The organism is Paenibacillus sp. FSL H7-0331 (assembly GCF_001956045.1).
Window position 1 is genome coordinate 1 of record NZ_MRTH01000016.1, and the last position, 192,601, is coordinate 192,601.

Consider the following 192,601-nt stretch of genomic DNA (forward strand, 5'->3'; position numbering starts at 1 on the left):
TTTGTACACGGTGCCTTCACTGGAAGCTGGATGTGGAGCAAATATATACCTCACTTTATCAGTGAAGGGTGGAACTGGCTAAAAGTTAAGATGACCTTAAATCTGACGGAGAACGATAGTTCTATTATTCCTGCTTGTTTCACTTATATAAGTTGATCCCAGTAACAGGACAGCGCCCAACATTTGAAATAAGGTCATCCATTCGCCTATAATAAACGTTGGTTCTTTTTTTGTTTACAACTATCATATAATAGTAAATTTTAATATTTTAATCTACAATTAATAGTGGTACACTATGAGTAGGTTATATTTGATCCAGAAAAGATGTGTGATAGGTCGCGACCATGCTCGTAGCGCCTACATTTTTTCTGCAAATCTAAGGGCATAAGGACGGTAAAAATGAGTAACAGACAAACTAAAACAGACGTTATCTTAATTGGTGCTGGAATCATGAGTGCTACTTTGGGGTCGCTGCTGAAAGAATTAGTACCGGACTGGGAAATTACAGTGTTAGAGAGGCGTGAAAACGCAGGAGAGGAAAGTTCTAACGAATGGAATAATGCGGGAACGGGGCATTCTTCACTGTGTGAGCTTAACTACACCGTCGAACAACCGGACGGATCTATAGATATTAGCAAAGCTATTAAAGTTAATGAAGAGTATCAGGTTTCAAAGCAGTTTTGGTCTTATCTTGTTAACAGCAATCTGATACGTAATCCGCGGGATTTTATCGTGCCAGTGCCTCATATGAGCTTTGTACAAGGGGAACAAGATGTAACGTTCTTAAAAAATCGTTTTGAAGCACTGTCTGACAATCCCCTGTTTCAAGGGATGGAATTTTCCGATGACCCAGCAAAGCTGATGGAATGGATTCCGTTAATGATGAAAGACCGGACATCCAATAAACCTATAGCGGCTACAAGAATTGAATCTGGCACGGATGTCAACTTTGGCGCTTTAACGCGTACATTGTTTGACCACTTGAAAAGTAAAAATGTCGATATAAAATTCAAACATAATGTTGATGATATTACACGTACTAGCGATGGCTCGTGGGAATTGAAAGTGCGTAATGTCGATAACGGTACCGTTGAAAGCCATGCTGCAAAATTCGTCTTTATCGGCGGCGGCGGCGGAAGCCTGCATTTGCTGCAAAAATCCGGTATTCCTGAAGGAAAAGGTATTGGTGGATTTCCGGTAAGCGGACTATTTATGGTCTGTCAGAAACCGGATGTTGTAGCCAAGCATCGTGCAAAAGTATACGGTAAAGCTGCGATTGGTGCTCCGCCAATGTCGGTTCCACATCTTGACACCAGATTTATCGACAATAAAGAATCGTTATTCTTCGGACCGTTTGCCGGCTTTTCACCAAAGTTTTTGAAATTTGGTTCCATGTTTGACTTGGTAACTTCCGTAAAACCACATAATCTCGTAACGATGATGGCGGCAGGTGTAAAAAACGTTCCATTGACCACCTACCTGATCAAGGAAGTTATGTTATCGAAAGAAAAGCGCATGGAAGCATTACGGGAATTTGTTCCGAATGCCAAGAGCGAAGATTGGGATTTACTGGTAGCAGGTCAGCGTGTGCAAATTATTAAAGATACGGCTGCCGGCAAAGGAACGCTTCAATTTGGTACAGAAGTTATTAATGCCGCTGATGGCTCGATAGCTGCATTGCTCGGCGCTTCTCCGGGTGCTTCTACCGCCGTTTCCGTTATGCTTGAGATCATCAATAAATGCTTCCCACAACATATCAAAGCGTGGGAGCCGAAAATAAAAGAAATGATTCCTTCTTATGGCGTGTCACTGTTGAAAAACCCAGAGCTTATCGACGAAATTCATACTTCAACCGCGCAGACACTTGACTTAGCTGGTAAAAAACAAGCAAATCCGAATAACCAAAAAAACCGTATGTTAAAGGAAGCATAAATTAAGCGTAAGTTGCCGTATCAGCAACTTATGCTTTTTCTTTATGTGTTTTCAGTTACCTTTGTTGGCATAATAGACAGAAGTTAATTGTGATGACTGTTGGCCAATTGTTACATCTACGACTCAGAAAGGCCATTAAATCAGGTATTAACCCACTCGCGACTGTGGGGACAAAGAAAGAGATATGGAGTTTGCCCGAACTGTAAGTTGTGTGGTATTTGCGAAGTTCGCAAATACCACGTTAGAAGAAATATCGGCAATATATAATATGTGAGTAGTTCATGAAGCCAATGTTAAAATACATAGTAATTTGGTGTATACTGGATGTATCAGTATTTGGGGGTGTAGCTATGAGTATCGAAGAAAAGTTGCTACAGGATTTTTTAGCGCTACCAGAGGATAAAAAATTAGAAGTTATTGATTTTGTGGAATTTCTCAAGTCTAGAAATCAGAATAAACTTGAAGCTTTAATGGACAATATTATAGTTGAGAATCGCGATGCTCTTGAGGAGTTAGCGAAGTAATGAATACAATTACTGTAGAACAGATCGTAATATTTCATCGGAAGATCGTAAATGTAACAGGTGGATCAGATGGAATAAGGGATCGAACATTAATCGATAGTGCTTTCATGGGTTTGTCGATGGGAATAAGCGAATTGGTGTTGCCACTATGTTGTTACTGCTCAAACTTAATGACATAACAATAAATTACAGTCAAAGTGAGCTCATTGATTTGGGATTAAGAGTTGCAGAAGGATTATTGAAAGAAGAGGACATAGAAAATTGGATTTTAAAACATCAGGTCTGACAGCTTGATGTTTTATTTTTTTATTAAGACTTTTTGAAAGTAGTACAAAGAAGGCCGATACAACTTCTAACACCGTATCTACGCTGCGGCCTTTAGAAGTTGATAGCATTAAATAACACTGTTTTCCCACTGTGAAACCATGAGTGATTGTATGCTTCGACTGGATGGCCACTTTCTTGAAAATAACCTGATTTCCTCGACAACCCGGACAAGTGTATATCGCACTTGTCTTTTTTTGTCGTCAAGATGTACAGTACGCGAATCACTCCTCCGACAAATCGAGAAGAAAGTCATAATTCTACAAAAGAAAATCAAAATAGAGCAAAGTTCTAAAAGCTCATTCCCCTATAATGAACAATATGAAAAAGGCAAGGGAGGTACAGGAAAGCATGAACCAATCAGGAGGAGTTAACAGACAGCCATGAGTGAATTAAGTGAACAGAAGGCAAAACCGACTATTTACCCTGTCATATTTGCAATAAGCTTGGCCCACTTGATCAACGACGCGCTGCAAGCGGTCATTCCGGCCTCTTACCCGATCTTGAGGGATTCGTTGCATTTGTCATTTACGCAAATAGGTATGATTACGTTCATCTTGTATTTTTCATCCTCGGTTATACAGCCTTTTGTCGGGATGTATGCGGACGCGCGGCCTACGCCGAATTTGCTGCCACTCGGCATGGTAATCGCGGTTCTCGGCATGCTGGGGCTGGCTTTTGCTCCGGGGTATGCGATGGTGCTCGCAGCTGTTGCTTGCGTAGGCTTGGCTTCAGCGATGTTTCATCCGGAGGGGTCGCGGATTTCTTATTTGGCTGCCGGGCCGCGCAGAGGCTTGGCGCAATCGATTTTCCAAGTCGGAGGCAATACGGGTAATGCGCTAGCGCCGCTCATGACGGCACTGATCTTTTTTCCATACGGACAATTCGGGGCGATTTGGTTCACGCTGTTAGCTGCTGCAGGCATAGCTATTCAGCTGTGGGTCGCGCGCTGGTATAGAGCGCATTTGTCGCTCATCCCGGTGAAGAAAAGCAGCTCAAACGTCAGACAATTGGATGAAAAGCACAAAAAAACGATTCGTTACGCAATCATTTTGATCATTTTCATTGCTTTCGCCAGGTCTTGGTTTGGATCAAGCATCTCAACCTATTTCGTGTTCTACATGATTGAGCATTTTCAAATATCCGTACCTACGGCGCAGCTTTATATTTTCATTTATTTGGGTGCAGGCATTCTCGGAACATTTGTAGGAGGTCCGCTATCAGACCGAATTGGCCGGAGAAATGTGATTTTGCTTTCTCTGCTCGGCTCAGCCCCGTTCGCCATGCTGCTTCCGCATGCCAATGAGCTGTGGACCTATCCGTTGCTATTTATACTGGGTGTTCTCAATCACAGCAGCTTTTCTGTAACGGTGGTTTATGTGCAGGAGCTGGTGCCTGGCAAGGTGGGAACCGTTTCGGGCCTGATTACAGGGTTATCTTTCGGTATGGGCGCGATCGGTGCCGTAGCATTGGGAGGATTGATTGATGCCACCAGCTTGACACTGGTCATTACAGCCTGCTCGTTTATGCCTTTATTGGGCGCTATGGGCTTCTTACTTCCATCCGACAAAAAGATTCGTGAGTGGTCGGCACAGCAATAATTAGATTTTATTAGAGAGGTGAATGTTATGAACCGAAATTCCTCTGTAGTTTCCATGGATAGACCAATTTCTAAGCAACGAACAGGATCGCTGCAGCGCAAAGAATCCCTGGCTGGTTTATTGTTCGTCAGTCCGATGATCATAGGCGTAACGTTTTTAACACTGATCCCTATTATAGCGACGTTCTTGATATCCTTTTCCGATTGGAACTTTATTATGGGGCTTCAAGGCTTCAAATGGGTTGGTCTGAGTAACTTCCAAACGCTTATTAGCGATACCGCGTTTTTGAAGTCGATGAAAAATAACGCTATGTTTTTACTGACGGTCCCTATTTATATGGGTATTTCTTTGGTGCTCGCGATTCTTATCGAAAAGCATATTTATTTTAAAAGTTTTTTTAAGGTCGCTTTTTTCATGCCCTATATTTCTAGCGTGGTAGCAGTTGCGACCGTGTGGATGGTGCTTTTTAATCCGTCTACAGGACCTGTGAATCAATTTCTGACCTCTATCGGTATTGACAATCCGCCTAAGTGGATAGCAGACCCGTCCTACGCGCTGCCTTCACTGATGATGGTATCCATATGGATTTCTATCGGCTTTAACATGATCATTTATATTGCCGGACTACAGAACATTCCCAAGGATCTATATGAAGCGGCCGACATTGATGGTGCCAACGGTTGGGTGAAATTTCAGAAAATTACACTGCCGCTCCTGTCGCCTACTACCTTCTTTTTACTTGTCTCCGGTATCATTGCAACCTTTAAGGTATTCGATTTGATTGCCATCCTGACAAGGGGTGGACCGATGAGATCCACTTCGATGATGGTTTGGGACATGTATGAAATGGCATTTGTTAATTTGAAGATTGGTTATGCCTCCTCGATGGCATCCGTTTTATTCTTCTGTGTATTGCTTATTACGATATTGCAATGGCTCGGTCAAAAGAAATGGGTCAATTACTAGAAAGGAGGAAGCAGCGTGCAGCTATCACTCAATATACGTAAATTATCGCTTACCATCATCATGTTTGTGTTCAGCCTACTTTTTCTGATGCCCTTTTTCTGGATGATTTCGGCATCCTTCAAGATTGAAGCCGATGTATTTAATTTCCCGATTCAATGGATTCCTGTCCACTGGAATGCTTGGCAAAATTACACGGAGGTATGGTTTGGCAAATATCCCTTCTATACGTACTATTGGAATTCCATTAAAATTAGTGTACTTACAACGCTGATCTCCTGCACGGTTTCAAGCTTGGCAGCCTATGGCTTCTCCAAAGTTCAATTTCCTGCAGGCAAGTGGCTGTTCCTGATCGTATTGGCTACCTATATGGTTCCTGGACAGGCGATTCTCATTCCGCAGTTTATTTTATACCGCTCCGTCGGTTTTTTTGATACCCATATGGGATTGATTGTTCTTAATAGCTTTAGTGTACTGGGCACGTTTATGCTGAGACAGTTTTTCATGGGCATCCACAATGAATACATTGAATCGGCTAAAATGGAAGGTGCGGGGCATTTCAGAATTTATTATAGCATTGCGCTTCCTCTGGTGCGTCCGGCTATAGCCACATATGCAATCCTGCGATTCATTTGGACATGGAATGATTATCAGAATCCGCTAATTTTCTTAAGGACAGATAAGTTGTATACGATCCAATTGGCTATGCAAAAATTTTCGAGCATTAATGGCGAATTTTATTCACTCATCATGGCAGCCGCTGTTTCAGCTATTTTCCCGCTGCTGATCGTTTTCCTGATTGGACAAAAAAGTGTAATTGAAGGCATCTCGATGGGAGGCGTTAAAGGATAATCAGGTTAACAATAGAGCGGATTGGCGTTATAAAGTCAAAATATTAGATAAAAAAGTCAATTCTCTTTTAGAGAAGGAGCCCAAGATATTGTTACAATGAGCGAGAAGTGGAAGCGTTATCACAAATGATGGAGGGGTTCACTTGAAAAACAATAAGTTCAAGGTTGTGCTCGCAGGAACTATGGTACTCAGCCTGCTGGCCGGTTGTTCAACCGAAAGTAAAACGCAATCCAATGAGGGGAACGGTACACCGTCTGGCGGGAAAGCGAAGGAACCGGTTACGATTCGATTTTTGACGCACGGTATGGACTCGAACTACAACTGGAAGGACACCATTCCCGCTTTTGAGAAAAAATTCCCCGATATTAAGATTGATTTGGTGCAGCTTAGCGATAAGGGAGATACGGCTGAGGCTAACAAAAAGCTCGATTTGGCCGCTTCATCCGGGGAAACGATGGATGTCTTGATGCTGACGGACCCGGCCAGCTTTGCTAAGCGAGTTGCATTGGGGATCGCCGCACCGATGGATGATTTTATTGCCAAAGAAGGCTTTAAGGTCAGTGAAGAATATAAGGTAGATACGCTGCTCAACGGCAAATATTACGCGCTGCCGACGAAGCTGACTCCTTGGTATGTGGTCCTGAATAAAGACCATTTGGATCAAGCTGGACTGAAGGTACCTACGGATTGGACCTGGGATGAGTTTAGGGACTATGCCAAGAAATTGACGAAGGGCGAGGGCCCAACCAAGCGTTACGGCGCATTCTTTCACGGACCGACCGACGGCGGATTCATGGAGTTTATGAAGCTTGAGCTGGGCAATCAGTCAGATAATATGGAGTTCCTCAAAGCGGACGGCACGTCAAATCTCGATAGCCCGTTATTTAAAAAGACACTTGAGCTGTATCTCAAAATGGAGAAGGAGGACAAATCCTTAACTCCGTACGACGAAAGAATTTCGCAAAAGCTGCATTATCGTCCTGCTTTCTTTAACCAAACGACAAGTATGGTTCTGATGGGCAGCTGGTTTACAAGTGAGCTTGGCGGCACAGACCAATTCCCGCTGAATTTTAACGTTGCAGTAGCGCCATATCCGAAAAATGCACCTGGCGATGAGAGCGGCTACGCGCCATATATAACCGATTACATGGCTATAGCTGCCAGCTCCAAGCATAAGGAAGAAGCGTATAAGTTCATTCGTTGGTATACGACAGAAGGTCAAATCGTTCAAGGCAAGCAAATTCCATCATGGAGCAAAGTAAAGCCGGAGGAAATGGGTAAAATTGTCGATGTCATTCTGAGCAAAACGAAAAATCCGGAAAAGGTGGACAAAGCTTCGATCACGAACGTTATGACCGGTTACAAGTCAGGCAAGTCGATTCCTCCGGTTACGTATCAAGCTGAAATTAATAAAGCGATCAATGAGGAATTTGAGCTGTTAATTTTCGGCAAGCAGGATATAGACACCATGATCAAAAAATCTAAAGACCGTGTTCAAAAATTGATTGATACGAATAAAAAATAAGAAGTTATAATAGAAGCAAGTAGGAGGGGGCCTGTTCTATACCCTTTCTAGGTCGATAAGGGAGGATAGCAGATGTGGAAAATGCTAGCTAGAATGGTGCCACCCCGAACGCTTCGATTTAAACTGATGATTGCATCCGTTGTCTGCATTTTGATTCCGGCTTGTATAACCATTTCGGTCTACAATTATTTAACGCGAGACGCGGTTAAGGAGCAGGCGGTCTCCAATGCTGCGGAATCTCTAAAGCTGGTAGACGGCTACGTCACGAATCTGCTGAAATACATGCTTAATATTGCGAATTATATTCAAATTGATTCCGAAATTAATACGATTTTGAATGAGGTTTCAAAAGGCGGGTATCAGGGAGCCGATATTGAATATCGGAGATTTGCCGATAGATACAAGATTACTAGCAAAATCACGAATATTACTTTCACCGGTGAAAAGAGCTATGTGACGATTTTATTGAAAAACGGAACGTATTATACGAACTACCCGCTGTATGAGTATGATCCGACGCAAATCTTTCAAGAGCCTTGGTTCGGTAAGCTAAAAGAATTGAACGGGCTTCAATCCTACTGGGTAGGCACGGCGCCAACGGTGTTTACGACCGAAAAATCATTAAAAAACACGCATCAACTCTCTGTAGCCCGCACACTGCGAGGTGATGGACTCGATATTTACGGCTATGTCATTGTAACGGTCATGGAAAATCAAGTGAACCAAATATTTAACCGAATAGCATCGGGTCAGGAAACCTTGCTGCTGGATGAGTCGGATACGATCCTTTCACAAAGAAACAGCGAACATGTCGGCACCCAATTCCCCTATGTGAAGCAAGCGGCAGAGCGTGCCTCGGATATCATTCGTATTGAGAATGAAGATTATTTGCTGACTACACTCCCGTTAAGCGTTACCGATTGGAAGCTGGTGTCGTTAATTCCTTATAAAAAAGCGATTTTCAAAATCGATTCGATCTTTAAGCGGGTACTTATTTATCAAGTCATCTCATTCCTTGTATTTTTATTGCTGCTGCTCTATCTCCTGCAAGCTTTTACAAAGCCGCTCGTGCATTTGGGAAGGGTGGCGGCAACGGTACGGCGAGGCAATTTGGAGGTGCGTTCCTACATCCGGGGCCAGGATGAAATTGGAAATCTCGGCATGTCCATAGATCAAATGCTGGATCATATCAAATATATGATTGCTGAAATTACAGAAACCCAGACGCGCAAGCGCAAGGCGGAGCTCGCTATGCTGCAGGTGCAGATCAATCCGCATTTCTTGTTTAATGTACTGAATTCGATTCGAATGAAGGTGCTGAGGAAAGGCGATGTGGAAAGCGCGCAAATGATGAGCTCACTCTCCAAGCTTCTCAGAATGACGATCTCTCAGGATCAAGATTTGATCTACCTTCACGAAGAGGTGGGGACCGTCAAGGAGTATGTTCAATTAATGGATATGAGGCAAAAGGAAAAGGTGAACCTTGAAATTGATGTGTCACCGGATGTGCTTTTTGAGAAGGTACCGAGATTCTTTTTACAGCCGATAATTGAAAATGCGCTTATTCACGGATTGAATCAATGCGCTGGAACCATTACGCTGAGGGCAACTGTAAATGAACGGCAATTCGTAGTGGTAGTTGAGGATAATGGGCAAGGAATGGAACCCCACGTATTAGCGTCACTTCGTCATAATGTGCTGACAGGCAAAGGCTTGGACACATCAGAGGGAGAGGATGAATATCGCTTTTCCAGCGTGGGTTTGCCTAATGTATGGGAACGGATGAAGCTAACCTTCGGGGATGCCTTTGAAATGAAGATCGACAGTGAACGCGGAAAAGGGAGCTGGGTAACGATGCTGTTTCCAAGGGAATTGGAGGGTCGCCGCGATGTATAAAGTGATGCTGGTAGATGATGACTATCCCGTTCTTGAGTTATTATCGGAAGCCATAGACTGGGTACGCCTCGACTTGCAGCTGATCAGTGTTCATGAGAATGGGATAAGTGCTTTGGAAGCGTGCGCTGAAACTATGCCGGATATTGTCATTACGGATATTGGCATGCCCAAGATGAACGGTTTGGAGCTCATTCGTGAGCTGCAGCAGCGCAAACCGGATATTCGAGTCGCTATTCTGTCCTGCCATAATGAATTTCGTTTGGCGCAGCAGGCGATGAAGCTGAATGTTCAGGATTACCTGCTGAAGGATACTTTGGATCCTGCAGATCTGGAGAAGCTGCTGCTGCAGTTTAAGGACAAACTGGACCAGGAACAGCAGCAGGATCAACTCCATACCCATCTGCTGGATCTGGTTGATCGCAGCAAAGAGCTGATGAGGGAAAAGTTTATTCGCAGTACCATCCAGGAACCTATTTTGGATGCAGCCAAATGGCAATTGGAGGCGAACGCCTTCGGCTTAAGCTTCCAAGGGCAAGTATGCCTCCCGGTCATGGGCTTTATCAGCAACTACCGAAGCGTCACTCAGCGATTCGGATCCCACGATATTTTGCGTTTTGCTGTCAATAATGTGATTCAGGAAGTATTGGACAAGGAGAGTTCCCGGACGATTCATGTCAGCTACGATGCCAAAGAATCGTTTATGCTGTATTTGTACCCGCCAGGTCTTAAGGTAAATCCTTATGAGCAAACGAAACGAACGATTGAGTTGATACAAGGAGCACTGCGCCGTTCCTTGAAAATAACCATGAACTATTTGATCGGAACGATAAGCACCAACCATGAGGAGCTGAAGCAGGGTCTAAAAGGGCTGCTGGGCAGCTCAGCACAACGCTTTTATTTAGGTGAGGGAGAGATCGCCAGACAACAGGATCGGGGGCTTGTCAAAGCACACGTATTCTCTTTTTACGATAAGGCCAATGAAGAGTTCAGAGACATTCTGATCGATAAACGAGAAGCGGCCTTGCTGCCAACGATCCAACGTTGGATGAACGTATTCAAGGAGCAGGCTTGCCCGCCGGAGATGGTTAAGGATTGGGTATTGAAGCTGCTGCTCGATTTGAAGCTAAAGCTGCAATCCTTGCAGCATTTCCGGTCCACGTATTCCGTCGATGTGATGCACAAGGATATCTTAGAGATCGATACCTTGACGGAGCTGGAAAGCTGGCTTATCGATTACTTCCATTCTGCCATATCGGTGACGGGAGAAATTATGGACCATAGCAAACGTCTGTCTGTACTGAATGCCTTGCAATATGTGTCCATGAATTTGGATAAACGCATCTCTCTGGAGGAAGTGGCCGAACATCTCTTTTTGAATTCCAGTTACTTCAGCCGTTTGTTTAAGAAGGAAACGGGAGAGACGTTTATTGAGTACGTGACCCGAATGAAGATGGAAAGAGCGAAAGAACTGCTGGATATGACCAATGAGCCGATGTGTAAAATTTGCGAGCTGCTTGGTTATGACAGCCAGAGCTATTTTATCAAAATATTCAAATCCTATAACGGGCTGACCCCTGTTGAATACAGAAAGCAGAAATCGTTTACTAGTGTCAAAGTGTGATTAGCGGTTAACGAATTCGAATAAGCATGTAGAGAATGATTGCGGGGTGGGCTATCCATGACAAAGTTTGCATTTGTAACCGGAGCGGACCGGGGGTTGGGGTACGAGTTGGTTCTGCAGCTGCTGAACAGGCAATATACCGTATTTGCTGGCAGATATTTGCGCGATTGGGATCAGCTGGACAAGGCGGTCCCTGAGTATGACGGTAGGTTAATCGTGATGGATTTGGACGTATCTGACGAAGCCAGTGTTCAGCAAGCTGCTAGTGTGATCGGCGGCCATACGAGCAAGCTGGATGTCGTTATTAATAATGCGGGCATCGGCGGCCGCAAGGACGATGAAATTTTTGGAGAGATCGATTTTAACAACATCATACAGTTATTCAATGTCAATGCATTGGGGCCGCTTAGGGTGACGCAGGCCATTCTACCGCTTCTTATGAATGGTGAAGACAAACTGCTTGTCAATATTTCTTCTGAAGCCGGACAAATTAATCAAACGTGGCGGGAGGGCTGGTATGGCTACTGCATGTCGAAGGCGGCATTAAACATTCAGTCTAACCTTGTCCATAATCAATTGAAGAACAAAGGTGGACGTGTTCTTGTCATCCACCCAGGCTGGATGAAGACGTATATGAGTGGGAAATTAAACGAATCCGCAGATGTCGCAGCAGAGGAAGCGGCTTCACAGATCGTAGAAACGCTGCTGCAGTATCAAGAAAACAAAGAGGTATTAACTCATCCGGCTTTCCTTAATTACAAGGCTGAGGAAATGAGCTGGTAAACAGATCGAAAGGGGCTTATATGCCATATGGAAACTAATAAAAAAGCTTTATTGCTGGGTGACATTATAAACGCCAAATATCATCCGCTTCAAGCGGTTGCAGATGACATCATCGGTGTGTTCGAGGATCATATTCGCGTGGAGGTTTCGGAAGACCGGGAGAAGCTAACGGTTGAACAGCTCAAAGAATTCGATTTATTCATTTCGTATACCGATAGCTGGCGCGTTCAGGTAACGCCAGAGCAAGTAGCGGGACTATTAACTTATGTAAGCAGCGGCGGCGGGCTGCTAGTTATTCATAATGGAGTGTCTCTGCAAGCCAGATATGAGCTGAGCCAATTGATAGGAGCCAAGTTTACGGGACATCCTCCTTATACAACATTGGATTTCCATCTTACTTCCGCAGAACACGAAATTACAGAAGGAATTGAACCCTTTACCATGGATGAGGAGCCTTACCGTTATGACATGGATCCATTGTCAGAGAAGACGGTACTGCTCGAATATACGCATGAAGGCGAGAAATGGCCTGCTGCCTGGGCACATGAGTACGGTCTGGGCAGAGTTGTCTATCTTATGCCGGGGCATCACGTTGAATCATTCAAGCACCCGACGTACCGGAAGCTGATCCTTCAGGCCGGGCAATGGGCCTTGAGAAAGCAGCTTTAAGCGTCAGGGAAGGCCAATGCTATGAGAAGAAGACCCTCCAGCCTGATACAACAGGCTGGAGGGTCTTCTTCTTCAACGATTTATAGTGTTGCTCCTTTTCCGCCGTCGACATTCACCGCCGTGCCAGTGACATAAGAAGCGGCATCGGATACGAGAAACGTAATTACATTTGCCGCCTCCTGTGTATAGCCTATGCGACCCAACGGAATTTGATGGTCGGGAAGCTGCGAGAATTGCTCCCAGGTAAGCTCAGGATGCTGGTTTTTCCAGCCCTTTTCGATCTGATCGCTTTGAATTAATCCCACGCACACGGCATTCACGCGAGTATGGCTGGAGGCCAAATCTTTACTCATGGCCTTGGTTAACGCCAAGCCTGCTGCACGGCTGACCGAAGTGGGCAGTGTAGATGCGCCAGGGGTTTTGGCGGAGGAGGTAGACATGTTCACAATCGCACCTTTACCTGATTCTTTTAAGTAAGGCAGTGCTGCTTTGGAACAATGAATAGCACCAAATAATTTCAAGTCTAGATCCTGCGTCCAATCCTCATGCGTAGCTTGCTCGAAAGGGCTGGCGGCGAAGGTGCCTGCATTATTGATCAATATATCCAATCGCCCAAAGTGCCCTACGGTTTCCGCAACAGCTCTCTGACAATCTTCCTCGGATGAAACGTTGGCTTGAATATAGTGAACGTTTGCGCCGGTTTTCTCAACAATCTTCGCTGCTGCGCTGCGCAGGTCATCCTCATTGCGAGCGCAAATGGCGATATGGGCGCCCTCAGAGGCCAGCGTTATCGCTGTTACTAATCCGATCCCCTTGCTTCCACCGGTAATCAGAGCTACTTTTCCTGCTAATCCCAAATCCATTTCGTATCCCCCTATCGTTCATAGGCATTATGAACCTTCCTGTAAAAGAACAATATACCTATCATCTATTTCATTATAGTTGTAATGCATTTCTTTCCTTATCTTTATTTTGATTTTTCGTAGTAATATTTTTACTTTATCTGCATTGAATTCAGGCTGGGAAGCAGCGGTACGGGCTATACGAATATCTGACTAGTTATCGACGGTCTGAAATGTCATTCACTCTATGTTCAAGCCTTGCGCTCTATGTTTTCGTATACTACTATATTAAAAGAAAGGGAAATATAGCAAAATTCTTTTTACGTCATACCTAAAAGGGCCTACCTCATGAATTCCACAGTAGAGCTTGTCTTTATGATTGCCTCAGTGATCATGACGTGCATCATTTTGTCTTTTGCATACAGGTTTAGAAAAGCACGCGGAGTCAGTTATTTTATCGGCGTGATCGTCTGCAGGTTTATTTACTCAAGTGGCGTCATTATGGAGAAAAGCAGCTATTTATTAATGGAGAAGCTAATTTTTCGCAACGTTCAGTATACGGCGCTTAATTTTATAATACCTTTTATGATTTTGTTCGTACATGAATTGACTGGTCATGAAAAGATACTAAGGGTACGATGGAAGATCATGTTGTTCGTAGGGTTCGCGCTCTGGTCGCTCCTTATGTGGTTCGACCCTGAACTTCATTTGACATATCGCACCATCCAGCTCTATGACGGTCATTTAGTCACGACAAGAACCGCCTATTCAATCGCGTTCATTATTATTTGTTATAGTACTCTGGCTGTATGTATTTATTTTATATTTCAGTACATTCGGAATATCCGTAACGATTTTCGTAAGCCGGGAATGTGGGTGCTGTTTCTGTCCTCATTTCCGCTTGTTCTTGAGGTTGTGAAATCGGTGAAGCCTGCATGGTCATCCTGGCTGCTTCCGTTGTCGGTTTACTGTGGATTTACAGGCATGTTAATGCTAGTCATTACACTGCGGCTTAAATTTTTCTCTACCGTTCCCATTGCCAGGAGTATTGTGCTCGATACACTTCAAGAAAGTATAGTGATCGCGAATGCTTCAGGAAAGATTATCGACAGTAATAAACAGGCCTCCGAATGGTTTTCAGAGATGGGATATGCCTCTATTTATGGTCGGAATATGACGGAATTATTGGCGTCTTGGCCGGAATGGCATAAGCTGTGCATGTCAATGGAACAGGGCCGTGTCGAGATTGACGCTTGGCTGGATGGAGAAAGAAAAATCTACAATGTGAACATATATCCGTTACATATACTGGGCAAGCAGGGACAGGGCAGCATTTCTCTCATCTTTGATATTACGGAGAAGCAAAGGCATCTGGAGCAGATTGCACAGCTCAGCCAGTTGAAGGATCAACTGTTTACGATCGTATCCCATGATATTCGCAGTCCACTGGCGCTGCAGTTTCAACTAGTGGAATTGCTAGAAGAAGATAGATACCGTTTCGATACGGAACATCGGGAAATCATCGAGATGCTGGGTGACCAGATTCGTAATACACTCGGAATGGCTAACAATTTGTTAGAGTGGTTTCGCAGCCAGAGGGAAGATTTATCTCTTCGTCCACAGTCATTGGATTTGTCTGAGGTTGTGGAGGAATGCTGCCATATGCTGCATATTAAAAGTGAGGCCAAACATATCAGTGTGAATCAAACGATTGATTCAGGCACTCGTGTGTACGCTGACCGGGAAGCACTTGGATTAATTATTCGTAATTTGTTATCGAACGCCATTAAATTTACCGGACTGGGGGGTTCAGTCCATGTATATGCCCAGTTATCGGGGGAAATGGTGACCATTTCCGTCCGCGATAACGGGGTAGGTATGGAAGAGGAACAGGTTCATCAGTTATTTGGCGAAAAGCAGCTTAACTCAGTGGCAGGCACCTTGGGCGAGAAGGGGGCGGGACTTGGACTGCTCGTAAGCCGACAGTTCGTACAACTAAGCGGAGGAAATCTATGGGTGGAAAGCCAAGTAGGGCAAGGAAGCGTATTTCACTTCACTATGAGAGGCGGAACAGATTGATGAAAGTTCTCCTTGTTGACGATGAGCCTGCGATGCTGTTGGCTATGAAGCGACTGCTGTCGAATATGGAAGGCGTGGAGCTGGTTGGAAGCTTCCAGAATGCGGCAGAGGCGCTAGACTTCATTCGGGACAGCGAGGTGGATCTCGCATTTCTGGACATCCAGATCGCTGTGGACAACGGATTAGAGCTGGCCCGCAGCTTGCGTTCGGTTCGTGCTGAACTTGAGATCGTGTTTACAACCTCCCATGCGGAATTTGCGATTCAGGCTTACGATGTTTATCCACTTGACTATATGGTTAAGCCTATTTCCAGAATGCGACTAGCCCAGACTATTACTAGAGCGTCTATCAGACGCAGTGCTTCTTCTTCTTCTTCTGATGGTGGCGACCTCTTACTTAATCGACTGACGGTTCGGGGACTGGGTTGCTTCGAGGCCAGCAGCAAGCAATTGGGAGCTGTGAAATGGATTTCCAAGAAGAGCATGGAATTATTCGCATATTTGCTCGTTCATCGAGGTCGGAGTGTAGCCAAAATCCGTGTTTTGGAGGATGTTTTCCCCGATATGCCTCTTAAAAATGCGGAAGTGTACCTCCATACGGCGGTTTATCAGCTTCGGAAAGCGTTGTCGCTGCATGGGTTCAAGGAGATGGTCACTTCAGCGCAAGAACAGTATCGTGTAGATTTGGATCAGGCAGATGTTGATTTCATTCGATTTGAGCAGGCCGTGGGGGCATTATCGGAAATTCATGCAGCAAATGAAGCAGAGGCAATCACTTTGGAGAAACAGTTTGCAGGCGAGTTGTTCGAGGATAAATCGTTTGTGTGGGCTGCTGTGGAGCGAGAACGATTGATGATATTGTACGATGCCTTTGCCAAGCGTCTCGCAAGCTGGCTGCTAGCTCAGCGGCGATATCGAGAAGCAGCGCACATTGCGAGAAAAATGGTATCTCACAATGAATTTGAAGAAGAGTCCAATCTCCTTCTGCTGAATATCGTAGGGGCTATGGGGGATCGTCAATCCCTTCAACACTATTATGAGCGCTATACACAATTGCTGCTTCAAGAACTCGGCCTGCAGCCTTCAGAGAAATTTCGCGAGCTTTATGAACAACATGTGTAATCGCCCCTCGTAAACCGATGGGTATTTTTAATGCTATTGGAGGCTATCAAACCAACTTCTAGATCGAAACAAATCATGAGGTGCCAAAATGAAATTATTCAAAAATATTTTATCGATTATCGGAAAGATATTGTTAGCTACAGTTATTAGTTTTCTTTTAGTAGGAGTGGCTTCGATAGCGTTTAATTGGTTGTTTCACGATAAGATATGGGTAACTAAGTCGCTTCTCTTTATACAAAATATCTGCTTTATCTTGTCTGTGGTGCTTATGTATGTCTGGTTTGAACGAAAACGTGGGTGGAATCTGGGTTGGACTCAAAATCATAAATGTAAATCATGGTTTGCAGGTGCCTTATGGGGAATTATTATGATAACGAGCGCTTTTATGGCCGTTTGGTTGTTTGGCGGATTAAAAATAATTGATGTCAGCTTTGATCTAAAAATTATGCAAAGCTTGGTGTATTGGATATTCTTTTTCCTATTGGTCGCAATAAGTGAGGAGCTACTATCCAGAGGATATTTGCAAGGTCTCATTCGACATTACTTTGGAGTAGCCGCTGGTATTGTAGTAACTTCTCTTTTGTTTGCCGCTATGCACTTGATGAATGCGAATGTGTTAGAAGGCTTTGTTCCACTGATTAACTTATTTTTGGCGGGTGTGATGTTTGGGGTTGCCAGGGAAGTAACGGGTGGATTGTGGTTGCCGATCGGCATTCATTTCACCTGGAATCTACTTCAAGGAAACTTATTTGGTTTTTTCGTCTCTGGAATCAATATTAGGGAGTCCATAATTCACATTGAGATTTCAGGTAATAGTTTGATTTCAGGAGGTCAATTTGGTGCAGAAGGGAGTTTGATAACCAGTGCATTATTGATAATGTATACGATAATAATTTGGCTCTGGTATCGGAAGCAGCAACGTTTTTCCCACTATTGAATGGCAAGAAGCCCTTCTTACCTAAGAGGCAGAAGGGTTAAGTGCCAAAACCTTTTAGAAATCGTATTCTGCTTCTTTCAACTGCCTAACGTTGGCGAAGGCATCGACCAGCATAACGGTATCCTCTACTAATCGCCCAATGCGGAACAGAACATCGTCATTGACGATTTCTTTTCGATTGAAATCCTTTTTCTCAATGAATACATAGGCAGGTACAATATGTGCCTTCATATAAACTAAAATCGGCTTCAGCTGCAGCTCTGCCATTAAATAATGCTTCGCTGTCCCGGCCATAACCAGAATGCTCACGACCTTATCTCGCAAAGCGTTAATCGGCAGCAAATCGAAAATATTTTTGAGTGTAGCAGGAATCGATGCTTGAAACGTCGGCGTTCCGATAATGATGGCATCAGCATTCATAATTGTTTCTGTTACAAACTTGGTGTCACCCTCATACTCCTGGTAATTACGTCCATCACTGAAGACCAAATCGTATTCCGCAAGATCAAGCAAGACAATGTCTGCATCTGCATATTTCTCACGTGCAGCACTAAGTGTATAATCCATGGCTGTTCTTGTTTTAGAGCCGACGATAGAACCCGATATTCCTACAATTTTCATAGTAACACGCCTCCCTTTTGAGCTGTGTGTTTCTTTATTGCAGGCATAATTTCTGTCGCGATCAGCTCGATGTTTTTCATGATTTTATCGAAGGGCACGCCGCTGAAATCAATCTGCGCCATAATACGTTGATGTCCGAATAATTCATATTGGTACAGCAGCTTCTCGATAATTTGCTGCGGGCTGCCCAGTAATAGAACATCCCTGTGATCCGTAGACCGCGCGAATTGCTGCTTGGGATAGCCGACACCTTGCAAAGCCTGCATACCGGCATTCATATGCGGATAATACTCGCGAACTGCATCCTGTGAATTTTCCGCCGCGTAGAATAATGTCGTGACGGCAATGGGTAAAGCAGCTGGATCAAAACCGCTGTAAGTGATATACCCCTACGCGTGAACCACGACCGGCGACAATTTCGGCACGGCCTTTGGAGATCAGATCCAGAGTAGCAAAATCTTCATACACGCGAACAGGATCGGATGTGCTTAACACGGTTACCGAACTCGATATTTTTATATTCTTGGTTGCTTGCGCAATGGCTCCCAGAATAACCGAATGCGCTTGAGTTGTAAAATGCGTTTGATGACTTTCGCCTAAGGCAAATACGTCAATTCCGGCCTCATCGGCCAGCTCGCTTGCTTCGATTAATTCTCGAATGCGCTGTTCAGCACTAATGATTGAGCCTGTATGTGGGCTCGGCAAATGATCTCCAATCGAATATAATCAAAATTCAATTCCCTTCGTTGGATCGATGCGATATTGTTCCATGAGAATCACTCCTTATTTGTATGTTATATCTTTAAATATAACTTGACTAGTCAATTGATAAACAAAAAAATTATTCGGGTGGTATTTCTTTTTTTAAGCTGTGCTTATGGACACGCGTCATCAGGTTGTGCAGCATCGTCTGTTCTTCATCATTTAACACTTCGTCAAAAAATGACGATTGAAAGGCGGCCTGTTCAGGGAATGCAATTTCTAGAATGGATTCAGCGTTTGCTGTGAGGCTAATCGTTTTCGTTTTCCAATCCTGCTGTCGTGTAATAAAGCCTTCCTTTTCTAGACGTGCAAGCATACGCGAAATACCGCCCTGCGTTACTGTAACTTTATCTGCTAACTCCATTTGGCTAATCGGCTGATATATTCGGATCTGCATGAGCACATCAAATTGGGCAATTGTTAAACCAAACCGTTTGAGAAAATCGTTCGACATTTGGTTGCTTTGATTCACAAAACGCGATAATCGCAGCCAGATTAAAGAACCGATTGTATTGTTGCGTATTTTGATTACCCCCTCATTGTTGGCTTGGTTATCACTTTACTACTCAATTGATAAAATGGCAAGAGGATATTTATGGTGTTGTACCGATGCGTTTAATCAGGCTTTGAAAGCACCTGTTCCACGGGGAACAGCAGATTGCAATAGAATAGCTCAGGTTGCACTAGCTTAATGGAAAAGGCATACATTTCCGATATAAACTGTAACACGAAGTGAAGTCTATATAACAGTACAGGGGGAATGTATGATGTTCTTAAATTCTTTTAGAAAGAGGACCCTCATCCTGATACTTTTGCTTGTCATGCAAATAGGTTCCGTAAACAACGCAAAGGCGGAGGGGGTGGCAGTAGATCGAATTATCAAAGATCCCCAACTTGAACAAATTATTAGAGATATAATAAATAAACCTCATGGGGATCTTACGCCTTTAGACCTTATGCAAATCAAGCAGTTAAAAGGCGATCACAAAAAAATAGAAAGTCTCGAGGGACTTCAATTCGCGACGCAACTTACAGAGATTTCGTTGCCTAATAATCAAATCACCAATCTAATTCCAATTAAAAACTTGATAAATTTACAAGAGGTTTATTTCGCGTCAAACAGGATCACAGATATTACACCAATTTCAGAATTAACCAATTTATTGAGAGTTTCGTTTACAGCTAATAGGGAGATATCCGACCTGACCCCTATAAAAAACTTGCAGCATCTTGAATACGCGGATTTTAGTATTACCAATGTATTAGACTTGAATGCACTCTCCAATCTGCCCAACCTTAAAAGATTGGAACTAATGAGTAATAATTTCTCAGACCTTAGTCCTTTAGCCAATCTTCAATCATTGGAACGTCTCGGCATCGGCAGCAATAAAAGCATCTCCGATCTATCCCCTTTGAACGGGCTCATTCATCTTCAAGAGTTATGGATTACGCAAGATAAGCTTACAGATATATCTAGCTTAGCAGGGTTAGAGAGCCTTAAAGAATTACATGCTTACGCGAATAACATCCAAGATATCTCCGCGCTTCAAAATTTAAAAAACTTAGAGATCGTTAACCTATCTAATAACAAAATTCAAGATATATCTCCATTATTGAAATTGAAAAATTTAAAGAATGCCGACCTTTATGATAATCCTGTTCCTGACGAAGCGTTGAAAGAACTAGCCAGACACACTAGCCTTAATATGATGAATCTCAACACCAATCAGCCCCAATTGGAAAAATCGAATTCTCCTCAGCTCTCAGCTAAACCCATACTGTTTAGAGATGTCAATCCAAGTGATTGGTTTTACGAAGACATTCAATGGGCTGCAGGGAAAGGGATGATCGCCGGATATGATGACGGAACATTTGTTCCAGATGCGAAGATTACAGAAGCTGAATTTTTAAAAATGCTAATATCGTTGTATATCGGGGATTTGTGGAAGAAAAATGATTTGCATTGGTATGATGGGTACTACAGATTTGCGGAGGAACATAAATGGGATGTATCGGGGTTGTCCTATTTAAAGGCCAAATCGGTTGATTATACCGGTCCTATTCCATCCGAAAAGCCGTTTATTCGTTTGGAGGCTGCCATGCTATTATTGAACGCTGTCGGTAAAGAAGCAGACGCTCCAGATGAACTGATTTGGGAAATGTACAACCGGAAATTTTCCGAGGGCAAAACGGACAAAAGCGTCTATGGGTTTCAAATAAACGATTTGCTAACCCGTGCGGAAGCAGTATCCCTGCTACGGAAATTTAAAGAAAACAACCTCAATAATGAGCTGCTAACTGTCAGTCAATCCGTTGAGGCTAATAGGGTTTTGTCGATATCAAGAATCTCTTCCGCAATTCAACAACTGGCTTCAACTAAAGGATATCAAGTAAAGCAACCAGCGGCTTTAAACAGGTGGGTGAGAGAAGAGGGGAACATCAACCAAATGATTAGAGTAAATTCAGAAAACAACCCCAAATTCTTATTCAGCGTAATGGTCTACGCGGAACAAAATCAGTATTCGCATATCAACATGTCCATATCGGATGATGCGCGGTCGTTCGCAAGGGAGCTGCTGGATTCGATCCTTGATCATCAACCATACAAAAGCTCTATTATAACTGCATTTGATTTGATGCCGCAGGCAACATCGCGATCAATGGATGTGGATCTTCCATATAATCATTCAGTTGTTTATTTTGACACAAATAGCTTCAATATCAGGTTATATGAGTACGACAAAAAGCCTTTTGGATATTCTGAGCGGTTTTAATTTCTCGTCTTACTATGGTTATTCGGAATGGCAAAGGAAACGGTAGTACCTTCATAGGGCTTACTGCTAATAGACAAGCCCTTACCGTATAATTGTGTCAATCGTCGATTCGTATTGGAAAGGCCAATTCCGCTCTTTCCCTTCATTGTTGGACTCAACAGTTGATTAGCCAGTTCTTGTTCCATACCCTTGCCATCATCTTGTACTTCAATCAGCGTGAAGCTGTCTTGGCGGGTAATCCGAATATGAACTGTGCCGCCTTTGTTTTGACTCAGGAGGCCGTGCTTGACCGCATTTTCAATCAGCGGCTGTATGGAAAGCGGGGGAAGAAGCAAGTTGATGAAGGGCTCCACCTCCCATACGACAGACAGCCTGTCCTCAAATCGTACTTTTTCAATATACAAATAGGCTTCGGCAAGCTCCAGCTCACGGGAAAGCTCGACCTGTTCCCCCGTACTTAGAAAATCAAAGCTGATCCGTAAAAAGGAGGCAAAAGCATCACTTAGATCTCGCATCTTTTCCGTGTCTATCTCACTAAGCGCCATAATGGAATTCAGTGTATTGAATAAAAAATGAGGATGAATTTGTGCCTGTAGGTAGGCGGCTTCCATGCGTGAACGTTCATGGATGGATTGCTTCAGCGTGATCAATGCCCGGATTCGGTATTGGAGTTCCAGCGCATCCACAGGCTTGGTCACATAATCGTTGGCTCCCGACAAAAATCCGGTGTAGATGTCAGCAGGCTGACTGCGTGCGGTCAACAGCAATACAGGAAGCTCCGATACGGAGTAATGCTCCCGGACTCTCTGCGTCAACTCGTAGCCGGACATATGGGGCATCATGACGTCGGCAATCAGAAGATCCCATTGTGCAGTACCGAGTAATTCCAACACCTCGCGAGCTGATGTAGCTGTCGTAATGGTATAGGGCTCTGCGGAAAGAATACCTGTAAGTACACTCAGGTTAACGGGATCATCATCAACAGCAAGTATATTCATCTTTCCTTCATTCAATAGCGGAGGGATAAGCACGGAAGCTGCCAATTCACTAATTGCGGTGTCTGGAAAAACAAATCCTGCGGGCCCGGCTTCAATTCGATCTGCTGTTTGGCGTAGAGGTAGAGGTTGCTGCGACAAAGGGAGATTCGACATGTTCACTAACGGCAGATCAAAGCTAAATACGGAGCCCTTTCCCAGCTCCGAGCGAACAGTCAAAGCACAGCCGTGCAATTCCACCAGCTGCTTGCATATGCTTAAACCGAGTCCGATACCCCTCCCATCGCTTATTCCATAGGAACCTTGTTCATAAGGAAGAAACGCTCGCACCTGTGTATCCTCATCCATGCCGACGCCGGTGTCGGAGATATGGATGAAGGCATGCTCGTCCCGCAGCTCGGCATAGACGGAGATGTGTCCTTCCTCCGTATATTTGAGGGCGTTGTGCAATAAATTATACAAAATTTGCACGAGTCTCTTCTCATCGGCCATAACCGGAGGCATCGTTTCTGCAATATCTATATGCAGTTGGACAGGCTTCCCATCTATCATAAATCTGAGCATACCGACGATACCGGGAATGATCGCTTGAATCTGCAGGGGCTCCTGCTGCAGGACGATGCGGTGTTCCTGGAGCCGAGCGACATCAAGAAGATCACCGAGCATATGCGACATGCGGCGGCTTATGGTGATGAGCAGTTCCATGTCTTTAAGGCTTCGCTCATTCATGGTAGCTTTCTCTTTAGTTACAACGGTTTGAGCGATATTCATAATGCCGTGCAGCGGCGTTCTCAGTTCATGCGACGTATTGGCGAGGAACTGATCTTTCAGCTTATCGGCCTTTTGCAACTGCTCGTTAAGCTTGGTATTTTCCTTGGATTGACGGAAGTATTTTTTAAACCAGTAAGTAGAAAAACCAATAATGGCGGCTATTATATCAATCGGATAATAAACGATCGTAAACTCTCGGATAGAATCCCATAAGCTCCACAGAAAATTAGACACAATGCCAGATGCTGATAACAGCAAGTAGACGGTGTCGTTGTCGGATTGCTTCCTGAAGATCATGGTTCCTGTTATATAGACAAACCAGACAAAGGGCAATAGATAGAAAAAAGCAAATATCTTGAGCTCAACCATTCCATTCACCAGCGGAGCCGATGCGGCCAATAAGAATCCTGAATAAGAAATGAGCACTACCGTGTATACTCGCAACCATCTGTTGTGTGGAGGTGCCGAAGAGAATCTTCTGAACACAAGAAGAATAAAATAGGTTTGCCACATGAGGGAGAGCAGCTTGATTTTCAGTGCCCACGTATAATTAATCGGCAGCCATAATAAGAGCAGGTTATCATGCCCTACCACAACCGAAACACCAACCGCCAGCGTTAACAGACCGACAAACAACAAAGCCCGCTCTTGAGGATTAAATACATAGAGAAGACTCGCGTACAAACCGTGAAGCAGCAAAACAATAAACGAAACCAGCTGAAAACCGATGGAATACCAACGTACGTAGTCAATCGCTGCTTGAGAGCCAAAGCGAATGGTCCGCAGGATACCACCGTTGTAAGGATCGTCGAAGTTAGCTACTCGAATGAGCAGTTCAATCTCTTGAGTGTCTTCCACAAAGTAGGAGGCTGTGTAAGAGACTTTTCTCGGTTTGTAGTCCCGAGCGTTGTCCGCAGGCTTTCCAAAATTGGCCGCAACCAGCCCATTGATCTCGACAGTTGATGCAGCTTGGATTCCTTGAAGCCAAAAAGCGACAGGCTGGTCCAGTGGGTCGATTAAAATACGCAGCCGATACGTTCCGTACCCATACGATGAACCGGAGCCATTCGTCAGCGCGCCGCTCCAATCTCCCGGAACCTGAATATAACGAGATTCGTTGTCGGCCAACCGCACATCCTGATGAGAAACCAGTTTAGCAGGGTAAAACGCCCATTCACCATTTAACGGGATTGTAGGGGAATTCGTTAAGTCCATGCCGCGCATGTCGAGTACACCTTGGATAATAGGAGGGGGCTCCGATGTAGAGAAGGTTTCGGACCAAGTCCATCGCAAGGCAAAGAGTACACTAAGAAATATGACAATCGCGGCTATATATTTTAGGGTGGATTTATTTTGTATTTGCATCATCATACAAAGAAATTCGACATAATTAGTGTGCGTTCCTCTATTTCCATTATTAAGATACACGGATTGAACGACACAAAACCCCAGAGCCTTAGGATCTGGGGCGTGTGTTTCATCCTTATTAAAGTGCCTCTTTAATGACCTTTTTGTAATAAAAGACGGATAGTATCCCAAAAATCGAGTACAGCGCTGCATAGAGGATCATGACTATAATCATCGGTGTCCAGAGCTCAGATCCAAAAAAGAACCAGCCGGATTGGACGGCAAAATAACTGTGGAGCAGCCCTACGACCAAGGGGATTCCAAAATTAAAGACTTGCTTCGCCCGAATGCCCTGTAATAAATCGCCCTGCGTGAAGCCAAGCTTTCTTAGAATCGTATAACTGGACCTTTCATCTTCACTTTCATCCATTTGTTTAAAATAGAGAATACAGCCGGATGTAATCAAAAAGGTCAGTCCCAGGAAGGCAACAATAAACATGATGAGTCCCATATTTTGTTTCTGGCGGTTGCTCATTCCGAGTTGCGAATCGAAGGCATTGTTATCGTCAAAGCTCATCTCGTTAAACAGTTTGTTGGCTGCTTTAACCATGGCCTTATCTTGGATCTCAATACCGATATATAGGGAAGAGGCTATTTGAATGGCTGGATTGAGATCTTTTTTCAAGCGCTCAAATATGGCTTCGTCTACAATGGCAACGGGCAAGCCGCCGCTCGTGAAATAACCCGATATAGGAGCATCGATATGGAGCCGTTTATATTGCTGCGGAATGACCTCATGCTGACCCTTCAATTCAATAGCTCCAGCGTCTTTCATGGGCATGAATTTCTGCAGCATGCCACTGGAGTCTGTGAACAGCGTCTCATCAGCGGACAACTGGATATTGTCGACGGCCCGCTCACTAATAACAGGCAGGGTCATGACCTTCGGATCAAACTTTGCATTCATTTCTTTTAGATTGGTGTCCATGATTTTCTCTGTATTAACGGCTACCTGTAGGACATCAACGGTTTTGTCTGTGTACCCAATATGATTGGCAGTTAATGCTTTTTTAAATTTCTCTGCATCCTGGATATTGGTGATTGAGAAATCTGCAGGAACATACAATTCGGCTGACCTTTCGGCGGAGTAGTACGAGATGTAGCTTAACGACAATAAACCGATGGCAAGCCCGGATACAGTTGTAATGATAGTTAGTAAAACTGCATTCGATTTCATTCTGAACATAATAGAGGAAAGCGACAATACCTCATTAATGTTTAAGTAACCTTGTTTCTTTTTTCGAATGATATTAAATATAAAGCTGACAGAGCCTTTATAAAAAAGATAAGTCCCGAATATAACGGACCCGAGAATAACAATCATCGCTGAGAAGAGCTGATTCATCGTGGTGAAGTCTCCACCAAATAATTTGGAAGAAAGATAATAGCCAACAAGGATCAGAATGATCCCAAGCATTCCGATAATCATTTCAAGGAGGGATACTTTTTTTAATTTACCTTCTGTAAGGGAAGTCACTCTAAATAAGGATAAAATACTTTGTCTTTGGATGAACGTATAATTCATTAGCATGATGAAGAGATAAATGATAAAAAACACAATCAGTGTCTGAACAAGTGCCTGGTAAGAAAAATGTAGGGCTGCAATAGCATCGACACCTATCGTTTTAAAGAGAATCATAATAATTAATTTGGATACGGAGAATCCTACAAAGATCCCCAGTAGTAAGGAGCCAAAATAAAGGATAAAGTTCTCGGCCGTCAGGATGCGGAATATCCTGTTTTTGGTCATCCCTATAAGTTGAAACAAGCCAATTTCTTTACTGCGTCGTTTGATAAAGATGTTGTTGGCATATAAAAGAAAGATAAAAACAATGGCGACAAGTAAGATAGATGCTGCTTTAATGGCCGCGGCCCCTTTAATAGACCCTTCTAATTGCTCCATCGAGGGGTCATATTGTAAGGTGACAAAGGCGAAGTAAAGCGCGGCACTGAAGATTAAGGCAAATACATACAAGTAATAATTTTTCAAATTCTTTTTCAGATTGCGAAGCATGAGCTGATTAATACTCATTCTGCACCCCGCCTAATACACCTTGGGTTTTCATGATATCTTTAAAGAACGTTTGTCTCGTTTCTTCCCCTTTATTGAGCTGCGTATAAATTTGCCCATCCTTGATAAAGATGACTCGACTGCAATAACTGGCTGCTACCGGATCGTGAGTTACCATAATAATGGTAGCCTTTCTTTTCTGATTTAATTCGCTCAGCTTATTTAATAAATCCGAAGCGGATTTGGAATCCAGTGCACCTGTCGGTTCGTCAGCAAAAATAAGGCTGGGCTCATGAATAAAAGCCCGTGCAGCCGAGGTGCGCTGTTTTTGCCCACCGGAAATTTCGTTCGGATACTTATTGTGCAGATCCACTATCCCCAGTTCTGTCGCAAGGGCTTGGAATCGCTGCTCGGCTGCTTGTTTGGATGTTTTGGTGATGGATAACGGCAGAAGGATATTTTCCTTGACGGTCAGCGTATCTAATAAGTTGTATTCCTGAAAAATAAAGCCCAAATGATTTTTGCGAAATTCGGCTAACTGCTTTTCCTTCATGCCCGAAATTTCAATGCCTTCAATTTTAATGGTGCCGCTGCTGATCTTATCGATCGACGAGAGAACGTTAAGCAATGTCGTTTTACCTGAGCCGGATGCACCCATGATACTGACGAATTCACCTTTCTCAATACGTAAATCCAGACCGCTTAATACGGATTGCTGATTCGATTTATTGCCATAGCTTTTGTGAATTTTATTAGCTTCCAAAATAATCATATCGATACACTCCCTTGTCTCATTGGTCTTATTATAAGAGAGTCTGCCTTTCTTATCCTCCGATTGACCGAACAAAACAACAAAGCATGTGACATTGTTGTCACACGCCTGTGATCCGAACAAATTCATTTTTTTGTGGAAACGTTAAGGTGAACGTTGTTCCTTCTCCCACCACAGATTGTACCTGGATATGGATGAGCAGCGACTGTGCTGCCTTGTGGGCCAAATATAACCCCATGCCTGTTGCGGCATGGTCTTGATGCATGGCTGTGGAGGTAAACCCTTTATCGAATATGCGCGGCAGATCCTTGGGATCAATGCCACGTCCACTATCTTGCACCTCGACGAGGGTTTGATCCGCACGCTGATAGCTTCTGACGATGATGTCGGATGCTGGGCTGTATTTCACGGCATTGGTTAAGAGCTGTCTGAGGATAAAGGCCAGCCATTTGGCATCACTAAGCACCTCTGCTGCTTCTAACTGAATGTCAAAGCCGATCCCTTTTTGAATACACCAGGACTGCAGCGTTCTGATTTCGTTGAAAATAATCGTTTCCAGATCGGTGTGCTCGATATACAAATCATTTTCTATAAACGGAATGCGCCTTTGGTGGAGCTGCTGGTCGAGCAGTAGATGAATGCGCAGCCACTCATAAGTTAAATGTGTTTTCATCATGTCGTCGTCCAAGCGATCAATCATTAGGTGCATCGCTGTCAGCGGCGTTTTAACCTCATGAATCCAGGATAACAAGTCATCCTTCTCTTCTTCCAGAGCGATCTGGTTTCGCGAAGCGGTCTTTTTCAGGAGCTCGATTTGATTCGTCATACTGGTATCAATAATTTTCTCGAATGGACTTTCCGGACTGGCGATACTCGTTAAATCCAGATTGTTGTCCCGTTCTTCCAGGCTTTTATAGAAACGGGTCTCAGTATGGTAACGAATCATCAAAAAGACTGTAAACACGATCATCGATAAAAACACCATATAGAGGATGGATTGGAGCGGGATGGTCGGATCCATATAAGCGACGAAGAGGATCAGCAGCTGCTGGCATATAAAAAGCAGAATCCAGCTGCGTCTTTCGATGAGATAGGTTTTAATCAAACGAATTCGCCTCTTCAGCAGCCATATAACCTTGCCCGACCTTCGTCTCAATAAAGCGTCCCAGTTCAAGCTCATCCAGCCTTTTACGCAGACGATTTACATTGACAGTAAGGGTGTTATCGCTTATAAAACGCTTATCCTCCCACAAGCTGTTGATGAGCTCATCCCGGCTTACAATCTTATTCTTCTTCTCGATAAGCAGCTTTAATATGAAAATTTCGTTTTTGGTTAGCTCAATCGAGCCTGCCTCATTGGTTACTACATTTTTCTCATAATCCACAGCTGCGCCGCACCATGATTTGAGCTCAACGGGGTCCGTATTGTAGTTGTATACACGCCGAAGTATCGCTTGTATTTTGGCAATAAGCACATCAAAATGAAAGGGCTTTTGCATATAATCGTCTGCGCCCAACTGCATGGACATGACAATATCCGTTGGGTGATCGCGAGAGGACAGGAAGATAATCGGAATATTCGAATGGGATCGAATCATTCTACACCAATGAAAGCCGTCGAATTTTGGCAATTGAATATCAATAATGACCAGATCGGGTTTGATCTCTGTGAATTCCTGAATGACCTTACTGAAATCAGTAATCCCATATACATCATAGGACCACTGCGACAATCGATCCTTGATCTCAGTAAATAAAGTTGTGTCATCTTCGATTAATAAGAGTTTGAACAAATCGTTTCACCACACAGTTAGATTGATTTATGGTAATTGTATAGTAAAATCTTTGGGTATGCCACATAGGGCATGTCCCCCAATCGCATGGTCATCCATGTAACCATAAAAGTATGCTATCATTAACAGACATCAATTCATCATGGAGGAATCAACTTGAGCAGGATGCCCAACATACTCGTGTATAATTGGGAACGGGGATATTAAATCTATCAAAATATGAATGGAGCAAACGAAATCATGTCTAGTTTACCAAATTGTCCAGCATGTCAGTCGGAATATACGTACGAGGATGGAAGTTTGTTGATTTGCCCGGAATGTGCGCATGAATGGAATTTAGAATCGGAGTCCGAACATAGTGAAGATAAAAGGATTGTTAAAGATGCAAATGGTAATGTCTTGAACGATGGTGATTCGGTAACGGTAATCAAGGACCTTAAAGTAAAAGGAAGCTCATCCGTCATCAAAATAGGAACACGAGTAAAAAACATACGTCTAGTTGATGGGGATCACGATATAGATTGCAAAATTGATAGCTTTGGAGCTATGAAATTAAAATCCGAATTTGTCAAAAAGATATAAAATCAGCTGAACCCAACAGAACAGGTAAGTATTGGAGGCCCTTTAATTTGAAGGGCTTTTTCGTATTTGAAAAGCTGCATAGGGATGGAATTAATGATCCATAATAAGGGATAATCAGGCGAAATAATGCCTCTCCCGGGAATCCATTACCGAGAATTTACATCAGGAGGTTTTAATTAGGAGGAAATAATTTTCAAAATATATTTATTGGTGAAATTAATTTACAGACCCAAAAAATTGTGATATGTTATTTATGCTCACATTATAAAAACAACAGGAGGGGAATTCATTGAAATTAGAAAAGTTCCATGGAATCATACCAGCCTTTTATGCATGCTATGACGATCAAGGAGATATCTCAGAAGCCAGAACCCAAGCTCTGTGTGATTATTTGTACGAAAAAAAGGTCCAGGGGGTCTATGTCGGAGGAAGCTCCGGCGAGTGTATTTACCAAAGCCTGGACGAACGTAAGGCGGTACTTAGCTATGTAGCGAATCATTTGAAAGGGAAAATGACGCTCATCGCCCATGTAGGAGCACCCTCTACGAGAGACAGTATTGAATTGGCCAAGCATGCGGCAGCATTGGGATACGATGCTTTATCAGCCATTCCTCCTATTTATTTCAAGCTTCCCGATCGTTCTGTATTCAAATATTGGACGGATATTATCGAAGCAACGCCTCTGGACTTCATTATTTATAACATTCCGCAAACTACGGGCTACACGTTAACGACATCCTTGTTCGAGAAGCTGCTCGCTAACAAAAAGGTGATCGGCGTCAAAAATTCCTCGATGCCGACGATGGATATTGAACGATTCAAAAAAACAGGCGGAGACGAAGTTATCGTATTCAACGGCCCGGATGAACAGTATGTGGCTGGAAGAATCATGGGCGCCGATGGTGGGATTGGCGGCACCTATGCTGCTATGCCGGAGCTATTCCTACAGGCTAATCAATTCATCCTGCAAGGTAAGTTTGAGGAAGCCAAGCACATCCAGAGCGATATCAACGACATCATTATTGCACTGTGCTCACAGAGTGGGTCGATGTACGCCGTGATCAAAGAAATACTCAATAGAAGAGGTGTCAATGTAGGTAGTGTAAGAGCGCCGCTCGAAGGCATTTCCAGTGAGGATTCAGGTCCAATCGATGAGATTATTGTGATGATCGATCAGGCTATTCAACGCTATTGCCAATGAGGCCATTAACGAACAAAACGATTGTATGCTTTGGGGACTCGAACACTTGGGGCTACAACGCCGAAACGGACGCTAGGTTCGATGAAGCGACGAGATGGACGGGGCTTCTGGCTGCTGAGCTTGACAGCTCGTACCGTATTATCGAAGAGGGTCTCAGCGGTAGAACGAGTGTAAGTGAAGATCCCTTGTTCGAAGGCTTGTCAGGACTATCCTATCTGTATCCATGTCTGATGTCGCATTCACCATTGGATTTGATTGTCATCATGCTCGGAACCAACGACACGAAAGCTCGCTTTCATTTAACTTCTTATAATATTGCTCAAGGTATTGTTCGACTGGCGAAGAAAGCCAGAGGAACTACGTCAGGTATAGACGGTAAATCTCCAGAGGTGCTGGTAATTGCCCCGCCTCCGATAGGTGAGAAGTATGTGGACACCTCAGTAGGCAAATCGATGGGAACTCAGTGCAGCCAGAAATCGTTGGAGCTCGGGGAACATCTGAACGATCTGCTGAAGGGAACGGACATTCATTTTGCCGATTCCAAAGCAGAGGTTGTCATGAATGAAATTGATTATATGCATTTGGATAAGGATGGGCATCGTCAAATGGCGAAATTTGTGCGGGGTCAAATCACAAGTATTTTAAATGAAAGGTAGATGTATACATGAAAAGAAAACGCCTACTTGCTGCTACTGGCGCTTTGATGATGTTGACTTCGGTTATTGCTGGCTGTTCAGGCGGAAATAACGAAGCTAATAGTGGGGCCAGTGCAGGGCAAGCTTCTGCCGGTAAAAAGGTTGAGATCAAGGTATGGCTGACGCCTCAGTGGAAAGGTGTTTTGGATGCATCGGAAAAAGGTGCCGACTATGACAGCTTCCTTAAATATGCAGCCGAGAAATTCACAGCCCAATACAAGAAATATGATGCAAAAGTAAATGTGGAGGTTATTGCCGGCGATCAACGTGATCAGCTTCTTAACGTAAACTTAAGCAGCGGAACGGCTCCAGATGTATTTTTTGAGAGCGTTTTTGCAATGGGAGATTATGTGCACCGCGGTACCATGGTACCGTTGAACGATATCGTCGATGACAAAGCCAAAAGCGATATTTCCCAGAGCTATTGGGATGCGGTGACCTTCGGCAAAGATATTTATTTTTATCCGTTCCAGCACAATCCCGGCACGTTGGTGTATAACGCAGATATGCTTAAAGCCGCAGGCTTGGAAAAGTTCATCGGCGGAGAAAACGAAATTAAAACGTGGACTCTGGATGAATACGAGCAAATCCTGAAAGGGCTTAAAGACAATCTGCCCAAAGACAAATATTCCAATGCGTATCCGATGTCCTTATTTGCTGTCAATAACCAAGGAGATACATGGAATCTTGCCTATCTGAGAATGTTTGGTAACAAATTTTTTGATGATAAGGGTAATGTGGCTCTGGATGATGAAAAGGGCGTCAAGGCGGCTGCTTGGCTGAAAAAAATCAAAGATGCGGGTTATACGAATCCGGGACCAGAATCGGTATCGTCCAATGATGCTAACGGAATGTTCCAGAATCAGCAGCTCGCGATCAGCTTCACGAATCCGATCTTGTTCAACAACATGAAAGTTGGCATGGATACAGGCAAATCTACCAAGTTCGATATTAGACTGGCCAACATTCCGTCCGCAACTGGAGAGCCGCTGTCCTTTACGTATGTGGTTGGAGCCAGCGTATTCCAGAATAAAGATGAGAAAAGAGTCGAAGTGGCGAAAGATTTCGTAAAATTCTTCTCTACGGACCCAGAACTGGTGAAGTCGTCCAAAAACGGTATTCCTGTAAGAAGCTCTGTTTCGGATGAGTTCAAGAACGAAAAGCCGTTATTTGCCGCTTACAATGCCAATTCCAAATATTTGTTTAATTTCACCGGCAACGTCCCTGGCTACAGCCAGCTGAGAGAAGTTCTTTATCCGGGACTCCAAGCTCTGTATACAGGAGCCAAGACACCGGAGCAGTTCGTTAAGGAGTATCAGACTGGCGGTAACAAGGTGATTCAAACCAACAAAGAGAATTCGATCATTTACCAAAAAAAGTAATCCCGTAAATAAACAATTCACGATTAGCAGTCTTGGGAGCGACGAGCTCCTGAGGCCGGCTAATTAGAAAGGTATACGACATGAGACTACGTAATCAATCCACCAAAGAAAGTATGACCGGTTATTTGTTTATTTTGCCGCAGATGCTGATTTTCTTGATTTTTCTGGTATATCCGATCATAGAAGGCATTAGGCTTAGTTTGTATCAGATCAATTATCAAACCGAGAAGTTTGTTGGACTGAGCAATTACGTGTCGCTGTTTAGTGATGATGTATTTTTTAAGGCGCTTTTCAATACGATTGTGTTCGTTGTTTGTATCGTCATTTTAACGGTTGGATTTGCACTGTTCGTAGCTTCCGCTGTATTCGATAAGAATGCGAAGTATGTCTCATTCATTAGAGGCAGCTACTATATACCCGTAATGGTATCTATGGTCGTGATGAGCATGGTGTGGAGCTTTTTGCTGAATCCTGCTAATGGACTGATTTCTTATTTTTCTAAGGAAATGGGTCTGGGCACGGTTAATCTCCTTGGGAAAACACAGACGGTTATGCCGGTTATTATATTCGTAACGTTCGTAACAAATGTGGGTCAAGCGATCATCCTGTATATTGCCGCGATGCTCGGCGTTTCCAAAGATTTGTTCGAGGCTGCGGAAGTGGATGGCGCCAGCAGATGGCAGGTTATTTTTAAAATACTGATTCCTTCCGTCCAATCGACCACGGTTTATATTGTTATTATCAACATCATTGCTGTTTTGAAAATATTTGTCGTGATTCAGCTCTTAACAGGCGGGGGGCCGAATAATTCCTCTGTGACGCTCATGTACTATCTCTATAATAATGCCTTCAAATATAATCAGCTCGGTACGGCTTCGGCAGTAGGGGTTATTATGTTCGTGATTACGTTGTTGTTGTCGATGCCACAGCTAAGAAGCTTGATTAAGGATAAGTAAGGGGGTATTCCGTATGTCGCAGAAAAATAACAAGAAGAAGATGGAACGATCTGATATTATATCCAATATCATTATCTTTCTCCTCGCGCTGTTTAACTTGTTTCCTTTATATTGGTTGTTTACAAGCTCGCTGAAAAACAGCTCGGATGTTGTGAAGATGCCGCCCGACTGGTGGCCGAGCACGATCACCTTCTCGAACTATGCAGATGTGTTTCAAAGCCAACCGGCTTTAAGATGGGCATTCAACAGCATATTTGTATCGGGTGCCTCCACCGTCCTTGTCATCATCGTAGGGGCGATGGCCGCGTATGCCTTCTCGAAGCTTAAATTCAAAGGCAAGGATATCATATTTATCATTTTTATTTCCAGCCTGATGATTCCCAAGGAAATCATGATTGTTCCTTTATTTCGGATTACGCAGCAATTCGGAATGGTCAACAGCTTCAACGGGATGATATGGCCGAACGTTGCTACCGCATTTGGGGTATTTTTGTTAAAAGGTTTTTTTGATGCGACTCCGAATGCTTTAAGAGAAGCGGCCAGAATTGATGGGGCTGGCGAATGGAAAACTTTTATGCAAATCATGCTGCCTATTGTCAAACCGGGCATTGGTGCGTTATTTATCCTAAACTTCGTTCAGGTCTGGAACGACTACCTATGGCAATCGGTCGTAGGGCAAGAGAAGAACATGAAAACATTAATGGTAGGTACCGCTACCTTGATGCAGGATCTGAATCCGAACTTCGCTTATAAAATGGCGGGGGCCACGGTGGCTGCAATACCGATGTTATTGATCTTTATTTTATTCCAACGGTACTTTACCCAAGGTATGACAGCTGGAGCTGTCAAAGAGTAAATATTATAGGTGTGGAGTTGGAAGCAGATGTATACAAACAGAAATATACTCGATATGATACAAAGAAAGCTGGTCGTTTCTTGCCAAGCCTTGCCTGAAGAACCGCTGCACAGCCCATTTATTATGGGAAGAATGGCATATGCGGCTTACTTGGGGGGCGCTTCGGGAATTCGAGCTAACAGCGTGGACGATATTAAGGAAATCAAAAAGCATGTGGATTTACCGATCATCGGGATTATCAAAAGTGTTTATGAAGGATCGGAAGTATTTATCACCCCTACGATGAAGGAAGTCGATGAGCTTTACCGCGAAGGTGTAGATATGATCGCGATGGATGCAACCGACCGCAGAAGACCGGATGGCTCAACCATAACGGAGCTGTTTCCTCGCATAAGAGAAAAGTACAAGGATCAGCTCTTTATGGCGGATTGCTCGACCTATGAGGAGGCCCTCACAGCTGTTGAGCTTGGTTTCGATAGTATCGGAACTACGTTAAGCGGTTATACAGAAGCGACCAAAGACAAATCCTTGCCTGATTTTGATTTGATCGAGAGACTCGTGAATACGGTATCTGTTCCCGTCATTGCAGAGGGCGGTATTTCGACACCCGAGGAATTAAAAAAATTATTCGATCTGGGTATTTACTCGGCTGTAGTGGGGTCTGCCATTACGAGACCGATGGAAATCACCAAAAAATTTATGAAGGCTGTCGAATAACGTATGGTCATGAAAATTTTAGCGGTGGATATCGGTGGAACCAACACGAAGATGGGCATTTGCGATGAACGAGGACATATCGTCGAATTTAAGGAGTACCCGACGGAAAGCGATAGGGGAGGCCCTCATGTCGTGGAAAGATTGCTTGACCAGATGGCCGACTATGAGGAATACGATGCCATTGCCATCAGTACAGCCGGTCAAGTCAATGTCGAAGAAGGATATATTGTTTATGCAAATCCCAATATTCCGGATTACACGGGCATGAAGATTAGGGAGCTTGTAGAAAATCGATTTCACAAGCCGGTTAAGGTAGAAAATGATGTCAATGCGGCTGCGCTCGGAGAAGCTTACTTTGGTGCAGCCCAATCGTTTCAAGATTTCTTATGTCTTACTTTTGGTACAGGGATCGGCGGAGCTATTGTTATTCATCATCAGATATACCGTGGAGCGAACGGTGTGGCCGCGGAGTTTGGGCATATGTTTACGCGTCCATTGTCGGAAATGAGCAGCAGTGCAGGCAAGCCGTACTATGAAACCTATGCTTCAACGACAGCCTTGGTCCGAATGGCCAAGCAAGCAGATCCGGAATGTGTGGACGGGAAAGTTTTATTTGATAAAATAAGAGCAGGCAACGATAAGCTGCAGCAAATTGTACACGCCTGGACGGCCGAGGTAGCCGTTGGTTTAGCGTCACTCATTCATATTTTTAATCCATCGGCTATTATTGTTGGTGGCGGAGTGATGGAGCAGGATGAGCTGGTTCGTCTAGTCGAGGTACAAACCAAGGATTTGATTATGGAGAGTTTCTCGGACGTGAAGATAGTTAAGGCATCACTTGGGAACAAGGCTGGTTTATTAGGTGCGGCATCACTATTTTTATGATGAATGTCGCGCAGCTGTAATCCCTGAAGCCCCGAGCGTCTGAATTTTGAGGATTAAAAGAGGTGATAGGTTGCGCGCAGTCAATATTTTTACAACGATACATTCCAAGTACAATAACCTGACGAATACGGAAAAAAAAGTAGCGGATCATGTCCTGGAAAATGCGAAAAGTGTGGTATACATGTCCATTACCGATCTGGCGGATGTTTGCGGAGTGGGTGAATCCAGTATATTCAGGTTTTGCAGGTCCTTGAGCTATAAAGGGTATCAGGATTTCAAGATTGCACTGGCACATAGCATCACGGTGGAAAATGAAATTCCGCAGCTCACGGACAAGGTTCTGATGAATGATACGATCGATCAGGTGGCTTCCAAGGTGCTGGCAACCAATATCAGCGCATTGAACGAAACGTTTAATTTAATCGATATCGCCAAAATGGATCAAGCCATAGACCATCTGCTTAAAGCGGAACGGGTCATCTTTTTTGGCGTCGGTTCTTCGTTAATGACGGCCATGGAAGCGAAAATCAAGTTTATGCGCATCACCAACAAAACGGAATGTACGATCGATTCGCATCTTCAGATGATGTCAGCGGCATTGATGACCAAACGGGATGTTGCCGTGATCATTTCATATTCCGGCTCTACCAAGGATACCATCGAGGTGGCCAAGAAGGTAAAAGAACGTGGCGCGACGATCATTTCCATTACCAGATTCGAGAAGTCCCCGCTTACTTCCTATTCGGATCTTACGCTGCTGTGCGGTGCGAACGAGGGCCCTTTGCAGGGCGGTTCCTTATCTGCGAAAATATCACAGCTCTATTTGCTGGATCTCCTATATGTTGAATATTTCAAAAGGGATTATGAGGAGTCCATTAGAAATAAGGAAAGCACAGCTGCGTCCGTGACTGTTAAATTACTTTGATATTGTGCAAATGTTGAATGACTTCTGAAATACGCAATTGGGGGAATCGGTTATGATTATAGGTTCGATGTCATTATGGGAAAGTCAATCTACATTCGAGCATAAGATTATCGTATCGGCCATAAAGGAACTGAATACAATCCTCAAACAAAATCCTGCTGCAGGGCGAATTGAAATCAATGGCGACCAGATATATGCTACGATTATGGAATTCGAAACCAAACCCATTCAAGATCAGCTTGCCGAGAAACATGAATTGTATATCGATGTCCATTACCTGATTGAAGGCGAAGAGACTATCGGCTGGTTTGCACTTCGGGACGATGCTGCAACCGCGAAGCCATATGACAGTGAGCAGGATTACGCGCTGTATGAGCCATCGGCGGACGAGCTATTGCTCCAGCTCAAACCTGGGATGTATGCGGTCTTTTTCCCGAACGATATTCATAGACCCGGCATGGGGCAGCAAACGAAAACTAAGAAGGCCGTAGTGAAAATTCATGTGGATTTGTTTAAATCATAAATTCGATTCGATTGGTTATGCGCGAAGGCAAGCTGACCGAAAGTCGAGGCAAAAGCCCGGTATCTATTAAGGTACTGGGCTTTTGCTATTTTAAGCTGGAGGAAGCCTACTGCGGAGTCACGTCGATGGAAGTAGCAAATGGTAAGCTTCTGTCGTTTTCTTTAATAAATCGATGAATTCACGAGCAGCGTACCCCATATATTTTTCCTTGTGATGGACCACTCCGATTTGTCTGTGGAAAGAGGGGTTTTCGATTTTGATAATGTTAATGTGTTCATTATTCCATATATTCAACAGCGTTCTGGAGAGAATGGATACGCCTGCCTGATTTTCTATCAAGCTAATAATAGCTTCCGGTGAATCTGTTTCAATTAACGGCGCGATGCTTATTCCTTGTAATGAACAAGCAGCATCAATTTGCTGGCGGCACTTGTAGTACTTGGGGAACAAAATGAAGGGCAAATGGGCTATTTCATCTAAATGGACGGTAGCATTGTGAGCCAAAGGATGATGTTTGGAAATAGCCAAATACAGCTCCTCCTCGTATAAGGGCACTGTGGTCATTCGTTCATCATGCACCGGAACAATCGTTAAAGCAAAGTCAATTTCATTCTGCAGGGCCCGTTCTACAATATCATCGGAACTAATAATCGTAATCTTGATGTTGGGATAATTGTCGTGAAATTCCAAAAGCAATTGGGAAACCAATTGATTAAGCTCACCCGTTAGAGCTCCTACTGTCAAGCTGCCTTGTTTCATAGTTTGCAGTTCCTGAATCTCTTCCCGAGCACTTACCATGCTGTTAAATATCGTGTGGCAATGCTTTAATAAGATGAATCCAGCTTCGGTTATCGCTGTTTTTTTTCCTATTCGGTCAAATAGCAAGGTGCCCATTTCATCTTCTAATGCTTTGATTTGATGGCTTAAAGTAGGCTGAGTTACTCCTAGTTCCTCCGAAGCACGTGTGAAATGAAGCGTCTTGCATACTGCCATAAAATATTCTAACTGCCTGATTTCCATATTGACCTCCGCAAGACATTATAAAGACTGATTACAATGTCCCTATTATACCACTACTCCCTCCACGGCGATTGCAGCACACAGTCACAAAAATTGGTATGCTTAAAACCCGGAAGTAAAAGCCCGCATACATCGGCTTTGATATTCCCAAACGTAGTTTCCGGCTTATGTTTAAAGCCTTCAAGGAAAGCTGGCAAGATCTTCGTTTTGAAATTATCACGTGGGAACGCAACGACAACCTTCTCACGTATGTCCTCCGAGATGCTGTCAAAGTTTTCACCCATAACATCATAGCCTACTCCTGAATAGATTAACGCCACTTCAGGCTCTTTATACTGGGCAACCCCGATGGTCGTGTGCAGGGCGATAGCATCCCATACAAGTCGAATAGATTCATCAGGAACTCCGTGCTGCTGAAGATAGTTTCTGGCTGCATTGGCCCCATCGACTTCAAAGCGTTTGTCGGGGCTGCTATATTTCGGGGTAAGCCCCAAGTCATGAAACAGTGCGCTAATATAAAGAAGCTCGGGATCGAATTTGACTCCTGCATGCTGGCCTTGAAGAGCTCCGAAAAGATAGACGCGGTGGGAATGGTTCCATAATAGGGTATCACCATGCTCGCGAAGTAATTCAGCCGCTCCAACCGCTAGCTTACTATCAGGAATACGAATATCAGCAATGGATTTCAACATAAAAAGGGCCTCCTCAGTGGTAGTTGAATACCCACCCATTATAATGCCCTTAATAATGATCGATCAATGCTATTGTTTCTATGATAACAATAGATATTACGCATGATGTTGTCCTATATTTTACAATGGGTAAGGGTGGCATTATGATGAAGAAGAGGGTGTTAGTTAACAGGTAGTTAACCAATCCAAGCGTGCGCTGTGACGCTGCTTGGGGGTTACTGAACCTACTATAAGGAATGAGGTGTTGTAATGGACAGCAAGACGTTTTCCGGGCCGCATAAGGCTATTGGTCAAACGGCTACAGTAGGTTTCCAAGTTGGAGTTCGAAGAACGCTTCCTATCTCCCAGGAGCAGGCCTGGTCAATTCTGATCTCTCCTGAGGGCTTGAAATTATGGCTCGGCGACCTGCCATCCCTTAATCTAAACGTGGGGGAATCTTTTCGATCCAAAGAAGGCAATACAGGTCAGCTGCGAGTGGTCAAGCCGTTTCAACAACTCCGTATGACATGGGGGACCAAGGACTGGGAACAGCCATCCACTCTGCAAATTCGTTTGCTATCCGATAAGCCTGACAAAACAACGATTAGCTTTCACCAGGAAAAGCTGGATAGTTCCAACACAAGAGAACAGATGAAGCTTCATTGGGAACAGGTACTAGCCGCGATCACAAACCAAATCACATAAAGTGGTTGTTCCTTGCCTAAGGCTCAATGATATGGATACGAGGGACGTCGACCACATGAAAAGCGTAACACTATTGGACTTTCAATGGAAAATTATGTTGATTAAAAGAAAAGAGAGATCAACATAAAAAAGAAATGACTCCCGATAAATCCAGAAGTCATCTCATGGCTGCTGAGCTGTGCTTTCCCTGATGTGTTAGAAATTTGCGTTACCCATTTTGCCTGATTGAAAGTCTTGATAAGCCTCAGTAATCTCTTCGCGGCTGTTCATGACAAAGGGACCTTGTTGAAAGATGGGCTCATTAATGGGTTCCCCGCTTAGGATAATGACCAGTGTATCATCGCTTTGTCCTTCAATGACGATTTCACCGGAAGTATTGCCAAATAGAACAAAGGTTCCTTCGCTCGCGATGGTGGTTTCGTTGATTTTGGCTTCCCCTCTAAGCACCAAAGCGGCAGTGTTGAACGAGGAGGGGAGCTCGAATTGCGCTCTCCCATTAGCTTTGAAATCAATATCAAACAAATGGATCGGCGTGAAGGTGCTGGCAGGCCCACGAACGCCGTTGTACTCACCAGCGATGATACGGACTTCTCCGCCATCATCAGGCAGCGCTACTCTACCCATATTTGATTTCAGCAATTCCTGATATTGGGGCGGGTGCATCTTATTCGCACGAGGGAGATTAACCCACAGTTGAATAAAATGAAAGCTACCGCCGCGTTGCGAAAATTCCTTCTCATGATATTCCTTATGCAGCAGTCCTGAGCCTGCTGTCATCCACTGAACGTCCCCAGGTCCAATGATTCCGTGGTTGCCATGGTTATCATGATGCTCGACATAACCGTCATAAGCAATAGATACCGTTTCGAAGCCTCTGTGAGGATGAGCGCCGACTCCTTTGGTTTTACTGCTGGGTGGAAAAACAAACGGTGCGTTATAGTCCATGAGAATAAACGGGCTGAATCGTTGTCCGAAGTTATTACCCGACGGAAAGTAGTTGGATACACGAAATCCATCCCCTACCATATGGAATGGTGCACCCTGATAGGTTCCCTCAATAGTTCTGAATGATGTTGTCATATTCATGCACTCCTTTACCTAATAGTTTGAGCAGCTCAATGGTTTCTTGCTTTTGCGCTTGCGAAAGGCCATTCATAATTTGCTGTATACTTTCTGCATGCTGTGGGAAAATACGATCAATCATTTCTTTACCTGCAACCGTCAAGTCTGCATAAACAACTCTTCGGTCTTCAAGGCAAGGGATCCGTTCAACGAGCCCCTTTTTCTCCAGCTTATCCAGGTTATAAGTCATCGTGCCGCTTGTGATTAGAATTTTCTCGCCAATTTGTTGAATGGGTATTTTGCCTTTGGTCGATAATACCTCCAGAATTCCGAACTCGGAAGGAGTTAACTCATAGTTTTTAATATCCTTGGCAGCCTTATCCATAAGGCTCTTGTAGGTTTTGGATAACACGACCAAGAGCTTGAGTGAAAGAGCTTGATCATCATCCGCAGGCTGCTTCGTCATTGTGCATCACCTCATCGATAATATCTTTATATAAATAATCTTAAATTAAAGATATCATGTTAAGAATGTTTAGTCAACCCATGCTTCCATCGAAATGATGTGGAGATAATGGGTTCCATCGTCGGACAGCCAGCCTAAAAATTCGTCGATTTTATGCGTAATTGCGTAATATGGTATACTATTCTCGCGTATAGGACGTTCGCACAATGATCGTGTATATATAAAAGGTGGCATTGTCATGAAACAAAAAGGCATAGATATGATTTTTCTTATTGCAGGTTCGTTGATGTTCGCACTGGCTGTTAATCTTTTTATTATTCCCAATACCTTTGGTGAGGGCGGGGTTACGGGCTTAACGATTATTTTATATTACTTGTTCCAATGGTCTCCGGGACTGGTCAACTTGATATTGAATGCTTTTTTACTGATGATCGGCTATAAATTTTTGGATAAGACGACGATTATTTATACGATCATTGCTGTGGTCTTCAATTCTTTTTTTCTGTACGTTACAGAGGGCTGGCGCATTTCCTCTAATGAGCTGTTGGTAAATGCCATATTTGGCGGGGTATTTGCTGGTATCGGGCTTGGCTTGATTATTCGGGTAGGTGGCACTACGGCGGGTTCGACGATATTGGCCAGGATTGCTAATAAGTATTTGGATTGGAATATCAGCTACTCCTTGCTGTTGTTGGATTTAATCGTCGCAGCTTCTTCCTATTTTATTATTGGGGCCCAGAGCTTGATGCTTACGATTATTATGCTTTATGTAGGCACCAAGGTGATGGATTTTATTATTGAAGGCGTTAATCCCAAAAAGGCGGTCACGATTATATCGGAAGAACAGAATAAGATCGCTGAGCAAGTGAATGTACGGTTGGACAGAGGCGTTACCGTTATGTACGGTCATGGTTACTATTCCAAAAAGCCCAGAGAGATCCTCTATATTGTAGTGAGCAAGCAGGAAGTCAGTTTGCTCAAAAAAATTGTGAAGTCGATTGATAAAAATGCGTTTATTACCGTTCATGATGTGCGTGATGTATTCGGAAACGGGTTTGTTGATATTTCAAAGTAATACACAAGGGATGGATCCTATGAAACGAATCACCATTTTAATAGCTGACGATGAGATAGAGATTGCGGAGCTGGTTGCGTTGCATCTGCACAAAGAGGGTTATCACGTTATTAAAGCTTCGGATGGGCTGGAGGCTGTTCAGGCTGTTCAGACACATGCCATTGATTTGGCGATTCTAGATATTATGATGCCCAAGCTGGACGGTTATGAAGTCACCCGACAAATTCGGGAACAGCATGCTATGCCAATCATTTTTTTGAGTGCCAAAACCTCTGACCTGGATAAGATCGCAGGACTGGTAAGGGGAGCGGACGATTATATGACCAAACCGTTCAACCCGATGGAATTGGTTGCTCGTGTGAATGCTCAGCTGCGGCGTTCGATGCAGTTGAATCAACCGGCAGCAGCGAATAAACCTGTGTTGGAGGCAGGGGGATTGGCTATTTATCCGGATCAACGTACCGTTACCCTGTATGGCCAGACTGTCGAGCTGACGCCAAAGGAATTTGATATCTTGTACTTGCTGGCCCGTTCTCCCAAGAAAGTCTATAGTGCGGAACATATTTTTCAGCAGGTGTGGGGCGAAGCCTACTATGAGGGTGGTAACACGGTCATGGTGCATATCCGTACCTTACGGAAAAAGCTTGGAGAAGATATGCATAAAAACAAGCTGATCAAAACCATTTGGGGAGTTGGGTACACATTTAATGGATAAAAAGCTGCGCAGCTTCCGGTCCAAAATGATCCTGCTACTCGGTTTAAGTATGATTCTATCCGGCATCATTACCTATGTTGTCTATAAAGCTCTCCAGCTGTATTATCATTCTCAAGTCCGATATGGAGATTCACTGGCTTATATTCGCTTGTTTGTGAATAGGATCGGAGACGTTAACTTTTTCCTGCTTATTTTTGTCCCGCTCGCGATAATGTTTTTCTTTTTCTTAACGAAGCCTTATGCTGCTTATTTTCATAAGATTTCCAACGGGATACATCATCTCGCCAATGGCGATTTTAAAAACCGGGTCCATATCTCAGCGGGCGATGAATTTGGCGATATTGCGAAGGATATTAATCTGGCTAGTGAAAAATTGCAAGCGGCTGTAGAGAGAGGCGATTTTGCAGAAAGCAGTAAGGATCAACTGGTCTTGAATTTGGCTCATGATTTGCGTACGCCTCTGACCTCAGTTTTGGGTTATTTGGATTTCATTCTTAAGGACGATCAATTAACAGAGGAACAAATCAAACATTATACGAGCATCGCTTTTACCAAGTCTCAACGATTAGAAAAGCTGATTGATGAGCTATTTGAAATAACCAGAATGAACTACGGCATGCTTCCCATTGAAAAGGAAGAAATTGATCTTAGTGAGCTGCTTATACAAGTAAATGAAGAGCTATATCCGGTTTTGGAGAAAAATCAACTTATAGCCCGATTGAATGTAGCTCCGCATCTGAATATGTGGGGTGACGGCGAGCTCTTGGCACGTGTATTTCAAAATCTTTTGACCAATGCCATCCGTTATGGAAGTGACGGCCAGTTTGTAGATATTAATGGCTATCTGGATGCCGGAGAAGTAGTCGTTCAAGTAGTTAATTATGGTGATTGTATTGATCCTGAGGAACTGCCCCATATTTTTGAAATGTTTTATACCGGCGACCAAGCACGATCTCATCAAGGGGGTAGTACAGGTCTCGGCTTGTTCATTACGAAAAATATTGTGTCGCAGCATCATGGCACCGTTACTGTTCAAAGCAGCTTGATACGTACGGTCTTTGAAGTGCGTTTACCCCGAGAGCACACCACGATATAACCAGATCATACAATCCCATCCCAAGTTTCCGTGCTCCCATAATTTAAGAAAAACTTTATATTTACCCCACTTCTTTTTAAAGATTTTCCCCTATCCTGAAGGTGTGTAGGACAGGAGGAAATTGAGGATGAAGAAGTGGTTTTTTTTGTTTGTTGTTCTTTTGCTGCTCGGTTATGGAGTCTTTCAACAAAAGGCGGAGGTCTTACAGCTGTATCCAAGTAACAAACCCAATCAAACACAAGAGGTGTCTTCTCAGGTGAAGAACCAAACGATAAAGGTGGCAAAGGATCAGGTCTACCAAGGGAGTCTGATATTGGTCAATAAGGTATATCCGCTTCATCAACAAGGTGTGAAATCCGATGTCATCAAGCTGTCTCAGCATAAGGAATTGGTTAAGGGCTATGGCTTGTACGATAACAATATCCAACTATCCAAAAGTGTAGTTCAAGCATTCCAGAAGCTGGTTGGTGCTGCTGATAAAGATAAAGTACGCAATTTTTCCATAACAAGCGGCTATCGGGGCCTGAAGGAGCAAGAGAAGCTGTATGAAGAAATGGGCTCGGACTATGCATTGCCCGCGGGGTATAGCGAACACAATCTAGGTTTATCTCTGGATATTGGATCCACTTTGATGGAGATGAATCAAGCGCCTGAAGGAAAGTGGCTTAATCAAAATGCGTGGAAATACGGTTTTATTTTACGCTATCCGAAGGACCAGACAGCGATCACAGGCATTCAATATGAGCCTTGGCATTATCGTTATGTTGGTTTGCCTCACAGCGCCATTATGCAAAAACAGCATTTGGTTTTGGAGCAATATTTGGATTGCGTTAAAAAAGAAAAGAGCGTTACGTTTCAGGTTGATGGTGAGAAGTATGAGATTTCTTATTACCCGGTTTCCAATAACACGACGATTAAAGTACCCGCCAACCGCCGCTATGAAATATCAGGCAACAACATGGATGGAGTCATTGTGACGGTGTATCCCTGACTTCAACGAATTCATTAAAAAATAATCCCTAACCATGGGTAGATAAGCTATAATAAAATCCGGATAGCTATTTAGATGCAGCAGCTTGGATAGGTGAAGGAACAGCTGAATTTTACAAAAAACTGTAAATTTATCAATCTGAATGGATCCGCAGAAGCGAGATCCTTTCTTTCATACAATTTTTACGATAGGTTTGGATCAAATTCTACCTGGAGGATAGCAGCCGATTATGAGCTACGTACTGTACTTTTCTGCACTGCTGATGGCCGCTACTTGCTGCTCCTTGTTCATGACCTACCTTTGCTGGAAAAGGAGGGAGCTGCCGATCGCGGTCAGCTTGGGCTTGGGCTTGCTGGCGGGTTCCTTTTATTCCTTCGGATATGCCTTTGAAATTGTCAGCTCCAACCTTGAGCAAATCCGCTTCTGGTTGAGGTTTGAATATATCGGAATTCCTTTTGGCACGGTACTCTGGTTTATGATGGTGCTGCAGTTTACGGGTCACCAAGCTTTTCTGAACAGATGGAGAGTCGCTTTGCTGATGGTCGTTCCTGTTGTTACGTTCATAGCACATTATACGAACGACTGGCACCATTTGTTTTACAAAAGTATAACGATTGACGATTCTGAGGGATTTCCACTAGCTTCCATGGTCACGGGCCCTTTATACAAGGTTCATGTGGGGTATGCCTATTTCTTTTGCATTATCGGCATGGGTTTACTGTTTCATATGTATCGGGATGCGGCCTCTACGGTGAGGAAGCAAATTATTTTTGTGGTGATTGGGTCCTGCGGGCCTTACGGCGTGACGGCTGTATATTTGAGCGGTATTATCCCTACATCCGTTGATTTTTCCCCTTTCGGATTTGTTTTTTCGGGAATTTTCTATATGTGGGGAATCTATCAATTTAACCTGCTGAAGTTGGCTCCTCTGGCTTTACAAAAAGTGTTTGAATCGATGCGGGACGCAGTTATTGTATTAGATCTGGACTATAGGGTCACCAGCTTCAATCAGTCAGCCAGACGGGTGATGGCAGGCTTGAATCATAAAAAAGCGAATGGTATGCTGGCTGCCGATGTCTTCTCTGTGTATCCGGAGCTAATAGACAGGATCAGACAGGAGCCCTTCAAGGATAGCAGGCTGATGATTACAGAGGCAGAAACCTCCAAATTTTATAATGTCCATATCTCACAGGTCAGTGACAACAAACAGGTTGCGCTGGGTATTATGCTGCTGTTAAGCGATGTTACAGAGGATGTACATAATCAGGAAAAGTTGTTAACGAGTACCAGGCAGCTTGGCGAGCTCAATTCGTTCAAGGACAAGCTGTTCAATGTTATCGCTCACGATATTCGCGATCCGCTTGCGGTGCTTGTCAGTTTGATGGAGCTCATGGAGGAGGAAATGCAGTCTTGTGATGGGGAGCATGATGAGGTAGTCAACGAAATGGGACAGCAAATCCAGAATACCTTTATGTTGGTGGAAAGCTTGCTGGAATGGTTTCGCAGCCAAAAAGGTGGAATGGTGTTTAACCCGGTTATCGCTGATCTGTCCCACACTGTTCAGGCTAATATCCGGCCGCTGCAGGTGCGAAGTAAAGGCAAGCGCATTCAAATAACGTCTCTGATACCAAAAGGGACCCGGATATATGCTGACAAAGAAATGTTGGATCTGGTCATTCGCAACCTCCTGTCTAATGCGATTAAATTTACAGATAACGAAGGAAGCATTCAAATTGAAGCCCATCAGGTAGATAATGAAATTATTGTATCGATCAAAGATACCGGGTCTGGTATAACGCCGGATCAGGCCAGTACCTTATTTCAGGACGATAATCCGGTTTCTTCAGTGGGAACGGCTGGCGAGCGGGGTGTAGGGCTGGGGCTCACTTTATGCAGAGAGTTTGTTCGAATGAACGGTGGAGATATCTGGTTCGATAGTAAGCCTGATCAAGGGAGCATCTTTTACTTTTCCATTCCTACGCTTCACGAGGAAGCTTGAGCAATTACCGGACTAAATGGAAGGTGGGGTGTGGGATGAAGATCGTCATTGTTGATGACGAAAGGGCTATGCATTTGATCATGAGACGAATGCTTGGCAAGATCGAGGAAGTCGAAGTTGTAGGCAGTTTTCTGGAGACGATGTCGGCGTATTCGTTTGTGGAGAACCATGAAGTCGATCTGGTGCTGGTCGATATTAGTATGCCAAGAGAAAGCGGGATTGAATTTGCGCAAAGATTAAGAGAGCGTGGCGAACATATGAAAATTGTGTTTGTGACTTCACATAAGGAATATGCACTATCGGCATTCGACGTCTATGCGTACGATTATATCGTCAAGCCGCTTACACAGGACCGACTGCTTCGAACGATTCAGAGAGCACTTGCAAAACGCTCGAATGAGGATGTTCGGGAAGGCCGCAGGTCGAATACCTTTGCCGCGGGGCCTGTAGAAACGAAGCATGAATCTGAGGGAACTAACTTGGCCGAGCAGGAGCCCCGAACCAACTTAATGGAAAATTGGCCAGATCGGATAGAGGGGGGGAAGTTGACGAATAAGCTTGGATACCAGAAATTGAATGATGCAGATCAGCTGACGAACAGCCCTGAACATATGGAGCCTCATCTTGCGAAGGATACCGGGGATGCCTTACAGGTCCTTGTGGATCCCTTGACGAACCGCGAAACGGAAATATTACTGGCTCTGGCAGAAGGCTTATCCAATAAGGAAATAGCCGATCGATTTTTATTAACAGAAGGTACCGTCAAAAACCATTTGTACAATCTGTACAGCAAGCTTAGTGTGAAAAGGCGGGCGCAGGCTATTAAACGGGCGAGGGAGCTGCGGATATTAAGATAAGCTGTAAAGCATTCCATCTATTTCATCATATTGGGGGTCAGGTCAGACCGGTATGCTTACGGATTAAAGAAAGCGTGTTATGCGTTGCAGCGCAGAATTCGCTTTTTTGTGTATTCATGGCAATCTAGGCAGACGGTGAGACCGGAGAAATTTACGACATATGGGTAATAGTCACGGTTGACTACTACAGATTAACGATATATAATCATAATTATATTAGTCACGAATGACTAATTGAATGTCAGTCTTGGACTGTGTACTTTCTTATAGGATTGAACAATGATTTTTCTGAGATTATGATGGGAAGCCTAATATAGGAGGGATACAGTTATGGTCCAATTCGGTGCAGTTCATATGCAAGTTGTTTCGAGCATTGGAATGGTGGCGATGGCACTGCTAGCCATCTTCGTCCGTATGAGAGGGACCAACAAACCGATCTCAACAGTAAAAATCATCATGCCACCGATCGGTATGAGCACTGGTTTTTTGATGTTTGTCGCGCCTGCCTTCCGGGTGCCAGGGATGTGGGGTTTGCTTGCTTTTTTGGTGGGACTGCTGTTATTTTCTTATCCATTAATCCGAAGCTCGCAATTGGAGCTGCATGATGGTCAAGTGTTCGTCAAGCGATCCAAGTCGCTGGCATTCGTCATGCTCGGTCTGTTGGCATTAAGGGTAGCGCTTCATAGCTACATCGAACAATATATATCGATCCCGCAAACAGGAGCGCTTTTCTTTCTACTCGCTTTTGGCATGCTCGTACCTTGGCGGGCTGCCATGCTGCTGAGATATCGTAGGCTGCAGCGCACAGTTTCGTAAACATCACACCTGAAAATGTGAATATAAATAGCAATCTCGCTCGTGTTCGAGTGGGATCAAGGACTGTGTGTTCTGCCGTTGCAGAGCCATGGTCCTTTTCTTTGGTAAAGTCATCAACCTCTTGCTTTCATAAAAGAGTTCTGGGACAATGAAAAGCAGATTCTTCATACGAAAGAGCAGACTGGAAAGGGCGTAATAGGATGAACTACAAAATGATCGTACTTGATTTAGATGACACGTTACTTCGTGATGACCATACCATCTCTCCGCGTACCCTGAAAGCATTAATCAACGCACAGGAAGCAGGGGTTAAGGTAGTACTTGCTTCCGGCCGTCCTACGTTTGCGATGACCCATATTGCCAAGGAGCTGGAGCTCGAAAAATACGGAAGTTATATATTATCCTTCAACGGTGCGACAATTATTAACTGCGCAACCAACGAACCGATATTCAGCAGTACCTTAACGCCAGAAACGGTACATGAGCTATACCACATAAGTAAACAAGAGAAAGCATGGATTCACACCTATACAGGTGATGAGATCGTAACGGAAGCCCATAATGAGTATACCGATATCGAATCCGTTATTACGGGGATGAAAATCGTCAAGGTAGATAGCTTTGTCGATGCGATCCAACAACCCGTTGTAAAGGTATTAATGATGGAAGACCCTGAAAAGCTGGTAATGGTCGAAAAGAAACTTCAAGAGCAGCTCAAAGGCAAGATGAGTGTAATGCGCTCGAAGCCGTTTTTCCTGGAGTTCACGGAAGCTGGCGTAGATAAAGGGACAAGCTTGCATCATCTTATTCAGCAGCTTGGCATTCAACAAGAAGAGGTCATCGCCATCGGAGACAGTTACAACGATCTTGCCATGATTACATTTGCAGGACTGGGCGTGGCGATGGGCAACGCCCATGATGATATTAAACAAATTGCCAATTTTGTTACGGATACCAATATGAACGATGGCGTTGCCAAGGTCGTTGAAGCCTTTATTTTAGATAAGCTTGCAGCTATTTGACAGCCAAGTCTTCAATAGAGGTAACGCTCATATAGGCAGGAACGACCAGTCCGAGCTTGGTTCCAACCAGGTTGGGTCCGAGATCTTCAAATTTACCTTGAAATTTCTCATAATAGTCTTGATGTGTTGTGGGCAGCCAGCCTGCCACCATGGCGTCAGCATCTCCGCTAGCGATCCCTGCCCACATCGGTCCGGCTTCCACCTGCAGCATATCCACTTGGTAGCCTAATTTGTTTTCCAGCACGTATTTAACAACGTTCGTACTGGAGATTTCAGAATCCCAAGCTACATAGGCAAGCTTTAACTTCTTTCCTCCCACTTTGGGAATCCCGCTAATCCAGGCATTCACTTTATCTGGGTTAGCCTCCACCCACTGTGAAGCCGCTTCTTCCGGTTTGTGCCCCTCCTGAATGTTGGCCATCACCTGCTCCATATCGGCAGGCTTCCACTGAAAACGATCAAGGAATTGGTAAGCGGCAGGCTGATCTGCTTGCAAATGCAGACGTACAATCGTGTGAATCTCCTCATCACCACCGAATACGTTTTTCGGATCGGCCAAATATTTGAGCTCGTACTTGGCAAACATCCAGTGTGGTGTCCAGCCAGTCACGATAATGGGCTTGCTTTCCTTGTAGGCTCTGTCCAGGGCTATGGTCATAGCCGTACTGGACCCTTCGATGAGCTTCCAAGAGGTAAGGTCATAGGCTTTAAGTGCTTTGTCCGCAGCATTCATGAGGCCTGAACCGGGATCAATGCCAATTATGCTGTAGCCCACCTGATCTCCCACAGAAGAACCTGTCGCAACAGGAGCCTTGTTCCTTATTCCGATAAATATAGCAGCGATGCAGAAAGCGACTACAGCCGCGATGATCAAAGGCTTTTTTAAGGCGAAAGACGGTTTCGCTGTTCTTTTCTTACCGATTACGCTCTGTGTCAATCGGTCCAGCAAGATGGCCAATACGACAACGGCAAGTCCTGCCTCAAACCCCTGTCCTGTTTTCAATTGGGTGACCGCCCGGTATACATCGGCTCCGACACCTTGTGCTCCGATCATGGAAGCAATAACTACCATCGACAAAGACAGCATAATGGTCTGATTGACCCCGGCTAATATAGTCGGCAGCGCGAGTGGAAACTGAACTTTAAAAAGCTTCTGAGCCGGAGTCGACCCGAAGGAATCCGCAGCCTCCACCAAATCATCTGGTACCTGTAAAATGCCGAGATTCGTTAAACGAATAGTTGGCGGGATTGAGAAAATAACCGAGGCGATAACACCTGGAACGACGCCAAGACCAAAAAAGGTAACCGCAGGGATCAGGTACACAAACGCTGGCATCGTCTGCATAAAGTCCAGTATCGGGGTCAGAGTACTCCTCACCGAGCGGTTTCTGGCGCACCAGATCCCGAGAGGCAGACCAAGAATAATGGAAATAAGAGCGGAGGTTAATACCAGCGCCAAGGTGTCCATGGTGGGTTCCCAATAACCGAGATTAAGAATAAGCAGCAATCCGAGTACTGCAAACAACGCCAGCCGCCATTTACCGAAGTAGTAGGCAAGAAGCGTCAGGATTACGATAACGACAAGAGCGGGGAAAGCATGGAAAAGGAACGTAAATCCACCTACAATCCCGCCAATAATCGAAGAGAAAAAATGAAACAGAAATGCCAGATTCGTATTCAGCCAGCTGATGACGGATTCTACCCAGCGGTCCAAAGGAATTTTTGGGAGCATCAGGGGTTCACCTTCTTGTCAGTAGGTTCAGGGGCGCCTGCAATGGCAGCCAGAACTGCGCCGCGGACGATAATACCTAATAGACGTCCTTTTTCATCGACCACTGTAACCGGAATTTTGGCACTGCTAATCAGCTCAAAGCACTCATTCAGATGGATGTCAGGCGGAACCGTAGGCACATCCCGAATGACGATATCCTCAATGGTTTGACGAGCTTGTACAGCCATAGCTGCATCTTCTGCCGTAATGGCACCTATCAGCCTCTTGGCTCTGTCCACGACATACAGGTTCGAAATCCCGCTTTCCTGCATCAGCTGCAGGGCGACTCGGGGTCCGCGCTCCATAGTAATGGTTTCCGGTCTACGCATCACGTAGGCAGCTGTTAATACTTTGGACAGATCGACATCCTCCACGAAACGTTCCACATATTTGTTCGCCGGATTCATTAATATTTCCTCAGGTGTCCCAATCTGGACAATGGAGCCGTCCCGCATAAGAGCGATCTTATCGCCGATTCGCAGTGCTTCATCCAAGTCATGCGTGATGAAAATAATCGTTTTTTTCATTTTATCCTGAAGCTCCAGCAGCTCGTCCTGCATATCCTTACGAATTAAAGGGTCCAATGCGCTGAATGCCTCATCCATAAGGAGAACGTCCGGATCATTCGCTAAAGCGCGAGCCAGTCCAACCCGCTGCTGCATGCCACCACTCAGCTGGTCGGGATTACTGTCCCCGAGTCCATGCAAACCGACAAGCTCCAAGGACTCCAGCGCTTTCTGCCGATTGGCCTGCTTGGAGCCGCCTTGAATCTCTAGTCCAAACTCGACATTCTCAATGACTGTTTTATGCGGAAACAAGGCGAACTTTTGAAAAACCATACTGATCTTGCTGCGCCTGACTTGACGAAGCTGTTCCTGGTTCATCGTTACGATGTTCTGTCCATTAATGAGAATTGTTCCTGAGGTCGGTTCAATAAGACGGTTCAATAGACGGATCAGAGTCGACTTTCCGCTTCCCGACAATCCCATAATGACAAAGATTTCACCAGCCTGTATGGTCAAATTGACTTTGTTGACGCCAATGGTATGCTTGGTTTCTTCGTATATTTTCTTTTTGGACCATCCCTTATCCAGAAGCAAGAGGGCCTTTTTGGGGTCTTGTCCGAATACCTTCGTCAAATTGATAACTTCAACAATATGCATAGTGACCTCCATCGACAAATTCCACTCGAACCCAAGTTTCAATGTTAATGGTATATACATAAAATTGAGAATTCATTCACCAGCTTTCGAAACTCGTATCGCTTGCACGACAAATGGGGAAAAAGAATTTTTGATACTAAAGTGCTGCTGCCGACTATTATGACGAATTGTTACAACAATAAAAAAAGCTATCCTTCCGCTTGAGCGGTCCTGGATAGCTTTTTTGCTGTGAACATGTTATTCGTCTTCTTCCCATTTACGTGAGTAGGCTTTCTTGGTAATCCAAAAAGTCAAACCTAATACGATAATCAAAGAAATAACAGACCCAAAGATGATAGCAACCATCATGTTTAACACGATCCTTTTGGATATATTGAATTCCTAATGTCCAAGCCCCATACCCTGAATGAGCTGACGATAGTTTGCCCATATCTGTTAAATTCATGGCTACATTGTTTATGGAGTATGGACTGTATATGCTCATATTATATCATGCTGTTTGATATATCTGACTATTCGAATGTGGCAAAATTGAAGCAGCGCCCCGTTAGTCACAGAAGTGTAACCGAATTGACCCATTGAAGAAAACGTGGCTCAGTGCTTCGAGCAAACTCAGAGGTCTTTCTCAGGAATAAGGTTAATTTTTCTGAGTATCGATTTTTATGGTAAGCTCTACAAATGAGGAAGCAGGTTGAACTATGTCGGAGGGGATACACCAGATATGAACAAGACGGATCGTTTGTTAGCTATATTACTTGAGCTGCAGCGTAGGGGAGTTATACGAGCAGAGGATCTGGCGGCCAAGTTTGAAACTAGTACAAGGACCATATATCGAGATGTTCAAGCTCTAAGTGAGGCTGGTGTTCCGATAATCGGTGCTCCGGGATTAGGATATTCCTTGATGGAAGGATATTTTTTACCTCCGGTGAGCTTTACCGCGGGAGAAGCCGTGGCGCTAATGATTGGCTCGGACTTTGTCGAGCATAAATTTGATTCAGATTACGGTGCAAAAGCACAAAGCGCTCGAGAAAAAATCGAAGCGATCTTACCGGAAAGTGTAAGCCAGGAGACAAACCGGGTGCGAACGACGATCAGATTGCTTACTACGCGTGAAACACATAATAGTGGACGAGAAAAAGAATGCTTGGAAGCTTTGCGCCGAGCCATACTGGACAAGCGCAAGGTTAGATTTCATTACTCGAAGAATACTCCTGGAGCCGATGGGAATCGTCATAGTGTTCGTGATGTTGCCCCATATGGACTTGTGTTTGCACAGGGTTCATGGATATTAGTAGCGTATTGTGATTTACGTCAGGAGCTTCGCCATTTTCGCTTATCTCGAATGAGTGATTTGACCCTATTGGAAGACTCGTTCACGTTTCCAACTGACTTTAATTTGCAGGACCACAAGCCTGCAGATGACCGGCATGTTCTTGTACGTGTTCAAGTAAACTCGGATATTGCGGATAAAGTTAAGGGGGCAGGCGGCTTTTTTATGACACAAATGGAGGATCATGAGGAAGGCTTATTGGTGACCTTTCACGTTCGTCAGCCTGAGGATCTGCTGCATTGGGTGCTGGGCTGGGGGGCAGATGTCGTGGTGCTTGAGCCAGAATCGCTGCGAGATCGGGTCCGTGAAGAAGCTGAGAAAATGCTGAAACGCTACTGACATTATGGTGTCAGTAGCCTTGTTGTATAGTAAGAGCAGATCAAGAAGAAGGAGCTGTTCAAGCTATGCATACAACCGAAACCTTACAGCATTTTGAAGAAATCACCGATCATTATATTCAGGAATTAAATGAATTTACTATGGAGCAGCTAAGAAGACAACCGAGTGAGAGCGAATGGTCGCTGGGACAAATGTATGTGCATCTTATTAATTCTGCTCTGTATATGCAGCTTCGCAATGCGGATGATTGCATGACGGGAAACGAAGCTGCGGTTATTTCTACAGAAGGAAAAACAGAAACAGGAGAATCGATATTTAACCAAGGAAGCTTGCCGCCAATCCGTATTCAGGTTCCTGCTTCACCGCAATACACACCCGGACAGCCCGATAGTAAGGAGCAGCTTGTCCAAGGGCTGCAAGCGGTCTTGCGTCGAATGAACGAAATTGGACCGATGCTTGATCAAGAATCCTTGCAGCACACCGTCGCTCATCCACGTTTTGGTATGTTAAATGCCAAGGAATGGTTTAGGCTCGTCGAGATGCACTACCGTCACCATTTACGACAGAAGGACCGATTGAAATACGAGTTAGCAAGCAACGTATAAGGATATTAGGAAAGCCTAGAGCTCATAGCTCTAGGCTTTTTGTGGCTTAAGGTAACGCCATTCGGACTGTAATACAATCACAAATAATTAAACACTAATTAGCGTGATAGCCCAATTTGGAGGAAATCTCCCGCGTTACACCTACGATCTGTTCGATTAATTTGTCCTTAAGCGGCAGCATTCGATCACTTGGACCGATAATGCTAATCGAGGCAGTCACTTCCCCATTGGCATTGAATAGGGGGGCAGCAATGCCAGTTACCCCGACGTTTCGCATATTCGAGCTCATTTCATAGCCTTGCTGCTTAATTTCCCGCAGACGTGTCTTTATGGCTTCCGGATCTATAAACGAATAGGGTGTAAATGTATGGATCTCTTCATCCAGTAATTCATCGATTAATGCCGAGTCACAATGGGCAAATATAACTCTGGCTGCTGAAGTGGCATAAAGAGGAAAGCGGCGGTACATATCCACGTTAAATCGTATGGGATACTGGGAGTCAATTTTTTCTACATAAATGGCATCCCTGTCATCTTTCACGCAGAGGGTAATTAATTCGTGGGACATTGCCGCCAAATTTTGTAGATAAGGTTTAACAAACTCCGATAAGTTATGATCCTTGAGAACCTGATTACCCAACTCCAGCAGCGTATATCCCAGACAATACTGCTTGGTGGCAGGATTTTGTCTAATAAAGCCTTCACTTTCAAGTGTAGCGAGCATCTTGTGGACTGCACCTTTGGACAAGGAAAGCTTACGGCTCAAATCACTGACCCCTAGCTCTTTGGAGGGAGACTGAAGGAAAAACTTCAACAATCTGCAGCTATTTTTGACAGACGACAAATGCTCCATAGGAAACTCCTTCGTTATGAATCTAGCATGAATAATCAAAGATAGTGTAGCACAGATTAACAAAATTGTCCTTCGCGTTAGGTTATGTGACATTGGTGCCCTCAAATTGTTAATTTATTGTTGCAGAAGCGAGTATCGACATGTTAAAATCATAACATATTCATGAATAGAAAACGATGTTCTCTATAAGAGAACGATTACAAGGAGGATATGATATTATGTATAAAAAGGCAGGGTCTATTTTATCTGTACTAACGCTTTGCGGTGTTATTTTGTCTGCATGTGGTACGTCGGCAACCCCAGCGAACCCTGAGGCTTCCAAAGCACCTGTGACTGAAGCGCCGAAGACAATGGAGAAGCAGTTGGTAGTAGCCGGTAACGGAGCTACAGTCGAAACCTTGATGAAGGATGAAATTTTCAAAAAATTTAATGAAAAATATCCAGACGTTAAATTGAGCTATGTATCAGGCGTTTCCACTGAAATTGTAGCTAAGGTAAAGGCCCAAAAGGGATCTCCACAGATTGATGTAGCTATCGTTGAAGGCGGAGAGCAAGAAGCCGGACGTAAAGAAGGGCTATGGGCGTCCCTAACTGACAAGGATATTCCAAGCATGAAGAAAGTGCTTCCCGATTTGAAGGTTGCCGAAGACAGTGGAATCGCTGTCAACTTTACGCCAATGGGTATTTCCTATAATGCCGAGCTGGTGAAGTCCAAAGGGCTGCCTGTTCCAGAATCATGGAATGATCTAGCCAAGCCTGAAATGAAAGGCAATTTGACCCTTGCAGAGATTTCAAGTAATTTTGGACGCTCCGCTTTAATTATGCTTGCATACGCTAACGGCGGTTCCGAGAAAAACATGGACCCTGGCTTCAAAAAATTAGAGACGATTGCAGGCTATATGCCGACATTTGCCAAAACCTCCGCACAGCTTCAACAAAATGTACAAAACAAGACAGCCGCTTACACGTCCTGGACAATGGCAAGAAGCTTGGTGCAAAAAGATGCTGGCGTGAACCTGGAATTCGTCATTCCTAAGGAAGGCGCGAACCTGGTGCCGAATGTAGCTACGATGATTAAAGGAGCCAAAAACGAAAACGCGGGTAAAGCATTCATCGAGTTCCTGCTATCTGATGAAGTGCAGCAAATGTACGGCGCCAAACTTTACTATAATCCTGCCGTGGACGTGAAGCTGCCAGCGGATATTGCGAAAAAACTTGCTTTTGACCGCAGTAAGATCGTGAAGTTTGACCTGGAAACCGTAGGAAACGGTACATCGGCCTGGATTGACCGGTTTAACAAAGAAATCGCGCCAAAAGTCGGAAAATAGGTGGATCTCATGAGTAAAAACATTGATGTTGAACTGAAAAACATTCGAAAATCCTTCGGCTCCAACGTGGTGGTAGAAAACTTTAATTTGCAAATCGAGCAGGGAGAGTGCGTCTCCTTTCTCGGCCCATCGGGCTGCGGGAAAACGACTACCTTGAATATGATTGCCGGTTTTCTTGAGCCTGATCAAGGTGATTTATTCATTAAAGGCAAGCGTATGAATGGACTGCCGTCCAATCGACGTGAGCTCGGAATGGTCTTCCAAACGTACTCACTGTTTCCGCATATGACGATTTTTGAAAACGTAGCCTATGGGCTGAAGCTGCGGAAAACGCCCAAAAGCGAAATGCAGGAACGGGTAAAAAAGATTCTTGAGGTCGTTAAGCTTCCGAATGTGGCGGATCGTTATCCGAAGCAGCTTTCAGGCGGCCAGCGGCAGCGGATCGCCATTGCCAGGGCATTGGTCACGGAGCCGTCTTTGTTATTACTGGATGAACCCTTAAGCAATCTGGATGCGAAGCTGAGGGAAGAGCTGCGTGATGAGCTCAAACGGCTGCAGCACGAGATTGGCGTGACGACGATTTTTGTTACCCATGACCAGGAAGAAGCTTTATATCTATCGAACCGGATTGTCGTATTGTCAAACGGGAGCATGGAGCAGGTAGGTAACCCTTGGGAAATCTATAATCGTCCAGCATCCGAGTTTGTGCATACGTTTATCGGTAAGTCGAACCGCATGTCTGGCATCCTGGAGGAAATGCTTCCATCACAATTAGAAATACGGACAGAGGATGGTATCGCTTTGAGGGCTACGCCGAAGGGGATCGATCTGCGGACTGGGGAACAAGTATCCATGTATGTCCGTCCAGAAAGAATACAGCTTGTCCACGAACAGTCTGCTTCTGCGCATATGAACAGCGTGAAAGGCCAAGTCAGGCTGACTTCCTTTCTGGGTGCTTATACGGAGTGCGAAGTCGCTATCGGTAAACAGACGGTAACGGTTCGACTGCAGACAGAACAAGAGGGCGGCGTCATTAAGCAGGGAGAAACGGTTTATCTGGAATGGAAGCCGGAGGACATGTTCGTGTTCCCCAGAAAGGTGGAGTAAGCCATGTCAAAGAAGTCCTTTCTGAGCCCTGCGCTTGTGCTGTTGGTACCAAGTCTGGTGATCATACTGGGTGTGTTTCTGATCCCGATGCTGTATATATTGATGCAGAGCTTTCAGGATCAGCACGAGCAGTTTTCATTTGAAAATTACCTTGTCTTTGTGAAGGATCCTTATTACCTGCAAATTTTGTGGCGAACCATCAAGATCAGTTTAATGACAGTCATCGTTTGTCTGGTCCTGGGCTATCCAGTCGCTTTGTTCATGGCTCAGGCGAGTCCAAAATGGCGTGGTATCGTCACTTTTGCGATCATTTCCCCGCATTTGATCAGCGTCGTGATTCGAAACTTCGGATGGGTGATCATTCTGGGCGAGAAGGGATGGATCAACACCATTCTGATCAAGATCGGGATGGTCCACGAACCGCTGAAATTAATGTATAACGAGCTTGGCGTTGTGATCGGGCTTACCGATGCCAATATTGTCTATATGGTGTTGGCGATTGCCACAAGCTTATATCAAATCGACGCCTCTCTCTATAAAGCGGCTGGTATTTTAGGTGCGAAACGGGCCGATAGCTTTTTCACCATCACACTGCCGCTCAGCTTGCCGGGTATTATTGCCGGAGCGACACTCGTATTCAGCTTGTCCATGAGCGCCTTTGTCACGCCAGCCCTGATGGGAGGAACGTCAGTGAAAGTGCTGCCGGTTATCGCATATGAAAAAATAATGGCTCAATTAAATTGGCCGATGGGAGCAGCCATATCCTTCCTACTGCTGACTTCCACATTTGCTTTGGTCGCGATATTCACCAAAATCGTGGAGACGAAACGATATAAAGAGGTGTTTGCCTCATGATGAAGAAAAATCCTGTGCTTACTATTTTCACTTTTGTTGTTGTACTCTTTGTCGTTTCACCTTTACTCGTGATCATTCCGACATCATGGACCTCTGTTAAATATTTATCGTTTCCGCCAGTAGGTTTTTCGTTCATGTGGTACTCGAAAATTTTGGATCGTCCTGAGTTTATTGATGCTTTTCTTTTCAGTTTGCAGCTGGCAGCATTGTCTGCCATATTGTCCACCTTGATCGGAACGCTTGCGGCCTTGGCGCTGCATAAGTACAAATTCCCGGGTAAAGGGTGGATTAACGGTTTGCTGCTATCTCCGTTAACGGTGCCGGCATTGATTATCGGGATTGCGGCGCTCGTATTTTTTACACGAATTGGATTAGCGGGAACCTTTGTCGGCCTGCTATTGGCGCATATATTGATTTCTATTCCTTATGTGGTCAGGCTCGTGCTGACAGGATTAAGCTCGTTTGATTATACGCTGGAGCGGGCTGCGTACATCCTGGGTGCGAAGCCTCGCAATGTGTTCTGGGATATTACGCTTCCCATTCTGAAGCCTGCCATCATGAGCGGAATGATCTTTGCCTTTTTGACTTCCTTTGATAATGTTACGGTTTCGCTGTTCCTGATTTCCCCTTCGACGACAACGCTGCCGATGGCTATTTTCAGTTACATGCAGGAGACGCTTGATCCGCTCGTAGCTTCTATTTCGTCCGTCGTGATTTTGCTTAGTCTTGTGTTTATTTTAATTTTGGAGCGAGTGTATGGATTGGATCGTATGTTCGGTTCCAATACACATTCGCATTAATGGAGCTGCTTCCTTGTTATGCTACTCATCAATAGAATAGAAACATATATGACTGAATTTATGAGACTGCTCGAAGAATGCGTGAATATCGATTCACCCTCATCGAGCAAGGCTCAGAACGATAAAATGGCTGACTGGTTTACTCATCAAGTGATAAGTTTGCTTGGAGGAAATGTTGTACGTGTACCTAATCCGGAATATGGCGACCGTTTGCTGTGTGAGGTGGGTACGGGTGATAGACAAATTCTGCTTGTGGGACATTATGATACCGTTTGGCCCTTGGGCGAAGCGGATCGCCGTCCTTTCCGTGTGGAGAGTGGACGCGCATACGGTCCTGGCGTTTATGATATGAAGGCGGGGCTGCTGCAAGCTATTTTTGCGATCAAAGCGCTTCAGGATACAGGACGATTTCCTGTGGATAAAAAAATTGTGTTGCTTATGAACAGTGATGAAGAATTGGGAAGTCCATCCTCACGGGAATGGATCGAGGAACAGGCCCGAGAGGCGGAATACGCTTTTGTTCTGGAGCCCCCCATGGAGCCAAGCGGCGCGCTGAAGACAGCCAGAAAGGGCAGTGGCCGATACCAGTTAGTGGTCCGCGGCATTTCTGCTCATGCAGGCGTGGACCCGCAAAGCGGGGTATCCGCGATTGAAGAAATGGCGATTCAGATTCAACGGCTGCATGCGCTGACTGATTTTAGTCGAGGAACCACGGTTAACGTCGGTGTTGTTCATGGAGGCATCGGTCGTAACGTTGTGGCTGATTATGCAGAGGCGGAAATCGATGTTCGGGTCTCATCAACTGAGGAAGCTGTAAGGCTGGAGAAGAGCCTGGAAGGGTTCACCGCTGCTCTGCCCGGAGCGCAGGTTGAACTGACCGGAGGCATGAAACGTCCGCCTATGGAGTCTACAGAGCAGAGCCATTCTTTGTTTAGGCTGGCGAGGGACATAGCGGGGTCAATCTATTCCTATCCATTGGAGGAGACGCATACGGGTGGGGTCAGTGACGGGAATTTCACGGCTTCGATCGGAACGCCTACACTGGATGGGTTAGGATCCAGAGGAGATCATGCACACTCGCCGAATGAATATGTACGCATCGATGAAATTCCGTTTCGTACGGCACTGCTCGCTGAGCTTATTGCCCGTTCTTAATAGCTCATTGTATCAGAAGAGGTTGTCTCAACAGTAGTTCTTGCTACTGGCGAGGCAGCCTCTTTTAAGTATGTGCAGAGCGGATTTTCAGAAAATAGGGGGCTGATTCGTATTTATAACGATGATTTGTATTATTTCGTGTTAAAGCGGGTATTTTACGGCAAATAAAGCCAATCTATAACGGATAAGGTTTCTTCTCAATCATTTCCTTTCATGATAAGATGTCACTTAAGTGTTGAGATCCTTAGCACGTTATTTCATTCCAACAGTACAGGTGGTCCATACATGCGTTCCATATGGCAAATATACAAAACAGATTGGTTAAATATTTTCAAGGTGCCTACCGGGATTTTTCTGATCATAGCCATTATTTTACTTCCATGCTTATATGATTGGGTAAATATTAAATCGGTTTGGGATCCGTACGCCAATACGGAAGGGGTCAAAGTAGCGGTCACGAGCGAGGACCTGGGAACAACTGTTGCGGGGAAGAGCATTAATATCGGTAAGGAGCTACTGGACAGCTTACACAATAACAAGAAGCTTGGCTGGACCTTCGTCACCAAGGAAGAGGCGGAGAAAGGTCTGGATCGTGGCACCTATTATGCCAGCATCTTGATACCATCCGACTTTTCCTCCAAAATCACAGGGATTGTCAACGGCAATCTGGAGCGGCCTGAAGTGATCTATAGCGTTAACGAAAAAGTGAATGCAGTCGCACCCAAGATCACTTCATCAGGTGTCTCAGCGATTACCAAGCAGATTAACGAGAATTTTACGGAAGCCGTCAGTGAAGCTTTACTTACGAAGCTTACAGAAATCGGCATTCAGATCGAGGAGCAACTGCCCACAATTCGTAAGATCGAGACCGGCATCTTTGAACTGGAAGGCAAGCTGCCCGAGATTCAGGCTGCAGGACAAAAGGTGCTGGAGCTGGAACAGAAGCTGCCCGAGATCCATGACAAGGCGCAAATCATTCTTGAAGTGGAGCAAAAAATTCCCGAGATCAATCAAGCCGCTCAATATGTTCTGAAAATCCAGCAAAATTGGCCGAAAATCAATGAGGCGCTCTCGGAAATTGTAGTTATTCAGAATAAACTACCTGAGATCAAACAGGCCGTCGCCCGAATTCAGGAGCTGGATGATAATTTTGACAAGGTAGCCAATACGATTGCTCTTGCCTCAGATAAAGCGGGTAAGGCTATCGAGATCGTGACGGCTGCCCAGAATGCTTTGCCACGAATTGCTGAAATCGCTGATGAAGGCACCGCAATCGCCAATGAACTAAACAAGTTTCTTACAGCCAACGAGGAGACGTTCAAGCTGATTGCTCCGCTGGTTAAGCAAAATTTAACGTTGGCGCAGCAAGCGGCGGATGCCACCACGCTGCTAACAGACAGGCTGTTGAATATCGATCCGGCTTTGCTGCCAACCGCAGCAGAGGTAACAGCCTTGAAGGACAGGCTATCCACAGTTGTGCGATTGCTGGGACACACCTCATCGCTGCTTAGCCGAATCAACAGCTATATCCCGGGTCAGCCATTGAATGATCATATAGCGCGGCTGCAAACAATTGAGAAAAATATGAATCTGCAAATCGCAATTTTGGGCGCGATCGCAACCGATCTGGAGAATGGGAGAACGCCCCTTAGGGATGCGGTTAAACGCTTGAACGAGCTATCCCAAAATACGAGTGCTGCGTTAGGGATTATTCTCTCCAAGTACGATAGTGAGATTGTACCCAACCTGACCAAGGGGATCGAAATACTGAAAACCGTTAACGTTACGACCTCCGATATTCTTCAGACGGCCAAAGGCAAGCTCCCCGATATTAAGGCAATTCTTGAGGACGTGAAGAGTGGACTTGAATTCGGGCAAGCAGAATTGAATAAGATCCAGGAGCAGCTGCCTCAGATCCGCGCGAAGGTTCATGAAATGGCGCAAGCGCTGCAGAGCAAGACAGAAGCTTTTGAGAAGGCGATTAATATCGCCGCACCGTTTGTTCAGGATAAGCTCCCTGAAATCGGGGAGAAGCTGGACAAGGCAGCAGCTTTCATCAATAACGATCTGCCTCAGACGGAGGAGGAGCTCGTCAAGCTGGCCGATTTTGTGCGTAACAAGCTGCCCGAGGTGGAGTCCGGCATCCATAAAGTCGCGGGCTTGGTTCGTGATGATCTGCCTCAACTTGAGCGTGCAATCAGTCAAGCAGCGGACAAGCTTAGAGAGGTCGAAGCTAACAATCACTTCGCTGATCTGGCCAAGCTGCTGCGTGGGGACATCAAGAAGGAAAGTGAGTTCCTGGCCAGTCCCGTACAGATCAAAGAGAATCGGAAATACCCGATACCGAATTATGGATCGGCGATGTCACCCTTTTATTGTGTATTATCCTTATGGGTGGGCGCGACTTTGTTGATTTCGTTATTAAAGTCGGAAGCCGGCAATCCGGAAGGGCGCTATAAGCCCTATCAACTATATTTGGGCCGATTGGCAACCTTCTTGACGATTGGGCTGTTTCAGGCATTATGTATCACGCTCGGCGATTTCTTTATTCTACACGCCTATGTGGCAGATAAAATTTGGTTCGTTCTGTTCGCTATGCTGGTCAGCACTGTATTTGTTACGATAACCTTTACACTCTTGTCCGTCTTTGGCAATGTAGGGAAAGGCATCGCGATCATCTTCATGGTATTCCAATTCTCCAGCTCGGGAGGAACGTTTCCCATCAGTATGACGACGCCTTTTTTCCAAGCTCTGAATCCATTCATGCCATTCACTTATGCGATTAGTCTGCTGCGAGAAGGGGTTGGCGGGGTTCTATGGGCAACGGCGCTCAAGGATATTGTTTGCCTGATCGTTATCATTGGTATCAGCCTGTTCGTGGCTCTGGTTCTGAAGCGTCCGCTCAGTGGTATTATCAAGAAATCGATGGAGAATGCCAAGAAAACGAAAATCATTGATTGATGAAGGTTAACGTATGCGATAAACAAGTTGTCTACGACAAGAAAGAGGTACACTGCACAGGCAGTATACCTCTTTCTTGTGACCACAGGCATTGGATTATTTCAAAATAGTAAGCGTGAGCAGCACAACGGAAGTTATCAAAACGAGATAATCCCTAAGCTCGAATCGGTATAATCGAATCGGCGTTCGCCCCTGATCACCAAGGTAGCAACGGGATTCCATCGCTGTTGCCAGATCCTTGGCGCGAAGAATCGCGAGAACAAACAGAGGTACCAGCATCGGGAGCACTCCGCGAAATCGGGCTAACACGCCTTTACGGTGAAAACCGCCTCCGCGCGCTGTCTGCGCCTTTTGGATTTTATCAAATTCCTCCAGCAGCAGCGGAAGGAATCTCAAAGCGATGGAAAACATCATGACAGCTTCATGAACGGGTACCTTCCACCTTTTAAACACATTCAGCAGCAGTTCCATGCCTTCCGCCAAAATAATAGGCGATGTCGTTCTCACTACGAGAGACAATACGATGACGATTCCGAATATTTGCTCGCACATCATAATGCCTTTGATTGCCCCGTTGTAAGAAAACTCAATATAGCCCCATTGAATCAGCGTTTCGCCTGGTACTGTGAGCAGCATCGATTGATAAATCATCGTAGTAGCAAAAAATAACAGGAGTGATAGGATCGTGAAAGCCAACATCCGCCAAGACAGCTTGGCGACAGCCCACAAGACGATCAGCAGAACAATTTGAATGCTTTTCAGCTCCAAATTGCTGGATAATAAAAGGCCGACTCCAAACAACAATGCGGCTATTATTTTCATTCTCGGATCCCAGCGCTCCAACCAGGAATCCTTTTTTTGATAAATGAGAAAGCTGGCTACGGAAGACATAGACGTTCCTCCTCCAATGAGCGCTGCTGCTTCTTAAACAGACTAATCAGTAATGGAGTGACTTCACTGATGTTGTAAGGATGATTGATTTCAATACCGCAGGCTTCCAGTACTAATTCACGCAGCACCAAGGCAGGAGGTTTCTCCCAGCCCAGTGACGCAAGCAGCGTCGGGTCTGAAAGCAGCGATTGTGGCAAACCGTCCGCAACAATTGTACCGTCCTTGATAATCAACAGCCTTGAAGCGTGCCCAAGCATTTCTTCAAGCTGATGGCTGACCCATATAATTGTTGTGCCCAGCTCCTTATTGAGACGGTGCAGCATGTCAAACAAAGAGGTTCTGGAAGGATAATCCAAACCTGCTGTAGGCTCATCCAGAATGATCAACTCCGGCTCAAGAACCACGACACCGGCAATCGCGACTCTCCGTTTTTCTCCACCGCTTAGCTCAAAGGGGCTTCGCTCTGCAAAAGCATCATAATCCAGTCCGACCGCTTCCATCGCACGCTTTACTTTAGCTTTCTTCTCCTCAGGCGTAAGCCCGCTGTGACGCAGACCAAAGGCAATATCCTCCGCGACCGTTACCGAAAAGAGCTGATGCTCCGGATACTGGAAAATAAATCCAATTCGATCAAAGAGCTCGGGGCGCTTTGAGGTAAATGGGTTGGTTTGATCCAACAGCACATCTCCAAAGGACGGTTTTAAAAACCCTTTGATCAATTGCATGAAGGTCGATTTGCCTGATCCTGATTTGCCAGCGACCGCCAGCATTTCGCCGCTTTGAATGTCAATGTTCACCTGTTGTAATATGCAGGAAATGTCCGTTACTTTGGTTTTCCTGCTGCGCTTCTCGTAAGTAAATGAGACCTCCGACAGTTCAATATTCATAACCATTTCCTCAATTCCTCAATGCTTGAAGAAACCGATACAGGGACGCCCGCTTTGCGGAGCGATAGAGCAAGACTTCTTTCGAATGGAAGCTCTAAACCGCAAGAAGTCAAAAGATCTTCATCGGTCAAAATATCATCAGGCTTGCCAATTTGACGGACCCAACCTTGCTGAAACAAGACGAGGCGATCCGCATCCAGAACCTCCTCCAGGTGATGGGTGATATAAATGATGGCAAAAGGATGTGCCTTACGCGCTGTATGCAGCGTATCGACAAACTGTCTTCTTGCAATAGGATCGAGCATGGACGTAGACTCATCCAAAATCAGATACCGCGGGGACAGCGCAAGCACGGAAGCCAGCGCCAATTTTTGCTTTTCCCCACCCGATAATTGGCTGACCAATCGATCCTCCCCCGCGTTTAGTTGAACCAGCTCCAACGTCCATTGAATTCGGTTCTGAATATCGTGCTGCGGCCATCCTATGTTGGATAATCCGAAGGCGATATCCTCCCCAACGGTTATTCCCACCTGTTGGTTTTCAGGGTTTTGAAATACAATCTGTACCGCTCTACGAATCGCAGGAAGCTGCGAAGCGTCCATCGTAGATCGTCCATCCACGGTGATGGTACCTTCCGTTGGCCATTCGATGCCGTTAAGAAGCTTGGATAAAGACGATTTTCCTGAACCATTAGGACCCAAAAAAGCAACGAATTCATCGGGTGCGATGTCCAGATGGATATTCCGCAAAGCCCATCGATCGGTTTCACTCCCATAGTAGGAGAAGGAAACATCGCGAATAGAAATCATCGTTTCCACACCGCCTTTTCTAGTTGTTCAGATCATTTGCTTGCCGCGAAGTGGCAGATGTTTTCCGATCGGCTGTGATAGGACCGAAAATGCTTTTGTCATCTGTAGGATCAAAGTGTCCTTCTACCGTGTTAGGAATTTGCCAAAAGAAATCAATATGGACATCTGCTTCGTTAGCCATATCGAGCAGGTCCTGCATAAATACGCCTTTACCCGGATCGCAGGAAGGGCTCCCTGCAATGCCCAGCCCCCCTACGATTGTATAGCCGTGATTTTGATAAACCTGTAATTGTTCAATGACTGGAGCGAGTATTTTACGGTTATGCGCATGAAATTCAGGGGTGTCATACTGCTCGACTGTCATCGGTGGACGCTCAGGTCCGAGAAAAGTGAACTCGGGGCACGGAAGCTGAATAATTCCATAGCCTTGCTCATGGGACCATTCAATGACACTTGTCATGACCCCATTGCTCCGCGCCAACTCGGCAACTACAGCGTTTTGATTCAGCACGCAGTGAGAAGTTACGATAATTTTCTTATTTCGCTTCATGAGAAGCACCTTTGTTTCTTAGTTTGAAATCCGGGCGTTTCAACAATGATTGGGGAATGCTTTTGATAACGTAATAAATCAGAACAGCGGATAAAATCTTATCAATCAGGTTATCGAATAATCTCGGCAAAAAAGCAGAGGCGAACACGCTGGAACCTGCATTTTTAAGCCATAATACGGCAATATCCTGAATTCCGCCCGTCAATCCGCCAAATAGGCCTACCGCAATCACTGTTCCTACAACCGGGCAGACGATGCCAAGAATAATACCCGAGATAATGGAATTAAAGAAATTAAATCCGCGTTTGACGGCGATGAAGCCGACTATAAGCCCGACAAATGCATTAACGAGGGCAAAAGGAATCGATGTATAGGACTTGGTAACACCCAGCACCAAGTTAGTAAGAATACCTACAAGCGCTCCCCAGAAGGGGCCAAAGATAGCTGCAATAAAGATCGTACCGACGGTATCGAGAAAAAGGAACGGAATTTTCAGGCTGCCAATAACAGTGCCTGCGATCACATTGATAGCAACCGCCAACGCACCTAAAGTAATAATTAATGTTTTCTGATTCATGCAAGAACTACCTCCAAGGATTCAATTAATAAAAACAGAACTTTCTATTAAGTAGAACGTCACGCTTTAATAGTGAATCCAGATTCCCCCTTTGTACATAAACGAGACAACATTTTGGCGCCTTACGAATGTTACCTACCGACGAATAAAACCAAGTTAGTTTATAGTATTACTATAAGTATTCATTGTATGTTTTATTTTCGATAAGTCAATATGCTTTTCAAAAAATAATTAAATAAATTCAGATTTACAACGATTACGTACAACGCAAAAAAGGAACCTGCCCCGGCTTGAGTGGCAAAGCTCCTTTCATTTTTGTAGATTTAATTCTTCAAGGACCCTTTGTAGCAATTCTATAGTGAAGCACTACGATTCCGGAATCAAAATGCTTGGTTTCCAACAATACGAGCTTCATTTCTTTGACATCTTTAAATAGCGGTTTTCCCGTTCCTATAACAACCGGCGTTGCAACGATCAAGAGCTCATCAATCAATCCTTCATTGGCAAGCTGCTGCACAATCGTACCACTGCCAAATATAGTCATATCAGCGCCTTTTTCTTGCTTTAACTTCCTTACTTCCTCGGCCAAATTACCGTGGAACAGCTTCGAATTCTCCCAGGTAACCTCTTTCAAAGTTTTTGAAAAAACCACTTTGGTCATCTGATTTAATTCATTCGCCATGATCCGAGCTCCCTCAGATGCATGAGGGTCCCTCGCTACATGAGGCCAATAATTTTCGAACATTTGATAAGTAGCCTTGCCAAATAGGATCGTATCCGGGTTCATCATCTCATGAGCGGCTTTATCGACTGCTGGGTCATGGATAAACCAATCCACCTCTCCGTTTGGACCCGCAAAATAGCCATCGATAGAGACACTATTGAACACGATAACCTTTCTCATATTGCTTGCCTCCTTATGCTCACTGTCCTGTCAGTTAGGCTCAGTCCGATATCTGTCGAATCTGTCTATTCCTATTTTAGCATGCACAAGAAGAAGAGGGTTCTTATAGATTGCTACTTATTATGTTAAAATAAGGAAGATAATATTCTGCTAATTAGAGGTGATTGTATTGGCTGATGAAGTGAAAATCGAACAAGTACTTTCGATAGAAGAACATAAAAGTGAGCTTTCGGAGCTGCTGAACCGGGTAGTAGAAGAGGGGGCATCGATTGGTTTTTTGCCTCCATTGAAGCTTTCTGAGGCGACTCGTTATTGGGAAAACGTATTAAGTCCTGAGGTGATCTTATTTATCGCTACAACAAACAATCGGGTAGTGGGTAGTGTCCAGTTACATTTATGTACGAAGCAGAATGGCGACCATAGAGCGGAAATTGCCAAATTGATGACCCATCCCGAGTATCGACGTCATGGTATTGGCCGGTTGCTCATGAACAAGGCCGAAGGAAGAGCCAGGCAGGAAGGCAGGTCGCTATTGGTTCTCGATACAAGAGAAGGAGATCCGTCCAATCTCCTGTATGCTTCCATAGGTTATATTCAAGCTGGACGGATTCCAGAATATGCGAGGTCTGCCACTGGGGAATTACACGCAACGATCTATTATTATAAAAGCTTTAGTTAAGTCTGCGCGGCTGAAGAAAGTGCGATCTAACGGGAATAATAGTGTAATTGTATTAAGGAAAATCCAATGTATCGTGGATAATCATAAACATGGACTCTAATTGAGCTGGATATTGCTGCTGCATTTGCTGCCAGACTTCATTCGGAAGCACCAAGATTTCATGCGTATCCGACATATACGATTCCGTAATAAGACGTGGCTCATATTTGTCTTTAATAATGGCTGCGAAGCCTCTAATGGTTATATACCGGTCTTGGGGAGAGAAGCTCAGCTTAATGGGATAAACCTCCCCATCGTAGGTCACCTGCAATCCATCATCCGTATTTTCGACTTCAACCTCCTCCGGAATCGATTCCCCGAGCAAGCGAACAATTTCGTCATCATATTCCCGCCAATCAATCGTTTTCGCGAATACAAGTGCAAAAGCATGAATCACCTGCTGGTCTAACGGTTCGGCCATAAGCTCCTTGAAATCTGTCTCCGTCATCCCATAACGCTCGAAAACGTTCTTATGATTGTTCAGAAATGGTCGGAGTTGAGACTCGTCTCTTTCAAAAAGAAAAGCTAAATCCTTTTCAGTCGGCATCATGGTCATCGTCTCCCTCGAATTTGGAATAAGCTGCTATTAAATTTTAGCATACGAGATGATAGAGGTCGATTTCTGTGGTTCAAGAATCCAGTTCCCTGTAAACGGCGATCAGCACTAACGCAGGCTGGTCTCGGGTATTGGTTACTTTATGGGGGACACTCGCATTCCAGCTAAAGGAATCTCCCTGCTCCAGCACGGCGCTATCTTCCCCTTGTTCGGCTACGACGGTTCCGTTCAAAACAAAATGACATTCCTCTCCTTCATGAGCATGTGGATGATCCCCGGTCGTTGCGCCTGGAGGAAACTCGACGATCCGCATGCGCAGGTTGCCTTGTGTAGAGAGATGCTCGACTTTTAATTTTTCTTTGCCGGTCGTGGTTTGCTGTCTTTCTGCTTGCCGTACGACCTGCATCCGTTGTTCTTTTTGCAGCAGCAAATAAGGAAGGGGAACCTTTAGAAAGGAGGCTATGCTTTCCAAAGTAGCGATGGAAGGGGACGTTTTGTTATTTTCTACATTACTGATAAAGCCTTTGGAAAGTCCGGTTCCTTCGCACAGCTGTGGAATGGTTAGTTTCTTTCGCTTGCGTATCGCCCGAATCGTAGATCCGATATCCATAGTCGTATGCCCCTTTGGTTTTGTAATACATATATATTATTCATAATAGCAAATTATTATTGACAATCCAATGATGAAATGATAGATTTATTTTGTTGATACAGATATAAGTATCGTATAAGAATACTAATAAGGAGGATTTGAGATGGAATTCCAATCTTTTTAGATAATGGTTTTGTAATATGAATAAAATATATACAGTAAACTACAATAACAACATTCTCAAAATTATGAGATAGCTTTTTATATGGGATAACTTTAATGTACGAGAGCTTAATAAAACAAATCAGCTTATGAAGATAAAGGAGTGTTATTCACTTGAAGACAATAACAATGGTAACGATTATGAGAATTTTATTAGGTATTCTGTTTGTGGCACACGGTATCTCAAAATTCCAGATGGGGCTTGGCAATGCAGCAGGGTGGTTTGGCAGTATCGGTCTTCCTGAATTTGCAGCTTATGTGGTTGCCTACCTGGAGCTCATTGGTGGAATCGCCTTGATCATCGGATTCGCAACCCGTTACTTCGCAATCGGCTTTATGGTTATGCTTGTTGGGGCGATCGTAACGGTGAAGCTTCCTGTGGGGCTGCTGGGGAACGCTCAAATGGCTGGTTATGAGCTGGATCTGGCGCTGCTGGTTATGGCGGGTTATTTCGCTATTGCGGATGAGCGCGGGATGGGCCTGGATCGGCTTCTGTTCAAAACGAAAACCCAATAACGACATCGTCAATGACTTGAAAACAAACCAGGTAAAGGAATGGTCCTATGTCTATCGATTATGTCTACGATGTCAAATTGCCTGACGAGTACAATTCGGAAATGAAATACCCCGTTATTTTTGCTCTTCATGGACTCGGTTCTAACGAGCAGGATATGCTCGGTTTACTAAGTGAATTAAGCACCGATTTTATTGTGATTGGCATTCGGGGACATCTTCCTCAAGGCAGTGGTTTTGCGTATTTTCATATCAAAAGCATCGGTAACCCCATACGTGAACACTTTGACCAATCGATGCAGCAATTGGAACAGTTTATTGAAATGGCAACTACCCAATATGCGATTGATCCTGCCCGCCGCTATTTGCTTGGTTTCAGCCAAGGTGCTGTGCTTTCCATGTGTTTGGCATTGACCATGGGTGAACGTATAAAGGGGATCGTAGCTTTAAATGGATACATCCCAATCTTCGTTAAGGATGAATACTGGATTCAATCGGTAACCGATTTGTCCGTTTTCATATCGCATGGCGAGCATGACCCGATTTTTCCGAAGCAGTTGGGCGATAATAATCATGAGTTTTTCCGGCAGTTGTCCCATCATGTTACGTATACAACGTATCCTTCAGCACACGGTGTGTCTCTGGAGAACCAACAAGACTTTATACGCTGGATCAGGCAAGATGCAACAGCTCAAATACCCGGTAAAGGAGACTTACAATGATACCTTCTTTTTTTATGGCTCATGGCGCCCCATCGCTCGCACTCGAACATAACGACTACACAGCACTCCTCAAAAATTTTGCTGCAGGTTATCCTAGGCCCAGAGCGATCGTGCTTTTTTCCGCGCATTGGGAGAGTAGAGAACAGCAGGTGTCGGCTTCTTCAGCACCATACGAAACGATTTATGACTTTTCCGGTTTTCAACCTGAGCTGTATCAAGTCCAATATCCGGCTTCTGGCGAACCCGAGCTAGCGAAGGAGATTCAAGCTTTGTTTCAACAGGAACAAATCCCTGCGAGCCTCGACAGCGTGCGCGGGTTGGATCATGGAGCCTGGGTTCTTCTGCATCTGATGTATCCAGCGGCAGATATCCCGGTAATCGCATTATCCGTAAATCGGCATTTGTCGAACGCAGAGCAATATCGGATCGGCAAAGCACTAGCTTCACTTCGGGAAAAAGATATACTGATCATCGGCAGCGGTGGGACCGTTCATAATTTGCGGAGACTGGAGTGGGGAGCATCCCAAACTACGGATTGGGCAGCACAATTTGACGGGTGGCTGGAAGAGAAGCTGAATGCGTGGGATTTGGACTCGTTGTTTCAGTATGAGCAGTTGGCTCCTTACGCCAAGGAAGCGGTGCCTACTCCGGAGCATTTTATTCCATTGCTGCTGGCTATGGGCACCGGAGATGCTAATCGAACAGCTTCGCTGATGCACCGTAGCTACCAATATGGGAACCTGAGCTTAAGCTGCTGGAAGTTTGACTGACCAATGAATAGTGATGAAAATAACAAGCGAGGGAAACCTCACGTCCGGTTTGATGAAGTAGGAGCTGAAAAAGTAAAAGGAGGGCTTGTGCCCTCCAATGAAATTGCCTTAATTAAAATAGTTGAACAAGCCGCCTTCTAAAGGATGAGTCCAGTTATTATTGTGTTTTTTTGCTATTTTCATCGTGGAGAAGGCGGAATGCGTAATAACAAGCTCCGTTTTATTGTCCTTTTCGACAAAATCAATCGTAACAAGCGTTTCCTCTGAATCGTCTCCTTCATTCATCCACTTCCAGGTAAACGATAGCTTGTCATTGGATGCCGGTTACGCGGTATTGGTGCAGAATATCCTTCAGTCCCTGACTGGCTTTTAAGCAGGCCTACTACTAGCTCTGGCAGAGATGAGATCAGGGGTCCAATCTCCACAAGGTTCCATCATGCATAGCCGTCCATTAGTTGGGCGGCTTTTTGCATGATGGAGTCACTAAGGGATGAACCCAGGTGTTCAGACAGAGCGGAGGAGCGTTTGCGAGCGAGCACTCAACGGTATATATTCTTTAATTTGTTAAATAGTTATGTATGCTTCTTACGTTCTATAATTTACTTAGGGAGGAGGTAATCTACAAAGGGTAGTATGTAGGTACGTTATGACAAATAAAAATACTTGCCCACATCTCTTGTGGGTTTAATTCGTATATTTGGTTTTCCCTAAACATGAATTGGTGCATAATAAATTCCCTTCGAATCGTTGCAAAATCTTCATGGAAATTCTTAATAAAATCATTGATTTCTTTCTCATTATACTTCAGCCCCTTTCCAACTGGGACACTAGATGTTCCAATACTATAAGCTTCTTTTTAAGTTGAACTTGCAAACTTTTCAATTCCCCTTTGGTTGTGAAGAAGTTTTTAATGACGGATTCCTTCATTCTTTTATGTTCATCTTGCAAGATGTCCTCAGAAGACATATCGCATCTAGTCTGGCTTTGTCGAAACCGTTTTTTTAGAAAAACAAAAGCCCAAGCGATAACCCGCTTGAGCTCTTATAGGTTGGGCAATGGTACATGTGATGGACGTCGCTTTATTTGAACCGCTGCGCTTGCCTTGAAGGCATAATGGTCAGTTCCGGAATGTTGACATGCTCAGGCTGCTCTAGTGCATAGAGTGCTGCCTCGGCAACATCATCGGGATGTAACGGCAAGACGTTCGAAGCAAACGCGCGAATTTCATCCTCGGAATACCCGGCCACCTGAGAAAATTCCGTTGCCACCGCCCCCGGCTGAATCGTAGTAACGCGAATCCCCTGAGAAAGTGTCTCCAAACGCAATGCAGACGCTATGGCGTTAACGCCGTATTTAGTCGCGCTGTATGGGCCTCCTCCGGCAATCACTTCCTTGCCAGCAATCGAGGAGATGATAATGACATCTCCCTTGCCCTGACCCAGCATCGGGGGGAGCCCATACCGCAGTGTCAGCATAAGACCGTGCACATTGGTCCTGTACATCTCCTCCCACTTTTCCAGATCCACATCTACCAAAGTACTTCGATATCCGAATCCGGCATTGGCGACTACAATGTCAAGACGCCCCCAGCGATTAATAATTGCATTGACCACATGCTGTACTTCTTCAGCATTTTGAATATCAGCAGTTACCGCCATAACCTCGTACAATTCCTCTTTATGCAATTCCTGAACCAGCTCATCCAATCGTTCCCGCCGGCGTGCCACTACGGTCACTTGTGCGCCGCGCTTTGCCAGCTTCCTAGCAATCGATGCTCCAATGCCGCTGCTGGCGCCTGTCACCAAGGCTACTTTGCCGGCCAGACTCTCCTTCGCATTCCATGATAACGCTAAATCATCCAGTTTCATTTCGCACCCTCTCGGATTCCAACATTATTTTGTTAAAAGCACGCGATGAAGGCCCAGGCTACCTCCAGGTGCCGTTCCTATATATAAATATCCGTTATGTTTTACAGCCGTAGTTACGCCGTACAGTGTGCCTTCTGGATCGTGCCAGCTTCCGATAAGCTCTCCCTGCGGGCTGAGCTCTACAGCAAGCCCATGCTTCGCTGGTGCGCTTGCACCGCTTAGCAGCGACTGCGGTATTTTGGCCATGGTACGGGCCAACCAAGGGTTGCTATGCATCTGATCTACAAAGGAAAGGCGAGTCGTGAAGATACCGACCCAGAAATGACCTTGCTCATCACGCGTAATGTTGTCTGGAAAGCCTGCGAGATTGTCCGCAAAAATATCAGATGTCCCTTTCTTTGGACCCTTGAGCCAGTATCTGGTCAACTGATAATGATACGATTCCGCCACAAGCACAAAATCTTCATCCGCAGACAAGGCAACCCCGTTTGCAAAATAGAGCCCTTCTAACAGGACAGTTGTCTGCTTGGTCTTTGGATCATACTTCAGCAAACGTCCATGCGGCTTGTTCTCGGCAATTTCTTTGAAGGTCACACTGCCATAGTTCGAGGTATCGGAGAAATAAATTGCGCCGTCCTTGGCAATATCAAGCTCGTTAGCTAAATAGATCGGCTTGCCGTCCACTTGATCGGCCAATACCTCTATGTTCCCGGATGGGTTTATAGATAGCAGTCCCTTCTTGACATCAGTAACGATCAAATTGCCATTGGCATCGAATATAAGCCCATTAGGCGTTCCTTTGGTGTCTGCAAACACTTGGGCCTTTTGTGGATTGCCCTCTGCATCGAAAGCAACCTTGTAAATTTTCCCGTCAGAATCTCCTGTGTATAGCTGGCCTTCCTTATCGAAGGTAATGAATTCCGGGGATTTAGGGGCATCAGTAACAAGCTGAGCAGAGCTGAGTTTGTTGTTCTGTTTCCAAGGGCCCGCTTCCTCAAAAGAGGGGGCCGTCGGCGCGGACCATTTTGCCGGTTCGATCGGTGAAGGAATAAGCAAGAAAATAATGACTCCAATAAGGAGCACCGCAAGCAGCGATAGCCCCACTCTGCGCACTTTACGCGGTGAGCGTTTAGGGCGATTCACGTCTTCAGTAGATTTAACGGAGCGAACTTGTGTATTTGGCATTAGAGTGCCTCCTGTGTCTTATATGTGAGATTTAAATTTGAACTACGATTTTACCGAAATATTGCTTTCCTTCAGCCAAGAGCGCGAATGCTTCTCCAATTCGATCCAGAGGGAATACACGGTCGACGACGGGTTGTAAACGATGATGGGCAATCGCTCGATTCATCTTTTCAAAGTGATCCCGGTTGCCGACTTGACTGCCGCGAATCGTTGCGGCTTTCTGCAAGATGCTCGTGACATCGTATTCCGGAATGGTCAAGCCCGATAAGAATCCGACCATACTCAAGGTCCCTCCAATGCGAAGCGCATTTATGGATTTTACCATCGTAGACGCTCCTCCAACATCCAGAACGTGATCGACGCCTCCAGTCAGCTCTAGCGCTTCCTTATCCCAATCGGGAACTTCCGAATAGTTGATCGTTTTCCATGCGCCGAGAGCTTTTGCTCGTTCTAACTTGGTGTTGCTGCTCGATGTGATGATCGCTCGTGCTCCAGCCATAAGAGCGAATTGAAGCCCGAAGATAGAAACCCCGCCTGTTCCTTGCAGCAGCACGGTATCCCCCGCTTGCAGACCACCGTATTCGATTAGCATGCTCCATGCGGTTAATGCCGCGATCGGCAAGGTGGCAGCCTCCTCCCAAGTGAGGTGATCGGGAATATGGACGATTCCGTCTTCATGTAGAACGACATACTCAGCCGCTACTCCGTTCAACGGACCTCCCAGACTGTCTTCTAATACCCCAGGTCTTGGGTTGCCGGCAAAAAATCGCTGTTGCAAATTACCCGCTACTCGGTGTCCGACCTGGAACCTTGTTACTCCTTGGCCAACGGCTACAATTTCTCCCGCTCCGTCTGATAATGGAATGAAGGGGAATTTTATTTCAATCGGCATTAATCCGCTGAGGATCACTAGATCCCGGTAATTGAGAGAAGCTGCCTTCATGCGGATCAACACCTCATGGGGGCCAGGCGTTGGTTTGTCGAGTTCCGTTAAGTTTAATTCCTCAAAGCCGAAGCCTTTTGTCAGTTGTATAGCTTTCATTGAATTGTCCTCCCTGCAAGATCAGATTGATTACCTGTATTCTTATAATTATTATTATTGCCGGATCCTCCGCGTGGACGAAGCATGCCTCCAACAAGTCGAAGACCTTGCTTGCGTGTTATGAATCGCGATAACTGCGCCCCGATATAATTCTGCACACCCGGAACGACATATATTTTCCCTTCCTTCAACGCACGAAGTGCAACCTCTACGACTCTTTCCGGCGTATCTTTCTTTCCGACAGAGGCTTCTTCCGTTCCTACAACATTAAAGAAGCTGGTGTCCGTCGAACCAGGACAAAGTGCGAAGAATTTCACGCCGCGTTCGCGATTTTCCCACCATAACGCTTGAGTAAACGACAGGACGAAAGCTTTCGTCGCCCCATATACTGCCATATAGGGAAGCGGTTGAAATCCGGCGGTTGAAGCCACATTAATAACTGCACCTGAGCTTTTGCGCAACATGCCTGGCAAAAACAAGTGCGTCATATCTACAACAGCAGCGACATTGAGCATAACTTCTTCATGTTGACGCTCACCTGACACTTGCTCGAACAAACCATGTGTAGCAAAGCCTGCATTATTGATTAGCAGTTCGATATCCACTTTCAAAAGTTCACATTGCCGATATAACTCGCTGGGTGCGCCCTCTTTCGCAAGATCCATTGAGATAACCTCAGCTTTGATGCCATACTTCTTTCTAAGCTCATCTGCCAGGCTCTCAAGCTTGTTCGTTGATCGAGCCACGAGTATCAGGTGGCTGCCTTGTTTGGCTAGTTGTCTCGCGAATTGCTCTCCTATACCAGAAGAAGCTCCTGTGACGAGCGCCCATTTACCTTGAATTTTCATACTGCTACTCTCCTTTTAAATACTGTGTTATAATATAGAAACATTGTTACCAATAGAGTATAAGTAATCCCTAATGCCCAAAAAAGATAAGAATCATTGCACCGTTTGGTAACAGTGTTTCCGAATGGTTTGATTGTAACCCGCCTTTTCTAGAAAGTCAATATGCTCTTTGAATATCTAACGTCTCATTGACAACTGTTTAACAACTGTATAAAATTCCTTGCAAGAGAGTCAGGAAATTTGTTTCCTGATGCAAACACGATAACCGAAGGTGATGATTATGAGCAGTCAAGATATCTCCTCCAATGCGAACTCACGAGTGTTGAAAACCTACCAAGAAGCTCGCTTGCAAAATACCGAAAATCTCCGCAAGCTCGTTGTTGATGCTGCGGCAACGCTCTTGCAAGAAGAGGGGCCGGAAGCCGTTACGGTTCGTAAAGTATCGCAGAAAATGGGTTGCTCGACAAAAATTATTTATAGCTTGTTTGTTAATAAAGAGGGCTTGGCTCAGCAGTTGTATCTGGATGGTTGTAAGCTTCTCGCAAACGAATTCGAGACGACGCCGCAAGCTGCTGATCCAGTACAGCATATGATGAATTTAGGCGAAACATTTTGGCAATTCGGGCAGCGTTACTCCAGCTATTATAAGTTGATGTTCGGAGGAGCCTTTGCAGATTTCAAACCGGACGAGGAAAGTGTACATGGCACCGTAACAGCCATGCGGCAATTAATAACCGTGATCAGCAGTGCGCAAGAGCAAGGACGGATTCCTGGCCAGTATGACACGGAATCCATTGTACGAATAGTATGGGCCTCGCTCCACGGCGTTATTCATCTTTACCATGGTGGACACTTGGGAGATGTACAATCGGCTCATGCGGTATACAGGCAAACGTTGTCTTTGATTGTCAGCTCCTTGATGCCAGAACAAATCACCTAAATGGCATCCCCTAAAGGGATGAGCGAATTTTGATCTAATGGCCGACAATTCATATCGCCGGGGACTTTTACCCAGATATTAAAAGCTACAAACGAGATGATAGTTCACTTGTTATTTTTTCTACGGCTTTGCCACTAGAATTATAACCAAATTACTCTATCAAAAGAGTCGGCACTTATGTATTGCTACAAAACACTCACGATTAATCGCCTGCGGGCGCGACGATCTTCACGCTCTACTTATGCAACAATGCTTTCTTGGGTCCAAAAATCATAAAACTGATCGCGGCCAAAACCCAGACGCCAATGCCAAATCGATTAGAAAAAAGAATGTGTTCCGATAAAAAGAAAAACCCGCGATTTTTAGCAGGTTGGAATAGGACTATATTCTTGTCATCCGACAAGTAATCATTGAAAAGAGAGAACGTTTAAAAAAGAGAGTATAGTGTCACCGCACAACGGCTCCTTAATCAAACTTGATTAAGTGCCGCTGCTATTTTTATTTTGTTTTCATGACGAGCGGATTCCAGCGAATGCGGTTTTGACCAATTGCTGCACATAGGACTCGTCCAGTTGATCACCTGTTACCAGCAGACGATAGAAAATCGGCCCATAAATGAGATCCGTGCTTAATTCAATATCGAGATTGTTTTTCAATTCCCCGCGCTCTATACCTCGTTCAATCAGCTTTCTGGCCTCCATCCGGCGAGGATGGAAATATCGGGTCCGATAGGCCTCTGCCAATGCCGGATCAAACTGCCCTTCGCCTAATAGCTGCGTAATGATGATACCTTCCCGACTAGTTAAGAAATTCAATAAATTTGTGGCATGGATGAGTATATCATCGAATACTGAACCTGTGTCAGGCACCGGCAATCTTGCTGTGGCCGTAGACATAAAACCATCCATGACTACGGCTGCCTTATTTGGCCACCATTTATAAATCGTAGCTTTGCTCACCTTCGCACGATCAGCAATTTTTTCAACCGTGACCCCACCAAATCCATTTTCCAACAATAAAGAATAAGAAGCGGAAAGAATAGCATTTTGCGTTTCAACATTTCGAGGCCGCCCTTTTTTGCCCTGCAAGCTTAATCTCCCCTTTTGTAAATTGTCCCTAAAAATAAACTATACGTTCAGTATACTAAGATTCATCTCAAAAGAAAATGAAAACACCTATTTACAAAACGATACGTTCAGTATATTATTTGATTATAAATTAATAAACTGTACGTACAGTATTTATTTAATGAAAGTAGAAACTATATAACGAATGATACTGACGCACGCTCAGAAAACAATTATGAGGAGGATTATTATGAAAGAGGAACAAGTGAAAGAGAATATCGACCTATCAAGCTGGATGATGTTTTTGTTGGCAGCCGCGTGTGGACTGATCGTTGCCAATCTGTATTATGCTCAGACCCTAGTAGGTCCTATCCGTGTCTCTACGGGCCTTTCTTCCACAGCGGCAGGGCTGATCGTCACCTTAACTCAAATCGGTTATGTTGTAGGACTCCTGTTTCTCGTACCGCTCAGCGATATTGTTGAAAATCGCCGACTTACAGTTGTATCGCTAATGGTAGCAGTCGGTGCTCTGCTTGTAGCCGGAATCGCACCCAATGCAACAGTATTCCTGACTGCGTCTTTATTTATCGGTATTGGGTCTGTTGTTGCTCAAATTCTGGTGCCGTATGCGACCTATTTAGCGTCTGAAGAAAAGCGCGGCCGTGTAGTTGGCAATGTGATGAGCGGCCTCTTGCTTGGAATTATGTTTGCCAGGCCGACAGCTAGCTTTATAACCAGCATATGGGGCTGGCAAGCGGTGTTTGTCTTATCGGCCATAGTGATCACGTTATTGGCTGTTCTGCTAGCATTTGTTCTTCCAGAGCGCAAACCATCGCCATCGGTTTCCTACGGTAAATTAATTATCTCCTTAGGCACTTTATTCAAACAAACACCTGCATTACGCCGCCGTGCCTTTTATCAAGCCTGCTTGTTTGGAGCCTTCAGTCTCTTTTGGACCGTGGTTCCTTTACGATTGGCCGATGATTTCGGAATGTCTCAAACAGGTATTGCATGGTTTGCCTTAGTTGGTGTAGGAGGAGCTATCGCAGCGCCGATTGCTGGGAGGTTGGCGGATAAAGGGTGGAGCAAATTGTTAACCGGGCTTGCTATGGTCATTGCCGCCTTGTCCTTTTTGTTAATCCATCTTTTCAATAGCCATTCAACTACAGCTCTTATTCTGCTCTTTGTTTCTGCAATCACACTGGATATGGCCATATCGGGAAATCTTGTTCTTGGGCAGCGTGTGATTTATTCATTGGGGAGTGAGGCGAGAGGGCGACTGAATGGACTATTCATGGCTGTTTTTTTCATTGGCGGAGCTATAGGCTCCTCATTGGGTGGTTGGGCTTATGCCTATGGGGGCTGGAGTTTTACCTCTCTTATCGGATTCTTCATGCCGATTATTGCCTTGCTTTACTTTTTCACTGAGAAAAGAACTGCAACGGAGGGGCAAAGCAGCATGTAAGAGACCGGGGGACATCAAACTGAAAAAGGCTGCCCCCAAATGGACAGACCCTTTGTAAGTAATCCTACTGTTCGTTCTTGATAGCTTGAGCTTCCGCCTGCTGCAAGAGCTCACGATTGTTATCCAATTGCTCTTGCAGCTGCTGAAGCGCCTCTTCATTATCTTCGATTTTAAGCGTGTTTGTCAGCCCGTTATCTGCCCGCTCCAACGCATTGTGTGCTTGCTCGATCAACTGCTCGCTGGGATGCGAGGCTGCTTGCTCTACAGCACTCGTTACTTTATTGACGGAATTGAACAGCTGGTTGATGGGCTGGTTCGGCTTCCAGCTCGTTTCTGTATGTTTTGCCATATCCATAACCTCCAGGTATCGTTATATACAAGAGAACTACTTCTTTACTATGGCAAAATAACTGGATTTTATGCATGGTAAACAGCTTGCTTACTTTAAGCCTGTCATGGCTACTCCCTCGATAAATTTTTTCTGTGCAAAGAAAAACACCGTGAGTAGTGGGAGGGTGGCCACAACCGAAGCAGCCATCACCAGATGCCATTCTGTTCCGCTATCCGAGGTGAATAAAGAAAGCGCAAGCGGAATGGTATACAGCTTACTGCTGTTCAAATACACCAATGGCTCAAAAAACTCATTCCAGCTGTGCAGAAAAGTCAAAATCGACAAGGTAGCTATCGCAGGCGAGGCCAGTGGCAGCATGATTTTGCGAAAAGTGGTCCATGGCGTGCATCCGTCAATTTTGGCGGCTTCATCAAGATCATTCGGAATCGTGATAAAAAACTGACGGTACAGGAAAACACCGAACATCCCGCCAGCTCCAAGCATCGGAGGGACAATAAGCGGAAAATGTGTGTCCACCAATCCGATTTTGGACAACCATATAAACAAGGGGATCGTAGTGATTTCCGTAGGAATCATCATACTGCTCAGGAGAATCAGAAAAGTAGCATTTTTCCATGGGAAGGCGATCTTGGCAAAGGCATAACCGGCCAGCGCGGCAAACAGGCAGGTTCCGATTGTGACCAGAGCGGCGATATACAAGCTGTTGAATAAATACAAATGAAAGGGCTGCTTGGCAAACAGGTCAAAGTAATTGCTCCATTGGATTGGACTAGGTATCCACTGTGGTGGAAACGATAAGGCTTGCTGAAAATCCTTCAGCGATGTGCTGACCATCCAATAAAACGGAATCAGAATAAAGCTGGTAATCACCAGCAGCACTGTGTATTTCGGAATGGCTTTTACAGCTTTTGACCACTTTTTATTGCTCATGATGCACCCACCTTCTCCTCAAGCTCCATTGCAGGATCGTCAGTACAAAAATAATGAAAAACAGGATAAACGCTACCGCCGAGGCATAACCAAATTCGTACATTTTGAACGCCTGCTCGTAAATATAATAGACGAACACATAGGTGCTTGTTCCCGGTCCGCCTCCGGTCAACACGTAAATTTGCCCGAATACCTTCAATGATCCGATCATCGTAATCATGACGACCATGAACACGGAGGGAGTGATCAGCGGAAGCGTCACGTTGCGAAAGGTTGCCCACCTGCTGGCTCCATCAATCTTGGCTGCCTCATAGTACATGTGGGGGACATCGTTCAGCGCCGCCAAAAAGATCACCATGTTAATCCCGAGCCCCTTGAGCAGCGTCACGATAATAACCGTCGGCATCGCCAGTGAAAGATCATAGAGCCAAGCAGGTCCCGTAATGCCAACTATGCGCAATATGGAATTAACGAGTCCGTTGTCAGTTTGGAAAATATATTTCCAGACGGTTGCCCATACTACTATTGAGGTAACTACAGGCGTGAAAATAGCGGTTCTAAAAAATCCAACACCCAAAATCTTATCCTTGAGCAATAAGGCCAAGGCCAATGTCAGCACGATATTAAGCGGTACAAATACAAGTGTAAAATAGAGGGAGTTCCATACGGTGCTCCAGAAAACAGGGTCCTTGGTAAACGCCTTGATATAATTCCCCAGACCAATAAACTGCTCATCCTTAATTAATGACCAATCAGTAAAGCTCATCGTAAATGCCGCGATAATAGGACCTAACAAAAATAGCGCATACCCGATCACCATCGGTAAAATGAACAGATAACCGTACCATTTCTCGCGCTGCATGAATTTCGCACTGTTTAACAAGGTAGACGGTTCCTTCCTTCGGTAAAATAGGTTCAAGAAATATCGCCAAGCGCGGGCTTGGCGAAGGGGGATGTCATTAACCTGACATTACGTACTGCTTATTTCATCAATGGGGTGACTTCTTCCTCCATTTTTTTGAGCATTTCCTTCGGTGTCATGTTGCGGGTATACAGCAGGTCAATGATCGTCTGAACCTTCACATCGATTTGCTGCCAGTTTTTATGGGCGTTTTGCGCTCTGAGCTTTCCATTCATCGGATCGATCAGTGCCGCTTTAATGCCTTCCTTGGTTGGGGATTCGAAGCCCTTGGTCAGCGCATCTGAAGCCAGGACGGAGCTGCGGTTCGGCACGTACATAAAGGCGAACTCGGTCATAGCCTCTTTACTTGTCATAAACTTCAACAGCTCGAGAGCCTCCGGTTTATGCTTGGATTCCTGCATGACGGAATATGCGGCCAGTCCTGTTGCTGCCGGTGCATCGGTGTTCGGACCCTTGGGCATCGGAGCGATATCCCATTCGAAATTTTTAATATTTCTGGCTGTATTGACATAAGCGTAATTTTGCCGGGACATCCCGATTTTTCCGCCTTCGAATGTGATTTGATCCCCTGGCTTCGGATGGATTTGATCCTTGAACATCATATCCGATATGAGCTGGAAGGCTTTTTCACCCTCAGGACTATTCAACATAAACTTGGTGCTTTCCTCATTCATGAAGTCAGCTCCGTACGCCCAGAAGGTATCCAGAAAAGCATCCTCCCAAGCCTTCCAGCCGTTGGCTGTGATCAGGAAATTTCCGTAAATGCCCTTGGAAGGGTCGCTGATCGCCTTGGCTGCCTGGATATATTCATCGTAAGTCCATTTGCCATCCTTGTACTGCTCCAATGGAGTTTTGAGTCCTTTTTCCTTAAACAGCGTCTTGTTATAGAAGATCACCTTCGGCGGGTTCAGAAAGGGTACGCCGTAGAGCTTGCCGTCTTTTTTCAAACGTTGAAAGCTCGAAGGGATGTTATCGTTAAAATCATAGGCCTTATCGTTCTGAATCTCCGAGATATCCGCCAACTGCTTGGCTTCGATAAACTGCGGAATCATTTTATCCGACATCCATACGAGATCCGGTGCCGTTCTGGAGGCGACCATAATGGAAAGCTTTTGTTGGTAATCGGCAAACGGAACGAGCATGAACTCTACCTTGATATGTGGATTTTTGGCGGTGAATTGCTGGACGTACGCCTCCAGTATCTTTTTGCGTGAATCGTTTTCTCCCCACATTCCGACCTTCAGCAGCACCTCTTCTTTGGGCGCTTCCTTGTCAGTCTTCTTGACTTCTCCCGGCTTCGGCGCAGCCGTCGTTCCCTTGGCTGTGTCTGCTCCTGCTGAACACCCGATGATGGAGCTTAGGGTCAGTACAGAAAGCAAAACCAGCGACAAATGTCTTTTCATATTCGATTCCCCTTCATAGATCACTTTTATAAGCGCTTACACCTCTATAATAGTGAAAAACCGTACCCGGAAAAATCCAAAAGATTCGAGTTATGGTTCAAAATATCGAGTGTTATGCGTAAGCTAGCGCGGGTGGCTTTCCCGAAAATCCGAAGGGGTAGTACCGGTCAGCTGCTTGAACACGGTCATAAAATATTTGGCATTGTCATATCCCGACAGCTTGGCGATTTCGTAGACCTTTAAATTCGTCTCCTGCAGCAGCTGCTTGGCCCGTTCCATACGGCATTGAATTACATAATCGACAAAGTTTTGTCCGGTTTCCAGCTTGAATAAATACGATAAGTATTGAGTATTCATATGTACTTTGTTGGCAATGAATTGAAGAGAGATGTCCTGCCCCAGATGGGCATGGATGATTTCCCGGACCTCACGGATAATTTTTTTCTCGTTCTCCTCTATAGGAGCGTCAGGTGCAAGAGAATGTTTGTGGACTACGCTGCTGTTCTTTTCATCCAGTCGTTCCTTGAGGTTAGTTAAGTATTGCGTCAATTCCACTCTATCGACTGGCTTCAACAAATAATCATCGACCTTGAAGCGGAGTGCTTTTTTTACATATTCAAAATCCCCGTAGCCGCTGATCACCAGAATCGCAATATCGGGAAAATTGTGCCGTACCTGCTCAATCATTTCAAGCCCATTCATATTCCGCATACGGATGTCGGTAATAATGCAATCGGGAAGACAACGTTTCATCGCTTCCAGAGCCTCCCGGCCATTCTTAGCCTCCTGCGTTACCTTAAATCCACCGATAACGTCTTCAATCAGCGTCTTCAAGCCTTGTCTGATCAGATCCTCATCCTCAACAAGCATAATACTGTACATGTTATTCCTCCCATTGGAACGGTAATCGAATGAGCACCGTCATTCCTTTATGTGCATTTTTACGCAGGACGAGCCCGTATGGCTTTCCATACAAAAGCCGGATTCGCTGATGGACGTTGCGAAGCGCGTAACCGCTGCTCTTGTGCCCGAATTCCTGCTTGACGTGGGGATCTTCCCCGGCATAATCGATGCGGCGCAGCACCTGCTCCATCTCTGCTTCGTCCATCCCCAAACCATCGTCCTCCACGGATACGATCAAATCGTCGTTTTCCGTTACTGCTCTGATCCTGATGGTCACTGGCTCGCTGCCCATGCCATGCTCAATGACGTTTTCTACAAGTGGCTGCAGGATCAGCTTGAGCACAAGCACAATTTGCAGTGAAGGATCAATGAAAATTTCCGCACGCAAACGGTCACCGCTGCGCAGCTCCTGAATTTGCAAATAAGCTTCTACAAACCGAACCTCATCTCGCAAATATACAAAAGTCTGGCGTTTATCGACGGTATATCTCAGCAATTTACCCAGATTGGTTACGACATCCGAGAGCGCCAGATGATGATGCTTGACTGCCATCATATTGATCGATTCTAAGGTGTTGTACAGAAAATGGGGATTCATCTGGCTCTGCAGCGCCGATATTTCCGCATCCCGTTCACGCAATTTGGTTTCATACACTGCACGCACGAGACGCTCAATTTCCCCCACCATCCGGTTAAACACTTCGGTCAATTGCCCAATCTCATCATGGGTGGACACGATGGCCCGTTCTTTGAAAAAACCTTTTTTGACCAGCTCCATCTTACTCTGCAAATGCCGGATAGGCTTGACCAACCGATCAGAGGAAAGGACGGCCAGCAGCAGAGCCGCCGCGAGCGATATCAGGGAGATCATCAAGGTGTAGCTCGTGATTTCCTTGGCTTCCTTTCGCAGCTCCGCCAGTGGAATCTGGCCCCATATTTGCAGCCCTGTATATTTGGAGCGGGTAGAAGCGCTTAACAATCCCGGATCGTTCAGATCAGGCTCCGATGTCGAAGCTTGGGGATACAGGATCGTCCCTTTTTGATCATAAATGTACAGCTTGCTGTTATTGCCGAATTGAACCGAGGAAAAGATGTTTTCAAAGCCTTCCGTTTTGAGATCGACCTTGATATAGCCAATTTTGCTATGGGTATAGGGCTCACGAATCAGGCGTGACAAGGATACGACTGTTTTGGGCCCCGAGGTGTAATAGGAGACCGTATGCGGGGGATTAATCGTCAGTCCGCCGTCCTCCAGGATGTCGTCTGCCATCCAGTTATTCGTATCCTGCGACCAATAGTTCATGACGCTCGTATCCGAATTGCTGAACAGGCTGCCGTCGTCGGTGAAGATGAGAATGCTTTCAATTTCGGACCGCTCAAAAGCCATTGAGGAGATAAACAAATTCATTTTAAATTGTTCCTCAGCAGTCAAATAGACCCCTTTCTGATAGGAGCTGCTGTGGTTTTTCAGAATGGCGAGGACGTTTGGATCGTACAGCGGAGACAGGGTCAATCTATCGATCTCCTTCACATACCGGTCCAGATTAATCCGAATTTGATCGACGATCTGCAGTGTGTAATTTTTGGTGCTTTGCTCGACATTCGCCGCGTATTTTGTATACGTGAAAGCGCCGCTGATCATGAACGGTATCGTAATCAGAGCCATGAACAAGATCATAAATTTCGTGCGGAGCGAAAGAAATGTACGGTTAAGATGTACGAGCAAGATCGATCACGTCCCCTATTGGTTTCTTATTTGGAAGGCTGCAGGCATGGGACCCCGGTGTTTTGCTGCTATCGTATCACATAAGTTATTTTTCCGTAATATGGTATGATGAATGAGGTGGATGAAACCGTTGGTTGGGTAAGGCCGCTTGTTACGAATCATTCCATGAGAGGTGACAGAATTGAGTGTAAATCCGCTAATTCAAAAAATGCAATACAAAGACCAGGGGGAGGCCATTCTTGTTATGAATGCCCCTCAGGTGTATGAGGAAGTGATCACACATTTTAAAGGTGAGGTCGACCGGGAGGCTCTTCGCGATTCGTATCCGTTCGTACAGGTATTCGGAATCAGCAATGATACGCTTCAAACAGCCGCTCGACTAGGAGTCGCGGTGCTGGGGGATGACGGCCTCCTATGGCTGTGTTATCCCAAAAAAACATCCAAAGCTTATAAAGGCTCGGACTGCAGCAGGGAGACTGTAGCTGTACTGCTCGCTGATGAGGGATTTGAGCCGGTACGTCAGATCGCGATTGATGAGGATTGGTCTGCACTGCGCTTTCGGCATGTGGATCGAATTAAGAATATGGTTAGAGCGTCTGCTGTAACCGATAAGGGCAAGCAGCGCACCCAAGATAGCCATACATAGAACATACCAAGCTGGAGGGTGATGAAACTGCAACGGATTAGCTTTATTGGGATGGGGGTCATGGGCTCCCGAATGGCGGCACGACTGATTAAAGCCGGATATGAGGTCACTGTGTATAACCGTTCGGCGGATAAGGTAGAGCCGCTGGTACAGCTGGGGGCGAGCCGTGCGGCGACAATTGGGGAAGCTGTAGAGCTAGCAGACGTGATATGTACCTGTCTATCGATGCCGCAGGATGTTCAGGCATTGTATATGGATGAGCAGGGTATCTTTAAACAAGCGAAGTCAGGTGCCATCTGTATGGATTTTACAACCGTCGGTCGCGAGCTGAGTGTGCAGTTAGGTGTGGAGGCGGCATCCTATAAGCTGGTTTACTTGGACACACCTGTGAGCGGCGGCCCGGAAGGTGCAGAGCGAGGTACCTTGACGATCATGGTGGGTGGACAAGCGGATGCCTATGAGCAATGTTTGCCTGTGCTCCAACAATTAGGCTCCAATGTGCAGTATTTGGGCAGCTCGGGCTTGGGCAGCGTAGCCAAGCTGATGAATCAATATTTGGTTGCCACACATACTTTAGCAGCTGCAGAAGCTATGGCAGCAGGCAGTGCCTATGGAATCAACCCCGAGCAGCTGTATCAAATTCTCTCCACAAGCTACGGGGATAGCCGAATGCTGCGACGCCATGTTGAGCAGCATATTCTGGATCGCAGCTTTCAACCCGGGGGCGCTCTGAAGTACCTGCTTAAGGATGTCGGATTGGCTAACCGACTCGTAGCCGAAGCTGGGATAGAAATATCAACCGGAAATCATGTGGAAGCCGTACTGCAAAAGGCTGTGGAGCAGCAGCTGGGGGAGCTGGACATGTCTGCTGTGATCTTGTCTCTGGAGCTGCTAACGGGGACCAAGGTGGAAAGAAAGTAGAGGCACTTTTTTAAATAATCTGTATATATCTGTATAACAAAAAGCCCCTTCACAACAATATGCTGTGGAGAGGCTTGATTGCATAACCAGCTTATTAATAAGCAAGGGCAAACAATCCGTTAATGTGGGACAAGTAACGGGCGTTGCTCGCTTTTTTCATCAAGGAGGCCGGAGTACCTTTTAATTCAATACCGCTTCCACCTACGGAGCCGATACCATCTTTACGGCCAAGGCTTGCCAATGTTCCCGAGAATACAGGGTTGAAGCTATCCATGGTTGTGCCTTTGAAATGAGCTGCGATATTAGCGCCTGCCAGCTCACCCATTTGCCAAGCCAATTGTGCAGTTGGCGGGAAGGGACGACCTTCCGGTCCGAATACGACTGCGCAGTCGCCTGCCAGGAATACATCAGGATGGGAAACGGATTGCAGCGATTCGTTAACCGTTGCACGACCACGATTCACTTCAACTCCACAATTCGCTACCAGCGAGCTGCCTTGTACGCCGCCAGTCCAAACCAATGTATGGGTATCGATGGTTCTTCCGTCTTTGAGGCTTACGGTTGGTCCGTTCACTTCGGTAATCGCAAGGCCCGTCAAGAACTCAACACCGCGATTTTGAAGGCTGATCGTTGCACGCTCAATAAGCTCAGCAGAGAATATTGGCAGAATGCTTGGCATAGCCTCAACCAGATACAGTGAAACGTCTGCGAAATCGACGCCATATTTACGGCAAATGGCCGGCAGCTCATCAGCAAGCTCACCCACCAGTTCAACGCCTGTCAGGCCTCCGCCACCGATAACGAAAGTAGCGTCTGCTTTGTTGTTGGTGCTGCTGTAATTGCGAATGCTTTGCTCCACATGTGCAAATAGACGGTTGGCATCGGCTACGGATTTCAGCGTGAAGCTGTTTTCCTGCAGACCTGGAATACCAAAATAGTTGGTTTCACTGCCCAGTGCGAGCACCAAAGCGTCATAGCTGAACGTTTTGCCACCTAAAAGAAGCACTCTGCGTTCTTCCACATTAATTTCATCAACCGTACCAACCACCACATTGATCTGTTTACCTTTAAGCAGCTTTTCCAATGGCAAAGCTACTGCCTTCTCGGCAACATTGCCTGCAGCAAGACGGTGCAGCTCAGTAATAATTTGGTGCGAGCCCACGCGGTTAATAACGGTAATTTCTGCTTCTTCATGCGTTAGATGGGCACGAGCGGAAAGAGCGCTCAACAAGCCGCCGTAGCCGCCACCCAAGATCAAAATTTGTTTACTCACGTTTATCCTCCATTCTGGCAATAGGTTGTTTTATAGGTGATCTTGCTTTTTTCTTTCGCTTAAAATGTCAAGGTATGCCTGGCTAAAACGAAGCATTTTTTGCAGTTCCGGATCTTTAAGCAGCTTTAGCATGCCAAATAGGCCAATCGTGGCTTCGCTTTGATCAGCGCGATCGTTGGCTTCAATAGCAGCCGATGCGTAACCTTTTACTTTTTCCTCAATTGGTTTGACAACTTCCTGAATGCCGCCTACCATGTCTTGAATCAACACACGGTCGTTGGCTACTTTATTAGCCAAATCATACGTTTTGGTAAGCAGAGTCATCATTTCCGTAAGTCGTGGCAGTTGATCTACCAATACGGTCAATGCCTCTTGTACCTCAGGTTTTAACAATTGATCCAATACATCTGCTTTAACGGTTGCCGGAGCTACTGAAACTTCTTGTTCTGATACTTGAGCAGTGGTTTGTGCCATTCTTTGTTCCTCCTTTATTCATCTGAATTGTTCGCAAGTAGCAATAAACGATATTCCGCGATCTATATGAAATATAATATAGGTTATTATTATATTATCCATTCACTTGTGAAAAAAATCACATAGAAGTTAGAAAGTTTCCGTGTCTAAGCTGCTGCGAACCAAGTAATTGCTAAGCTATATTGTATACCTTATAACGCTGCGAGACAATAGTTTTTTCATCATTTAGTTACAAATTATTCGGTGTTCCTGAAGTTATTGCTGTAAAGGAAATTATGATGCGATTTCTGGTCCATTCTGATGATAAAACCGCCCCTTACGATTGCCACCTATAAGTAAGATGGGAACAAATGTTCTTATTTTTCGTCATTCGTTCAACAGGATGGGGTGAGGGTATTGTGGAGGATGCAGACGTTTGGGTACTGTCGTCGTTAAAGAACAGGACATCACTTCCTACAGTCTTCAGGTTATCTATGGGGCTTGAAGGAGAGATGATCGATGAAAGGTGTGTTATCAACATCACAGAGGCCGGATCGGCGAATACGAAGCTGAAGGTGGACAATCTATGAGCCGCCTTGGTGATTTTGATTTCAGGAAATGGAAGAAGCAGCAGCAGGAGTTACAGAAGCTGAAGCAGTCCTTTTCAGGCTTTGAGGAAAAGTGTATGAAAGAACTGGCTGCAGAGCTACGGGCCAAAGCGGTAGCCCTGACACCGGCGGATGTGGGAAATCTTCGAAAGAGCTGGACTGTTGGACCCGTGCGGAGAACAGGGTCAGACGTTCGAATCGAGGTCAGCAACACGGATCCCAACGCTTCAAATGTCGAATATGGATATCATACGACAAATCTTCATGAGTGGGTTCCAGGCAAGCACATGCTGGCTGTATCCGTGGAACAATTGGAACGCGAGCTGCCGAATATGCTGGAGCAAAAGCTGCAGAAGTTCATAGATCGGTATTGGAGGTGAAGCTTGTGATCAGTGAGGATATCAAAAGCGGCATGCTTGCAAGGCTGGAGGAACTTGAGCCCGGCTATGGAAGGTACAATGAGCAAATGCCTGGAGACGCACAGAAGCCAGCTTTTTTGGTTAGTCTTGTGGATAGTACGCAGCAAAAGGAAATCAACCGGAGATATCGGCGTAGTATGACATTCGCGATCCAATTTTTCCCGGACCCAGGCAGTTTGACGCAGAGAGCGGATTGCCTAAGGATGGGGGAACGATTGTATAGCCAGCTGGAATGCGTCGTATCGGATAACATCCTGTATCGGGGAAGCGGCATGAAGTATGAGGTCGTTGACGAGGAGCTTCAGTTTAATATCAGCTTCAGCATTCGCCTGATCCACGAGCAGGAAACCGTTCCATCTTTGATGGAAACCATTGAGCAGGAGGGACACATACGATGAATACAGAACCAGCTTACGAGGAAGTAAAAGAACCGGGAAGCACAGCAGCGTCGCCTACGTTTACCAAACAGCAGCTCCATGCGGCCAGAAAATATACCGCACAACAAAAGGATATGCTGAGTGCGCTGCTGGAAGAGGATCAGTTGTATACCGAGGCTGAGGTAGATCATATTGTAAATATATTCTTATTGAGGGTGGTGGAGTAAATGGCTGGAGGCACATGGGTTACACAAAATAAAGTAAGACCAGGCACATATATCAATTTCGTCGGTCAAGGTACGCCAGTAGGAGCAGTGGGGGAGCGCGGTATTATGACGATGGCGCTATCGCTCGACTGGGGACCTTCCAAGCAAATCTTGAGTATTACCAATGGTGAGGATGTATCCGCCCTGCTGGGCTATGATATCACTTCATCGCAAATGCTGCTGCTTCGCGAAGCATTCAAGAGAGCGAGAACCGTGCTGCTGTATCGGTTGAACAATGGTACCAAAGCTGCTGTCACATCAGGGAACCTGACGGCGACGGCGAAGCACGGAGGACTGCGTGGTAATGACTTGACGGTGGTTATCCAGACTAATGTCGATGACAATGACAAGTTCGATGTGAAAACATTGCTTGCAGGTGTGGAGAAAAACATCCAGACCGTGTCCAGCATCGCAGGGCTCGTCAGCAATGATTGGATCGTATTTAGCGGAACAGGTACGTTGGCTGCTACTGCAGGTGCTCCGTTGGTCGGTGGCGCAGATGGAACAATAACCAATGCTGATCACATCGACTATATGGCTGCGGTTGAACTGCAGGATTTTAATACAGTGGCTTACCCGGGAACGGCGAATGACCTGAAAGCTCTATATGCGGCATTCATCAAACGTCTGCGTGATGTTGAAGGTAAAAAAGTTCAATTCGTTACGGAAAATTACGCGTCTGCTAACCATGAAGGCGTAATTAGCGTCAAAAATGGGGTCAAGCTTTCCGATGGTACAAGCCTTACGGCAGCCCAGGCTTCCGTGTGGGTAGCGGCGGCAACTGCAGCGGCACAGATGAGCCAATCACTTACCTACGATGCTTACGATGATGCGGTGGATGTCGGCACTCGATATACGAACGCACAGATTGAAGCGGCGATTATTGCGGGCGAATTCCTGTTCACACCGAATCAGGGCAAAACCAAGGTTGAGGTCGATCTGAATACGTTCACAGGCTATACACCTGACAAAGGTAAACCGTTCTCCAAGAATCGAGTGATTCGTGTACTGGACGGTATCGCGAACGATTTCAAAAAAATATTTGATCTATATTACGGTGGTAAGATTGATAATAACGCGGACGGACGGGATCTGCTGTGGAATGAGTACATTACTTATCTCAAAACTTTGGAAGGCCTTAATGCTCTGCAAAACGTCAATTCGGCAACGGATGTAAAAATTATTCAAGGTACGGATGCTGATAGTGTATATGTGGAAGTAGCCGTTCAACCTGTGGACAGCATTGAAAAAGTATATATGAAAGTGAGCGTGAGCTAATATGGCATTTTTAAATGCGCGCGATACGATTTCAGGTCAAGAAGGAACAGCGTATGCAATGATTCCGAACGCGTCCGGCAAAATGGATTCCGAAGAAATGTTCTACGTGAAAAAGCTTGAAGCAAAGGTTGAGAAGGAAAAAACCGATATCAAGACACTTGGCCGTCGTGGAACCCAGCATAAGGCCAATGGTTGGAAGGGTACCGGATCGATGACGATTTATTATGTGACATCGGTATTTCGCCAGATGATGTACGAGTATATCGATTCAGGTAAAGACATCTATTTTGACATTAAGGTGACCAATGATGATCCGGCATCAACTGCTGGCAAACAAACAGTCGTGCTCAAGAACGTTAATCTGGACAGTGTGATTATGGCATCCCTGGATACGGATTCTACGGCTTTGGAGGAAGAGGTTTCCTTTACCTTTGATGGTGTGGAAATTAAAGATCCATTTACTGTTTTGAAAAAATAACATCAACGGAGGTTAACCATGAGTGATTTAAGCGCATTTTACGCACAAAATGCCGGAACCGTGACAATAGAGGACTTTGTGGTTTCGACTCGATTTAAGGATAAGGACGGAAGTCCTCTAGCCTGGCAGCTTTGCGGCATGACGGAAGCGCAGAACGAAGAGATTCGGGCAGCAGCAACCAAGCGTGTTCAGGTTAAAAAGGGAGTAACGGTTCCGGAAACCAATCCGAATGAATACATGGCCAAGCTTGTTGTTGCAAGTGTGGCATTCCCTAACCTGAAGGATGCCAGCTTGCAGGAGTCGTATGGCGTTCGCGGAGCGGAGGATCTGCTGCGGAAGATGCTCTTGCCTGGTGAATACAGCTCGCTAGCCGAGAAGGTGCAGCAAATCAACGGCTTTGACAAGGATATGAATGAGCTGGTTGACGAAGTAAAAAACTAATCAAGGAGGGCGATGGCGAGGCTAATTATGCTTACTACGCCCTTCACGAGCTTAACATTTTGCCGCATCATCTGGTCAAGATGAAGCGCCGTGAAAAAGCGGCAATCTACGCGATGATTGATGTGCGGATCGAAGCTGAAAAGAGTCGCTCCAAAAAATGAAAACGGTAAAGTGCGGAAGGGAAAAGCGCCTGCAGTCGGGTGCTTTTTTCTATTTACGTTTTGAGGAAAGGAGGAATGAAAATGGCTACCATTAGTGCTAGCTTGCAATTGTTTGACCAATTCACTACTACATTGGATAAAGCCGAGCGTGGTATCAATTCAGTCATCACGGCCGCAGAACGTCTGAAAAGAGAGTTATCGGCAACGATCACGCTCAATATGAGCGCAACAGATGCATTGACGGAAATCAACAAAGTGAAGCATCAGATCCATACGATAAATAGTACAGCTCCTATTCTGATCATTCTAGACGACTCTGATGTGGCTTGGCAAATACCTTTAATTAAAGGCAATGTAGAAAGGGGTTTATCCCACGTTTTGGCTAAGGTGGTGCTGGCTAGCTTCGATGCAATAGAAGATGCTAAGAGGCTTAGTTCACGTCTGGAAGGTCATCTGAAGCTGCCCAAGATCAAAGTAGACATGAATGTTTCAGCTGTAGTGGGGAAAATTGCTTCACTGAAGACACTTCTGGTAGGAGTAACGGGGGGTCTTCTGAAGATAGAAATCGGTTTGAACTCGGCAGAGGTCATTGCGGAAGCCGTGCATCTGCGGCAGCGGATTATTACTGCTATTGGCACGATTCAGGCTGATATTCAGGTCACGCTGCCTACTGCACTTACAGACCTGCTTCAGAATATTAGGAAGCTGGTGTTGTTGCTTCTTTTGGGTATCCGCAAACTGCTTAAAAGCAGCTTACCCCCCGGTCCGCCTAAACCGCCCCCACCCCCGCCGGGATCTTCATCCGGTGCTCCTTCAGATGGAGGGAAATCAGAGGGACTGCTTGGCAGACTGCGCGGTATTGCTGCAGAGTATCTGAACATTGCCAATGCCCAGAAGCTGCTTGAGGCGACACTTGGAGCCGCGATGAAGCAGGGGGATATGGAGGCAATGTTCAAGGCGCGGACAGGTAATGATCAGGTTGGCACCGCGATGTTCCAGCATTTCAAGGAACGTGCTATGCAGGCTGGCGAAGACGTTAACGAATCTTTAAAAAATACGCTCGCTTTCTTTCCAATGACACAGAATACGGATCAATTGGACAAGCTGCATGATCTTACCTTATATCTTGGGGATACGAATGGGAAAGGTAAAACCAGTGAAGATGCGGTCGATGCCTTAAAGAGTGCAATGAAAGGCGATACCGGCGCATTAAGCGATGACTTTAATATTCCAGAGTCGGTCCTTAAGAAATTCAAAATTGAGGATTTGGCCAAACAGAATAAGATGCCGGAGTTTTTGACGGCTCTCGAAAAAGCGATGGACAGCCAAAACATGGGTAAGGCTGCCTACGATAAAATAGGTGCAAGCCCCGGTAAACAGTTTGGAGATTTAAAAACCAATGCGACTACAGCAATGGCCAATTCAGGCACGCAGGCATTGAATACGATAGCACCGGTTATTGAAATGCTTAACAAAGCTTTTGAAGATAAGAAATTTCAACCATTTTTTGATGGTTTGTCTATCGGGTTGAACATGGCTGCCCAAGGCGTTGCTTTTCTGGTCAACCAAGCCATGTGGCTGTGGGGAGTGATGCAGGCGAATTGGCCGATTGTGCGCAGCATTCTTTTGGGGATAGCGATGGTCATTAGCGGCGTGGTTGTGGCAGCGCTTATCGAAATGGCGGTAGCCTGGCTAACCGCGGCCTGGCCAATTCTACTGATTGCCGCGATTGTTGTTGGTCTTATGTTGGTATTACAGCAATTCGGAGTCACGACAGAGCAGATCATAGGCGCGATTATCGGTTTCTTTTATGCTTTATATGCAGGAATATATAATTACATCGCTTTGTTATGGAATGTGTTCGCGAGCTTCGTAGAATATTTATACAATATTTTCATTGATCCCTTGTATGCCATCCAAAGCTTATTCTATGAACTGGCTATGGTTGTCCTCAATTATTTGGATGTGATGACACGCAGTGTGGAGGGATTTACGCAGTCTTTTTATCGAATGATGGCTGAAGCAGCCAATGCAGTTATTGGGGTCTGGAATGATCTGGGCGGGGCGTTCAATAAATTTTTTGGCACGCAAACATTTCAGCCGGTTACCCCTTTTGATATTGAAAATATTAAAGGTGCTAATAGTGTGGTCAAAGGACTTATGTCCAGCTTGCAAAAACCGACAACTACCAAGGACGTGCTGAAGCTTACACGTATGGATATGTTGGACCCGGTTGCTATGGCCCAACAGGGATATAGTGTGGGTGTCGATCTGGTTGGTAATATGAAGGCAATGGAAATGCCCAAGGCAGACCAGAACTTGTTGAGTGGCTGGAATACGAATCATAAAGCCAATATTGGCAAGGTGGATACGGTTGGTAACATCGAGGATACGGTCGATATTTCGTCAGAGGATTTGAAGGTGATGCGGGACATCGCAGAAATGCAGAGTATCCAGAACTTTGTCTCCTTGACCCCTACGGTTCAGGTGCAGACTGGAGATATCAACAATGGTGCCGATGTGCACGACATTATCAAGCGTATCGGGGATCATCTGGAGGAGCAGTTTACTTCATCAGCGAAGGGGACCTATACATGATAACGGCTGGAGGATATGGGATTGAACTCAGCTTCAGTAACTACGCCGACTCTTTTTTGATCCCAGTTAATCCCGATACGATTGAGATTAAGGAAAGCGGTGATGGCAAGTCTTATACGGTAGCGGGATTGGGTGAAATTAATGTGATTAAAGCGCCCAAGCTGACTGAAATAAGCTTTTCCGGGATATTCCCGGCGTATCGTTATCCATTTGTGATTGTAAAAGAGGACGAGCGTCTGGAGCCGCAGCATTATCTGGAGAAAATCAGGCAATGGCGAGAAAGAAAGCGACCTATCCGGTTTCATGCTGTCAGCAGTACCTATGTCATTGATATGCCGATGAGCATTGAACGCTTCGAGTGGAAGGAAGAAGCAGGCTCTCCAGGAGATATTCAATACCAGCTATCGCTCAAAAAGTATGCCTTTTATGCGGCCAAGAAGGTCACGATTGTTCCGAAAGTGGATAGCACAGGTACATCTTCGGAGCAGGAGGATAGCGTTCAACTGCAGAGCGATGAGCCTCCGCGTCCTGATGAGCGGGAAGTCCCCGACACGTATGTATTAAGGAAAGGTGAAGGGTTATGGAGTGCCGCACAGCGAGTATGGGGCGATGGTTCGAGATATCCGGAGATACAGGAGTATAACGGTATTCCCGATGCCGATTTAAGGAGGCTGCCGATAGGACTCGTACTTAAAATACCTGGAGGAGAAGCCGATGCTTGAGGTGATGATTGATAATAAAAACGGAAACATATGGGACATTGCGGATCTGGTCTCGAATGTCACCTGGAAAACAAGCCGGATCGGTAAAGCTGGTAGTCTTGACTTTACATTTGTTAAGGGAGCTATTTATCAGAATAAAGACTTTCGAATAGAAAATGGGGATATCGTCCGCGTTCGTAAAGACGGCATGAACGTATTTTACGGATACGTTTTTAAAATCGATAGCGGGCAGGATGAGGATGTGAAGGTCACTGCCTATGACCAGCTCCGATATTTGCTGTTTAATGATACCCTTATATTTTCAGCCAAGACTGCCTCAGAAATTGTTCAGATGATCGCACGCAAATATAATCTGAAGACAGGGCAACTGGATGAGTCCAATTATGTCATTCCTACAATGGCGGAGGACAACACCAAGCTGATGGATATGATCTGTAAGGCATTGGATTTAACCCTGGTCTCCACAGGTCGTATCTATGTCTTGTTTGATGATTTTGGCCAAATGGCTTTGCGGGATGTGACGACGATGCTGCTTGATTTTTCGCTTGGCGAGGGGGGCTTAATGACGGACTATTCCTTCAGCCGCTCTATTGATAACGAAACGTACAATCGGATCGAGCTGGTGCGGGCTGGCAAAGAACCGGAGGACCGCGTGCGTGGACTGGAAGATCCCGGCAACATTGCCAAATGGGGGCGCCTGCAGCTTCATCAAAAAGTCGATGATGGCTTGAACGAGGCGCAGATCAATGAACGTCTGTCCAATTTGCTGAAGCTTAAGAACCGTGAGCAGAAAACGCTTAGTATTGAGGAAATCGGAAATGTTCGCGTTCGTGCAGGATGTCTGGCTCCCGTATTTATTGAATCACTGGGCTTATCGCAGTTTATGCTGGTAGAGGAATGTGTACACAAATTTGAAGGTGATGATCACACCATGTCGCTGGAAATGAAGGTGTTTTGATGGATCGAATACTGAATATTATTAAGCAGGCGGGATCGGGTGCGGTTGAGGCAGGCAATCCGGTCAATATTCTGTTCGGTAATGTAACGAGCTCTAATCCTCTTGAAGTGAACGTGGAACAGCGTTTCACGTTATCGGAGGATTTTTTAATTATCCCGGAAAGTCTGTCAGCGTTCACGATTGAATTGAATCATCAGCATAGCTATCAGGACTCAGGTGCTGGCGGCGATGGAACGCGAAGTACGGACACGGCACTGATGGAGCCCATTGTTATCCGACGTGGTTTGGAAGCAGGAGATAAGGTGCTGCTGGTCAGGATGCAGGGAGGACAGCAATTTATTGTCCTGGATCGGGTGGTGCAGCCATGATTCCACAAGGCGGTCAGTTATCCACGGCAAAGGTTACGAAGGTCGTACAGCAGCCGAGCCGAACCTACAGGCTTGATGTGGCGACAGGCCGCATCATGGGCATGATCGATGGATTAGAGTCGATCCAGCAGACAGTCTATCAAATTCTGCAGACGGAGAGATTCGAGCATCTTATCTATAGCACAAATTATGGTTTTGAAAATAGCAATAGGACAGATAACGACTCTCTATTTTTTGAGTCGAGGATCACTCGCCTGATTCGGGAGGCACTCATGCAGGATGATCGAATACGCGATGTTCAGGACTGGCAGGTGTTAATTAAGGGCGATGAGGCTGTAGTAACCTTCACAGTAATCAGCAAGCAAGGCAATTTTCGTGTTTCGAAAGAGGTGAATGCACTTGTATGAAAATCAATCTTTCCCTGCAATTATGGCACGTATGCTCGCGGTTGTGCCCTCTGATGTAGATAAGCGGGAGGGGAGTATTGTGTATACCGCATTGGCACCGGCTGCTGTGGAGCTGGCTAATATGTATATCGAGCTGGATATCAATCTACGTCAGGCTTCTGCACAAACGGCTACCGGTATGTACCTTGATCTAAGAACTGCCGATTATGGTGTTACCCGAAGACCAGCGGCGAAGGCGGTTCATAAGGGTTTATTTGTTAATGGTAATGGGAGTCCCTTTGATGTCCCTCTAGGGAGTCGGTACTCGGCTGGCAAGCTGAATTTTGTTGTAACCGAAAAAATCACGGTAGGACAATTCCAATTGCAATGTGAATTGGCGGGCTCCGTCGGAAATGCGGTTACGGGTGCGCTGCTGCCAATCGATTATATATCCGGTTTGGCTGCTGTTACTATTTCGGAGCTCCTTATTCCGGGTACAGACATTCAAACAGATGAAGAACTGCGCAAGGAATATTTGACTACCGTTCGGGAACCGTCAACAAGCGGCAATAAGGCTGATTACCGGAATTGGGCGTTGCAGGTAGCTGGTGTAGGAGATGCTGCGGTTAAGCCCTTATGGGATGGTCCGGGTACGGTTAAGCTGTATGTGATTGATGCCGATCAGCAGCCTGCTTCTATTCAGCTGGTTGAGGAGGTCCAGAACTACATCTCGCCGGAAGCAGGGATGGGGGATGGCAAGGCACCGATCGGAGCTGCGGTGACGGTAGTAGCGGCAGCTGGTATTGACATTGATGTAACGGCCGAGGTTGTACTCAACGGTACCCGTACACTTTCGCAGGTGGCAGCTGACTTTGGAACTGATTTAACAGCTTACCTGAAGAGTCTAACCTTTGGGATTGACCCTTCTGTTAAATATGTGCGTATTGGTGCGCTGCTGCTGGATTCAGCCGGTGTGCAGGATTATTCAAACCTTCTGGTTAATGGCGGGACATCTAACATCTCTATACATCTGGGTGAAGTAGCCGTAAAAGGTACGGTGATACTGGATGAGTGAGTTTACGATTGCATCGGCAGCTGGCCAGCGAATGCTTGATCTTCTTCCTTCTTATTATGAAAAGGTTCGTGAAACACGCGTTGTGATGGAAGCCGAAGGGAAACAACTCGATCTCCTGACAGCAGATGTGGGCGATGTTCTCAATCAGTTTTTTGTGGAAACGGCAACGTGGGGGTTGGATCGGTGGGAGTCGGAGTTGGGGCTCCCTTCTTATCAGAGTAAACCCATCGACCAGCGTCGAAGCGTTATCAAATCCAAGCTTCTGGGTGTAGGCACAGTAACGAAAGGCATGATACAAAGAGTCGCGGAGTCTTATGACCATGGAGAAGTCGATGTGTATCAGGAAGATGCTTTGTACACAGTATTTGTCCATTTTATAAGTACACGAGGCGTACCGCCAAACCTATCGGATATTCAGAAGGCTATACAGGAAATTTCTCCTGCACATCTGGCAATCCACTTTAAATTTACGTATTTGACCTGGGATGAGTTGGATGGGCTTGACTTGAGATGGAATGGCGTGGAAGAACTGGAACTAACTTGGAATGAGTTTGAAGTATATGGTGGATATAGTGAACCCAATGGAATTTGTTTGAGAGGAGCTGAATAGCATGGCATTTACATTTCCGAAAGATAGCACCAATAAAGCAGGAGCGGTTCGAGCAACTACAGATGGGAACAATTTCTATGTGCCAGCTGTTATTTTTGGACCGGATGGGATGAATGCGATAAGTACAACAAATCCGGCACCTACCCGATCAATGAGTGTAAACACCGAATTAGTTGCTAACGCTACACTTTCTTGGGACGGCATCAAATTGTTCGATACGTTACCTGTCCCAGTGACTATGGCGTCTGCAATATTCATCAAGATCGATAACAGCAACCAAAGCAAGGATCTGACGGTTACAGTGGAGCTGGAAGTAACAACTGGAGTTTGGCTGCAATGGTATGACGCGGGCGGATATGAAATTTCTTTTACGGTAGCTGGCAGCTCGAAGAGAGTTTACGGAGGATTTCCCCCTTTTTCAAAGTATCTTCGTGCCCGACTGAAGTTCACGGCGGCGAAAGCCCCGATAACAGGTACGCATACCATTGTACAAGTTCAGGAGGTGGCGTAAATGGCGTTTGGCGGATTCAGTAGTTCCAGCAATCAACATTTAGGCAAATCAGCTGTAACCATTGCGCCTCATGACGCCACGTGGGATTCCAAGAAAAAGGCGGATATTGTGCTTACCGGTGTTGATGACCAGAATAGGATTAACGAGGTAATCCAGACCTTATGCACAAACCCTGCCGCCTCCTTCGGAAGTTGGAAAACGTCTGCTCTTCATTTTACAGAGGGGCAGATTAACCTGAGTGGATCGATTTTTGTAACGGATGCGCTCAACATTTCGGGAATGGGCAATAACACTATATTTAGACTGCAAAACGGTGCTCATATCGATATGTTTACACATTCAGGTTATGCAGCAAATGAAACGATCTATAAATTAGCTTTTCGAAATTTTCTCATTGATGGGAATTATGCGAATAATACGGGGACTCCATACGCAGGTATCAAGCTACGTCCACAAGAATATGTGATTGAGAATCTATGGGTAACGAACTGCTATAGCGGTTTAACCTTATATGGGGAAAACACGTACGGCGGTTTTATACAAAATTGCATGATTCAAAATAATTTCAATTATGGATTAGGCGTGGGTGGAGATTCCATAGTAATTGGTTGTGGGATTGGTGGAAATGGTAAAGACCCATCAGCGGAGTGGCTATTCGGTACATCGGGACTCCTTATTTCTGGCTGGAACACACAGGTTAGTTCCTGCCACTTTGCCGATAATCTGTTGGATATATTCTCTCATTGGTCTGCGTACAATCAAATCCAAACCTGTGTATTTGAGGCGGGTCGCAAGGAATGCATCAGATTGGAAGGACGAGTATGGGGTTGTACCATTACTGGCAATCGCTTTGGTGGAAGAAAGGCTGCTGTATCCAGCAATGCACATGATTGTGTGACTATAAAATATATAGACCCCTCCGAGAAGGCTTATGGAAATATTATTTCCAATAATAGTTTTACATGCTATGAGTCGGGGGATGTAGGCTACAACTACTGCGTAGTGGAGAGCGAAAATTGCGATCATAATTTAATTACGAACAATATTTTTATGAATGGGTATGCTCAAGCCTCCCCTGTTCATCAAGTAGGTGAAAACACAGTTATAGATACAAATATCAATTAATTTGGATAGCTGATGGTTGTAGGATGCTTGCAAGCACCTATCAATCGGTTTTTTACGATATAAAGAAGCTGCGCAAGTGTACGATTTTACATTAGAAAGGAATGACCTGACTATGCCCGATACAACGCCTAACTTAGGCTTAAAAAAGCCGTTAGGGAATGAAAATGTGAGCCGAGCAGCCTACAATGAAAACCTGGACATTATCGATGCAAGTGCGGCCAGGAAAACAGATTTGATTGCCCATCAAAATGCAGCTGACCCCCATCCACAATATGCGACAGACACGGATCTGGCAGCGCATGCTACGGAAAACAATGTCCATGGAGCCACATCATCATCAGCTGCTGGCATGATAGTAGCTCGAGATTCATTTGGACGTGCCCAGGTTTCAGCTCCATCTGCAGCGGCGGATATCGCAAGGAAAGTAGATGTTGATGTGATCCGAGCAGACGCTACCAAGGTCAGTGTCATGGAAGTAAGAACCTCTGACCCTGTGAGTCCTGTAGTTGGACAGCATTGGTTTAGAAGTGATTTGTAATTGGCCTGAATTCTAGATTTTATTGACCTGGAATTTCTAATACTTGTATGCAAGGACTAGCTTACTTACTCTGATGTTAAGCTGGTTTGGTATTTAGATGAAGTGTGGAGGTGAGTAAAAGTGGCAATAATTAATTGCCTAAGTATCGCAGATACGTATACCAACAATCAATTTTCAACAACTGTAAACGTAAATTACGGTTCCTCGTGGCTCATCCCTCTAGATTCCCATTGCAGAGGGTTTATAAAATTTGATCTATCTGGAATACCTGCGGGTTCCGTTATAAACAGTGCATCCATTGTCTTGACTCCTTATCAAACAATAACAGGTGGAGTAAACTGGGGAATGAGTTTAGCGGACGCTAATCGTCCTTGGGATGAGTTTACCATAACTGCCAACAATGCATCTGTTGGCTATAACAATCCGTTAAGTTGGTATGCACTTATAACATACCCTGCAAATCAGTCAATTACAATTAGTGATGTTACTGTAAAGACTTGGGTGAATCTGTGGGTAAACCACTCTTCAACCAATCCAAATTATGGAATAGTGCTTTCTTGGTTTTTGGGTTATCTTACTTTCTTTACCAGAGAATGTTCCAGTAATGGATATCCTGCAAGTTATGCGCCATATATAGTTGTAGATTACACGCCGCCAAATACTGCGCCTAACCCACCTGTAATTACAACTCCAAACTGGAACATATTCGGAACATCCAGTCCTACATTTACTTGGAATTTTAATGATCCGGACTCAGGTGATTATCAGACGGCATATTGGGTTGACCTCTATGGAGCAGACAATGCAACACTTATTAGTAGCACAGGATGGATAGCATCAGGAGCAGGTTATCACACCATTACAGGTGTGGGGGACGGTAACTATCATTTTAGGGTGTACACACGAGATAAACAAGGTGTACAATCCACCTATAGCGTTATAGGATTTCAGGTAGATACAGCGCCACCAACAATAACATCTGTACAAGGGACAACCTATCAAAGCATCACACCTAACTCCACCTTTAGAGTACACGCATATGGGGTATCTGACAATATTGCAGGTGTGTCTATGGTTCGTTTCCCGACCGCAGGGCCGGGATATGACTTCCAATGGAGAGACGGAAGTCATGCAGGTGGCGGGACTTGGTACTGTGATATTCCAATTAGTGCTTACAACAATAATGAGGGGACTTATACCACACATGTTTACACGTACGATGCCGTAGGCAACAGTGCAATGGTGGGACAAATCCTAACCTATGCAGACAGAACCCCACCGACCTTAGGCAATCCGAGCCCACAGCAGTATACAACAGGAACTTCAGCAACCGTATATGTGGACGGAGTGACAGATAGTGGCACAGGTATCAATAGGGTCCAGGTATATCAGGTACGCCCCGATGGGTCCTATTATGATATAGGAAATGCTTCAGCTGTTGAGGGAAACCGTTACTCTATCAATGTGTTGAATATAAATGTTGAGGGCAACTGGCAGTTTCATTTCCGTGCATACGATAATGCTGGAAACGCTGCACTTGGTGGAAGCTACGTAGCTGCTTATGTAATGCGCGATACGACTGCTCCAGTTATCGGAAATGGAGACGGAGATCGGTACTCTAATCAAAACTCGGGTGTTATCCGTCATACCATAACGAATGTTGCAGATGCCACGTCTGGAGTTGCCCGAGTCGGTGTTTTTTATAGAAAATCAACCGATAACGGTGCAACATGGGGAGTTTGGAGTACTGAACTGGCGGCTGTCAGTAGTGGATCTAACTGGTACTACGATATTCCTATTAATGGAGATGGCAAATATCAGGTAGATTTCCGGGCGTATGACCGTGCTAATAACGTTTCTAATAACAATAGTCCATACACGATGTACACAACCATCGATTCAGCTTTGTCATCTGATCCCAACCCTCAAGTCATCTATGGGACAACAAGCGCGAGCTTTACTTGGAATGCATTCTCTGATCCGAGTCCGTCCTCGGGTCGGAAAACGACAAATTTCACTTTAGGAGAATGGAACGGATCGGCTTATTTGGGAACCCCTCTTTTTCAATCAGCCGATGTAGGTAATGTTCTCTCCAAGACAGTGACCGGACTTATTCCTGGAAAGCGTTATCGGTATACTGTATCTTACACCGATAATTCTAATAATATCGGTTCTTTTACGTACAAGGAGTTTATTACCAAAAAGCAAATCGGTACCAGTAAATTGAAGACAGCAAGCGGAGGTGTGATTAATCTGCCCATTTACGCTTTGTCCTCAGGTGTGCTGGGATCTAAAGCGTGTCGTGTGGCTGTTGCTGGAGGTACTATAGGATGCTATGAGCTTGTATTGCCAACGGACCCAAATGCAAGTGCGAAACGGATTTATACATCACAAGGCACTTATGCAATTGCTAAGTAGTTATAATCTCTAAATGGCCAGAAACAGTTTCGATCATTAATGTACTTGGATTTACGTATTCACTTTTTGGTATACGGAATGCTTATTGCTGTAGATTTAGTGCCAATGAGCGCAATCAAAAGGAGGAGATGTCCCTCAAGCAGCCAAGCTGCTGGTGACATCTCCTTTTCACGTCATAAGTAACTCGCGATTTATGATTGTTTTCTAAAAATCGATCGCCAGCCGAACACCTTGGCTTTAACCAGGAGCTTGCTCGTCCAATGCGAGAGGACATGCAGCACGATGAATAGGAGTATCAACGGTTTGAATAGAAGCCAGGCGACGACCCAGGTGAGGAAGATTTGCCACGGCTTCATCTTTTTGATAAATGAGGGCAAAAGAAGTAAGCGGTAAAACCAATAGCTTTTTTGCAGGCTTTTCAGGTATTCCCGGCGGATCTGTGCATCTGTGGGATCGAGTCTTATTGCATTTTTCAAATACTCCTGTTCTTTATCGTAGTCGCCTCTTTTTTCAGCGGCCCAGGCCAGATAGAGAAAGGTTTGATCGTGATCCGGGTTCTGGAACAAGGCGGCTTGCTCAGATGCCAGCGAAGCCTGAAAATTGCGGGCATTGGCATGCAGATAGCTGTCACCAGCCAAGTACAAGGAGTTGTCGGGAGCCAACTGCAGCGCTTGGTCCAGTTCCTCCCTCGCTTGCTGAAGCTTGCCCTTTTTGTGATACAAATTAAAGCTGAGGAACAAATAATGGCTTTCATAGGGATCGATACGCTGCGCTTCCTTGACCGCCTGCAAATACTCCTTTTCCTTACCCTGGGAATATAAAACAATGACACGCACGAACCAGCCGATTTTATTCTCGGGGTCATATTTCAGAGATTCTGCCGACCAATGCAGGGCTTTGTCATACTTACCGGATTTCATATAGATTTGGGCAAGCATCCCATAAGCATTGGCATTGTCGGGCTCCTCCCTGAGCCACTGCTCGGCCTCAGAAATCGCTTCGTCAAAGCGTCTCCAGTTCGTCAGCTGAAACACCCGGGTCATATGGTCAGATTGCTCATAACGCAAGGACACCGCAATCACCTGCAGCCTTCTTCTTATTTGATTCGATAGGTTTTGATATACTCCAGCACATGCTCATAGTCTTTGTTAATATCGCTGAAGGTTGCATAATTTTTGGCCGTTGAAAACCAATCCAGTGTGGTCGCCTTGCGGCCTGTTACACTCTTTTTCAGATCGTGGTCCGTAATGGGCTGGATGTCTCCGCTCTCCAGGGATCGCTCCAGGGCTTGCTCAATTGCATCCCGGACCACCTGCTCGAGATCCGCACCCGAGAAGTGTGTAGTTTGCTCGGCCCACTTCTTCAGATTTAAAGGCTCCTGTGGCTTGCCCTCCAGCTTCAACCCCAGAATTAATTCCCTCTCGGCAGCTTCCGGTGGCGGTACAAATACCAGATGATTAAAGCGTCCTGGGCGGCGCAGCGCGGAATCCAGATACCATGGCGTGTTGGTGGCACCAACAACGAGCACCTCATGATTGTACGATTGCAGGCCATCCAGCTCCGTTAACAGTTGATTGACGAGCATGCGATCGTGGTGCTGATGCATTTGATGACGGCTCCCGCCCATAGCGTCAAGCTCATCAATAAAAATGACACACGGTTTTTCGGCGCGAGCCTTTTCAAAAAAATCATGCAAATTGTGCTCGCTCTGCCCCGCATACATCGATAAAATAGCCTGCAGCTCAATATGAAGGAAATTGGCATTAATCTCACCAGCGATAGCACGGGCGAGAAAGGTTTTGCCGCAGCCGGGAGGCCCATAGAGCAGTAAGCTGCCGCCAGCGCTTTTACCGAATGCCTGAAACATTTCCGGCTGCTTGAGCGGGAGTATAAAGTTCATACGGATTTTCTTCTTGATCTGCTCCATGCCGCCAACCTGCTCAAACGTAATACGGGGTTGTTCCATTTCGATCAGATGATTTCGCTCTTTATTAAATGAAATGACCTTTAATTTGTTCTTTCTTTCGTCTTTACCTTGGGTATCATCGGACATTAGCTTCAACTCCTTAAAGGGTAAGAAGAACATCATCCATTCGAACTTGAATTTAATATGATTTTATCAGCAAAGCCACGGCGGTTTCAAGTTTCTTGACTTCATGGCAACCGGTAGTTGTTCTGAAAATAACGATGGGATTTGTAAAATGAACGCCTCAGTATCGATTTTGATGATCTGTTTCGATTTTGAAGGTTTACTTTTGGGTAGGCTTGTTGCAACAATGGCAATAGAGTGCACTCTAACCATTTGAAAGCGTTTTAAAAAAATGAAAAGGACGTGTGCAATGGTAAAGCGTAAACAAGTTTGTGCGTTGGTGGTGTTCATTTATTTAATGGTAACGATGCTCCCGATCTCCGCTACTTATGCCGCAGATGCGAAGTTTATCATCCCGATAACCAACGTAACGGCGAGCGGCAATGATGGAAACGAACCGAAAAATGTACTGGACGGCAATTTGACTACTCGCTGGTCGTCTAGTGGCGACGGGCAGTGGATTCAGTTTGATTTGGGGACGGACCTCAAGAAGCTGGCTTATGTAAAAATGGCTTTTTTGAACGGTGATACACGCACATCAACCTTTGATATTCAAACCTCCACGGACAATGTAACCTTTACGACAGTGCGCTCTAACGTCACGAGCAGCTTGAGTGCAAGCCTGCAAACCTTTGATTTTACGGATGTAGATCCAGTTCGTTATGTGAAAATTATTGGACACGGCAACTCTGTGAATGCGTGGAACAGCTACACGGAAGTGGAGATTTACGGAGATGCATCGGCAAACAATGCAGCAGTAGACGTCAAATTGACGGTTCCTGCCGCTTCGATCAGCGATAGTGGCAATGACGGTAATGTGCCGGCCAATACAGTAGACGGGAATACAGCGACCCGTTGGTCGAGTAACGGTGATGGTCAATGGATCCAATATGATTTGGGGTCCAGCAAGACCGTGTCTTATATCAAGCTGGCTCCTTTTAACGGCGCTGCAAGAACCTTTACCTTCGATATACTGACATCTGCAGATAATGTGACGTTTACAACGGCGCGGTCCAATGTGACCAGCAGTTTGAGTGATGCCCTGCAGACATTTGATTTTCCCGATGTGTCGAATGCCCGCTATGTGCGAATTGTTGGCCATGGTAATTCGAGCAGCACCTGGAACAGCTACAGCGAGGTTGAAATATATGGGCACAGTGAAGCGAGTACAGGTGTGGTGAACGTGTCGACGGCGGCCCAATTGGCGACCGCGATTAGTAATGCGTCTGCAGGCACAACGATTGTACTTGCGAATGGCAACTACTCGGCTTCAGGCCCAATCCAGATTGCTGGTAAAAACGGTACAGCCAGCAGCCCGATCAAGCTTATTGCGGCCAATCAGGGTCAGGCAATTATTAACGGCGGTGCATTTTTCTATGTGCAAAACTCATCTTATGTGACCCTCGAAGGACTGAAATTTACGCAGCCAGGCAGCTCAACGAACGCATCGTTTGACAAATCGGCTGTTATTTTGGACGGATCGAACAATATAAGGCTGACACGCAATTTGTTTGCTTTATCAGAGAGTGGTACCAATTCGATGTGGGTTCAGGTCAGGGGTGTGAACAGCCATCATAACCAGATCGACCACAATGATTTTGGCGGAAAGAAGGATACGGCTCCGCTCATTGCCTATGAGGGCGATGGCAATGGCAATATTTCGCAGTATGATACGATCGAATACAACTATTTCCACGATGTCGGTCCCTGGGTAGCGAACGGCAAGGAAACGATACGTTTGGGGTTGTCCGGAATTTCGTTGTCCAACGGGTATAACACGATCCAGTACAATCTGTTCGAGAACTGCGACGGCGAGCCGGAAATCGTATCGGTCAAAAGCAGCAACAACACAGTCCGATATAACACGTTTAAAACCTCGAAGGGTGGGCTGACGTCCAGACATGGCCACAGCAACAGCTTCTACGGCAACTTCTTCCTTGGAGACGGGGTTGAAACTGAAGAGGCAGGAATTCGAATTTACGGCAACGATCATAAGATCTACAACAATTACATGGAAAACCTGACGCAAAGCGCGATCATCATCGACAGCGGTAGCTTTGATGGCGGAACGGGTGGTTATCCGCCGAATCCGACACCGACACAGTTAACGGCACAATGGAAGGTTTATCGCGCACAGGTCGTCAACAATACGATTGTGAACAGCACCTCGGGGATCATCGTCGGATCGGGTAAAACCTATGCTCCAGAGGACGTCAAGGTGGCTAACAATATTGTGAAAAATTCAACAGGAACGCTCTATAATGAAGCGGCAACGACGAATACCGTATTCGAAGGAAATCTCGGTTACGGAAGCACCTTGAACAATAAATCAAGAACGACGGGTGAAATTCGTCTTGCTGACCCGTTGTTCAGAACGTTTAATGGACTGCAAAAGCTATCATCCACCAGCACGGCCGCGATTAACTCTGCAGTTGGCAGCTATACGTACGTCACCACAGACATGGATGGAGAAACCCGTTCCATAAACGATGTGGGTGCGGACGAATATTCCGCCTCAACCGCTATTCCTGTCGTTCATCAGCTATCGCCTTCCGAGGTAGGAACGAACGCCCCTTAAGGCTGATATGTAAGCCAAGCATGGATAAGTGAGCTGAAAGTCCGTTCCTCCGGGGACGGACTTTCGATTTTGAAGATCCTTTCGAGGTTTTAACGATATCCAAATGACAGCCGTTCATCGGATAATGACGATAGGATGGGGGGAACACAAATGGCTACAATCTTTGTCGTTGATGACGAGCCGATTATTGGGATTGGATTGAAAGCGTTAATCGGAGAGTACAAGCGATTTCACGATATTCAGACGTTTACGGATAGTGTGAAGGCATTATCGCAGATGGTATCGAATCCGCCCGATGTTCTGCTAACCGATATTCGGATGCCTCGAATGGACGGTTTGGAGTTGTGCAGACAAATCCAACTGCATAAGCTGTCCACACAAATCGTGGTTTTGTCGGGCCATGGGGACTTTGCTTACGCACAAAAAAGTATGTCCTATGGAGCCAAGGAATATTTGCTGAAGCCGATCACCGAAATCGAGCTTTTTCCAGTGCTGGATAAGCTGCTTGCGGAACGGGAGGCTCCGGTATTTTCTTATGCCGATTTAGAGCGGTGGATCGATCAATTGGAAGAATCCATATGGATGCTGGATCGGATACGCGTACAAGAGCTGCTCTCGCAGGGCAAGGATGAGTTATTGGCGGGCGTTACAGGGGCTCATCTACGCCAGAGGGTGTTCGACGGAATGATGCTGCTCGCCAGAAAGCTGAATGCCCGCGGCGTGTATCGATTTGAAACGGAATCATTGATGGCGGCCAATGCCGAGCATACATTGACTTACGAGCAGTTCCAATCGGAGATAGCCGCTTGGCTCCAGCAATTGGGTGCACAACGTAATCACGAAACGATCAATGTACTTGAAGCGGCTCTCTGTTATATCGATGCGAATCTGTTCGATGAGAACCTTACGCTGGACCGGGTTGCCGAGCGATTGGGCATTACGCCAACCTATTTCAGCCACTATTTTAAGAAAAAAACGAACGAAACCTTTGTCCAATATCGCTTGCGCAAACGAATGGAGAAGGCGAAGCAGCTGCTTGCTGTTCCGCATCACAAGATCATTGATATTGTCGGCGAGATCGGCTATGACAGCTATCCCCATTTTTCCAGAACCTTTAAGAAATCAACCGGTTATTCACCTACCGAATATCGTGCTTTGCTGGGGATCCAGTAATGAAAAAAAGTTTGGGGCGTAAAATTTACATTTATTTTGTCATTATTATTGCATTCACCCTGATCAGCGTGGCATTCACCGGATATTGGCGTTCGGCGAGCGAGCTGGAGAACCAGTACGAGGGCCTGCTCACGCAAATTGTTGATAATGTGGTTCACGAAACTGATCTGTTTTTGAAAAACTATGAGCGAGCCACGGTTTCGATTCTTACTTCTCCGTTAGTGAAGGAAACGTTGGATCTTCCAAGAGGCTCCAACTTCTATACAGCCGAAAATGCGATCAAAACAGGTGTGTTCCAATCGGTTCTGATCAACAATCCGGAAATTTCAATGACCTACATCGTGGGGTATAACGGTTTTCGGGCAACGGATTTCAATATTCACATCGTGTCGTTTAATTATAAAGGCTTTGAAGAATACGTCGAACAGCTTAAGGAAGACACGGGGTTAAATGGAAAGCTGATGATTCGGGATTCGGGATTTCTTGATGGCCATCTCACACTTGTGCGTCAGCTGGGTGACAGAACCTCCTCCAAATCGTTCAAGGGCATCATGGGCTTCGAGCTGCGAATTGGAGAGCTGAATACACTCTGGAAGGGCATCAAGCTCGGAAAGTCGGGGTACTTCTTCATCGTCAATGAGCGAGGCAAAATCTTATATCATCCCGATTCGCAGCGTATCGGCAAGCAGCTGGACGGAAATCAATACCAAGCGGTGGAGGCCAATACGGATCAGACCTTCGAGCTGCCAGGAGAGCCAGGGCGAGTGTTTTTCAGCCGCAAATCGGAGTATTCGGGGTGGACGCTCGTAGCCAGCATGTCGCTTAGTGAGCAGCGCCAGCCGATCTCGGATCTGCGCCAGACGACGATTATCGTGGGTATCCTGACTCTGGCACTAGCTTCGCTGCTCGCGTATCGATTCGGGCAATCCATCATCCGTCCGGTCCGGTTACTGGAAAGCGGGATGCGGCAGACGGAAAGAGGACAGTGGACGAGAGTGCCGCTAACAGGTAGCCGTGATGAGATGGATCAGCTCATATCCAGCTATAACACGATGGTAGCCCGGCTGGAGGAGCTGGTGGAACGTGTGTATGAAACCGAGCTGCATAATCAGGAAAATTTATTAAAGCGCCAGCTTGCTGAATTCCAGTCGCTCCAGTTGCAAATCAACCCGCACTTTTTGTACAACACACTGGAAATTATTATTTGCTATGCCGTTATCCAGAAGTCTGGGGAAATCAAGGACATCGTCCGTTCCCTATCCTATATGCTGCGGTATTCGATCCGTACCGATCTGGAGCAAATTACGGTTGCTAATGAACTGAAGCATGTGCTTTATTTTATGGAGATTATGAAATACCGGATTCAGCGCGATTTTGAAATTGACGTTCGCATACACCCGGATTGGCTGCTGAACAATATGGTTCGGTTAACGCTGCAGCCTTTGATTGAAAATGTGTTCAAGCATGCGTTTCAGGAGGGTATAGACGATTCTCATGCGATTGTGATCGACGCTTGGCAGGATTCTGTGGACTTTTGTGTGACCGTAACGGATAATGGCTGCGGCATGGAGCCAGACATATTGTTCAGGCTGAACGAGCGGTTGATGCGCAGCCATGAAGAGAAATCGGGGTCACAGACCGGTTCCGAAGGAAGCATTGGACTTATGAATGTACACAACCGGATTCAGATGGTGTTCGGAGCGCAGTACGGGCTTACCGTGCAAAGCACGAAAGGTGAGGGTACTACAGTGACCATCCGCATGCCCGCCTCCAATGCCCCAACCATCGCAAGTTCCCGAGCATATCCATCGTAAAAAAAGTCATAGGAGCGCAAATTATCAGCATGCTCCTATATACGCAATTTCGTATGCTGGGTATAGGAAAGATCAACTCAAATCCAAGCATTCGTTATCGAAAGAAGGAGGAATCTATGGAAGCATCAGCCAATCGAACTAACACCCGACCGGTTGCTTTCTTGAAAAAGGACAGTCTCATGACCAGACTGCGTAAGAACATGTCCAGCCGCTGGCAATTGTATCTGCTCATGCTGCTTCCGATTATTTATTTAATCATTTTCAAGTATGTACCGATGTACGGGGCTATAATTGCCTTCAAAAATTACATCCCGACCAAAGGAATCTGGGGCAGCGAATGGGTGGGCCTCAAGTATTTTTATCGTTTTTTTGAGTCCTATGAATTTGTACGGATTATGCAAAACACACTGCTGCTCAGCTTCTACAGCTTGGTTGCCGGGTTCCCGTTTCCGATCATTCTGGCATTAAGCTTGAATTATGTGAATTCCAGATTTTTCAAAAAGTCAGTACAGATGATCACATATGCGCCGCATTTTATTTCCGTCGTCGTCATGGTTGGGATCGTGCTGCAGATGATGGACCCGCGTATCGGACTCATTAACACGCTGATGAGATATATCGGGCTGCCGACCATCAACTTTATGGGTATGCCGGAATGGTTCTCACACATCTTTGTCTGGTCCGGTATTTGGCAGAACGTCGGTTTTTCCTGCATCGTCTATCTGGCTGCGCTTGCGGCCGTTGATCCTGCACTGCATGAGGCATCCGTCGTGGATGGAGCGAACAAAATACAACGAATGTGGCATATCGATGTGCCGGGTATTATGCCAGTAGCCATTATTTTACTCATTATGAACACCGGTCATGTGCTGGATGTCGGCTTCGAGAAAATCCTGCTGCTGCAAAATCCGCTGAACACGAGCGCCTCTGAGGTCATCGATACGTTCGTATACAAAGTGGGTTTGGCATCTACAGCGATTAATTACTCCTATTCGGCTGCAATCGGATTATTTAAATCAGTGATCAATCTAGTTCTTCTCGTACTGGTCAATCGAATAGCCAAAAAAGCGGGACAAACCAGTCTCTGGTAGAAAGGAATGTTATGCATGACAGGAACAATTAGAGAAAGTGCGGATGATAGAGTATTTACGATCGTCAATTACATCATCCTGTTTATTTTTACGATTACGATTTTATATCCGCTTGTCTATATTGTTAGCGCTTCCTTCAGCTCATCTTCAGCGGTTGTTTCCGGAAAGGTTTGGCTGTATCCGGTGGAACCTACACTCGCGGGCTACGAGGCGGTGTTCAAGCACCGACTGATCGGCTCGAGCTTCTTGAACTCGGTATTTTATACAGTAGTGGGTACGGTGATCAATGTGTTCATTACATTAATTGCAGCTTATCCGCTATCCCGCAAAGATTTCATGCCGCGCAATGTGATTATGGCCTTGTTCGTGTTCACGATGATGTTTTCCGGAGGCTTGATTCCATCGTATCTGGTCGTGAAGGGACTTGGTATGATTGATACCCGATGGTCGTTGATCATTCCGGGGGCTCTCGCCGTATGGAATATGGTTATTGCCCGTACGTATTTTCAAACCACGATACCTGACGAGCTGCTTGAAGCAGCCCAAATGGACGGCTGCAGTGATCTCACTTTTGTGCGCAAAATCGTGATTCCGGTATCGGGTCCGATTATTGCGGTAATTGCCTTATTTTATGCAGTAGGTCACTGGAATCAATATTTTAATGCGCTGTTGTATTTGAAGCATCAGGAGCTGTACCCGATACAGCTGGTGCTCCGTGACATTCTTGTACAAAACGAGGTAGATGCATCAATGATTACCGATCTTGCCGATCAAGCGGCGAAGGAAGGCTTGCGGGAGCTGCTGAAATTTTCATTGATTGTAGTTTCAACACTGCCTGTTCTTATTATTTATCCATTCATTCAACGGCATTTTGTTAAAGGGATGATGATCGGATCGCTAAAAGGATAAAGGGGAGAGATAGGTATATGAAAAAAAGATTAACGGTGCTACTTTCCGTAACAACCTCATTGGCTCTGCTCGCGAGCGCTTGCTCAACCCCGAACAAGCCCGAAGGCAATGCCGCTGGAAATAAGGAGGCAGGCAGCAGCGATCAGGTGACGGAAGCGGGTGTATTCCCGATAACGAAAGAAAAGACAACACTCAAGGTTATGGTCAAGGGCTCCAGTATTGTCGAGAATTTTGCTACCAATGAATTCACGAAGTGGCTGGAGGATAAAACGAACATTCATATCGACTGGGAGGTTGCCCCGGAAAAAACGTTTCAGGAAAAGCTCAACGTATCGCTCGCCAGCGGTGATTACCCGGACGTACTGCTCAATATGAGCGTGTCTCCAATCCAGCAATCAATCTATGGAAAAGACGGTGTGTTTATCGCGCTGAATCCTTACATTGATAAATACGGCGTCGAAATGAAAAAGATGTTCCAGCAGGTTGACTACGCAAAGGGTCTTATGACGATGCCAGACGGCAACATATATTCAGTCCCTCAGGTCAATGAATGCTACCACTGTGCGCTTGGCCAAAAAATGTGGATCTACAAGCCATGGCTGGATAAGCTTGGATTGAAGATGCCGACCACAACCGATGAGTTTTATCAGGTGCTCAAGGCATTCAAAGAAAAGGATCCGAACGGAAACGGCAAGCCGGATGAAATCGCGCTTGTAGGCGCTACGAACGGACCTTCCTCGACGCTCGATTTATTTTTGACCGGGTCGTTTCTGGAGAAGGACTTCAACCTGCGCTTTGTTAAGGACGGCAAGGTACAGGTGGCCTATAACCAACTGGAGTGGAAGGAAGCCTTGAAATATATGAACAAGCTGTATGCGGAGGGCCTGATTGCTCCGCAATCGTTCACACAGGATCGGAACCAGCTGAAGCAAATGGGCTTAAATCCGGAAATTCCAATAGCCGGAGTCATAGCTTCGCAAAATCAAACCGTATTTGTCGATGTTGACAGCCCGCGGTTCAAGGACTACGTCTCGATACCACCGCTCAAGGGTCCTGCTGGTGTACGTTCAACCGCGTATAACCCTTATGCAGTGTCCACGGGTCAATTCGTTATCACCAATAAGACGAAAAATCCGGCTGCCGCCTATCGTCTGGCTGATCTCTTGCTCTCCGAGGAAGCGACGCTTCGCAGCACGCAAGGCCGCCCCGATCAGGAATGGGTACGCCCGGCCCAAGGAGAGCTCGGACTTAATGGGAAGCAGGCGGTCTGGAAGCCGATTGTGACGTTTGGCAAGCTGCAAAATATTCACTGGGCACAGTCGGGACCGTCGCTTCGAACGAATGAATGGCGGTTAAGTGTAGCTGCAGATCCTAAGAACCCGCTTGAAATCATACTTTATAACGAAACGAAGGACAATTATTTTCCTTACAAGATCGATGTGAGCAAAATCGTTCCACCGATATTTTTCACCAATGAGCAGGCTGAAGAGCTGGCCAATCTGGAGAAGACGATAACGGACTATAGGACCGAATTTTTTGCCAAAGCCGTTACGGGCGCTCTGGACATCGACAAGGAATGGAACAATTATTTGGCCACACTCGATAAAATGAACCTGAAGCGCTACCTGGACATTTACCAGCAGGCCTACACACAGTTCAAGTCCAAAAAGTAAGATTAGAGCCATAACAGGAGAGCTTTTGTTGAGAGGCGGTAGAGCTTAAGTGCCGTAATCAGCAAAGGCTCTTTATTAATACCCAATACGAATAGCTAGAAGTACAGGTTAAGCGTTAAAAGTTAAAAGCTGCTCTGCTGATAGCTACAGCTACCTATTCGAGGTATGGTACACTGAAAGGAGAAGCATAAATCCAACGCATCCAGAGTGCGCGACAAAGGGAGTCGTGTCTATGGGCTTGACCCGTAATCCATTCAATAAACGCAGCGTGTTGGTCACATGGTTCGTTTCCTATGTATCTGTTTTGCTCGTTCCGATGTTGATTAGCGGACTTATTTATACAGCAACCTGGCATGTGGTGGAGGCGGAGGTCAATCGCTCCAACGAATCGATTCTGGGCCAGACAGAGCAGGCCATCGACAACAGTCTCCTCGGTATCGAAAGACTCAGCATAGAGATTGCCCTTAACAAGCGTGTGGCCGGTTTCATGAATACGACGCTGCCGCTAACGGATAGTGATCGATATGATCTGTTCAATATCGTCAACGATTTGCGCGTGTATAAGGTGGCGAACGATTATATCGAGCAAATCTTTGTATATTACAAGAATAGCGATACGGTTCTATCGACCCGGGAGCATATGGACAGCCGTACGCTGTACAGATCTGTTCGCGGAAGCGAAGATAAGAGCTATGAGCAGTGGAAGGCCTTTTTCGATAAGCGTTATATGAAAGAGTATGTACCTATGCAATATGGGGACGGTGAACAGGTCGAGAAGGCTATCGTGTACGCTAAATCGGCAACACTGGACAATTCAGACCAGTCCGGGGCTGTGATCCTGATCGTGATCAAGGATTCCAAGCTGTTGGGCAGCATGATGCCGGCCCCTAACGCTTCCCTTGCGATTCTGGATTCACAGAATCGCCTTGTTGCATCCAAGGGACTCGTACAGAGCCCCGCATTTTTAACCTATGATCGGCTGGTTGACGCCAAAGGACTCTTCTATGAAGAGGACAATGGGAACCGATTGGCATTGTCCTATACGACCTCGGAGATTACGGGCTGGAAGTATGTTTCGATCATTCCGGCCGAGCTGTTTGACGACAAGATGCTGTATTTGAAGAAGCTGATCATCATGAGTCTCGTATTGTGTATCTTGATTGGTGGACTTGTCGCCTACATCTACCTGAGGCGGAATTATACACCGATCAGCCTGCTGATCCGCAGTTTTTCGCTCAAATCAGGTGTGTCCTTCGACGAGGGCTCCAACGAATATTTATATTTGCAGGCTGCACTTAACAACACATTTGACGAAAAAGAGAAAATTGATAGCAGGCTGATGCAGCATAGCGATGTGATCCGTGCAAGCTTTCTTCAAGGGCTGCTTAAGGGAAGGCTGGATCATAATATTCCACTGCATGAGTCACTCGCAGCGCATGATCTGCGAATAGTTTCCACCGATTTTGCCGTTCTGCTGTTCCATATTGAAACGTACGGCAAATTTCAAGCGGAAGGGACTGCCGATCCACGGAAAATCAAGCTGCTGCATTTCATCATTCTGAATGTTGCCGAGGATGTGGCGGGTGAGCAGCACCAGGCGTTCACGACGGAAATGGATAATATGTCGGTGTGCATCGTTAATTTCGCTTCACAACCCAATGAGATAGAGCTGAAATTAATGGCAGAGCGGGTGCAATCATTCCTGTTCGACCATTTTCATGTCCATCTTACGGTGTCCATCTCCGGTATTCATCATGATTTATATGCGATACCTACTGCCTATCAGGAAACGCTGGAAGCGATGGAATACCGTATGGTTATGGGGAGCGGTGAAATTATTCGCTATGCGGAGCTGCCGATTCCTCGTGCATCCGGGGAGCCCGGAAGCTATTATTATCCGCTACATGTTGAGCAGCAGTTGATTAACTTTGTGAAAATCGGTGATTTTGAACGTTCACGGGAATTGATCGAAGAGATCATTCGCAGCAATGTGGGGGAAATTCCGATTTCCGTCTCCTTCGCCAAATGTCTGATGTTCGATTTGATCAGCACACTATTGAAGACAATGAGTGAGCTTCACACGGTCGATAAGTCCAAGGTGCTGGAGCATGCCGATCCTATCGAACGTCTGATTGGCTGCGAAACGATCAAAGATATGCAGGCACAGATTGTCGAGGTACTGGAGCAGGTGTGCAGCTCGGTTGCCAATGATCACAGACACATGCATAACCCGCTTGCCGGGCAAATTATTGAATATGTCCAGGCGAATTTCTGCAACAGCAATCTGAATATCTCGATGATCGGTGAGGCTTTCAGTCTGACACCGTCCTATGTGTCCAAGCAGTTCAAGACGTATACAGGTGAAGCGCTGTTGGATTACATCAATAAAACCCGTATGGAGGAAGCCAAGAAGCTGCTCGCGCTGCAAAATCTGACAGTTACAGAAATCGCCGGAAGAGTGGGATATGCGGACATCAATACGTTCAACCGGATTTTTAAAAAGCTCGAAGGCATCACGCCGGGCAAATATAAGGATCTGCAGTAGCCGCTGCTGTTCCGGGTTACTAAGGTTAGGGGCTTGAATGGTTTATGGATTTGCGATTTTAATGATCTATTTCCGATTTTGATGGGTTCCCTTAACGGGGGGCTCCCTGCATAATAGCTTGTAGGGTAGACAGAAGCAGCGTATTTAGGGGAATTGAGGGGAAACTACCATGCATATAAGTAGGAACGTCAACCCGCTCCATATTTCAGTGTGCTTGCTGGCAGCGATAAGCCTTCTTTCAGCCTGCAGCTTGGAGACGGCACCACAGCAGGATGCGCCCAAGTCAACAGTGGAAGCTCCCGGGGAGCTGAATCGGGATCAGACGCAGGGGACTTTAACCTCATGGGAGCCGATCAACACGAATCTGTTTACTATCGTCAATAATATGGCGGAAACGCCGTTTGGCAAGCAGCTGGAGAAGGACACGGGGATTAAGGTAAAGTATATGCACCCCGCTGACGGGCAGGCGAAGGAGCAGTTCAACCTGCTGATTGCCTCCAACCATTTGCCGGATGTGATTGAGTATGATTGGAATAGTGCTTATCCGGGCGGGCCGGAGAAAGCGATGGCTGATCAGGTCATTATTCCATTGAATGATTGGATCGACAAGAAAGCACCGAACTTAAAAAAGCTGCTTCAAAGCAATAAGGAACTCGACAAAATGATCAAAACCGACAGCGGTAAATATTATATATTTCCGATGGTTCGACCGGATAACGGGCTTGTATTCCGAGGGCCGATGATTCGCAAGGATTGGCTTGATGAGCTGGGGCTTACAGTACCGACGACGATTGATGAGTGGTATACCGTATTGAAGGCGTTTAAGGAGCACAAAGGTGCTTCGGCACCGCTTACTGCAATGTATAGTAATGAGCTGATGATTCAGGATGCCTTCATCGGGGCTTACCGGACTGCCAATCGCTATTATATCGATGACCAAGGAAAAGTAAAATACGGACCTATCGATCCCCAGTTCAAGGAAGCGCTCACACTATTGAGAACATGGTACGCAGAAGGGCTGATCGATAAGGATTTTGCATTGAATAATGATTCGAAAGCATTGGATAACAGGATGTTAAGCGACAGCTCAGGCGCAACCGTTTATTTGGTCAGTGGTGGCATGGGGCGCTGGATGGAGACGGGCAGGAAAAAAAATCCCCAATTTCAGCTGGTGGGTGCTCCCTATCCAACATTGAAGAAGGGCGAGCGGGCGTTCATTGGGCAGCGTGATTTTCAATATGCGCCAGTGGGCAGCAAGGCTATCTCAGCCGCCGCCACAAATCCCGAGCTAGCCGTCCAGTGGCTTGACTATGCCTTCAGCGAACAGGGAAGTCAACTGTTCAACTTCGGCATTAAAGGCGAGAGCTATGAGGTCATAAATGGAGTGCCACAGTACACCGATAAGATGTCGAGGAGCGGGAAGTACAATTTCCAGCAAATGATTTCACAGTACACTAAGCCTAACGGTCCCTTTCTTGGAGATGGACGCAAGAGCTTCAACGCGTTCCCCGAGCAGGAAGAGACGATCCGGATCTGGGAGCAAACGGATGCCGCCAAGCATGTCATGCCGTTATTTCTAACGCCTACGATAGAAGAAAGCAAGGAAATGGCGAAACTGAACACGGCGATTACCAGCTTTAAGGAGGAAATGTTCCTTAAATTCATTACAGGCGTAGAACCGCTGGATCGGTTCGATGACTATACGAGGCGGATTCAAGAGATGGGCGTGGATAAGGTAACCCGAATTTATCAGGATGCTTGGGATCGTTATAACAAGCGATAGGTCTGTATGAATAAATGGATAAAAGGAGGGGCCTATGCATAATCAGCATTTAGATGGTATCAAGCTTGATCTCGATTGGGAGTCCTATATGGGCAATCATGATATGGAATGGGTCGTGAAGCCAGTATCGTGGGACGAAGGGGCATTCATTGGCAACGGTAATATCGGAGCGATGATCTATGGAGAGGAGCATTCGTCCAAGCGGCGGGTGCTGCGCTTCATCGTGGGGCGCACCGACATAACGGCAACCCGAACCGACAGTACAGGCTTCAGTCCACGTGTGCCGATAGGGGAGCTTCATCTGGAGCTGGAGGGGATGATCTACCATCCGTCCTGTATCCGAGTCGATTTGTGGAATGCGGAGGCATCTGCGGTTCTAACCACCACCCGGGGTGAAGTACGTCTGCGGGCATTGGCCCATAGTGAAGAGGCGATTATGGCTGTTGAAATCGAGACATCCGAAGGAGAGCACGGTGCCAATTTTGTCTGGTATCCGTACCCTGAGGTTGATCCCGTATTGATAAATGCCGATGGTATCAATCTCAATCAGTATATACCGAAGATTGAAGTGGAACGGAAGCAGGTTATCCAAAGAAACGAATCATCAGATACGAAAATCAAAATAGGGACGGAAGGCAGAGCAGTGCCGGGGCATGCAGCAGACGTCGTTGAGGTCTGCATCCAGCGTTACTCGCAAGGTGCTCCTGTCCCGCAGTCAGAAGGCTGCGTTAGTGCGTGGAATGAAGTTCAACTATCACCGAACCAAAGAATCTACTATCTATCCATTGAGAAGGGACACGACGAACAGGCACAGGAGCAGGTTGTCCAACATGTGATGAACGCAGTTTCTCAGAGCTTTGATGAATGGGTAGCTGCACACCGCGCTTGGTGGCACCGCTATTATCAACGAAGTCTAATCACGATTCCCGATGCCCGACTGGAGAGCTTTTACTGGATTCAAATGTACAAGCTCGCTTCGGCTACAAGAGCTGACCGACCGCTGATCGACAATCAAGGGCCGTGGTTGGCCCCGACACCTTGGGCGGGCGTCTGGTTTAATATGAACGTGCAGTTGAGCTATTCGCCTGTGTATACCGCGAACCGCCTCGATATCGGGGAATCACTGGTACGGACGCTGGCTGCCTGCAAGGAGCAGCTGATTGCGAATGTCTCTGAGCCTTATCGGGACGATTCGGCCGGACTTGGACGCAGCTGCAGCTACGATCTGCGCAGCGAGGTAGGCGATGAAGTCGGCAATCTGACCTGGATTTGCCATAATGTATGGCGGCAGTATCGCTACTCGATGGATGAAACGCTGCTGCGAGAGATGCTGTTCCCATTGCTGCGTAGAAGCATCAATTTTTATTTTCATCTGCTGGAAGAAGCGGAGGATGGCAAGCTGCACCTGCCGCCAACCATTTCCCCGGAATACGGTTCTTTTATGAAAACGAAAGTCCGAGACTGTCATTACGACCTGGCGCTGCTGAGGTGGGGCTGCGAAACGCTGCTGTGGATGTGTGAACGACTGGAAGTGACAGACCCGCTGCGCGATCAATGGGTGGACGTGCTGGAACGGCTCACACCATTCCCGATCGATGAAACCGGGCTGATGGTTGGACGCGATACGCCGCTTGCTTATGGTCATCGCCATTTCAGCCATCTGCTTGCGGTGTTCCCGCTTCACTTGATCGGCAGCGACAGCTCTGAGGATAGAGCGTTGATCGCCAGGTCGCTGGAACACTGGATTGGAAAAGAAGGGGATCTGCGCGGCTTCAGCTTTACGGGCGCAGCTTCGATTGCCGCCACTCTGGGACGTGGTGACGAAGCGCTTGGCTATTTGCAGACGCTGCTGCATATCATCAAGCCAAATACGATGTACAAGGAAGCTGGGCCTGTTATGGAAACGCCGCTTGCTGGAGCGGAGTCGCTTCAGGATATGCTGCTGCAAAGCTGGGGGGATACGATTCGCATATTTCCAGCTGTGCCGACTGCATGGCGAGAAGCGGCTTTCCATGATCTGCGCACGGAAGGTGCTTTTCTGGTCAGCGCGCAGCGTGAGGACGGGAACACGCGGTTTATCCGCGTGAAAAGCTTGGCAGGTGAACCCTGCAAGATCAAGACAGGCTGGAGCGGTGCTGTTAATATGATGGCCATCGGGCCCGCGTCTGCATGGAGTAGGTCGGAATCTCATGCTACTGGTGTGGTGGAGCTGCAGCCTGACGAACGCGGAGTGGTGGAATTGTCCTTGGTTAATGGCGATGAAGTCGTTCTGTACCAGGGGGATACTGTCCCTGATCTGGTTATCCATGCTGCCGCTCAAATAAAGGAGCAGCCCATCCGCTATTTCGGTGGACATAAGCCTTGGCGTGTGCATGCAACAAGATGAGATAGCTTCACGGATATGAAGCGCGGCAGACTCAGCAAAGCAGCATCAGGGAAGGACTGTGCAGCGGGGAATCAGGCCAAGCCTTCCCCCCGAGCAGCCGAGCTTAGCTCTTTTTGCCGAAAAAAACAGCAAAATCGAGATATTTATACATGCAATCCACGTCAGTGAAACCAGCCTGCTCCAGCCACTCGATTTGCTCGCCGAGCTTGGCGTTGATGTCGAGCTTTCTTCGCTCCACTGAGGCGTCGATAGACTCTCTGGAAAGGCCACTGTTGTTAATATGGGCTAACCAGCGCTGCTTATGGTATTGATCTATCGCTGGGGTGTTGCCCTGAACCTGATCAGCGTTGACAAATACACCGTCTGAATTCAGCAGCTGATAAACGGTTGCGAACAGCTGTCTTTTGGCAGGATGGGTCAAATGATGGATCGACAGCGAAGAGACGATAATGTCATACGATTCAGGAAATATGTAGCTGGAATAGTCACCGACGATGTATTGAACGTGATCTTCCTCACGAAACCGACGGCGTGCTCCCTCCAGCATTTGATCGCTGAGATCCATCAGAGTAAGGTGAGCGCTTGGGTATTTCTGCAGCACCATTCGGGAGAATAGTCCCGTACCCGCACCCAGATCGAGTATACGCGGGGTCTGTTTATGGCTTTCCGTTAGAGATAGTGCCATCCCATAAAACTCATCAAAACAGGGAATCAGCTGTCTCCGCTGCTGGTCATATTCATTAGCGACGGCATCGAACAATGTTTTGACTGATGGGTTCATATGAAAACCTCCTTGGTATGGGTTTCCTTCATTGTAGCGAGAGATGTATAATTGAGGAAATATATAAAATGAATGGTGACTATAGGGGAATCCTATATGTTGTCAAAGGCTTCAATAAGAAAAGCACAATAAAACTCGGTAAGTGCTTTTTCTATCGAAGACAGGGAGGGGAACCGTATGAAGCCGTTCACGTTGAACGTTATTGCAATCATTAAAAGTATCCCTGAAGGGTATGTGATGACCTATGGGCAAATTGCCGAGCTTGCAGGCAGTCCGAGAGGGGCAAGACAGGTTGTACGCATCCTGCATTCGCAAAGTCGGGTTCATCAGCTTCCCTGGTATCGTGTAGTGAATGCAAAGGGAGAAATCGCCTTTAATAATGAGGAGTCGCGATTTATGCAGACGTTCCATTTAAATAGTGAAGGTGTAGCTGTGAGCGACGAAGGACGCATTGATCTGGAGCAGTACCGCTACATACCGGACCTGGAAGGATTGCAGGAATAAAGTCCACTTGCAGCGAGTTCTGAATATTCTTGATCCGTCTCACTTATTCAAACAAAAAAGTCTTCTTAATCAGTGGCTGACTAAGCTTATGACCCGAAGTAATAGAGCGCCTTTTTCAAGGTGTCCATCTTACAGGTCGCAGTTCAGACAGGACTGATTGAAGACTTTTTTTAATGACGCTATCCACTTAATGAAGCGCAGCTAGAGGTCCGGTGACGAACAAGCTCAGCATTCGAATCAGAGGACAGGTTACGGCTTCTGCTGTGAAGGAGCACAAACCCCGTCGTCACAAGCCTCACCCTCTGCTGTGCTGTCGGAAGTATTTAGAAGGGTCAGCGGCTGATCCTCTTCCCATGCCTTCTGCAGAGCACCCAAAAACACTTCGCTCGATTGTGCGCCTGAAATCGCATATTTGCGGTTGATCACGAAAAAAGGAACCCCGCGCACACCTAATTTGCCTGCTTCCTCCTCATCGTTACGGACCTCGGCTGTGAATGCCTGGCCAGCGAGCATCTGGAGAGCCTCCTTCTGGTTGAGACCGACTTCTGCGGCCAAAGCAGCTAAGGTCTGATGATCGCCAATATGCTTGGACTCAGTGAAATACGCATGCAGCAGACGCTCGGTCATTTCGCGCATAAGACCATGCTGGGCAGCGAAATGCGCCAAGCGATGCGCGTCAAACGTATTCGTCAAAATCATCGTGTCAAATTTAAAGGTCAGTCCAACGGATTGTGCCTGAGCGGCAACACCGGCGTTCATTTCCTTGGCTTTCTCCAGGCTCATTCCATACTTGGAAGCAAGCATTTCATCTGCGCCATGAGGCACATCGCGTTCCGAATTGGCATCCAGCTCAAAACTGCGGTAAATCACCTCGACGTGATTTTTGTTCGGGAACTGTTCAAGGGCCGCCTCAAAACGACGTTTACCAATATAGCAAAAGGGGCACATAAAGTCGGACCATATTTCAATATTCATAGTTAACCTCCAGGTAAATGGGGATGTGATGGAAGCTCGCGATTCCATCGATTCATGCTTACAATAAGAAGTGTACTTGATGGTGAAGCATAAATCCAGCATTGCAAGAGCAAGTGGTCTAATTGGGCAAGACTGAATCGATGAAGCGGGCAATGCTCTGGGTTAGCTCCATGCTGTGAATATCGAAAGCTCGAATTACATTCGTTTAAGCAGGCTTGCTGCGTGTTTTTCTAAGTAAATATACAAAATAAGGTGCCCCAATTACAGCGGTCATAATGCCGACCGGAATCTCCCGCGGGATAATCAGGATGCGTCCCAGGCAATCGCCGAGCAGCATCAGGTCGGCCCCGATCAGCGCAGCGAGCGGGATCAGCCATTGATGCCGGGCGCCAACAATACTGCGGGCGATGTGCGGTGCGATCAGGCCAATAAAGCCGATAGCGCCCACTGCCGATACCGATATGCCGGCGAGGGCCACAGCGAGCAGCAGCAGCCAAAAGCGCTGCAGTACAATGCTCAGGCCGAGCGAGGTCGTCGTTTCATCGCCAAGCTGGAACACATTCAGCTTGGAATAATTGAGCCAAACCACAGGCAGCAACACTGCGATCCAGGGCAGCAGCGAGTAGACGGCATCCCACCGCTTGCTCCACAAGCTCCCGGCCAACCAGAGCAGTGCCATATTAATGTCGGTCGGGTGCATCACAATCAAATATTGCGTGCCAGCCTGAAAGACAGCTCCAATTGCAATACCGATCAGCGCAAGCGAGGCAGGCGTCATGGTCAAGCGTTTGCTGAGCAGCAGTAAAATGCCAAAGGCGGCAAAGGCGCCGATAAAAGCAGCTATTGGGAGGAAATAGCCTGGCGCTTTGGGAAATAGAAAAATGACAGCGGAAGCAGCCAGTCCTGCTCCTTTGGTAATGCCGATCACGTCGGGGCTAGCCAGCGGATTACGCACAACGCTTTGCAGAATGACACCGCCGACAGCCAAGCCAAAGCCCGCCAGAATGGCGACAAGAACACGCGGCAGGCGAACCTCGTAAATGATAAAAAAGTATTTATTATTTTCATGCAAAATGCTGGACCAAACGTCCTGAAAGGAAACGGGAACAGCTCCCAGGCGGAGTGAGACTACCGCTAGCACCAGCATCAGCACAAACGCGACAATCAGAGCGACAGTTTTGCTCATTAGCGGGCACCTCCCTTTTTGCGGGCCAAATAAATAAAGAAGGGAGCGCCGATCGCTGCTGTCACGATGCCAACGGGAGAGTCATAAGGAAACGCGATAAACCTGCTGAAAAAGTCGGCATACACAAGCAGTGTCCCTCCAAGCAATGCTGTGAGCGGTGCCAGCACATGAAGTTGATTCCCAACCAAGGCGCGCGCGATATGAGGGACAATCAGGCAAATGAAACCGATCGGTCCGCATATCGCAACTGCAGAGCCGGCCAGTACAATAACAAGCAGCACACTAATAGCACGAATGACCAATACCCGCTGTCCGAGACCCGCCGCTACTTCATCATCCAGCAGCAGCAAGCGGAAGGAAGGCAGCATCAGGCCAAAGACGAGCAATCCGCCGATAAAGAACGGAAGGATCGTGCTGATCTCTTTCCAAGCTGCTTGACTGACAGAGCCGACGAGCCAAAACATCATACTGTCGGTAGTTTGCTGATTCAATATAATGAGCCCCTCCGTCAGCGAGGAGAGCAGAAAATGGATCGTAATCCCTGCCAGAGCCAAACGGACATATTGCTTCGAGCCAGTCCCCGCAAGTGTCCAGACGAGAAGTGCTCCGAGTGCGGCCCCGATAAAGCCAAGGTAGACAGAGCCTGTAAGCGAAACATTCTTGATCACCACCAAACCAAACACAACTGCAATGGCGGCCCCGGCATTGATGCCGAATACGTGGGGAGAGGCCAGCGGGTTTTTGGTTGTGAGCTGGGTCAGCAATCCGGCCAGTGCCAGTTGAATGCCTACTATGCCTGCTGTTAAAGTGCGCGGCAGGCGCAGCGTCTGAATATAGAGATGATTTTTATCATGTCCTTGATACGTTAAGGCTTCATACAAGACACGCCATGATATTTGCGCCTGGCCCCATTTGACACTGCAGAGGAATCCAATGACCAGTAACAGAAAGGAAGCAGAAAAAAGAAAGAGCAGAGACCTGGTTCGGTTCTGCTTTTCCAATTGGACCTTGTTTATCATCGGCTAGGCTCCCAGGTTTTTGAGGATATCCTCGGCGATTTTCTCGGACCCAAGCAATCCGCGTGATAGTGACCAGTCACGTCTTTCTACAGTAAATACTTTCTTGTTGGCAACGGCATCGATTTGTTTCCACAGCGGGTTGGTTTCCCATTGATTAACGATCGTTTCTTTCTCGGATGGCAGTAGGAACATGGCTTGCGGATTGGCTTCGACCAGCTGCTCCAGAGTAAGCTGCGGATTAGCTGCTGTGTTTTTCACCGGATCTGTAAATCCGAGCAGCATCAGGAAGGAGCCGCCAAAAGAGTGGTCCGAATGCGCATAGAAGCCCTTGGAATTCGTAACGGCTGGCAGTACACGCAGATTGGTGTTGGTCAGCTTCTTTTTTACAGCGTCGATTTTCGTTTGGTGCTCAGCAAGGCGCTTCTTGCCTTCTTCTTCCTTGCCAAGTGCTTTTGCGATAATTGCATAGTTTTTGAGCATTTGATTATAGTCTGCTTGCGAATCGTCCAGAACGAGCAAAGGAGCGATTGCTTTTAATTGAGGAATTGCATTTTTGTGCTTATTCAGATCTGCAATAATCAGGTCCGGCTGCAGTGAGCTGATCAATTCGATATTCGGCTCGTAGCGGGAACCTACCGATGTATAGTTCTTCAATTGGCTTTTGACGCTATCCATGAACAGGTCTGGGCTGGAATCGTCAGCAACCCCAATCGGTAAGGTCCCTAAGGTAACCAGTGCATCCGTGAAGCTGAAATCCATTGTGACGATTTTTACAGGTTTTTTGGCAAGCTCGACCGTTCCTTGTGCATCCTGAACGGTGATTTTACCCTCTGTACCTGCTGTCGGTGCTGGTGTTGCTGTTGTAGATGCTGCCGGTGCTGCCGGTGCCGAGTTGGATTGTGGCGCTGCCCCGGATGGATTCGTAGTCGAGGTTCCGCAAGCGGCAAGGCTTAATGCGGTAAATAAGCTCACCAGTGCAATACTGAGTGGGCGTTTCATCCAAAGATTCATCTGTATGTCCTCCTGAAAATGATTATTATTATCATTTGGATTATAGCCGATTCCTTTTGAAAGTAACATATCTAATCATTAGATTGGACATGTCTAATCTTTAGATGTTCGATCCGTATTTTTGGGAGCATGGTTTTGTTGAAAGATGGAGGGAGAGGCTCCGGTTATCTTTTTGAACACCCTACTAAAATGAAAATAATCCACGTAACCTACTTTTTGCGCAATTTCTTTGGCGAGCAGGTCGGTTTGCTGGAATAGGAGCTTGGCTTTTTCAATACGCAGATTGTTGACATACGTCATTAAGGTTTCACCGGTATGTTTTTTGAACAGCACGGTGTAATGGCCTTCGCTCATACCTGCGCGACGCGATAGCATAGGGAGTGTAAGCTTTAGCATGTAATGCTCATTGATATAAGAGAGTGTCTCCTCGATCGAATTCACAGAGGACTTTAACTCCTCTCGCATCCGCGATTCGTATAAATAAATGAACAGGATTCGCTCCATCATCAAACGTTTTCGAAACTGCTGTGCCGCCTCTTCATCTACGGAATGGGTGTCGATCTCGTACATGGTGCGCAGCAATTCTTCGATCATATAATGGATTTTAATTTCACTGATCGTATGGAGTGGCCCATAGAGAGTCCATGTGCTGGTCTCCGGTAGCACGCGATAGGTGATGACTACGTAATCGACCTCTTTGGTTTTGGGGACTTGGATGAAATAGGGACCATAGTCCGGATGACAAGCAAAGCCCTGCGTACAAACGGTAGGCTCCTGATCTTTGGCAGCGATGAGAAGATGGCCGCGTTGGACGATGATTAACTGATGGCTTCCCCCGGTAGTGACAAGGGTTTGGGAGCTGTGACTCGGAGTGATCTCGTCGAGCGTAGGTATGATGTGAACAAGCTGTTGGAAGTACATGGCGAATCGGCCTTCTTTGCATGTTGATGGATAACCGGAATATAAGCATATCGAGATTTCGGTAGGTATTGTCGTATTCCCATACAATAGGCTGAGCGGCGGGTTCCATTATGTCTTGTCCGAGGCAATGGACAGCGTGGCCGTGGGCAACGCTGTCACCTCGAGGGACACCCTTTCCTTATATGCTTGCTGCATAGGATGGAAGATGAGGGTTGAATTAAGCGTGATCTCCGGCTTTCACGAGCTCTGCCAAATATTGATAAGAACGTAAACGGGCCTTATGCTCATAGATTTGTGCGCTCACAATGATTTCGTCGGCTCCTGTATCCTGCAGGACCTGCTGAAGCTTCTCCTGAACCGTTGCTTTATTACCCGTAATCGTATAGCTCAGCTGCTTGCGGATATGGGCCTCTTCCTGAAGATTCCACAGTGCATCCATACTGTCGACAGGCGGATTAAGCGGGCCTGTACGACCACGAATGAGGTTAAGGAATTGCTGCTCCTGGGAGGTTGCCAGCTTGCGGGCTTCTGCGTCGGTATCGGCAGCAATAATGTTCAGGCCGATCATGGCATAAGGCTTGTCCAGCGACTCTGAAGGACGGAAGCTGCTGCGGTACAGATCCAGTGCGGGCAGCAAATAATCGGGAGCAAAATGGCTCGCAAAGGCGAAGGGCAGACCAAGATGTCCGGCGAGCTGCGCGCTGAAGCCGCTTGAGCCTAACAGCCAGATCGGGATGCTGAGCCCCTCGCCTGGAATGGCCCTTACCCCAACGGGCCGTGCCTCCGGTGTATTATCCAGAAAAGCGCGAAGCTCGCTAAGCAGCTCGGGGAAATCATTACCGTCGCTGCCCAAGCCGCGACGCAGCGCTCTTGCAGCGGGCTGGTCCGAGCCCGGAGCTCTGCCGAGTCCAAGATCAATGCGACCGGGATACATCGATTCCAGCGTACCGAACTGCTCGGCAATGACCAACGGAGCATGATTAGGCAGCATGATGCCGCCTGACCCGACGCGTATCTTTTGGGTGCCTGAAGCAACATAACCAATAACGAGCGAAGTTGCAGAGCTGGCAATCCCCGGCATATTGTGATGCTCAGCAAGCCAGTAGCGGTGATAACCCCACTGCTCGGCATGGCGTGCGAGATCAAGGGTGTTTCTAAAGGAATCTGCCGCTGTGCCGCCCACAACAATAGGGGCTAGATCCAGCACAGAAATCGGGATATCTCGAGTAAGCATCGTATAGTTGCCTCCTGTCAGTTACATCGATATACAAAGCTGCTGTGACCATCCAAAGACTTCGTCACAGGCTACTACTAAACGCAGTATCTCTATGTATTATATAAAAAATGCATCGAATAAAACAGGCCGCTCTCAAACAGGGGGCTCAGAGCCTGATTATCTGTGATCTAAGCTTTCTGCATCAGCCTCTAGCACTTTATTTTTCCGGTATTCCCCTGGCGGCATACCAATCATCTTCTTGAACATTCGGATAAAAGAGGTGACGTTACGGTAACCGATCAGGACGCTGATCTCCTGTACGCTGAGAGCATTATCGGACAGCAGCTCCTTCGCCTTGTTGATGCGAATAGCATTAATGTGATCGCTGAAGTTGGCTCCTGTTTTTTCCTTAATATAAACGGACAGGTAGCCTACAGAAATGTTTAATTTGTCGGCAAGCTGGTCGAGCGATACATCGTCCGCGAACCGGTTCTCAATGTAATCCATGACGTAAGAAATGGTGGGGTCCTGTTCGTCCTTTCTGGATCGGATGACGGCTGCGCTGGTTTGAAACAGCTCCGCATAAAATTGCTTAAACTGGTCAAGCGTGTAGCATTCCTCCATGAGCGCCAACTGCTGCTGGTGATAAGAGGAACCATTCACATCGATTCCATAAGGCTCTAACAACTTCACGACCCTGGCAACGACCCCCTCGGCAAGCTGCCTCAATTGCTGAACGCTCACTCCTCTTTTGTCCAGCTGATAGAGCATTCGGTTCATAAACGTTATGCAGTTAAGATCATTGCCTGCTTGCAGGTTGGCGTACAGCTCCTGCTCCTGCGGCACAGTGAATACCAGCTGGGTAGGCGTGCTGCTGCGTTCCCGAATCACCTGACTTTCATCCACGGGCCTTGCCAACTGGACCATGTCCAGCACCTCGCGATAAGCTTCATTGAATTGGGACGATTGCTCATATGCCGAGCTGATGGCAATTGTCACAAGGAAATAGGCTTTGTCACGGTCTAATATCGTCTTCAGCATCATGAGTGCGCGGTCCAGCTCATTTCTTACATCTGTACCGCAGATCAATGACAGTATTTGATTGTTCTCCATTTGAAACGTCTGTGAAGAAGGAAAACGCTCGGAGAAGAGGACCTTAATATACTCCTGGATGTAGTAGGCCATACGGTCTGTTTTCATTTCACTGTCCTCTACGGAGCGCGCCTTGAAATGAAGCTGAAACAGTACGATGATGAAGGGCTCATCCATTTCGGCGATATCCTTCCAGTCATTGATGTCAGAGGTTATCGCCTTCAGCTTGTTGATGTAGCCAAAGCTGGTCAGGAGTGATCGTTTGTCCACCAGCTCTTGGTGAACCGCATCTTTCTCGTCCAGTAATTGGCGGATGTTTTGGTGAATCAGATCGAATTCATGAATGGCGCTCTCCAGCTTGACGGGGTCACGACGTAGAATCGAGTTGACCATCTGCTTGACCGGCTGATTGAGCTTGCGGCTGAAAAATACGGAAGTAAGCAATCCGATTATAATGGACACCGCAAATATCAGAACCAGCGTCCAGCTGGCATTCTTTACTTTGGAAGCAATATTGGAATAAGGTACGGCCGTCACATAGGTGAGAGGCGAGCCTTCTTTTTTCTCAAAGAAGAAGTAATAATCTCCGGACAAGCCGTATTCTTTTCCATCAAGGAAAGTAGGAATATCGCTTGCAGACAGCTCCCCTGGAGAGCTATACAGCAGCGATCCATCCTCTTGCACAATCATGAACTGCCGATTATCCTCTGTGCCATAGAAGGCTTCCTTCATCAAACGGGCGTCCAGTAACGCAATCACCTGATAGTTGGATGATGGCATACGGAACGAGAAGGGTATGAGCTGAGCCTTTACTGAAGAATTCAGATTGGTTACGGTAAACGTTTTTTCCGGATGCAGCACATAATTGCTGGTCCGGTAAAATTGATTCTTCCAGAAAAGTGAGGGATAGTCGTTGCTTACATAAAACTGTGAAAACATCATATCCGCATGGACGCTGCCTTCTTTTTCAATAACAAGGGAGCGGGAATTGAAATAGATCAGCAGATTATTAAGATAAAACATCGGATTGTAAGCCTGAGTACGGAGAACCTTCAGTGGATCCGTTGCTGTCCAGAACTCGACGTCCGCTTCGCTCTTCTTCATCAACTGGCGGTTAAACGCGACAGTGGCTTCATTCATGTACATATCAAATAAGAGAGTCTTGATCCGTTCAAAGTGAGTCTGGTAACGTTCTGACGTATTTTTCAGCATTAAGCGGTTATATTGGATGATTTCATTTTGTACGATATTGCTGAACAAATGAACGGATAACAGGTTAAACCCGGAAAACAGAACAATGATGACTAGAAAGCTGGAAAAAATTTTGACAATTAGCTTTTGTCGGTTCAGGCTTACCCATTTCAAGCGCAGCATGCTCCTTTTGTCTTGTTAGTCTTATTGTTGGTACAGTTTCTTCATTATACCTTATAACGCATTTTGTAGAACCTGACTCTTTTTTATAAAGTTATCATTTTATCATCGACATCATGAGTTGAAAGGTAACAAAAAAATTGTAAATTTGATTCCTCGCAGCCCTCTGCTATGATCCGGGAAGAACAAGTAGAAAGCAGGTGGGGATTTGTCGAAGCAATCTTCGATATCAGCAGTAGGAACAGCAAAGGCTGTATACAAACCGAAGCGTCTGGCAATCAGGAGACAAATACGAAAAAACTGGGATCTGTATTTGCTCATATTGCCTGTGATCGCCTTCTTTATTATTTTTGAGTATATCCCGATGTATGGCGTACAAATTGCATTCAAAAATTTTATCGCAACCAAAGGTATTTGGGGCAGTCCATGGGTCGGGTTCAATCATTTTGAACGTTTTTTCAACAGCTATTATTTTTGGCGGCTGCTCAAGAATACGCTCGGCATTGGACTGTACCAGCTGCTTGTCGGTTTTCCGGTACCGATTATTCTAGCTCTTCTCATTAATGAGGTGCGCTCCAAGAAGTTCAGCCGTTTCGTTCAAACCGTGACATACGCACCGCATTTCTTGTCTACGATCGTGATGGTGGGAATCATCTTCATTTTCCTGTCACCGCAAACGGGTTTATTGAACAAAGTGGTGGTATGGTTCCTTGGAGAGCCCATCGAGTTTCTGACAGAGCCGGCTTGGTTCAAAAGCATTTATGTGTTATCCGGTGTATGGCAGCAGATGGGGTGGAGCTCCATTATTTATCTCGCCGCGCTGACCGGCATAGATCCACAGCTTCACGAAGCAGCAAGGGTGGATGGGGCAAGTCGGTGGCAGCGTGTGTGGCATATCAATCTGCCTGGTATCATGCCGACCATTACGATTTTGCTCATTCTGAACATGGGTTCTTTGCTCGGTGTAGGCTTCGAAAAAGTGTTTCTGATGCAGAATTCTCTTAATATCGCCGCATCTGATATCATTTCCACCCATGTATATCACAAAGGGATTATTGATGGGCAGTATAGCTATTCGGCTGCTGTTGGACTGTTCAATTCCGTGGTTAATTTCATTCTGCTAGTATTTGTAAATCGCATGGCCCGCAAAGTGAACGGAACAAGCTTATGGTAAGAGCTATAACGACTGGGAGGTTACCCATGAATCATCAAAGCACCAGTGAACAAATATTCGATTGGATCGTTAATGCTATATTGGCGATCATATGCATCCTGGTTTTGTACCCGCTGCTCTTCGTTCTTGTCGCCTCCTTTAGCAGCCCCGAGGCGGTTATGAGAGGAGAGGTATGGCTGTGGCCCACAAACATTACCTGGATCGGTTATTTGCGAATATTTCAAAACATTGAAATGCTGACTGGTTATGTTAACACGATTGTGTATACGGTCGTTGGTACCGCCATCAATCTGATCATGTCCGTCGCTGCGGCCTATCCACTTTCACGCAAAGACTTTTACGGCCGTAATGTGATCGCGGCGATGATGGTATTTACAATGTTTTTTAGCGGGGGGATGGTTCCGACCTACCTGCTGGTAAAAAATTTAGGCATGCTGAATTCCATGTGGGCGCTCCTTATTCCTGGAGCCGTTTCCGTGTACAACATCTTGATTATGCGCACGTTTTTTGCAAATGGCATTCCCTATGAGATGCAGGAGGCCGCTTCGATTGATGGTTGCTCGAATATGACTACGCTGATGCGGATTGTACTTCCATTGTCCATGCCGATCATAGCAGTCATGATTTTGTTCTACAGTGTCGGTCATTGGAACGCTTATTTTAGTGCCCTTATTTATTTGACGGATCGCGATAAATATCCGCTGCAGCTATTTTTACGTGAAATATTAATTCAGGGGCAAATGCAGGAGATGTTGGGCATCGGTGATGACACTCAGGGCCAAATCGTTCTGGAAGGCGAAGCGATCAAGTACGCTGTCGTCATCGTAGCCAACCTGCCGGTACTGCTGCTGTATCCGTTTCTGCAAAAATATTTTACCAAAGGTGTCATGATCGGAGCGGTCAAAGGTTGATAGGGATTAGCTATTAAGGGATGACACCCTTTTAGTCTATAGATACAATAAGAAAGCAGAATAAGGGAGGAAAATTCATCATATGAAAAGAAGACGTTGGACATCTGCAGCATTAGTCGTCGCCATGGCAGCAAGCCTTTTATCCGCATGTAGCGGAAACTCCGCGAGCGCGCCAGATTCAACCAGTCCCGATGGTAAAAAAGGGGAAGTTCCCAATTTGGAGAAGTCAGGTATGCCGATCGTTAAACAGCCCGTTTCGCTCACATTTTTCACGGGCAAGGCGGCGACCAACGGTAATAACTTTGAGGAAACAACAGTATGGAAAGAATATGCAAAGCTGTCGAACGTCAATGTTAAGTTTCAGCTGGTCCCTTTTGACAATTTGACAGAGAAGCGCAATTTGGCTTTGGCTGGAGGCGATTACCCTGATGCTTTTTATTCTTCCCGTGTACCTGCGTCGGATTTGATGAAATATGGTGCACAAGGAACATTTGTTAAGCTCAACGACTTGATCGACAAATACGCCCCCAATTTTAAAAAGCTGATGGATAAATACCCCGATCTGAAAAAAGGGCTGACGATGCCGGACGGTTACATCTACTCGTTCCCCTCTTTTTATAGCCCGGAATTCCTGCCGATGCTGATCGGAACTCCGCTATGGGTTAAACAGGAGTGGCTGGATAAGCTAAAGCTCAAGGAGCCTGCAACGACAGAGGAACTGTACCAATATTTGAAGGCAGTCAAGGAAACCGATCTGAATGGAAATGGGCAGGCTGATGAAATTCCTTATGCCGGAGAAGGCATCAATCCGCTGATCGAACAGATTAGGGGGGCATGGGGTTTTGGAAACCGTGGCTTGGGACACAAATTCGTTGACGTGGATCCAAAAACGAACGAGCTACGCTTTTTCCGTACCGATGCCAAATATAAAGAAGTTATCGAATATGTACGCAAGCTGTATACGGAAGGTCTGATAGATAAGGAAATTTTCACCGTCAAGACAAGTGCTTTATTCGCGAAAGGGCAAAAAGGTGTTTTTGGGGCAACCATCAATCCGAATCCGATGACCCAGATGAATCAGCCGGGCTACGTGGGGCTTGGAGCTTTAAAGGGTCCGTATGGCGATCAGCTGTACACGCATGTTAAAGTGCCTGTAGTATGGCCTGGAGCCTTCGTTATTACCGATAAAAACAAAAATGTCGAAGCGACGATTCGCTGGATTGACCATTTCTATGGTGACGAGGGTGCTACGTTCTATTTCATGGGCCTTGAGGGGCAAACATACCGTAAAACATCCGACGGCAAGCTGGAATTCGTGGAGGATATTACGAAAAATCCGAATGGACTAACGATGGATCAGGCACTGGCTAAACATATCACGTGGCTGGGAGGCAGCTATCCGGGCTTCGTACAGGAGAAATATTTCAAAGGGTCCGAGACATTGCCGGAGTCGGTAGCTGTTGGTAAAAAGGCTGAGCCGTTCAAAGTCAAAGAGCTGTGGAACAACTTTAACTTCACTGAGGAAGAAACCGAATTCAGATCCACGGTGGGGACGGATATGCATAATTACATCGGCGAGATGGAAGCCAAGTTCATCACCGGCTCCCAGCCGATGTCGGAATGGGATAAATATGTGGCAACTGTACAAAAAATGGGCGTAGATGAATATATGAAGGGCTACAAGAAAGCGTACGAGCGCTATAAAAATACGAAGTAAGAGTAGCAGTCTACAGGAGGACGCGATAGACGCGCCCTCCTGTTCAGTATGGATAAGAAAGGAGCGTGAAAGTATGAAAATCAAATGCAGAATCGCTGCGACAGCAAGATGGAGTGTAATGGTCATCCTTACCCTGCTGCTGGCAGCATGCTCACAAGCACCACTACAGACGCAGCTCGCTCCTGTACCCAATTCGTTGCCACCATCTCCGGTAACGGCCAATTTGCGTACAGAGCAAATATTCGACAAGGAAGCATACAAAGGGAAACTGACTATACGTTATTTTCATTTGGCTGGTAAGGATTTGACAGGAGATAGCTTCTTGATTGTGTCACCTGAAGGCCAAACGATGCTGATCGACGCTGGACTGCCGGAGGTTGGGCAGCAGGTGGTCGAATACTTGAGCAAGCTCGGCATTCCATCTCTGGACATTGCGTTGAACACGCATCCGCATATCGATCATATCGGTGGTTATGCGACTGTGGCAAGAGACAAGGAAATCAAGCAGTTCTATATGGTTAATTTGCCATACACCCAATCCTCCGCTTACAACAATGCGATGGCCTCACTGGACGCAAAGAAGGTACCGAAAAAGACACTAGAGGAAGGCGATGTATTCCAGCTTGGCAATTCGGTGAAGTTCGAGGTGCTGAATCCACCCAAGAAAGAACTGCCCGATGCAGTCAAAACGTTTTCAGCTCAAGAATTGAACGATTATTCCATGGTACTTAAAATGACTTATGGTGACCGCACGTTCTTGTTTACCGCTGACATTTACAAGCACCGGGAAGTCGAGCTTACCGATTCTCCATGGAAAGACAAGCTGAAATCCGATATGATGGATATTCCTCATCATGGCAGCGAATCGACCTCCTCATCGGAAGTGTTTCTGAATGCTGTATCCCCGCAAATCGTCATCATGAGTCAAAACAACTTTCAAAGCCCAAACCTGAAGGAGCGTCTGGAGAAGAAAGGTGCTAAGGTTTACTCCACAGGGTTACATGGGAATATCTTACTCAAGTCCGATGGAAAAATGATAGAAGTGACAACTGAAAAAGACTGGGAGCCACCAAAAAGGCCTGTTACCAAGTAAACATCCTTGGGCCTGAGTTACTGACACCTTTCACTGAGATGCAGACCCTCATACATCTAACCTTAATCAAAAAGTCTTCTTTATCGCTGCGTGCGCGATGAGAAGACTTTTTGTGTACAGCATCATTCCGCACATTTCCAGCTTTACATATTATTCATATCCCGTTGACACTCCCCAAATAAACGACTCCTATAATCAATTTGAGCACGAATGAACAAACTGAGCAATAATGGACATGGTTTAATGCAAGGAAAAGAAACAGGATGAGGTAGTGAAGTGAATCATGGTAGATCTATTAGAGAAAATCAAGAAAGCGACAGAAGGCTGTGAGGCAAGTGTAAGACAAGCCATAGATCTGGATCTGATCAGGATTGATTCGGGTGCGATCCAGGAAGTGGCTTCCTATTTGGTAGGTAAGTCTTATCGACAAGTCAGTATTGTGGCAGATTCCATTACCTATCAGGTGGCGGGCGCTCAATTAGAGGCAATGCTAACAAGTGTTGATTTGTGCGTGCATACCACAATAATTAAACCAAATGCTCAAGGTGATGTCATTGCTGACGAGCCTGCACTTATTCAGCACATCATCGACATACAACGTTATACAGCCGATGTAGTGATTGCTGTGGGTGGAGGGACGATTCACGATATTGCCAGATATTCCGCCTACAGCACGAGGATTCCTTTTGTTTCTGTACCTACAGCTCCTTCTGTAGACGGTTTTAATTCCAAGGGAGCCCCTATTCTGATTAGGGGTGATAAGCAGACGATTGCGGCGGTTGGTCCGGATGCGATATTTGCCGATCTGGATATTTTGGTTAAGGCTCCCAAAGCGATGATAGCAGCGGGCTTCGCCGATATGTTGGGCAAATATACGTCCCTGTTTGATTGGAAGTTTGGTTCGATTGTAGGTGCAGAGCCTTACCTGCAGGTAGCTGCGGATATAACCCGGACAGCACTGCTGCAATGTGTGAATCAGATTGACTTGATCGCGCTCAGGCAGGAGGAGGGCATTCGCACATTAATCGGTGCATTGATCGAATCCGGTCTTGCGATGCTGCTGCTCGGTCATTCCCATCCAGCTTCGGGTGCGGAGCACCATCTTTCTCACTATTGGGAGATGGCGTATATACGGCTTGGCAAAAGACAGCTACTGCATGGCGCGAAGGTAGGTGTGGCCTGTATCCAAATCTCCAGATTGTATCATCAGATCGCTAGTGAGGGCAGTGAGGTATGGAGGAATACAGCTGAGAAGGAATCGTGGGCACCGGGAGCTAGAATTGCCGAGCATTGGGACGAGCTGCGCCTTGAAATCGCGAATATCCCTGACCCTGCAACGCTGAGCGTGCTCTTAGAAAAAATTGGCGGACCGACTTCGATACAGGAGCTGAGTGTAAGTGAAGAGCTGCTGGAAAGCAGCCTGCGAGAGGCGCACCAGGTTCGGCTTAATCGATTTACGCTGTTAAGAGCTTACAACGAAAGGCTGAATTACGAGCACTGACAAGGGATACAAGCTAGTTTTCGTCATAAAATGTTGCTCGTGGAACAAAAATTCGACATCGACTGCAGTTCAATCGGCACTTCAATTGATTTACGTATTCTTCATATCGGCTTAACACCCGCTTGATGCTTCATGATTACAATACAATTGAACATGAATGAACAAAACGAATGTTTATATTGCAGTAATGAACAGAGTTGATCAAGGGGGAATTGGCGAATGCTGGCGGCAGAGAGAAAGCTGCGTATTGTGGAATATGTGAGGCAGTATCGAACAGCGACCATTACTGTGCTTGCCAATGAGTTTAACGTGCATGAGGCTACGATCCGGCGAGATCTTACGGAAATTGAGCAGGAGGGCATACTGAAGCGGACTCATGGCGGTGTCATCATTGAGCAGTGGACTCACGATGAGCCCTCCTTTAACGAAAGAACGCACCAGCACGTGGATCAAAAAGAAAGAATCGGTCAGATGGCGGCAAGCCTGGTGGAAGACGGGGAGAACATTATTATCGACTCCGGCACCACGACACTGCACATTGCCAAAAATCTCGTTCACCGCTCCCATATAACGGTCGTCACGAACGACATGAATGTGGCTGCCGAGCTGAGAGATGCCCCGCGAATAAAAGTCATTTTAACCGGAGGGGAGCTGTATCCTTCCAGTTATATGTTAAATGGCATGTTCACGAATCATGTACTTGGCTCGCTGCATGTGGAGAAGGCATTCATCGGAACTCCGGCGCTCCACCCGCAGCACGGACTTATGCATCCGGAGGCACAATTGGTGACGGCGAAGCAGGAGATGATCAAGTCGGCGAGGGAAATTATTGTCGTGACCGACGATAGCAAGATCGGTAAGCTATCGCTTCATACCGTAGCCCCGAACACAGCCATTCACACCTTGATTACAGGTAAAGAAGTGAGTGATTACGATATCAAGCCTTTTCAGGACTGGGGTATGACGGTGTATAGGGTGTAGATGGATTTACACAAGGAAAGGGGGATTGCTTATGGCTTCCATTGAGTTCAGACAAGTGACCAAAACATTCGAGAAACACACAGTCATCAAGGATCTGGATCTAACGATAGAAGACGGTAAGTTCACGGTACTGGTGGGTCCGTCCGGCTGTGGGAAGACAACCCTGCTGCGCATGATTGCAGGCATCGATCCACAGACATCAGGTCAGGTGCTCATTAATGGAAAAGATGTAACGAGCATTACGCCTGGCAAAAGAGGGGTTGCGATGGTGTTCCAAAACTATGCCATCTACCCGACGATGTCGGTGCGGGAAAATATTGAGTTCGGTTTGAAAAATAACAAGGTTCCCAAAGCAGAGCGGACCCGTCTGGTGGAGACCATCAGCGCTACGGTTGGACTGTATGAGTACCTGGACCGCAAACCGTCTACCTTGTCAGGTGGTCAGCGCCAGCGTGTTGCATTGGCCCGTGCTATGGTCAAGCAGCCTTCGGTGTTTCTGATGGATGAGCCTTTATCCAATCTGGATGCGAAGCTTAGGGTGCAGATGCGGATTGAGCTGATCGAACTGCACAAAAAGCTCGGTACGACCTTCGTCTACGTAACTCATGATCAGGTGGAGGCGATGTCAATGGCGGATACGATCGTCTTGATGAATCAGGGTCAAATTCAGCAGGAGGCCCCGCCGGATGTGATGTATCGTCAGCCCAACAATTTGTTTGCCGCACAATTTATCGGAGTTCCCCCGATGAATGTTGGCGATTTGGGAGTGGGCGGGGTGAAATATGGCTTCCGTCCAGAGAGTGCCATCTTGTCGGCCAAGCCCGCTGAGCACCATTTATCGCTGCGTGGTGTGATTGTGACGAGGGAAATGCTGGGATCGGAAACGATTTATCAGGTTAGATCAGGACCGGATGCTTTTATGGTGAAATGGACAGAGGATCTGTTTGCCGTCGACCAAGAGGTTTACCTCGGTGTACCGGAAGCGAAGCTGGATTTCTTCGGGGCGGACAACAGCCGGATGGGCAAGGATCACAAACAATGGGATGACTATATGCGGAAGCTGCGAGGGTTTTCCCATGGGTAAAAAAACAGCTTGGGAAACGGTGCGTCCCTATCTGATGATCGCTCCTGCAATGCTCGGTATAGTGACCTTTGTCATCTACCCGATTGCGTACCTGATCTACTTGAGCTTTTATAAATACAACCTGATGAACAAATCGAAAAGCAAATTTATCGGCTTGGAAAATTTTGAGCAAATTTTTACCCGGGGTGACTTTTACAAGGCTTTGGGGAACACAGTGACCTATACCGTTGGCGTTGTTGTGCTCACCCTGGTGATTTCGCTGCTAATGGCGATTTGGCTGAACAAAAAAATACGCTTCAATGCGATTGTGCAAGCAGGCATATTTACCCCGCATATCGTATCGATTGTTTCGGTATCGCTCGTTTGGCTGTGGTTGATGGAACCGAATCAGGGCTTGCTCAATTTTGCTCTGAGAGCAATGGGACTGCCCACTTCCCAGTGGCTGCAAAGCTCGGATACGGCATTATTATCGGTCATCATCGTATCGGTATGGCAGGGCGTCGGCTACTACACGCTTATTATTGTGGCTGCACTGCAAAGTATACCGCCTACGATATACGAAGCGGCAGCACTTGATAATGCAAGCAGATTTAAAGTGTTTTACAAAATTACACTGCCCATGATATCACCGCAGCTGTTTTTCATCTTAATCATCATGACCATCGGCTCGTTTAAGGTGTTTGATACCGTCAAAATCATGACGGGCGGAGGCCCTAATAATGCAACCAATACACTTGTTTACTATATATATGGTTTTCGAACCACGAGTATCGGTTACTCGGCTGCTACCGGAGTCGTGCTGCTGGTTATTATTAGCCTGCTGACGTTCGTCTACTTCCGGCTGCTATCCAAAAAGGTGCATTATCAATAGGCGATCCAAACGACGGAGAGAAAGGGGGTTCGTACATTCATGACATTTGAATCCAGGCATATCTGGTCGGTATTAAGCAATTTATTGAAAGCTCTGCTTCTCATCATCTTTGTTTTTCCGTTTTTTTGGATGATTTCCACGTCGCTGCAGACCATTCAGGAAACCTTGACGTTTCCTCCGACTTTAATCCCGGCATCGCCCCAGTGGAATAATTTTGCGACTGCTATGCGTTCGGGGCCGTTCTTGACCTATGCCCAAAATTCGATAGTCGTCACGCTGTCCATCATCGTTTTACAGTTTGCTGTGATGATTCCGGCTGCTTACGCTTTTGCCAAATACCATTTTGCAGGGAAGAAAATCTTGTTTGGCATGGTGCTGCTGGCTTTTATGATCCCAGGTCAAGTCACCTTCATCCCTGTCTACTTGATGCTCGCTGATTGGGGATTGATCAAAACCTTATGGCCGCAAATTATTCCTTTTATGTCTAACGCCTTCGGCATCTTCCTATTACGCCAATATTTCATGCAAATTCCTGAAGAAATTATTGAAGCAGCCAAGCTGGATAACGCCAGTGAGTTCAAAATTATTTGGAAAATCATGACGCCCATGTCCATGCCGGCACTGGCAACAATCGCATTATTCAGCTTCGTCAGTCATTGGAACGACTACTTTTGGCCACTCGTGATGACAGATTCGAACCCGGTTCGTCCGCTGACGCTCGGTATCGCAATGCTTAGAGAGACGGAAGGTATCAGCAACTGGCATATTATTATGGCTGGTAATGTGGCTTTAGTCATTCCTATTTTGTTCGTTTATCTGATTTGCTCGAAGCAAATTGTAAAGGCATTTGTTTATTCAGGGATTAAATGATCATTTAATCGCTTTCGAATAAGGGTTCATAATTGTGCACGAAGAAAAGGGAGGAAGATGATAATGAATAATAAAGTATCTACAATTATGGCATCAACAATGCTGCTTGGTGTACTCGCAGGTTGTAGTCAAGCACCTCAAGCCAATGACAGTGGAGCCACTCCAGCACCAACAGCAGCACCGGCGGCAGCGCCAGCACCAGCACCAGCAAAGGCAGGCAAGACGACGATTCAGTATTGGCATTCCATGGGAGGGAAAAACGGCGAATATACGGATGCAATGATTAAACGCTTCAATGAGTCTCATCCGGATATTGAGGTTGTGGGTACCTTCCAGGGCGGTTACGATGAAGTAGTTACGAAGCTTCAGCAGTCTGCAGCAGCCAATACGGCGCCGGATGTCAGTATGCTGGAACGTTCCTTCGTTCAGTTGTTTGCCGATGCAGACGTGCTGGAGGATTTGACACCCTATTTGAAGAAATCGAATTTAAGCACAGATGATTTTGTTCAAGGTCTGATGGGCCACTCTACCTTTAATAAGAAATTGGTTACTCTGCCCTTGAACCGCTCCACGCCAATTCTTCATGTCAACAAGACGATGCTGGATGAAAAAGGGCTTAAGGTACCTACGACCTGGGAAGAAATGAAAACCGTCGCCAATGCGCTGGTTATTAAAGAAAACGGTGCTTATAAACGTCAGGGCTTATCCATGCCTTTTGATGACTGGTATATCATTGCGATGATGACTCAGTCCAAAGGTAAATTCTTTAATGATGAAGGCACCGCGGTAGGGTTTTACGACAACGGCGTAGGGCTTAAAGTGTTCAGTTACCTGAAGGACCTTCAGAACACGGGAGCATTGTTCTACCCGCCGACTCAGGATTCGGGAAATATTGCAAATCAAATGTTTGTGGATGGAAAAATCGGCATGCTGCTTCAATCGACGGGAAGTATCGGGGGTATGGCGCAAAATGCGAAGTTTGAGTATGTAACCTCCTTCCTGCCCAAAAATGATGTGTACGCCACGCCAACCGGAGGAGCGAACGTTACCATGCTGGCCTCATCCAAAAACAAGGCGGCTGCGTGGGAGTTTATCTACTGGTTGATGACGGACCCTAAGGGCGGTCAGCAGTTCGTAATCGACACCGGTTACCTGCCTTTCACGAAGAAAATGGTAGAGTCCAAAGAAATTAAAGAACTGTATGCAAAAGAACCGAATCGTAAGGTCGCGTATGATCAGCTTCAATACGCCATTGACACGAATAAGCACTTGGCATGGACGCCAATTGTACAGGAGTTCCGTTCTGCTATGCAAGCGATCATGTATGACAACAAGGATATTCAGACGACACTGACTACATTCAAAAATTCAGCTGAAAAACTTATGAAAAAGTAAGTTTGTTGGGTAACGGAGCTGGTTGCTTTATATTGACAGAAATATTTTCCGGTGATAATCTAAATAAACATAAATGAGCAAAAATAAACATAATATGAATGATTAGTTTCAAGCTCGTCTATCTAATTTAGAGGGGAGTTTAACATCACTATGTCCGTTACGAACAAGAAAGCTGTCGCACAGCGGGTCCATTGGCAGGCTCATCAAAGCACGGCAGCGGAATTTCCAGAGAATACGATGGCGGCGATGGAGTATGCGTGGAAGCTCGGTGGCATTCCGGAGATTGATATCCGGCAAACTGCTGATGGGATCATCATCGGTATGCACGATGAGACACCACGACGCACAACAACAGCCTCGGAAGCAGATCGTGACCGGCTCATATCGGAATGTACGTTTGAGCAAACGCAAGCCTGGGATGCGGGTGTCCGATTCAGCGATAAGTATCGGGGAGAAAAGGTGCCTTCGCTTGAGCAGGTACTAGCTGCCTTGGCGATTCATCCTGAGCGGGAGCTGTATCTGGATTACAAACAGGTTGATCTGGATAAGCTGGCGGCGCTGATTGAACGCTGTGGTGTTGAGCGGCAAATCATATTTTGTCATCGGGACCATGAGAACTGCAGAATCATGAAGCGGCTTGTCCCCGGTATTCGTACGATGTTATGGATATCGGGCGGATCGAATCCCGAAGCCGAGGTCGCGCGTAAGTTCGCAGCAGCAGCTGTTAGCGGCTTTGACGCTCTGGATATTGTACAAATTCATCTGGTTGATGCGGATAATTCAGGAGAAACCACGAGCAGTCCCTGGACATACAAGGTACAGCGCGAGTATTTACAGATGGCACTGAAACAGCTCGCTGATAAGGGATTGGAGCTTGAGGTGCTGCCGTTTCATTTCAGTCAGGAATCCTTATTTGCCTTGCTGGATTTAGGGATACGGAGATTTGCAGTAGATGAGCCAAAGGTTTTCGTCGCGACGCTTGAGAGGTACAGCTTTGCCTGACTATTAACAAACAAGAGGGAGGGGGCTTATCGCCCCTCCCTCTTGTTCGTTAATTGGTAGCTATTTCTTACACGACAACTAGAAGTTCATATAAGGATCAAACCATGATTACGTTAACACCGCTATCGCGGAATTCTTTGATATCATATTCCTGGATTTCTTTCCCCGTGATCAAGCTGTGTATAGAGCTATTAGGGGCCACGGAATGAAGGGAAAGCTTACCGATTTTACTATCGTCAGCTACGACAATAATTTCTTGAGCGGCATGAATCATCCCTTGCTTAGCCGTCACCAGCTGAGCCTCCGGATGCATCAAGCCGTGCTTGGGATGTATAGCCGGTATACCCATAAATGCTTTTTCAACATGCAGCGATCTCAGGACGTGATCTGTAAACATGCCATTTAGCATATAACTGGAAGGGTGTAGCTCGCCACCCGTTACAATAACTTTAATACCGGATGCATCCTTCAATTCAGCGGCAATGTTCATATCATTGGTTACTACTGTAATGTTGGAGCGGTGCACCAGGTTTTTGGCGATATGCAAGGTGGTCGTCCCGGAATCGATGATGATGTGTTCCCCATCCTCGACCATGCTGGCCGCCATTTTACCGATTCGCATTTTTTGTTCCAAACGTTGGTTCGATCTTTCTATGAAGGGTGGCTCATCATGAGTCCATTGTTCAACAATAACGCCACCATGAGTCCTCTTTAGTAAACCCTCCTGTTCAATCTCCCCGAGGTCCCGCCGAATGGTAGCCTCATGAACACCAAATTCACGGGCCAATGCTGCAACCGTAGCCACCCGACTTTGTCTCACATATTCTACGATCCTCAGTTTTCTTTCAGCAGCTAGCAAGGCTATCCCCCATTTTGACGAATGCTTCGCACATTCCCGTTATATCTTTGTTCATATATGTTTGTAGGCTACATGAAACCACCTTGCCTGTCAATATGGACCCCATATCTGAAATGGATACAACGAGCATGGCTCCCCCTTAATCAACAAAAAGTGCTGCGTCACCGAGAATGGGTGACTTGTTCTAGCTGCTGATATATAATTTGAGGCAAGCACTTGCGTTGTGTGATGCAATAGAGGCATATAAAAGGAGTTCACCGATGAGTAAACGAAGCTTTAGAGACTATACATTAAGTGAAGATATTGTACGGGCATTGGAAAGCCTTGGTTATGAGGAGCCAACTGATGTTCAAAGCCAGGTGATCCCGATTGCGTTGACGAAGCAGGATCTTGCTGTGAAATCCCAGACGGGCAGTGGAAAAACGGCAGCATTCGGGATTCCAATCTGTGAAATGGTAGAGTGGGAGGAGAACAGGCCGCAGGCGTTAATTTTGACACCGACGCGGGAGCTTGCCGATCAGGTGAAGCAGGATATAACCAATATCGGCCGGTTCAAACGGATTAAAGCGGTCGCGTTATACGGCAAGCAGCCCTTTGCCAAGCAGCAGCTTGAATTAAATCAAAAGTGTCACGTGGTTGTCGGTACCCCGGGACGAGTGATGGATCATATCAAAAGAGGAACGCTCGATCTGGAGCGGCTTGAATTTTTGGTCATTGACGAAGCGGATGAGATGCTCAGAATGGGCTTTATCGATCAGGTGGAAGCGATTATCGACGAGCTGCCCGAGGATCGGATCACACTGTTATTTTCGGCTACTTTACCTAAAGACGTGGAGAAGCTGTGTCACCAATATATGAAAAATCCCATCGACATCGAGATTCAGACTGAGGTAACGACAGCGGATCAGATCGAGCATTCACTGTTTATGGTGAAAGAGGAGCATAAGTTTAAGCTGCTGAAGAACGTGATTATCGTGGAAAATCCCGATAGCTGTATGATCTTCTGCCGTACTCAGGAGCATGTGGACGAGGTGTGCGAGCAGCTGGAGCGGGCTGATTATACGTGTGATAAAATTCATGGGGGCATGATGCAGGATGATCGCTTCAAGGTAATGAATGCGTTCAAGAGAGGCGAATTCCGTTATTTGGTCGCGACCGACGTAGCGGCGAGAGGCATCGACGTCGATAATATCACACATGTCATCAACTATGACCTGCCAATGGAAAAAGCCAGCTATGTGCATCGGACAGGAAGAACCGGCCGCGCAGGCAAAACCGGTAAAGCGATCAGTCTGGTCACGCCTCATGAGGAGCGGTTTCTTGCAGATATCCAGGGCTACATTGGGTTCGAAATACCGCAAAGGGAAGCTCCTTCAGCAGAAGAAGTCGACCTTGCCCGGGAAGCATTTGAAGCGAAAATGCAGACCCAGCCTGAGCTTAAGGCGGATCGAAACGAGCAGCTGAACAAGGGGATTTTGAAGCTGTACTTTAATGGAGGCAAGAAGAAAAAGCTCAGAGCGGTCGATTTTGTCGGAACGCTTGCCAAAATTGAAGGGGTTACAGTGGAGGATATCGGCATCATTACGATTCAGGATAATGTGACGTATGTCGATATATTAAATGGAAAAGGCCCTCTCGTACTCAGAACGATGAAGAATACGACGATTAAAGGGAAGCAGCTTAAGGTACATGAAGCTTTTAAGTAAGAGGTAAATATATTCAGCCGGCAAGCAGGAGGTCAGGGAATTCCCTTGCCCCTGCTTTTCGTACGTTCATGAGATATTTTAGTCAAAATAATTACAATTCGGTCAAACCTCTGCATGTTTTAGTGAAATGGGATCCTCCATAATGAAGATAACTTAGTTGATCAACTAAAAAAAGCTGCTTATGGAAAGGAGATGTTTCATTGTACTCCAACACGGCTATCGATCTGCAGGCAAGAAAATCTAAAGCCAGCAACAATCGGCTTCGCCGGATCGAAACGATGACGGGTTATGTATTTGTGGGACCGATGCTTCTCGGTGTTCTCGTACTGGTTATGGTGCCAGTCATCGCCTCACTGTTATTAAGCTTTGCCGACTGGAACTTTGTAGCGGGCATCGATCAAATGAAATTTGTTGGTTTAGGAAACTTTAAAAGATTAGAGGCCGATCCGATTTTTTGGAAATCGATTATGAATAATATGCTTTTTATTCTGATCGTTCCCTTGACAATGATCCTTGCTCTGCTGCTGGCGGTTGTGATCAATAAATCGGTTTATGGCAAGGACTTATTTAAAATCATTTATTTCATGCCTTATATTTCGAGTATTGTTGCTATTGGTATCGTCTGGCAAGTATTATTTCATCCAAGCCATGGCCCGGTTAACCAAATGCTGATTGCGATGGGCGTTTCCAATCCTCCCAAATGGCTGGCCGATGTGAATTATGCGCTTCCTTCTCTCATGGGTATTATGACTTGGGCGGGAATCGGGTTTAACCTGATCATTTATATGGCCGGACTGCAGTCGATTCCCAAGGATCTGTACGAAGCGGCGGAGATGGATGGTGCCAGCCCTTGGGTACAGCTCACTCGTATTACAATTCCTATGCTCTCGCCGACATCGTTCTTTTTACTCGTGACGGGTATTATCGGTTCCTTCAAGGTGTTTAATATTATTAGTGTTTTGACGCAGGGAGGGCCGGCGCGGTCAACCTCGGTGCTCGTATATTACTTATACGAAACCGCTTTCATTAATTTGAATATCGGTTATGCATCGGCAATGGCATTGGTGCTCTTCGTGTTTGTCCTGCTTATCACGCTTATCCAGTGGTACGGGCAAAAGAAGTGGGTTAACTATTAAGGGAGTGAAGGCATGACAAAGCTCAATCCAACGAAATTGATGATCACCGTGATCATGTCTTGTTTAGGAATCGCATTTATGCTGCCGTTTATATGGATGCTTTCTGCTTCATTAAAGCCGGAAGCGGATGTGTTCAATTATCCGGTTGAATGGATTCCTCGGCACTGGAATGTGATAAACAATTATAAAGCCGTGTGGATGGGGAAATCTCCCTTCCCGCTTTTTTACTGGAACTCTCTGAAAATAACCTGCATCACGACATGTGTTTCCATTGTAGTTTCCTGCATGGCGGGCTACGGTTTTTCCAAAATCGATTTTAAAGGCAAAAGTGTGGTTTTCCTCATGCTGCTATGCACCTACATGATTCCACACGAAGCCATTCTGGTTCCCCAGTTCATCTTTTACCGCTGGTTGCAATTGTTTGACAGCCATACGGGACTTATTCTGCTTGGCAGCTTTAGTGTACTCGGAACCTTTTTGCTAAGGCAGTTTTTTCTGGGAATTAACAAGGAGCTTATGGAGTCAGCCAAGCTTGACGGTGCAGGGCATTATCGGACATTTGTTTATATTGGGATACCGCTTGTTCGTCCAGCGATCGCGACTTATGCGATTTTGCGGTTTATATGGAGTTGGAATGACTATCAGAACCCGCTTATTTTTCTTCGCTCTCAGCATTTGTATACGCTGCAATTAGGCATTCAGTCGTTTGCCGACGAAAATGGACAATTTTATTCACTCATTATGGCGGGTACCGTTTCAGCGATTATTCCACTGCTCGTTATTTTCGTTATTGGACAGAAGCAGGTTATTGAAGGCATATCTCTTGGTGGAGTTAAAGGGTAAACAATCGAACGATATGGGGGAAATATCATGACAATAAAATGGCTAGCGATACCATTAACCGTAATACTTACTTGTGGCTCTATACTTGGCTGTTCTTCCGGACCAAGTGCGCAGGATCCGAATAAAAAGACAGACAACCCGTCTGAAAAAAAGCCAGTCGTCATTAAGCTGCACAGCTGGTACACTAATGAGAGGGAAGCGATTAACAAAGCGGTTGACGCTTTTAATGCCAAGAATCCCGACATTAAGCTGGAGTATGAATTTCTTACTGAAAGTGCGATTGATGCTATGAAAAAGCTCGATTTATTGGCTGCTTCAGGTGAGCAATTAGATATTTTTGTACTTAATAGCTCAAGTGCTTATTCACAGCGTATTGGCATGGGAATGCTCGAGCCACTTGATGAGTATATGAAAAAGGAAGGCCTCAACTACGACGACGAGTATATGCTGGACATGAAATTTAATGGAAAATACTATGCCATTCCTGGAAAATACAGTGCAAAGCTGGTACTGTTGAATAAAGATTACCTGGATGCGGCCGGACTTCCCGTGCCGAAGGATTGGACCTGGGATGAGTACATGGATTACGCCAAGAAGCTGACGAAGGGCGAAGGTGTGAAGAAGGTATACGGAGGCCATTTCCATAATACATTGCTGAACCCTGTGCTATCGAATCAGCCACAGGAAAACGGGATGTATAAAAAAGACGGGACGCCCAATGTGGATAACGCCCGGACGAGGAAATCGCTGGAGTTGATGTGGAAGGCGCAGCAGGTTGATAAAACGGCAATGCCGTATGCTGATATTATCGCGCAAAAGCTGGATAGCCGTGCTGCTTATATGAAAGGCAATATCGCTATGGTATTTGACGGGTCATGGCTGGTGAAGGAATCTGGAGGTACGGCTCAATTGCCGGCAACCTTCAAAACGGTATACGCCCCTTATCCGAAATTTTCCAAGGATGATACGAGTGGATATACAGGAGTTAACGGAGATTTCATCGCCATATCCTCCAAGTCGAAGCATAAAGAAGAAGCGTATAAGGCAGCACGCTTTTTATCGACGGAAGGGTTGGTTCTGCAAGGCAAGGAGTTTCCCGCCTGGAAGAAAGCGGACAAATCCAAGCTTGTCGATACGGTCATGAGTAATGTGGCCCAGCCACAATTTATGGATAAGGATTCGCTGCTGCATGTAATGAATACATTTAAATTTGCTGAGCTGGATATGCCTCCTACCTATAGTGCAGAAGCAGCGAAAGCATTCAATGGCGAAACGGAAAAGTTCCTGCTCGGCGTTCAGGATCTCAATACGACGATTTCTCAGGGGACCGAAGCGCTGACAAAAATTGCAGCAGCAAACAAAAAGTAATGGATAATAGATGAGGATCAAGGAGATGACGGCTCCTCGGTCCTTTTCTTAACAACGGAAAAGAAGTGAGTATATGAACGGTTGGGCACACATCCTTAACGTCAAGTCATTTAGGCAAAAATTGCTCGTTTCCTCGATCCTTTGTTTGATTGTTCCGATGGTTATCGCTGTGCTCATCTCCAACTATATTACGAAGGATGTATTGAAGGAGCAAGCGGTTTCCAATACGGAGCAAACCCTCTACACATTGGATATTTATGTTACGAATCTGATCAACAACCTGATATACACCACGAATGTCATTCAGTTCGATAATGAGGTTACAACTATTTTGAATGACAGGATGACAGACAAAGGATCTGCAGCCCGATTTTTTCAGATCAAGAGGATGAATGAGAAATTCGCCAACGTGGAGATGGCTGCGAGCAATCCGATCTATTTGGCCGTCATTGATACATCTGGAACCGCTTACTCCAATTATTCTGAATTTCAGGATTACGATCCATTGAATTTCACACGCATGGATTGGTTCCGTCAATTAGAAAATATGGATGCGTTGGAAACGTATTGGGTGGGAACACAGCCCAACTACATTGTTTCCAGTGCTAGTAAAAGTCCATATCTGATCACGATTGCCCGTACGATTCGAAATTCCTCCAGAACGAGCGGCTATATTATCGCCAGCATGTTCGAAACCGATATTCACCATATATTTCAAAATTACAGCAGCTCACAAGAGATTATGCTGGTGAACAGTAAGGGAGCCGTGCTATCGCACACCAACACTTCGCGAATCGGTACAACGTTTCCATATATGAACCATATCGGGGATGTGGGCGAGGGACCCGTCATCATTAAGGAACAGAACAAGGATTTTTTGCTGGTCAGGCATAAGCTGTCTTTTTCGGATTGGTATTTGGTCAGCATGGTACCTTATAAAGAAGCGATCGATACCATCAGCCGTGTCCATCAAAATGTTTTACTGCTGACGATCACTTGTTTTGCCTTATTTCTCATTATTTTGCTGTATCTGATGAACCAGTTGACCAAACCCATCAAGCTGTTGGGTAAAGTGGCAGCCAAGGTGCGTTCAGGGAATTTAACAGTGAGGTCGAATATTTCAACTCATGATGAAATTGGGCAATTCGCCCAATCCTTCGACCATATGCTCGACCGTATCCAGCTTATGATCGGGCAAATTACGTTGGAGCAGACACGCAAGCGGACAGCAGAGCTCGAATTGCTGCAGGCTCAGGTGAACCCTCATATCCTGTTCAATACGATTAATTCCGTGCGAATGAAAATCTGGATGAAGGGTGACCGGGAAAATGCTGAACTGCTCAGCTCCTTATCCTCGTTTATGCGGATGACCATCAATCGCAACAATGAGTATATTTCCTTGCATGACGAGCTTGAGCTGATCTCCAACTACGTCCTGCTGGTCAATTTCCGGCATAAGGAGCCGATTGTATTGGAGCTTAACCCTGCTTCGGAGACATTATTGGAAGAAATTCCGCGTTTCTCCATTCAACCTTTTGTAGAAAATGCTATCCTTCACGGGTTAAAGCATAAAGGCGGTACTGTTCGGGTCACGAGCTGGAAAGATTCCAAAGGATTAGCTATAACGGTAGAGGACAATGGGGATGGCATGGGGCGGGATGTGCTGGATAGGCTGCGGAAGAAATTATTTTCCGGTATGGATGCGGAAGAGAGCAGCTCTGGACACACTGATATCTCGGGAATCGGATTAAAAAATGCTTACGAACGTCTACAGCTCATATACGGTTGTAACAGCACTTTAGCTATAGAAAGTGAGGAAGGCATCGGAACCAAGATCAGCATTTATATTCCAGGAAGCCATCGCAGGGAGGGGAAATCGAATGTATAAGGTCATGTTGGTTGATGATGATTACCCCGTACTGGAATATTTGGAACAAATCATACCATGGGATGAGCTCGGCTTGCTCATGCAGGGCATGTATGATAACCCCCTTGAGGCCCTTGAACATGCAAAGGCAGAAATGCCCGACATTCTGATTACGGATATCGGTATGCCGCACATATCGGGTATCGAGTTAATCAGGCAGCTAAAGGTACTGAACGGAGAGCTCTGCACCATCATCCTCTCCTGCTACAACGACTTTCATTATGCTCAACAGGCTGTGAAGCTGAACGTTCAGGATTACATGCTGAAGGAAAGCATATCTCCTGATACGATAACGACCCAACTGCAGCAGCTTTGTGGGCGCTTGGATGCGGTGAGGGAGAGTCGGAAACAGAGAAAACAGCTTCAGCATATTTTAAATGACAATAAGGCGGAGCTGAAGCAAAAATTTTTGTTGGGCACTATGAATAACCAGATATGGCATAAGGAAGAGTGGCTGGATACGCTTAGGCAGTATGGCATTAACTATGAAGCTCACCCTTACTTGCTTGTGCTTTATCACATCGAACAGCATGCGCAAACGAAAAAGAATTTGAATATGTGTGATGACATGCTGATGTATGCAGTGGATAATGTGATGGATGAAATGTTGGAGAAGGTGGAGGGAGCGATCAGCTTTCGCTACAGTACCAAGTCAGGATTCCTATTCATCCCCTGCCGCCTGACGGTGAAGGAAAACGGATACAGCTTGGTGCACGATACACTCAAACGGGTTCAGGATTCACTGACCAAATATTTAAGGGTCCAGGCCTCATTTTATCTGGGTGAACGATCTGGACAGCCGCGCCAGCTAAAAGCTAACCTGCTCAAGCTATTAAATACGCTCGAACATCGTTTTTATTTGCCGGAAGGGTATATAGGCGTTATTAAGGAAGAGGAATTTTCAAAAGCAGATTTGTTTACCTACTTTTCCCAGGCGCTTGAGGAAATCAAACAGCTTATTTTGCAGGAGGATGTCCAAGGCATGGAGGAGGCGGCTTCCAGATGGATGTCCTTTGTAGAGAAAGAACGGTTTCCTCCGGATATGGTCAAAGAATGGGCATTGAAGCTGCTTCTGGACATGCGAGTTAAATTCAAATCACTGCAAAAATTCCAAACCAACTATTCCGTTGAGGTTCTCCACAGCACGATGAGCGAGATCGATCATACGAATCAATTGAAAAGCTGGATGTTAGTGCATTTGGAGGAGATGCTTTCGCAAATGGGCACTATATTCCAACAATCCAAGCGGGGGGAAATCAGTGAAGCGCAGCGATACGTTCAGGATCATCTGCATCAAAAAATAACGCTAGAGGAGGTAGCCGAATACCTACACTTGAATTCCTCCTACTTCAGCAGATTGTATAAGAAGGAAACGGGCTTGACCTTTATTGAATATGTGATCCAAACCAAGATGAATAAAGCCAAAGAGCTATTGGATAACACGGACAAAACGGTGGAAGAGATATCTTATATGTTGGGCTACGACAATAAGCGTTACTTTATTCAGCTATTCAAAAATGAAATCGGTGTACCCCCACTGATCTATAGCCGGGGCAGCGATACGAGGAGGAGCAAACCATGATTTACTTTGACGAGAAGAAATATATTCAGTCGATTCTGGCAAAAACTACCCGTGAGTTCGATTATCACCAGGTGTTGGACACAGGAAAGTGGTTGGAATGGCAGCAGGCTTTTCGCAGTAAACTGGCTGAGATCACAGGCCTTGAGCAAATCAGACGACAATCAGCCGGCGTCCCGCTATCGCCGCGAGTAACGGAAATAGTCGAGTTTCCTGATTATGTCCGGGAGAAGATCTATATCACAAGTGAAACCGATATCGAAGTACCGTTCTATCTTCTGCTGCCGAAGAATAGAGTAAAGCCGGTGCCATTAGCGATTTGTGCACATGGGCATGGGAGACGCGGCAAGGAGGACTATGCTGGTAACTTCGAAAGCCCGGAGGCTCGGGAAGAGGCAATACGCCAGGATCGGGATTTAGCAGAGCAAGCGGTTGCGCAGGGCTATGCCGCTATTGTACCCGAAGTGCGGGGGTTCTGGGAGATGGCTCGGCAGGAGGATATGGACGAAGGTAAAAGCAAATCCTGCGATGATCTGCAGCGGATATCACTCATGTTTGGCCGTTCGTTAATTGGCGAGCGGGTGCATGACTTCAGTAGAGTGCTGGATTATGCAGCGACTCGCCCGGAGCTGGATATGGACAAGGTTATGATAACAGGTAATTCCAGCGGTGGTGCGGTGTGCGTATTTACAGCAGCCCTGGATAAACGTATTCGCTTGGTAGCGCCGGGCTGTTATTTTTGTACGTTTGAGCACTCGGTGGTGTCGGTCCATCATTGTATCTGCAATGCCGTTCCCGGTATGATGCAGGTCGGAGAGATGTATGATGTGATAGGATTAATTGCTCCCCGTCCTGTGCTGATGATCAACGGCGAATCCGACCCGCTCTTTCCAATAGAAGGGGTACATATTTCCTTCGAGCATGTTCAAAACATATATGAGCAATTCGGTGCAGCTGACCGATGCGAGTTGTTTGTCGGAGACGGGGGACACCGTTACTTTAAAGACCGTGTATGGGATTTTGTCAGAGAGCATTTGGGGTCTTGAGCTGAAGCTGTCTCGCGTCCTGGCTGCTCCTGCTTGTGCAGAAGCTACAATAAGACTGCCGGTATTCCCGGCAGTCTGGTAGAAAGGGTGTCTTAGAGCAAACATCGGCTGCATCGGAAGCGGTAAAGGCATCGACCCCAGCTGTGGATTCTCTGTACCTAAATTGCTGGGGGTATACTACTGACAGCTCCACTGCAGAGCGATTAGCTGCTCGGCAAGGTCGTTGGCTCCACTACGACTTGAGGGACAGGAGCAGGCTTCGACTTGTCGTCGGACACGGGTGGTAGTGGCACAACGGCAGGGGCTGATCTTGTTGTGTCTTCTAACAGCATTGGCTTCTGCGCTGCGGAAGGTGCCGGAGCCGGTCTCGACTTGTTGTCGGACACGGGTGGCTCCGGTACAGCAACAGCTGCTGGTCTCGGTTTATCATCCAACACCGCAGGCTGCCTTACAGATGCGATCGGTTTTGGCTTGTCTTCTTGAACCGCTGGTTCCTGACTTGTGGATGCGAACAGCATCGGCGTCTCTTCCGATCCCGTTGGCTGCTGTCTTGCAGGAGCTGCCGTTCGCGGCTTATCATCCACTACGGCAGGCTGCGATCCAACGGGCGTTGCCGTTCCCGACTTGCCTTCTACGGCAGGCTGCGTTCCTATGGAAGCGGTCAGTGATGGCTTGTCGTCCTGCGTCGCTGATTGCGTCCCTATGGAAGCAGATCCTCCCAGCTTCTCTTCGTTAGCTGGCGGATTCGACTCCGTAGTAACCGACTGTTTGACTTTTTCTTCGGAGATTGTTGTACTCACCGATTGTGAAGCTGTCTCACTGGTCTTGGGATTTGTTAGAGCGCAGCCACTGATGAAGATTATGGCTGCCATCCCAAGGAAAGACCAGCGATAGGAATTGGATTTAAACTGTTTGATCATCGTAATTCTCCTTTGCAGTTGTGCTTTACTGCCTGTAAGATTGACGTTCCCTGCAATTCGAACAGGCTGCGAGAAATTTTCTAATAATTTGATGAGAGTATGTCCATAATCCTGGCTTTTGTCAGGAGCAAGGTAACTGAGCGCAAGCGCGTCGCTGGCGATTTCCTGATCTTCCCGCATTCGACGATAGGCATACCACAGGACGGGATTAAACCAATGAATAATTAGCAAAATATGCATGAACCAATTTACCGCAATATCATTTCGCTTGCTATGGGCCAATTCATGCAGGAACACATGCTGCAATTGCTCGTCATTCAAATGATTTATTGTAGCTTGAGGCATGATCAATTGCGGTTTGATCATACCAAAAAGGGTCGGTGTAGACGTACTGGGGGATTCCACCAGAGCAATCGGTTTATGAATCGACATCATTTTTTTACATTGATCAAAAAGCTCCAGTATTCTTGCATCGGTTATCCTAACCGTCTCTTTGCTCATCTGTTGGGCAAATCTTCTGTTGATCCGAATTGTGTACGCCCCCAATACACACACACCAATCAGCCATACCACGAAAACATTTCGGTACATCGTTTGGACAGCAGTTTTTTCCGATAGTGCAGCTTCGGCGAGTTTTTCCTCCTGATTGACATGGACGGTTGAGTGAACGGAATCCGTATAACCGATCCAATTATAAATACTGAATTCACTCTCTGGGCCCCATGGCAGCATTAATCGGACTATAACAAGCAGCCACATCAAGTAATGCCATCTTGGCTTCAACCGATGCTTGAGCACACGCTGCATCACAACAATCAGTACAACCAAGACACTTGCCATGATCGAGACCGACCATACCCAATCAAACAGCTTGATAAGCTGCTCCGTTATTTGATTCACATTCACCCTTCCCTTTCTCTCTTGTAATCATTCCAGATGCGATAATGGCGGGCTTGATGCTTACCTGCAGCTCTTTCATTTTGTTTTATCATCAAGGATGCTTTTCAATTCTTTAATATCTTCGGCAGATAGCTTGTCTTCTTTCAAAAAGTTAACCAACATCGGTTTAAAGGCACCGCCGTAAATCCTTTTCAGGAAGGACTCCGTTTCGTACCTTACACATTCGTCCTCGGTTACGAGCGGGAAATAGGCGTACACCTTATTTTCTTGCGAATACGAAATAGCTTGTTTTTGGGTCAGTCTGTTTAAAAGCGTTCTTACCGTTTTTGGTTTCCAATCGGTTTGATCTTCCAGAGCCTCGATAACCTCGTTGGCCGTACGTGGCGTCTTGGCCCAGAGTACTTTCATGACTTCCCATTCCGCATCGGATATTTGGGGGACATTTGTCACAGGCTTACCTCCTGACTTTTGTAGATTACATATGTAATACAATAGTTATATTACACATGTAATCCACAGCTGTCAACTGTAAGTTCAAATATGCTGTCCAAGTATGTTAAATCGGGAAGGCGTGATAAAATAGAGCCTCAGGAGACACAGTCGTTATCTGAAAAAGTAATCAAGAAGGGTGGAGAAGCGTGGCGGTTTCATTTTATCAAATCATGTCAGTTGTATGCATAGCCGTCATGCTGCTTGTGATGCTGTTAATTGTAACCTCCAGCCTGTTGAACGGAATTTCGCCGATGCCTTCATCGCTTCAGGTCCGCCGCACGGTAGCCGCCGAAATCAACCGATTTTCCAGACAAGGATCGATTGTAGAAGCTGGCTCTGGTTGGGGAACGCTCGCTCTGCATCTGGTCAAGCATTGTCCCGGTTGGCGGTTGATTGGCATTGAGAATTCGCTCATTCCGCTTTGGAGCTCGCAGTTGATCGGTCGCCTGTCAGTCCGTGACCGAAATAGAGACAGACTGGCCTTTTGCTATGGCAATATTTATGGGTACTCCTATGATCATACGGATATCGTGGTCTGCTATTTATACCCCGGCGCGATGAGACGTCTGAGTACAATCCTTCAGGAGCGGCTGGCACCGGGAGCGCTGGTGATTAGCGTCTGCTTTGCGATGCCAGACTGGGAGCCTGATCGCATGATCACCTGTAAGGACCTATATCGAACCAAGGTTTACGTGTACAGCCGCAAGTAGAGGTATTTTAAAAAAGCATCAACAGTTGGTCTTGATATACCTGATATAAGCTGATAATGTAAAAAATAACAATTGCATATAGCTCTTATCCAGAGTTCGGTGGAGGGACTGGCCCTATGAAACCGCGGCAACCGACTTGCTACAAGCACGGTGCAAATTCCTGCAAAGTTTATTCTTTGCAAAGATGAGAGGGAGAAGCATGGTAAGCGTCTGACTGTAGAGCCCCCTTTCATAGGGGGTTCTTTGTTGATTTTGAACTATTTAAGGGGGAAATTATGTGGCAATACGAACTAGAGTTGCTTGTGTGGCTATCAGGAATGGTAGCATAGTACTCATGGAAAAAAAGATTCGGAGCTATTTTAATTACCAGCAATTAACCCCTCCTGGCGGTGGTGTCGAATTGCATGAAATTTTGGAGGATGCTTGCATCAGAGAAATGGATGAGGAGACCGGTTTATGTATTGAAAGGCCAGTATTAAGAGGCATTGTTTCTTATATCAATCATGCAAATCAGGATCATGCTGTGACTACCTTTTTTGTAACACGTCATGTTCTTGGAGAGCTGATGACGAAGGAGCCTGAAAAGCATATTCCGCACTGGGTGGCGCTAAGTGATCTTAAGCTTAACGAGAGGGTGCCTGATTACTATAAGGAATGTATTCGTATTCTGTTAGCGGAGCAAACATTTCTTAATGCGAGATTAGAGTGGAATAAACCCGGCACGACTGACAAGTTTACATGGACGATTATGTGATGCTGCTGTGCAAAATCCACCAACTTTCAGCCAGCTTTCAGCTTCATATGGTATGTTCAAAGCAGCATATAATCATAAGCAGCGGAGGGTGGGAGCAGGGCTCAGATGAGAGAAAAGGCGATTCGATGGACGATGATCATGGGTTTGGTATCGGGGCTGTTGTGGGTAGGCGGGCTTGTATTTGCGATGCAGGATTATTTCACAGGTGCAGCGACCGCACAGCCTCCACGAGCACCTATAGAGCAGCCAGCGGCTGCGATTCCGGTACTTGCTCCCGTTGCAGTTAAGGAGGGCACCTTCCGGGTGCTGGCACTTGGCGACTCTTTGACCAAAGGGACGGGGGACCCGGAGCGGAAGGGATATGTCGGACATGCTGTAGCAGATATGAAGGCTAAGTCAGGGAAAGAGATTGTGTTGGAAAATCTCGGGATAGATGGACAAACCTCCACGCAATTGGTGGCATCTCTTGGACAAGCACCCGTTCAGGCTCAGGTCAAGGCGGCTGATATTATTCTCGTCAGCATAGGCGGGAATGATCTGTTCCGTGGTGGGCAGGCAATGGGGGATTTATCTGAGACCCGAATCAAAGAAACCGAGGACGCGTATTTGCCTCAGCTCGATGGGATTTTGAAGCAGCTGCGGGAGCACAATCCTACGGCGAGAATCTTCCTCATTGGTTTGTACAATCCATTCAGCGAATTGAAGGATAGCGTAACAACGAACAAAATCGTGAGGGATTGGAACTATAAATCATCAGAAATTGCTGCCAAATATACATTAACTGTGCAGGTGCCGACCTTTGATTTATTTCAATTGAAGGTACAGGATTATTTGGCCAAAGACTTGTTCCATCCGAATGCAGCCGGCTACCGTTTAATCGGGGACCGATTGGCTTCACTAATTACGTGGTAGGGGGTGGGCATATGGACGAGATCACATTGTCGGTAAAAGGTCTGAGAAAGGTGATAGGCAAGCGGGAAATTATTCAGAGTCTGGATTTCGATCTGAGGCGAGGCGAAGTATTCGGTTTCCTGGGACCCAACGGCGCTGGCAAAACGACCACGATTAGAATGCTGGTCGGTCTGATTCGGCCCACAGCCGGGTCGATTCAGGTGTGCGGCTACGATCTGCATACCCAATTTCCGGAGGCGATGCGGAATCTGGGTTGTATCGTTGAAAACCCTGAGCTGTATACGTATTTAAGTGGATGGAGCAACCTGCAGTATTTCGCGCGGATGATGGAAGGGATTGACGATGTCCGGATAGCGGAAGTGGTGAAGCTGGTCGGATTGAGTGCCAGAATTCACGATAAAGTGAAAACCTACTCGCTCGGGATGCGCCAACGGCTCGGGATTGCTCAGGCACTGCTTGGGAATCCGAAAGTGCTCATTCTGGATGAGCCAACCAATGGTCTGGATCCTTCAGGCATCAGGGAGATGCGTGAATTCATTCGTTATCTAGCGGAGAAGGAAGGCTTGAGCGTGCTCGTTTCTAGCCACCTGCTGAGCGAAATTCAGCTGATGTGCGATCGTGTCGCGATTATATCCAAGGGTCGAATTGTTCGGGTGGACAAGGTACAGAGCCTGCTGGCCCAGCAGGAGCGGGTAAGCTGGAGGCTGCATCCTATGGATAAGGGCTACCAGGTGTTGAGCGGGCTGACCGATTCGGTAGAAACGCGTGGGGCGCTCTTGATCACTCCCTATATGGAGCAGGAGATCGGTCGCTGGAATCAGATTCTCGTGTCAGCGGGAGTGACGGTAACCGAGATCAGCCGCAAGCTGCCGTCGCTTGAGGATCTGTTCATTGAGCTGACGGGGGGACAAGGCATTGACTAATCTGGTATTTAACGAGATGTTAAAGCTTACCGGCAAAAGAAGGCTGCTGGTCATCGCACTCATTTTGGGGATTCTGATCTCTGTATTTACGTATGCACAGTATCGGCAAGCTGAGGAAAACCGTAAAAGGTTCGGGGATGTCAATTGGCGCGTAGCGATGGAGCAGCGTATTGCCAGCTGGCAGAATCGGATTACGAGCAGCCGAACGCCAGAGGCTACACGCAAAGAGCTGGAGATTCGCATGAATCAGCAAAAATACTATTTGGAATACAATGTGAATCCGTCTGAGCCGGGTGCCCCGACGTTTGTCCGAGGTTTTGTAAAGAGCGGTATAAATCTGCTTCTGCCTTTGATGATGATGATTATTGCCGCTGATCTGGTTTCCTCCGAACACAGCGCAGGCACGATGAAGGTACTGCTGACGCACTCGGTACGCAGATGGCGCATATTGCTCAGTAAATATTTGGCGCTCCTGCTGTCTGTGTCCTTGATTATTACGCTGTTCGGCTTGCTATCAGCCGTCATCTCCGGGCTCGTGTTTGGCTTTCAGGGGTGGGGGGCTCCGGTTCTTACCGGCTTCAAGGTCAATGGCGGGCAGTTGGATGCATCAGGAATGCATTTGGTGCCGCAATGGCAGTATATTTTGATGGAGCTGGGATTGGCGTGGTTCGTATCGGCTGTAGTAGCTACAATTACGTTCATGTTCTCCGTTCTGGTGCGCAGTACCGCGGCGGTCATGGGGATCATGCTGGCTTGTCTCATTGCAGGGACGATCCTGAGTACGATGGTAGCCTCTTGGGAATCGGCTAAATATTTATTTATGGTTAATCTGCAGTTGATCAGCTATCTGGAGGATGCTGCTCCTCCGGTCGAGGGGATGTCACTGGGCTTCTCACTGCTCGTGCTGTTGATCTGGGGCTCAGCTGCTCTAATCATTTCATTCGTTTCGTTTACGAGAAGGGATGTTTATTAGTAATCAGACAGTCCAAAGCAAGTTATTTATCATAAGAGAATAAGATTGATGTCCTTATTACCGCTAATCATTTGGCAAATAACCCTGCAGCACCACGAGTCATGTGGGATTGCAGGGTTATTTCTGATGGGATAAGTCTAACCATTAATGCGGTTGAATTATTCAGCACCTGTAAAGGCTAATTTGTTATCCGTTAAAAACTGTTTAAGGGTTGTTGGAGACTTGCCTGTCAGCTGTTGAACTGTTGCAGATGTTTGCGCATATTCACCTCGGGCGGAGGCAGTATCAAAAGAAGCATACGCCTGAGCCAACCCGCTTGGAAGGCCGATAGATTCCAATATTTCAACTAATTTAGCTGTTTCCAACGGAACAAATTGAATGCTCTTTCCGCTGATTTCGTTGACTATTTGTGCGAGCTCGCTTCCGGAAATGGCTTCCGGTCCTGTTACATCCACTATCTGATTGTCAGTGGTAGTGGAAGTAAGTGCTGCGGCTGCGCTCCATGCACAATCGTGGCGGGTCACATAAGCGGTTGCGCCCTCACCTGTTGCTGTACCAAGAATACCGCTTGCGACTGCCTGCTGCAGCGTTGGAATCAGATTCTCGCTGTATAAATTATTACGCAGGATCGTGTAGGAGAGACCGCTATTCTTGATCAGCTCCTCTGTAGCGTAATGATCGGGTGCAATCAAGCAGGCCGAGCCTGGTTCGGAATTGGGAATCGATGTATATACAATGTGTTTGACACCTGCCTGTACAGCAGCGCTTAAGGCATCCTTATGCTGCTTAACGCGTTGGCCCGGAACTGCAATAGCATCCGTGCTGATTAACAACAAACGCTGCGCCCCGGCAAATGCCTCGCTTAAAGTTTCCGGTTGATCGAAATCAGCTTTACGGACGATAACACCGCGGGCCGAAAGTGCCGAGAGCTTCTCGGGGTCGCGTGTAGTCGCGATAATCGGTCCCTCATAATTGGCGAGCAGCCAGTCGATAGCGATACTTCCGAGATGTCCACTTGCGCCTGTAACTAAAAGGGTTTCTTGGTTCGTGCTCATTGTGAATTCCTCCTCATAATGGTCGTTCTTTAGTAGCTATCCTGCAAGAGTGATGTAACCGATTTGATTACAACTAATTGAAAAAAAATAGCTCGATGAAGAGCTTATTTCTCGTTGACGAGCTGGCGAGCCAGTTGTTGAACGGTAACCTCAGCCAACTCGCGTTCCAACGCCAGTTGGGCTGTGACCATAGTGGCACGAAGAGCGGCTTCGATGTTGGCACCGACCGGACAATCGGGATTCGGATGCTCGTGAAAGTTAAACAATTCGTTATGATCCACGACTTCAACTGCCCTGTAAATATCCAACAGTGTAATTTGCGCCGCATCCACACGAAGGGCTGCCCCACCTGTTCCAGCTCGAACTGTGATCAAACCGGCTTTTTTAAGCTGCCCCATAATTTTACGGATAATGGCCGGATTCGTGTTCACACTTCCCGCTATGACGTCGCCTGTAAGCGAAGGCATGACCGAAACGAGTGATATAATGTGTACTGCAATGGAAAATCGTGAGCTAATTTTTTTCATTAGGTTCACCCTCTTGTTGTAATCATTATAGTTACAACTGATGTAGAAAGTCAAGAGCTTTACATGGACGGTATCAAATAGATGGAATAATCTTTTTCATCACTTTGATTTCAAAAATAGAGGCTTGACAATTACCTGCAAATAAAGTATCTTTAAATTAAGATAATAACTACAACGAACCACCGAACAACAAAGAGGTGAGAAATTTGGAAAGTTTGAAGAATGATTCGTTGGATCTTTTTATAGCATTATCCAGAGCGAGCCAGTGGGTAAATGCCCATGCGGATCGGGATATTCGCCAGCGGGGTCTGAACAGGACCGAGTTCGGTGTTCTGGAGCTCTTGTACCACAAGGGAGCACAGGCTATTCAACAAATTGGCAGTAAGGTGCTGATGAGCAGCGGTAATATTACTTACGTTGTCGATAAGCTTGAGCAAAAGAAACTCGTTTCACGGAGAGCTTGCACCGAGGATCGCCGCCTCATCTTTGCGGAAATAACCGAGGCAGGCAAGCAGTGGATAGAAGAAGCATTCCCCGAACACACTGAGGTTATCGAACGAGCAGTGGACGGATTATCCGCTGAGGAGAAGCAGGCTGCAGCACAATTGCTCAAAAAACTCGGCAAGTACGCGCAGGAAAGCTTTAAATAGAAACTTAAACGGTTCAGGATACGCGGAACGATGCAGGGAGTGGCAGATAGCAGCATAACAGGCTTGGATTGTTTATCTGCCGCCTCAATATCTTTAAATTAAGAATCTTAGTTTTTTTATCATTTACATAGCCAATAACCTATTATACCAAGGAGGCATTATCATGAGCGATTTTATTAATTTATTAAAAGCACGAAGATCAGCTACTAAATTTATACCAGGTGTCGAGATTACGGATCAGGAGCTGGAGGAAATTTTTAGTCTCGTGAAATTCGCACCCTCCGCTTTTAATTTGCAGCATGCTCACTATGTAGTCGTGAAGGATCCCGAAGTTAAAAATAAGGTGTACGAAGCCGCCTACAAACAATATAAAGTGCAAAGCGCCTCCGCAGCCATTGTGGTTCTGGGCAATAAAGAAGCTTACAAGGATGCCGGAAAGATCAATGAAGGTTTGTTGCATCTCGGTGTCATTAATCAACAGGAATACGATATGACCGTGGAGTCGGTTCACAGCTTTTATGAAGGAGGAGGCGAAACGTTCAAGCGTGAGGAAGCAATTCGCAATGCCGGTATTTCCGCGATGCTGATGATGCTGGTCGCCAAGGAGAAGGGCTGGGACACCTGCCCGATGATCGGTTTTGACCCGAAGGCTCTGAGTGAAGTGCTGAATATTCCAGATACGCATGTTCCGGTTTTGTTGATTACGATTGGAAAAGAAGATACCTCGAAGCTGCGGCCGCGCGGCTATCGTAAGCCTGTCGGCGAATTTGTCAGCTTCAACAAGTTTTGAATCGAAATAGGCAGGTTATAGAAAGATAATCTAAATGAAGATAAGGAGCTGGAGAAGATGAGCCAACAAACGAAAGGTATTCATCACATAACCGCATTTGTTAGGGATGCACAGCAAACCGTTGATTTTTACGCAGGAGTGCTTGGACTACGTTTGATCAAGAAAACAATTAATTTTGATGCGCCAGAGGTATATCATTTGTATTTTGGCAATGAGCTGGGAAATCCGGGCACGATTATCACGTTCTTTCCGTATGCAGGATCGCGTAAAGGGCGAATTGGCGGAGGTCAGGTAGGTTACACAACCTATGTGGTACCAACAGGTACATTGGATTATTGGGAAGCACGGCTGAAAAGCTTTCAGGTCTCGGTAACGAAAACGGAACGGTTTGGCGAGGTATATGTGCAGTTTACCGATAAAGACGGGCTGCGGCTTGAAATCGTGGAGCGGGAAGCGGGACCGTTAAGTCAATGGTCGATTGGTGGCGTCCCGGCGGATAAGGCGATCAAAGGGTTTGGTGGTGCGATTCTGTACAGCATGGCGCCTGAGCAAACCGGGAACCTGCTGGTAGAGGTGATGGGACTCACAAAAATCGCGCAAAACGAGACGTATACCCGTTATGCAGCGACAGGCGATCTGGGCAACCTTATCGACGTCAACATCAATCCGATGGAGCTGGGTGCCGGAGGAGCGGGAACCGTGCATCATATCGCTTGGCGCGCCAAGGACGATGTGGATCACGGACTGTGGAGAAGCCATGTTGAGCAGCACGGGTTTCATCCGACACCCATTGTAGATCGTCAATACTTTAATGCGATTTATTTTCGGGAAACCGGCGGTATATTGTTTGAGATTGCTACCGATCCACCGGGCTTTACACGAGATGAGGAGCCGGAAGCACTTGGTGAGAAGCTGATGCTGCCAGAATGGCTGGAAGCCCATCGTTCACAAATCGAAAATAATCTGCCCCCTATTCAGGTACGGGCGTTGGAGGGGAACATATAATGAAACATGTATTTCGACAAGGCTCAGATCCGAGCGCACCCGTGTTGGTTTTGTTCCATGGTACGGGAGGTACGGAGCATGACCTGCTGCCGTTAGCCCAAAGCATCGCGCCGACCTCGTCCGTACTTGGCATTCGGGGCAATGTGTCGGAGAACGGAATGAATCGGTATTTCCGCAGGCTGGCCGAGGGTGTGTTTGACGAGGAGGACTTAATATTGCGTACGCAAGAGGTCAAAGACTTTCTCGATCTTGCCGCCGCAGACTATGCACTGGATCGCCGTAATTTCGTCGCTATCGGTTATTCCAACGGTGCCAATATCGCAGGCAGCCTGCTGTTCCATGTTCAGGATGTTTTCCGTGGAGCGATTCTGCATCATCCGATGGTGCCGCTGCGTGGACTGCAGCTGCCCGATTTATCGGCAATTCCCTGCTTCATCGGTGCGGGTAGGAATGATCCGCTTTGCACGCCTCAAGAAACCGAAGAGATGGAAGGGCTGCTGAGCGGCGCGGGCGCTCCTGTCACTCTTCATTGGGAAAACGCAGGTCACCAACTCACCAAAACCGAGGTGGCCGCTGCCGCGGTGTGGTACAACTCGCATTTTGCAGGATGAAAAATAAATCGGTGAAATCCGCTCCGTTCAGGGAGCGGATTTTTTTTGAATCGATTGGCAAGAGCAATTTCTTTACAAAATCGCATAATTCCGATAGCATAATACTCAATAAGAGAGTACACTGTCTAACTTTGATTAGGTGTTCATTAGAAGGGAAGTGTCATACTTGGAGGCTTCAAATGCCAGATACGAACTGAATGGCAAAAACTTTCAATGTCCGATAGAGCTTTCAGTCTCCGTCATTGCCGGCAGATGGAAACCATCGATCTTATTCAAGCTGTTGGACGGAAAGAAGCGATATGGAGAGCTGAAAAAACTGATTGAGGGCATAAATCATAAAATGCTAGCCGAACAGCTGCGGGATTTAGAGGAGGCAGGCCTCATTAGTAGACATGTTTACCCAGTTGTTCCTCCCAAGGTGGAATACGAATTGACTGTTCTTGGCGAAGGATTAAGAACGGCTATTATCTCCTTAATGCAATGGGGCGAGCAGTTCCGGTTGGCAGGGACAGTTATACGCGAAGAGTTACCTGACCAGGAAGAGCCAACAACCATTTCTATACGTGCATAATCGGTCCCACACAGGGGTTTAATTACACGATAACGGCAGTCTAAGCATGATCATCATGCACGGACTGTCGTTTTTTTGTATGCGCTCGATAAGCTCCATTCTTTCCGTTTGGTAAGTATTAACCCAAAAAGTGCGTACTTACTAATTTAAAGCAGATAATATATGATTAGCTTGTTGAAAATATAGATGAATTGGAGCGAATCCCAATGAAAACTTTAGTTATAGCAGCACATCCTAACCTTGCTTCGTCCCGTATTAATAAGGCGTGGATTGAAGAACTGCAAAAGCACGACAATGTGACCGTCCACTCCTTATATGAGGTTTATCCTGATGAAGCCATAGATACGGCTCGTGAGCAGGAGCTGCTGAAGGCACATGATCGCATTATTTTTCAATATCCGCTCTATTGGTACAGCACGCCACCACTGTTGAAAAAATGGTTTGATGCTGTGCTCCAATACGGCTGGGCTTACGGTCCGGGCGGCGACCATTTGCAGGGCAAGGAAATCGGAGCAGCGTTGTCCACTTACGGCACGAGCGAATCGTATCAGCCGGATGGCTCTAATCGTTTCACGCTGCCGGAGCTCGTCAGACCTATCGAAGCGCTTGTACATTTTGTCGGTGCCAACTACGTGCCGCCTTTCACGCTTAGCGATGTTACGAACGTAACCGATGAGCAGCTGGCGCAAAGCCAGGTCGATTATGTTCATCATATTACAACCGAATCAGCGGCTTTGAAAGCATAATATTCACTCTAGAATCATCGATAACCGCTGCGATAATCCGTTCCGAACAGGGAGCGGATTTTTTGCGTTTTCCTGATTTTCCGCGGTGTGACGGGTTTTTTTGGATTGAAAAAAAGTCTAATTGCGGAAATGTTTACGTTCCACTAGGATGTGATTACTGCTGGTGCACAAAGCTGATGAGAAAGGGGGTGTAGTATGGAAATGAATCAAGATATGACGTCTGACATGAGGCCGGCTGCCCCAAAGACGATGAGGAAAAGCCGCTCACGTGTGTGGGCTATTCTGATGCGAGATAAGTTTTTATATTTGCTGGCGCTGCCGGGTATCCTGTATATCATTATTTTTAAATATGTCCCCATGTGGGGGATCGTTATTGCTTTCCAGGATTATTCTCCGTATCGGGGTGTGATGAACAGCGCGTGGGTGGGATTCGAGCATTTCAACCGGTTTTTCTCCAACCCGGACTTTATGCTGCTGTTTCGTAATACGATGGCGATTAATATTTTGAATTTGGTGTTTTACTTTCCGCTGCCGATTCTGGTGGCCCTGCTGCTCAATGAGGTGGTAGGCAATAAATTCAAAAAGACGGTGCAATCGATCGTTTATCTGCCGCATTTCCTGTCGTGGGTTATTATAGTCGGGATTACCATCCTGATGCTTTCCAGAAGCGATGGTGTTATTAATAATATGATCGTGGCGCTCGGATTTCCCAAGGTAGATTTCCTGACGAATCCTAATTTGTTCTGGGGATTGTTAACGGTGCAGTCGATCTGGAAGGAAGCGGGTTGGGGAACGATAATATTTTTGGCAGCAATGGCAGGGCTTGACCCTCAGCTGTATGAAGCGGCACGTATGGACGGTGCCAAGCGGCTGCGTCAAATGTGGCATATTACGCTGCCAGGTATTCGCAATGTGATCTTGATCCTGCTGATCCTGCGCATCGGCAATATTATGGATGTTGGATTTGAGCAGGTGTATTTGATGAAAAATGGGGCCGTGTCCGAGGTGGGGGATGTATTTGATACGTATGTGTATCGTCTCGGAATTCAGCAGGGTCAGTTCAGCTTTAGTACGGCGGTTGGTTTGTTCAAGTCGGTGATAGGGCTTGTACTCGTATTAATTGCGAACGGTCTGACGCGGCGGTTTGGTGAAGAGGGCGTTTACTAGGTCCTTTGTTTATTAGTGGGCGCTTATCCAGTAAGGCAGGGGGATACTATGAGGAAAAGCAAGGAAGATCTCCTTTTTCCGATATTCAATTATTTCTTGTTAACATTGATTAGTCTGATTACGATTTTCCCGCTCTATTATGTATTTGTCGTTTCGTTCACAGATCCTTCTGAATATGTAAAGGGCGGGATGCAATTTTTCCCTAGCAAATGGACGTTGGTCTCCTACAAGTATTTGCTATCTACGCCAGCCTTTATGAATGCAACGTTTGTCAGCGGTTTTCTGGCAACCGTAGGTACAGCATGCAGTCTCATTGTGACAGCGGCTCTGGCGTATACCCTTTCTCGCAAAAGAATGCTGGCACGGCGGCTCATTATGCTGCTTGTGTTATTCACGACCCTGTTCAATCCAGGACTGATCCCTCCTTATTTGCTGGTAAGGGACCTGCATTTGATCAATAGCCTGTGGTCGTTGATTATTCCGGTATTGACGAGCGGCTGGTATATTTTGCTGATGAAAGGCTTCTTTGACAGCATCCCGGACAGTCTGGAGGAAGCTGCACTGATTGACGGCTGCAATGATATTGGGGTCTGGTTCAAAATTATTTTACCGTTGTCGCTTCCGGCGATGGCTGCATTCGGTCTCTTTTATGCGGTCGGGTATTGGAATACGTTTTTCTCGGCGGTATTGTATATGAGCGATGCGTCCAAATGGCCGCTTCAGGTGTTACTGCAAAATATGCTGATTGATTCCTCAACAGCAGCGGGTGGTGCGGCAGCTCAGGAAATGATGAATGAGCAGACGATTCCTCCGGAAACCTTGAAAATGGCAGCGGTCGTGATTGCAACAGTACCGATCCTGCTCGTTTATCCTTTTTTACAAAAACATTTTGCCAAGGGTGTTATGGTAGGCTCGGTTAAGGGATAAGATAGCCAAACATATATGGGAGGGTTTATAGAGTGAAACAACAACAGCATGTTATAGTTAAAGGATCGACGCTGCTTCTGGCAGCGAGTATTGCCTTGACGGGCTGCGGTGTAGAGGGCGGCAAAACCGAATCTCAGGGAGCGGCCACACCAAGCAAGCCGACAGACGTGTCGATTATGACCAACTTCAGCACACCGGAACCACCCGGTGCCGATAATGTGATTGTACAGGAAATTGGCAAGCGCACGAATACGAAATTGAATATTCAATGGGTGTCTCCCAACAACTATACAGAGAAAACGAAGGTAACGCTGGCCTCCGGTGATATTCCCGATTTGATGTTTGTCGATCCGTTTGATCCGTTGGTGCTGCAAATGGCCAGAGACGGGGCATTCTGGGAAATTACACCTGATATGATCAAAAGCTATCCGAACCTTGCGGCCTACCCTAAGGAGGTATGGACCAACTCCAAGCTGCAGGATGGCAAAAATTACGGTATTCCGGCCGTGCGTCCTTTAGGCGGTTGGTCGTACCCGAATATTCGTAAGGACTGGCTCGATAAGCTGGGACTTAAAGTACCTGAAACCATTGATGAGCTGTTCCAGACGATGAAAGCATTTACGTTTAACGATCCGGACGGCAACGGCAAGCAGGATACGTACGGACTGGCCGGCAATGTTGGAACGTTCCTGTTTGAGCCGCTGTTCAACTCAACACAGGGCAAATGGAAGATGAAGGATGGCAAGCTGACCCACATTTATCTGGAAACGGAAACACGTGATGCGATTGCTTTTCAGAAAAAGCTGTATGACGAGAAGGTCATTCCCGAGGATTTTGCAGTTCTGAAAACAAGCCAGTTTGAGGATATGGCGAAGGCTAACAAAGCGGGCATCTGGACCGATACGGTAGAAGCCTCATGGCGTCCAACGGAAGAGCTAAGAAAGACAATTCCGAACGCCGATATGATGCCGATTACGTATTTGATCAGCCCGAGCGGCAAAAAGATGGTGTACCAGTTCCGTGGTCTGAACGGGATTTATGTCATCCCCAAAAAAGTGTCTGATGCGAAGCTGAAAACGATTTTGCAGCTGATGGATTACGGCTCCTCCGAGGAAGGTGCGAACCTGGCCTGGTACGGACTTAAAGATGTGCATTATACCGAAAAAGATGGCATCAAGACAGCAACCGAGCAAGCGAAAAAGGATATCGTCTCGCAAAGCGCACTTGGTAAAATCTTCAGCCGCGACGAAAAATATTTGTGGGCGTACCGTACGGGCATGCCGAACGATATCTTTGAGCGCAACAAAAAAATTATCGACGAGCGCGCCAAATACGCGATTCCGGATATCGGCTATGGTCTGTACTCGGAAACCGCGATCAAGCTGGGTGCGGAATTCGACAAAAAAACCGAGGATCTGAAGGTTAAGATCATTATGGGCAAAGAACCGCTTACCGCATGGGATGAATGGGCGCAGAAGCTGTCCAAGGACGCAGATTTCCAAAAAATTATTAAAGAAACCAACGATTCCTATCAATCGAGAATGGCCAATAAATAGGATTAGTATCGTATCATCATCATTTAGCGTGCTGGACTATTTATTGTCATATGATATGACCAGGCTCATGGGAGGCATCTCTCATGGGCCTTACCCCTACTAGAATACAGGTGAATGGATGATACGATTCAAGTGGCGTAAACGAACAGATACACGAACCTACCGAGGTCACGTTTTCCAGCGAAGTTTGATCCTGATTTTGCTGGTTACGATCATTCCAACCATACTCATATCAGTCAGCAGCTACTATATAGGGGTTCGGTATATTGAACGTGAGGTTGAAAGAACCCACAGCCTGCAGCAGGAATACACCATCAAACAGGTTAACGATGCGCTAAGTCATCTTCAGGTCAGTATGAATCAGTGGGCGCTTAATCCGATTATGAGCGAAAAGCTGCGAGGCATCGATTTTAAGGACAATTACGCGCTGACGATGGAATTCTATCAGTCACTGACCGTTATGAACAACAGCAGTGCGCTGATTGATCAGGTTTATGTGTATCTGGACAATCCGTCCAGACTCGTCTCCGACAGTCAAGGCATTCGCAAGCTCAGTACGGAGGAAAATGAGCTGTACCGTAAATTGATGACGAGTAAGGAGCGGCTTTTCTGGAGAAGCCTGGATGCTGCGGGGAAACCGGGCATGTTTGTTATTCACAAGCTTCCGGTTATCGGGGAGCCGTTCGGTGCAATCCTGGTCCGTCTGAACGAAAAGCAGCTTATGAACATCGCAGGTTTCGATGAAAGCCTGGGCGGGACGATTTTTATCCGCAATCTGGATGGTTATTTGTTATCCCGTGACCATTTCTCCCCCAGAATCAAAAGCTTGAATGAAGCGATTGAGCAGGAGATTCAAACGAGGACAGAGCCTTCTTCTTTTCGCTGGAGCTGGAACAACGAGCCTTTTTTTGTGTCAACCTCTACGATTCCATTAACCTCCTGGCAGCTGGTTTCGGCGGTACCGTTATCTGAATTCGTTAAACCAATTGTGATCGTATCCAGACTCATACTGGGAGTTGGGATTGTTGGGTTTATTTTGATATTATTCAGCTCGTGGTATGCTTCGGTTCGACTTTATCAGCCGATTCATCGCTTGGTCCGTACCTTCATCTCGCCTTCAGGCTTTGAGCCGTTGCTCGTTCCCAAGGATGAGATTACCTACATTGAGGATCAATGGCGGCACCTGAACAGCGAAAGCCATATGCTGCAATCGCGGCTGGAGGCGCATTATTCGACCTTGAAGATCGGCTTCCTGCTGCAGCTGGTACAGGGCCACTTATTACTGCTGAACGAGGATGAAATCAGACAACGGCTGGAGCAGTATGGCTGGGAAACGGAAAATAAGCGGTTTGTCGTTGTTGTCGTGCAGCTGCTTGGATTTCAACAACTCAAAGGGGCATTTCGTGATGATGAGCAGCCTTTGGTTACTTTTGCGGCAGCGAACATTATTGAAGAGCTAACCCAGCACGACGATGTGTGTGTAATGAATTTGCACGATCTGTCCGTGGGCTTGTTTATTATGTTTCCTGACCGTATCTCCTCTTCAGAAATATCGAACCGCTTGAATGAAATGGCTGCTGAAATCGGTCAAAGCCTGCATCGGATTCTAAAGATGGACACGGTTGTAGGTTTAGGTAAAACGATGTCCTCGATCAGTCAGGTACCGAACGCGTGGGCAGAGGTGCAGCAAGCGCTGCGGCACAGAAAGCTGCATGAATCGAATCAAATTATAGATTTAAATGAACCGATGAATGAGGACAACAGCGCGGCCAAATACCCGTTTACGGTTGAAAATGACCTGATTCATTCGCTTTTTATCGGTCTTGGAGATGACAGTCGCAGGCTGCTGAACGTCTTTTTTCAGGAATTGAAAAAAAATTCCGAGCTGGAGCTGTTCCTGCAGCAGGGCAGTCTTAAGCTGCTCGGTTCTATTCAATCCTCGATTATGCAGTCGGGAATTATTCAGGCAGGCTCCTTGTATGATTGGGGCCAGCTGTACGCAGAGCTGTTGGCGCTGAAGGATATTGATGCAATGTGCACCTGGTTTGACGACAAAATCATCCAGCCGCTCATTAATGAGCTTGCACATAACCAGAACCATAAGGCCCGACAATTGATCGAAATCGGGATTGGAATGATTCGTGCCGAATATCATACAGATATTTCACTGGATCTGTGCGCGGACCGTCTCGGGGTTGCTGCGTCCAGCTTGAGTAAAATGTTTTTCCAGGTGACCGGCTTGCACTTTGTTGATTATATTACCAAGGTCCGATTGGATCATGCCAAGCACTTCCTGATGCATTCCGATCTGAAAATGCAGGAAATTGCCGTACGGATTGGCTACCAGCCTGCTTATTTCAATCGAATTTTCAAGAAGATGGAAGGAATGACACCAAAGGACTTCCGCGAGCTTCACAAAGTTTAAAGATGAATGACATGTTAATACATCCTATGAGAAGTGCAGTGGAGGGAGCTTTTTGACATTGAAGGTTATGGAGCAGCTAAGTCAGATACAGCATCACATAGAGTCGATTGAGGTTTACCGTTATGATGTGGATGTACAGCGTAATTTTAGTCACGGTTCATGGAGCAATCGCATCCACGGTTTTATCCGAATCACGGCCGCAGGACAATCCGGCTGGGGAGAAAATATTATTGCAGTGAATCAGGATCAGCTGGATTTGAAAGCGTGGCTGGATTCGTTTCAACCCTTAATCGGTATGCGTATTTCAGATGGCATTGCGTGGCTAATGAGCCATTTGCAGCAGAATGGGTCCAAAGCGACCGAAATGCTGGAGACGGCTTTGGTCGATCTGGCCGGAAAGCTGCTGGGTGTGCAAGCCATTGCCTTGTTGGGTCTGGAAGGGACCGAGGCTGTTCCCGGTTTGTATTGTATTCTGGAGAATGATACGGAAGTCGTGAAGGAGAAGGCACGGCTGTCGCTTGAGCAAGGCTATCGCACACATCTCAAGGTGAAGCTGTTCGGGGATATCGAGCTGGATAAGGCGGTTGTTATAGCCGCTAGATCGGTCATTGGAGAGGAAGCCTTTCTTGTTGGTGATGTAAATGATGGCTACCGCAAGAAGCAAAGCACTGACAGTCTGGATGATCTTACGGCTGCGATGCTTCAGCTGCATGCGGTTGGATTGAACGCTTGTGAGGACCCGGGGAGCCTGTCGACTGAACAGTGGATAGAGCTGCAAAATCGGGTCGATGGGCTGCAGCTTCTTCCAGATGCGCCGCTGCGTCCTGCTGTCACAGCGATTCAAACGGCTGCTCCGGGTATGGGTGGCATCTACAATATCCATCCGGGCTGCGCAGGCTCATTGATTCATGCCGTCGAATTGGCAAGAACGATTCAGGGATTCGGCGCCAAGCTGATGATCGGCGATGACAGCCTGGTTGGACCTGCATGCACGGTGTGGCAGCAGCTGGCGATTGGACTCGGGGCGGATTGGGTCGAAGCCTTGGAAAAGCCTGGTGAGTCTGAGGGCTTCGAGTCCTGCATTCTGACACAAGCTACCTCGCGCAGTGCAGAGGGTCAAGTGTGCGTCACAGAGCCGGCTGCAGGCTTTGGCTTGTATATCGATCAGGAACGGCTGTTGGCAGTATGTAAGGATTACTATCGAATTTCTCAAGAGCTAACAGTATAGCAGTAACATGCCAGCATGTAACGAAGCGAAACGTGGTCACCTCCTTGGAGGGGCCGCGTTTTTTGTGCATTCAGTCATACGGTGTAACTGCCCAAACGAGAAGTCTTCAATCTTGAATTATTAAGAAATTGTAAACATTCAGTTCGTATTCAGGCGCTGCTTAGAAACAGTTCAGGTAAGCAGGTTAAGATGTGTTTGTAAGCAAGAGTGCTGTGCAGGAGAGCTTGGATAGAGAGGGGTGCCACATGAATAAGCAGCTGAAATATCGCCATGAACTGAAGTTTTTCATCAATCAGCATCAATTTTATTTGATCCGCCAGCGACTTAAAAGCCTGATGAGCCAGGACAACAATGTGGGTGCAACAGGAGAGTATCACATCCGCAGCCTGTACTTTGATGATGTGAGCAATAAAGCGCTGCATGAGAAGCTGGGTGGTATCCGGGATCGGGTCAAATACCGGATTCGGATCTATAATGTGCAGGACAATGTGATTCATTTTGAGAAAAAAATCAAATTCAATGATTACATCGCTAAAGTGAAGGAACCGATCAGCAGAGCAACGTATGAAGCTATCATTGCGGGAAGTTTTGAAGTATTGAATGAACCTGACAAGCCTTTATTTATGGAATTGTATCAGGAGATGAAGCACAAGCTGCTGCGCCCCAAGGTGATTGTCGATTATGTACGGGAGCCGTATGTCTGTCCGAGCGGTAATGTACGCATTACTTTCGATAAAGAATTAAGGACCGGTCTGCACGCTACAGACATATTCAATAAGGATCTGCAAGCGGTTCGGGCCATCGATGAGAATTTGATCATCCTGGAGGTCAAATACGATGAATATATTCCTGAGTATATCCGGGCAGCCATTCAGCTTGAAGGGTTGAATCGGCAGTCCGCCTCTAAATATGTGATGTGCCGCAAGTTTTTGAAATTTAATACGTGGGAGGATTATTAATTATGGATACTGCAATAGCTGCAATAACGGAAACTGCTGCTGCCGCTGCTTCTACAGGTACGACGGCTACTACTTTTACCGATTTACTTAAAAAGTCGGTCGTCAAAAACTTTGTTTCTGATATCGATCTTACCAAAATGCTACTTACTTTGGCGGTTGCCTTTTTTATCGGGTTCTTTATATACCTGCTCTACAAAAGGGTTTTCAGTGGTGTTCTGTATTCCAAGAGCTTCAACATTTCACTGATCGGGATGACAATGGTTACGGCAATGGTTATTATCGCGGTCAATTCCAATCTGGTGCTGTCACTCGGGATGGTCGGTGCCCTGTCCATCGTTCGTTTCCGTACACCGATCAAGGATCCTACCGATCTGATCTTCCTGTTCTGGGCGGCAGCAGCGGGAATAGTATCCGGAGCCGGCTTCTACACCCTTGCTTTTGTCGGTTCAGCCGTCATTGGTGTCATGATGTTTCTGTTTATCAAAAAAACGTCCTTCGAAACCCCTTATTTGCTGGTGATCAACTGCGATGGGGATGATACTGAGAAACAGGTCCATACTGTTGTAGAGAAATTGGTGAAAAGATACAACGTGAAGCAAAAAACCGTAACTCATGGCAATATCGAAATCACGCTTGAGCTGCGATTGAATGATAACGAAGGTGCTTTTGTCAATAAAGTTTCGGGATTGGACGGCGTCAGAAATGCCGTGTTGATTAGCTACAGCGGCGACTACGTGTCTTAAACGGAATGACTGGAAAGGAGGTTTTACGATGAAAGCCAAGTGGATAGAGCTGCTGCTATGTATCAGTCTTGTATTCGGATTAACGGGCTGCGCGGTAACAGACAGTATAACAGGCACTAGCAGCAGCGCCGTATCTTCGGCAGCGGTCAGCAATCAGCAGAACCAAGCGACCCATGTATTTCCCAAAGACCACGTGGTTGATGTGAAGATTACGATGGCTGCAGCCGATTTTCAGGATATGTTGGACAATGCCAGTCAGGAGGAGTTTAAAACGGCCTCTGTGGACTACAACGGACAGCACTTTGACAATGTAGCGATCCGAACCAAAGGAAACCTCAGCTTGAGAAGTGTAGTAAGCTCCGATTCCGACCGGTACAGCTTCAAAATTTCGTTCGATGAATATATATCGAGTCAGCAGCTGTACGGCATCAGTAAAATCAATCTGAACAACAATTACAGCGATGCCTCATATATGCGCGAATTTCTAACCTATGAGTTGGCCGAACGATTAGGCTTGCCGACTCCCGGATATTCCTTTGTAAATGTATATGTAAATGGGGAGCTCAAAGGTTTTTATTTGGCAGTGGAGCAAATCGGCGATTCATATCTGGAACGTAATTTTGGCAATGCTTACGGTGCCCTGTATAAAGCCAACGGGGGTAACGGCAGCGAATTGACATGGCTGGAAACGATGGATGCCTATAAAGGACTGGATTTGAAATCGAAATCCTCGAACGATAACGTTATTCTCGACATGCTCAAGGAGTTGAACACAGGAACGGACTATAGTAAGGTGCTGGATGTCGATGAAGCGCTCAAATTCATTGCACTCAATGTACTGACCGCGAATATGGACAGCTATCTCGGTACCAACAAGCATAATTATTATTTGTATGAGAACAAAGGAATATTCTCGGTATTGCCGTGGGATTACAATATGGCGTTTGGAGGTCTTGGAGCATCGGGTATTTTCATTGACGAGCCGACACAAGGCACACTTTCGGAGCGGCCTCTGATTGATAAGCTGCTGAAGGTGGATGCTTACAAGCAGAAGTACCATCAGTATTTGACGGAGAGCATCGAAGGCTATTTATCGGGTGAAGCATTTGCAGCCCGTGTGCAGGAGCTGTCCCAGCTGATTTCAGGCTATGTGGAACAAGACCCTACCGCTTTTTACACCTATGATGAATATCAAAAAGGCGTGACTCAGCTGACCACCTTTGCAGCTCAGCAGGTCGCCACGATTGCCAAGCAGTTGGATGGCACCTCCCCTTCCTCAGGTGATGGCAGTGGCAGCGGCGGTGGTATGGGTGGAGGTATGGGAGGTGGTGGTATGCGTGGTGGCATGAATGGCAAGCCTGATGCAGGCGCAGCTAATGTTCAGGATGCCGTAATAGCTTCGCAGACCACTCAGGCGGGGCAGGCCGTATTAGCAGCGCAAGCCGTCCCGTCAGGGCAATCGGCAACAGAGGTACAACCCACACAGATGGCAGGAAATGGCCAAACGAGTCAGACTGCTCAATCACAGGCAGCAGGTGCAGTTAACCAAACCAATCAAAATGGTCAGACCAATCAAACAGGTCAAACGGGCCAAGCAGGGCAAATGGCTGATCGTCAGGGCGCACCAGGTGGTATGGAAGCTGGAGGACAAGGAGGTCCTCCCGGTGGTATGGGCATGGGTAGAGGGGGACAAGGGGGACCTGGAGGCATGGGAGGCGGTCCCGGTGGGCAGGCCAACCAACAAGAAGGCACGGTAAGTGAGGCTGTAGCTGCAGGCACCGCATTCGTTATTCTTTTATTATCCTGCGTCTTCGTTGCTCGCTATAAACGCAAACGGCTGTGAATTCAATGAATACACAATAAACGGCAAAAAAACAAGGACAACCGCTATGGGTTTGTCCTTGTTTTGTATGTGTAGCAGCAACAGACGCTATGAATTAAATAATACCTTGTGCAATCATTGTGTCTGCAACTTTAATGAATCCGGCGATATTAGCACCAACAACGAGGTTGCCGGGATATCCGTATTCTTCAGATGCTTCTACGGAATTTTTGTAAATGTTCTTCATGATCATATGAAGCTTGTCATCCACTTCGTGGAAGCTCCATGAATATCTCATACTGTTTTGCGCCATTTCAAGTGCAGATACCGCTACGCCGCCAGCATTGGCCGCTTTAGCAGGTCCGAACAGCACATCAGCTTCCAGGAATACGTCGATCGCTTCAAGTGTACAAGGCATGTTGGCACCTTCACCAATCGCTTTAACACCGTTGGCAACCATCAATTTCGCTGCAGCTTCGTCAATTTCATTTTGCGTGGCAGAAGGAAGGGCGATATCACACGCGATGGACCAAATATTTTGACAGCCTTCAAAGTAAGAAGCTGTTGGGTGCTCCAGTACATAGTCGGAGATACGCTTTCTCTCGACTTCTTTCAATCTGCGAACGGTATCAAGCTTAATGCCGTCCTTATCGTAGATATATCCATTGGAATCGCTGCAAGCTACAACCTTGGCACCTAATTGCGTAGCTTTTTGGATTGCATAAATCGCTACGTTACCGGAACCGGAAACGACAACTGTGCTATCTTCAAAGCTTAAGCCCTTGGAGTTCAACATTTCATTAACAAAGTATACCGCACCGTATCCGGTAGCTTCTGTACGAGCCAGGCTGCCTCCATAAGTAAGGCCTTTTCCTGTAAGAACACCCGCTTCATTGCCGCCGCGAATCCGTTTGTATTGTCCAAACAGAAAGCCAATTTCCCGGCCGCCTACACCAATATCTCCTGCAGGTACGTCGGTGTCAGGTCCGATATATTTGTTCAGCTCTGTCATAAAGCTTTGGGTAAAACGCATAACTTCGCCGTCAGATTTACCTTTGGGATCAAAGTCGGAACCGCCCTTACCACCACCAATGGGCTGACCGGTCAAGGAGTTTTTGAAGGTTTGCTCAAAGCCGAGGAATTTGATAATGCTGGCATTAACGGAGGGGTGAAATCTCAGTCCACCTTTGAAAGGTCCAATTGCACTGTTAAATTGTACGCGGAAGCCACGGTTTACTTGTACTTTACCTTTGTCATCTACCCAAGGTACGCGGAAAGAAATCATGCGCTCCGGCTCGACGATTCTTTCGAGCACACCATGTTCCATATATTTCGGATGCTTAGCGATGACAGGAATGAGGGATTCGAGAATTTCTTTAACCGCTTGATGAAATTCGCTCTCATTAGGGTTGCGGCTTACAACAGTTTCAAAGACGCTTTGCACATAATTGCGTGCTGTTACATCAGCTTCGTTCGTGGATTGAACAGTAATCACAGGGTCTAACCACCTTCATCGAGTAATTTCGTATTCCAAAGTCTACAGAATATATTTTCACATAATTTGAGTTCGGCGGCAACAATTATTTACAAAGCGTGTTATGTATGCATGGAACAAACTAACTGATTTTGGCACTCAGATTATTTGAAAAATGCAAAAAACTGCTGAATTAAAGCATACGGGCAGATGATTTCCATAATTACAGGCCGGAGACAAGCTTCTGCAAAATGTGACAAATATTGAACTCTTGAGGTTGGGGGAGTAGGTTCTGACTAATAATTTTGGAGGAATGTATATTGCGCTTATATGCAGTTAGGTTATAATTAAAGATGCTTACTAATGAGATGCCAACTCCGAAGGTCCCCCTCTATGATGGCGATATGCCACTCTAAGATGAAACTCTTTTAACTACCCACATGGTATTGGAATGAAAAGCAACAGAACTTGAAATCGGAAGCAGCAGAATGGGAAAGTCAACGATTGAAGCTTGCAATCCTCAATCATTATGCGTATAATCAAGTTGAAAATGATAATCATTATCAATTGAATTGCGCTTCAGCAATGTACGGCTGTTCGATCCTATAAATAAGAAGTTGAAACTAAAACTGAGCTTCTACGTATACGTCAACAGGTACACATATATCTACCATGGATTCGAAGAGAGGAAGATTTATTACAATGCTCCATAAGGAACAAGGCAGCTGGCGCAAAGACATCGCACCCTACGAAAGATCGCATCTCAAGCACAGTGTGTGGCAACTCCTGAATACCGTTATTCCTTTTTTCATTCTTTGGTATCTTGCCTATTTAAGTTTATCGGTTTCTTATTTTCTTACCATACCGATAACGATCGTTGCAGGCGGTTTTCTCGTACGGATTTTCATTATTTTTCATGACTGCTGCCATAAATCTTTCTTCAAAAATAAACTTGCTAATGAGATAGTCGGAACGATAACAGGGATCTTGACCAGTGTTCCTTTCCGCCAATGGAGACACACCCACTCCGTACATCATGCGACCAGTGGTAATCTGGATAAGCGGGGTACGGGAGATATTTGGACGATGACCGTGGATGAGTATTTGGCTGCCTCGTTATTGAAGCGGATCATTTATCGTATATACCGCAATCCGTTCGTGATTCTTGGTATCGGTCCAACTTACATTTTTCTGATAGATTATCGCTTTAACCGTAGAAATATTAACATGAAGGAACGAATCAACACTTATATAACCAACATCGGTATATTCGGTTCAGCATTTCTATTGTGCTGGACACTGGGCTGGGAAGCATTCCTGCTCATACAGGTTCCGATTTTTCTGGTTTCCGGTACAGCCGGTATCTGGATGTTCTACGTTCAGCATCAGTTCGAGGAAACCTACTTTGAGAATAACGACAAATGGGATTACGTAAAAGCGGCTATGCAAGGAAGCTCTTTTTATAATCTACCCAAAGTGCTGCATTGGATCACCGGAAATATCGGCTTCCATCATATTCATCATTTGAGTCCGCGTGTGCCAAACTACTATCTGGAAAAGGTTCATAATGTGAATCCGGTATTGCGGGATGTCGAGACGATTACACTGCGCACAAGCCTGCAGTTGCTTCGCTTCCGAATCTGGGATGAGCGGGATAAAAAGTTTATCACCTTCAAGGACATTAAACATCTGGCTATCAGTCGAAAAGTAGCAGAGGAAATGTAATCATACAGCCATTATTGCTCTTATAACGATTATAGATATGAAAAAGGCACCCATCGGGTGCCTTTTTCATATTGGCTGCATCCGATGAATTAACCCTCGTCAGCAAGCGCCCATACCGAGACACTGCCTCCATTAACCGGGAAGCTGGCAAATCCATCCGCTCCGATCGTGATTTTATCATTTCGGGTGTTAGTGAAGTCAATCCATACTTGACCTGCACGCTCGGGTCCGACACACATTCGTTTCTCGCCGTTGTCCCCGTTGGAGATGACCACAGCACAGCCTGAGCGCTCAATATCCGGCACGCCTCGGCGCACCCAGCCAATAGTATTCGGATGATCGAAATAGTCCTCCTGGTCGCCGTATGCTTTATGGTAGCGGGTATACAGCAGGGGATCGATGGCGGCTTTTTTGCTTGCAATCGATGGTTCACCGCCAATGCCATAATAATCACCGTAAAATACACACGGATAACCGTCCTTACGAAGCAGGATGATCGCGTAAGCGCTTTGCTTAAACCAGTCACCCACCCACGATTCCAGTGCCTGACCCGGTTGTGAGTCATGGTTATCGACGAATGTGACCGCATTTTGTGGATGTGTAGCCACCAAGGAGTTTTTAAAAATCGTAGTCAGATTAAAGGCCTTGCCAGCTTGTGCAGCTTCATTAAAATTATAATGGAGACATACATCGAATAAGGATAGCTTGCATTCTACCGTATCCATAAATTCCTGACATGCGCCAGGATCCGAATTCCAGAACTCACCCACTATGTAAAAGTCGTCACCGCGTGCCTTCATGATTTGGGTCACAAAATCCTTAATAAACTCGCGGCTAATATGTTTAATCGCATCGAGCCGGAATCCGTTGCATTGCAGTGTACTAGCCAGCCATTGGCCCCACTTGATCATTTCTTCCTTGACCTTCGCATGGTTGTAGTCGATATTCGCGAACATTAAATAATCATAATTTCCGTAGGCATCGTCCACGTGCTCGTTCCACTTTTTATTTTCACCGAGAATCCGGAAAATTCCACTTTTATTTTGTTTGGCATCAAAGTCGGTTCCATTAAAATGCTCAAAGGTCCATTTGAAATCGGAATATTGATTGCCGCGGCCGGGAAAAGTGAATTTGGTCCAGCCTTCGATATCAAAGGGCTGGGAAATTTCCTCAGTCCGATTATCGCCGTCAACCTGAATCACTTTAAAAACTTCCTTTTCGTCAGCACCGGCTTTATGGTTCATCACAAGATCGACGTATACAGCAACACCGTGCTCCTGGCATGCTTTGATCGCTGCTTCAAGCTCTGCTTTTGACCCGTATTTGGTACGGACCGTACCCTTTTGATCAAATTCCCCCAGATCGTATAAATCGTACACACTGTATCCCGTATCCTCGACTGATTGGCCTTTGGTGACGGGTGGAATCCATACGGAATCGATCCCTCTTTCCTTCAATTCCGGGGCCAGCTTGGCCAAGTTGTTCCAATGGTTTCCGTCGGATGCCAAGTGCCACTCAAAAAATTGCATCATTGTGTGATTGCGTTCCATCCAGGTTTCCTCCCTAAGCTACGTACATATCGATAAATCGATCTTTTAAGAGATTACCCATCCGGTTGTCCAGATAAACACGATACATCCAATGAATCGAACTTCTTCTATGAGTGGTACTTAAAAAAGACTTTGGGTGAATCGAATCCATTCCCGTGCGGCTAAAGAGAGGTAGCTGTTTTTGCGCCAAATCATCACCAAATGCCAAGGAATGGAGGGTTCAATCAAGGGGATCGCTTTGACGTGGGCAGGATCAAGCCTTTTGCAGATGGTTTCTGGTAACAAGGCAATACCGAGATTGGCCGCGGTCATCTCATGAATAAAATCCCACTGCGAGCTTTCATACAGCACATGAGGGTGGAAGCCACTGCGGACACATTCAGCGATGATCTGATCATGCAGGGCAAAGTCCTTATGGAAAAGGATGAATGTTTCCTTGGACAGTTCCGAGAGAGCAACCTCACTACGCTGTGCGAGCCGATGGGAAGGATGGACGATCAGCTTCAAATTTTCCTGAATAATCAAGTGGGAATCGAACAGCTCCTCGTTCGTCGGCAGCAGCACGACACCCATATCGAGATGGCCGTTAGCAATTTCAATCTGCAGCTTCTTGGAGCCCTCTTCGACCATTTCTATCGTCACGCCCGGGTAAAGCTCGCGAAAACGGCTCATCACTTGAGGGAAAAAGCTTGATCCGACCATAGGCGGCAGTCCGATACGAATATGGCCTTTATGTAAATTCGTCAGGTCACTCAGCTCTGATGTCAGGTTTTTGAACGAGCTTACGATATGCTGAGCCTGAGAGAGTATCGCTTGCCCCGCATCTGTTAATTCGACGCTCTTGCCGACTCGGGAAAAGAGGATCAGGCCGAGCTCTTCCTCCAGGCTTTTGATCATCTTGCTCAATGTGGGTTGTGTAATATGCAGTGCCTGGGCGGCTTTGGTGAAGCTGTTGTACCGAGCCAGTTCCAGCACATACTGCAGCTGCCTGATATCCATCGATGTATTCTCCTAACTATAGATAAATGGAATGATAACAATTCGATATATTCATTTTACCAATGCTAGATGCTGAAGTACACTTTATAAGTACGGTGAATCGAGACATATTCACAGCACTTTTTGATGGAAGGATGAATTCACAATGAACAAGCTCCTGAAAAGTGTGCTTCAGATTGCTTTTTTTATGCTGGTTTCGATAGCTATGAATCAACTGGTAGTGCTGATGCATTGGCCGATTCCCGGCAGTATTTTGGGGATTGTGGTCGTTTTTATAGGTTTGCAAACGAAGCTGATCAAGCTGGAGTGGATTGATGCAGGCGCGAGCTGGCTGTTGGCAGAGATGCTGCTTTTTTTCATTCCACCTGCCGTCAGTCTGATTCAATATGAAGATCTGATCATGTCCAGCGGATTGCGGATTCTGCTCGTTATGCTGGTTAGCTCCATAGCGGTTATGGCAGGGGCAGGCTTCCTGGCACAATGGATGGTCAAAGACAAGAGGAGAAACCCATGATGCTTATACTGGCGCTAGGATGTCTGATCATAACGATAGCTGTATACGGATTGTCCAAACGGCTGTATCGCGCTGTTCCCAAAGTGTATTTGTCACCGATCCTGCTCACTCCGACTGTTGTTATGATTGTGCTGCTGCTCACAGGGGTTCCTTACGAAACGTATCATATCGGAACTGAATGGCTGAGTGAGATGATCGGACCTGCGACAGTAGCCATGGCGGTACCGCTGTACAAGCATTTAGCGATACTTAAAAAACATGCGCTAACGATTATGGTAAGTGTCTGCTTTGGTTCGAGCCTGGCTATTGTATCCTCGGTATGGCTGGCCAAGGAGCTGCATCTTCAGAATCAAATTATCGACAGTCTGGCTCTGCGCTCCACGACGACACCTATAGCAATGGCTATGACGGAGATGCTGGGTGGTACACCGGCAATCACGGCGATATTCGTCTTGATGACAGGCTTGTTTGGCATGATCGTGGGGCCGCTAATCATCCGGCTATGTCGGATTGAGCATGAGATTGCTCGTGGTGTGCTTTTCGGGACAAGCGCACACACGGCAGGTACGTCCAAAGCGTTCGAATTCAGTGTGGTCTCCGGCTCCATCTCCAGTGTAGCGATGATTGTGACAGCCTTCTTTACACTCGGCACTGCGCCCTTGGTATTGTTATGGCTGCTGTGACACCTAATTTGAAAATAACAAAAACAAACATACGTTCCTGAATTTGTGATATCATAGAAGGGTATAAGTTCACTCGGAGGAGGCGTTCGCTATACAATTGCTATGGTGTGCAAATTGCAGCTATGCTCATGATGCTGAACTATGGAAGGTGAAAGGATATAAGTATGGCTCGTGTCCGAAATGTGGTCAGAGTGAATACCGATACGCCAACAATTGGATAGTCCTCGCTGATTTGAACGGCTGGTTATTACCGATTAACGGAAATAAATACGAGGTTCGTCAATTAAATCTCGATTTCAATGAGTAAAGTGTAAGCGTATAGTTTGAAGACTTTAACAATTGCCGAGATGATCTGATAGTTGTATTCCCTAACGGCTTTTTTTATTCAATTAGGGGCAAAGCCGCGTAGATACTCAATTCTCTAAGGATGTTTGGATATACATCGTCATACTGTTACATACATCTTTCTATACATCTCGTTTAAAGAAATTTCATAGTTGTTATAGCTTAATGAGGATGTATAATCGGATGTATAGTTGTTGATCTTGGAAGGGGAATTAGTTATGTCTTTGGAAAGTTGGAAACTTGCTGGTGAGGAAAATCGGAAACAGAATGAGTTTGTCAAAGCACACATTCAGGAAAATTTCGGAGATACCCCTACTCCTGTTCTAGCTACATCAGAAGCTTTAAACGCATACCATAAATCATTAGGGTTCGTCTTTAAAGCTGATGAGGAAACATTTATTTTGCCGGAATAGTGATAAATGCCCAGAAGCAGTTCCTATTCAGGGAGGCTGCTAGGAGTAGGAAAGAGCCAACTAGCTATAACAGATTCGGAAACTGCCCAATTGACCCTATTCAAATTCGTCCAAATACCGGCTCAATCAGCGATTTTACTTCTGTGGAACAATGGCAAAAAAAACAGCTCTGTTCGCATCATTTGCTGAAGAGCTGTTTTTTGTTTTTCTCGGGATTGCTTCGAATATCTACCCAAGTCACTGAAAAAGAGGGCTGGACATCTGAACAAAATAAAGATTTTTGTACATATGTCCAGCTGGGCGTTGAGCTAACTGGCAGTTATTTTTCAATAGCTCTTGTTTTTATGCTCGAGACAATGGTAACATTTAACAGGAACATGTGTTTGTTTTTTTGTATTTTCCAACGGATAGGGGGAATAGGCGTGGTTGAAATCATTGAAAAAGAGCAATTTTCGGTTATTGGAAATTTAGGAAAGGGGTTTGCTAATGAAGCTCCCCAATGGATACCATCATTATGGAAAGAAGCAAATAGTAACTTTATTGAGATAAGCAACCTCGCCATCCATCATCATGTGCAAGCTACTCCCGTTTGTTTCGTTAAGGAGCCGATGTGTACATGATCCAATTGACGAACCGCCAGGCACGGCAATTTCTGCTATTGAAGCACGGGCTGTTGGGCGAATATCAATTTACCGGAAAGCAGGGAGTATTGGATTTTGTGCGGCAGGTCGGCTGTATTCAATACGATCCCATCGATGTTTGCGGAAAAAACGCCGAACTGGTGTTGCAGTCACGAATCAAAGGTTTTACCAAGAACATGCTCGCCGAGTTGCTGTATCAAGATAGAAGCTTTGTCGATTATCCCGACAAGAATTTGGCCATTATTCCTGTCGAGGACTGGCCGTATTTTGAGCGGTACAGGCAGGCCGCCCGACAACATGCCAAGCGCTATCCCGAAATGGAAGCGTTGATAGAGCAAGTACGGGCTCACATCCAAAATCACGGTGCGCTAAGTTCGGATGATCTAAAATTGGATGGAAATTTCACTTGGCAATCGGCCATCCACTGGAGCAGCGGAAACAATTCATCCCGGTCGGTGCTGGAGCAGATGTACTCGACAGGCGAGTTGATTATACATCACAAAAAAGGAACGCGTAAATATTACGATATCGCCGGGAAGTACATACAGCCAAATCTGCTGAATGCACCGGAGCCGCTGGAGGGCGAGCATGAGCATCACAAGTGGCGGGTACTGCGTCGAATCGGCGCTGTTGGCCTTTTATGGAATCGCGCATCCGATGCCTGGCTGAACATATGGGGATTGAAAGCGGAGCAGCGCAACGAGGTTTTCCGCCAACTGTTGTACGAAGCTCGCATTGTTGCTGTTGCCGTGGAACAATTGAAGGATATACTGTACTGCCGCGCGGAGGACTTTCCGCTTATTGAAGCCGTTCTGCAAAATCCGGCGCCGAAATGGCGCTGCGAGCTGATCGCCCCACTAGATAATTTCATATGGGACAGAAAACTGATCAACGTATTGTTTGGATTCGATTACACCTGGGAGATTTACACGCCTGCAATCAAACGGAAATTCGGCTATTATGTGTTGCCTCTAATATACGGAGAAAGCCTCATCGGACGAGCCGAGGTAATCGCGGAGCGAAAAGCCGGGACGCTCGTTGTTAAAAACATCTGGTACGAGAACGACATAAAGCCAACAAAGCAATTGCGAACAGCCTTGAACAATTGCTTTCAAAATTTTGCATTATTCAACGGATGCGAGACGATTTCGACAGAGTCTATGAACTAATATTTCCAGTTCCCCGGTAACATTTGCCAACAAGTTTCCGCGTACGAAACAGGTAAGCCGACCGCTTCCGGTAGCGCCGTTGTATGTGTACATGAGCTTCTAGTGGGGGGTTCAAGCGCGGGGGCTAAACTAAACCAGCTAATTTTTGGTCTGTATCTTGGAAATCTGATTTGCTTTTTAGTAATGCATAAATCCAATGTAAAAGCTTATTAACACAAGCGATGATGGCTACCCTGAAGGGTTTACCTTCATTTCGTTTCTTATTGTAAAATTCTCTTAATCTTTTATTTCGTGGGATAATTTCTTCTGTCGTTTTCTTTTTACGAGCATCACGTATCCCGCATACTACTGCCATATATAAGGCGTGTCTTAGAAGTCTGCGTAAACCGCGGGCTCTTTTAGTTATCGGACAATGTCCGATTGACGACGATTATGTTTCTAATCATAACAAGGGATCAAGTAGTGAGAGCTCATCTTGTTGCTGAAGGGCCAAGAAATAGGTGTATAGGTCTGAGCAATTTAACCATGTTATAAGCCGTTATAAACTAATAAGCCTAAGTTTTTATTGGATTAGTCCACGTGTGCCGTTAAGCTAACAGGCTAGCGTAAACAAAATGATCAAAAGTATTAACCATACGTAGTTAATTACATTTCGGGATTAGCGCAATGATTTTCGGAGCTTCGTTTGGTTAACGGGGTAGTTTAAGTAAATGTAAATATTTACTTGCGAACTAGTGTTCGGTATAATAAACTTGATTCCATTACAAAAAGGAGATGTTGGATATGTATAAACACATTAAAGATTTTGCCGCAACTTGGCAGAATGAAACGGAAGCAACAATGCGGACACTGGAGATGCTGACCGACGAGTCTCTTGGCCAACAGATAACAAGCGATCATAGAACGCTTGGACGTGTTGCATGGCACCTTGTACAGACATTGCACGAAATGCCATCTCGGACGGGACTGTCTTTCGAAGGACCGGGCGAAGATATGCCGGTACCAGCTTCGGCAGCAGACATCGCGTCAGTCTATAAGAGGACCTCACAAGCGCTCCTTGATGCTATACAGTCCAGTTGGAAAGATGAGAATCTGCTTATCATGAGCGATATGTATGGTGATCAATGGCCAAACGGCTTAATGCTGGATATTCTCGTAAAGCATGAGATTCATCATCGTGGTCAGATGACAGTCCTGATGCGTCAGGCAGGCCTTTGTGTGCCGGATCTTTACGGCCCGACAAAAGAGCAGTGGGCCGAGTACGGAGCGCTACCTCCAGTAATTTAGAGTAAGATTATATCCGCTTTGGCCGTTTGGCTATAGTGGGATTTATAAGTATTTTATCATAGGATTGAAAGTGGTGGCTTGAATCATAGACAAGAGGATACCATCGGACTGAAACTGTTGATTCTATTGAACTCCCATGAAAATTAAATCCGGTAAAAACCTCAAAAAGACAATAATAAATTAGACCTAGCCAAATGATTTTTT

General features: G+C 46.1%; 176 protein-coding genes, 4 pseudogenes and 1 riboswitch. Of the genes and pseudogenes, 122 read left to right on the forward strand and 58 right to left on the reverse strand.

Annotation, left to right across the window (positions count from 1 at the left end; genetic code table 11):
* Positions 1 to 384: 384 nt before the first annotated feature.
* The 11 genes from BK127_RS22445 (at position 385) to BK127_RS22490 (ending at position 12,690) form a co-directional block, all read left to right on the forward strand.
* On the forward strand, positions 385 to 1,932 hold the full coding sequence (locus tag BK127_RS22445) for a malate:quinone oxidoreductase (RefSeq protein ID WP_256711412.1): 1,548 nt from the start codon (positions 385 to 387) through the stop codon (positions 1,930 to 1,932).
* A gap of 350 nt (positions 1,933 to 2,282) precedes the next feature.
* A complete protein-coding gene (locus BK127_RS43040; protein ID WP_144026534.1) occupies positions 2,283 to 2,456 on the forward strand; it encodes a DUF2281 domain-containing protein in 174 nt (57 codons plus the stop codon).
* Positions 2,457 to 2,604: 148 nt separating this feature from the next.
* On the forward strand, positions 2,605 to 2,742 hold the full coding sequence (locus BK127_RS45705; protein ID WP_218639030.1) for a hypothetical protein: 138 nt from the start codon (positions 2,605 to 2,607) through the stop codon (positions 2,740 to 2,742).
* A 421-nt stretch (positions 2,743 to 3,163) separates the two neighbouring features.
* Positions 3,164 to 4,381 carry an MFS transporter gene (locus BK127_RS22455; protein WP_076233766.1) on the forward strand — a complete coding sequence of 406 codons (1,218 nt, stop codon included), beginning with the start codon at positions 3,164 to 3,166 and terminating at the stop codon, positions 4,379 to 4,381.
* A gap of 54 nt (positions 4,382 to 4,435) precedes the next feature.
* Entirely contained in the window at positions 4,436 to 5,347 is a 912-nt protein-coding gene (locus BK127_RS22460) for a carbohydrate ABC transporter permease (protein ID WP_372237371.1), read from the forward strand.
* A 60-nt stretch (positions 5,348 to 5,407) separates the two neighbouring features.
* Positions 5,408 to 6,196 (forward strand): carbohydrate ABC transporter permease, encoded by a 789-nt coding sequence (locus BK127_RS22465; protein WP_179097576.1) that lies wholly within the window; start codon positions 5,408 to 5,410, stop codon positions 6,194 to 6,196.
* Positions 6,197 to 6,338: 142 nt separating this feature from the next.
* Positions 6,339 to 7,721 carry an ABC transporter substrate-binding protein gene (locus BK127_RS22470; RefSeq protein ID WP_076233769.1) on the forward strand — a complete coding sequence of 461 codons (1,383 nt, stop codon included), beginning with the start codon at positions 6,339 to 6,341 and terminating at the stop codon, positions 7,719 to 7,721.
* Positions 7,722 to 7,793: 72 nt separating this feature from the next.
* The gene (locus BK127_RS22475) at positions 7,794 to 9,617 is read left to right on the forward strand and encodes a cache domain-containing sensor histidine kinase (RefSeq protein WP_076233770.1); all 1,824 of its coding nucleotides are present in this window, start codon (positions 7,794 to 7,796) and stop codon (positions 9,615 to 9,617) included.
* Positions 9,610 to 11,238, forward strand: a complete 1,629-nt coding sequence (locus BK127_RS22480) for a response regulator transcription factor (protein WP_076233771.1) — start codon at positions 9,610 to 9,612, stop codon at positions 11,236 to 11,238. Before BK127_RS22475 ends, BK127_RS22480 begins: the two co-directional genes overlap by 8 nt.
* 57 nt (positions 11,239 to 11,295) lie before the next feature.
* The gene (locus tag BK127_RS22485; protein WP_076233772.1) at positions 11,296 to 12,021 is read left to right on the forward strand and encodes an SDR family oxidoreductase; all 726 of its coding nucleotides are present in this window, start codon (positions 11,296 to 11,298) and stop codon (positions 12,019 to 12,021) included.
* 27 nt (positions 12,022 to 12,048) lie between these two features.
* On the forward strand, positions 12,049 to 12,690 hold the full coding sequence (locus BK127_RS22490) for a ThuA domain-containing protein (RefSeq protein ID WP_076233773.1): 642 nt from the start codon (positions 12,049 to 12,051) through the stop codon (positions 12,688 to 12,690).
* Between the two features lie 80 nt (positions 12,691 to 12,770).
* Here BK127_RS22490 and BK127_RS22495 read toward each other — a convergent pair whose 3' ends face one another.
* Positions 12,771 to 13,553, reverse strand: a complete 783-nt coding sequence (locus BK127_RS22495) for an SDR family NAD(P)-dependent oxidoreductase (protein ID WP_076233774.1) — start codon at positions 13,551 to 13,553, stop codon at positions 12,771 to 12,773.
* A 327-nt stretch (positions 13,554 to 13,880) separates the two neighbouring features.
* On the opposite strand from BK127_RS22495, the gene BK127_RS22500 reads away from it, so the two are divergent.
* From BK127_RS22500 to BK127_RS22510, 3 genes are all read left to right on the forward strand, one after another.
* Positions 13,881 to 15,611, forward strand: a complete 1,731-nt coding sequence (locus BK127_RS22500) for a sensor histidine kinase (RefSeq protein WP_076233775.1) — start codon at positions 13,881 to 13,883, stop codon at positions 15,609 to 15,611.
* Entirely contained in the window at positions 15,611 to 16,732 is a 1,122-nt protein-coding gene (locus tag BK127_RS22505; RefSeq protein ID WP_076233776.1) for a response regulator, read from the forward strand. The genes BK127_RS22500 and BK127_RS22505 overlap by 1 nt, the downstream gene beginning before the upstream one ends.
* 88 nt (positions 16,733 to 16,820) lie before the next feature.
* Positions 16,821 to 17,669: a CPBP family intramembrane glutamic endopeptidase gene (locus BK127_RS22510; RefSeq protein ID WP_076233777.1), complete on the forward strand. Its 849-nt coding sequence runs from the start codon at positions 16,821 to 16,823 to the stop codon at positions 17,667 to 17,669.
* Positions 17,670 to 17,723: 54 nt separating this feature from the next.
* Here the strand turns inward: BK127_RS22510 and BK127_RS22515 are convergent, their stop codons facing one another.
* From BK127_RS22515 to BK127_RS22525, 3 genes and pseudogenes are all read right to left on the reverse strand, one after another.
* Positions 17,724 to 18,290, reverse strand: a complete 567-nt coding sequence (locus tag BK127_RS22515) for an NADPH-dependent FMN reductase (protein WP_076233778.1) — start codon at positions 18,288 to 18,290, stop codon at positions 17,724 to 17,726.
* Positions 18,287 to 19,007 (reverse strand): annotated as a pseudogene (locus BK127_RS22520) (LLM class flavin-dependent oxidoreductase). Before BK127_RS22520 ends, BK127_RS22515 begins: the two are co-directional and overlap by 4 nt.
* A gap of 124 nt (positions 19,008 to 19,131) precedes the next feature.
* Positions 19,132 to 19,575, reverse strand: a complete 444-nt coding sequence (locus BK127_RS22525) for a MarR family winged helix-turn-helix transcriptional regulator (protein ID WP_076233779.1) — start codon at positions 19,573 to 19,575, stop codon at positions 19,132 to 19,134.
* A 298-nt stretch (positions 19,576 to 19,873) separates the two neighbouring features.
* Between BK127_RS22525 and BK127_RS22530 the strand changes: the two genes are divergently transcribed.
* Entirely contained in the window at positions 19,874 to 21,826 is a 1,953-nt protein-coding gene (locus BK127_RS22530) for a leucine-rich repeat domain-containing protein (RefSeq protein ID WP_179097574.1), read from the forward strand.
* Here BK127_RS22530 and BK127_RS22535 read toward each other — a convergent pair.
* The 5 genes from BK127_RS22535 to BK127_RS22555 form a co-directional block, all read right to left on the reverse strand.
* Complete coding sequence (locus BK127_RS22535) at positions 21,823 to 24,960, reverse strand: hybrid sensor histidine kinase/response regulator (RefSeq protein WP_076233925.1); 3,138 nt, start codon at positions 24,958 to 24,960, stop codon at positions 21,823 to 21,825. The two genes, BK127_RS22530 and BK127_RS22535, sit on opposite strands and share 4 nt — an antisense overlap.
* A gap of 118 nt (positions 24,961 to 25,078) precedes the next feature.
* On the reverse strand, positions 25,079 to 27,031 hold the full coding sequence (locus BK127_RS22540; RefSeq protein WP_076233781.1) for an FtsX-like permease family protein: 1,953 nt from the start codon (positions 27,029 to 27,031) through the stop codon (positions 25,079 to 25,081).
* Positions 27,021 to 27,782 carry an ABC transporter ATP-binding protein gene (locus BK127_RS22545; protein WP_076233782.1) on the reverse strand — a complete coding sequence of 254 codons (762 nt, stop codon included), beginning with the start codon at positions 27,780 to 27,782 and terminating at the stop codon, positions 27,021 to 27,023. The genes BK127_RS22540 and BK127_RS22545 overlap by 11 nt, the downstream gene beginning before the upstream one ends.
* A 100-nt stretch (positions 27,783 to 27,882) precedes the next feature.
* Positions 27,883 to 28,887: a sensor histidine kinase gene (locus BK127_RS22550; protein ID WP_076233783.1), complete on the reverse strand. Its 1,005-nt coding sequence runs from the start codon at positions 28,885 to 28,887 to the stop codon at positions 27,883 to 27,885.
* Positions 28,880 to 29,575: a response regulator transcription factor gene (locus BK127_RS22555; protein ID WP_076233784.1), complete on the reverse strand. Its 696-nt coding sequence runs from the start codon at positions 29,573 to 29,575 to the stop codon at positions 28,880 to 28,882. Before BK127_RS22555 ends, BK127_RS22550 begins: the two co-directional genes overlap by 8 nt.
* A gap of 240 nt (positions 29,576 to 29,815) precedes the next feature.
* Here BK127_RS22555 and BK127_RS22560 point away from each other — a divergent pair, with 240 nt between their 5' ends.
* The 10 genes from BK127_RS22560 (at position 29,816) to BK127_RS22605 (ending at position 38,297) form a co-directional block, all read left to right on the forward strand.
* Positions 29,816 to 30,157: a zinc ribbon domain-containing protein YjdM gene (locus BK127_RS22560; protein WP_076233785.1), complete on the forward strand. Its 342-nt coding sequence runs from the start codon at positions 29,816 to 29,818 to the stop codon at positions 30,155 to 30,157.
* A gap of 289 nt (positions 30,158 to 30,446) precedes the next feature.
* Complete coding sequence (locus BK127_RS22565) at positions 30,447 to 31,358, forward strand: dihydrodipicolinate synthase family protein (protein WP_076233786.1); 912 nt, start codon at positions 30,447 to 30,449, stop codon at positions 31,356 to 31,358.
* Positions 31,355 to 32,014, forward strand: coding sequence for a GDSL-type esterase/lipase family protein (locus tag BK127_RS22570; RefSeq protein WP_076233926.1), 660 nt, complete (start codon positions 31,355 to 31,357; stop codon positions 32,012 to 32,014). The genes BK127_RS22565 and BK127_RS22570 overlap by 4 nt, the downstream gene beginning before the upstream one ends.
* An 8-nt stretch (positions 32,015 to 32,022) precedes the next feature.
* On the forward strand, positions 32,023 to 33,435 hold the full coding sequence (locus BK127_RS22575) for an ABC transporter substrate-binding protein (RefSeq protein ID WP_076233787.1): 1,413 nt from the start codon (positions 32,023 to 32,025) through the stop codon (positions 33,433 to 33,435).
* Between the two features lie 80 nt (positions 33,436 to 33,515).
* The gene (locus BK127_RS22580; RefSeq protein WP_076233788.1) at positions 33,516 to 34,391 is read left to right on the forward strand and encodes a carbohydrate ABC transporter permease; all 876 of its coding nucleotides are present in this window, start codon (positions 33,516 to 33,518) and stop codon (positions 34,389 to 34,391) included.
* Positions 34,392 to 34,404: 13 nt separating this feature from the next.
* A complete protein-coding gene (locus BK127_RS22585; RefSeq protein ID WP_076233789.1) occupies positions 34,405 to 35,247 on the forward strand; it encodes a carbohydrate ABC transporter permease in 843 nt (280 codons plus the stop codon).
* A 27-nt stretch (positions 35,248 to 35,274) separates the two neighbouring features.
* Positions 35,275 to 35,964: an N-acetylmannosamine-6-phosphate 2-epimerase gene (locus tag BK127_RS22590; RefSeq protein ID WP_076233790.1), complete on the forward strand. Its 690-nt coding sequence runs from the start codon at positions 35,275 to 35,277 to the stop codon at positions 35,962 to 35,964.
* Between the two features lie 9 nt (positions 35,965 to 35,973).
* The gene (locus tag BK127_RS22595) at positions 35,974 to 36,849 is read left to right on the forward strand and encodes an ROK family protein (protein WP_076233927.1); all 876 of its coding nucleotides are present in this window, start codon (positions 35,974 to 35,976) and stop codon (positions 36,847 to 36,849) included.
* Between the two features lie 70 nt (positions 36,850 to 36,919).
* Positions 36,920 to 37,774 carry a MurR/RpiR family transcriptional regulator gene (locus BK127_RS22600; protein ID WP_076233791.1) on the forward strand — a complete coding sequence of 285 codons (855 nt, stop codon included), beginning with the start codon at positions 36,920 to 36,922 and terminating at the stop codon, positions 37,772 to 37,774.
* Between the two features lie 52 nt (positions 37,775 to 37,826).
* Positions 37,827 to 38,297, forward strand: coding sequence for a NanQ anomerase/TabA/YiaL family protein (locus tag BK127_RS22605; protein ID WP_076233792.1), 471 nt, complete (start codon positions 37,827 to 37,829; stop codon positions 38,295 to 38,297).
* A gap of 117 nt (positions 38,298 to 38,414) precedes the next feature.
* Here the strand turns inward: BK127_RS22605 and BK127_RS22610 are convergent, their stop codons facing one another.
* Together BK127_RS22610 and BK127_RS22615 are read right to left on the reverse strand one after the other, a co-directional pair.
* Complete coding sequence (locus tag BK127_RS22610; protein ID WP_076233793.1) at positions 38,415 to 39,317, reverse strand: LysR family transcriptional regulator; 903 nt, start codon at positions 39,315 to 39,317, stop codon at positions 38,415 to 38,417.
* 53 nt (positions 39,318 to 39,370) lie between these two features.
* Positions 39,371 to 40,009 (reverse strand): HD domain-containing protein, encoded by a 639-nt coding sequence (locus tag BK127_RS22615; RefSeq protein ID WP_076233794.1) that lies wholly within the window; start codon positions 40,007 to 40,009, stop codon positions 39,371 to 39,373.
* A gap of 249 nt (positions 40,010 to 40,258) precedes the next feature.
* On the opposite strand from BK127_RS22615, the gene BK127_RS22620 reads away from it, so the two are divergent.
* Positions 40,259 to 40,693 (forward strand): SRPBCC family protein, encoded by a 435-nt coding sequence (locus BK127_RS22620; RefSeq protein ID WP_076233795.1) that lies wholly within the window; start codon positions 40,259 to 40,261, stop codon positions 40,691 to 40,693.
* A 195-nt stretch (positions 40,694 to 40,888) separates the two neighbouring features.
* Here the strand turns inward: BK127_RS22620 and BK127_RS22625 are convergent, their stop codons facing one another.
* Positions 40,889 to 41,773 carry a pirin family protein gene (locus tag BK127_RS22625; protein ID WP_076233796.1) on the reverse strand — a complete coding sequence of 295 codons (885 nt, stop codon included), beginning with the start codon at positions 41,771 to 41,773 and terminating at the stop codon, positions 40,889 to 40,891.
* Positions 41,748 to 42,221: a MarR family winged helix-turn-helix transcriptional regulator gene (locus BK127_RS22630; RefSeq protein ID WP_076233797.1), complete on the reverse strand. Its 474-nt coding sequence runs from the start codon at positions 42,219 to 42,221 to the stop codon at positions 41,748 to 41,750. The genes BK127_RS22625 and BK127_RS22630 overlap by 26 nt, the downstream gene beginning before the upstream one ends.
* A gap of 238 nt (positions 42,222 to 42,459) precedes the next feature.
* On the opposite strand from BK127_RS22630, the gene BK127_RS22635 reads away from it, so the two are divergent.
* The 8 genes from BK127_RS22635 to BK127_RS22670 all read left to right on the forward strand — a co-directional run bounded on the left by BK127_RS22635 (position 42,460) and on the right by BK127_RS22670 (position 50,792).
* Positions 42,460 to 43,296 (forward strand): YitT family protein, encoded by an 837-nt coding sequence (locus BK127_RS22635; protein WP_076233798.1) that lies wholly within the window; start codon positions 42,460 to 42,462, stop codon positions 43,294 to 43,296.
* A gap of 19 nt (positions 43,297 to 43,315) precedes the next feature.
* Positions 43,316 to 44,011, forward strand: coding sequence for a response regulator transcription factor (locus BK127_RS22640; RefSeq protein ID WP_076233928.1), 696 nt, complete (start codon positions 43,316 to 43,318; stop codon positions 44,009 to 44,011).
* Positions 44,004 to 45,107, forward strand: coding sequence for a HAMP domain-containing sensor histidine kinase (locus BK127_RS22645; protein ID WP_076233799.1), 1,104 nt, complete (start codon positions 44,004 to 44,006; stop codon positions 45,105 to 45,107). The genes BK127_RS22640 and BK127_RS22645 overlap by 8 nt, the downstream gene beginning before the upstream one ends.
* A gap of 127 nt (positions 45,108 to 45,234) precedes the next feature.
* Positions 45,235 to 46,098, forward strand: coding sequence for a VanY-A/VanY-F/VanY-M family D-Ala-D-Ala carboxypeptidase (gene vanY, locus BK127_RS22650; RefSeq protein ID WP_076233800.1), 864 nt, complete (start codon positions 45,235 to 45,237; stop codon positions 46,096 to 46,098).
* Positions 46,099 to 46,327: 229 nt separating this feature from the next.
* The gene (locus tag BK127_RS22655; protein WP_076233801.1) at positions 46,328 to 48,097 is read left to right on the forward strand and encodes a sensor histidine kinase; all 1,770 of its coding nucleotides are present in this window, start codon (positions 46,328 to 46,330) and stop codon (positions 48,095 to 48,097) included.
* Between the two features lie 35 nt (positions 48,098 to 48,132).
* The gene (locus BK127_RS22660; RefSeq protein ID WP_076233802.1) at positions 48,133 to 48,954 is read left to right on the forward strand and encodes a response regulator transcription factor; all 822 of its coding nucleotides are present in this window, start codon (positions 48,133 to 48,135) and stop codon (positions 48,952 to 48,954) included.
* Between the two features lie 330 nt (positions 48,955 to 49,284).
* Positions 49,285 to 49,770, forward strand: a complete 486-nt coding sequence (locus tag BK127_RS22665; RefSeq protein WP_076233803.1) for a CcdC family protein — start codon at positions 49,285 to 49,287, stop codon at positions 49,768 to 49,770.
* A 200-nt stretch (positions 49,771 to 49,970) separates the two neighbouring features.
* Complete coding sequence (locus tag BK127_RS22670) at positions 49,971 to 50,792, forward strand: Cof-type HAD-IIB family hydrolase (RefSeq protein WP_076233804.1); 822 nt, start codon at positions 49,971 to 49,973, stop codon at positions 50,790 to 50,792.
* Here BK127_RS22670 and BK127_RS22675 read toward each other — a convergent pair.
* On the reverse strand, positions 50,785 to 52,524 hold the full coding sequence (locus BK127_RS22675; RefSeq protein WP_076233805.1) for a glycine betaine ABC transporter substrate-binding protein: 1,740 nt from the start codon (positions 52,522 to 52,524) through the stop codon (positions 50,785 to 50,787). The genes BK127_RS22670 and BK127_RS22675 overlap by 8 nt on opposite strands.
* A complete protein-coding gene (locus BK127_RS22680) occupies positions 52,524 to 53,726 on the reverse strand; it encodes a quaternary amine ABC transporter ATP-binding protein (protein ID WP_076233806.1) in 1,203 nt (400 codons plus the stop codon). Before BK127_RS22680 ends, BK127_RS22675 begins: the two co-directional genes overlap by 1 nt.
* Positions 53,727 to 54,447: 721 nt before the next feature.
* Between BK127_RS22680 and BK127_RS22685 the strand changes: the two genes are divergently transcribed.
* Together BK127_RS22685 and BK127_RS22690 are read left to right on the forward strand one after the other, a co-directional pair.
* Positions 54,448 to 55,395 carry a helix-turn-helix transcriptional regulator gene (locus tag BK127_RS22685; protein WP_076233929.1) on the forward strand — a complete coding sequence of 316 codons (948 nt, stop codon included), beginning with the start codon at positions 54,448 to 54,450 and terminating at the stop codon, positions 55,393 to 55,395.
* Between the two features lie 65 nt (positions 55,396 to 55,460).
* The gene (locus BK127_RS22690; protein ID WP_076233807.1) at positions 55,461 to 56,000 is read left to right on the forward strand and encodes a DinB family protein; all 540 of its coding nucleotides are present in this window, start codon (positions 55,461 to 55,463) and stop codon (positions 55,998 to 56,000) included.
* Between the two features lie 94 nt (positions 56,001 to 56,094).
* Here the strand turns inward: BK127_RS22690 and BK127_RS22695 are convergent, their stop codons facing one another.
* Positions 56,095 to 56,853 carry an IclR family transcriptional regulator gene (locus BK127_RS22695; RefSeq protein ID WP_076233808.1) on the reverse strand — a complete coding sequence of 253 codons (759 nt, stop codon included), beginning with the start codon at positions 56,851 to 56,853 and terminating at the stop codon, positions 56,095 to 56,097.
* Between the two features lie 218 nt (positions 56,854 to 57,071).
* Here BK127_RS22695 and BK127_RS22700 point away from each other — a divergent pair, with 218 nt between their 5' ends.
* The 6 genes from BK127_RS22700 (at position 57,072) to BK127_RS22725 (ending at position 65,059) form a co-directional block, all read left to right on the forward strand.
* Positions 57,072 to 58,181, forward strand: coding sequence for an ABC transporter substrate-binding protein (locus BK127_RS22700; protein WP_076233809.1), 1,110 nt, complete (start codon positions 57,072 to 57,074; stop codon positions 58,179 to 58,181).
* A gap of 9 nt (positions 58,182 to 58,190) precedes the next feature.
* Positions 58,191 to 59,288, forward strand: a complete 1,098-nt coding sequence (locus BK127_RS22705; protein ID WP_076233810.1) for an ABC transporter ATP-binding protein — start codon at positions 58,191 to 58,193, stop codon at positions 59,286 to 59,288.
* A gap of 3 nt (positions 59,289 to 59,291) precedes the next feature.
* Positions 59,292 to 60,143, forward strand: a complete 852-nt coding sequence (locus BK127_RS22710; RefSeq protein ID WP_076233811.1) for an ABC transporter permease — start codon at positions 59,292 to 59,294, stop codon at positions 60,141 to 60,143.
* Positions 60,143 to 60,943, forward strand: a complete 801-nt coding sequence (locus BK127_RS22715; protein ID WP_076233930.1) for an ABC transporter permease — start codon at positions 60,143 to 60,145, stop codon at positions 60,941 to 60,943. Before BK127_RS22710 ends, BK127_RS22715 begins: the two co-directional genes overlap by 1 nt.
* A gap of 18 nt (positions 60,944 to 60,961) precedes the next feature.
* Entirely contained in the window at positions 60,962 to 62,098 is a 1,137-nt protein-coding gene (locus BK127_RS22720) for a M20 family metallopeptidase (RefSeq protein WP_076233812.1), read from the forward strand.
* A 285-nt stretch (positions 62,099 to 62,383) separates the two neighbouring features.
* The gene (locus tag BK127_RS22725; protein ID WP_076233813.1) at positions 62,384 to 65,059 is read left to right on the forward strand and encodes a YhgE/Pip domain-containing protein; all 2,676 of its coding nucleotides are present in this window, start codon (positions 62,384 to 62,386) and stop codon (positions 65,057 to 65,059) included.
* 96 nt (positions 65,060 to 65,155) lie between these two features.
* Here BK127_RS22725 and BK127_RS22730 read toward each other — a convergent pair whose 3' ends face one another.
* From BK127_RS22730 to BK127_RS22755, 6 genes are all read right to left on the reverse strand, one after another.
* Positions 65,156 to 65,950 carry an energy-coupling factor transporter transmembrane component T family protein gene (locus BK127_RS22730; RefSeq protein ID WP_076233814.1) on the reverse strand — a complete coding sequence of 265 codons (795 nt, stop codon included), beginning with the start codon at positions 65,948 to 65,950 and terminating at the stop codon, positions 65,156 to 65,158.
* A complete protein-coding gene (locus BK127_RS22735) occupies positions 65,938 to 66,837 on the reverse strand; it encodes an ATP-binding cassette domain-containing protein (protein ID WP_076233931.1) in 900 nt (299 codons plus the stop codon). The genes BK127_RS22730 and BK127_RS22735 overlap by 13 nt, the downstream gene beginning before the upstream one ends.
* Positions 66,834 to 67,646, reverse strand: a complete 813-nt coding sequence (locus tag BK127_RS22740; protein WP_076233815.1) for an ATP-binding cassette domain-containing protein — start codon at positions 67,644 to 67,646, stop codon at positions 66,834 to 66,836. The genes BK127_RS22735 and BK127_RS22740 overlap by 4 nt, the downstream gene beginning before the upstream one ends.
* Positions 67,647 to 67,665: 19 nt before the next feature.
* Positions 67,666 to 68,196 carry a CD3072 family TudS-related putative desulfidase gene (locus BK127_RS22745; protein WP_076233816.1) on the reverse strand — a complete coding sequence of 177 codons (531 nt, stop codon included), beginning with the start codon at positions 68,194 to 68,196 and terminating at the stop codon, positions 67,666 to 67,668.
* Positions 68,183 to 68,773, reverse strand: a complete 591-nt coding sequence (locus tag BK127_RS22750; protein WP_076233817.1) for a CD3073 family putative ECF transporter S component — start codon at positions 68,771 to 68,773, stop codon at positions 68,183 to 68,185. Before BK127_RS22750 ends, BK127_RS22745 begins: the two co-directional genes overlap by 14 nt.
* Before the next feature lie 331 nt (positions 68,774 to 69,104).
* Positions 69,105 to 69,677 (reverse strand): dihydrofolate reductase family protein, encoded by a 573-nt coding sequence (locus BK127_RS22755; RefSeq protein WP_076233818.1) that lies wholly within the window; start codon positions 69,675 to 69,677, stop codon positions 69,105 to 69,107.
* Positions 69,678 to 69,837: 160 nt separating this feature from the next.
* Here BK127_RS22755 and BK127_RS22760 point away from each other — a divergent pair, with 160 nt between their 5' ends.
* Positions 69,838 to 70,356, forward strand: a complete 519-nt coding sequence (locus BK127_RS22760; protein ID WP_083689499.1) for a GNAT family N-acetyltransferase — start codon at positions 69,838 to 69,840, stop codon at positions 70,354 to 70,356.
* Between the two features lie 52 nt (positions 70,357 to 70,408).
* On the opposite strand, the gene BK127_RS22765 is transcribed toward BK127_RS22760, so the two are convergent.
* Both BK127_RS22765 and BK127_RS22770 read right to left on the reverse strand, forming a co-directional pair.
* Entirely contained in the window at positions 70,409 to 70,945 is a 537-nt protein-coding gene (locus BK127_RS22765; RefSeq protein ID WP_076233820.1) for a hypothetical protein, read from the reverse strand.
* A 79-nt stretch (positions 70,946 to 71,024) separates the two neighbouring features.
* A complete protein-coding gene (locus BK127_RS22770) occupies positions 71,025 to 71,561 on the reverse strand; it encodes a helix-turn-helix domain-containing protein (RefSeq protein WP_076233821.1) in 537 nt (178 codons plus the stop codon).
* A gap of 333 nt (positions 71,562 to 71,894) precedes the next feature.
* On the opposite strand from BK127_RS22770, the gene BK127_RS22775 reads away from it, so the two are divergent.
* Genes BK127_RS22775 through BK127_RS22785 form a run of 3 tightly spaced genes read left to right on the forward strand, consistent with a single transcriptional unit; the run spans position 71,895 to position 73,770 of the window.
* Positions 71,895 to 72,281: a DoxX family protein gene (locus BK127_RS22775; RefSeq protein WP_076233932.1), complete on the forward strand. Its 387-nt coding sequence runs from the start codon at positions 71,895 to 71,897 to the stop codon at positions 72,279 to 72,281.
* A gap of 47 nt (positions 72,282 to 72,328) precedes the next feature.
* Positions 72,329 to 73,000 carry an alpha/beta hydrolase gene (locus BK127_RS22780; protein WP_076233822.1) on the forward strand — a complete coding sequence of 224 codons (672 nt, stop codon included), beginning with the start codon at positions 72,329 to 72,331 and terminating at the stop codon, positions 72,998 to 73,000.
* Positions 72,997 to 73,770 carry a DODA-type extradiol aromatic ring-opening family dioxygenase gene (locus tag BK127_RS22785; RefSeq protein WP_076233823.1) on the forward strand — a complete coding sequence of 258 codons (774 nt, stop codon included), beginning with the start codon at positions 72,997 to 72,999 and terminating at the stop codon, positions 73,768 to 73,770. The genes BK127_RS22780 and BK127_RS22785 overlap by 4 nt, the downstream gene beginning before the upstream one ends.
* A gap of 108 nt (positions 73,771 to 73,878) precedes the next feature.
* Here the strand turns inward: BK127_RS22785 and BK127_RS22790 are convergent.
* The 6 genes and pseudogenes from BK127_RS22790 to BK127_RS22815 form a co-directional block, all read right to left on the reverse strand.
* Positions 73,879 to 74,073 (reverse strand): annotated as a pseudogene (locus BK127_RS22790) (SRPBCC family protein); the annotation flags it as partial.
* A gap of 316 nt (positions 74,074 to 74,389) precedes the next feature.
* A pseudogene (locus BK127_RS22795) lies at positions 74,390 to 74,694 on the reverse strand (DUF2087 domain-containing protein); the annotation flags it as partial.
* 155 nt (positions 74,695 to 74,849) lie between these two features.
* Positions 74,850 to 75,638, reverse strand: coding sequence for an SDR family oxidoreductase (locus BK127_RS22800; protein WP_076233824.1), 789 nt, complete (start codon positions 75,636 to 75,638; stop codon positions 74,850 to 74,852).
* A gap of 24 nt (positions 75,639 to 75,662) precedes the next feature.
* The gene (locus tag BK127_RS22805; RefSeq protein WP_083689501.1) at positions 75,663 to 76,823 is read right to left on the reverse strand and encodes an SMP-30/gluconolactonase/LRE family protein; all 1,161 of its coding nucleotides are present in this window, start codon (positions 76,821 to 76,823) and stop codon (positions 75,663 to 75,665) included.
* Positions 76,824 to 76,854: 31 nt separating this feature from the next.
* Entirely contained in the window at positions 76,855 to 77,865 is a 1,011-nt protein-coding gene (locus tag BK127_RS22810) for a zinc-dependent alcohol dehydrogenase family protein (protein ID WP_076233825.1), read from the reverse strand.
* Positions 77,862 to 78,713 carry an SDR family NAD(P)-dependent oxidoreductase gene (locus BK127_RS22815; protein ID WP_076233826.1) on the reverse strand — a complete coding sequence of 284 codons (852 nt, stop codon included), beginning with the start codon at positions 78,711 to 78,713 and terminating at the stop codon, positions 77,862 to 77,864. The genes BK127_RS22810 and BK127_RS22815 overlap by 4 nt, the downstream gene beginning before the upstream one ends.
* Positions 78,714 to 78,993: 280 nt before the next feature.
* Between BK127_RS22815 and BK127_RS22820 the strand changes: the two genes are divergently transcribed.
* A complete protein-coding gene (locus BK127_RS22820; RefSeq protein WP_076233827.1) occupies positions 78,994 to 79,653 on the forward strand; it encodes a TetR/AcrR family transcriptional regulator in 660 nt (219 codons plus the stop codon).
* 509 nt (positions 79,654 to 80,162) lie between these two features.
* Here BK127_RS22820 and BK127_RS22825 read toward each other — a convergent pair.
* Positions 80,163 to 80,741, reverse strand: coding sequence for a TetR/AcrR family transcriptional regulator (locus BK127_RS22825; protein WP_076233828.1), 579 nt, complete (start codon positions 80,739 to 80,741; stop codon positions 80,163 to 80,165).
* A 229-nt stretch (positions 80,742 to 80,970) separates the two neighbouring features.
* Here BK127_RS22825 and BK127_RS22830 point away from each other — a divergent pair, with 229 nt between their 5' ends.
* The gene (locus tag BK127_RS22830; protein ID WP_076233829.1) at positions 80,971 to 82,185 is read left to right on the forward strand and encodes an MFS transporter; all 1,215 of its coding nucleotides are present in this window, start codon (positions 80,971 to 80,973) and stop codon (positions 82,183 to 82,185) included.
* A 64-nt stretch (positions 82,186 to 82,249) separates the two neighbouring features.
* Here BK127_RS22830 and BK127_RS22835 read toward each other — a convergent pair whose 3' ends face one another.
* The 6 genes from BK127_RS22835 to BK127_RS22860 all read right to left on the reverse strand — a co-directional run bounded on the left by BK127_RS22835 (position 82,250) and on the right by BK127_RS22860 (position 88,421).
* Positions 82,250 to 82,534: a hypothetical protein gene (locus tag BK127_RS22835; RefSeq protein ID WP_076233830.1), complete on the reverse strand. Its 285-nt coding sequence runs from the start codon at positions 82,532 to 82,534 to the stop codon at positions 82,250 to 82,252.
* A gap of 90 nt (positions 82,535 to 82,624) precedes the next feature.
* Positions 82,625 to 83,467: a carbohydrate ABC transporter permease gene (locus BK127_RS22840; RefSeq protein ID WP_076233831.1), complete on the reverse strand. Its 843-nt coding sequence runs from the start codon at positions 83,465 to 83,467 to the stop codon at positions 82,625 to 82,627.
* On the reverse strand, positions 83,457 to 84,329 hold the full coding sequence (locus BK127_RS22845) for a carbohydrate ABC transporter permease (protein WP_076233934.1): 873 nt from the start codon (positions 84,327 to 84,329) through the stop codon (positions 83,457 to 83,459). Before BK127_RS22845 ends, BK127_RS22840 begins: the two co-directional genes overlap by 11 nt.
* 119 nt (positions 84,330 to 84,448) lie before the next feature.
* Positions 84,449 to 85,792 (reverse strand): ABC transporter substrate-binding protein, encoded by a 1,344-nt coding sequence (locus BK127_RS22850; protein ID WP_076233832.1) that lies wholly within the window; start codon positions 85,790 to 85,792, stop codon positions 84,449 to 84,451.
* Positions 85,793 to 85,915: 123 nt separating this feature from the next.
* Positions 85,916 to 86,674 carry a response regulator transcription factor gene (locus tag BK127_RS22855; protein ID WP_076233833.1) on the reverse strand — a complete coding sequence of 253 codons (759 nt, stop codon included), beginning with the start codon at positions 86,672 to 86,674 and terminating at the stop codon, positions 85,916 to 85,918.
* 1 nt (position 86,675) lies between these two features.
* Positions 86,676 to 88,421 carry a cache domain-containing sensor histidine kinase gene (locus BK127_RS22860; protein WP_076233834.1) on the reverse strand — a complete coding sequence of 582 codons (1,746 nt, stop codon included), beginning with the start codon at positions 88,419 to 88,421 and terminating at the stop codon, positions 86,676 to 86,678.
* A gap of 208 nt (positions 88,422 to 88,629) precedes the next feature.
* Here BK127_RS22860 and BK127_RS22865 point away from each other — a divergent pair, with 208 nt between their 5' ends.
* Together BK127_RS22865 and BK127_RS22870 are read left to right on the forward strand one after the other, a co-directional pair.
* On the forward strand, positions 88,630 to 89,067 hold the full coding sequence (locus tag BK127_RS22865) for a DUF3052 domain-containing protein (protein ID WP_076233935.1): 438 nt from the start codon (positions 88,630 to 88,632) through the stop codon (positions 89,065 to 89,067).
* 21 nt (positions 89,068 to 89,088) lie between these two features.
* On the forward strand, positions 89,089 to 89,988 hold the full coding sequence (locus BK127_RS22870) for an NAD(P)-dependent oxidoreductase (protein ID WP_076233835.1): 900 nt from the start codon (positions 89,089 to 89,091) through the stop codon (positions 89,986 to 89,988).
* A gap of 94 nt (positions 89,989 to 90,082) precedes the next feature.
* Here the strand turns inward: BK127_RS22870 and BK127_RS22875 are convergent, their stop codons facing one another.
* A complete protein-coding gene (locus BK127_RS22875) occupies positions 90,083 to 91,261 on the reverse strand; it encodes an NAD(P)/FAD-dependent oxidoreductase (protein ID WP_076233836.1) in 1,179 nt (392 codons plus the stop codon).
* Between the two features lie 30 nt (positions 91,262 to 91,291).
* Positions 91,292 to 91,735, reverse strand: coding sequence for a DUF1641 domain-containing protein (locus BK127_RS22880; protein ID WP_076233837.1), 444 nt, complete (start codon positions 91,733 to 91,735; stop codon positions 91,292 to 91,294).
* A 350-nt stretch (positions 91,736 to 92,085) separates the two neighbouring features.
* Here BK127_RS22880 and BK127_RS22885 point away from each other — a divergent pair, with 350 nt between their 5' ends.
* From BK127_RS22885 to BK127_RS22970, 18 genes are all read left to right on the forward strand, one after another.
* Positions 92,086 to 92,304, forward strand: coding sequence for a hypothetical protein (locus tag BK127_RS22885; RefSeq protein ID WP_076233838.1), 219 nt, complete (start codon positions 92,086 to 92,088; stop codon positions 92,302 to 92,304).
* Positions 92,301 to 92,702, forward strand: a complete 402-nt coding sequence (locus tag BK127_RS22890; RefSeq protein ID WP_076233839.1) for an HK97 gp10 family phage protein — start codon at positions 92,301 to 92,303, stop codon at positions 92,700 to 92,702. The genes BK127_RS22885 and BK127_RS22890 overlap by 4 nt, the downstream gene beginning before the upstream one ends.
* Positions 92,699 to 93,139 (forward strand): phage tail terminator family protein, encoded by a 441-nt coding sequence (locus BK127_RS22895; RefSeq protein ID WP_179097575.1) that lies wholly within the window; start codon positions 92,699 to 92,701, stop codon positions 93,137 to 93,139. The genes BK127_RS22890 and BK127_RS22895 overlap by 4 nt, the downstream gene beginning before the upstream one ends.
* Positions 93,136 to 93,345 carry a hypothetical protein gene (locus tag BK127_RS22900; protein ID WP_076233841.1) on the forward strand — a complete coding sequence of 70 codons (210 nt, stop codon included), beginning with the start codon at positions 93,136 to 93,138 and terminating at the stop codon, positions 93,343 to 93,345. The genes BK127_RS22895 and BK127_RS22900 overlap by 4 nt, the downstream gene beginning before the upstream one ends.
* A complete protein-coding gene (locus BK127_RS22905) occupies positions 93,346 to 94,662 on the forward strand; it encodes a phage tail sheath family protein (RefSeq protein ID WP_076233842.1) in 1,317 nt (438 codons plus the stop codon).
* A gap of 1 nt (position 94,663) precedes the next feature.
* A complete protein-coding gene (locus BK127_RS22910; RefSeq protein WP_076233843.1) occupies positions 94,664 to 95,140 on the forward strand; it encodes a phage tail tube protein in 477 nt (158 codons plus the stop codon).
* Positions 95,141 to 95,158: 18 nt separating this feature from the next.
* A complete protein-coding gene (locus tag BK127_RS22915; protein WP_076233844.1) occupies positions 95,159 to 95,581 on the forward strand; it encodes a phage tail assembly chaperone in 423 nt (140 codons plus the stop codon).
* A gap of 242 nt (positions 95,582 to 95,823) precedes the next feature.
* Positions 95,824 to 98,340 carry a hypothetical protein gene (locus tag BK127_RS22920; RefSeq protein ID WP_076233845.1) on the forward strand — a complete coding sequence of 839 codons (2,517 nt, stop codon included), beginning with the start codon at positions 95,824 to 95,826 and terminating at the stop codon, positions 98,338 to 98,340.
* Positions 98,337 to 99,062: a LysM peptidoglycan-binding domain-containing protein gene (locus BK127_RS22925; protein WP_076233846.1), complete on the forward strand. Its 726-nt coding sequence runs from the start codon at positions 98,337 to 98,339 to the stop codon at positions 99,060 to 99,062. The genes BK127_RS22920 and BK127_RS22925 overlap by 4 nt, the downstream gene beginning before the upstream one ends.
* On the forward strand, positions 99,055 to 100,020 hold the full coding sequence (locus tag BK127_RS22930) for an XkdQ/YqbQ family protein (RefSeq protein ID WP_076233847.1): 966 nt from the start codon (positions 99,055 to 99,057) through the stop codon (positions 100,018 to 100,020). The genes BK127_RS22925 and BK127_RS22930 overlap by 8 nt, the downstream gene beginning before the upstream one ends.
* Positions 100,020 to 100,388 carry a DUF2577 domain-containing protein gene (locus BK127_RS22935; RefSeq protein WP_076233848.1) on the forward strand — a complete coding sequence of 123 codons (369 nt, stop codon included), beginning with the start codon at positions 100,020 to 100,022 and terminating at the stop codon, positions 100,386 to 100,388. The genes BK127_RS22930 and BK127_RS22935 overlap by 1 nt, the downstream gene beginning before the upstream one ends.
* The gene (locus BK127_RS22940) at positions 100,385 to 100,795 is read left to right on the forward strand and encodes a DUF2634 domain-containing protein (protein ID WP_076233849.1); all 411 of its coding nucleotides are present in this window, start codon (positions 100,385 to 100,387) and stop codon (positions 100,793 to 100,795) included. The genes BK127_RS22935 and BK127_RS22940 overlap by 4 nt, the downstream gene beginning before the upstream one ends.
* Complete coding sequence (locus BK127_RS22945; protein WP_256711411.1) at positions 100,782 to 101,849, forward strand: baseplate J/gp47 family protein; 1,068 nt, start codon at positions 100,782 to 100,784, stop codon at positions 101,847 to 101,849. The genes BK127_RS22940 and BK127_RS22945 overlap by 14 nt, the downstream gene beginning before the upstream one ends.
* Positions 101,842 to 102,459 (forward strand): putative phage tail protein, encoded by a 618-nt coding sequence (locus tag BK127_RS22950; protein WP_076233851.1) that lies wholly within the window; start codon positions 101,842 to 101,844, stop codon positions 102,457 to 102,459. The genes BK127_RS22945 and BK127_RS22950 overlap by 8 nt, the downstream gene beginning before the upstream one ends.
* 1 nt (position 102,460) lies before the next feature.
* Entirely contained in the window at positions 102,461 to 102,970 is a 510-nt protein-coding gene (locus BK127_RS22955; RefSeq protein WP_076233852.1) for a hypothetical protein, read from the forward strand.
* On the forward strand, positions 102,971 to 104,095 hold the full coding sequence (locus BK127_RS22960; protein WP_076233853.1) for a hypothetical protein: 1,125 nt from the start codon (positions 102,971 to 102,973) through the stop codon (positions 104,093 to 104,095).
* A gap of 112 nt (positions 104,096 to 104,207) precedes the next feature.
* A complete protein-coding gene (locus BK127_RS22965) occupies positions 104,208 to 104,633 on the forward strand; it encodes a hypothetical protein (protein WP_076233854.1) in 426 nt (141 codons plus the stop codon).
* Positions 104,634 to 104,753: 120 nt separating this feature from the next.
* Positions 104,754 to 107,051 (forward strand): DNRLRE domain-containing protein, encoded by a 2,298-nt coding sequence (locus BK127_RS22970; protein WP_144026535.1) that lies wholly within the window; start codon positions 104,754 to 104,756, stop codon positions 107,049 to 107,051.
* A gap of 191 nt (positions 107,052 to 107,242) precedes the next feature.
* On the opposite strand, the gene BK127_RS22975 is transcribed toward BK127_RS22970, so the two are convergent.
* A complete protein-coding gene (locus tag BK127_RS22975) occupies positions 107,243 to 108,133 on the reverse strand; it encodes a tetratricopeptide repeat protein (RefSeq protein ID WP_083689502.1) in 891 nt (296 codons plus the stop codon).
* Positions 108,134 to 108,147: 14 nt separating this feature from the next.
* Positions 108,148 to 109,104: an ATP-binding protein gene (locus BK127_RS22980; RefSeq protein ID WP_076233856.1), complete on the reverse strand. Its 957-nt coding sequence runs from the start codon at positions 109,102 to 109,104 to the stop codon at positions 108,148 to 108,150.
* Positions 109,105 to 109,390: 286 nt separating this feature from the next.
* Here BK127_RS22980 and BK127_RS44525 point away from each other — a divergent pair, with 286 nt between their 5' ends.
* From BK127_RS44525 to BK127_RS23025, 9 genes are all read left to right on the forward strand, one after another.
* A complete protein-coding gene (locus BK127_RS44525) occupies positions 109,391 to 111,718 on the forward strand; it encodes a chondroitinase-B domain-containing protein (protein WP_218639028.1) in 2,328 nt (775 codons plus the stop codon).
* Positions 111,719 to 111,868: 150 nt separating this feature from the next.
* Entirely contained in the window at positions 111,869 to 112,891 is a 1,023-nt protein-coding gene (locus BK127_RS22990; protein WP_076233858.1) for a response regulator transcription factor, read from the forward strand.
* Complete coding sequence (locus tag BK127_RS22995) at positions 112,891 to 114,705, forward strand: cache domain-containing sensor histidine kinase (protein ID WP_076233859.1); 1,815 nt, start codon at positions 112,891 to 112,893, stop codon at positions 114,703 to 114,705. Before BK127_RS22990 ends, BK127_RS22995 begins: the two co-directional genes overlap by 1 nt.
* Positions 114,706 to 114,821: 116 nt before the next feature.
* On the forward strand, positions 114,822 to 115,796 hold the full coding sequence (locus tag BK127_RS23000) for an ABC transporter permease (RefSeq protein WP_144026536.1): 975 nt from the start codon (positions 114,822 to 114,824) through the stop codon (positions 115,794 to 115,796).
* Positions 115,797 to 115,811: 15 nt separating this feature from the next.
* Positions 115,812 to 116,705, forward strand: coding sequence for a carbohydrate ABC transporter permease (locus BK127_RS23005; protein WP_076233860.1), 894 nt, complete (start codon positions 115,812 to 115,814; stop codon positions 116,703 to 116,705).
* Positions 116,706 to 116,722: 17 nt separating this feature from the next.
* Positions 116,723 to 118,378 (forward strand): ABC transporter substrate-binding protein, encoded by a 1,656-nt coding sequence (locus BK127_RS23010; protein WP_076233861.1) that lies wholly within the window; start codon positions 116,723 to 116,725, stop codon positions 118,376 to 118,378.
* 232 nt (positions 118,379 to 118,610) lie between these two features.
* On the forward strand, positions 118,611 to 120,923 hold the full coding sequence (locus tag BK127_RS23015; RefSeq protein WP_076233862.1) for an AraC family transcriptional regulator: 2,313 nt from the start codon (positions 118,611 to 118,613) through the stop codon (positions 120,921 to 120,923).
* Positions 120,924 to 121,092: 169 nt separating this feature from the next.
* Positions 121,093 to 122,706 carry an extracellular solute-binding protein gene (locus BK127_RS23020; RefSeq protein ID WP_076233863.1) on the forward strand — a complete coding sequence of 538 codons (1,614 nt, stop codon included), beginning with the start codon at positions 121,093 to 121,095 and terminating at the stop codon, positions 122,704 to 122,706.
* A gap of 34 nt (positions 122,707 to 122,740) precedes the next feature.
* Positions 122,741 to 125,092, forward strand: a complete 2,352-nt coding sequence (locus tag BK127_RS23025) for a glycosyl hydrolase family 95 catalytic domain-containing protein (RefSeq protein WP_076233864.1) — start codon at positions 122,741 to 122,743, stop codon at positions 125,090 to 125,092.
* 103 nt (positions 125,093 to 125,195) lie between these two features.
* Here the strand turns inward: BK127_RS23025 and BK127_RS23030 are convergent, their stop codons facing one another.
* The gene (locus tag BK127_RS23030) at positions 125,196 to 125,873 is read right to left on the reverse strand and encodes a class I SAM-dependent methyltransferase (RefSeq protein WP_076233865.1); all 678 of its coding nucleotides are present in this window, start codon (positions 125,871 to 125,873) and stop codon (positions 125,196 to 125,198) included.
* A 177-nt stretch (positions 125,874 to 126,050) separates the two neighbouring features.
* Here BK127_RS23030 and BK127_RS23035 point away from each other — a divergent pair, with 177 nt between their 5' ends.
* Positions 126,051 to 126,377, forward strand: coding sequence for an MGMT family protein (locus BK127_RS23035; protein WP_076233866.1), 327 nt, complete (start codon positions 126,051 to 126,053; stop codon positions 126,375 to 126,377).
* Positions 126,378 to 126,626: 249 nt separating this feature from the next.
* Here the strand turns inward: BK127_RS23035 and BK127_RS23040 are convergent, their stop codons facing one another.
* From BK127_RS23040 to BK127_RS23070, 7 genes are all read right to left on the reverse strand, one after another.
* Positions 126,627 to 127,352, reverse strand: coding sequence for a DsbA family oxidoreductase (locus tag BK127_RS23040; protein WP_076233867.1), 726 nt, complete (start codon positions 127,350 to 127,352; stop codon positions 126,627 to 126,629).
* A 205-nt stretch (positions 127,353 to 127,557) separates the two neighbouring features.
* The gene (locus BK127_RS23045; protein ID WP_076233868.1) at positions 127,558 to 128,538 is read right to left on the reverse strand and encodes a FecCD family ABC transporter permease; all 981 of its coding nucleotides are present in this window, start codon (positions 128,536 to 128,538) and stop codon (positions 127,558 to 127,560) included.
* Positions 128,538 to 129,557 (reverse strand): FecCD family ABC transporter permease, encoded by a 1,020-nt coding sequence (locus BK127_RS23050; protein ID WP_076233869.1) that lies wholly within the window; start codon positions 129,555 to 129,557, stop codon positions 128,538 to 128,540. The genes BK127_RS23045 and BK127_RS23050 overlap by 1 nt, the downstream gene beginning before the upstream one ends.
* A gap of 3 nt (positions 129,558 to 129,560) precedes the next feature.
* Positions 129,561 to 130,568 carry an ABC transporter substrate-binding protein gene (locus BK127_RS23055; RefSeq protein WP_076233870.1) on the reverse strand — a complete coding sequence of 336 codons (1,008 nt, stop codon included), beginning with the start codon at positions 130,566 to 130,568 and terminating at the stop codon, positions 129,561 to 129,563.
* 93 nt (positions 130,569 to 130,661) lie between these two features.
* Positions 130,662 to 131,489, reverse strand: a complete 828-nt coding sequence (locus tag BK127_RS23060; protein ID WP_076233871.1) for a helix-turn-helix transcriptional regulator — start codon at positions 131,487 to 131,489, stop codon at positions 130,662 to 130,664.
* A 217-nt stretch (positions 131,490 to 131,706) separates the two neighbouring features.
* Entirely contained in the window at positions 131,707 to 132,723 is a 1,017-nt protein-coding gene (locus tag BK127_RS23065) for an LLM class flavin-dependent oxidoreductase (protein ID WP_076233872.1), read from the reverse strand.
* A 159-nt stretch (positions 132,724 to 132,882) separates the two neighbouring features.
* The gene (locus BK127_RS23070; RefSeq protein WP_076233873.1) at positions 132,883 to 135,171 is read right to left on the reverse strand and encodes a helix-turn-helix domain-containing protein; all 2,289 of its coding nucleotides are present in this window, start codon (positions 135,169 to 135,171) and stop codon (positions 132,883 to 132,885) included.
* A 205-nt stretch (positions 135,172 to 135,376) separates the two neighbouring features.
* Between BK127_RS23070 and BK127_RS23075 the strand changes: the two genes are divergently transcribed.
* From BK127_RS23075 to BK127_RS23125, 11 genes are all read left to right on the forward strand, one after another.
* Positions 135,377 to 136,342 (forward strand): ABC transporter permease, encoded by a 966-nt coding sequence (locus tag BK127_RS23075; protein ID WP_076233874.1) that lies wholly within the window; start codon positions 135,377 to 135,379, stop codon positions 136,340 to 136,342.
* A gap of 26 nt (positions 136,343 to 136,368) precedes the next feature.
* Positions 136,369 to 137,253, forward strand: coding sequence for a carbohydrate ABC transporter permease (locus BK127_RS23080; protein ID WP_076233875.1), 885 nt, complete (start codon positions 136,369 to 136,371; stop codon positions 137,251 to 137,253).
* An 82-nt stretch (positions 137,254 to 137,335) separates the two neighbouring features.
* On the forward strand, positions 137,336 to 138,970 hold the full coding sequence (locus BK127_RS23085; protein WP_076233876.1) for an extracellular solute-binding protein: 1,635 nt from the start codon (positions 137,336 to 137,338) through the stop codon (positions 138,968 to 138,970).
* A gap of 73 nt (positions 138,971 to 139,043) precedes the next feature.
* A complete protein-coding gene (locus tag BK127_RS23090) occupies positions 139,044 to 140,063 on the forward strand; it encodes a ComEC/Rec2 family competence protein (RefSeq protein ID WP_076233877.1) in 1,020 nt (339 codons plus the stop codon).
* A gap of 283 nt (positions 140,064 to 140,346) precedes the next feature.
* Complete coding sequence (locus tag BK127_RS23095) at positions 140,347 to 141,564, forward strand: sn-glycerol-1-phosphate dehydrogenase (RefSeq protein ID WP_076233878.1); 1,218 nt, start codon at positions 140,347 to 140,349, stop codon at positions 141,562 to 141,564.
* Between the two features lie 219 nt (positions 141,565 to 141,783).
* Positions 141,784 to 142,545 (forward strand): DeoR/GlpR family DNA-binding transcription regulator, encoded by a 762-nt coding sequence (locus BK127_RS23100; protein ID WP_076233879.1) that lies wholly within the window; start codon positions 141,784 to 141,786, stop codon positions 142,543 to 142,545.
* Positions 142,546 to 142,576: 31 nt separating this feature from the next.
* Complete coding sequence (locus BK127_RS23105; protein WP_076233880.1) at positions 142,577 to 143,629, forward strand: ABC transporter ATP-binding protein; 1,053 nt, start codon at positions 142,577 to 142,579, stop codon at positions 143,627 to 143,629.
* Positions 143,622 to 144,500 carry a carbohydrate ABC transporter permease gene (locus BK127_RS23110; protein WP_076233881.1) on the forward strand — a complete coding sequence of 293 codons (879 nt, stop codon included), beginning with the start codon at positions 143,622 to 143,624 and terminating at the stop codon, positions 144,498 to 144,500. Before BK127_RS23105 ends, BK127_RS23110 begins: the two co-directional genes overlap by 8 nt.
* A gap of 39 nt (positions 144,501 to 144,539) precedes the next feature.
* Positions 144,540 to 145,370 carry a carbohydrate ABC transporter permease gene (locus BK127_RS23115; RefSeq protein ID WP_076233882.1) on the forward strand — a complete coding sequence of 277 codons (831 nt, stop codon included), beginning with the start codon at positions 144,540 to 144,542 and terminating at the stop codon, positions 145,368 to 145,370.
* Positions 145,371 to 145,433: 63 nt separating this feature from the next.
* Positions 145,434 to 146,765, forward strand: a complete 1,332-nt coding sequence (locus tag BK127_RS23120) for an ABC transporter substrate-binding protein (protein WP_076233883.1) — start codon at positions 145,434 to 145,436, stop codon at positions 146,763 to 146,765.
* 150 nt (positions 146,766 to 146,915) lie between these two features.
* Entirely contained in the window at positions 146,916 to 147,767 is an 852-nt protein-coding gene (locus tag BK127_RS23125; protein WP_076233884.1) for a glycerophosphodiester phosphodiesterase, read from the forward strand.
* A 97-nt stretch (positions 147,768 to 147,864) separates the two neighbouring features.
* On the opposite strand, the gene BK127_RS23130 is transcribed toward BK127_RS23125, so the two are convergent.
* Positions 147,865 to 148,626, reverse strand: coding sequence for a DeoR/GlpR family DNA-binding transcription regulator (locus tag BK127_RS23130; protein WP_076233885.1), 762 nt, complete (start codon positions 148,624 to 148,626; stop codon positions 147,865 to 147,867).
* A 260-nt stretch (positions 148,627 to 148,886) separates the two neighbouring features.
* Between BK127_RS23130 and BK127_RS23135 the strand changes: the two genes are divergently transcribed.
* The 7 genes from BK127_RS23135 to BK127_RS23165 all read left to right on the forward strand — a co-directional run bounded on the left by BK127_RS23135 (position 148,887) and on the right by BK127_RS23165 (position 158,231).
* The gene (locus BK127_RS23135; protein WP_076233886.1) at positions 148,887 to 150,332 is read left to right on the forward strand and encodes a DEAD/DEAH box helicase; all 1,446 of its coding nucleotides are present in this window, start codon (positions 148,887 to 148,889) and stop codon (positions 150,330 to 150,332) included.
* A 200-nt stretch (positions 150,333 to 150,532) separates the two neighbouring features.
* Positions 150,533 to 151,468, forward strand: coding sequence for a carbohydrate ABC transporter permease (locus BK127_RS23140; RefSeq protein WP_372237372.1), 936 nt, complete (start codon positions 150,533 to 150,535; stop codon positions 151,466 to 151,468).
* 12 nt (positions 151,469 to 151,480) lie between these two features.
* Positions 151,481 to 152,311 carry a carbohydrate ABC transporter permease gene (locus BK127_RS23145; protein WP_076233887.1) on the forward strand — a complete coding sequence of 277 codons (831 nt, stop codon included), beginning with the start codon at positions 151,481 to 151,483 and terminating at the stop codon, positions 152,309 to 152,311.
* Between the two features lie 27 nt (positions 152,312 to 152,338).
* On the forward strand, positions 152,339 to 153,679 hold the full coding sequence (locus BK127_RS23150) for an ABC transporter substrate-binding protein (protein ID WP_076233888.1): 1,341 nt from the start codon (positions 152,339 to 152,341) through the stop codon (positions 153,677 to 153,679).
* A 73-nt stretch (positions 153,680 to 153,752) separates the two neighbouring features.
* Positions 153,753 to 155,567, forward strand: a complete 1,815-nt coding sequence (locus BK127_RS23155) for a cache domain-containing sensor histidine kinase (protein ID WP_076233889.1) — start codon at positions 153,753 to 153,755, stop codon at positions 155,565 to 155,567.
* A complete protein-coding gene (locus tag BK127_RS23160) occupies positions 155,560 to 157,188 on the forward strand; it encodes a response regulator transcription factor (RefSeq protein ID WP_076233890.1) in 1,629 nt (542 codons plus the stop codon). Before BK127_RS23155 ends, BK127_RS23160 begins: the two co-directional genes overlap by 8 nt.
* A complete protein-coding gene (locus BK127_RS23165) occupies positions 157,185 to 158,231 on the forward strand; it encodes an alpha/beta hydrolase family protein (RefSeq protein ID WP_076233891.1) in 1,047 nt (348 codons plus the stop codon). The genes BK127_RS23160 and BK127_RS23165 overlap by 4 nt, the downstream gene beginning before the upstream one ends.
* Positions 158,232 to 158,434: 203 nt before the next feature.
* Here the strand turns inward: BK127_RS23165 and BK127_RS23170 are convergent, their stop codons facing one another.
* Together BK127_RS23170 and BK127_RS23175 are read right to left on the reverse strand one after the other, a co-directional pair.
* Complete coding sequence (locus BK127_RS23170) at positions 158,435 to 160,051, reverse strand: M56 family metallopeptidase (RefSeq protein WP_076233892.1); 1,617 nt, start codon at positions 160,049 to 160,051, stop codon at positions 158,435 to 158,437.
* A gap of 75 nt (positions 160,052 to 160,126) precedes the next feature.
* On the reverse strand, positions 160,127 to 160,459 hold the full coding sequence (locus BK127_RS23175; RefSeq protein ID WP_083689510.1) for a BlaI/MecI/CopY family transcriptional regulator: 333 nt from the start codon (positions 160,457 to 160,459) through the stop codon (positions 160,127 to 160,129).
* Positions 160,460 to 160,713: 254 nt separating this feature from the next.
* Between BK127_RS23175 and BK127_RS23180 the strand changes: the two genes are divergently transcribed.
* From BK127_RS23180 to BK127_RS23200, 5 genes are all read left to right on the forward strand, one after another.
* On the forward strand, positions 160,714 to 161,253 hold the full coding sequence (locus BK127_RS23180; protein WP_076233939.1) for a class I SAM-dependent methyltransferase: 540 nt from the start codon (positions 160,714 to 160,716) through the stop codon (positions 161,251 to 161,253).
* A gap of 82 nt (positions 161,254 to 161,335) precedes the next feature.
* Positions 161,336 to 161,444: riboswitch (SAM riboswitch) on the forward strand.
* Positions 161,445 to 161,530: 86 nt separating this feature from the next.
* Positions 161,531 to 162,007, forward strand: coding sequence for an NUDIX domain-containing protein (locus BK127_RS23185; protein WP_144026537.1), 477 nt, complete (start codon positions 161,531 to 161,533; stop codon positions 162,005 to 162,007).
* 105 nt (positions 162,008 to 162,112) lie between these two features.
* Entirely contained in the window at positions 162,113 to 162,919 is an 807-nt protein-coding gene (locus BK127_RS23190) for a GDSL-type esterase/lipase family protein (protein ID WP_076233895.1), read from the forward strand.
* A gap of 11 nt (positions 162,920 to 162,930) precedes the next feature.
* The gene (locus tag BK127_RS23195) at positions 162,931 to 163,842 is read left to right on the forward strand and encodes an ABC transporter ATP-binding protein (RefSeq protein WP_076233896.1); all 912 of its coding nucleotides are present in this window, start codon (positions 162,931 to 162,933) and stop codon (positions 163,840 to 163,842) included.
* Positions 163,835 to 164,815 (forward strand): ABC transporter permease, encoded by a 981-nt coding sequence (locus BK127_RS23200; RefSeq protein WP_076233897.1) that lies wholly within the window; start codon positions 163,835 to 163,837, stop codon positions 164,813 to 164,815. Before BK127_RS23195 ends, BK127_RS23200 begins: the two co-directional genes overlap by 8 nt.
* A 158-nt stretch (positions 164,816 to 164,973) precedes the next feature.
* Here BK127_RS23200 and BK127_RS23205 read toward each other — a convergent pair whose 3' ends face one another.
* Together BK127_RS23205 and BK127_RS23210 are read right to left on the reverse strand one after the other, a co-directional pair.
* The gene (locus tag BK127_RS23205) at positions 164,974 to 165,870 is read right to left on the reverse strand and encodes an SDR family oxidoreductase (protein ID WP_076233898.1); all 897 of its coding nucleotides are present in this window, start codon (positions 165,868 to 165,870) and stop codon (positions 164,974 to 164,976) included.
* A gap of 104 nt (positions 165,871 to 165,974) precedes the next feature.
* Positions 165,975 to 166,397, reverse strand: a complete 423-nt coding sequence (locus BK127_RS23210) for an Rrf2 family transcriptional regulator (protein ID WP_076233899.1) — start codon at positions 166,395 to 166,397, stop codon at positions 165,975 to 165,977.
* Positions 166,398 to 166,603: 206 nt separating this feature from the next.
* On the opposite strand from BK127_RS23210, the gene BK127_RS23215 reads away from it, so the two are divergent.
* From BK127_RS23215 to BK127_RS23280, 14 genes are all read left to right on the forward strand, one after another.
* Positions 166,604 to 167,047: a MarR family winged helix-turn-helix transcriptional regulator gene (locus tag BK127_RS23215; protein ID WP_076233900.1), complete on the forward strand. Its 444-nt coding sequence runs from the start codon at positions 166,604 to 166,606 to the stop codon at positions 167,045 to 167,047.
* A gap of 163 nt (positions 167,048 to 167,210) precedes the next feature.
* Positions 167,211 to 167,837, forward strand: coding sequence for a nitroreductase family protein (locus BK127_RS23220; protein WP_076233901.1), 627 nt, complete (start codon positions 167,211 to 167,213; stop codon positions 167,835 to 167,837).
* A gap of 57 nt (positions 167,838 to 167,894) precedes the next feature.
* Positions 167,895 to 168,842: a ring-cleaving dioxygenase gene (locus BK127_RS23225; RefSeq protein ID WP_076233902.1), complete on the forward strand. Its 948-nt coding sequence runs from the start codon at positions 167,895 to 167,897 to the stop codon at positions 168,840 to 168,842.
* A complete protein-coding gene (locus tag BK127_RS23230) occupies positions 168,842 to 169,453 on the forward strand; it encodes an alpha/beta hydrolase (protein WP_076233903.1) in 612 nt (203 codons plus the stop codon). The genes BK127_RS23225 and BK127_RS23230 overlap by 1 nt, the downstream gene beginning before the upstream one ends.
* Positions 169,454 to 169,619: 166 nt before the next feature.
* Entirely contained in the window at positions 169,620 to 170,024 is a 405-nt protein-coding gene (locus tag BK127_RS23235; protein ID WP_076233904.1) for a winged helix-turn-helix transcriptional regulator, read from the forward strand.
* 206 nt (positions 170,025 to 170,230) lie between these two features.
* The gene (locus BK127_RS23240; RefSeq protein WP_076233905.1) at positions 170,231 to 170,770 is read left to right on the forward strand and encodes an NAD(P)H-dependent oxidoreductase; all 540 of its coding nucleotides are present in this window, start codon (positions 170,231 to 170,233) and stop codon (positions 170,768 to 170,770) included.
* Positions 170,771 to 170,971: 201 nt separating this feature from the next.
* Positions 170,972 to 171,937, forward strand: a complete 966-nt coding sequence (locus BK127_RS23245; protein WP_256711413.1) for an ABC transporter permease — start codon at positions 170,972 to 170,974, stop codon at positions 171,935 to 171,937.
* Between the two features lie 48 nt (positions 171,938 to 171,985).
* On the forward strand, positions 171,986 to 172,864 hold the full coding sequence (locus BK127_RS23250) for a carbohydrate ABC transporter permease (protein WP_076233907.1): 879 nt from the start codon (positions 171,986 to 171,988) through the stop codon (positions 172,862 to 172,864).
* A 32-nt stretch (positions 172,865 to 172,896) separates the two neighbouring features.
* Positions 172,897 to 174,420, forward strand: coding sequence for an extracellular solute-binding protein (locus tag BK127_RS23255; RefSeq protein ID WP_076233908.1), 1,524 nt, complete (start codon positions 172,897 to 172,899; stop codon positions 174,418 to 174,420).
* Positions 174,421 to 174,538: 118 nt separating this feature from the next.
* Positions 174,539 to 176,845, forward strand: coding sequence for a helix-turn-helix domain-containing protein (locus BK127_RS23260; RefSeq protein ID WP_076233909.1), 2,307 nt, complete (start codon positions 174,539 to 174,541; stop codon positions 176,843 to 176,845).
* A gap of 52 nt (positions 176,846 to 176,897) precedes the next feature.
* A complete protein-coding gene (locus BK127_RS23265) occupies positions 176,898 to 178,073 on the forward strand; it encodes an enolase C-terminal domain-like protein (protein WP_076233910.1) in 1,176 nt (391 codons plus the stop codon).
* 245 nt (positions 178,074 to 178,318) lie between these two features.
* On the forward strand, positions 178,319 to 179,032 hold the full coding sequence (locus tag BK127_RS23270) for a polyphosphate polymerase domain-containing protein (RefSeq protein WP_076233911.1): 714 nt from the start codon (positions 178,319 to 178,321) through the stop codon (positions 179,030 to 179,032).
* Positions 179,033 to 179,034: 2 nt separating this feature from the next.
* A complete protein-coding gene (locus BK127_RS23275) occupies positions 179,035 to 179,775 on the forward strand; it encodes a DUF4956 domain-containing protein (protein WP_076233912.1) in 741 nt (246 codons plus the stop codon).
* Positions 179,776 to 179,803: 28 nt separating this feature from the next.
* Entirely contained in the window at positions 179,804 to 181,618 is a 1,815-nt protein-coding gene (locus BK127_RS23280; protein WP_076233913.1) for a CotH kinase family protein, read from the forward strand.
* A 94-nt stretch (positions 181,619 to 181,712) separates the two neighbouring features.
* Here the strand turns inward: BK127_RS23280 and gdhA are convergent, their stop codons facing one another.
* Positions 181,713 to 183,092, reverse strand: a complete 1,380-nt coding sequence (gdhA, locus tag BK127_RS23285; RefSeq protein WP_076233914.1) for an NADP-specific glutamate dehydrogenase — start codon at positions 183,090 to 183,092, stop codon at positions 181,713 to 181,715.
* A gap of 681 nt (positions 183,093 to 183,773) precedes the next feature.
* On the opposite strand from gdhA, the gene desA reads away from it, so the two are divergent.
* A complete protein-coding gene (desA, locus tag BK127_RS23290; RefSeq protein WP_076233915.1) occupies positions 183,774 to 184,796 on the forward strand; it encodes a Delta(5) desaturase DesA in 1,023 nt (340 codons plus the stop codon).
* Between the two features lie 89 nt (positions 184,797 to 184,885).
* On the opposite strand, the gene BK127_RS23295 is transcribed toward desA, so the two are convergent.
* On the reverse strand, positions 184,886 to 186,346 hold the full coding sequence (locus BK127_RS23295) for an alpha-amylase (protein ID WP_076233916.1): 1,461 nt from the start codon (positions 186,344 to 186,346) through the stop codon (positions 184,886 to 184,888).
* Between the two features lie 120 nt (positions 186,347 to 186,466).
* Positions 186,467 to 187,345: a cidABC operon transcriptional activator CidR gene (gene cidR / locus BK127_RS23300; protein ID WP_076233917.1), complete on the reverse strand. Its 879-nt coding sequence runs from the start codon at positions 187,343 to 187,345 to the stop codon at positions 186,467 to 186,469.
* Between the two features lie 145 nt (positions 187,346 to 187,490).
* On the opposite strand from cidR, the gene BK127_RS23305 reads away from it, so the two are divergent.
* The 5 genes from BK127_RS23305 to BK127_RS23330 all read left to right on the forward strand — a co-directional run bounded on the left by BK127_RS23305 (position 187,491) and on the right by BK127_RS23330 (position 191,110).
* Positions 187,491 to 187,859 carry a CidA/LrgA family protein gene (locus tag BK127_RS23305; protein ID WP_076233918.1) on the forward strand — a complete coding sequence of 123 codons (369 nt, stop codon included), beginning with the start codon at positions 187,491 to 187,493 and terminating at the stop codon, positions 187,857 to 187,859.
* A 5-nt stretch (positions 187,860 to 187,864) separates the two neighbouring features.
* A complete protein-coding gene (locus tag BK127_RS23310) occupies positions 187,865 to 188,542 on the forward strand; it encodes an LrgB family protein (protein ID WP_179097579.1) in 678 nt (225 codons plus the stop codon).
* A 563-nt stretch (positions 188,543 to 189,105) separates the two neighbouring features.
* Positions 189,106 to 189,300 carry a hypothetical protein gene (locus BK127_RS23320; protein ID WP_076233921.1) on the forward strand — a complete coding sequence of 65 codons (195 nt, stop codon included), beginning with the start codon at positions 189,106 to 189,108 and terminating at the stop codon, positions 189,298 to 189,300.
* A complete protein-coding gene (locus BK127_RS43835; RefSeq protein WP_076233922.1) occupies positions 189,300 to 189,920 on the forward strand; it encodes a hypothetical protein in 621 nt (206 codons plus the stop codon). Before BK127_RS23320 ends, BK127_RS43835 begins: the two co-directional genes overlap by 1 nt.
* The gene (locus BK127_RS23330) at positions 189,917 to 191,110 is read left to right on the forward strand and encodes a winged helix-turn-helix domain-containing protein (RefSeq protein WP_076233923.1); all 1,194 of its coding nucleotides are present in this window, start codon (positions 189,917 to 189,919) and stop codon (positions 191,108 to 191,110) included. Before BK127_RS43835 ends, BK127_RS23330 begins: the two co-directional genes overlap by 4 nt.
* 124 nt (positions 191,111 to 191,234) lie before the next feature.
* Here the strand turns inward: BK127_RS23330 and BK127_RS23335 are convergent.
* A pseudogene (locus BK127_RS23335) lies at positions 191,235 to 191,516 on the reverse strand (hypothetical protein); the annotation flags it as partial.
* Positions 191,517 to 191,893: 377 nt separating this feature from the next.
* Here BK127_RS23335 and BK127_RS23340 point away from each other — a divergent pair.
* Positions 191,894 to 192,397 (forward strand): DinB family protein, encoded by a 504-nt coding sequence (locus tag BK127_RS23340; protein WP_076233924.1) that lies wholly within the window; start codon positions 191,894 to 191,896, stop codon positions 192,395 to 192,397.
* Positions 192,398 to 192,601 lie beyond the last annotated feature (204 nt).

What these genes read in the sequence shown, in the direction of transcription:
- BK127_RS22835 (WP_076233830.1), bottom strand. Translation starts at nt 82,534, where the DNA reads ATGGCAAAACATACAGAAACGAGCTGGAAGCCGAACCAGCCCATCAAC.
- BK127_RS22560 (WP_076233785.1), top strand. Translation starts at nt 29,816, where the DNA reads ATGTCTAGTTTACCAAATTGTCCAGCATGTCAGTCGGAATATACGTAC.
- BK127_RS22820 (WP_076233827.1), top strand. Translation starts at nt 78,994, where the DNA reads ATGAGCAGTCAAGATATCTCCTCCAATGCGAACTCACGAGTGTTGAAA.
- BK127_RS22960 (WP_076233853.1), top strand. Translation starts at nt 102,971, where the DNA reads ATGGCGTTTGGCGGATTCAGTAGTTCCAGCAATCAACATTTAGGCAAA.
- BK127_RS22775 (WP_076233932.1), top strand. Translation starts at nt 71,895, where the DNA reads ATGGTAACGATTATGAGAATTTTATTAGGTATTCTGTTTGTGGCACAC.
- BK127_RS23000 (WP_144026536.1), top strand. Translation starts at nt 114,822, where the DNA reads ATGGAAGCATCAGCCAATCGAACTAACACCCGACCGGTTGCTTTCTTG.
- BK127_RS22935 (WP_076233848.1), top strand. Translation starts at nt 100,020, where the DNA reads ATGGATCGAATACTGAATATTATTAAGCAGGCGGGATCGGGTGCGGTT.
- BK127_RS23125 (WP_076233884.1), top strand. Translation starts at nt 146,916, where the DNA reads ATGTCCGTTACGAACAAGAAAGCTGTCGCACAGCGGGTCCATTGGCAG.
- BK127_RS22845 (WP_076233934.1), bottom strand. Translation starts at nt 84,329, where the DNA reads ATGCAGCGCGAGAAATGGTACGGTTATCTGTTCATTTTACCGATGGTG.
- BK127_RS22810 (WP_076233825.1), bottom strand. Translation starts at nt 77,865, where the DNA reads ATGAAAGCTATACAACTGACAAAAGGCTTCGGCTTTGAGGAATTAAAC.
- BK127_RS22830 (WP_076233829.1), top strand. Translation starts at nt 80,971, where the DNA reads ATGAAAGAGGAACAAGTGAAAGAGAATATCGACCTATCAAGCTGGATG.
- BK127_RS23035 (WP_076233866.1), top strand. Translation starts at nt 126,051, where the DNA reads ATGAAGCCGTTCACGTTGAACGTTATTGCAATCATTAAAAGTATCCCT.
- BK127_RS23115 (WP_076233882.1), top strand. Translation starts at nt 144,540, where the DNA reads ATGACATTTGAATCCAGGCATATCTGGTCGGTATTAAGCAATTTATTG.
- BK127_RS22940 (WP_076233849.1), top strand. Translation starts at nt 100,385, where the DNA reads ATGATTCCACAAGGCGGTCAGTTATCCACGGCAAAGGTTACGAAGGTC.
- BK127_RS22850 (WP_076233832.1), bottom strand. Translation starts at nt 85,792, where the DNA reads ATGAAAAGACATTTGTCGCTGGTTTTGCTTTCTGTACTGACCCTAAGC.
- BK127_RS22920 (WP_076233845.1), top strand. Translation starts at nt 95,824, where the DNA reads ATGGCTACCATTAGTGCTAGCTTGCAATTGTTTGACCAATTCACTACT.
- BK127_RS22685 (WP_076233929.1), top strand. Translation starts at nt 54,448, where the DNA reads ATGAACAAGACGGATCGTTTGTTAGCTATATTACTTGAGCTGCAGCGT.
- BK127_RS22510 (WP_076233777.1), top strand. Translation starts at nt 16,821, where the DNA reads ATGAAATTATTCAAAAATATTTTATCGATTATCGGAAAGATATTGTTA.
- BK127_RS23105 (WP_076233880.1), top strand. Translation starts at nt 142,577, where the DNA reads ATGGCTTCCATTGAGTTCAGACAAGTGACCAAAACATTCGAGAAACAC.
- BK127_RS22645 (WP_076233799.1), top strand. Translation starts at nt 44,004, where the DNA reads ATGGATAAAAAGCTGCGCAGCTTCCGGTCCAAAATGATCCTGCTACTC.
- BK127_RS22945 (WP_256711411.1), top strand. Translation starts at nt 100,782, where the DNA reads ATGCACTTGTATGAAAATCAATCTTTCCCTGCAATTATGGCACGTATG.
- BK127_RS23190 (WP_076233895.1), top strand. Translation starts at nt 162,113, where the DNA reads ATGAGAGAAAAGGCGATTCGATGGACGATGATCATGGGTTTGGTATCG.
- BK127_RS22705 (WP_076233810.1), top strand. Translation starts at nt 58,191, where the DNA reads ATGAGTAAAAACATTGATGTTGAACTGAAAAACATTCGAAAATCCTTC.
- BK127_RS23040 (WP_076233867.1), bottom strand. Translation starts at nt 127,352, where the DNA reads ATGAATATTGAAATATGGTCCGACTTTATGTGCCCCTTTTGCTATATT.
- BK127_RS22640 (WP_076233928.1), top strand. Translation starts at nt 43,316, where the DNA reads ATGAAACGAATCACCATTTTAATAGCTGACGATGAGATAGAGATTGCG.
- BK127_RS23050 (WP_076233869.1), bottom strand. Translation starts at nt 129,557, where the DNA reads ATGATAAACAAGGTCCAATTGGAAAAGCAGAACCGAACCAGGTCTCTG.
- BK127_RS23060 (WP_076233871.1), bottom strand. Translation starts at nt 131,489, where the DNA reads ATGTACTTCCAACAGCTTGTTCACATCATACCTACGCTCGACGAGATC.
- BK127_RS22735 (WP_076233931.1), bottom strand. Translation starts at nt 66,837, where the DNA reads ATGAATATTGAACTGTCGGAGGTCTCATTTACTTACGAGAAGCGCAGC.
- BK127_RS23080 (WP_076233875.1), top strand. Translation starts at nt 136,369, where the DNA reads ATGAATCATCAAAGCACCAGTGAACAAATATTCGATTGGATCGTTAAT.
- BK127_RS23120 (WP_076233883.1), top strand. Translation starts at nt 145,434, where the DNA reads ATGAATAATAAAGTATCTACAATTATGGCATCAACAATGCTGCTTGGT.
- BK127_RS23330 (WP_076233923.1), top strand. Translation starts at nt 189,917, where the DNA reads ATGATCCAATTGACGAACCGCCAGGCACGGCAATTTCTGCTATTGAAG.
- BK127_RS43040 (WP_144026534.1), top strand. Translation starts at nt 2,283, where the DNA reads ATGAGTATCGAAGAAAAGTTGCTACAGGATTTTTTAGCGCTACCAGAG.
- BK127_RS22465 (WP_179097576.1), top strand. Translation starts at nt 5,408, where the DNA reads ATGTTTGTGTTCAGCCTACTTTTTCTGATGCCCTTTTTCTGGATGATT.
- BK127_RS22900 (WP_076233841.1), top strand. Translation starts at nt 93,136, where the DNA reads ATGAATACAGAACCAGCTTACGAGGAAGTAAAAGAACCGGGAAGCACA.
- BK127_RS23030 (WP_076233865.1), bottom strand. Translation starts at nt 125,873, where the DNA reads ATGAACCCATCAGTCAAAACATTGTTCGATGCCGTCGCTAATGAATAT.
- BK127_RS23085 (WP_076233876.1), top strand. Translation starts at nt 137,336, where the DNA reads ATGAAAAGAAGACGTTGGACATCTGCAGCATTAGTCGTCGCCATGGCA.
- cidR (WP_076233917.1), bottom strand. Translation starts at nt 187,345, where the DNA reads ATGGATATCAGGCAGCTGCAGTATGTGCTGGAACTGGCTCGGTACAAC.
- BK127_RS23020 (WP_076233863.1), top strand. Translation starts at nt 121,093, where the DNA reads ATGCATATAAGTAGGAACGTCAACCCGCTCCATATTTCAGTGTGCTTG.
- BK127_RS22965 (WP_076233854.1), top strand. Translation starts at nt 104,208, where the DNA reads ATGCCCGATACAACGCCTAACTTAGGCTTAAAAAAGCCGTTAGGGAAT.
- BK127_RS22460 (WP_372237371.1), top strand. Translation starts at nt 4,436, where the DNA reads ATGGATAGACCAATTTCTAAGCAACGAACAGGATCGCTGCAGCGCAAA.
- BK127_RS22660 (WP_076233802.1), top strand. Translation starts at nt 48,133, where the DNA reads ATGAAGATCGTCATTGTTGATGACGAAAGGGCTATGCATTTGATCATG.
- BK127_RS23045 (WP_076233868.1), bottom strand. Translation starts at nt 128,538, where the DNA reads ATGAGCAAAACTGTCGCTCTGATTGTCGCGTTTGTGCTGATGCTGGTG.
- BK127_RS23055 (WP_076233870.1), bottom strand. Translation starts at nt 130,568, where the DNA reads ATGAATCTTTGGATGAAACGCCCACTCAGTATTGCACTGGTGAGCTTA.
- BK127_RS23340 (WP_076233924.1), top strand. Translation starts at nt 191,894, where the DNA reads ATGTATAAACACATTAAAGATTTTGCCGCAACTTGGCAGAATGAAACG.
- BK127_RS22990 (WP_076233858.1), top strand. Translation starts at nt 111,869, where the DNA reads ATGGCTACAATCTTTGTCGTTGATGACGAGCCGATTATTGGGATTGGA.
- BK127_RS22890 (WP_076233839.1), top strand. Translation starts at nt 92,301, where the DNA reads ATGAGCCGCCTTGGTGATTTTGATTTCAGGAAATGGAAGAAGCAGCAG.
- BK127_RS22500 (WP_076233775.1), top strand. Translation starts at nt 13,881, where the DNA reads ATGAATTCCACAGTAGAGCTTGTCTTTATGATTGCCTCAGTGATCATG.
- BK127_RS22750 (WP_076233817.1), bottom strand. Translation starts at nt 68,773, where the DNA reads ATGAATCAGAAAACATTAATTATTACTTTAGGTGCGTTGGCGGTTGCT.
- BK127_RS23090 (WP_076233877.1), top strand. Translation starts at nt 139,044, where the DNA reads ATGAAAATCAAATGCAGAATCGCTGCGACAGCAAGATGGAGTGTAATG.
- BK127_RS23015 (WP_076233862.1), top strand. Translation starts at nt 118,611, where the DNA reads ATGGGCTTGACCCGTAATCCATTCAATAAACGCAGCGTGTTGGTCACA.
- BK127_RS22545 (WP_076233782.1), bottom strand. Translation starts at nt 27,782, where the DNA reads ATGATTATTTTGGAAGCTAATAAAATTCACAAAAGCTATGGCAATAAA.
- BK127_RS22780 (WP_076233822.1), top strand. Translation starts at nt 72,329, where the DNA reads ATGTCTATCGATTATGTCTACGATGTCAAATTGCCTGACGAGTACAAT.
- BK127_RS22680 (WP_076233806.1), bottom strand. Translation starts at nt 53,726, where the DNA reads ATGCATATTGTTGAAGTTATCAATTTGACGAAGGTATTCGGACAAGAC.
- BK127_RS22610 (WP_076233793.1), bottom strand. Translation starts at nt 39,317, where the DNA reads ATGGAAATCAGGCAGTTAGAATATTTTATGGCAGTATGCAAGACGCTT.
- BK127_RS22915 (WP_076233844.1), top strand. Translation starts at nt 95,159, where the DNA reads ATGAGTGATTTAAGCGCATTTTACGCACAAAATGCCGGAACCGTGACA.
- BK127_RS22590 (WP_076233790.1), top strand. Translation starts at nt 35,275, where the DNA reads ATGTATACAAACAGAAATATACTCGATATGATACAAAGAAAGCTGGTC.
- BK127_RS23210 (WP_076233899.1), bottom strand. Translation starts at nt 166,397, where the DNA reads ATGAAAAAAATTAGCTCACGATTTTCCATTGCAGTACACATTATATCA.
- BK127_RS22870 (WP_076233835.1), top strand. Translation starts at nt 89,089, where the DNA reads ATGAAACTGCAACGGATTAGCTTTATTGGGATGGGGGTCATGGGCTCC.
- BK127_RS22700 (WP_076233809.1), top strand. Translation starts at nt 57,072, where the DNA reads ATGTATAAAAAGGCAGGGTCTATTTTATCTGTACTAACGCTTTGCGGT.
- BK127_RS22475 (WP_076233770.1), top strand. Translation starts at nt 7,794, where the DNA reads ATGTGGAAAATGCTAGCTAGAATGGTGCCACCCCGAACGCTTCGATTT.
- BK127_RS22630 (WP_076233797.1), bottom strand. Translation starts at nt 42,221, where the DNA reads ATGACGAAGCAGCCTGCGGATGATGATCAAGCTCTTTCACTCAAGCTC.
- BK127_RS22585 (WP_076233789.1), top strand. Translation starts at nt 34,405, where the DNA reads ATGTCGCAGAAAAATAACAAGAAGAAGATGGAACGATCTGATATTATA.
- BK127_RS23175 (WP_083689510.1), bottom strand. Translation starts at nt 160,459, where the DNA reads ATGAAAGTACTCTGGGCCAAGACGCCACGTACGGCCAACGAGGTTATC.
- BK127_RS22725 (WP_076233813.1), top strand. Translation starts at nt 62,384, where the DNA reads ATGCGTTCCATATGGCAAATATACAAAACAGATTGGTTAAATATTTTC.
- desA (WP_076233915.1), top strand. Translation starts at nt 183,774, where the DNA reads ATGCTCCATAAGGAACAAGGCAGCTGGCGCAAAGACATCGCACCCTAC.
- BK127_RS23165 (WP_076233891.1), top strand. Translation starts at nt 157,185, where the DNA reads ATGATTTACTTTGACGAGAAGAAATATATTCAGTCGATTCTGGCAAAA.
- BK127_RS22880 (WP_076233837.1), bottom strand. Translation starts at nt 91,735, where the DNA reads ATGGCACAAACCACTGCTCAAGTATCAGAACAAGAAGTTTCAGTAGCT.
- BK127_RS22720 (WP_076233812.1), top strand. Translation starts at nt 60,962, where the DNA reads ATGCTACTCATCAATAGAATAGAAACATATATGACTGAATTTATGAGA.
- BK127_RS22490 (WP_076233773.1), top strand. Translation starts at nt 12,049, where the DNA reads ATGGAAACTAATAAAAAAGCTTTATTGCTGGGTGACATTATAAACGCC.
- BK127_RS22485 (WP_076233772.1), top strand. Translation starts at nt 11,296, where the DNA reads ATGACAAAGTTTGCATTTGTAACCGGAGCGGACCGGGGGTTGGGGTAC.
- BK127_RS23065 (WP_076233872.1), bottom strand. Translation starts at nt 132,723, where the DNA reads ATGCTTACTCGAGATATCCCGATTTCTGTGCTGGATCTAGCCCCTATT.
- BK127_RS23225 (WP_076233902.1), top strand. Translation starts at nt 167,895, where the DNA reads ATGAGCCAACAAACGAAAGGTATTCATCACATAACCGCATTTGTTAGG.
- BK127_RS22575 (WP_076233787.1), top strand. Translation starts at nt 32,023, where the DNA reads ATGAAAAGAAAACGCCTACTTGCTGCTACTGGCGCTTTGATGATGTTG.
- BK127_RS22665 (WP_076233803.1), top strand. Translation starts at nt 49,285, where the DNA reads ATGGTCCAATTCGGTGCAGTTCATATGCAAGTTGTTTCGAGCATTGGA.
- BK127_RS23110 (WP_076233881.1), top strand. Translation starts at nt 143,622, where the DNA reads ATGGGTAAAAAAACAGCTTGGGAAACGGTGCGTCCCTATCTGATGATC.
- BK127_RS22800 (WP_076233824.1), bottom strand. Translation starts at nt 75,638, where the DNA reads ATGAAACTGGATGATTTAGCGTTATCATGGAATGCGAAGGAGAGTCTG.
- BK127_RS23135 (WP_076233886.1), top strand. Translation starts at nt 148,887, where the DNA reads ATGAGTAAACGAAGCTTTAGAGACTATACATTAAGTGAAGATATTGTA.
- BK127_RS22925 (WP_076233846.1), top strand. Translation starts at nt 98,337, where the DNA reads ATGATAACGGCTGGAGGATATGGGATTGAACTCAGCTTCAGTAACTAC.
- BK127_RS22670 (WP_076233804.1), top strand. Translation starts at nt 49,971, where the DNA reads ATGAACTACAAAATGATCGTACTTGATTTAGATGACACGTTACTTCGT.
- BK127_RS22710 (WP_076233811.1), top strand. Translation starts at nt 59,292, where the DNA reads ATGTCAAAGAAGTCCTTTCTGAGCCCTGCGCTTGTGCTGTTGGTACCA.
- BK127_RS22615 (WP_076233794.1), bottom strand. Translation starts at nt 40,009, where the DNA reads ATGTTGAAATCCATTGCTGATATTCGTATTCCTGATAGTAAGCTAGCG.
- BK127_RS22675 (WP_076233805.1), bottom strand. Translation starts at nt 52,524, where the DNA reads ATGCTCCCAAAAATTCCTTTGGACCGCTGGGTAGAATCCGTCATCAGC.
- BK127_RS22910 (WP_076233843.1), top strand. Translation starts at nt 94,664, where the DNA reads ATGGCATTTTTAAATGCGCGCGATACGATTTCAGGTCAAGAAGGAACA.
- BK127_RS23180 (WP_076233939.1), top strand. Translation starts at nt 160,714, where the DNA reads ATGTCAGTTGTATGCATAGCCGTCATGCTGCTTGTGATGCTGTTAATT.
- BK127_RS22605 (WP_076233792.1), top strand. Translation starts at nt 37,827, where the DNA reads ATGATTATAGGTTCGATGTCATTATGGGAAAGTCAATCTACATTCGAG.
- BK127_RS23095 (WP_076233878.1), top strand. Translation starts at nt 140,347, where the DNA reads ATGGTAGATCTATTAGAGAAAATCAAGAAAGCGACAGAAGGCTGTGAG.
- BK127_RS23005 (WP_076233860.1), top strand. Translation starts at nt 115,812, where the DNA reads ATGACAGGAACAATTAGAGAAAGTGCGGATGATAGAGTATTTACGATC.
- BK127_RS22840 (WP_076233831.1), bottom strand. Translation starts at nt 83,467, where the DNA reads ATGAGCAATAAAAAGTGGTCAAAAGCTGTAAAAGCCATTCCGAAATAC.
- BK127_RS23250 (WP_076233907.1), top strand. Translation starts at nt 171,986, where the DNA reads ATGAGGAAAAGCAAGGAAGATCTCCTTTTTCCGATATTCAATTATTTC.
- BK127_RS23070 (WP_076233873.1), bottom strand. Translation starts at nt 135,171, where the DNA reads ATGCTGCGCTTGAAATGGGTAAGCCTGAACCGACAAAAGCTAATTGTC.
- BK127_RS22625 (WP_076233796.1), bottom strand. Translation starts at nt 41,773, where the DNA reads ATGACAACATCATTCAGAACTATTGAGGGAACCTATCAGGGTGCACCA.
- BK127_RS22815 (WP_076233826.1), bottom strand. Translation starts at nt 78,713, where the DNA reads ATGAAAATTCAAGGTAAATGGGCGCTCGTCACAGGAGCTTCTTCTGGT.
- BK127_RS22535 (WP_076233925.1), bottom strand. Translation starts at nt 24,960, where the DNA reads ATGATGCAAATACAAAATAAATCCACCCTAAAATATATAGCCGCGATT.
- BK127_RS22865 (WP_076233935.1), top strand. Translation starts at nt 88,630, where the DNA reads ATGCAATACAAAGACCAGGGGGAGGCCATTCTTGTTATGAATGCCCCT.
- BK127_RS22570 (WP_076233926.1), top strand. Translation starts at nt 31,355, where the DNA reads ATGAGGCCATTAACGAACAAAACGATTGTATGCTTTGGGGACTCGAAC.
- BK127_RS22635 (WP_076233798.1), top strand. Translation starts at nt 42,460, where the DNA reads ATGAAACAAAAAGGCATAGATATGATTTTTCTTATTGCAGGTTCGTTG.
- BK127_RS22950 (WP_076233851.1), top strand. Translation starts at nt 101,842, where the DNA reads ATGAGTGAGTTTACGATTGCATCGGCAGCTGGCCAGCGAATGCTTGAT.
- BK127_RS23320 (WP_076233921.1), top strand. Translation starts at nt 189,106, where the DNA reads ATGTCTTTGGAAAGTTGGAAACTTGCTGGTGAGGAAAATCGGAAACAG.
- BK127_RS22745 (WP_076233816.1), bottom strand. Translation starts at nt 68,196, where the DNA reads ATGAAGCGAAATAAGAAAATTATCGTAACTTCTCACTGCGTGCTGAAT.
- BK127_RS22785 (WP_076233823.1), top strand. Translation starts at nt 72,997, where the DNA reads ATGATACCTTCTTTTTTTATGGCTCATGGCGCCCCATCGCTCGCACTC.
- BK127_RS22955 (WP_076233852.1), top strand. Translation starts at nt 102,461, where the DNA reads ATGGCATTTACATTTCCGAAAGATAGCACCAATAAAGCAGGAGCGGTT.
- BK127_RS23295 (WP_076233916.1), bottom strand. Translation starts at nt 186,346, where the DNA reads ATGGAACGCAATCACACAATGATGCAATTTTTTGAGTGGCACTTGGCA.
- BK127_RS22905 (WP_076233842.1), top strand. Translation starts at nt 93,346, where the DNA reads ATGGCTGGAGGCACATGGGTTACACAAAATAAAGTAAGACCAGGCACA.
- BK127_RS23260 (WP_076233909.1), top strand. Translation starts at nt 174,539, where the DNA reads ATGATACGATTCAAGTGGCGTAAACGAACAGATACACGAACCTACCGA.
- BK127_RS22755 (WP_076233818.1), bottom strand. Translation starts at nt 69,677, where the DNA reads ATGAGAAAGGTTATCGTGTTCAATAGTGTCTCTATCGATGGCTATTTT.
- BK127_RS23230 (WP_076233903.1), top strand. Translation starts at nt 168,842, where the DNA reads ATGAAACATGTATTTCGACAAGGCTCAGATCCGAGCGCACCCGTGTTG.
- vanY (WP_076233800.1), top strand. Translation starts at nt 45,235, where the DNA reads ATGAAGAAGTGGTTTTTTTTGTTTGTTGTTCTTTTGCTGCTCGGTTAT.
- BK127_RS23195 (WP_076233896.1), top strand. Translation starts at nt 162,931, where the DNA reads ATGGACGAGATCACATTGTCGGTAAAAGGTCTGAGAAAGGTGATAGGC.
- BK127_RS23160 (WP_076233890.1), top strand. Translation starts at nt 155,560, where the DNA reads ATGTATAAGGTCATGTTGGTTGATGATGATTACCCCGTACTGGAATAT.
- BK127_RS22855 (WP_076233833.1), bottom strand. Translation starts at nt 86,674, where the DNA reads ATGTACAGTATTATGCTTGTTGAGGATGAGGATCTGATCAGACAAGGC.
- BK127_RS23145 (WP_076233887.1), top strand. Translation starts at nt 151,481, where the DNA reads ATGACAAAGCTCAATCCAACGAAATTGATGATCACCGTGATCATGTCT.
- BK127_RS22620 (WP_076233795.1), top strand. Translation starts at nt 40,259, where the DNA reads ATGGACAGCAAGACGTTTTCCGGGCCGCATAAGGCTATTGGTCAAACG.
- BK127_RS22980 (WP_076233856.1), bottom strand. Translation starts at nt 109,104, where the DNA reads ATGTCCGATGATACCCAAGGTAAAGACGAAAGAAAGAACAAATTAAAG.
- BK127_RS23245 (WP_256711413.1), top strand. Translation starts at nt 170,972, where the DNA reads ATGAATCAAGATATGACGTCTGACATGAGGCCGGCTGCCCCAAAGACG.
- BK127_RS22595 (WP_076233927.1), top strand. Translation starts at nt 35,974, where the DNA reads ATGAAAATTTTAGCGGTGGATATCGGTGGAACCAACACGAAGATGGGC.
- BK127_RS45705 (WP_218639030.1), top strand. Translation starts at nt 2,605, where the DNA reads ATGTTGTTACTGCTCAAACTTAATGACATAACAATAAATTACAGTCAA.
- BK127_RS22740 (WP_076233815.1), bottom strand. Translation starts at nt 67,646, where the DNA reads ATGATTTCTATTCGCGATGTTTCCTTCTCCTACTATGGGAGTGAAACC.
- BK127_RS44525 (WP_218639028.1), top strand. Translation starts at nt 109,391, where the DNA reads ATGGTAAAGCGTAAACAAGTTTGTGCGTTGGTGGTGTTCATTTATTTA.
- BK127_RS22995 (WP_076233859.1), top strand. Translation starts at nt 112,891, where the DNA reads ATGAAAAAAAGTTTGGGGCGTAAAATTTACATTTATTTTGTCATTATT.
- BK127_RS22715 (WP_076233930.1), top strand. Translation starts at nt 60,143, where the DNA reads ATGAAGAAAAATCCTGTGCTTACTATTTTCACTTTTGTTGTTGTACTC.
- BK127_RS23275 (WP_076233912.1), top strand. Translation starts at nt 179,035, where the DNA reads ATGGATACTGCAATAGCTGCAATAACGGAAACTGCTGCTGCCGCTGCT.
- BK127_RS22515 (WP_076233778.1), bottom strand. Translation starts at nt 18,290, where the DNA reads ATGAAAATTGTAGGAATATCGGGTTCTATCGTCGGCTCTAAAACAAGA.
- BK127_RS22730 (WP_076233814.1), bottom strand. Translation starts at nt 65,950, where the DNA reads ATGTCTTCCGTAGCCAGCTTTCTCATTTATCAAAAAAAGGATTCCTGG.
- BK127_RS23155 (WP_076233889.1), top strand. Translation starts at nt 153,753, where the DNA reads ATGAACGGTTGGGCACACATCCTTAACGTCAAGTCATTTAGGCAAAAA.
- BK127_RS22480 (WP_076233771.1), top strand. Translation starts at nt 9,610, where the DNA reads ATGTATAAAGTGATGCTGGTAGATGATGACTATCCCGTTCTTGAGTTA.
- BK127_RS23205 (WP_076233898.1), bottom strand. Translation starts at nt 165,870, where the DNA reads ATGAGCACGAACCAAGAAACCCTTTTAGTTACAGGCGCAAGTGGACAT.
- BK127_RS22930 (WP_076233847.1), top strand. Translation starts at nt 99,055, where the DNA reads ATGCTTGAGGTGATGATTGATAATAAAAACGGAAACATATGGGACATT.
- BK127_RS22690 (WP_076233807.1), top strand. Translation starts at nt 55,461, where the DNA reads ATGCATACAACCGAAACCTTACAGCATTTTGAAGAAATCACCGATCAT.
- BK127_RS23240 (WP_076233905.1), top strand. Translation starts at nt 170,231, where the DNA reads ATGAAAACTTTAGTTATAGCAGCACATCCTAACCTTGCTTCGTCCCGT.
- BK127_RS22805 (WP_083689501.1), bottom strand. Translation starts at nt 76,823, where the DNA reads ATGCCAAATACACAAGTTCGCTCCGTTAAATCTACTGAAGACGTGAAT.
- BK127_RS22540 (WP_076233781.1), bottom strand. Translation starts at nt 27,031, where the DNA reads ATGAGTATTAATCAGCTCATGCTTCGCAATCTGAAAAAGAATTTGAAA.
- BK127_RS23220 (WP_076233901.1), top strand. Translation starts at nt 167,211, where the DNA reads ATGAGCGATTTTATTAATTTATTAAAAGCACGAAGATCAGCTACTAAA.
- BK127_RS23150 (WP_076233888.1), top strand. Translation starts at nt 152,339, where the DNA reads ATGACAATAAAATGGCTAGCGATACCATTAACCGTAATACTTACTTGT.
- BK127_RS23010 (WP_076233861.1), top strand. Translation starts at nt 116,723, where the DNA reads ATGAAAAAAAGATTAACGGTGCTACTTTCCGTAACAACCTCATTGGCT.
- BK127_RS23305 (WP_076233918.1), top strand. Translation starts at nt 187,491, where the DNA reads ATGAACAAGCTCCTGAAAAGTGTGCTTCAGATTGCTTTTTTTATGCTG.
- BK127_RS23270 (WP_076233911.1), top strand. Translation starts at nt 178,319, where the DNA reads ATGAATAAGCAGCTGAAATATCGCCATGAACTGAAGTTTTTCATCAAT.
- BK127_RS22505 (WP_076233776.1), top strand. Translation starts at nt 15,611, where the DNA reads ATGAAAGTTCTCCTTGTTGACGATGAGCCTGCGATGCTGTTGGCTATG.
- BK127_RS22695 (WP_076233808.1), bottom strand. Translation starts at nt 56,853, where the DNA reads ATGGAGCATTTGTCGTCTGTCAAAAATAGCTGCAGATTGTTGAAGTTT.
- BK127_RS23280 (WP_076233913.1), top strand. Translation starts at nt 179,804, where the DNA reads ATGAAAGCCAAGTGGATAGAGCTGCTGCTATGTATCAGTCTTGTATTC.
- BK127_RS22655 (WP_076233801.1), top strand. Translation starts at nt 46,328, where the DNA reads ATGAGCTACGTACTGTACTTTTCTGCACTGCTGATGGCCGCTACTTGC.
- BK127_RS22770 (WP_076233821.1), bottom strand. Translation starts at nt 71,561, where the DNA reads ATGGATATCGGATCTACGATTCGGGCGATACGCAAGCGAAAGAAACTA.
- BK127_RS22885 (WP_076233838.1), top strand. Translation starts at nt 92,086, where the DNA reads ATGTTCTTATTTTTCGTCATTCGTTCAACAGGATGGGGTGAGGGTATT.
- BK127_RS22455 (WP_076233766.1), top strand. Translation starts at nt 3,164, where the DNA reads ATGAGTGAATTAAGTGAACAGAAGGCAAAACCGACTATTTACCCTGTC.
- BK127_RS22495 (WP_076233774.1), bottom strand. Translation starts at nt 13,553, where the DNA reads ATGGATTTGGGATTAGCAGGAAAAGTAGCTCTGATTACCGGTGGAAGC.
- BK127_RS22530 (WP_179097574.1), top strand. Translation starts at nt 19,874, where the DNA reads ATGCAAATAGGTTCCGTAAACAACGCAAAGGCGGAGGGGGTGGCAGTA.
- BK127_RS23100 (WP_076233879.1), top strand. Translation starts at nt 141,784, where the DNA reads ATGCTGGCGGCAGAGAGAAAGCTGCGTATTGTGGAATATGTGAGGCAG.
- BK127_RS22580 (WP_076233788.1), top strand. Translation starts at nt 33,516, where the DNA reads ATGAGACTACGTAATCAATCCACCAAAGAAAGTATGACCGGTTATTTG.
- BK127_RS22765 (WP_076233820.1), bottom strand. Translation starts at nt 70,945, where the DNA reads ATGATGCCGACTGAAAAGGATTTAGCTTTTCTTTTTGAAAGAGACGAG.
- BK127_RS23025 (WP_076233864.1), top strand. Translation starts at nt 122,741, where the DNA reads ATGCATAATCAGCATTTAGATGGTATCAAGCTTGATCTCGATTGGGAG.